Source organism: Pacificimonas flava (genome assembly GCF_000342165.1).
GTDB lineage: Bacteria > Pseudomonadota > Alphaproteobacteria > Sphingomonadales > Sphingomonadaceae > Pacificimonas > Pacificimonas flava.
This window is the reverse complement of record NZ_AMRV01000003.1, coordinates 282,145-467,452: the sequence shown is the minus strand read 5'-3', so window position 1 is coordinate 467,452 and position 185,308 is coordinate 282,145. Positions and strand designations below refer to the sequence as shown.

Genomic DNA, 185,308 nt, shown 5'->3' with positions numbered 1-185,308 from the left:
GACGTGGGCCAGACCGTCTCGTCTTGCCGGATCGATCTCGTTGAGGAGCAGCGAAGCGTTCTGGAGGCAACCCCAGAGAGCAAGGGCACCATTGCCTGCGGACGGTTCGAGGAGCGTGTCTTCCGCGCAGACAGCTGCGGCCTTCGCCATCAGACAGGCCAGCATTGGCGGGGTCGAGAACTGCTGGAGCTCGACCTGTGCTTCGCTGCGAACGTGCCGTGGCGGCAAGGCTGCTTCGAGCCAGTCGAACCGCGCTTCGGCTTCGTGTACATTCGTCGCCAGATCGATCCGTGAGGACTCTCGAAGCCAGAGTAGTGCGCCGATCTCGACCGCGCTGTTGTAGTCGTCGATCGTCCAGGCACCTCCCCAGTCCAGAACACCGGTCTCTTCGGCGAACAGCCCGGAAATGTCGGTACGGGTAAGATGACGTCCCGAAGCAAGAAGCGCGGCAACTCGGGTGCCAATGGCATAGGCCAAGGGCATGGACGGCAACTGCTCGCCGGCGGGAAACAGGTCTGATTGAAACATGGCAATTCGTCCTCCTGATGAAGGCATCGGGACACGCCCTCTGCCGGATCAGGAATTCGAGAAGCCCTCTCTCCTCTACCGCGTCGCCTTGCGGCGCAGCCATGCTGTCAGCTCATCGTTCCAGTCTGTGTCGCGTGACGATGGCTTGCGAACGTGGATCGTCCGCCCATCGCGGGCATAGGCGGCCAGGGCACGCGACGCGGCCAGCTCGCCGCCAGCATCGTGATCGACGAAGAGGTGAAGCTCGGTCACGCTCTCAGGCACGCTGACGAGACCGAAGCGCTCATTGCCCAGGGTTGCCCAGACGGGAATGCCGGTGAGAGCATAGGCCGACATCGCGCTTTCGATGCCCTCCGCGAGGCCGAGCTTGCCGGAGGTAGGAGCGAAAAGGCGGACAGCAGCTTCCCCGAACGCGCCGAGCGCGCGCTTCGGTTTGTCGAAATCGGCCTTGGCATTGCCCGAAAGGAACGTGCGATGGATGGCGATCGGCCCCTCGTCGAGGCTGACTGCCGCGATCATGGCGGGCAGAAAGCGTGTTCGTCCCTTCGGACCAAGCGGCGTTCGTGGGTGGAAGCGCAGCGCCGGCGATGCGGCGAGGATGCCGCGGCTCTCAAGATATGCCTTTGCCGGACTGGCACGCAGTGGCTGTGCATCGCGCCAGATCCTCAGCGCTGCCGCCGAGGGTTTGCGGGTGCTGGTCGATTCGGGTTCGTTGGTGGTCGCAGAACCTGAAAAAAGCGCCGGTGCCTCGAAACCTTCACGCGCCAGAGCAGCCAGCACGCTCTGCTGGTCGCATCCCGCAAAACAGTGGAAGAGGATGGCTTGTCGCCCGAGCGATATGCCGAGCGAGGGTGTGCGGTCGTCATGTGCGGGGCAACGAGCCATGCCCTTGGTGCCGGACCATTTGCCGCCACGGCTTTCGCAGATGCGGCGGGCGGTTGCTTCCAAAGAGCTTATCTCGGTGAAATATCGGTGGGACATGGCACATCGCGATCCTTTCGGTTCGCTCATAAAGGCCCTCCTCCCCTCCAGCCCGTCTGTATTGTGAGAGCAGGTTGGAAAGGAGTCACTTCTGCGCTTCGACCCCGTCGGTTTGAGCGTCGCATCGCCATTGCCGCTCAGCCGCGAGGTATACCTATCTGCCGCGGCGGCTTCTCACTTGCGCCATTGATTCTTATTGCTGCCCCATGTCTGGGTCAGTTCAGATCATGTGATAACTTGCGCCCCCTATCGAGAATTTCGATCCGATCTTTCCTTCTGTAAAGCGCGTCGCGCCTTCGGAAGGTAGTCACGCCAAGTCCGCAGATGAGTGATATGGCTGATTTTTCTGGGCTTGCTCATTCCGGCCATCGCTGCAATCGCCATTCTGTCATGGCCGGCCTTACCTGCCTCACAAGCGAATAATGTCTTCGCGCGTTCGATTTCCTCGTCTGAATAATGCATTCGATGCTCCATCGGGTTGGACCTGCGAGAGCGTTCGAACGAAATTCGGCGAACCCTTTGCAGGGTCCGTCGGTTAACCTCCAACTGGAGGACGGGACCTCGGAATTCTTCCGAGGCTGTCGGCTTGTGCCGACATGCGTGACGTTTGCGATATAGTCGCCGAGACAATTCGTGCAACTGCACAGCGACTTTTGAAGTACAATGGTCAAGCCACGGCCTAGCGACCGCTCACCAGCGCCTCTCCACTCAGCCATGGCCATTGTAAGCCTCGTGCAGGAGGCGTTGAAGCATCTTCCTTCGGTAAATCTGCTTCAAGCGAAAGAGCAAAAAAACATGACATATCATTTCTATTTGCGGAATTTCGCATGATATGTCATATATCGGGCCATGCCCCGTTCGTCTCGAGCTGCTAGCGGACTACCGCCCCAGAGCCAACGTGCGATTACACGGCTAGGCAAGGATATCGCCCTTGCTCGCCGCCGGAGAAAACTTCCTCAGCGTTTAATGGCCGAGCGCATGATCGTCTCGGTTCAAACGCTGCAACGCCTCGAAGCGGGGGATCCTACCGTGGGCCTCGCGGTTCTGGCGAGCGCCCTGCATGTCCTTGGGATGACACAGCGCCTTGCCGAGCTGGTAACCCCAGACAGTGACCGGGCTGGCATCAGCGAGGATTTGTCCCGCCTGCCCCAAAAGACCCACGCTGTCAGCGACGATGATCTGGATTTCTAGCAAGCCGTGACGACCATCCGCACCTATGTCTTCGTGCATCTAGAGGAGGGGCCTGTTCCGGCAGGCCTTCTCACGATGACCGACGAACCGCGCAACCAGTTTGCTACCTTCGCTTACGGGCGGCGTTATCTGGAACGCACTGACCGTATTCCGGTCGATCCTGTAGCTCTACCGTTGCACGAAGCTGGAACTTCTCGAACGTTCAGGACGGAAGAAGGCTTTGCCGTGTTCGGTGGCATTCGGGATGCTGCTCCCGATGGCTGGGGCCAATACCTGATGTACAAGGCGATGGGCGATCGCTTGCCGAGCGAAATCGATCTCATTCTGGCCTCGGGCGAACATCGTGTAGGGGCGCTCGCCTTTGGGCCGACATCCGCCCAGCCGGAGAGAATTACGCCATGGGGGGGTGGCCCTGCTCCGGGCGAAGAGTTCACGCTCGCAGAGCTAGCGGAAGCCGCCGAACGCGCGCAGCATGTCGACGAACTCGACGAGAACTTAAGAGCCTTGCTGGCAGCCGGATCATCTCTGGGCGGCGCCCGGCCGAAGGCTGCTACAAAAATCGGCGACCAACCCTGGATCGCGAAATTCCAGAAGCGGGGAGACAGCTTTCCCGAATGCAGGGTCGAACTAGCGACAATGCGGCTTGCCAGCGAGTGTGGTCTCGACGTTCCGCCACTCGACTTCCGCTGTGTCCTTGATCGCGACATCTATCTGATCGAGCGGTTCGATCGGATTCCTCACGGCAACTGGCTGGAACGCAGGCCCTTTGCTTCGGGGCTCACAATGCTCGGGGCGCATGAGAGCGAGGTCAGCAGCTTCAGCTATGCGGATCTCGCAGGAGCGATCCGGCAATTCGGAACCGAAGTGCGCCAGGATCTACATGAGCTATTTCGTCGAATGCTGCTCAATATCCTCGTCACGAATGATGATGATCACCTACGTAATCATGGCTTCCTGTTCGATGGTGAGGGTTGGCGGCTATCGCCGCTTTACGATGTAGTGCCGAAACCGCAGCTGGGACTGGAGCGACGGCTCGTCCTCGGCGTGGGGCCGGAAGGCCGCAATGCAACGATCGAGAATGCTCTCGCCGGTGCCGCGGTCTTCGACCTCAGCCATGATGACGCGAAAGCAATCGCCGAAAACATGAGCAGAACCGTAGCGACACGGTGGGAACAGCTGTTCACGGAGGCTGGGATAAGCGCGGCTGACCGCAAGCGTTTCGCAACCTGCTTCCGATTGGCAGCGCCTGCATCATGATCGCAATCGCAGAAATCCGTTCATGGCGGCGCGTGCTTACCAAATTTGGCATGGTGATTACCCGGTGATTGCTAGCCGAAAAAACAGGGATCAAAAAATGCTGATTAGTGATTATATATCAGTGTATTATGATAGTATGATCACTAAGGTCTGGTATTTCAATAGGCGCTTTCGAAACGGGAAGAATACATGACTGACAAATTTGTCACAGGCACGCAGACCGCTGTCCCGAACGAAACGGCGGTCGATCCCGTATGCGGAATGAACGTCGCTATGAAGACTGCGAAATATACCCATGAGCATGAGGGAGCCGAACATTACTTCTGCTCCTCGCGCTGTCTCGACAAATTCCGCGCCGATCCCGAACTCTATCTTTCGAAGGCTCACCTCGACGCCGTAGAAGATGTACCCGAAGGCACGATCTATACCTGCCCCATGCATCCCGAAATCAGACAGCCCGGACCGGGATCCTGTCCCATTTGCGGGATGGCGCTCGAACCGGAGACGGTCAGCCTGGACGACGGGCCGGATCCCGAACTCGTCGACATGAGCCGCAGGTTCTGGTGGAGCGCGCTCTTCACGCTTCCGCTGTTTGCGTATGCCATGGGCGACCTTCTGCCCTCGAGACCATTCCACGGGCTCATCGACCCGGCCTGGGCACAGTGGCTGCAGCTGGTGCTTGCCTCTCCGGTCGTTCTGTGGGGCGGCTGGCCTTTTTTCACGCGTGCCGTGCAGTCGGTCCGCACGATGAATCTCAACATGTTCACCCTGATCGGGTTTGGCGTAGCGATCGCCTATTTTTTCAGCGTGGTGGCGACGCTCGTGCCGGACATCTTTCCCGATGCGTTTCGCGATGATGCGGGCCGCGTCGGCGTCTATTTCGAAGCCGCCGCAGTCATCACCACACTGGTACTGTTGGGCCAGGTGCTGGAGCTCAAGGCGAGGGGGTCTACTTCGAGCGCCCTACGCGCCCTGCTGGAGCTAGCACCTCCAACAGCGATGAAGATTTTCGCCCGCGGCGACGAGCGAGAAGTGCCGCTCGACGAATTGAGTTCGGGCGATCTCCTGCGCGTCCGCCCAGGCGACAAGGTTCCGGTTGATGGCAGCGTCGAGGAAGGCAGTAGCGCCATCGACGAATCGATGATCAGTGGCGAGCCCATCCCGGTCAAGAAAAATGCCGGCGATACGGTAATCGGCGGTACGGTGAACCAGACCGGCAGTTTCACCATGCGCGCCACGAAGATTGGCGCGGACACCATGCTGTCCAAGATTGTCCAGATGGTGGCGGAGGCGCAGCGCAGCCGGGCGCCGATCCAGCGACTCGCCGATCAGGTTACTGCCTGGTTCGTACCCATCGTGGTTCTGGTGGCCATCGTCAGTTTCGGTGTCTGGGCGGTGTGGGGGCCTGCGCCGGCACTGGCATACGCATTGATAAACGCGATCGCCGTTCTGATCATCGCCTGTCCCTGCGCCCTCGGACTGGCGACGCCGATGTCGATAATGACCGGCACGGGCAAAGGTGCCCAGCACGGGATCCTTATCAAGAATGCCGAGGCACTCGAAACCCTGGAAAAGATCGATACGCTGGTGGTCGACAAGACCGGCACGCTGACGCTCGGGAAACCCGATCTGGTCGATGTGCAACCCCGCTCCGGCTTCACCGACGGCGAATTGCTCAGCCTGGTGGCGGCGGTCGAACGCGGAAGCGAGCACCCGCTCGCGCATGCGATAGTCGAAGGTGCTGAAAACCGCGGAGCAGCCATTCTGGATGCCGCGAATATCGAATCCGTCACCGGCGAAGGCATCCAAGCAAGCGTCGAGGGTCGCAATATCGCGATCGGCAACGAAAAAATGATGAAACGCATCGGCGCCCTAGAGGAAACCTGGCGGCAGTCTGCGGAAGAAGGTCGACAGCTGGGCCAAACGGTTATGTTCGTGGCAGTGGACGGAGCGCCGGCGGGCCTCATCGCGGTCGCCGACCCGATCAAGGAAACGAGCCGCACTGCCATTACCGCGTTGCACGAGCGCGGCATCAAGGTCGTGATGCTTACCGGCGACAGCGAGGCTACCGCCCTCGCGGTTGCCGAACAGGTCGGCATCGATGAGGTCGAGGCAAACGTCTCGCCAGAAGACAAACACCGCAAGGTCGAGGAGTTGAAGAGCGGGGGCAGCCGTGTCGCCATGGCCGGCGATGGGATCAACGACGCCCCTGCGCTCGCCGCTTCGCATGTTGGAATTGCCATGGGAACCGGGACCGATGTCGCCATCGAAAGCGCGGGCGTGACACTGGTCCGCGGCGATCTGGTTGGCGTTGTTCAAGCGCTGGTCCTGTCCCGAGCCACGATGCGCAACATCCGCCAGAACCTGTTCTTCGCCTTCGCTTACAACACGCTGGGGATACCCGTGGCTGCCGGTGTCCTTTATCCCTGGACCGGCATGCTCCTCAGTCCTATGATCGCGGCTGCGGCAATGAGTTTGTCGTCGGTTTCCGTTATCGGCAATGCGCTGAGGCTTAGAGGCCTATCGCTCCCAAAGCTCGACGCGTGAGGCGCACTGACCGTAAAGACGAACGCACGGATCTCGCCACGCGATCGCATGGAACGAGCGCTAATCCGAGCGGTGAGACATGGCGCGGCGCACATCCATTGGTTTGGATTTCGGTGATCGGGTTTCTGATCGCGTTCGTCTGGGAAATGCTACAATTGCCGTTTTACGAGGCGGGTGGACTGACGCCCGCCCAGGCCGCATACCGCTGCGGCCTCGCATCGTTCGGCGATGCCGGTATCATGGTCGCGGCCTATCTCGCGGGCTCTATCGGCAACTCGTATTCCCCATGGCTGGTGCGCTGGCCCGCGGGACGTTTTAGTGCATACCTCGCGACAGGTCTTGTCATCACTGCGAGCGTCGAGGTTCTCGCGGTCGGGGCCGACTGGGGCTGGACCTACAGCGATCTCATGCCCCTGCTGCCAGGAACGCATATCGGACTTGTACCCATGCTCATGTGGGTCATTGTCCCTACTGCGACCCTGTGGCTGGTCCGCAGAATAGGCGTCGGACCGAAGGAGCGTCTACCGAACAATTAGAGCGGGTTCGAGATGCCCCGCTACTGTGAGCGGTGGTGACGATTACCGTAGCGAAATCCAAGCACCAAAGCGAGGACGGCTACCAGCTGAGCGGCGAGCGTTTCCACGGTGGGAAAGAACCCGAGATCGGGCAGGGGGGGAAGTCCTGACACCGCAGTCATGGAGATCGTGCCCGCTTCCTGGAACGCGCCCACACCCTTGCCGGCCAGGATGATCGCGAGGACTGCGATCAGTATCGAGCTGTACTTGAAGAATTGCGTGATCGGCAGCTTGCGGCTGTAGCGCAGCATGAACCATGCAAGAGCCGACAGGACGGCGAGAGCCGACGCGGCCCCTGCAAGTATCACCGAACTGCTGTCTGGGTTCCAGAGGGCGGCATAGAACAGGATCGTCTCGAAGGCTTCGCGATAGACTACGACAAAGGCGAGCCCGAAGAGAAACCATGACGATCGCCTCGAGAGAGCCTTTCCCATCTTCTGCTGAATATAGCGTCGCCATTCATCTGCCTGGCTCTTGCCGTGCATCCAGATCCCGACGGAAATGAGGATGACCGCCGCCAACAGCGCACCGAATCCTTCTGTCAGCTCGCGGCTCGCTCCGCTGATACTGACGAAATAGGTCGCGGCCACCCAGGTGGCTACGCCTGCCAATAGCGCGGCGACCCACCCGCCATGCACGTAGGCGATTACTTCGCCACGGCTGGATTTACGCACGAAGGCGATCATGGCAATCACCACGAGAAGTGCCTCTATCCCCTCGCGCAGCAGGATCGTGAAGGCACCAAGAAAAGTCGAGATGTCGCTGGCTGCTTCGGGCGCGAGAGCGACATCCGCTTGCTCAAGCAGGCTCACGGCGAAAGCGTGTCGTTCGCGCAATCGGGAGACGGGCACGTCGCTCTCGATTTCTGAACGATATTGGCTGAGCGCTTGCTCGATCTGCCGCATGAGATCGCCATCGCGCGTCGCGAGAATACCCTCGACCGGTTCGAAGCCGTCAAGATAGGCCGACAGAGCTAGTCGGCGCGCCTCTGCGCGTTCGCCCCGCTCGTAGGCGGCGAGACTTTGCTGCAGGGTCTGGCGCGCAAGATCGAGCGAGCCGTTCTCGCTTCTCTGGCTGACAACTCCGGGATTTGATCGCAGGTATGCCATGACAGCAAACGCCTGATTATCTCCAATTGCATCGGCAAGCTCTGCGGGTGTGATGGCTGCAAGTGTCTCGAGATCGGGTATCAGACGCCGGACACGATCATCTTCGCGCCAGATTTTCTCCCCCCGTTCAATATCCTCGAATGCAATGCCGCCCGCATAGAATGCGAGGGCCCAACGATCGGCTTCCGGAAGTGCAGCAAAGCTGGGCATCGACGTGCCCTCTAGGCCCTGCGTTATAACCTGATAGAGACCGAAAATGCTGCGCTGGCGCGCTCGGTCGGCATCGGTGAAATCGATCGGCGGAGGCTCGAGCGTCATGCTGGCTGCCGGAGGGGAACGGCCCGATGCACCGTGACACGAGGCGCAGTTCTGGGAAAAGAGCGTCGATGCGCGAGACAAATCGGGCGGGCTTCGGGGAGCCAGCGGAACCGGGTACGCCTCCAACAGCGATCCACCCAAGGCACGGGCCAGCCGGGAAACGCGCTCGACCGAAGCTTTCTTCTCAATCGCCTGACGCAGGTCCACAGACATCGCGATTAGACCGGGTTTGGCCGAAGCATCGGGAAGCGCGGCTACTTGTTCGCCGACGGTCGAAGAAAATTCGACCATTTCGTCATATTCGAAATTGTCAATGACCTGCCCGTTCGACACCGCTGCGGAGTAATCGACAGCGATGTAGTCGAGAAGGCGCCACGTCGTGCGCACCTCTGAGCCCTCCGCGCGCGCCATGCCCGACAGGCCGACAAGTATGGCCATGAAAAAAATTTTTAGTGCCGTATGTGGAGAAGTGAGTGAGGCTAGCATCCGGGCCTTTCTATAGGAATGCGACTGGTTCGCAATAGCAAGAATCTGCTACTTGCGATATAGAACTCGGGCTTGCCCTCGAAGTCCCGCTGTTCATGGCCTTCAGCCAAGACAGCCCCTTGCTGACCGTGACTACCGGCCCGGCGCCCGACGCTGCGGGCGAGGACATGACGCTGCTTTTCCTCGACCGCACGACCGGCGCGTCACTGGGTCCCGCGCCCGGCAATGCGGTTATGGAGTTTCTGCTCCAGCTGCACACCGACATGTTCCCCGGCCTGCCCGGCATGTTGTTCTTGGGAGCGATGGCCATATTGCTGGTGGTCGCGCTAATTTCCGGCGTCGTGCTTTACGCCCCGTTCATGCGCAAATTGCCGTTCGGTACCGTCAGGAAAGGTCGCAATAAGCGCCTTCGCCGATTGGATCAGCACAATTTCCTCGGCATCGTAGCGCTGGCCTGGATGCTCGTGATTGCCCTTACCGGCGCAATCAATGCCTTTGCCGATCCCCTTACCGAGAACTGGCGCGATGGTGAGATCGCCCGAATGACGGATGCCTATGCTCGAACCCCGGCGCTGCCACCTGCAGACTACGGCTCGATCGATCAGGCGATGTCGGCCGCCCAGCAAGCGATTCCCGGCCAAAGCCCCCAGTTCATCGGCTTTCCGGGCGGAGCCTGGTCATCGGGCCATCACTACGCGATATTTTTCCAAGGAGATCGCCCGGTAACGCAGCATCTCCTGACACCGGCACTCGTCGACGCGGCGACTGGCGAACTTACCGACGCTCGCACCATGCCGGTGATCAACCAGGCGCTGATGATGTCGAAACCGCTGCACTTCGGCGATTACGGCGGCCTTCCGCTCAAGCTAATCTGGGCCGCCCTGACCCTCGCGACAATCTGGGTTTTGTGGACTGGCATCATGCTCTGGCTTCGCCGCAAGCCTGGTGAAGTCGAGCGCCGGATCGAGGAAATCCGAAGCGGCGCGGCTGCAAGGGCTTCGTCATGAGAAGACAAGGCAGACGCCGGCGCACCATTTTCGCAGTTCCGGCCGCGATTGGCGCATCATCCCTGCTGGGGCTCTTCCTCGGTCTGACGGGTGATGGCCTTGGCGACCTTTTCGCATGGCTGCTGGTCGGTTTCGCCCCCTTCACCATGGCCGCCGTACTGCTGCGCCGCTCACCGAATTTATCGCGACCCTATTCAGGAAAGACGATCGCAATGAACCGCTTTTCCCAGATCTCCATCTTCGCCCTCGGAATTTCGATAGCCTCGTCAGTTCAGGCTCAAGAGCAACAGGCGGACGACGTCATCGTCGTGACCGCGCAGCGCGCCAACGAAACCGAGGTGGTAAACGGGGGCAGCGCCGGGGTGCTCGGCGACAAGCCGGCAGAAGACCTCCCCTTCGCAATCCGGTCATATGACGAAAGCCTGATCCTCAACCAGCAACCTCGATCGCTGGGCGATGTACTGGAAAATGACCCGACCATTCGGACCACCTACGGCTTCGGCAACGCCTCCGAGCAGTTCGTGATCCGCGGCTTCACCCTGTTCGGCGACGATGTGGGTCTCAACGGCCTATACGGGATCACACCGCGCCAATTGGTCGCACCCGAGCTGTTTGAAAGCGTCCAGGTCCTCAACGGTGCCAGCGCCTTCCTGAACGGTGCAGCACCGGGCGGCTCGGGACTTGGCGGTAGCGTCAACCTGCAGCTCAAGCGGGCCGGAAACACCGATCTCAATCGCGTGACCGTTTCAGCCAGCGAGAATGCCCACTTCGGCGGCAGCTTCGATGTCGCACGCCGCTTTGGCCAGAACGGCGAATGGGGCGTTCGCCTGAATGCAGCCTATCGAGACGGCGAAATGTCGATCGACCGTGAAGACCGCCGCATTCAGGTCGTGGGCGGTGCGATCGACTATGACAGTGGCCCGCTACGGGCAGCTCTCGACCTGGCGTTCCAGAATGTCCGGATCGACGCCTTGCGGCCGAAGGTCACCGTCGGAAGCGCAACGATCCCTGCCGTTCCCGATGGCGATGCGAACTATGCGCAGGATTTCACCTACACCGAAATGCGCGATGTCTTCGGCACGCTGGCCGTCGAATACGATCTTACCGACAATGCATTGGCATACTTCAGGGCCGGTGCGCGCGATGGGCGCGAGGAAGGCATTTACGGCGGCATCACCGTCCTTGATGCCCCCAGCGGTGCCGCCAACGGCACCGCGCTGTTCGTCCCGCGGACCGACAACAACGAAGCGCTCGAAGCTGGCATCCGCGCGAAGCTGGGCGAAGCGATCACCCACGAGTTCAATTTCGGCGGCAATGCCAGCTGGCAGGTGAATCGCAACGCCTACGATTTTCGTTACGGGCCGGGTTTTGCCGGCTACGCCACCAATATCTACGACACTCCGCAGGTGGACCTGCCGTCTTCGACCCTCGTCGGCGGCGACTTGGTTGATCCATTCCCGATTGCGCGGACGCGACTGTGGAGCGCCTTCGCATCCGATACGATCGGGATGATCGAAGACCGTTTGCAGGTCACGGCGGGCCTGCGCCTGCAATCCATCAATGTGAAGAGCTACAGTTATTTCGTGGGCGACCTGGCGACCGAATACGACGAGAGCGCAGTCACGCCCGTGATTGGTGTGGTCCTAAAACCCTTCGATGGCCTGTCCCTTTACGGCAACCGAATCGAGGCGCTCCAGCAGGGTCCGACAGCGCCCCTCGATCCGGCGCTCGTCAGCAATCCGGGAGAGGTGCTCGCGCCGCGCAAGTCGCTGCAATACGAAGTTGGCGGCAAGCTCGCACTTGGCAGCCTCTTCGTCGGTTTGGGCGCCTATCGCCTCGAGCGCCCCGGCGAGGGCGTACTGGCCGATGGAAGCTTTGGTTACCTTGGAGATCAGCGCCACCAGGGCCTCGAGTTCACGGTCAACGGCGACCTGACCCCCAGCCTGAGGCTGATCGGCGGCGCAGCTCTTACCGATGCGGAGCTCGACAGCGGCAACGACGTGCCTGGCGTTCCCGAATATACCGCCAATGCAGACATTGATTGGGACCTTGGCTTTGTGCCTGGCGCGACGATCACGGCGCGTGCCGTGCACACCGGTCCGCAGTGGGTCGATGCCGCCAACACGCTCGAACTCGACAGCTGGACGCGTATCGACCTCGGTGCGCGCTACGTTTTCGCGGCGGGCGACACGCCGGTCACGCTCCGCCTCTCGGCCGACAACATAACGAACGAAAAGTACTGGGCCAGCGCGTTCGACGCCTTTTCTGCCGCACTGCTGCAAGGAACCCCGCGCACAATCAAAGCCAGCATCTCTGCCGACTTCTAAGTTGGGCTGCGATGGGGCCGCTAGCGGTCAGTCCGGTCCTGGTCGACAAGGCGCAGATAGCGGACATTCGGCTTGCGACCCGTAAGCGGACATTGGTCGAATTACACCGCTGTGTGAAAGCAGTCGTTGGGTTGGAAGGAGAGAACTCCGGCGATCGGGTGCTGCTCAACCCAACATAGATCCGGCGTCGGAGGCAGCTGTAGGGTAAGCAAACATAGTCGATTTAATATCGTCCGCATTAAGCCCATGTCGGATGGCAAAGCCGAAGATATTGATCAGTTCGTCAGCGTCAGGGCCGACCAGGTGAGCCCCAAGGATGCGTCCTGTTCCAGTTTCGACCAGCACCTTGTGGCCGTAGATCTCTTCGTTCAGCCGCCTTGCCGAAAACCAACCTGGGTGCGATCCAGCATTCACCGTGAAATCCAAACCTGCCTCGTGCGCCTCGCTTTCCAGCATTCCGACCCGTGCCGCCGGCGGCTCCGTGAAAAGTGCACTGGGAACCCCACAATAGTTCGGAGCTCGGCCGCTATCTTCGAGTATGTTCTCAACAACCACTTTGGCATCATGGCTGGAGACCGGAGTCAGTGGCGGACCATTTGCAGCAGCGTCACCCGCCGCGAAGACTTTGGGGTTGCTTTGGCTGCGTAGTTGAGCGGTAAGCACCAAGCGACCCTCGTCACAGGCGACGTCTCCCGCCCCCAGCTCGAGCGAACCGATCGCAGGGACTCTTCCGGCAGCGTGCACCACCAGATCCCCTTCGATCCTGCGGTCGCCAGCATGGACGGTCAGAACGCCGCCTCTCTTCGCTACGCCGTTCACCTCGGCGTCCACGATTTCAATGCCGAGATCGTCGAAACTCGGCATGAGCCAATCGACCGTGTCAGGGTCGAAGGCTTTCAGAATGCGGCCCCGTTGGACGATTGTCACCTTTGCACCGGCGCGCGCGGCGAGATGGGCAAATTCGGCAGCAATGTAACCGCCGCCGACGAACACGATCCGGTCTGGAAGAGTGTCGAGCTCTAGGAATGCATCGCTATGAATCAGCAACAGCTCGCCTTCGATGCCAAGTGGTCGAGGCTCCGCTCCCGTCGCGATGAGCGCGTGGGAGAAACAGAGTTCCCTGCCGCCTACCGCGATCCGGTCGGGGCCAGCGAAGCGCGCCGCGCCGTGGAGGGCCTCCACGCCCTTACGCTCGTAGCGAGCTTCCTGTTTTTCAGGAACGGGGTCTGTAAAGCTGCGCTTGAATGCCTGGAGGTCGGCCCAGTCAATTGACACCGAGCCTTCAATGCCCTTCCCCTTCATTCGCCTGTATGCCGCGAGAGCTTCCTCTCCACTGACCATCATCTTTTTCGGATCGCACCCACGAAGTGCGCATGTGCCACCGTAAGGCCTATAATCGATGATCGCGCAGCGCTTCCCGGCGTCGGCCATCCGATGGACCGCGACCTGCGCAGCTGTTCCCGATCCGATAGCGACGAAATCGAAAGCCTCAGCCATTGCAGCAGTCCCCTTCCTGTATCGGAGGGCAGGGAACGGTGCCGTATGAACAGAAAACGCAGCAATCCCCTCTAAGGGGTTGCAGGCGGACTCCGCAGCCATCGCAATTGTAGAAGAACATGCACGCGTTGGTCGGCATTTCCTCATCTTTCTCGTGCCCGCATTCAGGGCAGCGCAAGCGGGAGATCAGGATCGGATCAGTCATAGAGGAAGGCACCTGTCAGCAGCGCCGCACCGATGGCAATTCCTATGGCGGTCAGCGCTCGATAGGTTGATGATCCGCATGCACTGTCCGCCGGGCATGCTCGTGCCTGCCGAAACTGCCAGAGCAAACGGAGGGTCGCAGCGAGGAGAAGAGCCGACGCGAGGGTCAGCAGCGGGACGCGATAGGGGGCCACGACCGGCGAGATGCTGCCAAGCCACGCCGAACCCACACCAACCGATGCCAGCATTAAGGGCAGTGCACAGCATGCAGCTGCCCCGAAGGCTGCAAAGACACCGCCACCCGTCGCCAATCCGTTCCACAATGTGTTGATGCCGCGCATCGATCCTCCTTTTGCAATCCTCGATTCGCGCACCTATTTACAGTCTGTAGCAACTACAGACTCAAGAGGCTGGTTTTGAAAATTGGCGAAGTGGCGAAGCGGACCGGATGCAACATCGAGACAATCCGTTATTACGAGCGGATTGGTATCATCGAGCCGCCTCCGCGAAGGGGAGCTTACCGCGACTATGATCCTCGGGACATTGAGCGCCTCCGCTTCGTCCGGCGCGCGCGCGAACTTGGGTTTTCCCTTGAAGAGGTGCGAGCATTGCTTGACTTAACACCAGGTCAGGGAGCGCATTGCGATGAAGTGCAATCGATCGCCGAACAGCACCTCGCCAACGTTCGTGCGAAGCGGGCCGACCTTGAGCGAATGGAGTACGCTCTCGCTGAATTGGTCGAGCAATGCGGCACTACGAGCAATGATAGATGCCCGGTATTGGAAAGCTTAGCCGGCGAAGGCTAATCCAGCAGATCCAAGCTACGGACCAACGTAGCGAAGGAAAATCCAGCAGATCCAAGCTACGGACCAACGTTCCATCCAACACTCACAATTGACTCAGCCTGCCAGAGCAGAAAAGCAAGCGGTCCGCTTTGGGGCACCTTGCTATGCGCGGGCTACGTCCAGAACCCGGGCATAAAGCTGACATTGATCTCGCCCAACCCGCATAGGGAGAAATTGAATTTAGAGTCCCGAAAAAGGCATCGAACCAATGCATTAGACGGCTTTTGAGGGCCTTTTGAGGGCTTTTTGGAGATGACCGAATTCCTAGCTATCTGATAAGACGTAGAAAATTATTTCGAATGTGATGCCTCTTCTGGGCACCAGGCCCACCCTTCCAGACGAAATTCGGTGACCTCGCCCGCCGGGTGAAGGGTTTATTGGGCGGCGGTGCCGTCCCAGGTGCGGACGATCTCCGTCATATCGGGACGCGGGCGTTCCTCCAGCGGTTTTCCCGGCGTGCCCATGAAGATGAAGCCGGCAATGCGTTCGCCGGGCTGCGCGAGGCGGCGGTGCACGGCATCGGAATAGGCGGCCCAGCCGGTCAGCCAGCCGCTGACATAACCGCTGGCGTTCGCCGCATTCTCCATCTGCATGGCGGCGCACGCCGCTGAGGCGATTTGTTCCTCGGCGGGAATGCTGCGCGCGGGATCCACCTTCGTAAAGACGATCACGAGTGTCGGCGCCTGCTGCGCGAACTGCGCATTCGCCTCCAGTTCCAGCCGCCCGGCACCCGGCTTTTCCTCAAGATAGGCGGCGTCGAGGACGGCGTTCAGCGCGCCGCGCCGTTCCGGTGGCACGACCATGAACCGCCACGGCGCCACCTTGCCGTGATCGGGCACCCGCGCGGCGATGGTCAGGATGCGATTCAGCTCGTTCGCGTCCGGCCCGGGGGCGATCATGTCGCGGGGCTTGCCGGAACGACGGGTTTCGAGAAAGCGAAGCGGAGAGGACAGGTCGTTGAATTGGCTCATGCCTTTCCAGATGGGTCCTCGGCCCGTCCTGCGCCAGTCCGTTTCCGGCATGCGGCGGGCTTCCCTTACAAAGTTGCGGCGGCTAGTGTCCGGCGCATTCAAATGGGGGGCCGCGCGTCCGGGAGGGGCGGCATCTCCCTTGTTATATGCGTTCTGAGGGGAATAGCCGCTTTATGGCAAACATCAACGCCGCAGCGCCAGAGGGCCTGCCGTCCACGGACAGCGCCGGGACGTTTCTGGGCCATCCAAAGGGCCTCTTCATCCTGTTCTTCGCCGAGATGTGGGAGCGTTTCTCCTACTATGGCATGCGGGCGCTGCTGATCTTCTATCTGGTGCAGCATTGGCTGTTCACCGACGGCGAGGCGTCCGTCATCTACGGTGCCTATACCGCGCTCGTTTACATCACGCCGGTCGTCGGGGGCTATCTTGCCGACCGTTATCTGGGACAGCGCAAGGCGGTCGCCTACGGCGCCGTTCTCCTCACCCTCGGTCATTTCGTCATGGCGCTGGAGGGCAGTCCGGAGGCGGGCCATACGAACAATCCGATGATTTACGTCTTCTGGCTCGCGCTGGCGCTCATTATCGTCGGTACCGGCTTTCTGAAGGCGAACATTTCGGTCATCGTCGGCCAGCTCTACACGCGCACCGACATCCGCCGCGATCCGGCCTATACGATCTTCTACATGGGCATCAATTCGGGTGCGGCGCTCGGCTCGCTCCTGTGCGGCTATCTCGGCCAGTCCTATGGCTGGTCCTATGGCTTTGGCGCGGCCGGCGTCGGCATGCTGCTTGGCCTCATCGTCTTCAGCTGGGGCAAGCCCTTCCTGCTCGGACGCGGCGAGCCCAAGGATCCGGCCGCGCTGAAGCGTCCGATCGCCGGCATCAACCTGGAATGGTGGACCTATGCCGCCGGCCTCGGCATGGTCGCGATCTGCTGGCTCGCCATCCAGTTCCAGGAGCTGGTCGGCGCCGTTCTCGGCATCTTCGGCGGCCTTCTCGTCCTTTACGTTCTGTTCATCGCGGTGACGCGCCTGCCGCGAGAAGAACGGGACCGCATCTTCGCGGCCATGTTCCTGATCCTGACCTCGATCGTCTTCTGGGCGCTGTTCGAGCAGGCGGGCTCGTCCCTTAACCTGTTCACCGACCGTCATGTCGACACCGGCGGCGTTCCGGCGTCCATGTTCCAGTCGATCAACGCGATCTATATCGTCCTCCTGGCGCCGGTCTTCGCCGGACTGTGGACGATGCTGGCGAAACGCGGGGCGGAGCCGTCGACGCCGTTCAAGTTCGGCCTGGGCGTCATCCAGGTCGGTCTCGGCTTTCTGGTGCTGGTGTACGGGGCGGAGGCCGTCGGGGTCGACAACCCGACGCCGGTCATCCTGATCTTCCTCATCTACCTGCTTCACACGATGGGCGAGCTTTGCCTGTCGCCGGTGGGCCTCAGCGCCATGAACCGGCTGGCGCCCGTTCACATGGCATCGCTGATCATGGGCACGTGGTTCTTTGCCTCCGCTACGGGCAATTTCGCCGCGGGCCTGATCGCCTCCGCCACCGGCGCGGAAGGCGTTGGCGAGGAAGCAGGCAAGGAGGTCGTGCTGGGCGTCTATCAGACCGTGGGCATCTACGCCGTCATCATCGGCGTGGCCGTCCTGGTGGTCTCGCCGCTCGTCAAGCGCCTGATGCATCTGGACACCCTGGCCGACGACGTCGACCACAGCCTCGCCGGAGAAAGCGAACTGGCAGAGAACCAGGCCGCCGGCATTCACACCGAAAGGGAGCAGAAACCCATTGCGTAATTTCCTAGCCGCGGCGGCGGCGCTGGCGCTTGGCGCCTGTGCCACCGCCAGTGCGGATTCGCCGCGTACCGCCAGTGATTCGAGCGCGTCCAGCGAGTCCGTGCCGACCATCGACCGCAACCCCTATCCGTCGACCTACCGCCCCTATGGCTCGGTGCCGACGCTGATCACCAACGCCAATATCTACGATGGCGCCGGGAACGCCCTCATGGGCGGTCAGGTGCTGATGCAGGATGGCAAGATCGCCGCCATCGGCCAGAGTGTGGATGCACCCGCCGATGCGACGCGGATCGACGCGGCTGGCAAGTGGGTGACGCCGGGCGTGATCGATGTGCACTCGCATCTGGGCAATTATGCCTCCCCCGGTGTCGCGGCCCTGTCCGACGGCAATGAGATCAGCGGCCCGGTTACGGCCGAGGTGCATGCGGAGCATGGCATCTGGGCGCAGGACCCGGGCTTCCTGCGCGCGCTGGCAGCCGGCGTTACCACGCTCCATGTGCTGCCGGGGTCTGCCAATCTGTTCGGCGGGCGCGGCGTCACGCTGCGGAACGTCCCCTCGACCACCGTGCAGGGCATGAAGTTTCCCGGCGCGAAATACAGCCTGAAAATGGCATGCGGCGAGAATCCGAAGCGCGTCTACGGCAGTCGCGGCCGCATGCCGTCCAGCCGGATGGGCAACTTCGCGCTCTACCGGATGACCTGGCAGAAGGCGGTCGAATATGACCGGAAGTGGGACCGCTGGGACGAGAAGGTCGAGGACGGCACGGCAAAGGCAAAGGACATGCCGACGCGCGATCTGCAGATGGACACGCTGCGCGGCGTTCTGGACGGGGACATTCTGCTGGAGCAGCATTGCTACCGCGCCGACGAAATGGCCTTCATCCTCGATATGGCGAAGGAGTTCGGCTATCATGTTGCCGCGTTCCACCACGCGGTCGAGGCCTACAAGATCGCGCCCATGCTGGCGGAGGCGAACACCTGCGCGGCCATGTGGGCCGACTGGTGGGGCTTCAAGATGGAAAGCTATGATGGCATCGGCGAGAACATCCCGTTCGTCGAGGCGGCCGGCGGCTGCGCCATCACCCATTCCGACGACGATCTGGGCATTCAGCGCCTGAATCAGGAAACCGCGAAGGCCATGGCCGACGGCAATCGCGCCGGCCTTAGCATTCAACCGGAAACCGCCTGGACGTGGATCGGCGAGAATGCGGCGAAGGCCATCGGCCTGGAAGACGAGATCGGCAGCCTGGAGGTCGGCAAGCGCGCCGACGTCGTCCTGTGGAACGGCGAGCCGCTCAGCGTCTATGCCCGTCCCGAACAGGTGTGGATCGACGGTGCGCTGATGTTCGACGTAAACCGCCCCGAATTGCGGCCGGTCAGCGATTTCGAGCTCGGCCAGCCGGGTGAAGGAGACGTGAAATGAAGCGCTTTCTTGCAGGACTGACGCTGGGTGCTGCGGCGCTTGCTGCCATGCCGGCGGCGGCGCAGAACATCGCCATCACCAATGCGAAGATTGCGGCCGGTACAGGCGCGGCGCCCGTTGAGGGCACCGTCATTGTTCGGAACGGGCGCATCGCCTCCGTCGGCGCGGGCGCCGCGCCCGCCGGCATGGAGGTGCTGGACGCGGAAGGCGCATGGGTAACCCCGGGCCTGGTCGCGCCCTATTCGCAGCTCGGGATCGTCGAGATCGGCGGCGTGTCCCAAACGAACGATACGGAGGCCGAGGACAGCCCCTACAGCGCGTCGCTGGACGTGGCCCTGGCGGTGAACCCGAATTCGACCGGGATCGCCGTGAGCCGGCTGGAGGGGTTGACCCGTGCTGCGACCGCCCCCTCACCGTCCAATGACCTGTTCGGCGGTCAGGGCGCAGTCATCGAGTTGAAGGCGAACGACCCTGACCTGGTCGTGAAGCCGCGCGCGTTTCAGATGATCGCGCTCGGCGAAGCGGGCGCGCGCTATGCCGGTGGTGGCCGTCTGGCGGTCTTCACGCGGCTGAAGGACGCCTTCGGTGAGGCCCAGGCCTTTGCGCGCAACCCGAACGGCTATGATTTCGGCCGCAGCGAGGATTCGCTGCTCACCCGCTCCGATGCCGAAGCGCTTGTCGACGTCATCGAGGGACGCACGCCGGCGATGATCAGCGTCGACCGGGCCAGCGACATTCGCGCGGCGCTGACGCTGAAGGAGGATTATCCGCGGATGCGCATGATCCTTCTCGGCGCGGCGGAAGGCTGGCTGGTCGCAGACGAGATCGCGGCTGCCGGCGTTCCGGTCATCACGACGCCGATGCAGAACCTGCCCTCGCGCTTCGAATCGATTGCCTCCACCCAGTCGAACGCGGGCCGGCTCGTGGCGGCGGGCGTTCAGGTCGCGCTGTCCGATATCGGCAATTCCACCGTCAGCCCCCGGCTGGCGCAGGAGGCGGGGCAGACCGTCGCGCAGGGCCGCATCCCCGGCGCGGCCGGCCTGACGCACGAGCAGGCCCTGGCGGCGATCACCAGCGTGCCGGCGGACATCCTGGGGCTCGAGGCCGGCCGGCTGATCGCCGGGGCCGCGGGCGACGTGGTCGTCTGGGACGGGGATCCGCTGGAAACGCGCTCGGCCCCGACCGCTGTCTTCATCGACGGCGTGCGCCAGCCCATGACAAGCCGGCAGACCGAGCTTCGCGACCGCTACAACCCGGCGGCGGCGGATACGAACCTGCCGCCGCAATACAGCCGCTCCCGCTAGTTCGGGACCGGCCATGGTGCGGTGATCCGCTGCCTGCATGCGAGGGGGCGTGCAGGCAGCGGATTCACGGCGCTTTCCCTTTCCCCTAGACGCGGGGAGTATTCCCGCCAGTCAAAGGATCGCCCCCATTGCGCCATAAACACCGTTCGGCCGTCTTTCTGCTTCTCGCCGCATCTCTGACTGCATGTGTTCCGGCGGTGCGTCAGCCGATCCCCGGTTCCCCATCGGATATGGCTACGCCGGCGCCGTCCGCGCCGAGCGAGCCGCCCCCGCCCCTGGAACCGGACGAGCCGGAAACCGCGCGCGAGGCGGGTGTGCGGACCGCATCCTTCAGCGCGATGCCCGGCTGGCGCGAGATCAACGTCGCCGATGCCTTCGCGGCATTTCAAAAGAGCTGCTACGCGGTCACGCGCCGGTCGGATCCCAGTCGCCTCGCAATTTCCGACGATTGGCTGGTCCCGTGCGAGGCTGCGAAGCAGGCCGGGGCCGCGGCCGATCCGCGCCGTTTCTTCGAAACGAACTTCACGCCTGTCATCGTCAGCGGCGGAAACGCCTTCGTGACGGGTTACTACGAGCCGGAGATCGCCGGATGCCGGGTCAAGTCGCCCGATTGCGCAGTGCCGATCTACGGTCGCCCGGATGATCTGGTGAAGGCGGAGCAGCCCGACCCCGAAAATCCCGGCGCGACGAAGCCGATGACCGGCCGCCTGGACGAGAACGGCAATTTCACGCTCTATCACGACCGCGCCGCCATCGACGCCGGAGCGCTTGCCGGCCGCGGCCTCGAGATCGCCTATGCCAAGGACTATATCGAGCTCTTCTTTCTGCAGATTCAGGGCTCGGGCCGCCTGCGCCTGCCGGACGGCGGCGTCATGCGCATCGGCTATGACGGGCAGAATGCGCGCGAGTATGTCGGTATCGGGCGCCGTTTGCGCGACATGAACGCTCTCGCACCCGGCGAAGCGTCCATGCAGGGCATCATGCGCTGGCTGCGCGCCAATCCCGATCGCGGGCGCGCGCTGATGCTCGAAAACAAGAGCTATATCTTCTTCAAGGAGTTGACGGGCGAGGGGCCGATCGGCGCCATGGGCGCGCCGGTCACGCCGGAGGTGTCGCTGGCGGCGGACCCGCGGTTCGTCACCTTGGGTGCGCCGGTTTTCCTGACGACGCGCTACATGGACGAAAGCGGCCGTTTTCAGCCGTTTTCGAAGCTGATGGTGGCGCAGGATACGGGCGGCGCCATCAAGGGCGCGAACCGGTTCGACCTGTTCTGGGGCGCCGGCGAGCGCGCGCGAACCATCGCCGGGGGCCTGTCGTCGGAGGGGACGGCCTATATCCTGCTGCCGAACGCGGCCGCCGCGAAGCTGATGCGCGACATGCCGCTGGCGGCGCTGGATCGGCAGGGCAAGGCCGCGCTATAGTGCGCGCGGGGCGCCGGCCGGATCCCGGCGCCGCACGCTCACTATGCCGGGAGAGACGCGAGATGTGCTGCCAGTCCGGGTCTTCGCCAGTCTCGAACGGTGCGGTGCGCTGATGGTCCGGCGCGCAAAGCCCCTGACGCCGGCCGACGCGGCGCTGTGGCATCAGCTTGCGCAGACGGTCCGTCCGCTCGACCGCAGCGGCGATGCCGCGCCGCCTTCTCCGCCCAAACTGCGCGTCAGCGTCCGCGATACCGTGCCCGCAGCGCCCGACATGAACGCCGACCTGGCGGCGCGCCCGGTCAGCGGCGCCTCGCTGGACGGCGGTTGGGACAAGCGGCTGCGCAAAGGGGCCGTGCGCCCGCAGCGGACAGTCGATCTGCACGGACTGACGCAGGCGGCCGCGCACGATGCGCTCGTGTCGGCGGTCCAGAACGCCTATGCCGACGGTCTGCGCACGCTGCTTGTCATTACGGGAAAGCCGCGCGGCCCGGACGAGGCACCCCGCGGCATCCTTTCGCAGCGTTTTCCGATATGGTGCGAGGGGGCGGACCTGCGGCCCTATATCGCCGCGCTCAGGCCGGCGAGCCAGCGGCATGGCGGCAGCGGCGCCAGCTACGTCATTCTGCGCCGCCAGCGATAGGGGGGCGGCGACCGGTTTGCGGCCTAGACCGTAAAGCTTTCGCCGCAGCCGCACACACCCTTGGCGTTGGGGTTTTCGAAGACGAAACCAGAAACGAAATCGTCCTCTTTCCAGTCCATGCGGCTGCCGATCAGGTAAAGAAGCGAGGGGCCATCGACGAACAGCGGGCCGGCGGGCGTTTCGATCCGCTCGTCGGTCGCTTCCGGCGCGTCGACATAGTCGATGGAATAGGCAAGGCCGGAACAGCCGCGCCGCGGTGTCGACAGGCGCACGCCCGCCGTTCCCTGCGGCGCGTCCTTCATCAGTGCGGCAATGCGCGCCTCGGCATTGTCGCTGAGCGTGATCGGGGCGGGGCGTTCGCGTGTGGCCATCAGAGCATTCCCAGTTCGAGCTTCGCTTCGTCGGACATCTTGTTCGGATCCCAGGGCGGATCGAACACCAGATTCACCTCCGCACTTCCCACCCCGGGAACGGATCCGGTGCGGATCTCCACCTCGGCCGGCATGGATTCGGCCACCGGGCAGTTCGGCGTCGTCAACGTCATGGTCACGACGGCATGGTCGTCGTCAATGTCGATGCCGTAGATCAGGCCGAGGTCGTAGATGTTCACCGGGATTTCCGGATCGTAGATCTCCCGCAGGGTCTCGACGATCTGTTCGTAGAGTTCGCCGCCCGGCGCGCCGCGAACGGGCGTGTTCGGCTGGGCGTTCAGGAAGCCGTCCAGATAATCCTTGTTGCGCCCACCTTCCGGCTCCTGCCGGTCCTCCGGCCCGGAGAAAAAGGCACTCGCCTCCCGGTCGGTGGAGCTCAAATCCTCCGTCGGTGCGCCCAGATCGGGGGCGACGGGACGCGGTCTCGTATCGTCGGTCATCCGAAAATCCTCTGGACCCGTTCCAGGCCCTTCACCAGTTTCTCGACGTCCGCCGCGCCCGAATAGATGCCGAAGCTGGCGCGGGCGGTGGCGGGAACGTCCAGGGTCATCATCAGCGGCTGACAGCAATGGTGTCCGGCCCGGATGGCGACCTGTTCCTCGTCCAATATGGTGGCGATATCGTGCGGGTGAACCCCCTCCATGGTAAAGGAGACGATGCCGCTGCCGTCTTCGGGGCCATAGAGGGTCAGCGAATTGATGCCGCGCAGCGCATCGCGCGTTTCGGCCGCAAGCGCACGCTCGTGCGCATCGATCCAGTCGAGGCCGATCCCCGCGACATAATCCATCGCCGCGTGCAGGCCGACCGCGCCTACGATATGCGGGGTTCCCGCCTCGAACCGGGCGGGGGGCGGGGCATAGGTGGACTGTTCGAACGTCACGGTTTCGATCATCGAGCCGCCACCCTGATAAGGCGGCATCTCCGCAAGAATCTCGCCGCGCGCCCAGAGCACGCCGATTCCTGTCGGTCCGTACAGCTTGTGCCCGGAAAAGACGTAGAAGTCCGCGCCGAGCGCGTCCACGTCGACAGGCAGGCGCGGCGCGGCCTGACACCCGTCGACCAGCAGCTTCGCACCGACGGCATGGGCCGCTCTTGCCGCGCGGGGAATGTCGGCCACGGCTCCGGTGACATTGGAGACGTGATTGAGCGCGACAATCCTGTGCCGCTCGTCCAGCATCGATTCCAGCGCATCTATATCGATGCCCTGCGCCGGTGTCAGGGGAACGACGTCGATTGCCGCGCCCGTCCGTTCGGCGATCAGCTGCCAGGGAACGATGTTCGAATGATGCTCGAGCGCGGATAGAACAATGCGGTCGCCCGGCTTCAGATTGGCGCCGCCCCAACTCGCCGCCACCAGATTGATGCCTTCGGTGGCGCCGCGTACGAAAACGATCTCGTCCGCGCTGCCGGCACCGATGAAGCGCGCGGCCCGTGCACGCGCGGCCTCGTAGCGTTCCGTCATCGTTGCGCTGCGTGCATAGACGCCGCGGTGCACCGTGGCATATTCCTCGCCATAGGCACGCGCGACCGCGTCGATGACCGCTGCCGGCTTCTGCGCCGTGGCGGCGGAATCGAGGTAGGACCAGCCAGGCGCCAGGCCGGAAAAGTCCGCGCGGTGGTCACGCGTCACAGGCGCTTCCGCGTTCACCGCACGCGCTCCAGCAGACGGCGCGCATCCTCGCCCAGGGCGGCGCGAAGATCGGCATTCTCAACGGCCTCGAATGCGTCGGCAACGAAGGCTTCGGTCAGCAGCTGGCGGGCGCGTTCCGGTGGCAGGCCGCGGCTTTCCATGTAGAACAGGGCGCGCTTGTCGAGTTCGCCGACCGTCGCGCCGTGTGCACACTTCACATCGTCGGCGAAGATTTCCAGTTCCGGCTTCGCATTGGCCGTGGCCGTGCGGTCGAGAAGAATGGCCTTCACGTCCTCGTTCGCGTCCGTCTGCCGCGCGCCGCGCGCAACCTCGATGCGTCCGGCAAAGCTCGCCTGCGCCCTGCCGGCCACGACGCTGCGCCAGGTCTGGCCGCTGCTGCCGCCGACGCCCTGATGGCGGATACGACCGACGATGTCGAAATGCTGCCGAGCGCCCGCGACCATCGTGCCGTCGACCTGCGCATGGGCGCGGTCGCCGAGCACGAAATCATACTCGCTGCGTACCGCGGCCGCCGCACCGATCAGGCTGACGGATCCGTAATGCGCGTCCGCTGCCAGGTGGCCGTTCACCGTTTCCGTCCACGCCCCCGCATCCTGCAGGATGCGCACCGCGCGTCGCAGCCGGCCGCGCTCCGCGACCGACGCGGACAGCGCCAGATTGACCCAGCTTTCGCCGCCGCCCGCATAGGTTTCGACGACGCGGGCTGTCTCCCCCGCCGCCACCACGTATTGAAGGTCGAGATGCGCCTGTCCGCCCGTTGCGATATGGACGATCTGCACACGCTGGCCGCTGCCGCTCAGGGAAATCTTGTGCAGACTATGCTGCGCAGCAATTTCCGCCAAAGGACCGTTCCCAGCATCATGTGCTACGCCCTTTTCAACCCGGACCGGGCCGGGCCGGCTGGCGGCTTCGACATATTTTCCATCGACGAAAAGCAGGACCGGGCCCTCGATCCCGTCGATCAGGTAGGGCGTCGCGTCCGGCGCGGCGTCGTTGGCGGGGCTGGCGGACAGGGCCGCCTCCGCCGCACTCAGATCGGTCCAGCGCCAATCCTCGTGCCGGCGCGGCAGGTTCAGTTCGTCGAGGCGTTGAGGCAAGGTCAAGCTGCGATCCCCACATAGCCCTCGCGTTCAAGCTCCGCCGCCAGTTCCGGCCCGCCCGTGCGCGTGATGCGGCCGTCCTGCAGCACGTGCACCTTGTCCGGCTTCACATAATCGAGAAGACGCTGATAGTGCGTGATGAGCAGGAAGCTGCGATCCGGCGAACGCATGCGGTTGATGCCGTCGGCAACGACGCGCAGCGCGTCGATGTCGAGGCCGGAATCGGTCTCGTCGAGCAAGGCGAGGCGCGGCTTCAGAACCGCCATCTGGATCATTTCGTTGCGCTTCTTCTCGCCGCCGGAAAAGCCGACATTCACGCCGCGCTTCATGTGATCCATGCTCAGGTCGAAGGCCTCCGCCTCCTTCCGCGTCTCGCGCAGGAAATCGGCGGCGGAAATCTCATCTTCGCCGCGCAGCTTGCGCTGGGCGTTGAGAGCGGTGCGCAGGAAGTTGACGTTCGATACGCCGGGGATCTCGACGGGATATTGCAGACCCAGAAACAGGCCCGCGGCGGCGCGTTCATGCGCCTCCATGGAAAGGAGGTCTTCCCCGTCCAGCGTGACGCTGCCCGCCGTCGCCTCATAGCCGTCTCGGCCCGAAAGGACGTAGGACAGGGTGGATTTGCCGGATCCGTTCGGACCCATGATGGCGTGAACCTCGCCCGCGGGCAGGTCGAGGCTGAGCCCCTTGATGATTTCGGTGCCCTCGACACCCGCGTGAAGGTCTTCGATCTTTAGCATTTCAAATCCTCGTCGTTCCGGTCCGTGCCGGACATCATGTTCTGCCGCGGTCCGCCGCTGCGCGCGGCGCATGCCGAGCAATTCGAAGCGGCGTCCTTGCGAAACGCCGCGAATTTATCCGACCGCGCCCTCCAGGCTGATGCCGAGCAGCTTCTGTGCCTCGACGGCAAATTCCATGGGCAGCTGCTGCAGCACCTCGCGCGCGAAGCCGTTGACGATCAGCGCCACCGCCTCTTCCTCATCCAGACCCCGGCTCATCGCATAGAAAAGCTGATCGTCGCTGATCTTGGACGTGGTCGCCTCATGTTCGATCTGCGCGGACGGATTTTTCACCTCGATGTAGGGGACGGTGTGCGCGCCGCACTTGTCCCCCAGCAGCAGGCTGTCGCACTGCGTGAAGTTCCGGACATTCTCGGCGGAGGGGCCGACCCGCACCAGGCCGCGATAGGTATTGTCGCTGCGGCCGGCGGAAATGCCCTTCGAAATGATCGTCGAGCGCGTGTTCTTGCCCAGGTGGATCATCTTCGTGCCGGTGTCGGCCTGCTGCGCATTGTTGGTCAGCGCGACGGAATAGAACTCCCCGACACTGTCCTCGCCTGCCAGCACGCAGCTTGGATATTTCCAGGTGACGGCGCTGCCGGTTTCCACCTGCGTCCAGGAAATCTTCGAGCGCGCGCCGCGGCAATGCCCCCGCTTCGTCACGAAATTGTAGATGCCGCCCATGCCGTTCTCGTCGCCCGGATACCAGTTCTGGACCGTGGAATATTTGATTTCCGCATCGTCGAGCGCGACCAGTTCCACGACGGCGGCATGAAGCTGGTTCTCGTCGCGCTGCGGCGCGGTGCACCCCTCCAGATAGCTGACATAGCTGCCCTTGTCCGCGACGATCAGCGTGCGTTCGAACTGGCCGGTATTCTCCGCGTTGATGCGGAAATAGGTGCTCAGCTCCATGGGGCAGCGTACGCCCTCAGGAATGTAGACGAACGTGCCGTCGGAAAAGACCGCGCTGTTGAGGGTGGCGAAGAAATTGTCGCGCTGCGGCACGACCGCGCCCAGCCACTTCCTGACCAGCTCCGGATGCTCGCGAATGGCCTCCGAAATCGACATGAAGATGACGCCGGCCTTGGTCAGTTCCTCCCGGAACGTAGTGGCGACGGAGACCGAATCGAACACAGCGTCGACGGCGACCTTGCGGGCACCCTCCACATTGGCGAGCACCTTCTGCTCCTCGATCGGAATGCCGAGCTTCTCATAGGTCTCGCGGATCGCCGGATCGAGATCGTCGAGACTTTCCAGCGTCGGCTTCTTCTTCGGCTCGGCGTAATAATAGGCGTCCTGGTAGTCGATCGGCGGAACGTTCAGCTTTGACCAGTCGGGATGCTCCATCGTCTGCCAAAGGCGAAACGCCTTCAGGCGCCAGTCCAGCATCCACTCCGGCTCGCCCTTCTTCATGGAAATGTAGCGGACGGTGTTCTCGTCCAGCCCCTTGGGCGACAGTTCGGATTCGACGTCAGAGGTGAAGCCCCATTTGTACTTGGAGCTCTCCTCGGCAAGGGCGAGGGCTTCGGCGTTGGCGGCCATCAGGCCATCTCCTTCTCGTGTACGGACGCGCCGCCGGCAGCGACGGGTGCGCGTTGCATCAGTTCGGCAAGCGTGACGTCCGACAATGCGGCGCGGACGCGTGCGTTGATCAATGTCCAGTGCGGCTTCACGCTGCAATTCGCCCCCACGATGCAGTCTTCGGCGCCTTCGTGCAGGCATTGCGTCAAACCGATCGGGCCGTCCACCGCCTCTATGATTTCGGTCAGGCGAATGGCTTGCGGCCGGCGCGCCAGATGCACCCCGCCGCCGGCGCCGCGCACGGATGCGAGCAGTCCCGCACGCGTCAGAAGGCCGGCCAGCTTTTGCGCGGTCGGCGCGGGAATGCCGCTCTTCTGGCCGAGGTCGGCCGCGTTCAGCCGGTCCCCGCTACGCGCAAGGGCGACCATCGCGACGACGGCATAATCGGCAAGGTTGCTGAGGCGAATCATCTAATCATACTCAATCGGTCCGATTTATATGGGCGCGGCGACATGCCCTTCAAGCGGGGCATGTCGGATTCCTACAATTCCGACTCGCTCGCCCGCGCTAGGAGGCGTCCATTCTACCTCGGGCCTGTCAGCGGACAGGGATTGGGCGGCCCCGAAAATCCCGTCCGGTCATGGGCTCGAACTTGCACGGTCCGGCTTCCCTTGGCCGGGCCGTGCATATCTTCCTCCGCCCCATTCGAATCGTGCCTGCATTTCCAACCTGTGCTATGCTTGCGCCAAGCATTGCGGCCGGAAGGGGACCGGTATGATCGAGATGCATTTTTATCTGCCGGCCCGGGATCTGCGGGCTTACCTGTCCAGCTATTACGTGCTCGAATACGATCTGCTGCGGCTCGACGACATCATTCAGGCGGAACAGTCGAACATCCGGTTCGGGCTGGCGGGGCAGTACCGGATGAGCGTTGCGGACCGGTCCGGTCTTTACGACGGCGCGGTTCTGTTCGGCCACCGCACGCGCCCGCTGATCATGACCGCATTCGGCCCCGGGAAGGTCCTGGGGGCCGGGCTCCTGCCGCTCGGCTTCGAAACCATGTTCGGCATGTCGGCGGACGAAATGGCCGACCGCATCACGCCGCTGCCGGATCTTGTCGGCAGGCCCGCAGAGGATGCGGTCGACTGCATGCGCGGCGCGCGAAGCGATGCGGAGCTGACAGGCTGTGCCGACATGCTGTTCCGGCGGCTGGCCGTCAGACCGGCACGCGGCGCACGCTTTCAGGCGGCCGCCGAGCGCTGGCTGACAATGTCGGAGGCGCCGCAGGTCGACGATCTTGTGGCGGCCTGCGACATGTCCGCCCGCCAGACCGAGCGCCTTTGCCATCAGTATTTCGGTACCAGTCCGAAGACGCTTTCGCGCAAGAGCCGTGTCCTGCGCGCGGCCATGCGCCTGCGCCTGAACCCCGGGATGCGGTGGGTCGATGCGGCAGGCGAGGCGTTTTACGATCAGTCGCACTTCATTCGCGAGTTCAGCGCCTTCACCGGGATGACCCCGGCCCGCTACGCCGCGACCAAATCGGATCTGATGGAGCAGAGCTTTCGGCGGCGGAACGAGCACAGGCTGATTCCGCCGCTTTCGCTGCTGAGCTGACGCGCTAGCCCTGCGCCGCCTGTTCCTCGATCCAGGCGTTCATGTTGCTTTCCAGAATATCGAGCGGGACAGGGCCGGAACCCAGCACCGCGTCGTGGAAGCCGCGCCAGTCGAAACGGTCGCCCAGCCGGTCCATGGCCCGCTGGCGCAGTTCCATGATCTTCAGCTTGCCGACCATGTAAGCGGTCGCCTGGCCGGGATAGACGATGTAGCGTTCGATGGCCTTTTCGATGTCGCCATCGGGATTGGGCGTATTTTCCTTCAGATACTGGATCGCCTCTTCCCGGCTCCATTTCTTGGAATGGATGCCGGTGTCGACCACGAGACGGCAGGCGCGCCACAGTTCCATGCCCAGCCGGCCGAAGTCGCTGTAGGGATCCTGGTAGAAGCCCATGTCCTTGCCCAGTTCCTCGGCATAGAGGCCCCACCCCTCCGTATAGGCGGTGAAGCCGCCGAAACGGCGGAAGGGCGGCAGGTCCTGCTGCTCCACCTGCAATGCGCGCTGCATGTGGTGGCCAGGAATGCCCTCATGATAGACAAGGGCCTCCAGCTCCGTCTTCGACATGTCGCGCAGATTGTAGAGGTTCACATAATAGGTGCCGGGGCGCGATCCGTCGGGCGCCGGCGCGTTGTAGAACGCCTTGCCAGCCGATTTCTCGCGGAACGCCTCAACCGGCTTGATGCGCAGGTCCGCCTTGGGAAGTCGGCCGAAATATTCCGGCAGCTTCGCCCTCATCGCGTCGACCTTCTGCTGCGCGGCCGCCAAATAGGCCTCCCGCGTATCGTAGAACATCGCCGGGTCGGAGCGCAGCCTTTCGAAGAATTCCTGCAGCGTCCCCTCGAACCCGACCCGCTTCATGATGGCGCGCATCTCGTTGTGGATGCGTTCGACATTCTGCAGGCCGAGCTGGTGCACCTGATCGGCGGTCATGTCGGTCGTGGTGTAATAGCCCAGGCGCTCGGCATAATAGGCGGCGCCGTCGCTGAATCGGTGCACGCCGTCGACGGTGGGGGCATTGGCCTGCTGCTGCTCGATAGCGGCGCGCAGGCGCTCATAGGCCGGCCCAACCTGCTCCAGAAGGGCGGTGCGCCCGGCGGCGAGGATCTGGTCCTTCTCGGCCTGATCGATGCCGAGCGCGTTCACCTTCTCCGTCAGGTCCGCCATCAGCGCGGTCGGCTCCCCGTCCGTGAAGGGGGCGCCGGACAAGAGATTGTCGATATCGCTGAGGACGTAGGGGTAGACCCAGTCCGGCGGCTGCACGCCGTTCTGGGCGCGGATGTTCGCCTCCTCGATCAGCGTGTCGAACACCTCGTCCATACCCTCCAGCCGGGAAACATACGCCCGTGCCTCGTCGGCGTTCGTGACCTTGTGAATGTTGATCAGGAAGGCGGGAAGATCCGAATGCGCGCCGTTCATCTGGTCGAAGACGTAGGAATTGCGGCGGAAGGGGAATGCCTTGGCGCGCCGCGCCATCATCGATTCGAACAGGTCGTAGGACAGGCGCGAGTCATCCGACAGCTGCGCATCGGCGAAGGTCGCGCGCATCCGCTCGAGGAACGCCATGTCCTCGGCATAGTCGCGCTGCTCCGCCGCGTCCGAATATTCACCCCAGCGGCCATAATCCTCATCGATGATGCCGCGATAGGCCTTGGTCGTCGGCGAGCGTTCCAGCACGGCCTCGTTGTACGTCTCGAAGAACGCCGCAAGCCGCGCATCGGCATTTGTGGCGGCGGCGGACTGGCCGGCGGCGGCGGGCTGTGTCGCAGTCTGCGTTGCGGCGGCCGCCGGTGCAGGAGCCGGCGCCGGTGCAGGAGCCGCCGCGTCGTTCGCACGAATCTGCGCGGCGACATCGGCAGGATCGGCCGCGTTGGAGCCGGCGCAGGCAGGCAGCACTGCACAGGCGGCGAGCAGGATGATCTTGCGGTTCATGTCCGTAATGTTCCCCCATCTTCTGGATCGTGTTGTTCGCGCCGGACCGTAGAAGCGCCCGCCGCTTTTGACTAGGGCGGGCCCATGTCCATGTTCTTTCCCCTGATGCGCCCCCTTCTGTTCCGCCTGGATGCAGAGCGCGTCCACGGCATGACCGTCGCGGCGCTGAAGCGGGCGCCGACAGGGCCGGTGCCCGCGTCCGATCCCGTGCTGCGCAGCGATGTCGCCGGTCTGACCTTTGCCAATCCGGTGGGTCTTGCCGCGGGGTTCGACAAGAATGCGGAGGTCCCCGCCGCCATGCTGGGCCTCGGTTTCGGCTTCGTCGAGGTGGGCACGCTGACGCCGCGCCCGCAGTCCGGCAACCCCCGCCCCCGCATTTTTCGCCTGCCGAAAGACCGGGCTGTCATCAATCGCCTCGGCTTCAACAATGGCGGACTGGACCGGGCGCTTGCCCGTCTGTCCCGGCGTCAGCCTGGAACCGGGGCGGGGATGCTGGGAATCAATGTCGGGGCGAACAAGGATTCGGAGGATCGCATCGCCGACTATGAGGTGGGCGTTCGGCGGGCCGCACCCCTTGCGGATTATCTGACGGTGAACATCTCGTCTCCCAACACGCCGGGCCTGCGCGCCCTGCAATCGAAGGACGCGCTGGCGGAACTGCTGGAACGCAGCCTTGCCGCCCGGGGCGGCCGGGCCATACCGCTGTTCGTGAAGGTCGCGCCGGACCTCAGCGACAGCGATGTTGCCGACATTGCGGAGGTGGCGCTCGCGAGCGGCGTCAGCGGCCTCATCTGCTCGAACACGACGATCGCGCGGCCGGACGCGCTTCGATCCGATCGCCGCGCCGAGGAGGGTGGGCTGAGCGGCCGACCATTGAAGGCGCGCGCGCTGGACCGCCTGATCGCTTTCCGCCAGGCGACCGGCGGGCGGCTGCCGCTGATCGGCGTCGGCGGCATCGAGACCGCCGAGGACGCTTATGCTCGGATCCGGGCCGGCGCCTCGCTGGTGCAGCTTTACACCGCTCTGGTCTATGAGGGGCCGCGCCTGCCGCGCAGGCTGGCGGCAGGTCTTGCAAAGCATGTGAAGGCGGACGGTTTCGCCTCGGTGGCGGAGGCTGTCGGCGCGGATGCGCGGTAGGTGCCCCCGCGCCCCTTCCTCCTCGCCATTGCTCCGCTTCGCCCGGCGGCCTAGTGTCGCGCGCCATGACGCGCCTTTCATCCTCTGCCGCCCTTGCCGCGGCCGCCATCGCCCTTCTTGCAAGCTGCGCGCCCCCGGCCGCGCCCCAGGCGACGGCTGCGCCCGAGGCGATCTCGGATCAGGGTCAGGAACAGGTCTACAGCGCGATCGTCTCCGCCGCGCATCCTCTGGCGGCAGAGGCCGGCGAGGAAATGCTGCGCGCCGGTGGCAGCGCGGCGGACGCCGCCATGGCGACACTGCTCGCGCTGACGGTGGTTGAGCCGCAAAGCTCCGGTATCGGCGGCGGCGGCTTCCTGATGTATCATGACGGTGAAAGCGGGCGGATCTACGCGCTCGACGGCCGTGAATACGCCCCGCGCGCCGCGATGCCCGACATGTTCCTGGGCGCCGACGGGGAGCCGAAGCCCTATCGCGCCAGCCAGGTCGGCGGCATGTCGGTCGGCATCCCCGGCAATGTCCGGCTGATGGAGAAGGCGCATCGCCGGTTCGGCAAGCTGCCCTGGGCGCGCCTGTTCGATCCGGCGATCCGCCTGGCGGAGGAGGGGTTCGAGGTGACGCCGAGGCTTCATGACATGCTGACGCGCTCGAAGGACCGGGCGGCGCTGACCGCATGGGCGCGCGCGACTTACTTCACCGCCGCCGATCAGCCGAAGCCGGTGGGCACGCTGATCCGAAACCCGGCCGCCGCCCGCTTCCTTCGCCGGTTGCAGGCCGAGGGGCCGTCGAGCTTCTACACCGGCCGTTCCGCATCCTCCATCGTGCAGGCGGTGGTATCCGCGCCCGTTCATCCGCAGGCGATGACGACCGCCGACATCAGCGATTACAAGGCGGAATGGCGCGATCCCGTTTGCGGCACCTACCGTTCCTACCGCGTGTGCGGCATGCCGCCGCCCTCCTCCGGCGGAACGACGGTCATCGCGATGCTGGAACAGCTGGAGCGGTTCGATCTCGCGGCCATGGGACCGGAGGACCCGCAGGCCTGGCACCTGATTGCAGAATCCATGCGCCTCGCGTTCGCCGACCGGGAGAAATATCTCGGCGATCCCGATTTCGTCTCCGTTCCCACAAGCGGCCTCATCGACAAGGCTTATACCCGGGCCCGCAGCGATCTGATCGATCCGCAGCGCGCGGCCGAAACCGTGGAGGCCGGCACACCCCCCGGAGCGCCGAACGTGGCCATGGTACGGCAACCGCCGGACGGCGGCACCTCGCATTTCGTGACGGCCGACCGGGAGGGGGACGTCGCCTCGCTCACCTCGACCATCGAGGCCGTGTTCGGTTCCGGCCTGACGGTGAACGGCTATTTCCTCAACAACGAACTGACCGACTTCTCATTCCAGCCCGTCGTCGACGGACTTCCCGCGGCGAACGCGATCGCCCCGCGCAAGCGGCCTCGCAGTTCCATGTCGCCGACGATCGTCTACGCGCCGAGTGGAGAGGTGGCGTTCGCGGTCGGAGCGGCCGGCGGTCCCACCATTATCGCGCAGACCGCGAAGGCGATCATCGGCGTCATCGATTGGGGCCTCAGCATCGACGAAGCCATTGAGCTGCCGCAACTCTACGCCGCGCTCGGCCCCGTCGTTCTGGAGGAGGATACGCCGCTGGCCGGTCTTGAGGGACAGTTGAAGGCCATGGGCCACGACACCAGTGTTAGCGACCTGCCGCTCAAGGCGAATGGCCTGCAGCGCATCGGACGCGGCTGGATCGGCGGCGCCGACGGCCGCGGCGAAGGCGCGATCGCCGGAATCGAATAGAACGAAGGCGGTCCGTACCCGATTTGCGCGCAGGCGCTTTCCGCCTAGACAGCGTGCTGCCGGGACCGGACCGCGTGGATCGAATTTTCGCATCGGACGGAAAATCTGGGGAGTGATGCCTGCGTGACTGTCGCCGCCAAAGCCGGGGAGCCCTGGCCGAACCTCGTCACCATGTTCCTCGCGCAGGCCGAAGCGAAGGGCCACGCGCCGTTTCTGGGCGCCCGCAGCGCGGGGGGCACATGGGAAACGATCAGCTGGGCGGAAACCGCGCGCCGCGTCGCGCAGGTGGCGGAGGCGCTGATCGAACTCGGCATCAAGCCCGGCGATCGGGTCGCGCTGATTTCGGAAAACCGCCCCGAATGGTGCATCGCGGACCTCGGCATCATGGCGGCCGGTGCCGTCAGCGTCCCCACATATACGACGAACACCGAACGCGATCATCTTCACATTCTCGAAGATTCGCACGCACGCGCGGTGATCGTTTCCAACGCGAAGCTGGCAAAGGTGCTGCTGCCGGCTGTCTATCAGGCGGATGCCTGCGAAATCGTCATCGGTATCGACGCGCTGCGCATCAGCCAGAGTTCCGGTGCGCATCTTTATCATTGGGACGACATCGTTGCGCGCCAGCCGGGCGACCTTGCGGCCATAGGGGCGCGCATGCAGCGCGTCCGGCGAGAAGATCTGGCCTGCATCATCTATACGAGCGGCACCGGCGGGGCGCCGCGCGGGGTCATGCAGCATCACGGCGCGATCCTGTGTTCGACGGCCGGCGCCTATGACATTCTCGAGGGCGATTTCGGCATTGCCGACGAGCGCTTCCTGTCCTTCCTGCCGCTCAGCCACGCCTATGAGCATACGGGCGGGCAATATCTGCCGATCATGTGCGGTGCGGAAATCTTCTACAGCCGCGGCATCGACAAGCTTGCGGCGGATATCGAGGAGACGCGGCCCACGATCATGGTCGTCGTCCCGCGCCTGTTCGAGGTGCTGCGCCAGCGCATCATGAAGGGGATCGAAAAGCAGGGCGGCGCGGCGCTGTGGCTGCTAAACCAGGCGCTGCGCCTGGGCGAGAAGCGCGTTCGCCGGGGTCGTCTGCCGCTGACCGACAAACCGCTCGATCTTCTTCTCGACCGCACCATCCGCAAGAAGGTGGGCCAGCGCCTCGGCGGGCGGCTGAAGGCGATGGTCGCGGGCGGCGCGCCCCTCAATCCAGAGGTCGGCCTGTTCTTCCAGTCGCTGGGCGTCACGCTGCTGCAGGGCTATGGCCAGACGGAGGCGGCGCCGGTCGTGTCGTGCAACCGCCCCTCCGCGAAGATCAAGATGCATACGGTCGGCCCGCCGCTGAAGGGCATCGAGGTGCGCATCGCCGAGGATGGCGAGATTCTGGTGCGCGGCGAACTGGTCATGCACGGCTATTGGAACAACGAGGCGGAGACGGCACGCGTCCTGAGAGACGGCTGGTTGCACACCGGCGATATCGGCCATTTCGACGAGGACGGTCATATCGTCATCACCGACCGCAAGAAGGACCTGATCGTCCTCGACAAGGGCGACAATGTCGCGCCGCAGCGGGTCGAGGGCATGCTGACGCTGCAGCCGGAGATCGCGCAGGCCATGGTCGCCGGCGACAAGCGGCCCTACCTCGTGGGGCTGGTGGTGCCGGACATGGAATGGGCGGCCGAGTGGGCCGAGGCGCAAGGAAAACCGGCCGACATGGATGCGCTGCTCGCCATGCCCGAATTCCACCGGGAGATCATGAACGCCGTCGACCGGGTGAACCGCACCCTTTCGGTGACCGAGCGCGTTCGCCGCGTCGTTCTTGCCGACAGTCCCTTCACTGTCGAGAACGAGCAGCTGACGCCCTCCATGAAAATCCGGCGGCACGTCATCCGAAAGGTCTACGGCGACCGGCTGAACGCGCTTTACAGATAGGCGCTGGTTCCGGGCGGGGGTCTATCTCCCCCCGCCAGCCGCATTCGCCGCCGCCTGGAGCCCGGACCGGTCCAGAATGCGAAGGCCGCGCCGGCCGTCGCGGGCGATGATTCCGTCTGCCTCCAGCGCGCCCAGTTCGCGGCTGATCGTCTCGATCCGCAGGTCGAGAAGCTGGCCGATCTCGCCCCGCGACAGCGGCAGCTCCAGCCTGTTCGGATCGGGATTCGCGGCGCACCCGGCAGCACCCCGGCCCAGAAGGTGGAGAAGGAGTGCCGCAAGCCGCACCCGTGCCGGTGCGGAGCCGCTCCTGGTCTGGCTGAGCCGGGCTTCGTCGAGCGCACCGAGGGTTCGGCGCAGCAATTCCGTTTCCAGCTTCCGATTCTCGTTCAGGGCCCGCGCGAAGGCGCGCCGTGGGAAGACGCAGATGTCGCAGTCCGTCAGGGCCGAAATCTGCATGGTCGCGGCGCCGGGAAAGGGTGTTCCGACGAAATCCGCGGGAAATGCCAGACCCGTGACCCGCTCGCTGCCATCCGCATCCACCACCGACAGTTTCAGGGCCCCGCGCGTCAGCGTGGCACAGACGCCGTCCTCGTCGCCCTGCCAGGTCAGGGTGCGTCCCCGGGGCAGGCGTTCGCGGCGGCCGCTGGCTGCGAATTGCTGCAGGGCAGGGGCATCCAGCACCTGACAGAGCGCCCGGTTGCGGACCAGGCAATCGCTGCAGGGTGAAGGCTCCGGCACGGGCGTTCCTTTCGCACGGCAAAATTGACTCAGCGCAAAATTCCCTTCGCGGCTCGCTTTATCAAGGGGCTCGCCGCCGCCCATTCCTTTTTTGGCGCGGTCGATGCCAGGAGAATGACGATGAGCCAGGACGTTCTACATGATTTCGACGGGTTGCGGGTCGGCGCGGCGCCCATTGCCGGTCCCGGCCATAATGGCGGGCCGGCGCTCAGCAGCGTGCGGGCGGCCGGCGCCGTCCCCCTGCCGATCCTTCTCGTCTTCGCAGGCAGTTTCCTTGTGCTTCTGCTGGCGCTCGCCATGCCCGCCATGGGTGCGGCGTCGTTTCCGCTCCTGTTCGCGATCTTCGCCGTTTGCTTCGCTGCCTATTTCGGCGGCGGCCTGATCTCCCCGATCGGGCAGGAGGCGAGGCAGCGCCGCAGCCATGCGCCCGTGGCCAGCGGTGACGGTCAGTTGAGCGCGCGTGAGGCTGCCTGGCAGATCCTGCCGCTTCCCATGCTGCTGATGGGGTTCGGTCTGTTCGCCGTGGCTGCAAAGGCCCTCATCTTCGCCTGAGGAAGACGGACACAAGGCGCCGGGTGCGCGGACCATGACGTGGCCGCACCCGGCGATGACTTCACCAACTTGGGGGCTTTTCAAACGCACCGAAAGCCGCGACGTAGGCTCCCGTGCAGCAACCAAGCCCTCGCAGCCTCATCCCGCGCCGTCCGTGCGCCCGAGCTGACGCCGCGCGCCCGAGATGATGGCGCGCCTCCGCATTTCCGAAGGCTTTGCCGCGCCCGCCTGGATCATCGCATCCTCGCTGCTGTTCGCGGTCGCCTGGACGTTCATCAAGCTTGCGGGGCAGGACATCCATCCCTTCGAGGTCGTGTTCTGGCGCTGCCTGATCGGCTCGGCGATCCTGATGCCGTTCGTCATCGCCGGAAAGGTGCGCATGCCGCTCAGCCGGCTCGGCGGCCATGCGATGCGCGCGACGTCCGGCATCATCGCCATGTTCGCGACCTTCTATGCGCTGGCGAACGCACCCATCGCGACGGTTCAGGCGATCACCTTCGCCGCGCCCGTGTTCGCGACCTTCGGTGCGTTTCTCTTTCTGGGGGAGAAGGTTCGGTTTCGCCGCATGGCGGCGCTCGCGGTCGGCTTCGCCGGCGTTCTCTACGTGTTGCAACCCGGCGCGGAGCCGCTGACGCCGGGCATTCTCGCGGCGATCGTCGCCACAATCGCGACCGCGTTCACCACCATCGCCATCAAAAGGCTGGTCGGCTTCGATCATCCCAACACGGTGGTGGCGTGGAGCTTCGTCCTTCCCATTCTTCCCGCTCTCATCGTCTCGCTGTTCGTGTGGAGCTGGCCGCAGCCGCTGACATGGGTGTACCTGCTTCTGACCGGCGCGTTCACGCTGGGCGGGCAGACGGCGATGGTGCGCGCCTTCTCGCTGGCCGACGCAACGGCGATCATGCCCTATGATTTCGTGCGCTTCGGCTTCATCGTCGGCATCGGCGTTCTGGTGTTCGGCGACGTGCTGCGCCCCGAAGTTCTGATCGGCGGCGGCATCATTCTCGCCTCCGCAATTTACCTAGCCTACCGGGAAGCTCAGTTGTCGCGCCGCGGCCCGGCGTCTACCCCGCGCGTTACCTGAACGAACACATCCGAAGAACAATGGGAGAATTCGCAAGATGAAACTCGAAGGCATCAGCGCCGTCGTCACCGGCGGCGCGTCCGGCCTTGGCGCCGCCACCGCCCGCAAGCTTGCCGCCGAGGGCGTGAAGGTCGCGCTGTTCGACCTGAATGCGGAAAAGGGCGAGGCCGTGGCCAAGGACATCGGCGGCATTTTCTGCGAGGTGAACGTCACCTCCGACGAATCCGTCGATGCCGGATTCGAAAAGGCGCGGGCCGCGCATGGGCAGGAGCGGATTCTCGTCAACTGCGCCGGCACGGGCAACGCGATGAAGACGGCCAGCCGTTCCAAGACCGACGGCTCGATCAAGCATTTCCCGCTCGATGCCTTCAACATGATCATTCAGATCAACCTGGTCGGTACGTTCCGCTGCATCGCAAAATCCGCCGCCGGCATGCTGACCCTGGATCCCGTCGGCGAGTTCGGGGAGCGGGGCGCCATCGTCAACACGGCCTCCGTCGCCGCGGAGGATGGCCAGATGGGACAGGCCGCCTATTCCGCGTCGAAGGGCGGTGTCGTCGGCATGACCCTGCCGGTTGCGCGCGACCTGATGTCGGAGGGGATTCGCGTGAACACCATCCTGCCGGGCATCTTCGATACGCCGCTGATGCAGGGCGCGCCCGACAATGTGAAGCAGGCGCTCGCCGCCTCCGTGCCGTTTCCGAAGCGCCTGGGCAATCCGGACGAATATGCCTCTCTGGCGGTGGAGATGTGCCGCAACTCCTACTTCAACGGCGAGGATGTGCGTCTGGACGGGGCCATTCGCATGGCGCCGCGCTGAGCCCTAGGGAGTAACGCCATGCCGCGCCCGGCCGGTTTCGATCCAAAGGACCAGATCTGCATCGTCACCGGCGGGGCGAACGGCATCGGCCTCGCCCTGGCCCGGGCGCTGAAATCGGCCGGCGCTCGGCATGTCGCGCTTGCCGACCGGGATGCGGAGGCATTGGCGCCGGCGGGGCAGGAGATCGGCGGCCTGACCTTCGCCATCGATGTGGCGGACGAGGCCGCCGCCGCTGCCATGGTGGCCCGCGTGGAGGAGGAGGTGGGGCCCATCGGCCTCTTCGCCGCGAACGCCGGCATCGGCCGCCCCGATGCCGATCCGGCCGATGCCGCCTCTGCACCGTTGTCCGATTTCGAGGATTGCTTTCGCGTCAACTGCCTGGCGCATATCGCGGCGGCGAAGGCGGTCGTGCCCCGTTTCCGCGATCGCGGCGCCGGCTGGTTCCTGGCGACCATCAGCGCCGCCGGACTGCTCAGCCAGATCGGCTCGGCGCCCTATTCCGTCAGCAAGCATGCCGCCATCGGCTTTGCCGAATCGCTCGCCTATACGGTTCGCGATCAGGGGATCGGCGTGTCCGCCCTTTGTCCGCAGGCCGTCCGCACAGCCATGATCGGCGAGAATCCGGAGGACAACCTGAAGGGCGGCGCGAATGTGGACGGCATTCTGGAACCGGAAGCCGTCGCCGCCGCCGCGCTGAAGGGCATGGCCGAGGGACGCTTCCTGATCACGCCGCACGAATCGGTGCGCGGATACATGACGCACAAGGCGGCCGACTATGACCGCTGGATCGGCGGCATGGCGAAGCTGCGCCGGCAGGTGCTCTAAGACATCCTGCCGGCGGGCAGCTGCCGCCGGGCACCGAACCTCAGCGGCGCCGGCGCGTTGCCGCGATGCCCCAGAGGATCGCCGCACCCATGGCCGATTTGATGCCGGCACCCAGCAGAAAGGGCGTGACCCCCGACGCAATCGCCGCCGGCGCGCCGATCAGCGCCGCCAGCCAGGCCGCGCCGATGCCGAGGCACAGAAGGTTGCCGAGCGCCATGGCACCGAAGGCAAGGATCGGCCGCCGTCCATGGGCGCCGTGCACGCACAGCCAACCCGTCACGAAGGCGACGACGGGAAAGGCGGCGAGATACCCGGCCGTCGGACCCATCATGTAGGGAAGGCCGGCATGGCCGTCCGCCAGGACCGGCATGCCGGCCGCGGCCTCCGCCAGCCAGGCAGCGACGGTGATCGCGCCCAGACGCGGACCGTAGATCGCCCCGATCAGCGTGACGGCGAGCGTCTGCATGGTGATCGGCACCGGTGCCAGCGGAATGGCGATGTAGGAGGACAGCGCCAGAATCAGCGTGCCCAGAACGACAAGAGCCGCCTGCTGCGGCAATGCGGGATGGCCGATGACCGGCAGGGCCCGGTTGCTCATGCCGCCACCCCGTCGATGGCCCTTGCCAGCTTCACGTCGCGCATGGACAGACCATCCGCGTCGTGCGTCGTCAGGACGATGTCCACGCCGTTATAGACGTTCGACCATTCGGGATGATGGTCCGCCTTCTCGGCAAGCAGCGCAACGCGGCTCATGAAGCCGAAGGCGCCGACGAAATCCGAGAATTTGAAGGATTTCGCAATGGCGTCGCGGCCGTCCACGACAGTCCAGCCGGTCAGCGCCGGAAGATGTTCGGCGCGCTCGGCGTCCGTCAGTTTTTCTATGCTCATGCGCGCTTCCATAATCCGGCCGGGCCCCATATCTCAAGCGCAGGAAAGGCGGAAACATGAGCCGGGAAACCTTCGCGCCCTCTCTGGACGACATTGAAAGCCTCGCCGCGGATGCCGTCGCGAACCTGCCGGACCTGTTCCGCCAATATCTGGACGGCGTGCGTCTGGTCGTGGAGGACTTTCCCTCCGAGGAGGTGCAGCGGGACATGCAGCTGGAAAGCCCCTTCGACATCCTCGGCCTCTATCACGGCTATGCGGTGGGAAAGTCGGTCGACCTCAGCGGCAACCTGCCCGACACGGTCTATCTCTATCGCCGCCCCCTGCTCGATTACTGGGCGGACCATGAAGAGAGCCTCGAACATCTGGTCGCGCATGTGCTGGTGCACGAGGTCGGGCATCATTTCGGCCTCAGCGACGAGGACATGCACGGCATCGAGGATGCCGCCGGCTGAACGGCTGGCCGGGCGCCCGGCTGTAAAGTCAGGCAGGCTGGCGCCCCGGCGGGGCGGCTCCTAGGTAGGGGCGCATGGCCCGCTCAGACTTTCGTTTCGCGCATCGGCTGCGCGTCCGCTATGCCGAAATCGATGCCCAGGCGATCGTGTTCAACACGCGCTATCTGGAATATTTCGACGTGGGCATCACCGAGTATTTCCGTGCCACCGGACGCAGAGACCTTACCCAGCCCGATGGCGGCGGCGCGGAGTTTCACGTCGCCCGCAACACAATCGACTACAAGAAACCGCTGGTGCTGGACGAGGAATTCGACATCTGCCTGCGCTGCCAGCGCATCGGCAGCAGCTCGATGACCTATGAATGGGAAATCCACGGCCTTGCGAACGGTGAGGGCAAGGACGATCTGCGTGCGCTCGGCACCAGCGTCTCCGTTCATGTCGGAGAAGTCGGCAAGGGGCCGACGCCGGTGCCGGACGGCATCGTCCTCGTCTTCGAAACCTTCGAGGGGCGGGCGCTCAGGAACAAGGAAAAGACCGCATGAAATATCTGCACACCATGGTCCGCGTGGCGGATCTCGATGCCTCGATCGCCTTTTACGAACTGCTCGGCCTGAAGGAGGTGAAGCGCAAGGATGTCGAGGCCGGACGCTTCACGCTCGTCTTCATGGCCGCGCCGGGCGACGAGGATGCGCAGGTCGAGCTGACCTACAATTGGGATCCGGAAACCTATGATGGCGGCCGCAATTTCGGCCACCTCGCCTACGCTGTCGACGACATCTACGAGAGCTGCCGGCGGCTGCAGGATGGCGGCGTCACAATCAACCGTCCGCCGCGCGACGGTCACATGGCCTTTGTGCGTTCGCCGGACGGGATCTCGGTCGAGCTTCTTCAGAAGGGCGAGCGCAAGGCGCCGGCGGAACCCTGGGCGTCCATGGAGAACACCGGCACCTGGTAGGGCGGGGCCGCCGCCCCTTTTCCCGAAGGAGATCCGAAACCATGACACTCGACGTCGTTCAGATACCGGTCCTCAACGACAATTACGTCTATCTCGTACATGACGCGGACAGCGGCGAGACGGCGGTTATCGACCCCTCGGTAGCCGCGCCCGTGCTGGACGCGGCGGCGAGCCGGGGGTGGCGCATCACGCAGATCCTCAACACGCACTGGCACCCCGACCATGTCGGCGGAAATGCGGAGATCAAGGCGGCGACCGGCTGCCGGATTACGGGGCCGGCCGGCGAGGCGGAAAAGATCACCGGCATCGACCGTGCGGTGTCGGAGGGCGATACGGTCCATATCGGCGCCCAAGAGGGACGCGTTATCGACGTGCCGGGGCATACTGCGGGTCACAACGCCTATTATTTCGAAGGGGCCGGACTGCTGTTCTGCGGCGATACGCTGTTCGCCATGGGCTGCGGCCGGCTGTTCGAGGGCACGCCCGCCGACATGTTTGCCAGTCTGCGGAAATTCGCCGCGCTGCCGCCCGAAACGCGCGTCTACTGCGCGCACGAATATACAGCGGCGAACGGCCGCTTCGCGCTGACCGCCGAACCGGCCAATGAAGCGATCGCCGCGCGGCAGGACCGGGTCCTCGCCCTGAGGGAGGCGGGCGAGCCGACCGTTCCGACGACGATCGAACAGGAACTTGCCACCAACCCCTTCATGCGGGCAGACAGTGCGGAGGAGCTTGGCCGCCGCCGCGCGGCCAAGGATGCATTCAAGGGCTGAGCGCGCGTTACGCGTCCGGCGGGTTAAGGATCGGCCGCGGGGAGCGGCCATGAGGGGGTATGATGAAAATTGTCAGGAATCTCGTCGGCGCGGCCATGATGGCGGCGCTGGTCCCCGGCGCGTCTGTCGCCGCACCGGCGGAACAGCCGCCGCGCAAGGATCAGGGCGACCGTTATGAGGGCTTTGCGGGACAGACCCGTTCGCCCGTTCTGGCAACCCACGGCATGGCGGCAACCAGCCAGCCGCTGGCGACCGGCGTGGCGCTCGACATATTGAAGCAGGGGGGCAGCGCGGTCGATGCGGCCATCGCGGCGAACGCGGCGCTCGGCCTGATGGAGCCCACCGGTAACGGCATCGGCGGCGACCTGTTCGCCATCGTCTGGGATCCGGACACCAAGAAACTCTACGGCCTCAATGCCAGCGGCCGTGCGCCGATGGGGCAGAGCCTTGCGGACCTTCGTGAAGCCTCCGGCGGCGACGATATTCCGGATTATGGCTGGCGATCCGTCACCGTGCCGGGTGCGGTATCGGGCTGGGCGGCCCTGCACGAGCGTTTCGGCAAGCTGCCGCTGGGCGCCGATCTGGCGCCCGCCATCTACTACGCCGAACACGGCTATCCGGTCTCCGAGTTGATCGCGTGGTACTGGAACCGCTCGATGGGAAATTTCGCGGACCTGAGCGCGGAAGGCATCGTCGAGGAGGGCGAGAACTGGCGCCAGCTATTCATGCCCGGCGGCAAGGCGCCGCAGGCCGGCGAGGTGTTCGTCAACAAGGATCTTGCACGGACGCTGAAAACCATCGCGGAGCAGGGGCCGGACAGTTTCTACACCGGCGAACTGGCGCGCGACATGGCCGCCTATTTCGAGCGGATCGGCGCGCCGCATCGGTATGAGGACTTCGCATCGCACGAGGCGGAATGGGTCGATCCCGTTTCCGTCGACTATCGCGGCTACGACGTCTGGGAGCTGCCGCCCAACAGCCAGGGCATCGCCGCGCTGCAGATGCTGACCATCCTGGAAGGCTACGATCTGAAGGCGATGGGCCGCGATTCGGGCGAATTCTGGCATGTGATGACGGAGGCCAAGAAGCTCGCCTTCGCCGACCGCGCGCATTATTATGCCGACATGGCGTTTTCCGATGTGCCGGTCGAGCGCCTTATTTCCGAAGATTACGCAGCGGAACGCCGCAAGCTGATCGGCGACAAGGCGGCGATGAGCGTGGAGCCGGGCCTCGACACCAGCGGGATCGACGCCGGCGATACGATCTACCTGACGACGGCCGATTCCAGCGGCATGATGGTCAGCCTGATCCAGTCCAATTATCGCGGCATGGGTTCGGGTCTCGTCGCTGATGACGGAGAAGGGCACACGCTCGGCTTCATGTTCCAGGACCGCGGCGCCCAGTTCGCGCTCGATCCGGACCACGCCAATGCCTATGCGCCCGGCAAGCGCCCGTTTCAGACCATCATCCCCGCCTTCATGACGAAGGACGACGTCCCGCTGATGAGCTTTGGTCTGATGGGCGGCGCCATGCAGCCGCAGGGTCATGCGCAGATCGTCGTCAACATGGTCGATTTCGGCATGAACGTGCAGGCGGCGGGCGACGCCGCCCGCTTCCATCACGAGCAGGCGGACGAGCCGACCGCGCTCGGCAAAATGACGGACGGCGGCCTGCTGCAAGTGGAATCGGGCGTCCCCATCGAGGTCGTGCGCGATCTGGAGGCACGCGGCCAGACGGTCGAATACACCACCGGTCCGTTCGGCGGGTATCAGGCGATCTACCGAGACCCCGAAACCGGCGTCTACTGGGGCGCCAGCGAGATGCGCAAGGACGGCCACGCGGCAGGATATTGACGTGCGGCCGTGCCGGCTTGGGCCTCATGCAGCGAACCTGCTATGTAAAGCGTTGGGTCGAAAGGATTGGGAGGAGTATTGTTTATGAAATATCTCGCCATCGCTTCGACTGCGTTGCTTATGACGGCCTGTACGGCATCGTCGGACAGCCCGCAGAGCGCAGCCGACCGTGAAGCGGAGAATCCGCTTGCCACCGTTGCGGCCACGGGATCGGCGCGTTCGTGTCTGCCGGTATCGCAGCTTCGCCAGACGGAGGGTGTATCGTCACGGGCCATCATCTTCGAGATGGACAATGGCGATCTTTACCGCAACGAGCTGACGGCGAACTGCCCGGGCGCTCGCCAGGACGTGGCGTTCAGTTACTCGACGCCGACACAGCAGCTGTGCCGCGGCACGATTCTGACCTTCTTCGACCCGGCTGTCCGCGCGCCCTATGGCAGCTGTGCGCTGGGCGAATTCGTGCCGATCCCGGAGGATGCGCGCGACATGATGAAGGACGAGCCGGAGGGCTGATCCGGCTTCAACTGACCGCATCGAAGGGCCGCGCATCGTCTGCGCGGTCCTTCAGCATGCCGCGGTCGCCCGCATTCAGGGCCTCCAGGAGACCTCTTGCCGTCCGGCGCATGACCTGCGTCAGCCCATCGCCGCCGGAGCCGCGCGCGACGGGGGTTACCAGCGCGCGGATGCGATCCTTCTCGTCATAAAACTTCATCGAGACCAAATTCTGCGCGTACAGTGTGCGCGTGATCTCGTCGTTCGGATCGAGTTCGACGGACCGCTGGAACGCCTTCAGGCTTTCGTTCGACTTGGCGCCGAGCATCGTGCCGGCAAGGAAGGGTTCCAGATTGGACACCGCCTCTCCATGCCATACGCCGAGCGCTCGCCATGCGAGTGGATTGCGCGGTTCGTTCTTGACCACCTCGTCGATGATCCGCTTCGCGGTTTTCGCATCCGAGCGGCTTCGTTCGATTTTCGACCGGAATCCAAGCGCGGTTGCCTTCCATAGCTTGGCGTCGCTGTTCCTGGGGTCCAGCTTCAGCGCAGTGTCGAGATCGTCCAGCGCGGCCGCCAGCTTCATTTTCGCCTTTGCCTTGTCGGTCGTCATATAGGCCGCGTCGGTGAGGACGGCCTTCGCCGCAAGAACATAACCGTCGGACGTGTTCTCGGCCCGGGCTGCCGCGGCCGCCTGGGTGAACTTCATCTGGTTGAACAGCGCATTGGCATCTGCCGCTACGGCCGGATGCGCCAGCGCGGCGAGGAGCGATGCGACGATCAGTTTCTTCATTTGGCCAGAGCCTCCGATATCAATCGGCGCGTATTTTCCATTCCGTAGAGCGAGATGAAGCTGCCCATGCGCGGGCCCTGCGGGCTGCCAAGCAGCGTTTCGTAAAGAGCCGAGAACCAGCTACGTAGCGGATCGAAATCATGCGCCTTTCCAACCTCGTATACGACCGACTGAATGTCTTCGGCCTGAACGGATTGCGGCAATTTTGCGAGACGCGCGTCGAGATCGCGTAGGGCGTCCGACTCCTGCGCCGTGGGTGCGCGCTTTTCGAGCGTGGGCGCGACGATTTCCTTCACATACCGCACGGCATGGCCGATCAGCGCATCCAGCTCCGGTTCGCTTTGCGGGGAGGCATCGGGCGCGTAGTTCTTCAGATAGGCCCAGACCGCGTCTTCCTCTGCCTCGGCGCCCATGACACCCACGAGGTTCAGAAGCAGCGAATAGCTGACGGGCAGGCTGTCCCGCGGAACCTCGCCCCCATGCACATGATGAACGGCATTGCCGAGGCGCTTATCCCAGTCCTGCTCCACGTAGTTGGCGCGCATCTGGAAATAATCGTCGATGATCTTCGGAATGAGGCCCGTGTGCAGCTGCTTGGCCGCCTTCGGATCCCGGTAGATGTAGAAGGCCAGACTGTCCTGCGGACCATAGGACAGCCAGTCGTCGATCGAGAGGCCGTTTCCCTTCGATTTGGAAATCTTCTCCCCGGCGGCGTCCAGGAACAGTTCGTAGATCATGCCCTCCGGCTTGCGGCCGCCAAGCACCTTTGCGATGCGGCCCGACTGTACGCCGGAGTCGGTCAGGTCCTTGCCGTACATCTCGTAATCGACGCCGAGCGCCACCCAGCGCATGGCCCAGTCCGCCTTCCACTGCAGCTTCGCCTGGCCACCGAAAATCGACTGCTCGACGATGTCCCCGTCATCCGCGAAACGGACGATGCCGCTGTCGGCATCGACGATCTCGACGGGGACTTGCAGGACAATTCCGGTCTTCCGGCTGATGGGCAGCACGGGCGAATAGGTGGCGCGCCGCTCCTCCCGCAGGGTCGGCAGCATGATATCCATGATCTTGTCGTAGCGGTGCAGCACGGTCCGCAGCGCATCGTCGAACGCGCCGCTCTCATACTGCTCCGTCGAGGACATGAACTCATAATCGAATCCATAGCGGTCCAGAAAGGTGCGCAGCCGGGCATTGTTGTGCGCCGCGAAGCTCTCGTGCGTATCGTAGGGATCGGGGATGCGGCTGAGCGGCTGTCCCAGATGCGCACGCAGCATGTCGCCGTTCGGAACATTGTCCGGAACCTTGCGCAGCCCGTCCATATCGTCGGAAAAGGCAACGAGCCGGGTCGGCACGTCGGCCATCTCCTCGATCGCGCGGCGCACCATGGTCGTACGCAGCACCTCGTTGAACGTGCCGATATGCGGCAGACCCGACGGGCCGTAACCGGTTTCGAGGAGGATCGGTTCGCCGCCCGGCTTTCCGTCCGGATAGCGTTTCAGGACGCGCGCCGCCTCCTGATAGGGCCAGGCTTTGGAAGACAGCGCGGCGGCGCGGCGGGCGGAATCGATCTTGCTCATGCCGCTAGAGCTATGTTGCGGCGCAGCGGACGGCAAGCCGTGATGCGCGGTCGGTCCCCTTGTTCTCCCGCTCCTAATACAGGAAATAGATGGCGGTGCAGGTCGCCAGACCCACGATCAGGTTCATCGGCAGACCGATCTTCAGAAAGTCGGTAAAGCGATACCCGCCGGCTGCGTAGACCAGGGTATTCGTCTGATAACCCACCGGCGTGGCAAAGCTCGCTGACGCCGCGAACATCACCGTCAGGAGGAGCGCGCGCACGTCCGCCCCCAGCGGATCGGCGAGTGCGATGACGAGCGGCGCCATGAGCACCGCCACTGCGTTGTTGGTCACCACCTCCGTCAGCGCGGACGTCAGCGCATAGACGATCAGGAGCACGGCAAAGGGGCTGGCCGCCAGCAGCGTCGGTGTCGTCCAGCCGACGATCAGTTCGACCGTGCCCGCGTTTCTGAGGCCGAGGCCGACCGCCAGCATCGCGAAGATCAGCACCAGCACATTGCCGTCGATGCTCTGCCACGCCTCTTCCGCATCGATACAACGCGTGAGGAGGACGATCGCCACGCCCATGATGGCAAGGGTCTCGATGGGCGCTGCACCCATTGCGGCAAGGGCGATAATACCGAGCATGGTGAGGATGGCGATGGGCGCCTTGAGACGCCGAAAGGGGCGCGCCTGGCTTTCGCCGACCTCGACAAGATTGATGTTCGCGCGCAGCGCGCTCGCCGCAACGCTGTCGGCGGCGATGAGGAGGCGGTCGCCCGCGCGAATGCGGACCTGCGACAGGGACGGCCCCGCCATGTGGCGCGGACGCGACAAACCGACGACACGTACCGGCAGGCGGCTGAGGAAGGGAATCTCCGAAAGCTGGCGGCCGATTGTGGGATGCGAGGGGCTGATGGTCGCGCTGATGAAGTTCGGCTCGGTCAGCATCGTTTCCGTGCCGACGCCGGGGCGCAGCGTGGCATCGCGCGTCAGCGACACGAGCTCCGTCTCCGTCGCTTCCAGGATCAGGCGGTCGCCCGGATCGAGGACCACCGGCAGCTGGTCGCCGCGCAGGAACCGTGTCTTGCGCTGCACCGCGATCAGGCTGAGGCCGTCGCGCTTCAGCAGCTTGACGCTGCTGGTGGATAGCCCGTCCAGGCGCGAACCCTCTTCCACCACCAGGTCCGTGATGTAGAGCCTGCGGTTCTGCTCATCCTCCTGCGCCGCTGCGGCATCGCGGGGCGTGTCATGTCCCGGCAGCAGGAACGGGCCGAGCAGAGACAGGGTCAGGATGCCGGCTATGGCTGTCACCGCGCCCACCAGCGTCGGCTCGAAGATCGTGAATGCGGCAAGTCCGCTGCGCTGCGCAATGCCGTCGACGAGAAGGTTCGTCGAGGTTCCGAGAAGCGTCATGCTGCCGCCCAGGATCGAGATGTAGGACAGCGGGATCAGCATGCGCCGGGCGGCTATGCCGGCGGCCCGCGCCGTTCGCTTCATGATGGGAATGAGGACGATGACCACTGGCGTGTTGTTCACCAGTGAAGAGGCAGTGAACGTGCCGCCCATAAGCTGCACCATGGAAAAGCGAGGGTTCTTGTCCGCGCGCGCCGATACGATCGCTGCCATCGCGTCGACAACGCCGGTCCGGACAAGCGCGCCGGACAGAATGAACATGGCCGCGATGGTGATCGGCGCGGGATTGCTGAAGACGGCGGCAAGGCGCTCCGGCGTCAGAAAACCCAGCATCAGCATGACAGCGCCGCCGGCAACGGCGATGACGACCGGTGGCAGGCGCTCACTGATGAAGCCCGCCAGAATTGCAAGGAGAACGAGAAGACCGATGAGGGCGGAATGCGCATCGACGAAGGCAGAAAGAGTATTGAAGGCGTCCAGCTGCATGTCCGATCCGAAATGGGGCCACGGTTCCCGCACCCTAGAGGAGTGTGTTGCCGCCAGCAGTCTTGCGCCATGGCTAACGCGCCCGCTTCATAAATCCTAGACGCAGAAAAGGTTCATGCCGTGCCGATGCGTCGCAGGCCTTGCGGCGGAGGGCGCATTGCCGTCAAAGGGGCGGCGATGGCTGTTCCGGTTCCGTTCCTCCTGCCGCACCCGGCGCTCGCCGCGTCGCTGGACGGGTTGTGGCTGGCGGAGGCGCAGGGCGAGCCCCGGCGCATCGAACGGGCGGAGGCGATCCGGCTGCTGGCCTCGACGCCGACGATCATGGTGAATGTGCCGCTGGTCGCCGCGAAGCTTGGTTATCCGGAGCTTGGCGGCCTCGACCTCCTGGAACTGTTCGCGTTCGTGCATCCCGCGCGTTTTGCGGTTCCCACCGTCGCCGGCCTGGCTGCGGTCTGCGACTTGGACTTGCCCATCGGCGGCGCCGCGGAGGCCGATGCGCTGCGTCAGATCGCCGGCACCTTGCTGGCACGCATGGCCCCTGACGACGGGGAAAAGGACGGCGGAACGGCGCGCACGGCGCCCTGGGCGGAGCGCGCCGGCGCCTGGTCTATTGCTCAGGCGCTGTCGCGCGCGCGCTGGCCGTGGGCGGCGCCTGTTCTCGCAGCGATGGGCGGCCCCCCCGCGGGCACGGAGCGATCGATCTTCACCAGTCTGCCGAAGTGGGAGGATGCGCCGCCGCTCGCAAAGACGAAGACGGTGCGTCTGGAACAGGATGCGGTCGAGGAGCGGCTGACCGGGCTGCTCGGGGCCGGCGCGGAAACGCGTGAAGGGCAGCGCGCTTATGCCCGCGCGGTCACCCACGCCTTCGATCCGCGCAGCGTCGAAAACGCGCCCAATGTCGTGCTGGCGGAGGCGGGGACGGGCATCGGCAAGACACTCGGTTATCTCGCCCCGGCCAGTGCCTGGGCGGCCGAGGCCGGCGGCACGGTCTGGCTGTCCACCTATACCAAGGCCCTGCAACGGCAGCTGGATGCGGAAACGGCGCGCCTCTATCCCGATCCTGAGGAGCGGAAGCGCCGCGCCGTCGTGCGCAAGGGCCGGGAAAATTATCTTTGCCTCCTCAACCTGGAAGATGCGGTGCAGGGCAGCTTCGGCGGGCGCGCCGCGATCTATGCCCGCCTCGTCGAGCGCTGGGCACGCTATTCGGCCGGCGGCGACATGATCGGCGGCGACCTGCCCGGCTGGCTGACGGGCCTGTTCGGCCGCACCGCGCAGGCGGCGCTGACCGACCGGCGCGGCGAGTGCGTCTATGCCGCCTGCCCGCACTACCGCCGCTGCTTCATCGAGCGTGCCGCGCGCGCCAGTCAGGAGGCAGACCTTGTCATCGCGAACCACGCGCTCGTGATGGTGAACGCGGCGCGCGGCAAGGCGGAGGGGCGCGGCCTGACGCGGCTCGTGTTCGACGAGGGGCATCACCTGTTCGACGCCGCCGACACGACGTTCTCGCTGGACCTGACCGGCGCGGAGGCGATTGAGATGCGCCGCTGGATTATCGGCCCGGAAAAGAAGACCAAGGGCCGCCGCCGGGGCCTGACGGCGCGTCTCGGTGACCTGGTGGCGTTCGAGGAGGAGGGCGCTCTCCTTCTCGACGAGGCGGTGGAGCGCGCCCGCGCCCTGCCCTCGGACGGCTGGTTGAAGCGCGTGGTCGACGGCGCCCCCCACGGCCCGATCGAGGCGCTGCTGGCGGAGGTGCGCGCGACCGTCCTTGCGCGGGCGAAGCCGAACGAGGCGGGATACGGTCTCGAAACCGAGATCGCGGAGCCGCCGGCGGCGCTTGTCGAGGCGGCGGCGCGCGCGCAGTCCGCCATAGAGGACATGGCCGTGCCGCTGCGCCGGCTCGCCGCGCGCCTGACGAAACTGATGGAGGCGCCGCCCGACTGGCTGGACGCGCCGGCCCGTGCGCGGGTGGAGGGCGCGCTTGGCGGCATGGACTGGCGCATGAGCATGTTGACCGGCTGGGGCCATCTGCTCGCGCGCGTCGGCGGTCCGCCGCACCCGGATTTCGTCGACTGGCTGATGCTGTCGCGTGTCGAGGGCCGTGAATATGATATGGGCATCCTGCGCCACTGGCTGGACCCGACGAAACCGCTGGCGGAGGCGGTGCTGTCGCCCGCCCATGGTGTGGTCGTCACCTCCGCCACGCTGCGCGGCCGGATCGCGGACGAGGCGGCGGAGCCGGATGCCGACTGGCGGGTTTCGGAAATGCGCACGGGCGCCAATCACCTGCCGCTGCCGGCGCGGCGCTTTCAGGTGGACAGCCCCTTCGACTACGCGGCCAACACGAAGATCCTGGTGGTCACCGACGTGAAGCGCGGCGACGCCGCGCAGCTTGCCGGCGCCTATCGCAGCCTGATCGAGGCGGCGGGCGGCGGCACGCTCGGCCTGTTCACCGCCATTGCCCGGCTGAAGGCGGTGTTCGCGCGCATCCATGGGCCGCTGGCGGAGGCGCGGCTGCCGCTTTACGCCCAGCATGTCGATCCCATCGATGCCGGTACGCTGGTCGACATGTTTCGCGCCGATCCACGCGCCAGCCTGCTCGGCACCGATGCGCTGCGCGACGGCGTCGACGTGCCGGGCGATTCGCTGCGCCTCGTCGTGATGGAGGGGGTGCCGTGGGCGCGGCCGACGGTGCTGCACGCGGCGCGGCGCGCGGCGTTCGGCGGCAAGGCCTATGACGACCTGATCACTGGCGGCAAGCTGGCGCAGGCGTTCGGCCGCCTCGTCAGACGCGCCAGCGACCGCGGCGTCTTCGTGCTCCTTGGAGCGGCCGTGCCGACCCGGTTGACGCAGGCTTTTCCCGCGGGCGCGGAGGTCGAACGTGTCGATCTGGCAACAGCCCGAGAAATCGTCGCGGCTCAAGTCGGCCCGGACGCGCATGATCGTGACAAGCAGCCGGTTTCCGGCAGCACGGGCGTTGCGCCGCCGCCGCCGGGCCCGTAAGGCGCGCTGCCATGGCACGCATCGTCATGAAATTCGGCGGCACCTCCATGGCCGGGCTGGAACGCATTCGCGCGGCCGCGCAGCGCGTGAAGCGAGAGGTGGACGCCGGCAACGAAGTCGCCGTCGTGGTCAGCGCCATGGCCGGCGAGACCGACCGTCTGGTCAGCTTCTGCCGGGAGGCGGCGCCGCTGCACGACCCGCAGGAATATGACGTGGTCGTGTCTTCCGGCGAACAGGTGACGGCGGGGCTCCTCGCCATCGTCCTGCAGTCAATGGGTGTGGAGGCGCGGTCCTGGCTCGGCTGGCAGATGCCGATGCACACCTCCAACTCGCACTCTGCCGCCCGCATTCGCGGTCTCGATGGCGACAAGATGCTGGGCGCGATGGCGGACGGCGTCGTTGCCGTCGTGCCTGGCTTTCAGGGCCTGGCCGAAAGCGGCCGCGTCACGACGCTGGGGCGCGGCGGGTCCGACACCTCGGCGGTCGCAGTCGCGGCGGCGCTGAAGGCGGATCGCTGCGACATCTATACCGATGTGGACGGGGTCTATACGACCGACCCGCGTATCGTGCCGCGTGCGCGAAAGCTCGACCGCATCACGTTCGAGGAGATGCTGGAACTGGCGTCGGTGGGCGCGAAGGTGCTGCAGACCCGCTCCGTCGAGCTTGCGATGAAGCAGAAGGTGAAGCTGCGCGTGCTGTCGTCGTTCCGCGACGTGCCGGGCACGGACATTGTTGATGAGGATGAGATCGTGGAAGACCAGCTGATTACCGGGATCGCCTATAATCGCGGCGAAGCGGAAGTGACGCTGACCAAGGTGCAGGACAAGCCCGGTTCGGTGGCCGCAATCTTTGCGCCGCTGGCCGAGCATGAGGTCAATGTCGACATGATCATCCAGAACATCGCCGATCCTGACGGGCGCACCGACGTCACCTTCACGGTCGCGCGCACGGAAATCCCGCGCGTCATGGAACTGCTGAAGGCGGCGCGGGATGCGATCGGCTATGAGGACCTCAGCTACAACGACAAGGTCTGCAAGCTTTCCGTCGTCGGCGTCGGCATGCGCAGCCATACGGGCGTCGCGGCGACCATGTTCCGGGCGCTGGGAGAGCGGGGCATCAACATCGAATCGATCACCACCTCCGAAATCAAGATCAGCGTCCTGATCGCCGAGGAATATACCGAGCTTGCCGTGCGCGTTCTCCACTCCGCCTATGGCCTCGACGCGGCCGAGGAGGAAGCGGCGTGAGGCACCCCCGTCTGCAGGCGCTGATGCAGCGCGGCCGCGCGTTTCTCGGCACCGACTATGCGATCATGGGCGGCGCCATGTCCTGGGTGTCGGAACGCAATCTCGTCTCCGCCATCTCGAATGCGGGCGGGTTCGGCATGATCGCGTGCGGCGCCATGGACCCGGACATGCTGGCGCGGGAGATCGAGGAGACCGCGAAGCGCACCCACAAGCCCTTCGGCGTCAACCTCATCACCATGCACCCGCAGCTGTTCGACCTGATCGAGGTGTGCGGCCGTGCCGGCGTCAGCCATATCGCGCTGGCCGGCGGCCTGCCGCCAAAGGGCTCGATCGACGCCATCAAAGGCTCGGAGACCGGCACGCCGGCAAAGCTGATCTGCTTCGCGCCCGCGCTCAGCCTTGCGAAGAAGCTGGTGCGCTCCGGCGTCGATGCGCTCGTCGTCGAGGGGATGGAAGCGGGCGGCCATATCGGCCCCGTCTCGACCGCCGTTCTGGCGCAGGAAATCGTGCCCGAACTCGGTGCGGAGGTGCCGATCTTTGTGGCCGGCGGCATCGGCCGGGGCTCTGCCATCGCCGCCTTTCTGGAGATGGGCGCGGCCGGCGTGCAGCTCGGCACGCGGTTCGTCGTTGCCGAGGAATGTATCGCGCACGAGAATTTCAAGAGGGCGTTCATTCGCGCCTCCGCCCGCGATGCCGTCACCAGCGTCCAGCTCGACAGCCGCCTGCCCGTCATTCCCGTGCGCGCGCTGAAGAACCGCGCGTCCGAGGAATTCGCCGCCAAGCAGCGCGACGTCGCCCGCCTTCTCGACGAGGAAAAGGTGGAGATGGCGGAGGCGCAGTTGCAGATCGAACATTATTGGGCAGGCGCCCTGCGCCGTGCCGTCATCGATGGGGACGTCGAAACCGGCAGCGTCATGGCCGGGCAGTCGGTCGGCATGGTCAAGCGCGAGGCTCCGGTATCGGAGATCGTCGCTGAGCTGGTGGACGAGGCGGAAGCGGCGCTGACGCGCAAGGCGGGCTGACCCGCGATCATTTTGCCGGCCTTGCGGCGGCTGCGACTCCCCAATCTGTCAGGTGTTGCGCGGCGAACACGCTGCGCCATGGGCGATGTGTCGCCCACTAGCGGGCGCGCACGCGCTCGGCTACAGCCTCCATCCAATTGATCACGCTAGAGGATCAGCGGAAATCCGTGGGGAGGCGCCGTCCTGGTCGCCGACGAAGAATCCTATAAGAATTGAGGGGGAATTCGAAATGAAGAGCATTTACCTGCTTGGCGCCGCCGCTTGCGTTCTCGCCGCACCGGCCTTCGCTCAGACGGTCCAGGAGGCGGCCGAACCGTCCGCACCCGCGCCGCGCATCGAGGATGCCAGCGGCAACGCCATCGTCATCACCGCCACGCGGCGCGCGGAAACCATTCAGGACGTGCCCATTTCGGTGAACGTCGTCGCCGGCGATCTGATCGAAAATGCCGGCGTCGACGACGTTCGCGCGCTTCAGCAGGTCAGCCCCAGCCTTCGCACCGGCACGGGCCAGTCGAGCGCGACCGGCACCTCTCTTTCCATTCGCGGCATCGGCACGGGCGGCGACAATCCGGGTTTCGAGCCGGCGGTCGGCGTCTTCATCGACGGTGTCTACCGCGCCCGCGCCGGCGTCGCCATCAGCGAGCTGCCGCCCGTCGAACGGGTTGAGGTGCTGCGCGGGCCGCAAGGAACCCTGTTCGGCCGCAATACTTCGGCCGGCGCTCTCAACATCGTCACGGAACTGCCGGAATTCGACCTCGGCGGCTTCGCGCAGGTGGAATATGGCAATCAGGGGCAGCTGGAACTGCGCGGCATGGCGACCGGCGGCGTCAACGACGTCATTGCCCTGCGGGTCGACGGCGTCTACCGGGAGCGGGACGGCTATATCCGCGACGTCAACACGGACCGCGAGTTCAACACCATCGACCGCTACGGCGTGCGCGCGCAGGCTCTGGTCGACAATGCCGACCGCCTGACCGTGCGCATCATCGGCGATTATTACAAGACGGACGAGGAGTGCTGCTACGCCGTCAACGTCGCGCCGGGGCAGGTTGCGCCTGTCCTCGACGCGCTTGGTGGGGCGCTCGGCCTCGACGGGATCGTGACGCCGGACAGCCCCTCCGACCGTGTCGCGGCGGCCAGCCCGAACCGCGATCTGACCGAACGGGTCGAGGATTGGGGCGTCTCGGCCGAGGTCAATTATGACTTCGATTTCGCCACGCTGACCTCCATCACCGCCTACCGCGACTGGGACGCGCTGCGCGATCAGGATATCGACTTTTCCGGCGCCGACCGTGCCTATCGCGACAATTACAGCACGGGCCTGAAGGATTTCACGCAGGAGGTGCGTCTGCAGGGGACGGCGTTGGACGACCGTCTGGACTGGCTCGTCGGCGGTTTCTACCTGAACGAGGAGCTGACGCTGACCGATACGGTTCGCCTCGGCAGCCAGGCGGCGGCGTTTACCGACACGATTTTCGCAAGTCGTGGCTTCGAACTGTTCGACACGTACGGCGCCGCCGTGCCGGAGTTCGGTCAGTTGCTGATCGCGCCGGGCAGCCCGCTGTTCAACCCGCAGCTTGCTGCCGCGGCGGCGGCGAATCCGGCCCTCCTCGCCTCGCTCGTGAACCCGATTCCCGTCGGCGGAGAAGGGTCGGGCCAGCAGGGCGACAATTATACCGTCGATACGAACGCCATCGCGCTGTTCACGCACAACGTCTTCGACATCACGGATTCGCTGTCGCTGACGCTCGGCCTGCGCTGGAACCATGAGGAAAAGGACATCAGCGCCAATCTCCTCGCCACCAACCCCACCTGCGATTTCTTCCTGAACCCGGCGAACGCCGCCTACACCCAGACGCTGACGCAGGCGACGGGCGGGGCGGCGCTGCTCCTCGGCTGTAACCCGACAGTGAACAGCGAGTTCAACGGCGATTATGATGGCGGTTTCAGCGACGATGAGTTCACCGGCACCGCGAAGCTCGCCTACAATCTGAACGGCGACCTGCTGCTCTACGGCAGCTACGACCGCGGCTATAAGGCCGGCGGTTACAATCTGGACCGCGCCGGGTTCGACACGGCGCTTCTGGGCGGTGATGGCGCGCAGATCGAGGATCTGCAGTTCGGCGCAGAGACCGTCGATGCGTACGAGGTCGGCTTCAAGGCATCGATCAGCCCCGAATTCTCGCTGAACGGCGCGGCCTTCTATCAGGATTTCACCGACTATCAGCAGCTCGTCTTCACCGGCACCAGCTTCGCCGTTGAAAATGTGCCGAAGACGGTTTCGAAGGGGGTGGAGTTGGATGCCAACATTCGCCCCGTGCGCGATCTCAACATGGCGTTCGGCTATGCGCTGACCGATGCCAGCTTCGACAAGGATCTCGACCTCTCGGCAACGCCGCTTGCGGGGCAGGAGGGGACGCAGCTGGTGAACATTCCGCGTCACGCGCTCACCGGCTCGATCACCTGGACGCCGCCGCTGACGGCCGACCTCGACATGCTGTTCCACGTCGACGGCCGCTTTCAGAGTGAGGTCGAGACCAGCACGGCAACCTCCGCCTTCGGGATAACCGACAACAAGGGGTATGGCATCGTCAACGCACGGATCGGCATCAACACGACCGACGGGCGCTACCGGCTGGAGGCGTTCGTGGAGAACCTGACGAACACCTATTACAATATCGCAAGCTTCGCAGTGCCGGAGCAGACAGGCACCTTTGCCGTCTATCCCTCTCCGCCGCGATATTACGGACTGACGGCGCGGGTCGGCTTCTGACCCGCTGGGCGTAACGGCGGCGGCGACAAGGGGGAGCGGCCGCCGCCAACGCTTTTTATTTCGTATACGGTACGTTAGCCCAGCCGGGCCTTTCGGCCGCGCGCATAAAAGCCATCGCGAGTGACTTGGCGCGCGCGCGGTGTTTCTGGTAGGGCGCAGCCATGAACGCCCCCGCGAGAGTTTCCGCCGGCGCGGCGGCGCGGGACATTCTGCGCCGCCTGCACGACGTCATGGCCTCACGCAGCACTGCGCAGGCGAAGCTCAACCGTGTCGTGGATATCATCGCAAAGTCGCTGACATCCGAGGTTTGTTCCATCTATCTTCTGCGCGACGGCGTTCTGGAACTGTTCGCGACGCACGGCCTCAACCAGAGCGCGGTTCATGTGACCCGCCTCGCCGTCGGTGAGGGTCTTGTCGGCCAGATCGCCGAGCACCGCGAACCGCTGAACCTGGCAGAGGCGAAGGCGCACCCGGATTTCGCCTATAAGCCGGAGACGGGAGAGGAAATCTTCCACAGCTTTGCCGGCGTTCCCATCATCCGGCAGGAGGCGTCCGTCGGCGTCTTGTGCGTACAGCATGCCGACCCGCGTCAGTATGAGGATATCGAGATCGAGGCGCTGCAGACGGTCGCCATGGTCCTTTCGGAGCTCATTTCCGCCGCCGGCCTCATCGACAAGAGCGCACTCGGTTCCGTCCGGGCGCATGAGGGGCCCCTGCGCCTCGACGGCATGGCGCTCGTCGACGGGGTAGCACGCGGCCGCGCTGTCTTCCATCAGCCGCGCGTGGTGGTCGAGCATACGGTTGCGGAAGACGTGGAGGTCGAGAAGGAGCGTGTCGTCGCCGCCTTCGACCAGATGCGCAGGCAGATCGACGCCATGCTCGGCAAGGCCGAGTTCGCAGCGCCGGGCGACCATGACGACATCCTCGAGACCTACAAGATGTTCGCCTATGACGAGGGCTGGATTCGCCGCATTACGGAGGCGATCGACAGCGGCCTGACGGCGGAGGCGGCAATCGAGCGCGTGCAGATGAAGACGCGCGCGCGCCTGCGCGGGGCCAGGGACGCCATCTTCGCGGAGCGTCTCAGCGATCTCGACGATCTTTCCAACCGGCTGCTGCGACTCGTTTCCGGTCAGATCGGGACGGCCGCGGAAATGGGCATCCGCCGCGACACGATCCTGCTGGCCCGCAACCTCGGGCCTGCGGAGCTTCTGGAATATGATCGCCGCTATCTGAAGGGCGTGGTGCTGGAGGAAGGGTCCGCAACCTCGCACGTCATTATCATCGCGCGCGCAATGGGCGTGCCGGTTCTGGGGCAGGTCAAGAACATCCGCGCACAGATCGCCGAGGGAGATACGCTGCTCCTCGACGGTGCGCGCCATACGCTGTTCGTGCGGCCCGCCGAAGCGGTCACCGAGCAGTTCACGGAGCAGATCGCAGCGCGCGCGCGGCTGCAGGCGGAATATGCGAAGCTGGTCGGGAAACCGGCCGAGACGGTGGATGGCCAGCGGATCAGCCTGTTCATGAACGCCGGCCTGCGCAGCGATCTGCCGCACCTTGAGGCCACGGGCGCGGACGGGATCGGTCTGTTCCGCACGGAATTCCAGTTCCTGGTCAGCGCCACCCTCCCGCGCCGCGAACGGCAGACGCGTCTTTACGAGGCCGTGCTGGCGGCGGCGGGTGAACGCCCCGTTACCTTCCGCACGGTCGACATTGGCGGCGACAAGGCCGTGCCCTACGTGTCCGAACAGCGGCGCGAGGAGAATCCCGCCATGGGATATCGCGCCCTCCGGCTCGCGCTTGGGCGAGAAGGGCTGATGAAGGTGCAGGCCCGCGCGCTTCTCGATGCAGCCGCCGGAAAGACGCTGAACGTCATGTTCCCCATGGTGTCCGAACCTTGGGAGTTCGAAGCCGCGAGGCAAATCGTGGAGGATCAGCGCAGACATCTGATCGACCGCGGCGCGGACGTGCCCGCGCAGGTTAATTACGGCGCCATGCTGGAGGTGCCGGCGCTGGCCGAAGTGCTCGACACGCTTCTGCCGATGGTCGATTTCCTGTCCATCGGCACGAACGATCTGGTGCAGTTCCTGTTTGCTTCCGACCGGTCGCATCCGAAGCTGGCGGAGCGTTACGATTGGCTCAGCCTCAGCGTGCTGCGATTCCTGAAACGGGTCGTCGATGCCGCCGACGAGGCGAACGTGCCTGTCACGGTCTGCGGCGAGATGGGCGGACGGCCCGCTGCCGCCATGGCGCTACTCGCGCTCGGCTATCGCCGGCTTTCGATCACGCCAGCCGGTATCGGACCGGTCAAGGCGATGATCCGGACGCTCGACCTCGCCGATCTGACGGAGGCGATGCAGGGCTGGATGGCCGCAGGGCGCAATATCCGCGCCGCGCTGGAAGGCTGGGTCGAAATGCACGGAACCGTCATTCCAGGCCGTTAGGCACTTTTTCGCCAATACCGATGGCCGCCCTCCGGACTGCCGGAAAACTTTACATCCGTCTACGCGTTACCCCGGTAAGCCCTTGGAAAGCTGCTGATGGCACGGGAGTTGCTTCATCGTCATCATGTTGGATCGCTTGGCCAATCTGTTCGTCCTGAAGACGGGTTTTGAGGCGGGGGTGGTAATCTACGCGCTAGCCTTGGGAGGGGCGGAGCGCGGATTGCTGTACCTCGAAACCTATCCAGGCCTTTTCGGGTGGCTCTTGTTCTCGGCCTGTTTGCTGACGGTGCTTATCGCTGGCGCAAGTCTCGTGGACGGCGTGAAGGCATGGCGCGCGCGGCGACCGGAGCAGCAGGCACTAAGCCGGGTCGTCGCGCGCGCTCGCTTGCAGACCTGACCCTGGCTGCGGCCGGACCGCCGCTCTTTCGTGCCAGGACGAAGTGAATGCCGCCCAGTCGCGGCACGGCCCTGCCAAGCAGGCCGTCCATCCAACGCAGACCCGCGACCGGCGGCGCGACAAGCGCCGTCTTCCAACTGATCGGTTCGAAGCCGCCGTCCCACAACAGACGGCGCAGTTCGCCGCGGCCGAAGGGGCGGCCCAGGCCGAAGGGTGTGGTTTCGAAATGCGTCCACAGGCCGGCGCGGTTGGGCACGATCAGGATCAGGTCGCCGGCCGGCGCCAGCACGCGTTCGGCCTCATGCAGAATGGCGCGCGGGTCGCCATGCTCCAGCGCGTGAACCATCAGCACCTGATCGAACATGGCGCCGGAGAAGGGCAGGTCGTCGGCATAGCCTGCAACGGCGCAATTGGCGCCGCGCCGAGGCCAATGGCGCTGCGGCACGCCGCACGAGGACAGCATGACCGCCCTCTCGAACTTGTCGGGGCTCAGCCCGGCAAGGAGCGGCCGTGGGTATCCCATCGCCAGGAAGCGCGTGTTCGCCTCTCGCCGCACCGTCGGGGCAACGATCCCGGCAACGATGCGCGCGTCCCGCCGTCCATCGCGTCCCGCGTAAAAGGTGCGAAGCTGCTCGGCGAGATCCATGGGCCTTTGCCCCCGGGGTCCTCAGCGCTCGATGGTGACCGCGATGCCCATGCCGCCGCCGATGCAAAGCGTGGCGAGTCCTTTCCTCGCATCGCGCTTCTTCATCTCGTGCAGCAGCGTCACCAGAATGCGCGCACCGGAGGCGCCGATAGGATGGCCGATGGCGATGGCGCCGCCATTGACGTTCACCCGGTCCGTGTCCCAGCCGAGTTCCTTACCGACGGAGAGCGACTGGGCGGCAAAAGCCTCGTTCGCCTCGATCAGGTCGAGGTCGTCCAGCGACCAGCCGGCCTTCGCCAGCGCCTTTTTCGACGCCGGCACGGGGCCGATGCCCATATAGGCCGGATCGACGCCGCAGCTTGCCCAGCTGGCGATGCGGCCAAGCACCGGCGCGCCGCGCCGCTCCGCCTCCTCGGCGCTCATCAGCACCAGCGCCGCAGCGCCGTCGTTGAGGCCGCTGGCGTTTGCGGCCGTGACCGACCCGTCTTTCGTAAAGGCTGGACGCAGGCCGGACAGCCCCTCGGCCGTCACGCCCTCGCGAATGAACTCGTCGGCGTCGACGATGGTCTCACCCTTGCGGCCTTTGACCGTGACAGGTGCGATCTCGTCCTTGAAACGCCCGTCGCGGCGCGCGGCCTCCGCCTTGTTCTGGCTGCCGGCCGCGAACACGTCCTGCATATCCCGGGTGATCTGATAGCGCTCGGCAAGATTCTCAGCCGTCTGGCCCATATGATAGCCGTTGAAGGCATCCCACAGGCCATCCCGGATCATGGTATCGACGAGCGCGAGATCGCCCATCTTCTGCCCCTGCCGCAATTGCTGGGCATGCGGCGCGAGCGACATGTTCTCCTGTCCGCCCGCGATCATGATCTCCGCATCGCCGAGCGCGATCTGCTGGCTGGCGATGGCAACGGCGCGCAGTCCGGACCCGCACACCTGATTGACCCCGTAGGCCGGAACCGCCTCGTCGATTCCGGCGGCGATGGAGGCCTGGCGCGCGGGGTTCTGACCCTGCGCCGCAGTCAGCACCTGGCCCAGGATGACCTCGCTGACATCCTCGCCCGCGATACCCGCCTCCTGCATCGCAGCGACAATCGCCGTACGGCCCAGTTCGTGGGCGGGCACGTTGGCGAAGCTGCCGAGGAAGCTGCCGACGGGCGTGCGCTTGGCGGCGGTAATGACGACTTCGGTCGTGGAGCTCATGATCGGGTCCTTCCGTTCGGGGATTCGCTGGATTGCCATATCGGGGCCTTGCTGCCCGCCTTAAAGACTTGCGAGCCACGCGGCCATGGGTTCCCAGACCTCGTGGCGCGCGCGGCTGCCGGCGATCATGCCGACATGGCCCGCCCGGGCCTGGCGCGCGTCCGGCGCTGGCGGCGCGGCGGTCGCCGGGACGAGCCGGTCGCCGGTCGCGGCGATGTCGATCCACGGAACGGAGATGTCTTGCGGGCGGATGCGCGTGCCCCCGACGCGCCATTCGCCCGCGCCTGTCCTGTCCTCTGCGAACAGACCGGTCACGGCTTCCTCCATGGCCGGAAGCGCAATCGGCGCGCCGCTCGAGGCCCAGTCCTCCATACGCTCGAAGCGGCGGGCCTCCTCGCTCCCGTCCGCCATGACGGCGTAGCGTTCAAACTTGCGCGGCGGCAATTGCGGGTCGAGCGCCCAGAAGGCCGGTTGCACCAGCGACATGGGAACAGCCGACAGGCCTTCGGCCACGCGGCGCGCCTGCGCCCAATAGTCTCGCACCTCCTTGCGGCGCTCGTCGGGATAGCCGCCGAACCGCCACGGCGTCGCCAGCGTGACGAGGCCGCCCGCTTTGCCCCGCACCGTCGCTGCCATGGCAAGCGTGCCGCCCAGGCAGTAACCGGCAAGCACCGGCCGTTCGAGGTGGCGCGCGAGCGGCTCGAGACGCTGCGTGACGTAATCGCCAAGATCGAAATGAAGCTCCTCCGCACGCGGCCGGCCCCAGTCGATCATGTGAACGGCATATCCTCGGCCCGCAAGCCAGCGCGCAAGCGAACGATTCCTGTCCAGGTCCAGGATATCGGGCGGATTTATCAGCGAGGGGACCAGCAGCAGCGGCGGCCCGGCATCGGCAAAGGACAGGAGGCGCGCCGACCCGGCGGCGGCGACAAGTCGCGGGGGTGGAGACGGCGCGGATGCCGGCGGTGCGGCCTGGTAGCGCGCGACCGCCGCGAGGATGCGCTGCCGGCGGCCCCGGTCGTTCCCCGCCGCCTGCCGGACCAGCTCCAGAAACAGGGGCAGCGGGTGCGGTCCGCGCGCCGGCAGCGCATATTGCTGCGCAGCATCCCCGCGTGCTAGGCGTTTCGCGGATGCAGCATGACCGGCGCCTGGTGCGTCGGAGTCGCCTGGGGGAGGAGCGGACATGGCAAGAAAATCCAAAAGCGAAAGCGGTTCCGGTGAAGAGGGCGACAACACGCCGATCATCATCAAGAAATACGCCAACCGGCGCCTCTACAACACCGGCACGTCGAGTTACATCACGCTCGACCATCTGGCCACGATGGTTCGGGAGGGGCAGGACTTCAAGGTCGTGGATGCGAAGTCCGGCGATGACATCACCCGCACAGTCCTGACGCAGATCATCATGGACGAGGAACATGGCGGTCAGACCATGCTGCCCACCAGCTTCCTGCGGGAAATCATCTCCATGTACGGCAATCAGATGCAGGCAATGGTGCCGTCCTATCTGGAAGCCTCGATGGCGGCGTTCCGCAAGAACCAGGAGGAGTTCGCGAAATCGATGATGGGCGGCAATCCGTTCGGCGCCATTGCGAAGCAGAACATGAAGATGTTCGAAGCGGCCTTTCCGGGGGCGGGCAAAACGCCGGGTGCAGCGTCGGAGAATCAGCCCGTCGAACCGGAGCGCGGCGACGATATTCGCGAGCTGAAGGCGGAACTGGCGGCCCTGAAGGAGAAGCTCGACCGCATCAGCTGAGAGTTCCGTGCGGCGCCCAGGCGGTCAATACAGCCAACCGCGACGCTGGGCGCGAACGGCATACCAGGTTGCGAAGATGCCGATGGCGATGACGACACCGCCGATCGTGACGACCTGCCAGGCCGCGCGTCCGAAAAGAATATGCGCGAACTGGATCGTGGCGGCGATGACGGACAGCAGGAACAGCGGAGCCGACCAGCGACGGCGCAGGAGCAGAAGCACCGCCGCCGCAACGCCGCTCCAGACGCTGATGCCGAACAGTGCGGCTACGAACGTGGGGACGTCCGACAGCATCCCGTTGTCGGCCTGATTCAGATAGACGGCGGCGCCGATCCCCTCCCACACGAGCAGCAGGACTGCGATCACCCAGAAACTGGGAATGGGACGGACCTGAGGGGGCATCGCAGTCTCCAATAGAAGAAGATGGGCGGCATCCGCGAACAGCGCCGCCCGTTCGTCACGTCTCGTTGAGGCTCAGGATGGCCGGTAGAAGACCAGGATATCGCGGCGATACCCGGCATCGTCGAAGTCCGGTGTCTCGTCCTTCTTGAAGGAGGGCGCATTCTTCAGATCCGCCTTTTCGAGGTTCAGCACATAGCCGTCATGCTTCGTTTCATAATCGAGGACCGGCCAGGGCAGCGGATAGTAATGCGCGCCGAGCCCCATGACGCCGCCGAACTGCAGAACGGCGTAGGCGACGCGGCCGGTATATTTGTCGACCATGAAGCTGACGACCTTGCCGATCTCCTCGCCGCTGCGGTCGACCACCTTCGTGCCTTCCACCTTCTCCGAAGAGATGAGCCGCACGGTTTCATCGGTCTGCAGGCGAAGTTCGAAATCGTCGGCGTCGCCGCTGTGTCCGTCCCGGCCCCGCTGATAGCGTTTGGCCCCTGCCACCGCCGCGGCGCCGACCGCAGCGATGCCGAGTGCGGTTCCGGCACCGATGCCGATCTTGTTCCAGTCCCAGCTGCCCGGAATCCGTTTCAGCTTGGCGCGCGTATACCGGTCGCCCAAGCTGAGGCCGTCCTTCTCCGCGATCATCGGTTTCGCCTGGGAGATCAGCGTTTCATGGCGGCTGCACAGCCGGTCGAGCTGCTCCAGAACCACCTCGAAGCTTTGCGTCCAGTCCTTCTCATTCTTGCCCGGGCGGTCCAGCCAGGACAGGTCGCGGCGCATCGACTTGTGATGCTGCTCGATCTCATGAACGGTGGCGGATGTGGCCTGCTGCTTTTCCAGCGGCGGAAAGATGACGTCCTCGACGGCGGCAAGGTGGCGGCGAAGCTTTGTGTCGAACAGGTCGAACTGGTTGTCGCGGCTGGCCGGACCCTCGCCGTCCATGGATTTCAGCACATCCTTGCCAAGACCCTTCAGTTCCTCATGATCCGATTCGATTTGCGCCCAAATGTCCATGTCGGCCTATCCTTCGCTCAGCTTGATTTTCACCAAGATCAACGGCGGGCCTAGCGACCGGTTCCGGCAGCGGGCGGTGGGAATCAGTCGGCGCGGCGCCAGATCTGGGTCTGGCAGAACGGGCCGACGCAGCCCTTTACCTGCAACCGGTCCGGCGCGGACCGCTCCAGCAGAGACCGGTAAGTCTGGCCTTTCTTCGGGTCATAGATTTCTCCCCGCCACTCATCGCCGTCCTCCTCGAAACCGGTCAGGATCGCCAGGCCGAGAACCTTTCGGTGGCGTTTGGCCGTATCGGGATTGTGGATGTCGCGCTGGTCCGGCCCGCTGGGCGGCGGCACGAGGAACTCGACAACGCGGCCGCACAGCGATGCCCCGCAATCCGCGATGCGAACCACCGCCTTGCCGTCCTCGGTGATCCAGTCCCCGGCAACCGGCTGCGCGGCCGAGGTCGGCAGGGAAAGAAGGGTCAAGGCTGCGGCGAGGGCCCATGCAGCGGTTCGACGGGCGGACATCAGGACTCCTGTCATCGGCAGGCGGGGAGGGGGTTGCTTCACCGGATCAGGACGCGCTGTTCATCATTTCCACGGTCATGGCGGTCGCCTCCCCGCCGCCGATGCAAAGGGTTGCCAGACCCTTGCGCGCGCCGCGTTCCTTCAGCGCGTGCAGCAGCGTCACCAGGATGCGCGCGCCGGACGCGCCGATCGGATGACCGAGCGCGCAGGCGCCGCCGTTGACGTTGACGCGGTCCTCATCCAGGCCAAGGTCACGGATTGCGGCCATGGCGACGACGGCAAAGGCTTCGTTTACCTCCCACAGGTCGACCTCCTCCGCCGTCCAGCCCGTCCGCTCCAGGACCTTGCGCGATGCCTCGATGGGTGCGGTGGTGAACCATGCGGGCGCCTGCGCGTGAGTCGCGTGGCCAAGGATGCGCGCGATCGGGGAGAGGCCGCGCCGTTCCGCCTCGCTTTCGCGCATCAGGATCAGCGCGGCGGCGCCGTCCGAAATGGAGGAGGCGTTCGCCGCCGTCACCGTGCCGTCCTTGCGAAAGGCCGGCTTCAGCTGCGGGATCTTGTCCATCCGCGCCTTGCCCGGCTGCTCGTCGGTATCGACCACCGTGTCGCCGCCGCGGCCCGAAACCGTGACGGAGGCAACCTCGTCCTTGAACCGTCCCGTTTCGATGGCGGCCTGGGCGCGTTCCAGCGAGCGGATCGCATAGGCGTCCTGCGCTTCGCGGGTGAACTGATAATGTTGCGCGCAGTCCTCCGCGAAGGTGCCCATCAGGCGTCCCGGCTCATAGGCATCCTCGAGCCCGTCGAGGAACATCGAATCCTTCACCTCGCCATGCCCCATGCGAAAGCCGCCGCGCGCCTTTGGCAGCAGGTAGGGCGCGTTCGTCATCGACTCCATACCGCCCGCCACCATGATGTCCGCCGAGCCTGCCGCGATCATGTCGTGCGCGTCCATCACCGCCTTCATACCGCTGCCGCACATCTTGTTGACGGTCGCCGCACCGACGCCCTGCGGCAAACCGGCGCCAAGAAGCGCCTGCCGCGCCGGCGCCTGGCCCTGGCCGGCGGGCAGCACGCAGCCCATCACGCCCTGCTCGACGTCCTCGCCAGACAGTCCAGCCTGCTGCATGGCGGCGGCGATGGCGGCGCTGCCGAGCTGGCTGGCGCTCGCCCCGGACAGTTCGCCCTGGAAACCGCCCATGGGGGTCCGCTTGGCAGCGACAATGACGACCGGGTCCCGGGATGTTGCGGTGCTGGACATGAAAACTCCTTGATGCTGGCAAATCGCGATCCTGCCTTGTCATTTAGGCATGGGACGCCGTCGTCTTAAGACCCCCGGGTCAGAAAGCGCGGAGGGTGCGCGCCGGAAATATTGTCCTCCCAACCGCCGATGCCGGGTCGGACCAGCGCCCAACGGACCGGGGAGAAAACCGGCAATATCGGTGCCTCCTCTGCAATGATGCGGGCGGCGCGGCGCGTCATGTCGATGCGCGTCCCGCGATCCGTACTGGCGTCCGCCTGCCGCATCAGGCCGTCCGCCTCCGGACTGCAGAAGCCGCCGAGGCGCACGTCGCAGCGAAACGGCCGTAGGAAATACCGGGCAAGCGGCATGGGGGCGATCCGCTCGATCAGTGCCAGATCGAAATCGCCGTCGGCAATGGCCTTTCTATGATCGTCCGGACGGCGCGTGTATCCACGCAGGGTGATGCCGAGCGGCGCCCAGCGCTCGGCAATCGCGTTCAGCACCTCTGTATGGGTCTCGCCCCCTTGCGGAAGCGCGACGTCGAGCGAAATGGATTTGTCGGGGGCGATGCCGGCCTCCGCCAGCAGACGCCGCGCCTCTCCCATGCGGGCCTCCTGCGTCCAGACCGACCAGTCCGGCACGGCGCCGGCATAGGCGGGCGGCAGCGTCGGCGGCAGCGGGCCATAGGCGGCCTGCAAATCCGGCAGAGCGAACAGGTCGTTGATGATAGCCTCTCGGTCGATGGCCATGCTGAGTGCGCGGCGAACCTTCGGATCGGCCAGGGGACCAGCCCCCGTCCGCGCGAGATAACCGTAGAATCCGTATGTTCGCTCCATGCGAAGGGACGGTGCCAGATCGGGGGCCTGGACGCGGCGGAGCCCTGCCGTATCGCCGCCGATGACGATGTCGGTGTCGCCCTTCATATAGCTTTCGATGGCATCGTCCGCCGGCAAGGCATCGGTCAGCCAGATGGGCGTCAGCGGCGTTTCCTCGTCGGCGCCGTACCAGGAAAGGTTTGGAAGAAGCGCGCGCGGCGCCCCGTCTTCGCGTTCGATCCGGTACGCGCCGGACGGCGGCGGGGGATCGTCGCGCGATCGCAATATGGCCAGTGACGGCTCCGCCAGCAGTGCCAGAAGGTTGGGGTTCTCCTGCGACAGGGTGATGGTGACGACGTCGGGCAACGGGTCCGCCACGCCCAGCATGCGCGGCGGCGCCCGGTTGCCGGCCACGGCAATCGCACCCTCTATGTCCATCAGATAAGGCTTCAGCGGGGAGACGCTGCCGGGCGACAATTGCCGGCGCAGCACAGCCACGACGTCCCCGGAGGTGATCCGCCGCCCGTCCGGCCAATAGGCCTCCCGCAGCTTGAAGACATAGCTGTGCCCCTCGTCAAGGACACGCCAACTGGTCGCCAGCCCCGGTACGATGCGTCCGTCCGCCGCCCGCGCGGTCAGGCCCAGATGCGCGGCGGAGACGGTGTAGGACACGCGCCCCTCGAACGCGGGATCGTGCAGCCCCTCGTCCGCGACGAACGTCATACGGATGCTCTCGTCGGCGGCGGAGATGGCGCCCTCCTCGCACGCCGCGATGGGCAGCAGGCAGAGGGCGAGAAGCAGTCTCCGGAACATGCCGTCTGATAGGGCGAGGACGACCGGTCGCACAAGCGGCTGTACGGTAGGCGATCGATGAAATCTCACCGATATGTGCAGGGTGCGGCGCATGACCCCGCGATTGCCAGCCGATGGGGCAAACCCTAAGAGCCGATGGAATGACGGCACCCTCTCGCCCCCCGCAGCCGGGAACTCTCGGCCTGATCGGCGGCACGCGGCTCGTACGCCTGACGGCCGCGTCGGAACGCACCGGCTGCGACATCTACGGCAAGTGCGAATTCGAAAATCCGGGCGGCTCCGTCAAGGACCGGGCGGCGCTGTGGATGATCGAGGCGGCGGAGCGGGACGGACGCCTGCGGCCCGGCGGAACGGTCGTGGAGGGCACTGCGGGCAATACGGGAATCGGCATCGCTACCGTCGCGAATGCGAAGGGCTACCGCACCGTCATCGTCATGCCGAACAATCAGTCGGCGGAGAAGATGCAGACCCTTCGCGCACTCGGTGCGGACCTGGTGCTGGTGCCGCCGACGAAATATGCGGACCCCGAACATTTCGTTCATCGCAGCCGCCGCATTGCCGAGGAGATGGACAATGCGATGTGGGCCGATCAGTTCGACAATCAGGCGAACCGGCAGGCGCATATCGACGGAACGGCGGCGGAGATATGGGACGCGCTCGATGGCCGCATCGACGGGTTCACCTGCGCGGCCGGTACCGGTGGAACCATCGCCGGCACGGGCATCGGCCTGAAACAGCGTTCCGGGGACGTGATCATCGCCCTCACCGATCCGTTCGGCGCGGCGCTCTACAATTATTATGCCTGCGGCGAGTTGAAGGCGGAGGGGTCGTCCGTTGCTGAGGGGATCGGCCAGGGCCGCATCACCGGCAATCTGGAGGGCGCGCCCATCGACACGCAGTTTCGCGTTTCCGATGAGGAGGCCGCGCTGGCGGTGCAGGAACTCAATACCGGCCAGGGTCTGTGTCTCGGCCTCTCTTCCGGCATCAACGCGGTCGGTGCCGAACGCCTGGCCGAGCGGCTCGGCAAAGGCTCCGTCATTGTGACGATCCTCTGCGACAGCGGCTTCCGCTATCTTTCTACATTGTGGAATCCCGACTGGCTGGCCGAAAAGGGCCTGCCGGTTCCAACGGGGCTTCGAAAGCCGCACTGATGGAACCGCTGGCGCGTTTCGAGAATGTCGGGCTTCGCTATGGCACCGATGCGGAGGTGCTGCGCGATATCAGCTTTCGCCTCGATCCCGGCGCGTTTCTGTTTCTGGTCGGGCCGTCGGGGGCTGGCAAGACTTCGCTTTTGAAGCTGCTTTACCTCGACCGGCGCCCGACCCGCGGCCGCTTCACCCTGTTCGGTGAGAATATCGGCGCGGCGCCGCGCACGAAACTACCCGCCCTGCGCCGGCGGATCGGTGTCGTGTTCCAAGATTTCCGGCTGCTCGATCATCTGTCGGCGTTCGACAATGTCGCGCTGCCGCTGCGTATCGGCGGCGTTGCGGAAGCGGAGGTCGCCGCGCATGTCGAGGAGCTGCTGGACTGGGTGGGGCTTGCCCGTCGCCGCGATGCCCGGCCGCGCACGCTGTCCGGGGGGGAGCAGCAGCGACTCGCCATCGCACGCGCCGTCATCGCCCGGCCCGACCTGCTGCTGGCGGACGAGCCGACCGGCAATGTCGATCCGGAGATGGCCGGCCGGCTTTTGCACCTGTTCCATGAACTGAACCGGCTGGGCACGACCGTGGTTGTTGCGACGCACGCCCTGCAATTGTTGCCCAAGGTTCCGGCGGCGACGATCATGAAGCTGGACCGGGGAGAGATCGCCGATCCAGTCGGTGCCTTGCGCAACCCGCCCGCCCCGCCCGAAACGCGCGCGGCCGGCGCTGCGCGATGAATTCGTTCCTGCAGCCGCGGGCCGAGCGCTATCGCTACCTTCCGCGCGAACGGGCGGCGCGCACGGCGCTGCCGTGGATCGTGGCGCTAATGGTTTTTCTTGCGACCCTCGGCGTTGCGGCGGGCATCGGGCTTGGCAGCGGCGTCGGCGCGCTGGGGCGTGATTTTCGCGGCGAGATCACGGTGCAGATCGTGGAGCCGAACCCCGATCTTCTGCCGCGCCAGCGCGATGCCGTTGCCGCCATGCTACGCTCGGACGGGCAGGTTTCCGGCGTTCGCGTTCTGGCTGAGGCCGAATTGAACCGGTTGCTCGAACCCTGGCTCGGCGGCGCGGACCTTGGCGATACGCTACCCATGCCGGCGATGATCGATGCGCGGCTGGATCGCGGCGCGGACCTAGACCGGCTGGAACGGCGGGTGCGCGCGCTGTCCCCCGGCGCGGTCATCGACGATCATGCGCGCTGGTTCGCCCCCATCGGGACCCTTGCCGCCGTGCTGGCGGGGATCGCGCTTCTGGCCGCGGTGCTGCTGGCCGCCGCGACCGCCGCCATCGTCGTGCTGGGAACGCGCGCGGGCCTGAGCCGCCACCACGAATCCATCGCCGTTCTGCACCTGATGGGGGCGGAGGACAGCAGCGTTGCTGCCCTTTTCCAGTACCGGCTGGCCAGAACGGCACTGATCGGGGCGACCACCGGGTTCCTCCTGGCCGTGGCCGTCATCCTTCTGGTCGGCCGCCTGCTCGCCAATATCGGCAGCGGCCTCGTCTCCGCCAGCTATTTACCCCTGTGGGGCTGGGCAGCCCTGCTGCTCGTTCCCGTCGGGGCGGTGGCCCTCGCGCTCTACACAAGCCGCCTCACGGTGGAGCGGGCACTCAGGCATTCGCTATGATCCGCACGCTTGCCAAGCTGCTTCTGCTGCTGCCGCTTCTTTGGCTGGCGGGGTTCGTGTGGTTTCTGCTGGCCATGCCGGGGGCGGCGAGCACCGATATTCACACCGACGGCATCGTCGTGCTGACCGGCGGGCCCGGACGCCTGGCGCGGGGCGTCGAGGTGCTGGCCCATCGCGGCGCCGACCGGTTGCTCGTGTCGGGCGTCGCGCGGGAAGTAAGGCCGGAGGATCTCGCCGCGGAGCTCCGCATCGACGAGCGTGTGTTCGCCTGCTGCATCGACCTCGGCAAGTTTGCCGAGGATACGCGGGGTAACGGGGCGGAGATTGCCAATTGGGCCGGCCAGCGCGGCTATGACAGCCTGCGCGTTGTCACAGCCGCCGATCATATGCGCCGCGCTCTCGTCGAAATTCGCCTGCGCCTGCCGGAGAGTGTCGAACTGGTCGCGGATGCCGTGCCGCCGACGGGAAACACCCTGTCCTATGCACTGGAATATTCAAAGCTGCTGGCCAGGCTGGGGCAAAGCGCTGTAGGCGGCGCCGCGTGATCCTCCTCCGCAATATCCTGTTCCAGCTGGCCTTCTATCTCGGCAGCATCGTACTCGTTCTTGGCGTCGCCGTCATGGCGCTCATATCGCCGCGTCAGGCGCGGGCCGGGGCGCATATCTGGTCTCGCTACGTGCAGATCTGCACGCGGGTCTTCCTCGGCATCCGCTTGCAGGTGGACGGGACCCTGCCCTCCGGCGGGGGCGTCATCGTCGCGCCGAAACACGAATCCTTTTACGAAGCGATGCTGCTGCCGGCGATCTTTCCCAGCGCCGCCGTCGTCATGAAGCGCGAACTGTCACGCATTCCCGTGTGGGGCTGGGTCGTCACCCGGCATGGCTCGATCTTCGTGGACCGGGAGGCGAAATCGTCCGCCATGCGCAGCATGCTGAATGCCGCCGCCCGCGCTGTGGAGGAGGATCGGGAGATCGTCATATTTCCGGAGGGATCGCGCGCGGAGGCCCATCAGGCGCCGCCGCTGCGACCGGGCGTTGCCGGCCTTTACCGTCTTCTGAAACTGCCGGTGGTCCCGGTGTCGCTGAACAGTGCACATGTGTGGCCGCGCAAGGGTCTGAAACGGCCCGGGACGGTCCGGCTGAAGGTTATGCCCGTCATCCCCGCCGGCCTGCCGCGGGATGAGTTCGAGGCCCGGCTGCACGCAGCCATCAACGGGCAAACGGCAGGGACAACGGCGCCGTGACCCTGAAAGCCGTGCGTCCCTTCCTGTTCGTCCTCGCGCCCCTGCTGATCGCGCTTGCCGCCTATTATGGCTATTGGCGCGCAGAGGCGGATGCCGCTGCCTCTGCGGTGGAGGCCCAGCTTGGCACACGGCCGCAGATGAGCGGCTTTCCCTACCGCATCGCTGCCAACCTGCCCGCCGCATCGTTGAACCGGGGCGGGGGGGCACTCGCACTCGCGCTGAATGCGGGGCGGACGGAGATCGACCGTGGCCCGCTGAACGGCTCGCTGTTCGTCGGGACGTTCACCGATATTCAGGCGGATGTCAGCGCCCCCGGTCTGGTTCCCGACATGCTGGCCGTCACCGCGCCGCGCGCCGCGGGTAGCCTCCGCGTCTCTGCCGGGCAGATCGCGCGCCTCTCCATGATTGCCCAGACCGCCAGCCTCACATCGCCGCGGTGGAGCGGCCCTTTGCGCGTCGAGGGGGCGGAGTTGCATTTTCGGGAGACGCCGAACGCGACCGCGGCAGCAGGGCCGACCCCGCCGGGCCAGGCGGAGGCGCGGCTGGCCGGAACCGCGCATTTCGACGGCGACGCCGTCGTCGCGCTGTCGCTGCCCATCCGCATTAACGCCGACGCGCCGCTGACCAGCCTGCCGGCATGGCGCAGCGGCGGCACGGTCGAGATCGAGGGCGGCACCCTCTCCGGCGCGGACGGCGAAGCCTTCGCCGGCGTCGATGCCACTCTTGCCCCGCTGCCGGGCGGGGAGATGGCCCTGGCGGGCACGCTGACGACGGACTGCCCCGAAACGGCGCAGTGGCTGCTGGGCGGCGGTCCGCATCCCGGCGCGGAGTATCGCCGCCGCCGGCCGGCCGAATTCGCGCTGACCGGAACCCTGTCCGCGCCGGCCCTGCGCGAGCGGCCTACGCCGAGCGGGGGCCTCGTCCGAAGTCAGGAGCCGCCGTGTCCTGACCTGCGTCGATGACGCGCCGCCGTGTGTCGCGCGTCGCTGAAAAATGTCGGTGCAGCGTGTCGCCGTCATCCCAGCGAATGGCCCGCTGAAGCGCGGTCAGATCCTCCGTGAAACGCTGCAGCATGGCCAGCACGGCATCCTTGTTGGCCAGGAAGACATCGCGCCACATGGTCGGATCGGACGCGGCGATGCGGGTGAAATCGCGAAAGCCGCCGGCGGAATATTTAATCACCTCGCTGCGCGTCACATCCTCGACGTCCGAGGCGGTTCCGACGATGGTATAGGCGATCAGGTGCGGCAGGTGGCTCGTGACGGCCAGCACCATGTCGTGATGTTCGGCGGTCATGATCTCGATCTCGCTGCCGAGGCGCCGCCAGAATTCCGCCAGGCGCTCGACATTGACGGGGTCGGCCACGTCGGGGGGCGTCAATATGCACCAGCGCCCGTCGAACAACTCCGCAAAGCCGGCCTCGGGCCCGGAATTCTCCGTGCCCGCCACGGGATGGGCGGGGACGATCCTCTGCGGTCCGGGTAGAGCGGCCATCAGCGCATCGCGTACGCTCGTCTTGACCGAGCCGACGTCGCTGATGACGGCATCCGGCGGAAGGTCGCCCGCCAGGCTGTCCGCGACGGCACTCATGGCAAGGGGCGGCACCGCCAGAATGACAAGATCGGCATCCGTTACCGCCGCGCCGGCACTGTCCGCGATATCGTCAAACAGCTGCAGGGCCTGCGCACGGGCCCTGACATCGGGATCGAGGTCGTGGCCGGTCAGCGTCACGCCCGGCATCTTGGCGCGAACCGCGCGTGCCAGCGAGGATCCGATCAGGCCGGTGCCGATGATCGTCAGGCGTGCGAAGGGCAGCATCAGCCAGCGGCACCCGTGAAGGCCTGCAGAGCGGCGATGACCTCCTCCGTCTCCTCCTCGGTGCCGACGGTGATCCGCAGCGCGTGCGCCAGGTCCTGGTTCGGCAGCCAGCGGGTCAGAATGCCGCGTTCGGTCAGATAGCGGTTCGCATGTTCCGCTGTCAGCGGGCCGTCCTCGGGAAAGGTGACCAGCACGAAATTCGCGGCGGAGGGCACCGGCCGCAGCCCATGATTGCCTAGCGCTTCCACCGCATCTGTCAGGCGGCTGCGCAGCCGGGCGTTTTCCTCGCGGCAATGCCGTACCCAGCCCTGCTCCGCCAGCGCGGCGATTGCCGCAGCCTGCCCCTCGCTGGTGACGTTGAAGGGTCCGCGAATGCGGTTCAGCGCGTCGATGATCTCGGGATGGCCGTAGGCCCAGCCCACGCGGGCAGCGGCCAGGCCGTAGATCTTCGAGAAGGTGCGCGTGGTGACGACGTTCGCATGCTTGCGGGCCAGCGAGATGCCATCCTCGTAACTGTCCTCATCGATATATTCCGCATAGGCCGCGTCGAGAACGAGGACCACGTCCTCGCGCAGGCCGGCATGCAGACGCTCGACCTCCTCTCTTCCGATGACCGTGCCCGTCGGATTGTTCGGATTGGCGAGGTAGACGAGCCGGGTCTTTTCCGTCACCGCCGCGAGCAGCGCATCGACGTCGGCGGTATAGTCGGTATCGGGGGCTGCCACGGGCACCGCACCCGCCCGCCGCGCGGCGATCGGATACACCATGAACCCGCGCCGGACGTAGAGAACTTCGTCGCCCGGCCCCGCATAGGCGAGCGCAAGCAGTTGCAGAAGCTCGTCGGAGCCCGTTCCGCAGACGATCCGATCCGCCTCCAGCCCGTGCGCAGCCGCGATGGCGTCCCGCAGCCGGTGGCTGGCGGCGTCCGGATACCGGTGCGCCCCTTCGCTGGCTGTCTTCATCGCTTCGATGGCGGCCGGGCTGGGGCCAAGGGGGTTCTCGTTCGAGGACAGCTTGACCGTGCGCGTGCCGCTTTCGCCGGACCGGCCCGGCACATAGGGGGCGATCTCGGCAATCCACGGTTTCATCTTCGGGGGCATTCGAAACTCCGCTGTCTCAACATGGTGGGATCTTCGCGGTCCCGCATAGCCATGTTGTGCCATGCAACCAACGCCCTAAGGGCGCGTTCGATTCGCATATGGCCGCAAGAAGGAACCTGGGTCATGGGTAGAGGCGGAAAGGCTGTAGCGAGCATCGTTGCGCTGGCGGTTATCGTCGTGGTGGTTCTGTTCGGCACGGGCATGCTGGAGCTGGAATCCAGTGGCGGTCTGCGTGCACCGAATGTGGAGGTTAGCGGCGGCGACGTTCCGCAGGTCGCCCTGAAGACCGGGTCCATCAAGGTCAGTTCGGATCAGGCGACGGTGGACGTGCCGCGCATTGCGGTGGACCGGGACCAGCTTGAGGTCAACGTGCCGACTATCGACATCCAAACGTCGAACGACGAGGGTTGATGGTGGCGAATCGGAACACGCGCTAGGAAATTTCGCCAATGGGCATACTCGTACTCATTCTGACCGTCGTCCTGCCGCCGCTGGGTGTCGCCATCGGCCGCGGCAATGGGACGGACATCATTATCAATTTGGTCCTTACGCTGCTCGGATGGGTGCCGGGCGTCATTCATGGCATCTGGGTCAATTACGCCCGTTAAGCTTCAAAGCCGCTTCATGCAGGCCGCGCTGGATCAGGCGCGGGCTGCGGCCGCACGCGGAGAGGTTCCCATTGGCGCGGTGATCGTCATCGATGACGAGATCGTCGCCGGGGCGGGGAACGAAACGCGCGGCCGGCACGACCCGACCGCGCATGCGGAACTCCTGGCCATACGTGCCGCTGCCGCGCATGTCGGCTCCGAACGCCTTCTGTCAGCGGACATCTATGTGACGTTGGAGCCCTGCGCCATGTGTGCGGGGGCGATTTCCCATGCGCGTCTCAGGCGGCTGTATTTTGCGGCAGACGATCCGAAGGGCGGCGGGGTTCACAGCGGCGCGCGCGTATTTTCCCACGGCACCTGTCATCATCGTCCCGACATTTATACGGGCATCGGGGAAAGGGAGGCGGCGGACCTGCTGAAAAGTTTCTTCCAGGACCGCCGCTCCAAGTCGCGTTCGTTGAAGTTCTTCTGATATCGAGATTCGAAGAACTCTCATATTTCCGTTTTCGTAACCGATAAAAGAAAACGGCCCGAACTGGAAAGTTCGAGCCGTTTGCTTGAACCGGAACTCAGGGTTCCGGATATGGCGTAGCCAGGTATGTTACATCCGGTCTACGCGATCCTTGACGTTGTCCTTGACCTCACCCTTGGCCTGCTGGAATTCGCCCTTGCGTTCCTGCTGATAGCCTTCCTGCTCCATCTCGGGATCGCCCTTGGCACGGCCAATGTCCTGTTTCGCGTTTCCAGTGGCTTCGTTCAAAGCACCTTTGGCCTTGTCAGTGAATTCACCCATGGTAAAACTCCAATCTTTACTGCGGCGGTACTTTGCCGCGTCTGCCTTACTCGCTCATGATTAGAACGGGCGGGGCGGTCTGGAGTTCCCTGAATATCGCTTGATTTCCCCGACTGGTCTCAGATCAGACCGGCCAGCGGGCTCGATGGATCGGCATACCTGCGGCGTCCCATGCGGCCTGCCAGGTATGACAAGCGGCCCGCCTCGACGCCCGCCTTCATTGCCCGGGCCATCATGACCGGGTCCTTCGCCTCTGCGATGGCCGTGTTCATCAGAACGCCGTCGCAGCCAAGTTCCATCGCCGTCGCCGCGTCGGACGCGCAGCCGACGCCGGCATCGACGATGACCGGCACGGATGCCCCCTCGATGATCAAGCGGATGGTGACGGGATTCTGAATGCCGAGGCCGGACCCTATGGGCGCGCCCAGCGGCATGATCGCGGCCGCGCCGGCGTCCTCCAGCTTCTTCGCGGCAATGGGATCGTCGGCGCAGTAGACCATGACGTCGAAGCCGTCCTTCACCAGTTCCTTCGTGGCGGACAGGGTCTGCTCCATGTCGGGATAGAGCGACTTTGCCTCTCCCAGCACCTCCAGCTTCACCAGTTTCCAGCCGCCCGCCTCGCGCGCCAGGCGCAGCGTGCGCACGGCGTCGCTGGCCGTGAAGCAGCCGGCGGTGTTCGGCAGGTACATGACCTTCTTCGGATCGATGAATTCCGTCAGACGCGGCGCACTCGGATCGCTGACATTGACGCGGCGCACGGCGACGGTGACGATTTCCGCCCCCGCCGCTTCGACAGCGCGCGCGTTCGTTTCGAAATCCTTATACTTGCCCGTGCCGACGATCAGGCGCGAGGTAAAGCGCGTGCCGGCAATGTCCCAGCCATCGTCTGCGGCGGCGCGGTTCGTCACGTCTCCGCCGCCGACGAAGTGCACGACCTCGATCTCGTCGCCCGAGGCGAGCTGCGTGGAGTCGTAAGCCGATTTCGCGACGATCTCCATATTGCGCTCGACGGCGACGGATTCGGGATCCTGGCCGAGTTCGTTGAGAAGATCGCGCACGGTGGCGGGCTTGTGGATCCGGCGATGTTCGCCGTTCACGGTTATGGGTAGCGTCGTGTCCATGGGTTTCCAAACTGAAGTCCGGACGGATATAGGCATGCCTTCCCGATGAACCAACCGGAAGCCCGAGGCATACGTGGCCGAAACCGCCGACAAGCCGCTGATCATGGTCCTGAACGGCCCGAACCTGAACCTGCTCGGCACGCGTGAGCCGGCGATCTACGGATCGGACACGCTCGACGACATTGCCGGCCGTCTGGAGGATGAGGCGCTGGCCCTGGGGGTCGCCGTCGACATGCGCCAGTCGAACCATGAGGGGCACCTGATCGATTGGCTGCACGAGGCGCGGGCCGACGCCGCCAGGGCGGTCATCCTGAATGCCGGCGCGTTCACGCACACCTCGATCGCGCTTTACGATGCGATCAAGGCGGTGGAACTGCCGGTTATCGAGGTTCATCTGTCGAATCCGCATGCGCGAGAGCCGTTTCGCCGGCGCAGCTATATCGCGCCGGTGGCCAAGGGCGTGATTGCGGGGCTCGGCGTGGAAGGCTACAGCTTGGCCTTGCGTGCGGCCGCGACGCTCTGAACGGGCGGGCAGCAGGCCGCGTTTGAGACTTTAAGGGGACATTGAATGGCACAGGCACCCAAGAGCGGCGCTATGACCGTCGATACCGAATTGGTGCGTCAGCTTGCCGAACTGCTCGGCGACACGGGCCTCAGCGAGATCGAGGTTGAGGACGGCGAGCGCAAGATACGCGTCGCGCGCCAGATGACGGCGGCGCCCGTCAGCTACGCGGCGGCGCCCGCACAGGCCGCGGCCGCGCCGGCGGCACCAGCGCCTGCGGACGCGCCCGCGGCACCCGACATGAAGGCGCATCCCGGCGCCGTGAAATCGCCGATGGTCGGCACCGTCTATCTGGCGCCGGAGCCCGGCAAGCCGAACTTCGTGTCGGAGGGGGACCGTGTCGAGGCCGGCGACACGCTGCTGATCGTGGAGGCGATGAAGGTCATGAACCCGATCACCGCGACGAAGGCCGGAACAGTGAAGAGGCTCTGCGTCGAAAATCAGGAGCCCGTCGAGTTCGATCAGGTGCTGGCGATCGTCGAGTAACCCGCCATGTTCGAAAAGGTCCTGATCGCCAATCGCGGCGAAATCGCGCTTCGTATCCTTCGCGCCTGTCATGAAATGGGCATACAAACGGTCGCCGTGCATTCGACGGCCGATGCAGAGGCGAAGCATGTCCGGCTGGCCGACGAGGCGGTCTGCATCGGCCCGCCGTCCGCCGCAGACAGCTATCTGAACATCGCCAACATCATCGCCGCGGCAGAGGTGTCGGGCGCCGATGCCATCCATCCCGGCTATGGCTTCCTGTCGGAAAACGCGAAGTTCGCCGACATTGTCGAGGCGCACAACATCGCCTTTATCGGCCCCAGCCCGGAACATATCCGCGTTATGGGCGACAAGGTGCAGGCGAAGAAGACCGCCGGTGCGGTCGGCCTGCCGCTGGTTCCGGGTTCGGAAGGGGCGGTATCCGACCTGGAGGAGGCGGAGACCATCGCCTTCGAGATTGGCTATCCCGTGCTGGTGAAGGCCGCATCCGGCGGCGGCGGACGCGGCATGAAGGTGGTTGAGCGTCCGGAGGACCTGTCGCGCTCCCTGTCCCAGGCGAAGTCGGAGGCGAAGGCCGCGTTCGGCGACGACACGGTCTATATCGAGAAGTACCTCGGCAATCCGCGCCATATCGAGTTCCAGATCTTTGGCGACGGGCAGGGCGGCGCGGTGCATCTGGGCGAACGCGACTGTTCGTTGCAGCGCCGCCATCAGAAGGTGCTGGAGGAGGCGCCGTCGCCGGCGCTTAGCGCCGACGAGCGCGACCGTATGGGGGAGGTGTGCCGCCAGGCGATCGCCGACCTGAAATATCGCGGCGCCGGCACTATCGAGTTCCTGTACGAGGACGGCAATTTCTACTTCATCGAGATGAACACCCGACTGCAGGTGGAGCATCCCGTGACGGAGATGATCACCGGCCTCGACCTGGTCCGCGAGCAGATCCGCGTCGCCGCAGGCCTGCCCATGTCGGTTACGCAGGCCGATGTGCGCCTGTCGGGTCATGCCATCGAGTGCCGCATCAATGCGGAGGATCCGCGGACCTTCGCGCCCTCGCCGGGTTTGGTGGAGCAATATCATGTGCCCGGCGGCCTGGGCGTGCGCGTCGACAGTGCGCTCTATGACGGTTACCGCATTCCGCCCTATTATGATTCGCTGATTTCGAAGCTGATCGTCTACGGCGCGACGCGCGAAGAGTGCATCATGCGCCTGCGCCGATCCCTTCGCGAATATGTGATCGAGGGGCCGAAGACGACCATTCCGCTGCATCAGGCGCTGATCGAGGAACCCGATATTCAGAACGGCGATTACTCGATCAAGTGGCTGGAGGCGTGGCTGGCCGCGCAGGACTGAGCGGCGGCGCCGGTCCAAACGCCGGCCGCTGCTGCCGTGATCATCTTCTCCCGGTCCGCTCTAAAGTGGCGGCCGGCGAGAAGGATCGGTTCGCCAGCAAAATCGAGTCGCGGACAGCCCGCCCCGCTCCATGCAGGCGCGACGAACGAAGAGGCTGATGAACTCAGGCGCGCGTCCAGCGCGGCAACCTGGCGCTTTTGCAGCGACCCGGCCGTCTGCCCAGTGAAATATGCAGGCTCGCTCGCCTTGACCCGCAGGGGCGACGCCCGCCAAAGACGCTGGGGAAATCCGGGAGCGACTGAATTGATCAAGAAAATCCTCATTGCCAATCGCGGCGAGATCGCCTGCCGCGTCATCAAGACCGCGCGCCGGATGGGCATTGCCACCGTCGCCATCTATTCCGACGCCGATGAGGCCGCGCTGCATGTGCGCATGGCGGACGAGGCGGTCCGGATCGGTCCGCCGCCGGCCGGGGAAAGCTATCTCCTCGCGGACAAGATCATCGAGACCTGCAAGCATGTCGGCGCCGACGCCGTGCATCCGGGCTATGGCTTCCTGTCGGAGCGCGCGTCCTTTCGGGAGGCGCTCGACAAGGCCGGTATCACCTTCATCGGCCCGCCGGCCGGCGCCATCGCGGCGATGGGCGACAAGATCGAATCGAAGAAGCTGGCGCGCGAGGCTGGGGTCAATGTGGTGCCCGGTTTCGTCGGCGAGATCGAGGATGTGGACCACGCCGTCTCCATCGCGGGCGACATCGGTTATCCCGTCATGATGAAGGCCTCCGCGGGCGGCGGCGGCAAGGGCATGCGCCTCGCCTATTCCGAAAAGGACGTGCGCGAGGGCTTTCCCTCCGTGCGGTCGGAGGGGCTGAATTCCTTCGGCGATGAGCGCGTCTTCATCGAGAAGTTCGTCGAAAGCCCGCGCCACATCGAAATTCAGGTGCTGGCCGACAGCCACGGCAATTGCGTTTATCTGGGCGAGCGCGAATGTTCGATCCAGCGCCGCCACCAGAAGGTGATCGAGGAAGCGCCCTCCCCTTTCGTGACGCCGGAGATGCGGCAGAAGATGGGCGAGCAGGCCGTCGAGCTGGCAAAGGCCGTCGGCTATACCAGCGCCGGGACGGTCGAGTTCATCGCCGGCGCGGACCGCAGCTTCTACTTTCTGGAGATGAACACGCGGCTTCAGGTCGAACATCCGGTGACGGAAATGATCACCGGCCTCGACCTTGTCGAACAGATGATCCGCGTGGCGGCGGGCGAGAAACTCGATTTCACGCAGGACGATGTCACGCTGACCGGCTGGGCCATCGAATCGCGCGTCTATGCGGAGGATCCCTATCGCTCTTTCCTGCCGTCCATCGGGCGGCTGACCGCCTATGAACCGCCGGTGGAGGTGGAGGGGGCCGTGCGCGTCGATACGGGCGTCGTGCCGGGCAGCGAAATTTCCATGTTCTACGACCCGATGATCGCCAAGCTGATCACCTATGGCGAAACGCGTGAGGAGGCGATCGACCGAAATCTGGAGGCGCTCGGCCAGTACGTCGTTCGCGGCATCGGCAACAATATCGATTTCCTGTCAGCCGTCATGCAGCACCCGCGCTTTCGCGAGGGGAACATTACGACGGGCTTCATCGCAGAGGAATATCCGGAGGGGTTCGCCGGCGCGCCGCTGACGGATATGCAGACCGTTCAACTCGTCGCGGCGGCGGCCGCCATACAGGCGACGGACACGGCGCGCACGGCGAATATCACCGGACAGCTGAACGGCAGCCCCGCCTATGGCCGCGAATGGGTCATCACACTGGACGGCGACCCCCACTTCGTCGCCATCGACGGGGACGCGCCCGACTTCGACCTTCATTATGGGGGAGAGGACCACGAGCTGGAATCCGGCTATCTGCCAGGCGACCCGCTGTTCCTCGGCAAGCTCGGCGGTCAGGAATTTGCCGTCGAGGTGGAGCGGCAGGAGGTGGGATATCGGCTCGGCATCGCCGGCAGCCGTCACCATGTGCGCACGCTGAGTCCGCGGACCTACGAACTGTCGGAGCACATGATCGAGAAGGTCCCGCCCGACCTGTCGAAGCTGCTGCTCTGCCCCATGCCGGGCCTCGTCGTGACGGTGCATGTGAAGGAGGGCGACCCGGTCGAGGCGGGCCAGCCGCTCGCCGTCGTGGAAGCCATGAAAATGGAGAATATCCTGCGCGCGGAGAAGGCCGGTACGGTGGCGTCCATCAAGGCCGAAGCGGGCGACAGCCTGGCCGTCGACGATGTCATCATGGAATTCGAATAGGAACGGGATGCTGAACACCGCCGGCCGTACGGCCTATGATCAGGACCATGAGCTGTTCCGCGACACCGTCCGCAAGGTGTTCGCAAAGGTCATGGCGCCCAATCTGGACCGACACGAAGCGGAGGGCATCGTCGGCCGCGCGGAATGGCGCGCGGTTGGAGAGGCCGGCCTGCTGTGTCCGACAGTCTCGGAGGCCTATGGCGGCCTCGGTCTCGATTTCGGCTATAACGCCGTCGTGGCGGAGGAACTGGCCTATATCGGGTCCTCGGCCGGGTTCACGCTGCAAAGCGACATCACCGCGAACTATATCGAACGCTACGGCTCGGAGGAGCAGAAGCGGAAATATCTGCCCGGCATGGTTTCGGGCGAGATCATCAGCGCCATCGCCATGACGGAGCCGGGCACGGGCTCCGACCTTCAGGGCATTCGAACGACCGCCAGGCGGGACGGCAACGAACTGGTGGTGAACGGTTCGAAGACGTACCTCACGAACGGCCAGAATGCGGACATCGTCATCGTCGTCGCAAAAACCGATCCGGAGCTGGGTGCCAAGGGCACCTCTCTCGTGTTGGTGGAAGCCGGCGCGGCAGGGTTCGAGCGCGGCCGCAATCTCGACAAGATCGGCCAGCATTCGGCCGACACGTCGGAACTGTTCTTCAATGATGTGCGCGTGCCCATGACAAACCTGCTGGGCGAGGAGGGGCGCGGCTTCGCCTATCTGATGGGCGAGCTGCCGCAGGAGCGCCTGTCCATCGCCATTTCCGCCCAGGCCGGCGCGCAGCGTGCCTTCGACTAGGCGGTGTCCTTCACGAAGGAGCGCAAGGCGTTCGGGACCACCGTGTTCCAGATGCAGAATACGAAATTCACGCTGGCGGAGCTCGCTGCGCGGCTGCAGGTCGGCTGGGCCCATCTCGATTGGGCATTGAAACGGCACATGGCAGGTGAACTCAACACGGCGGAGGCCTCGGCCGCCAAGCTGTGGCACACGGAAATGCAGAACGACGTCTGCGATGCGGCGCTGCAACTGCACGGCGGCGCGGGCTATATGAACGAATATCCCATTGCCCGCCTGTGGCGCGATGCCCGCGTGACCCGCATCTTCGGCGGCACCTCCGAAATCATGAAGGAAGTGATCAGCCGGTCGCTGTGACGAGCGCGGCAGGCGGCCAGCGGTTCGCGCGCCGACGCCGGGCAAAAAAAGGGGCGCCGCTTGCACATGCGAAGCGGTGCCCCTTCTTCTATGCCATGACGGCGCCCGCGGCGTCAGGCGGCGAGGTTACGCAGCACGTAATGCAGGATGCCGCCGTTCCGGTAATAGTGCATCTCGTTCATCGTATCGATGCGGCAGAGCGCGGCAAAGGAGCCGGTCGATCCGTCCGCCCGCTCGAAATCGACGGTCACGTCCTGACGCGGCTCCAGGCTTGCGAGGCCGCGAATCGTGAACGTCTCGTCGCCCGTCAGGCCGTGAGTTTCGGCGCTTTCGCCCTCCTTGAACTGCAGCGGAAGCACGCCCATTCCGACGAGGTTGGAGCGGTGGATACGCTCGTAGCTCTCGACGATGACAGCCTGCACGCCGAGGAGAATGGTGCCCTTCGCCGCCCAATCGCGGCTGGAGCCGGTGCCATATTCCTTGCCGCCGAGCACGACGAGCGGCGTGCCGTCCTCTTTGTACTTCATGGCCGCGTCATAGATCGGCATGGTTTCGCCGGACGGGATATACTTGGTGAAGCCGCCCTCGACGCCCGGAACCATCTGGTTGCGGATGCGGATATTGGCAAAGGTGCCGCGCATCATCACCTCGTGATTGCCGCGGCGGGAGCCGTAGGAGTTGAAATCCGCCTTCGCGACCTGATGCTCCTGCAGATATTCGCCGGCCGGGCTGTCCGCCTTGATGCTGCCTGCGGGGGAGATGTGGTCGGTGGTGATCGAATCGCCGAACACGGCCAAGGCGCGGGCGCCCACGACGTCCTGCGGATCGGTGACCTGCATCGACATGCCCTCGAAATAGGGCGGGTTCTGCACATAGGTGGAGGATGGGTTGAACTTGTAGACCCGGCCGCCCGTCACATCGATGCCCTGCCAGCGCTCGTCGCCGTCGAAGACCTGACCGTAACGCTCCTTGAACATGGCCGGCGACAGCGCGCCCTCGACGACGGACTTCACCTCCTGATTGGTGGGCCAGATGTCCTTCAGATAGACATCCTCGCCATCCTTGCCCTTGCCGATGGGATCCTTGGTCAGGTCCTTCTTTACCGTGCCGGCCAGCGCATAGGCCACGACCAGCGGCGGCGAGGCGAGGTAATTGGCACGAACGTCCGGCGACACGCGCCCCTCAAAATTGCGGTTCCCCGAAAGGACGCTGGTGGCGACCAGATCATTGTCGGCAATAGCCTTCGAGATCGGCGCCGGCAGCGGGCCGGAATTGCCGATGCAGGTGGTGCAGCCATAGCCGACAAGGTCGAAGCCCAGCGCGTCGAGTTCGTCCTGCAGGCCGGTCTTCTCCAGATAGTCGGTCACGACCTGCGAACCCGGCGCCAGCGAGGTCTTCACCCAAGGCTGGCTATTGAGGCCCTTTTCCCGCGCTTTCTGCGCGACCAGACCGGCGGCGATCAGCACATCGGGGTTCGACGTGTTGGTGCAGCTGGTGATCGCGGCGATGGCGACGTCGCCGTCACCGATCTCGTAATCCTCGCCCTCCACCGCATAGCGCGTCTCGGCGTTCTCACGCTCGCGCGCGAAGGTCCCGGCTGCCATGTCCTTGGCAAAGGATGCGCCCAGATCCGGCAGCGCGACGCGGTCCTGCGGCCGCTTCGGACCCGCCAGCGAGGGCACCACGGCACCAAGGTCGAGTTCCAGCGTGTCGGTGAAGACGGGATCGGGTGTGCCGTCCTCTCGCCACAGACCCTGCTCCTTCGCGTAAGCCTCTACCAGATCGCAGCGCCAGTCCTCACGGCCCGTAAAGCGCATGTAACGGATCGTTTCAGCATCGATGGGGAAGAAGCCGCAGGTGGCGCCATATTCCGGCGCCATATTGGCGATGGTCGCGCGGTCGGCCAGTGTCATGGAGGAGAGGCCGGGGCCGTAGAATTCGACGAACTTGCCGACGACGCCCTTCTTGCGCAGCATTTCGACGACGGTGAGGACGAGGTCGGTGGCGGTAATGCCCTCCGACATCTTGCCCGACAGCTTGAAGCCGACGACTTCCGGGATCAGCATGGACACGGGCTGGCCCAGCATGGCCGCTTCCGCCTCGATACCGCCGACGCCCCAGCCAAGGACGCCGAGGCCGTTGATCATCGTCGTGTGGCTGTCGGTTCCGACCAGCGTGTCGGGATAGGCGACCATCTCGCCGTCCGCATCTTCCGACGACCAGACGGCCTGACCCAGATATTCCAGGTTTACCTGGTGGCAGATACCCGTGCCCGGCGGCACGACGCGGAAATTACGGAACGCGCTGGCTCCCCATTTCAGGAACTCATAGCGTTCGCGGTTGCGCTCATATTCCAGCTCGACGTTCTTCTCGAACGCCTGCGGATTGCCGAACGCATCCACCATGACGGAGTGGTCGATGACGAGGTCGACGGGCACCAGCGGGTTAATCGCTTCCGCCTCGCCGCCCAGCGCGTCGATGGCGGAGCGCATGGCGGCAAGGTCGACGACCGCCGGCACGCCGGTGAAATCCTGCATCAAGACGCGCGCGGGGCGATAGGCGATCTCGCGGTTGACGCTTCCCTGCGCCAGGAAAGTCGCGAAAGCCTTCACGTCCTCCTCGCCGACGGTCTCGCCGTCCTCGAAACGCAGCATGTTCTCCAGGAGGACCTTCATGGAGAAGGGCAGCTTGGAGAAATCGCCGAAGCGTTCGGCGGCGGCGGGAATGGAATAATAGGCGAATTCGGTGCCGTTCACGTCAAGCGTGCGGCGGGTGTTCAGGCTGTCGCGGCCGATCTGTGTCATGGAATCGAATGTCCCTTTGCGTCTGCTGTGCCGAAATTTGGCTCTCGGTTAGCGAACGCAGCGGCACAGCGCTAGGGTTCCGGTGCCGCAGCGCGGCTGCGGGATTGCGCAGGTGGATGAGGCCGATCGATCGGGGCGCCTGGGGGCTGGAGCGGACGACCGGGATCGAACCGGCATCATTAGCTTGGAAGGCTAAGGTTCTACCATTGAACTACGTCCGCAAGCGATCGCGGCAGCCCGGTGATGCATCCGAAAAGACGCATAAAGCTGAATTCACGCCAGCGCCCGATAAGATTCATTGAGGACAAACATCCGGTTAACCGGATCTAGGCCTTTGCATGATCATGATCGGGCGGTCCTAATGCACATTCTAGCGGCGAGGCGCAAGATGCTGTATCAGGTAACGGGACCGGAACAAGGGACGGGTGTTCGACAGCTATGAACAGGAAGAAGGTTGCCGCAGGGGGCGCGGCCGCCCTTCTGGCGATCTTCCTCGCCATGGGCGCCGGTCTCTACTATTTTTCACCAGGATTGCTGACCGATCCGACTCGGTGGCTTGCTGGTAAGGATACAGCGAATGACGGCGCCGATGGCGTATTCCGACGGCCGGATCGCGTGGAGCTTGCCAGCGCGACGGAAGGCGATCTGGTCGGGCAGAAGGTTCGCTGCGCCAAGGATTGCTGGGAACTCGATAACGAAACCGTGATTCGGGAGCGGCCGTTCCTGCAGCATGCGGCGGTGATCGGGCCGGAGCGTGTGGGCACGGAAGAACCGATCGTTCTGGCCTCCGCGCCGCTCGCGTGGGATGCGGGGCTTCGTCCGCAGAATTACGCGTTTCTCTCGCCTTCACCGAGCGGCGTTCCCGGCCCGTCCTACGGTCCGGGCCCGGGCGGTCCCTATTCTCCCTTCCCGCCCTTTGGACCGGGCGGCCCCGGTACGCCGGGCGGTCCGGGTAATCCGCAGCCACCGGGTGGCGGCGGCGAGACACCGAATGGCGAAACTCCTGAAAACCCCGGTGGCGGCGGCGAAACCCCACCGCCAGCCCCACCCCCCATCACGGTCCCCGCACCGGCGGCGGGACTGCTCATTCTCCTGCTTGGCGGCGGTCTAATCTCCACCCGCCGATTCGCCGCGATCTGCCGCTAAGACGCGGCGATCGAACGGCAACCACAACGAGAGAACTGCGAAAGGTGGTGGAGGGGACAGGATTCGAACCTGTGTACGCATACGCGGGCAGATTTACAGTCTGCTGCCTTTAACCACTCGGCCACCCCTCCACAGGGCGCAGGCGGCGCGTCAGGACGCGCGGCGCGGCGGCTTGAAGGCGCGCTAGATGACGAAGGCGCGGCGCACTGTCAACAGCGCAGCGCCCGTGAAGCGAAAGCATCGGTCGACGGCGTCAGAGCGGCAGTTCACCTGACGGCCGATTCGGCCTAGAGGGCCGGCCATGGCAAAGAAGAAACCCTTTCGCGGACGCGCGGGCCGCGAGGCAAGCAATCGCGCAAAAAGCGGCAAGATCTACCTCTACGGCCGCCATGCGGTCGAGGCGGCGCTGGATAACCCCGACCGCGTCTGCCGTAAGCTGTTCACCACGCCCGAGATCGCGCAAAAATATCATCTGCCGAGCGACCTTGCCGTCGAACAGGGTGACGGTGCGGCTCTCGCCCGGATGGTGCCCGGCGATGCGCCGCACCAAGGTCTGGTGCTGGAGGTGGATGCGCTGCCGCACGTCCATCTGGACGAGCTTTGGGCCGGGGGCGGCGACCCGCGGCCGATCCTCGTTCTCGATCAGGTGACGGACCCGCACAATGTCGGGGCCATCATCCGCTCCGCCGCCGCGTTCGGCGCGGCCGGTATCGTGACGCAGGACCGGCATTCACCGCCGGAATCCGGGGCACTCGCAAAGGCTGCCTCCGGCGCGCTCGAACGCTTGCCCTGGGCGCGGGTAACCAATCTGTCCCGCGCGCTGGAGGAAATCGCCGAGGCCGGTTACTGGCGCATCGGTATGGCGGGGGAGGCGGCCGATACGCTGCCCGCTGCGCAGAGGGGCGATATGCCTGCCTGCCTCGTTCTGGGGGCGGAGGGTGACGGGCTGCGCCCGAACGTGGCTGGACATTGCGACGTCCTTGCGCGCCTACCGATCAGCGACGCGGTCGAGAGCCTCAACGTATCGAATGCGGCGGCCGTGGCGCTGTACGAGGTCACCCGGCGTTCGTAGCGGCCGCACAGGTCAGCGCAGCCGCTTCACATATTGCTGGCTGTCGCCGCGCGTTTCGACGGCGAACTGCGGCACGTCCTTCAGCAGGTCCGACAGGCGCGCATAGCCGTAATTGCGCGCATCGAAGCTGGATCGGTTCCCGGCGCGCTGGCCGACCTCCGACAGGCGCGCCCAGCCCGCATCGTCGCGCTTCACGCTGTCATAGGCGTCGATCAGCAGCGCCAGCAACTCGCGGTCGACGGCCTTCTTGCGCCGGCCGCCCTTTTGCGCCGCTCCGGTTTCCGCTTCCTCTGCCGCCTCTTCGCGCCGCAGTGCGGCGACGTCGATGAACCGGGTGCAGGCGGCACGAAAGGCCTCGGGCGCGCGGGCGGTGCCGAAGCCATAGACGGGAATACCGTCCTGCCGAATGCGCTGCGCCAGCGGCATGAAATCGCTGTCCGACGACATGATGCCGAAACCGGCGATGCGGCCGCGAAACATCAGGTCCATCGCATCGATGACGATGCGCATGTCCGTGGCGTTCTTGCCCTTGACGATATCGAATTGCTGATAAGGCTCGATGGCGTAGGACAGGGTCTTGTCGGCCCAGCCCTTCAGCGCCGGCTTGCGCCAATTGCCATAGGCGCGGCGCACATTCACCTCTCCAAGCTCCGCCAGTACCGTCAGCACCGGGTCGAGATGATCGGGGGAGGCGTTGTCGGCATCGATCAAGAGCGCGATCGAGCGTGCGGCCGCTTCCGTCATGCAGGGTCCTTGGCGAACAGGTTTCCGGGGTTTCTCATCGCCTTGAATTCCAGCGCATTGCCGGCAGGATCGAAGAAGAACATGGTGGCCTGTTCCCCAGCCTTCCCGGGAAACCGCACGTGCGGCTCGATCTCGAAGCGCTGACCGGCGGCCGTCAGCCGGTCCGCCAGTTCGTGGAATCTGTCCCATGTCAGAACGACACCGAAGTGCGGCACGGGCACCGCGTCGCCATCCACGGGATTGCGGTGAATGGACCCGCGCGGGGCCAGGTGCGCGACGAGCTGATGGCCGAAGAAGTCGAAATCGACCCAGCTGTCCGCGCTTCGCCCCTCCTTACAGCCTAGGGTTCCCCCGTAAAAGCGGCGGGCGGCGGCAAGATCGTCGACAGGAAATGCGAGGTGAAAAGGCTGCATGTCGTTTGCCTAGCATGCTGCCCCGCTCGCCTCCAGCGGCTGGCGCGGGCGAATTACGCATAATGCTGGGGGCGCGGGTTCGGGCGGCTTCGGCAGAAATATCCATGGCGGATGCTTTCTTAACCAATCCGGGCGTACAGCGTCTTCATGACTCGTTTCGGACACAGAAGGATAGGTACGGCGGCAAAGGAAAGCCTTCTTGTCGTACAAGCGCTTGGCGCCCTTGCGGTGCTGGCCCTCCTGACCTTCGCGCCTCCTGCTCAGGGCAAGATTCTCCTGTTGCCGATGCCGGGCTCGACGTCGGCATCCGCGGCAGCGCTCCTTCGCGGCAGCGTGTCGTATGGCGCCCTTCCCCTCGGCGCGGGTCCCGTGCCGGGATCACTGGTGGTGGAAGGCAAACGGTCTGCGCTCCTGATGCCCATGCTACGGCAGGGAGTGATCCCCATGGCCGCGACGCCGGCAGGCTGCCTGGCGTCGGGGCCTGCTAGGAAGTCCCCATCATGAAACCCCCGGTAACCGCGTTCACGCTTGAAGAACTGCAAGCGCAGGGCGTTCGGCAACTCGTTCTCCTGTTCTGGCTGTCGGCGGCGGCCATCGGGCTGGTGGGCATTGCGGTCTCCTCGCCCGTGACGATGTCAGCATTCGCTGTCGCAGTCGGTGCGAACATCGTGCCGACGTTGTATCTGCGCGCGGGAGACCGTGGGCGTCAGGCGCGTATCGCCATTGGCATTACGGCGGCCCTGCAGCCGGCGGCCCTCGTCTATCTCTTCCAGCTGCAGCCTTGGCAGATGGATATGCACATGTACTTCTTCGTCGGCATGGCGGCATTGACGCTGATGTGCGACTGGCGTGCCCTTGCTGCCGCCGCCGCGGTCACGGCCGTCCACCATTTGCTGTTCAGCTTCCTGGCGCCGGAATGGGTATTCGCCGGTGGCGGCAAGCTGGTGCGCGTCGGCATCCATGCTCTGGCGGTCAGTCTGCAATTCGCTGCGCTCGCCATTCTGGTCGAGCGTTTGCGAGCACTTCTGCTGTTGCAGCAGCGACAGGGCCGGGAAAGCGACCGCATGACGGTCAGGGCGCAGGACTTGCAGGCGCAAGCGGAAGCGGCGCTTGCAGCGCGCCGCAGCGCGGAGGCGGCGGCTCTGGAGGCAAGTCGGCTTCGGCAGGACGAACAGGCGCGCGCGGAAGCCGCCCGCCGCGAGGAGCTTTTTCGCCTTGCCGACGACTTCGAGGCCTCCATCGCCTCCGTATCGGACGGCGTCGCGGCGGCTGCGAGCCAGCTCAGCAGCATGGCCGCAGACCTGTCCGGGGCCTCAACCCGGGCTCATGGCAGCGCGAGCAGCATCTATTCGACGGCAAGAGAGGCCGCCGCCGCGACCCGCCAACTGGCGGACGGCACCGCTGGCCTCTCCGCATCCATCGCGGAGATTGCCGACAATGCCGGACGCCAATCCGCGCTGAGCGGCGCGGCGCGGGCACGCTTTGCAGAGGGCATGTCAGCGGTCAGTGCGCTGGCAGAGCGTACCGGCAGCGCGCAGCAGTTCGTCAGCCTGATCGGCGCAGTCTCGGAACAGACCAACCTTCTTGCGCTCAACGCCACCATCGAGGCGGCGCGCGCGGGGCAGGCGGGCCAGGGGTTCGCCGTCGTCGCCAACGAGGTGAAAGGCTTGGCGCACCAGGCCGCGCAGGCGACGGAGCGGATTACAGGCCTTCTGTCCGGGATCGGGGCAGGCGCTGGCGAAGTCAGGGCGACAATCGGTACGATCGGCGAGGCAACCGGAGAACTCGCGGCCGCGGCCGACGCCATCGCGCGCGCCATCGAGGCTCAGGAAAAGGCAGCCAGCCTCCTCGACCGGAACGCCGCGACGGCTTCGGACCATGTCACGGCCATTTCCGGCGAAATGGATATGTTGATGGAAACCATGTCCGCTGCGGACCGTCTGGCAGAGCAGGTACGAGGCGCGGCCGCCGCGTTGTTCGAGAGTGCAGGAACGCTCGGCCGTTCGACGGACCGGTTCGTCGGTCACCTGCGGGCATCCTGAGGCGGGCAGCCGAGCGCACCGCCGGAACCGGTGCATGCCGGTCGATGCCCCTTAGAAATGCGTTTCCAGCTTGCCGAACAGCTGGCGTGCCGGACTGAGCGGCACCTCTTCGACGACCAGGGTCTCGTCCAGACGCTTGACCCGTTCGTAAAGGTCGCGGCTTGCCTCGATCACGTGGCGCGCACGAGGCGGCAGCGCCGCGACGACGCTCGGGTCGGCAACGGCTTCCCCGGCGCGGCCGAGCCGGCGCTCGGGTTCGAGTCCCTGCTGCGTTGTCAGTTCGCCCGCCGCAACGGCCTTGCGGTTCAAAAGCCAGGAGACGCTGTGCATCAGACGCGTCGTCACGCGCAGGCTTTCACAGGAAAACTGCACGCGTTCGATGGGACCGAGCGCTTCACGATCCGTCTTGCCCTCCTCATCGAAATAGCTGCGCGCGTCGTCGGCCAGCGTCATCGCTTCCAGATACAACGCCTCGACGACCTTTTCGGTCAGCCGCGTCTCGTCCTCGTTGCTCCTGCGCGCCACGGTCTTTCCCCCTCATGGATGCAAGCCTCGGGTCTGCACGCCGAACGCCAGCCCGCCGTTCACCTCATGCCACTTGAAACCGAAACCTTAAAAACCAATTTCGGTTCCGAACGCCGGGGCGGCAATGCCATTACGGGTTGCCGAGGCGGCGTTCGATACGAAGGGTCCGGCCGAAATGGCGGACCCGTAACCCATGATCGCTTTTCCGAAAGGATGATGACCCATGCGTAGTTTCGACCTTACCCCTCTCCTTCGCTCCTCGATCGGCTTTGAAAATCTCAGCCGTCTGGCGGAATTCGCCGGCCGCAGCGAGGATGGTGGTGGCTATCCGCCCTACAATATCGAGAAGCTCGGCGAGAACGAGTATCGCATTCAGATGGCCGCTGCGGGCTTCGCCGAGGACGAGCTGGAACTGACGGTGCAGGACAATGTGCTGATCGTATCCGGGCGCGCCGGCGAAGAGACCGAAGATCGCGAATTTCTGCACCGCGGTATCGCCAAGCGTGCGTTCGAGCGCCGCTTTCAGCTTGCCGAGATCATCAAGGTGACCGAGGCGACGTTCGAAAACGGGCTTCTTAACATCGGCCTGGTGCGGGAAATTCCGGAGCATAAGAAGCCGCGCAAGATCCATATTGGAGGCAAGCAGGGCCCCCAGTCCATCGAGGGGCAGTCTCTCGACGGGAAGCCTGCTGCCGGCGAGAAGGCAGCGGCCTGAATGTCATGAGCGGGCGCCGGACGGCGCCCCTCTAGGGTCTTGCAAATATGATGGAGGCCGCGCAGCCGAACTGCGCGGCCTCCAACTTTTCAGGACCTTTATGCCGTGCGGCGGCGGCGACGCGCTGCGGCAATCCCGACAACACCCAGGCCGAGCAATCCGATCATGCCGGGTTCCGGCACGTCGAAGGCGACCTCCGGATCGGCACCGGCCTGAATTCCGGTGTCGACGTCGCTTTCATAGGCGAAATCGAACAGCGTCGTGCCGGCAAGGCGGGCGAACCCGTACCGCGTGCCATCGGCAAGATCGAAGCGCAGGGCGATGAACGAATCCACCGGCGCGTCGATCGTCGCCGGCTCGTCATAGCCTTCGAACAGCGCAAGCAGATCACCGTCGATGAAGGGCGCGCGGCTGTCGTCGGTGAAATAGGTCGTTGGCTGCGGCTCGCTGTTGAACGGCGGGCCAAGGCTCGCAACGGTCGCGCTGCCCGTCGTCGAAACGGCCGGCAGATCGGTTCCGAAGAAACCGCCGGGACCGGCATTGGAAAATGTGTAGCTGACGCCCTGACCGATATCGATGGTGAAGGGCGAATCGCTGAAGTCGGCGTTGGGGCTATATCCAACGACGGCAGCGCTGGCGGAGGTTCCGGCCAACAGGGCTGCGGCGGTCGCCGCGGCGGCAAAAATACGCATACTCATGCTACTCCCACTCTTTAAGCGTTAACCATTTACAATATGGCGAACGCTTCCATGCACGGGGCATGCCAGCCAGCGGGCGGCCCGGTTTCGCGTCGGCACGTATCCCGCGCCGAAAAGTTCCGGAACCGTATTTTAAAATCTCACGACGGGCTGACGCCCTCCTGGCACCGGCGCCGGATGTCCGAAGCGCGTTTCCCTTGCCAGTGCTGACGACGGGGCCTATAGGCGCCTGTCCCGGGCTCTAGGGGTGTAGCTCAGTTGGTAGAGCATCGGTCTCCAAAACCGAGGGCCGTGGGTTCGAGTCCCTCCGCCCCTGCCAGTTCTCCTTCGCCGGCCCTACTGGCGATTGAGGCTCCGGGACATTAGGTAGGGCAGCGCAGTCGGCGCCTCCGGACATGGAGTCGGGGGCTGCGGGCGGTTTTCTGCGTTCTCGATTCGCCCCGCTTTGACGGCGGGGCGGGTTGAATGGGGGAGCCGGCCGTGCGGCGGCAGGACAAGTTTGAGGAAGACGGGCAGGACAGTGGCGGCGAAATTCAATCCCTCCAAATATATGCGCGAAGTGCGCCAGGAAATGACGAAGGTTTCCTGGCCGACGCGGCAGGAGACGATCGTCACCACCATCATGGTGTTGATCATGACGTCGCTGCTCAGCGTCTTCTTTCTCGGTGTGGATCAGGTTTTGGGACGGCTGGTGCAGCTCGTGCTTTCGCTCGGCTGACCTGATCGACTGAGCTTCAAAGAGAATACGGAAAGACACGCATGGCAGCGCGCTGGTACATCGTTCAGGCCTATTCGGGTTTCGAGAAGAAGGTGAAGGAGGCCGTCCTCGCCGAGGCGAACCGTCTGGGGCTGGAACAGCTTGTCGAGGCGATCGAGGTCCCGACCGAGGAGGTCACCGAGATCCGTCGCGGCAAGAAGGTGCAGACCGAGCGCCGCTTCTTTCCCGGCTATGTGCTGGCGAAGGTGCATATGACGGACGACGTCTTCCACCTGATCAACAACACGCCGAAGGTGACGGGTTTTCTGGGCGTGGGCGGCAAGCCGACGCCGATCAGTCAGGCGGAGGCCGACCGGATCATGTCCACCAAGGACGATGAGGCGGCGAAGCCGAAGCAGCAGATCAAGGTCGATTTCGAGATCGGCGACGAGGTGAAGGTGCTGGACGGCCCGTTCGCCAGCTTCAACGGCATTGTCGAGGAAATCGATTTCGAGAAGGGCCGCGTGAAGGTCTCCGTTTCGATTTTCGGACGCGCGACGCCGGTCGAACTCAACTTCGATCAGGTGGAACGCGTCAAGTAAGGGATTCCCGTTCAGGTCCTCGGCGGCCTGACGGGATGTTGAGCGCGGGAGGCAGCACGTCATGTGCCGCTGTTTGACCGCTAAGTCTGAGAAAGGACGATAAGATGGCAAAGAAGATTACAGGTTACATCAACCTGCAGGTGCCCGCGGGCGCCGCCAATCCGTCGCCGCCGCTGGGCCCCGCCCTCGGTCAGCGCGGCGTCAACATCATGGAATTCTGCAAGGCGTTCAACGCCGCCACGCAGGAGATGGAAAAGTCGGCCCCGATTCCGACGACGATCACGGTCTATGCCGACCGCTCGTTCAGCTTCGTCACCAAGACGCCGCCGGCGACCTATTTCATCAAGAAGGCGCTGAACATGAAGTCGGGTTCGAAGGCGCCGGGCACGGAAATCGCCGGTGAGATCAAGCGCAGCGTGCTGCGCGACATCGCCGAGAAGAAGATGGCCGATCTGAGCGCGAACGACCTGGATCAGGCCGAAAAGATCATCGCGGGTTCCGCCCGTTCGATGGGCCTCGTCGTGGTGGAGGGCTGAGACAATGGCAAAGCTGACAAAGAAGCAGAAGGACCTGGCGTCCAAGGTCGATCGCGAAAAGCTGTACGGACCGGATGAGGCGATCGGCCTCGTCAAGAGCCTGGCGACCGCCAAGTTCGACGAAACCATCGAGGTTTCCATGAACCTGGGCGTCGATCCGCGTCACGCCGACCAGCAGGTGCGCGGCATGGTGAACCTGCCCAAGGGGACCGGCAAGACCATGCGCGTCGCCGTGTTCGCCAAGGGCGACAACGCGGAGAAGGCCAAGGAAGCCGGCGCGGACGTCGTGGGCGCCGAGGACCTGATGGAAGACATGCAGGGCGGCAACCTCAACTATGACCGCGTCATCGCGACGCCGGACATGATGGGTGTCGTCGGCCGTCTCGGAAAGATCCTGGGTCCGAAGGGCCTGATGCCGAACCCGAAGCTGGGCACGGTCACGCCCGACGTCGTGAAGGCCGTCGAGGACGCCAAGAGCGGCCAGGTGCAGTACCGCGTCGAGAAGGCTGGTATCGTTCATGCCGGCATTGGCAAGGCCAGCTTCTCCGAAGCGGACCTGAAGGAAAACTTCGAGGCGTTCGTGAACGCCGTCGTCAAGGCGAAGCCGACCGGCGCCAAGGGCAAGTTTGTGCGCAAGATCGCGCTGACCAGCTCCATGGGTCCGGGCGTCAAGGTCGACATCACGGATGTCGCCAACGCCTGACGCGTTCGCGCATTGCGAAGAAGTCATGAAAGGGCCGGAGCGCAGCAGCGTTCCGGCCCTTTTCATTGGGCGCTATTACGGTTCGTGCGCAAAGGGCGCGCACCTCCTCGCTTGACTCGGCGGCGCTGGCGTCTATGTGGGTCGCGACCGCGTTTCTTCGCACCTATGCGGGGGACGCGTCACCGTCCGAGATTGCAGGCGCCGGGCCAGCCCGGCTTAAATTTCGCCGGCATGAGACGGAAGAGAGATCAGAAACGGTCTGCCGACCTTTCGCCCCCAGCGGCGCACCGGCGGTCCGGGCACCCCCCTCTTCCATCGGACATCGTATGGGCGCGCCGCCCTGATGCGGCTGTGCGTCCGAACATGAGCCGTTCCGCGCGCAGGCCCTGCCGGCGTGCGGGGCATTTGTAGGAGTGGAGCATGGATCGCGCAGAAAAGACCGAGATGGTCGCTACGCTGAACCGTACCTTCAACGAGTCCGCCGTCGTCGTCGTGACGCGGAACCACGGTCTCACCGTCGCTCAGGTCGAAGACCTGCGCGCGAAGATGCGGGACGCTGGCGCCAGCTACAAGGTCGCGAAAAACCGGCTCACCAAGATCGCGCTTAAGGATACGCAGTACGAACCGATCACCGATCTGTTCGTCGGTCCGACCGCGCTGGCGACATCGGGCGACCCGGTGGCGGCGGCGAAGGCGGCCAGCGATTTCGCCAAGGCTAATGAGAAGCTTGAAATCGTCGGCGGCGCCATGGGCGAAACCATCCTGAGCGCGGCCGAAGTGAACCAGCTTGCGGCGCTGCCCAGCCTCGATGAACTGCGTGCGAAGATCGTCGGCCTCGTTCAGGCCCCGGCGACGAAGATCGCCCAGATCGCCGCGGCCCCGGCCGGCCAGCTTGCCCGCGTCTTCGGCGCCTATGCCGCCAAGGAAGACGCATAAGAGCGGCGCCCGCGCCCTTTGTACCGAACCAACGGGCCTGTTTTTCCCGGCCCATTAGAGAACCGAAGGAAGTAATATCATGGCAGATCTCGAAAAAATCGTTGAGCAGCTTTCCGAACTGACGGTGCTGGAAGCCGCCGACCTGTCCAAGATGCTGGAAGAGAAGTGGGGCGTTTCCGCTGCCGCCGCTGTTGCAGCCGCTCCGGCAGCCGCCGGCGGTGCAGCCGAAGCCGCTGAAGAGAAGACCGAGTTCGACGTCATCCTGACGGGCGACGGCGGCAAGAAGATCCAGGTCATCAAGGAAGTCCGCGCGATCACCGGCCTCGGCCTCGGCGAAGCCAAGGCGCTCGTCGAGGGCGCGCCGAAACCGCTGAAGGAAGGCGTCAGCAAGGACGAGGCCGAAGAGGTCAAGAAGAAGATCGAAGAAGCCGGCGGCACCGTCGAGCTGAAGTAAGCCAATGCCGGTCCCGCAAGGGGCCGTAGGGTTTAGGAGAGGGGCGGCCCCGGACATCCGGAGCCGCCCTTTTTGTGTCCGGATATCCGTTTCCTAACGAGGAGTTGGCATCGAGGGGATGGACCATGCGGCTGGGTTCATCTGTCCTATTGCGCATCCCTCGAAAGCCGATAATCTCCAACCTCGTCGTCCGCTGCTGCGGCCGATGCGTGGGCGCCCGCTTACCGACGCGCCCGGATTATAGAGCGATGATGATCGTTCCCACTTATGTCGGCCCCAGCGCGATCGAGGGTGTCGGCGTTTTCGCAGGTGAGTTCATTCCTGCAGGTACTCCGATCTGGACTCTGGACGAACGTTTCGACCTGTTGCTGGGGGCGGCGGAGATGCTGGCGCTGCCACCGCTGCAAAAGCAGTTCGTGGAACGCTACGGTTATCCGCACATGACCCGCGAGGGGCTGACGGTCCTCGAGTTCGATCACGGCCGATTTATGAACCACAGCGACACGCCGAACACGAACTTCACCGATCCGGAAACGGGATGGGCGATTCGCGACATCGTTGCGGGCGAAGAACTCGTCTGCAACTATGCCGAATTCGATCCCGCCTTTATCATGCAGCCGGGCCGCATGTTCGGTGCCGCCGTCTCTAGGGCCGCATCCTAGGCGCGCGCAGGTTCCGCCTCTCCCTCCTGCGCCGCGTCCTCGGCTGCCACCAGGTCGCGCGCAGCGTTCACCTCGGAGCCGAGAAGAAGAACATAGGCGCTAAGATAGAGCCACATGAGCATGACGACGACTGCGCCAAGAGCGCCGTAGGTGGCGTTGTAGCTTCCGAAGTTCGCGACGTAGAAGCCGAACCCGAGGCTGACCAGAACGAAGCCCAGTGTCGCGAGGATCGATCCCGGCAGCAGGTGCCGCAGCGGCACGGCCCGCCGGTCGGGGCCATAACGGTAGATCATGCCCAGCCCGCACGCGGCCGCAAAACCGGCGGCCAGCCAGAAGGCAGCGCGGATGAGAGTGATCGCCGCGAGCGGCAGGCCGGGAAGCAGCCGTTCCAGGTAACCGAGCGCTGTAATCGCCAGCATCATGGCAAGGGCAGTGGCGACAAGGGCAAGGGTGATCAGCGCCGACGTCGCCATCTGGCTGAAAAAGCCGCGGCGCTCCTCCCGTCCATGGACGATGTTCAGCGCGACGACGATCGCCTTCGCACCCTTCATGGCGCCGTAGATCGCGATCGCCAGAGCGAGAATGAGGCCGAACACCGTGCGCTTCTGCTCCGCCCCGGCAATGGCGCCTAGCTGATCGCTGATAATGTCGGCCACATCGCGCGGCAGGACATCGTCGAGAAGGGCGGCATGGCGCATCACATCGGACGGGTCGGAAAAGACGCCGTAGCCCAAGACGATGGCGGCCAGCATCGGCACGAAGGCGAGGAAACCGTAGAAGGCGACGCCCGCCGCGATCAGACCGACATTGTCGCTATCGGCTTCTTTCCAGGCGCGGCGCGCGATGGCGAGATGGTTCTGCGACGTCGAATGATAGTCCATCCAGGGCCAACGCGGCATGGCGTGTCATGTTCACTTTCGCAGGAATGCGGCGGTCTTGTCATAGGGATGGACATGTTCCGGCGGCGTCTTCGCATCCCGCTGCGGGTCTGCCGTGCCGGGTTGGACCGCTATACCCGCCACCGAAAGCCGGTCGCGACCACTGCGCTTCGCTTGCAACAGCGCCGCATCGGCGGTGCGGAAGGCATTGTCGAAATCGATCCCCTGCGCAGGCGTCATCCCGGCACTGGCCGTAACGGCGCGCCGCAACTCCGGAATGCGAGCCGCGATGCGTACCTCGATGGCCTCGCGCGCAGCCTGCGTCAGCAGGACCGCCTCCTCCGGCGAGCGTGCGTGGATACCGAGAACGAACTCTTCCCCGCCCCAGCGGTAGACGTGCACACGCTCCTCGTCCGCGGCGGACATCGCGACTGCGGCGGTGCGCAGAACCCGGTCGCCCAGTTCGTGCCCATAATCGTCGTTGACTTGCTTGAAGCAGTCCAGGTCGACGATGGCGAGCGCCGTGTAGCCCCGCGAGGCCCAGTCCCGCTGCAGACACAGGCGGTTGCGCAGCCCGGTAAGAAGGTCGGTTTCCACCATTGTGGACAGCTGGACGCGGGCGGAATGTTCGCGGTCACGCTCACGCTTCAAATGCATGAAGCGGTCCGCCACGCCAAGTGCGGTCACGAGGGTTTCGAAGCAGACGGCATAATACATATAGGCCTCGCTTTCGCTCGTCGCGACATAGAGGCCGACACCATCCACGATACGTTCGATCCCCGCCAGGATGATCGCAGTCCATGACGCGGCAAGGAACTTCGCCGAACGGCTGCCACGGCGCAGCGCCGATACGACGACACAGGCGCAAAGGACGAGGACGGGCGCGAAGGAGGCGTAATAGAGCGTCTGGATTTCGGCGCGGCCGTTCGGACCGCCGAACAGCATCAGAGCAGTAACGATGATCAGCATGACCGGAACCCCGGCCAGCAACCGGTGCTGCCAGACGGGCATCTTTCCCGGTTCGATGAAGTCGCGCGCGAACATCAGCGCTGCGGACACACCAATGGTGAAGGAGCCGGCGCTGATCACCCAGCGCAGCCAGAGGGCGAGTTGCGGCAGCGCAAGGTAGATCATGCCGGTCGAGGAGGCGGTGTAGACGAAGGCCGATCCCAGAAGCACCGAATGCCACAGCACGAACCGTTCGCGCAGAACGGCGAAGAACACGACATTGTAGAAGATCGGCAGCGCCATCACCATCAGCAGCGCGGCGAACTGGAGAGAGCGCGACATCTTCGCCGCGAGCAGGGTCGAGCGCTCACGAAGGACCAGCGTCTCGAACGTGTCGCGGGAGCGTGGCCCGTCCACCGCCACGGCAAGCGTTGCAAGAGGCGAGCCGGCATGGCGCGGCACCGGTAACCAGGTCCGGCTGATCGGCAGCCAGTGCGACGCGGACAGCGCGGAATCGTACCGGCGCGTCAGAACGGTGCCGTCGCCGTAGGCGGCGCGCACCTCCACGGCGTCGAACATGACGGGATCGAACGTCAGCACGAGCGACTCGTCCGTCAGGTCAAGATCGGACAGTTCGGCCGCCGCCCAGACACGCGGGCTACTCGGTTGCAGATCGCGCCGGTCGCAGTTCGTATGAAGAAGGGTATCGCCTGGAAATGCGCCGCCATCAGACGTTCCGCTTGCGCAGAGGCGCCCGACCATCGCCAGTCCGTCCGGTGGCAACTGCGCCGCCGCCGGGGCGGCGATCATCAGGATCAGGAAGGCGAGAAAGGTCGGCAATGTTTGAGCGCTCCCCCCGGTCGCTCATGGCAATAGGCACAAAGGTTTAACAATGTGCGTCCCGGCAGCGTATCGATCCCCCGATGGATACGCTGCCGAACGCCCTGTGGTCTTCCGCTCCTACCGGCCTTACCCGTCCGCCCCCTCTACCGGCGGAGCGCTCGCAAACGGCTCAATGCCAAATTCCGGGTAGATTTCCGACGGATAGTAAATCGTGCCGTCCGCGACCACCATACGGATCTGCTTGAGCTGCTTCAGGTCCTCTGTCGGGTCGCCCGGCACCAGGAAGAAATCGGCATATTTGTTCTTCTCGATGGAGCCCAGATCCTCTTCCTGTCCCAGATAGGATGCCATGTCGAAGGTCGCGCGGCGCAGCACCTCCGCCGGGGTCAGGCCGATCTTCTCGAACAGTTCCAGTTCGCGGTGATAGGCGAAATAGCCGCCCATGTCCGTGCCGGGGACCAGGAAGATACCCATGTCGTTCATGGTGCTGAGCGTCTCGACGATCTTGTCGAAGGCGCCGCGATAAGCCTCGTCCTTGCCGGGTTCCGTTACGTCGACCCAGCCGGTGCGGTAATCGCGCTGCACGGACACCGGCATGTTGTCGATGATGTCGGCGAAGCTGGGCGAGACGGTGCCGTTGCGGCCGAGCAGCAGGTTCTCGTGGATGGTGATGGTCGGGTCGTGCGCGATTCCCTTCGCCGCCATCGCATCCAGCGTCTTCCTAACCCGGGCGCTCGACAGGTCGAGACCCGGCAGGCGGTCGAGCGCGGTCAGCCGCAGGAGCGTGCGGGTGTCCTCGTCCGGCTCCAGCACCCAGCCGAGCATGATCTGGTTGATATGCGTCATCTCGTCGAAGCCGGCGGCGATCATGTCGTCGGCGGTCGAGAAGGCGGGAACGTGGCCTGCAACGCGCATGCCGAGGCGGTGCGCCTCGTCGACGAGGGCCGGCGCCCATTCGCCCTTCATGCTGTTGTAGAGCTTCACCTGGTTGAAATTGCGGGCGCCGCACCAGCGCACCTGTTCCAGCCCCTGCGCCTCGGTCTTGACCGTTTCGCCCGTGCGCGAGGAAAATTCGCTCTCGCCCTCTATGAAGCAGGAGCGGGTGATGCGCGGACCGGCGATCACGCCGCCCCCGATGCGTTCGATCAGGCCGGCGAGGACATCGTTCTCATTGCCCATGTCGCGGATGGAGGTGACGCCGGTGGCAATGTTGAGGAGCGCATCCTCCTGCCCCACATGACCGTGCATCTCGTACATGCCGGGGACGAGCGTGCCGCCCTCTCCGTCGATGACCGTCTCGCCGGGCGTTCCCTCGCTGCCCGCCGCGACGATTTCGGCGATGCGGTTCTTGTAGACGACGACGTCGCGCGGTTCCGTCAGCCCCTGCCGTTCGGGATCGAAGATGCGCACGTTGCGGATGCGAACCGGGCCCTCATAATCATGCGCGGCGCGGGCCTGGATATCCTCGAACCGCTTCGTGGAGAGCGTCTCCACATATTCGCGCAGCGGCTTGTCGGCGGCCTCATAGCCTTCCCGTACGGTAATGGAGCGCGGACTGGCCATCGCGAACAGGTCGTTATCCTGATCGAGCGTGACGGAGATGGGGTTCATCGACAGGCCGACGATCTCATAGGTCGTCGCCTCGACAGGGCCGCCGGGGCCGTCGAAACTCATCGTGCCCTGCTTGCGAATGGTTGCCGTGCCGGAGGGATAGACGGGGATGCTGCCATCCTCGTCGGCCAGCAGCGCCTTCGCCATCAGCCCGGCCGAATAGGGGCTGCCATTCTGGTCGGCGTAGAAGGCGAGCGGACTTGCGGGTGCGCTGCCCTCCCCCGTCGCGTCCTGCCAGCGGGCGGTGCCGCCCTCCACCCGGAACCATTCATCGACGACATTGCCGAAGGTGGTGTTGCCCTTGATGGTCCACGCGGTGGGGTAGCCGTCCGCGTTCAGGGTCAGCGTCTCGGCAATGGTGGGGCCGCGGCCGTTGTTCTTGACGTCATAGTCGATGGTAACCGTGCCGCCCTCTTCCTCGGCGATCAGGTGGCCGACATCGTCGCCGCCCGACAGGACGCGCCATGTGCTCGTTTCCGCATGGGCCGTGCCGGCAAGAGCCGCGCCGCACAGCAGAAGCGCTGCGATCTTCATGATTTCCCCCTTGATCCCTGGAATTTTCCTGCGCCGGCACGGATAGCGTCTTGGGGGGCTTTGACAAGGGCGGGGCGCATTCCTATATCCAGCGCCTACCCGCTCTCTTACGAGACAGGTCGGCCGTCGCGCAGCCGTGCCAAGGAATGAAGAGGGTCCGGGTCCCACGCGTAGCTGAACCGGCAGGACCGATCCGAAAGACGATTCGGAGACGGCCGCCCTTTTGGCGCGCGTGTTTCTGCGCCCGACATTCACGGCAAGAGACACGAAGGATCTCCATGGCGACGCAGCAGCAGGCTCTCAGCTTCATCGGCAAAAAGCGGGTTCGCAAGATGTTCGGTGACATCACCGAAGCGATCGAAATGCCCAACCTCATCGAGGTGCAGCGCGAATCCTACGAGAATTTCCTGCGGTCGCGGCCAGAGATCGGCTATGTCTCCGGCCTGGAAAAGACGCTGCGCAGCGTCTTCCCGATCAAGGATTTCGCTGGCACCGCCGAACTCGACTTCGTCAATTACGAGCTGGAAGCGCCGAAGTACGACACCGAGGAGTGCCGCCAGCGCGGGCTGACCTATGCCGCCCCGATGAAGGTGACGCTGCGCCTGATCGTCTTCGAGATCGACCCGGATACCGAGGCGCGCAGCGTGCTCGATATCAAGGAGCAGGACGTCTACATGGGCGACATGCCGCTGATGACGGAGAACGGCACGTTCCTCGTCAACGGCACGGAACGCGTGATCGTGTCGCAGATGCACCGCTCGCCGGGTGTGTTTTTCGATCATGACCGCGGCAAGACGCACGCCAGCGGCAAATATCTCTTCGCCGCGCGCATCATCCCCTATCGCGGTTCGTGGCTGGACTTCGAGTTCGACGCCAAGGACATCGTCAACGCGCGCATCGACCGCAAGCGCAAGCAGCCGGTCACGACGCTGCTTCATGCGCTCGGCCTGTCGAACGAGGAGATCCTGAACGAGTTCTACTCCACGCTGACCTTCAAGCGCACGAAGACGGGCTGGAAGGCGCCGTTCAACGCGGAAGGCTGGAAGGGGCAAAAGCCGACCTTCGACATCGTCGATGCGAAGTCGGGCGAGGTGCTGTTCCCCGCCAACAAGAAGATCAGCCCGCGCGCCGCGAAGAAGGCGGCCGAGGGCGGCATGTCGGAATATCTGATCCCCGACGAGGAACTCGCCGGCCGCTTCGCCGCGCACGACATGATCGACGAGAAGACGGGCCGCATCTACGTCGAGGCGGGCGACGAGATCGACGCCGATGCGATAGAGCGCCTGGACGAGGCGAAGATCAAGGAGATCGAGATCCTCGACATCGACTATCAGAATGTGGGTCCGTGGATTCGCAACACGCTGAAGGTCGACAAGTCCGAGGACCGCGACACCGCGCTTGCCGAAATCTACCGCGTCATGCGCCCCGGCGAGCCGCCGACGCGCGAGACGGCCGAGGCGATGTTCCAGGGCCTGTTCTTCGACGCCGACCGCTACGACCTTTCCGCCGTCGGCCGCGTGAAGATGAACATGCGTCTCGACCTCGACGCGCCGGACGATCTGACGACGCTGCGCAACGAGGACATCCTCGCGGTCGTGAAGACGCTTGTCGGCCTGAAGGACGGCAAGGGCGAGATCGACGACATCGACAATCTCGGCAACCGCCGCGTCCGCTCGGTCGGTGAGCTCCTCGAAAACCAGTACCGCGTCGGTCTGCTGCGGATGGAGCGCGCGGTGAAGGAGCGCATGAGCTCCGTCGATGTCGACACGGTGATGCCGAACGACCTGATCAACGCGAAGCCGGCGGTCGCCGCGGTGCGCGAGTTCTTCGGCTCCTCGCAGCTGTCGCAGTTCATGGACCAGACGAACCCGCTGGGCGAGATCACGCACAAGCGCCGCGTTTCGGCGCTTGGCCCGGGCGGTCTGACGCGCGAGCGTGCGGGCTTCGAGGTGCGCGACGTTCACCCGACCCACTATGGCCGCATCTGCCCGATCGAGACGCCGGAAGGCCCGAACATCGGTCTGATCAACAGCCTGGCGACGTTCAGCCGCGTCAACAAGTACGGCTTCATCGAGACGCCGTATCGCCGCGTGGTCGACAACAAGGTGACGTCGGAAGTCGTCTACCTGTCCGCGATGGAGGAGCAGAAGCACACCATCGCGCAGGCGAACGCCGAGCTGACCGACGACGGCAGCTTCGTCGAGGAGATCGTCTCCAGCCGCGAGGCCGGCGAGTTCCTGATGGCGCCGCGCGAGACGATCACGTTGATGGACGTGTCGCCGAAGCAGCTCGTTTCTGTCGCTGCCTCGCTGATTCCGTTCCTGGAGAACGATGACGCCAACCGCGCGCTGATGGGATCGAACATGCAGCGCCAGGCCGTGCCGCTGGTGCGGGCCGAGGCGCCCTTCGTCGGCACCGGCATGGAGGGGACGGTCGCGCGCGATTCCGGTGCCGCCATCGCCGCCCGCCGCACGGGCATCATCGACCAGGTCGATGCCGAGCGCATCGTCGTGCGCGCCACCGAGGATGTGCAGGCCGGCGAAAGCGCGGTCGACATCTACAAGCTGCGGAAATTCCAGCGTTCGAACCAGAACACCGCCATCAACCAGCGTCCGCTGGTGAAGGTGGGTGACGAGGTGCTGAAGGGCGACATCATCGCCGACGGTCCCTCCACGGAGCTGGGCGAACTGGCGCTGGGCCGCAACGTGCTCGTCGCGTTCATGCCCTGGAACGGCTACAATTACGAGGACTCCATCCTCATCTCCGAGCGCATCGTGAAGGACGACGTGTTCACCTCGATCCATATCGAGGAGTTCGAGGTGATGGCCCGCGACACGAAGCTGGGTCCGGAGGAGATCACGCGCGACATTCCGAACGTCGGCGAGGAAGCGCTCCGCAACCTCGACGAGGCGGGCATCGTCTATATCGGCGCGGAGATCGAGCCGGGCGACATTCTGGTCGGCAAGATCACGCCGAAGGGTGAAAGCCCGATGACGCCGGAGGAGAAGCTGCTGCGCGCCATCTTCGGCGAAAAGGCGTCCGACGTTCGCGATACCTCGCTGAAGCTGCCGCCGGGCGTTGCCGGCACGGTCGTCGAGGTGCGCGTCTTCAACCGCCACGGCATCGACAAGGACGAACGCGCGCTGCAGATCGAGCGCGAGGAGATCGAACGGCTTGAGAATGACCGCGACACCGAGCGCGCCATTCTCGACCGCGCGACCTACAACCGTCTGAAGTCCGTGCTGGTCGGCAAGACCGCCGCGGCGACGCCGAAGGGTCTGAAGAAGGGCACCGAGATTACGGCGGAAACGCTGTCGGGCATCGAGAACCGCCGCGACTGGTGGCGCTTTGCGGTCACCGACGATGCGGTCCAGGCCGATGTCGAGGCGATGAAGGCGCAGTATGACGAGGCGATGAAGAGCCTCAGCGACCGCTTCGAGGAGAAGGTCGAGAAGCTGCAGGCCGGCGACGAGATGCTGCCGGGCGTCCTGAAGATGGTGAAGGTCTTCGTGGCGGTGAAGCGCAAGCTGCAGCCGGGCGACAAGATGGCCGGCCGTCACGGCAATAAGGGCGTCATCAGCCGCATCCTGCCGATCGAGGACATGCCGTTTCTGGAGGACGGCACCCATGCCGACATCGTGCTGAACCCGCTGGGCGTGCCGAGCCGCATGAATGTCGGGCAGATCTTCGAGACGCACCTCGGCTGGGCCGCGCGCGGCCTGGGCGTGCAGATCCGCGATCTCCTCGAAAAGATGCACGAGAACGGCAAGTCGGACGAGCTTCGCGCGAAGCTGAAGACCATCTACGGCAAGCAGTACGACAAGGAGGTCGCGCCGCAGACCGACGAGGAAATCGTCGAGCTGGCGACCAACCTGTCGCGCGGCGTTCCCATGGGGACGCCCGTGTTCGACGGCGCCCGCGAGCCCGACGTCGCCGACATGCTGGAGGAGGCCGGTCTCGACCGCTCCGGCCAGGTGGATCTGTACGACGGCCGCACGGGCGAGAAGTTCGACCGCAAGGTGACCGTCGGCTACATCTACATGCTGAAGCTGCACCACCTCGTGGACGACAAGATCCACGCCCGTTCCATCGGGCCGTACTCGCTCGTCACCCAGCAGCCGCTGGGCGGCAAGGCGCAGTTCGGCGGCCAGCGCTTCGGCGAGATGGAGGTCTGGGCGCTGCAGGCCTACGGCGCGGCCTACACGCTCCAGGAGATGCTGACCGTGAAGTCGGACGACGTGGCGGGCCGTACCAAGGTCTACGAAGCCATCGTCAAGGGCGACGACACGTTCGAGGCGGGCATTCCGGAGAGCTTCAACGTGCTCGTGAAGGAAATGCGCTCCCTCGGCCTCAACGTCGATCTGAAGAACGAGGACGACGAAGACGAGGAGGGCGGGCCCGAAGCGCTCCCGCAGGCAGCAGAATAAGGCGGCATCCGGGCGGGGCTTTCGTGCCCCGCCGCACCCTGCGCGCGCCGAGAGTGGCGGTCCGCGCGACTGAAGAGATTACCCGAGAGGACGCGGCATGAACCAGGAACTGATGAACTTCTACAACCCGGCGGCAAAGCCGGAGACGTTCGACCAGATCAAGATCGGCATCGCCAGCCCGGAGCGCATCCGCTCCTGGAGCTATGGCGAGATCAAGAAGCCGGAGACGATCAACTACCGGACCTTCAAGCCGGAGCGCGACGGCCTGTTCTGTGCGCGCATCTTCGGCCCGATCAAGGACTATGAGTGCCTGTGCGGCAAGTACAAGCGCATGAAGTACAAGGGCATCGTGTGCGAAAAGTGCGGTGTCGAGGTGACCGTGTCGAAGGTCCGCCGCGACCGCATGGGACACATCGAACTGGCCGCGCCCGTCGCGCACATCTGGTTCCTGAAGTCGCTGCCCAGCCGCATCGGCATGCTGCTCGACATTCAGCTGAAGCAGCTTGAGAAGGTTCTCTACTTCGAGAGCTTCATCGTCGTCGAGCCGGGCCTGACCCCGCTTGAGAAGATGCAGCTTCTGACCGAGGACGAGCTTCTCGAGGCGCAGGACGAATATGGCGAGGACGCCTTCACCGCCGGCATCGGCGCCGAGGCGATCCGCGAAATCCTGGAGACCATGGACCTGGAGGCGGAATATACCGCGCTGCAGGAAGAGCTGGCGGTCACCAAGTCCGAGCTGAAGCCCAAGAAGATCATCAAGCGCATGAAGGTGATCGAGAGCTTCCAGGAATCCGGCAACCGTCCGGAATGGATGATCCTGTCGGTCGTGCCGGTCATTCCGCCCGACCTGCGCCCGCTGGTGCCGCTGGACGGCGGCCGCTTCGCGACGTCGGATCTCAACGATCTCTATCGCCGCGTCATCAACCGCAACAACCGTCTGAAGCGCCTGATCGAGCTGCGCGCGCCCGACATCATCGTGCGCAACGAGAAGCGCATGTTGCAGGAATCGGTCGACGCGCTGTTCGACAATGGCCGCCGCGGCCGGGTCATCACGGGCGCCAACAAGCGTCCGCTGAAGAGCCTGTCCGACATGCTGAAGGGCAAGCAGGGCCGCTTCCGCCAGAATCTCCTCGGCAAGCGCGTCGACTATTCGGGCCGCTCCGTCATCGTGACCGGTCCTGAGCTGAAGCTGCACCAGTGCGGTCTGCCGAAGAAGATGGCGCTCGAGCTGTTCAAGCCGTTCATCTACGCCCGCCTCGATGCCAAGGGTCTCTCTATGACCCTCAAGCAGGCCAAGAAGTGGGTCGAGAAGGAGCGCAAGGAAGTCTGGGACATTCTGGATGAGGTCATCCGCGAACATCCCGTCCTTCTGAACCGCGCGCCGACGCTCCACCGTCTCGGCATCCAGGCGTTCGAGCCGGTCCTGATCGAGGGCAAGGCGATCCAGCTTCACCCGCTGGTCTGCTCCGCCTTCAACGCCGACTTCGACGGCGATCAGATGGCCGTGCACGTCCCGCTGAGCCTGGAGGCGCAGCTGGAAGCGCGTGTCCTGATGATGTCGACGAACAACATCCTGTCGCCTGCCAACGGCAAGCCGATCATCGTGCCGTCACAGGACATGATTCTCGGCCTCTACTACCTGTCCATGGACCGGAAGGGCGAGCCGGGCGAGGGCATGCTGCTGTCCGACATCGTCGAGGTGCACAATGCGCTCGACGCTGGCTTCGTCACGCTGCACTCGAAGATCACCAGCCGCGTCCCGCAGACGGACGAGGAGGGCAAGACCTATATGCAGCGCGTCGAAACGACGCCGGGCCGCATGCTGATCGGCGAGAAGCTGCCGAAATCGCACAAGGTGCCCTACGAGCTGATCAACCGCCTTCTGACGAAGCGCGAGATCGCCGACGTCATCGACGTCGTCTACCGCGAGACGGGGCAGAAGGAGACGGTGCTGTTCGCCGATGCGATCATGGACCTCGGCTTCCGCCACGCCTGCTCGGCCGGTATTTCGTTCGGCAAGGACGACATGATCATCCCGCACGAGAAGGACCAGCTGGTCGGCGACACGCGTGCGACCGTTGCCGATTTCGAGCAGCAGTATCAGGACGGCCTGATCACGCAGGGCGAAAAGTACAACAAGGTGATCGACGCCTGGGCCCGCTGCGGCGACAAGGTCGCGGACGCCATGATGGACAAGCTGTCTGCGCACGAGATCGACGAGGGCGGCCGCGAAAAGCCGGTCAACGCGATCTACATGATGGCTCATTCCGGTGCGCGTGGCTCGCCTGCCCAGATGAAGCAGCTGGCCGGCATGCGCGGCCTGATGGCGAAGCCGTCGGGTGAGATCATCGAAACGCCGATCATCTCCAACTTCAAGGAGGGCCTGACCGTCCTTGAATATTTCAACTCCACCCACGGCGCCCGCAAGGGCCTGGCGGACACGGCGCTGAAGACGGCGAACTCGGGCTATCTGACCCGCCGTCTGGTCGACGTCAGCCAGGACTGCGTCATCGCCGAGGAGGACTGCGGTACGGAGAACTTCCTGACCGTGAAGGCCATCGTCGAGGGCGGCACCACCATCGTGTCGCTGGGCGAGCGCATTCTCGGGCGCACGCTGGCCGACAACGTCGTCGACGCCAAGACGGGCGAGATCGTCATGGAATCGGGCACGCTGCTGACCGAGGCCGAGGTGAAGGCGATCGAGGAAGTGGAGCCTGCCTCCGTTCAGATCCGCTCGCCGCTCGTCTGCGAAGCCAAGAAGGGCGTCTGCGGCGCTTGCTACGGCCGCGACCTTGCACGCGGTACGCCGGTCAATATCGGTGAGGCTGTCGGCGTCATTGCTGCCCAGTCCATCGGTGAGCCGGGCACGCAGCTGACGATGCGGACCTTCCACATCGGCGGCGCGGCGCAGGTCAGCGAGCAGTCGACGCTGGAAAGCTCCTTCGACGGTACGGTCGAGTATCGGAACCTTGATACGATTCAGGACCAGAAGGGCCGCCATCTGGCGACCAGCCGCTCGGGCGAACTCGCGATCATCGACATGGAGGGCCGCGAGCGCTCCGTGAACCGTATTCCCTATGGCGCCATCGTCACCTGGGAAGAGGGCCATGTCGTGAAACAGGGCGACCGTCTGGCGGAGTGGGATCCGTACACGCTGCCGGTCATCGCCGACAAGGGCGGTGTGGTGAAGTACCAGGATCTCGTCGAGGGCGTCTCCATGGCGGAGGAAGCCGACGAGGCGACGGGCATCACTGCAAAGACGGTGCAGGACTGGAAATCGGTGCCGAAGTCGGGCGACCTGAAGCCGCGCATCACCCTGACGGGCGAAGCGTCGGAGGATGCGCAGGTCTACCAGCTTTCGGTCGGCTCGATCCTTTCGGTCGACGAAGGCGCCACGGTGCGTCCGGGCGACATCATCGCGCGTATCCCGCGCGAGGCTGCCAAGACCCGCGACATCACCGGCGGTCTGCCGCGCGTTGCCGAGCTGTTCGAGGCGCGGAAGCCGAAGGACAATGCCGTCATCGCCTCCATCGATGGCCGCGTCGAATTCGGCCGCGACTACAAGACCAAGAAGCGCCTCTACATCCATCCGGAGGGCGAGGGCGAAACGGTCGAGTATATGGTGCCCAAGGGTAAGCATATCGCGGTGCAGGACGGCGATAGCGTTCGGAAGGGCGACTATCTTCTCGACGGCAATCCGGATCCGCATGACATCCTCGATGTCATGGGCGTCGAGGCGCTGGCCGAGTATCTGGTCTGGGAAATCCAGGAAGTGTACCGACTGCAGGGCGTGAAGATCAACGACAAGCACATCGAGGTGATCGTTCGCCAGATGCTGCAGAAGGTCGAGATCACGAAGTCCGGCGACACGACGCTGCTAGTCGGCGAGCAGGTCGACCGGGAGGAGATGGACCGGGAGAATGCGAAGCTGACCAGCCGCCAGGACAAGGCGGAGGGCAAGCCCGTCCTTCTCGGCATCACCAAGGCGTCGCTGCAAACCGGCAGCTTCATCTCGGCGGCGTCCTTCCAGGAAACCACCCGCGTCCTCACCGAGGCGGCGGTCCAGGGCAAGGTCGATACGCTGAACGGCCTGAAGGAAAACGTCATCGTCGGCCGCCTGATCCCGGCCGGCACCGGCGCTGCGATGAACCGCGCCCGGCTCGAGGCGCATCAGCGCGATGCAAAGCTGCGCGAGAAGCAGCGCAAGGCGCTCGAGGCGGCCGAGGCCGATGTGGCCGCGGCACAGGCCGAAGCGGACGCGGCCAAGGCGGAAGCCGAACCGGCCGAATAAGGCGCCGCGTCAGGGCTGAAACAGAAGGGCCGCTCCAAGCATGGGGCGGCCCTTTTTTTGGCCTGGTAGAACTCGGGCCGCTGATCTTTGCGTCGGGCGGCGCGGGCGGCGCGGGCGGCGCGGGCGGCGCGGGCGGCGTATTGAGCGCAGTAGCGCCGCACCCAGGGTAAGGGTGTTGCCGGAACAGGAAAGGGCTGCTTCCATGATGATGACGCTTCTGGTTGTCGGCATCGTGTCGGGTGCGTTGCTGGTTGGTGCCGGGTGGGGGCTTTACGGCCGTTTGCCGAAACGGCTTGAAGGGTTCCTTGTCGCCCTGGCTGGCGGCGCGCTGATCGTCTCCGTCATGTCAGAACTGATTCAGCCCGCCCAGCAAGAGCTCAGCCTTCTCATGGTGGTGTTCTCGGTCGGCGGCGGGGCGCTTGTCTTCACCGGCCTCGATTATCTGGTCGACGAAAAGATGAAGTCCTCAAAGGGCAGCGGCCTGCTTCTGGCGATCACGTTGGACGGCATTCCTGAAAATCTCGCCCTCGGCGTGGCCCTGATCGGCGCCGGGCCCACGGAGGTGGCGGCCTTGGCGGGATCAATCCTGCTTTCGAACCTGCCGGAAGCGGCAGGCGGCGCGAAGCAGATGACGAAGGGCGGGCACAGTCGCACGGCCGCGCTTGCCCTTTGGGCAGCGACGGCGGCACTGTTGTCGGCGGCCGCGGTCGCCGGCAATCTTCTGCTGAAGGATGCGTCGGCGGACAGTCTGGCCCACATCCGCTGCTTCGCTGCTGGTGCTGTCGTCGCGTCACTCGCCACCGAAGTGTTCCCGGAAGCCTATCGCGAAGATCGCAACGAAACGGGCATTGCCGTCGCTCTCGGCCTCCTTATGGCGCTTGCGCTCGGCACGCTGCCGGGCGGATGATGACCGGACGCGAACGCCTAGCCCTGCGGGTCCGCTTCGATCTCCGAACCCCGTTTCAGGACCTTGTCCCCGTCCTCCTGCCTGATCAGATAGGCGGGGTTGTCGGCGTCTCCATCCTTGGTCACCTCCGTGCCCTTCAGCGTCCGCGTGACCTTTTCCTCGAAGCGGTCCTCAATCTGGCCGTACGCGTAGGCATTCCCCCATTTCCACTTCACATATTGTCCGGTGCGGAAGCTGTCCTCATTGGCCATGGCGCGCTGTCTCCCTTCACCGCAACGAACCCGGCACCGCCCGTCCCGTTCCGGTTGGCATTTCGCCGCACCTGCCGCTAGGAAGCGCGCACCATGGAGCCCAGTGACCTGCGTGTGGCCCTGTTTTCGGGCAACTATAACTATGTAAAGGACGGCGCGAACCAGGCGCTGAACCGCCTGACGGCGCATATGCTGTCGCGCGGGGTAAACATGCGCATCTATTCCCCGACCGTGCCCCAGCCGGCCTTTCCCGCGACTGGCGATCTCGTTTCGATCAGAAGCGTGGCGCTGCCGGGCCGCGACGAGTATCGCTTTGGCTTCGGCCTGGTCGGTGCGCACCGGGATTTGAGACGCTACCGGCCGAACATCGTTCACATTGCCTCGCCGGACGTGATCGGTCACAGGGCCGCGCATTGGGCAGGGGCGCATGATGTGCCGCTCGTCGCCTCGGTCCACACCCGGTTCGAAACATATTTCCGTTATTACAAGCTGGGCTGGGCGCAGCCGCTGGGCGAGGCGATCCTGCGGCGGCTCTACGGCAAGTGCGAGGAAATCTACGCGCCGTCCCAGAGCATGGTGGAGGTGCTGCGAGAGCAGCACATGAACCCGAACGTGCACATCTGGAGCCGGGGGATCGACCATGACCTTTATGGTCCCGAACGGCGCGATTTGGAATGGCGCCGCAGTCTGGGCATCGATGACGCGGATGTGGTGATCCTGTTCGTCGGCCGGCTGGTCCTCGAGAAGGGACTGGGGACATTCGCCGAGACGCTGCGCGCGCTCGACCGGCGGGGTCAGCGCTACCGCGCCATGTTCGTGGGCGACGGTCCCGCCGGCGACTGGATCAGGGAACGGGCGCCGCAGGGTATCTTTACCGGCTTCCTTGGCGGCACGGATCTTGCCTGCGCCTATGCGTCCGCTGACATCATGTTCAATCCGTCCTCGACAGAGACGTTCGGCAATGTGACGCTGGAGGCGATGGCGAGCGGCTTGCCGGTCGTCGCGGCACGCGCCACGGGAAGCACCAGCCTGGTGGCCGAGGGCGAGTCGGGCCTGCTGACCACCCCGGACGACGTCGAGGAATCGGCGGACGCGCTTTGCACCTACCTGAACGATCCGCAGGCCCGGGCCTGCGCCGGCGAGGTGGGCCGGGCGCGTTCACGCGCCTATGACTGGACGCACATCAACGATGGCCTGCTGCAGCGCTATCTGGCGGTCGCGTCGAAGGGAACGAGCAGGTGATCTTGAAACTTCGCCGCACCCAGCTTACATTTCATCTGCCGGCTTAGCGGCCGGATATGGTGATAAATGTTGCCGTGAAATAGGTTGCATGGACCCGGGGGCGGTACCCGGCGGCTCCACCAAAAGGCGCCCGCACGATAGCAGGGCGCCTCCTGATGGGGCCGAAACAGCTTCGACATGTGCTGAAAGACGGTGATTTTGCCCGGCCTGAGGACGCCGTAAAACTGTTCAAACTCTATAGATGCCAACGATAACGAGGCATTTGCGATTGCTGCGTAACTGATGGCCTAACGGCTAAGGTTACTTAGACAAAAGCGGGGTTCGGGGCGCACCTTTCAACAGAAGCGCCAGTCCGGCGGTCCGGAGGGCACCGAGCAACAGAAGCCCTCCATCTCTCTCTTTCATGTCCAGGGCGACGGGCCTCCAAGCAGCCCCTTCCACAGCGCGATCGGCAGCCAGTGCAGCAGCATGTTGGGCCAAATCGAACCGGTTCGTTCGTAAAGGCGAACGCACGCGGTGCCCATGAGCGCCACGCAGGCGAGAAACCACGGATCGAGCATCATGGCGGCGAATGTCGGCCCGTAGAGCAGGGCCTGCGGCGGATGCCAGGTGACGAACAGCGCCACCGACAGGACCGCCGCAACTCGCCGCTGCGACAGGGTGGCCGGTTCGGCGGGGTGCGGCAGCAACGCCGCGCGGAAGAGGAGTTCTTCCGCCAGCGCCGGCACGATCAGGGCGAAGGCGGCGAGCCGAAGGAAGGCGGGCAGGTCGTCCGTCGGCGCGAGGCGAATAATGCCGCCGGCAAGTCCAAGCGCGGCAAGAGCGGGGAACAGCCAGAGCGCTTCGCGGCAGAAGGCGGCCCACGCCGCCCGGTCCAGGCTTGTGCGGAGGGCCAGGAACAGACGCCGGAGCAGCAGCATGACGGGTGTTCCGGCGCCTCAAGCCGCTGCGCGCTCTTCCTCGGCCGCCTTCACGGCATTGAGGAGGCGGGTTTCGAGACCCTTCAGGCGCTGCGAGCCGTCGAGCTTCTGCCCGGTGAGGTCCGTCATGTAGAAGGTATCGACCGCCCGCTCGCCGTAGGTGGTGATATGGGCGCTGTGAATCGTCACCTTTGCATCGAACAGCGTGCGCAGAAGCGCGTAGAGCAGTCCTGGCCGGTCGGCGGCGTTCACCTCGATCACCGTGAAGCGGTTGGACGCATTGGGCTGCACGAGCACGCGCGGCTGCACCGCGAACGCGTCGGCGCGCCGCTGTGGCAGCGGGCGCTGCGCCAGTTCCTCGCGCAGCCGCACCTTTCCCGCCAAGACGTCCGCGATCGAGCGCTTCAGCCGGTCGAGCTGGTGTGCATCGCCGAAAGGTTGTCCGCCATGACCCTGAATTCCGATATTGTTGAGCGCCATGCCGTCGCGGGTGGTGTGGATACGGGCATCGATGATGTTCGCGCCGCACAGGCTGATCGCGCCGGCCAGCCGCATCAGGAGACCGGGATGATCCTCTGAATAGGTGCGCACCTGCGTCGTTCCGGAGCCCGCGTCGAAATTCGTTCCGATGGAGAGCGCATCCTCCGCCGCGGCGATCAGCTGGGCGTTGGCGATCAGGGTGACGGGATCCTCCGCCACGAAATAGCTGTCGAAGAAGCGCCCGGCATAGGCGTCAGTCTCCGCTTCGCTCCAGCCCATCGCAGCCCCTAATTCCTGCCGCTTCGCCTCTATGCGCTCGCTGCGTCCGAAGCGCTGGTGGCCGAGGCGCAGGCGCTCCTCGGCCGCCATGAACAGATTGCCGATCAGCTGCCCCTTCCACGCCGTCCATGTGCCCGGGCCGACGGCGCGAATGTCCACCACCGTAAGGATCGTCAGCAGCCGCAGCCGCTCGAGGCTTTGCACCTCTCGGACGAAATCCTCGATCGTCTTGCCGTCGGACAAGTCCCGCTTGAACGCGGTGGCCGACATCAGAAGGTGCTGGCGCACCAGCCAGGCGACGGTCTCCGTCTGTGCCTTGCTAAGGCCGAAACGTGGACCGAGTTCCTCCGCAACCTCGGCCCCCAGGATGCTGTGATCGCCGCCGCGCCCCTTGGCGATGTCATGCAGCAGCACCGCGACATACAGCACCTCGCGCGAGAATAGATCCGGCATCAGCGCCGTGGCGATGGGATGCTCCTCGGCCAGCTGCCCGCGCTCAATGTCGCTGAGGAGGCCGATGGCGCGGATCGTGTGCTCGTCGACAGTGTAGTGGTGATACATGTCGAACTGCATGCGCGCCACAACGCGGCCGAAATCGGGTACGAAGCGACCGAACACGCCGGCCTCGTTCATCCAGCGGAGGACGAGGGCGGGGTCGCGGGGGCTGGTCAGCACCTGCATGAACAGGGCGTTGGCGGCTGCATCGTCCTGCCAATCGGCGATCAGCTGCGCGTCTCTGTTCGCCTGCCGCATGGCGAGGGGGTGAAGCTCGTGCCCATATCGGTCCGCGAGCGCGAAGATTTCCAGCAGGCGTCGCGGCTCCTCCTGAAAGAAATCCTCCCCGGGAATGCCGATGCGGCCGCGGCTCAGCGTGAAGCCCTTCAGACGGCGCGGCGTGGTCACACGGTCGCGCAGCCGTTCCCGCAGCGTCGAATATTGATCGTCGATATGTTCCAGGAACAGGCCGGTCAGGTCGCCCACCGTCTTGGCGATCAGGAAATAGTGACGCATGAATCGTTCGGTGGAGGAGGCGCCCGGCCGGTCGGAATAATCGAGGCGCTGGGCGATCTGTCGCTGCATATCGAAGGTCAGCCGCTCTTCCGCGCGCCCGTTCAGCCGGTGGAGCAGCGTTCGTACGGACAGCAGGAAATTGTCCGCCCTGTGAAACTGGCGATATTCTTCCGGCTCGAACAAACCGGAATCCACCAGCTGTGCCGCCCGGTCGACGCGATAGGCATATTTGCCGATCCAGAACAGCGTCTGCAGGTCGCGCAGCCCGCCCTTCCCCTCCTTCACATTCGGTTCGACGACATAGCGGCTGTCGCCCATGCGCTTGTGCCGCTGTTCACGCTCTTCCAGCTTGTCGCGGATGAAATCGCGTTCGGTGCCGTGCACCACCTCCGCCCGGTATCGGCGTCCGCCCTCCTCGTAGAGATCCTGGTCGCCCCACACATACCGCGCCTCCAGCATCGCGGTGCGGACGGTCACGTCGCCGCGCGAGAGCCGGACGATCTCGTCCGGGGAGCGGGTCGCATGACCGACTTTCCAGCCGAGATCCCAGAGCGTGTAGAGCATCGTCTCGATCATCTGCTCCGACCAGGCCGACAGCTTGCCGGGGATCAGGAACAGGAGATCGACATCGCTGAACGGGGCCATTTCGGCGCGGCCATATCCGCCGACAGCGCAAATGGTCAGGCGCTCCGCCGTCGTCGGACTGTGCACGGGGAACAGGTGCGTGGCGGTGTAGTCATAGATCAGCCGAATGATCTGATCGGCGAAGTACGCGCGGGCATGGCAGTGCAGCATCCCCGCGCCCGGGTCGGCATCGATACGGGCACCAAGCTCCTTATCGGCCGCCTCCGAGACGGCTCGGAGTTCACGCACGAGGGCGCTTCGCCCCGCCGGGATGTCGGCCAACCTGGCGGCGATGGCGCGCCGGTCGAGAATGGCGCGTCGGTCGGGAACATGGTCGTAGCGGCGCAGCATATCCGGCGGTGTCTACTGCCGTCCGGGGCGCGCGGCAAAGATGCGGTTATTCGGGTTCGGGCGGAAAATAGCGTTCCTCGAGAAGCTCGCGCTCCTCCTTCTGCTTTTCATATTGCTGGAAGGCACATGCCGACCCCCCGCCCGGACCGATGGCCGAGCATTCGGTCGGCAAGGTCTGGTTCCCCATATTGCTGAGCGCCTTACGCTCGGCTTGGACGTCGGTTTCGCGATCACCGGGTTCGGGCGGCGGCGCTTCTTCCTCCTCCTCATTTTCGCCCTCGATACAAATGACGTCGGGGTCGTCTTCGGGACAGCGGAGCGGGGCCATGAACTCGTCGAGCGGAATGCGGCGCTGCTGGCCGGGCGCGACGACCACGCCCGAATCGCTGGTATCCGGCTGAGCCTGCGAACCGGCAGTGGAGGCAGGAGCGTCCTGCGGCGGCGGCGCCTGCGCTGCCGCGGGCGTCAGGCCGAACAAAAGGGCCGCGCTAGCGGCGAGAAGCAGGCGTTTTGTCATTACATCATCCAACGATAGCCGCGGCATTCCGTTGCACATTCCGCGTGCGCGTTGAACCATGGCTGAACGCAAGCTGGCGGGAAAGCCCTCTTATCCGGTCAGCAGGATGCCCCGCGCCTGGCTGGCGACATGGGCGAGCATCGCCGGGGTGGTGCTCCCGGCGGCGCGCGCCCTGGCGATGGTCTGCGACAGACGCGCGGTCGCCGCCTCGTTCTCCGCCAGCCAGATCTCGACCGCGGCGTTCAGATTCTCGTCGCGTGGGGCGATTCGCTCGATCAGGTCCAGACGCATGCCCTGAAAGTCGCGGGCGAGGCTGGCCGCAAGCAGGCGTTCCCACGGATCGCTGGGATTGAGATGCGATGCGGTCGCATGCGCCCAGTCCAGGCCCAGCTTCTCGCCGAGATAGGTATAGGCGGCGGCAACATCGCACGGATCCGATTTGTGGACCCACGCCAGGCGTGCGATCATGGCGGCGCCGTTCATGGCCTCGATCTCGATCAGGCGTTCGATCAGGTCTGCTGGCGCCCGCGCAGCGGTGAGTTCCTGCCGCACACGCTCCAACGCCGCCTTCGGTTCGGTCCTGAGCAGCGTCTCCCGCGCCTCTCGAAGTCCCTCAATCCTGTCGCCCAGCGTTTCGACCGCCTCACTCGGCGACTGATCGGCGGGCATGGCGTCGATCAGGTCTGAAATGTGAATCTGCAGGCCAACGGTCGAGCGTTTGTGCAGCGTGATCTGCACCGCCGGCTCCAGCTCCGCGGCGTCGATGGTCCGCCAAAGGATGCGGAAACCAAACAGTTCGCGGGCGGCCACGAAGGCGGCGGCCACGCGGGAGAGCGGCACCGTATGCTCCTCCGCCAGCTCGAATGCGAGGGCGATGCCACCGCGATTGACGATCTGGTTGGCAAGCTTCGTGGCGATGATCTCGCGCCGCAGCTTGTGAGCGCGAACCTCGTTCGCGAATCTCGTCTGCAACTCCTCCGGGAAGGCGAAGAACAGATCCTCCTCGAGCAGCGGATCGTCGGGCAGGTCGCTATCGACGATGGCCTCGTAGAGGGACATTTTCGCATAGGCGAGAAGGACGGCGAGTTCCGGACGCTCGAGCCCTGCCCCGGCCGCGGCGCGCTGCGTCAGGAGATCGTCGGCGGGCAGCTGCTCGACGCGGCGGTCCAGCCGGCGCTCCGCCTCCATCTGCTGGATGACCCGCTGAAAGGCGGGCAGGGTGGCGGCGCCGCCCGCTTCCGCGACGGAAAGGGCCTGTGTCTGCATGACATTGTCGCGCAGGACGAGCGCGGCCACGCCGTCCGTCATCTCCCGCAACAGGTCGTTGCGCGCCTCGACGGTCAGCCGGTCCTTACGCAGCGGTTCCTGCAGCGCAATCTTGATATTCACCTCATTGTCCGAGCAGTCGACGCCGGCGGAATTGTCGATGAAATCGGTATTCACGCGGCCGCCAAGCTGCGCGAAGGCGATGCGTCCCGGCTGCGTAATGCCGAGATTCGCGCCCTCTCCGATCACCTTCACGCGCAGTTCGCGCGCCTCGACGCGGATGTCGTCGTTGGTGCGGTCCCCGACGGCGGAGTCGCTTTCCCCGGAGGCCTTCACATAGGTGCCGATGCCGCCGAACCACAAAAGGTCCGCATCCGCCTTCAGGATCGCGCGCATCAACTCGTTGGGGCCGACTTCGGCCGGCAGTTCCAGCATCGCCTGGATCGTGTCCGAAAGTTCGATCGACTTCTGCGCGCGGGAAAAGACGCCGCCGCCTGCGGAAATCAGGCCTTTGTCATAATCCTCCCACGATGATCGGGGCAGGGCGAACAGCCGCTCGCGCTCCTTGAAGGACGTTTCCGGATCCGGATCAGGGTCGATGAAAATATGCCGGTGATCGAACGCGGCGACGACCTTCAATGTGCGCGACAGCAGCATGCCGTTGCCGAACACGTCGCCCGACATGTCGCCGATGCCGACGACGCGCACCGGTTCGGACTGGACGTCGATGCCCATTTCGCGGAAATGGCGCTGCACGCTGACCCACGCGCCGCGGGCGGTGATCCCCATCGCCTTGTGATCGTAGCCATTGGCACCGCCGGACGCGAAGGCGTCGCCCAGCCAGAAGCCGCGCTCGACGGAAATGGCGTTGGCGATGTCGGAGAAGGTGGCGGTGCCCTTGTCGGCGGCGACGACCAGATAGGGGTCAGGATCGTCGTGACAGACGACGTCCTGCGGCGGCACGGTCTCGCCCTGCACGACATTGTCCGTCAGCGACAGCAGCGCATTGATGAAGATGCGATAGGCGGCCTGCCCCTCCGCCAGCCAGGCCTCTCGCTCGCTGACGGGGGGAAGCTGCTTGGGATAGAAGCCGCCCTTCGATCCCGTCGGAACGATGACCGCATTCTTCACCATCTGCGCCTTGACCAGACCCAAAACCTCCGTGCGGAAATCGTCGCGCCGGTCGGACCAGCGCAGCCCGCCCCGCGCGATGGGCCCGCCGCGCAGGTGGATGCCCTCCACCCGCGGAGAATAGACCCAGATCTCGCGATAGGGCACGGGAGCCGGAAGGCCGGGGACCTTCGCCGATTCGATCTTGAAGGCCAGCGTCTGCGCATCCGGGGCGAAGGCGGTCGTGCGCAGGGTCGCCTCGATAACGTCGCGGTAGAGGCGCAGGATGCGATCCTCGTCGATCGCCTCGACGCCCTGAATGCCCCGCTTCACCTCGCGCCGCGCCTCGCGCATGGCGCTTTGGCGATCGCCCTCCACATCGCCAAAGCGCGCGCGGAACAGACCGACGAGCGCGCGGGTCATGACCGGATGCGCCGCCAGCGCGTCGACCACCGTCAGCAGGCCGTAGCTGAGGACGGACTGGCGCAGATAGCGATAATAGGCCCGCAGCCACGCAACCTCTTCGCTGCGCAACTGAACGCCGACGACCAGTGTGTTGAACGCGTCGTTCTCGCGCTCGCCGATCATCACGGCCCGCAGCGCGCCCTCGGCATGCTCCTTCAGGAAATCGAGGTCGATCGCTTCCCCGGTCGGGTTCTCGACCATGAAATCGTGGATCCAGCCGTGCCTTGTCTCGGTCGGCGTGTCGAAGGGGAATTCCTCGATGACCTTGAACCCGAATGCTTCCAGCACCGGCACCATTTCCGACAGCGGAATGATGCTGCCGGTGCGGTAGATCTTGATGCGCAGCTGGTGCGCCGCGTCGGGCGGGCGGCGGTAGAAATGCACCTGCCGATCGGCGTCGCTGGCGAGCGATTCGAGCCGCTCCACGTCGACCGCAGCGGCCTCGCCGGTAAACTGGTCGCGGTAACTGGCCGAAAAGCCCCGCTCGTAGGTGAGCGCCAGTGCATCGGTCCGCTCCGGCCCCAGACGCGCCAGCATCGCCGCTTCGAGATCCTCGTCCCAGCCGCGCACCAGGTCGCGCAGGCGCTGGTCTAGCGCGCGCTCCTCGATGTCCGGAACCTCGCCCGGCAGGGTCGCGAGGAAGAACTGGACCCGCGCCAGCCCCTCCGCGCGCAGCTCCACGTCGAAGCGCGTCAGCCGGGCATCGAAGGCTTCCGCCAGCATGGCACCGATGCGTTCCCGTAGCGTGCCGGTATAGACCTCTCGCGGGACGAAGACGACGGCCGAGATGAACCGGCCGAACGGGTCGATCCGCGTGAAAATCTTCGGGCGGGGACGGTCGAGCAGCGAAAGCATGCCCCGCGCCATGTCGGTCAGGCGTTCCTCTGAGGTCAGGAACAACTCCGCGCGCGGATAGGTTTCGAGGACGTGCGTCAGCGCCTTGCCCGAGTGGCTTTGCGGGTCGAAGCCGAGAGCCTCGCGCACGGCCGAGACCTTCTTGCGCATGATCGGCACATGATCGGGCGAGCGCGCAAGGGCGGCGGAGGTGAACAGGCCGACGAACCGATATTCACCGCACACCTTGCCCTCGTCATCGTAGCGCTTGACGCTGATCACGTCGAAATAGGCGGAGCGATGGACGCGGCTCAGCGTGTTGGCCTTGGTAATCAGGATCGGGTCGGGCACCGCCATGAAGCTGCGCAGCGCCACAGGCAGGCTCTCATAGCCCCCCACGCCGCGCCACAGCTCGAAATCAGGATCGCGCAGCAGTCCGAGCCCGTCCTCCATCTCAGGCTGCACGCTCTCGTCGTCCAGCACGCCCTTGAAGTCGTAGGATGCGTAGCCGAGCAGCGTGAAATTGTCGTCGGCCAGCCAGTTCAGGAACGACTTCGCTTCCATCACGGAATCGGCGGCGACGGAAATGCGCGCCTCGCCCAGCGATTCGGCAGCACGTTCCAGCTTCTTGAGCATGGCGCGCCAGTCCGCGACCGAGACGCGCACATCGACGAGGATTTCGAGAAGCGCACGCTCCAGCGGCTCTCGCTCCCCCTGCGGAATGGCAGAGGTTTCCAGATAAATCAGCGACTCGCGGCGGCGCCCCTCCGGCAGCACCTCGCGATCCGCCGGCGACACTTCCAGAAGGCCGCCGTCGGGATCGCGGCAGACATCGAGGATTGGGTGCAACAGACGAAAAATGCTGAGCCCGCGGGCACTGAGCGCGTTGGTGACCGAATCCACCAGGAACGGCATGTCGTCGTTCGAAATCGCGATGGCGGTGCGACGCCGGCTGTCACCGCTTTCCAGATCGTCGATGACCACATTGGCCTCGCCCGGACAGCGTGCGGCAAGGGCGCGTTCGGCAAAGGCGGCGATGCGCTCGGCAGCGGCATCGTCCAGATCCTCTGCTTCCCCCGGCAGCGCGCCGAAGAACAGGGCGCGGGCAAGTGGCTGCTGCGTGTCGGCCTCGACGGCAGCGGCGGCGGGGGTTTTGGCGGTCTTGCCCTTGGCGGACATTCGGGTGCACCTTAAAACTGTTCGGTCGGGGCTTCCCGCTTATCCCGCGAGGCGCAGCCCCGGCAAGAAAAGTCGCATTCGAAACCGGATGGTGCGGCTCGCTTTTCCGCTCAGTCGAGACGTCTCAACGCGCGGTCGAGCAGTTTCTCATCCTCCGCCACCGCGCCCATCACGCCCAGGCGGCCGCCCGGTTCGCGCCGCGCGACGAGAAGGATGAATTCCTCCTCCCCCGGCACGTCGAGGCTCAACTCCGCGCTCGGCGCCGCTTGCCGAAGGGCCGAGCGGCGCGCGTCCGCCGTGTCGGCGGATGGGCGGGGCGTTCCCGCCGCCTGGCGCCGGGCAGCGCGTTCGGCCTGGACAAGCCCCTTCAGTCCGCCCTCGGCCGCTTCCACAAATTCGGCGAATCCGCCCGGAGGGACGGCCGCCCGCGCGGCACAGGACAGGCCGGCGGCGAACTCGGTCAGGCGTGCCTTGTCGTAATCGGCGCCGAAGACGAGCTTCGCGGTCGGCGTCATCGGCGCGCGCGCCTGCCGCTTCAGCCCGGCCGCTTCCAGCATCTCGGCATAGGCTTCCGGCTGCGCCTCGCCCTGGAGATGAAAGTCATAGGCCTGTGACAGAGCCCGGTAGAGCGCGGTGCGGCTGCGGTCGCCCGCACGGCTGGCCGTCGCAGCGGCATCCCGTGCGCCGGCCAGACAGTCCGCAAGAGAGGTCCCTTGCGTACCGACAGCCGTTTGCGGATGCGATCCGCCCTCGCCCAAAAAGGGTTCGGGCGCGAGACGCAGGACCGTCTCGACTCTCGGCGCGTCTTCGCTTGCCGTGATGCCATAGCCATTCGCGCGCAGGATCTCCTCCGGCGTGGTCACGGGGCGCGGCGGGGTCGGTGCGCCGAACATCAACGCTTCCAGTTCGTCGGCCGGGGCGGCGCTGTCGATCAGGCCCGCCTCGATTTTCAGCGCGGTTTCGAGGTCCGCCTCCGCCAGCTCCTTCCAGTTGATGACGCCGTACATGCAGTCGATGCTGCGTCCATTGCTGCTCAGCGGCATCAGGATGCCTCGATAAAGCGTGTTGTTCCCCCGCCTCGAAATGAACTCCGCCTCGAACCCGATCGGCGCACGGTTGGCGATGATTTCGAGATAGTGATCGGTCAGGCGCGAGATCAGGGACCGGGGCGGCACGGCGCCGACGGCGATCTCCTCCGCTCTCAGGTCGCATTCCTCGCGCAGGCGTTCGCCGACGAAGCGCAGCTTCGGCTTTGCCTGGTCCTCGGCGAAATCGAGAAGGATGCTGTGCCCTCCGAATGCGTCGAGATCACCGTCGAGATCGGCGGGCGCGGGAAATTCGCGCCCGTTCAGAAGCGCGGCCCAGTCATTATAGGCGCGGACGTGCATGCGGCGCTCGTCATGCTGGCTGAAGACGGGTGGGGCATCGAACGCCGGTTCTTCGGCCGCAGCATAATCAGCGCTCTGATCGTCCATCGATTCCATATCCCCCGGAAAGGCTCACTCTTGTCTGGCGCTGCAATTGACACGCGGCCGGTTGCGAGATGGTTAAAATCGAGCATCTGCCCCTCGCGGTCGCCGCTTGGCCGCGGCCCAGGCGTGTCCGAAAAGGATAACGATTCCGGACACGCAGGTATTCCGGAGGCTTGGGCCCGCGCGGCCCCAACGCACGTTTGCCGCTTGTCAGCTACCCGGGCCTTTGTTAAGGGCGCGCGCCTTGCCGGCGGGATCACCGCCGCCGATGCCGCTTTAGCTCAGTTGGTAGAGCACATCATTCGTAATGATGGGGTCGCGTGTTCGAGTCACGCAAGCGGCACCACTTCTTTTCAAGACCGTAGCGGGCGTTTACGCGTTCTGGACCGAGACTGGGTTGGAACGCCTTTCTGCCATTCTCGACGGCATGATGGAGCGACGACCAGGGGTGGGGCGGCTTAAGCCGCTAGCCGTTCGCGTCACTTCGGGCCCTATGGCTTAGGAAAACCCCGCTCGCGGCGCTTGAAATGCCCGCCACGGTCCCTCGATCGCCAGCGTTCGGGCCGGGCTGTAGAGGTTGACGAACATCGTGCTGCCGGACGGCGAGAAACAAGCGCCAGCGAGTTCTGTCTGGTCATGCAAACGGGCGAAGGCGTACACCTCACCGGCCGGCGTAATTCCGCGCAGGTGATTGTCGACCAATTCGGTATATTGATCCTCGCAGACGATCAGATGGCCGGTCGGCGCCACGGTGATGTTATCGCCAAAATTCAGCATCGCCTCATTCGTGGACTCGACGAAAATCTCGACCTCGCCCGGCTCGTCCCGTTCGCCGAGCCGTCCCTCAGACGCGGATGGACGGTAGCGCATGATCTGGCTGAGCCTGGCCCGGCCGCCCGAGGTGCAGCAGAAATAAAGTTCACCGCGACCGTCCGCGCCGCGGCCATAATGGATCCCCTCGCCGCGCGCGAAAAGAATGGCGCCCTTTGCATGGCCGCGCTGGCGCAGATCGTCAGCGGCGCTGTCGGTGCCGTCAAGATCGATCCAGCGTGTGGCAAGTGCCTGCCTTGATGCCAGATAGGGCGCGCTCCAGTTGCGCATGTCGGCCGAACGCTCGCGGTCCTGAAAGGCGAGCGCCTGCAGGCGGCCGCCGCGGTGCAGCCGGCCCCGTTCCGCAGGCAGAAAGCGGTAGAGGAGGCTGTCGTCCCGATCTTCGGTCAGATAGACGATTCCCGTACGCGGATCGACTGCTGCGGCTTCGTGATTGAAGCGCCCAAGCCCCTTCAACGGCACGGCCCCCACCCGGCCCATACCGCGTGCGGGAACTTCGAAGACCCATCCATGGTCCTTCGTCACGCCCGCGCCGGCGGTCGTCACGTCTTCCTCGCAGCTCAGCCAGCTTCCCCACGGCGTCGTCCCGCCCGCGCAGTTGCGGATCGTTCCGGCCAGGCTGAGATGCTGGCGTTCGACCGAGCCCGTGCGCTGATCGTAGACCAGCGTCGTCGTCCCCCCTGGCAGCAAGCCGCCGCTGCTGAAGCTGTCGAAGCCCGGTCCCGAAGCGTCGCCGGATGCAAACGCGCCGGCGTCCCGGTGTTCAGGCTTCAGCTCATGGTTGCGCACCAGGATCGTACGATGCTCGTCGAGGCGGAAAGCGCCCATGCCGTCCGCACGGTCCGGCACGCGCAGACCGTCATCCATGTGCTCGCCCATTTGCGAGATCACGCGATAGGAGAAGCCGCGGGGCAGGTCGAGAAGGCCCGCCGGGTCGGGTCGCAGCGGGCCGTAACCGGCCGCAGGCGCTCTTTCCGCCGGTCCGGAGATCGCGCAGCCACTGAGCGCCAGCCCGGAAAAGGCGAGGGAGGTCAGGCCAATGCCGAAGTCCCGCCGGTCTATCCGTGTCATGCCACGTCTCCCTTGCGATCAGTCTATGGCGCCGAAGGTCACGCGTACGCCCAGATTTGCGGACGGGCCATATTCCTCATACTGCACATTCACATCGCTGCGGCCCTGATAGCTGTAGAGGGGCCGGTCGTTGATGTTCGTGACGGATCCGAAGACGCGAATGCCCCGCGCCAGGCGGTAGGACGCCGTCAGGTCCACTTGAATATGGTCGTCGATATAGACGTCGCCCTCGGGATCCGTCGGGCTGCCGATCTCGTCGAGGATGCGGTCCCGATATGACATGGAAACCCGGAACTGGAAGCCGTCGCGGTCATAGCCAAGGGAGGCATTGGCCGTATGGCGCGCCTGGAACGGCATGGGCGCATCGCGCACCCCGCCGCCGGGCAGAGGCAATTCGGCATCGCTGTCCACGAACGTATAGTTCGCCGCGACGAGAAATCCGTCGAGCGGCGCGGGCAGGAAATTCAGTTGCTGCTGAACCGCGAATTCCAGGCCGAGTATCTGCGCATCATTGCCGTTCACGAAGCTGGCATATTCGTCGAACCCCTCGAAGCCCTCCGTGCCTGCGAAATCGATCGGGAAGATCGGGTTGGCGAGGTTCTTGTAGAAGGCGCCTGCCGACAGGACGCTCGCGCTGCCGGGGTAATATTCCAGCGTCAGGTCGAAATTGTCCGCGCGGTAAGGATCGAGCGCCGTATTGCCGGCCGCCGCCTCGATCACGCCGTCGCTGTCGCGTTCGATGAGGGAGGCCGGACGGCTCTGTTCGAAGTTCGGCCGCACGACGCTGCGATAATAGGCAGCGCGGGCCTGGAGCTTGTCGCTGAAGGCGTAGCGGGTGTTCAGGCTGGGAAGGACATCGGTATAGCTGCGGTCGACATTGATGGGCGATAGCGACAGCGAGCCGGTTTCCTCGTCCAGCGAGACCTCATTTCCCTCGGCCCGATATTCGGTGTGCTCGACGCGAACGCCGCCGACGATGCGCAGGGCGCCGATATCGGCGGCCCCCATCAGATAGCCGGCGTAGATATCTTCATCGATGCGGAAATCCTCCGCATTGGAATCGATGAAGCTGCCTTCTTCATCGAAATCCTCGTCGAACAGGGCCTGATCGGCTTCGACCGCGTTCGCGACGTCCCGCGGAAACGCCTGCGGGGCGATCGGACCGAGCGGATAGTCGATATCCCCGTTCAGGAAATCGGCGATGGTCAGACCCTGGTCGGCGCCGCCGTAGATGCGCGCGTCGAGATCCGAACTCTTATCCCGCAGGGCAAGCTTCGCCCCGGTCTTCAGATAGCCGCTGAACGCGCCGATATCCATCTCGTGGGTCACGTCGATCTTGCCGCCATAGCGCTTGTCCATCGTCTCCGAACTTTCGAAGATGATCTCATCCAGTTCATAGAGGGAGGCGTCGCGAAATCCGTCGCCGCTGAACAGGATTTCGGGACGGCGCGGATCGCTGAGATCGGTGCCGATCAGCGTGTCCGTATCGCTGAAATCCGCAACGAACAGGGGCTCGACATAGTCGGGATTGTCTTCTCCGGCCTCGGAATAGTTCGCCGAATACTCGATCAGCGTGCGGCCGATCTGGTTCTCGCCGCCAGCCGACAACGAGTAGATGGTTTGCACTTCCTCCCGCTCGCTGACGTAGGATTCCAGCTCCTGATCGGCCAGAAGAAGCGTCGTGTCCGTTTGCTGGGCCACGTTCGCGCCGTCATCCGGATCGGCCTCGAAGATGGTGCCGCCCTGAACCTCGTCGTCCGAAAAGCGCGAATAGAGCTGTCGCACGTAAAGGGTGAAATCCGGATTGACGTGATAGTCGATGTTGAGCGTCGCCCCCAGGCGCTCGCGCGTCAGCACATAGTCGCGCGGTTCGATCGCAACCGGGAATGCGGTGCCGCCCACGGAATCGACGCCCTCGCCATTCTCGACGCCGTCGGAACCGAGACGCCGATTGAAGTAGCTGATCGAGCCGTAGATGCCGAGGTCGCCGCCGCCCACCTCGAATACGTTCGAGGCACTGAGGGAGAGGCGCGGACTGACGAGATCGCGAAGGTCGTTATAATGCCCCTCCGCACTGGCGGAGAGATAGGGGCCGTTCCGGTCGAATGCCGAAGCGGTGCCGATCTGCACCGTCCCGCCGATGGAGTTCGCATCGAGGTCGGGGGTCAGCGACTTGACCACGGTCAGCGTCTGAAGAACGTCGGACGGAATGACATCGAGCGCGACGGAACGCGCATCGCTCTCGGCCGAGGGCACGTCGACGCCGTTGATCGTGACCGCGTTCAGGTTCGGGTCCGCGCCGCGAATGGAGATGAACCGCCCTTCCCCCTGATCGCGGTTGATTGCCACGCCCGGGATTCGCTGGGCGGCTTCGGTGACGTTCTGGTCCGGGAACTGGCCGATGAAGTCGGCGGAGACGCTGTCGCTGACGCGGTCGGAGTTGCGCTTGCGATTGGCGGCGGAAGAGGCGCTCGCCGTCTGGCCGACGACGAGAATTTCCTGCGGACTGGCGCTTTGACCCGCGGGATCGTCCAGAACGACGCGCACATCGACCGGTTTCCCATCGGCGCCGACCTCGATTTGTTGCTCGACCGGTGTCGCGCCAAGATAGAGGGTGCGCAGCGTGTAGGTGCCGGCCGGCACACCCGGAAAGGAAAAGCGTCCGCCCGTCGTCGTGACGGCTCGCCGCCCCAACTCCGGAAGGGTCACCTCCGCTCCCTCGAAATAGACGCCGCTCGGCGTGCCGACACGGCCGCGCACCTCGGCCGGCGCGGAGGCGGTCTGGGCATTGGCCGGCAGGGATCCGAACGCTCCGGGCACCAGCGCAAAGGCCGCCGCAATGGCGAACGTCGAGGCGGAAAGGCGGCTTCGCGAATGACAGCGCTGACGAAACACTTGGATCTCCAATGGAATTTTGCCGGGATGTGCCGGTCGAAGTTGTTATCGGGATTTGAGGGAATGATGTTGCGCGGCGCCTGTAGGCGAAAAGCCATTTCACTTTGATGACGGTTGCAATACATTATTATTATTTGTTTTCAGGGCTTGATTGACTTGTATTCATTCAATAGCAGCCGCGCTTTATTTGCAATTGCGGGGCCTTAAGTTCCGAAATGTTGGGGATCTCGATTCATGAACAAGTCCAGCGCGATGATCCTGATCGCGTTTAGTGCAGCCACGGCTCTGTCAGGGTGCATGTCGGCGGGTACAACCGCTCCAGAATGGTCGAAGGGGGAGACGCCGAAGCTTGTCGGCGCGGTCGTTGAAACGATCGTGGAAACCGATCCGCAGGTCGATGCGGACGATCCGGCGCTATGGGCGGATGCCGCGGATCCCAGCCGTGCCGTGATGTTCGGAACGGACAAGACCGATGGGCTCTACGTGCATGATCTGGACGGGACTGTTCGGCAGTTCCTGCCGTCCGGTGCGCTCAACAATGTCGATCTGAGAACGGGATTCAAGGCGAACGGTCGGGACGATCTGGTTCTGGTCGGCGCGACCAACGATCAGAATATGGGGATCAATCTCTACCTGTTCGATCCGCGGACGCTGCAGACCCGCGACTTCGGCTTCGTTCATACGGACATGGGCGAGCCCTATGGTTTTTGCATGGGCCGGCGCCAGGACGGCGTCTATCTTGTGGCGAACAACAAGGCCGGCCAGATTCGCATCTGGCGCGTACGGTCGGAATCGGGTGCCCCCGCGACGGAACTGGTGCGCTCGCTGAAGGTCGGCTCCCAGCCGGAAGGCTGCGTTGTCGACGACGAGGCGGATCGTCTTTACGTCGGAGAGGAGGACGTGGCCATCTGGCGTTTCGATTTCGCGCCCGATGGGAACGGCAAGGCGACGAGAATTGCCGGTGTCGATGGTCAGCGGATCACCGACGATATCGAGGGTGTGACGATCATGCGCGATGCTGGCAGCAAATATCTTATCGCGTCCTCCCAGGGCGACAGCACCTATCCGGTCTTTCGCGTCGAGGGAGATGAAACGGCCTATGTCGGCCGGTTCGCCGTCACCGCGCGAGGGGACATCGATGGCACCAGCCACACCGACGGGCTTGACGCCTGGTCCGGTCCGATCGGCGCGTTCCCGAATGGGCTGCTGGCGATCCATGACGATATGGACGAACCGCTGCCCGGCCAGCAGAACTACAAGCTCGTCGACTGGCGCGAGGTCAAAGCGGCTCTCGACCTGCCATAGGCGGCTGTCCCCGGCCGCTGCGGACGATGCATCCGCCGGCCGGGAAATCGCGCCGAAGCTGCACCGACCCCACCGCCGGCGCGGCGCTGTGAGCTTACCATGGCCCAGAGGTGCCCTGAGTGAGGGGTCTCTAGGGACGAGAGTGAGGATGGTCCGGCCTCCGGCCCATCCTCTACCGCTCCGAAACGAGCACGCGGGCGGACGAGACCAGGGCCACGAATCGGGTGCCGTTGCCGGCGCGTCGTTGCCGACACATTGAGGTCCGGTACAGATGCCGTGTCGGTCCTCGATTGCGCCTGGCTGCCATCAGGCGAGCCGCCGAAACGCGCATCGCTTTGGCGACATGGCTCTGGACGCGGCGCAGAAGGGGCTGACCAGCGCCGGGACCGGTCGCTCGGTCTCTGCTTTTGCGATCTGATTTGCAAGGAGGCGGCATTCCTCCCGCTCCCGCAAGAGGTTCAGCGTCTGCTACTGAGCCTCTTGCCGGGTGTGGGGGCGCGGGATGCCGCGAACCGTTCGGACCGCCGGGACTAGACGATTTCCATCGCGGCGGGCGGCATGGCTTCGACGGTGAAGACGATGTCCTGATAATCCGCATCGACCTCGACGGTCTGATCCTCGAACGCGATGCGGACATCGCCTTCGGTCGTGCCGGTCGTTCCGGACAGAACATGATCGATGCCAGTGACGTTCAGCGCCGCGTCATGGCTGACGAGCAGGCTGCGGTCCACCGCCTCGCCGTCGACCGTCAGCACGGCCTCGCCGGAGCTGACGTCGATGTCCAGCGCGCCGTCGAAGTCGATATCGCCGCCCTTCTGAAGCAGCGCGAAGTGCAACTGGTTGCCGGCATCGACATCCGTCACGCTGAGCGGCCCTTCGACCGTCTTCACGTTCGCCGCCAGCAGCGTGACATCGACGATCTGCCCATCCGCGCCGATTTCATAGGCCAGGAGCGAATTGTCGAAGTCCGCAACGGACAGGTCGTTCTCGAAGGTGAGCGTGTAGTCCGCGGCATTGTCGCCGTTCAGGTAGAGCGATGCGCCGCCCATGCCGACGGAGAGCTCCTCGGCAATTGCCTGCATGTCGACGAGATTGTCGGCGTCGATGACGTCGTCGACGGCGACGGTCACCTCCTCGCCCCGGCGGCCGAAGACGAAGCCCTGACGCTCGAACGTTCCCTCGAGAAGGATTCCGCCGGCCGCGACGTTCGCGCCGCTGACCAGATAGCTCTCGCCGACCTGCGTGACCTGAAGGTCAAAGGCGGTGAGATCGCCCTCCTGTATGCGAAGCTGGTCACCGACGTCAAAGCCGGAGACGGTGTCGCCCACATGATCCGCGAAGCTGCCGACGATCTGGTCGTCGCCGCCGCCAAGCGTGATCGTGTCGCTGCCGAGGCCGGCGAAGAACTGCTCGTCGCCGTCCGTGCCGACCAGATCGTTCGCCGCGTCGTCGCCCACAACCTGCTCGACATCGCCGCTGAGGACGGTGTCGTCCCGGTAAGCGAGGTTCTGGATACGGGTATCCTGCTCGATCGGCCGGTCTTCTTCGTCGAAGGCCGCATCCTCGCTTTCGTGAAGGGCGGAAAGATAGTCCGCGAACGCCTTCTGCTCGGCCAGGATGTTTTCCGGCTCCGCACCCAGCGCGCCGTCCGTCACCTGCGTGGCGGCGGTGCTGTCGCCTGTCGTCAGGTAACGGAAATTGCTGGCATAATCCAGGAAGGGATAGCCGTCGCCGCCGCCCGCGAGGAAGGACAGGGTCACCACGGTGATCGCCATTTCGGGATCGACGCCCGCGATCAGTTCGCCATCGTCGAAGAGCGGGATCAGGCTGCCGTCAGCCGCCACCAGGGCGATGTCGCGAACGCGGCTGCCGACCTCCAGGCTCTGATCGAAGCTGAAGCGCACGCCGCCGACCTGCGGGAAGCGCCCCTCGGTCGCGCCGGCAATGCCGCTGACGCCGTATTCGAGCACGGCCTTCAGACCCTCTGCGGTGAGGTCGAGGGCGATCAGCGAGTTGTCGAAGCGCAGCGCATTGCCGATGTCGAGCGCCGACACCGCGCCGTTCGGCTGCGGCGGCAGCTCGTCGACCTCGCCGTTCGGGCCGGGGCTGGAGAAGGTGCCGATGGCGGCGCGGATGCCGCCGCCATTCTTGATGGAAACGACGACCGCGTTGTCGCCCAGGTCTTCCTGACCGCGCAGCGCAGCCGCATTGGCGTCGGCGGTGAGGTTGCCGAGATTGGTTTCCTGGGTGCGCACCTCTTCCCGCGAACCGTCGAGATAGACGTCGGTGTAGCCCGCGATGTCGCCGCCCAGATCGTCGATGATCGCCTGGACCGGCGCGATGATGTCGTTGACCGCGCCGCCCTTGGTGCCGGCGGCGAAGGCGATCTCCTGCGCCTCCTCGATGCTGACGCCGAAGGCCTCCGCGACGTTCTCGATGGTGGCCGCATAGGCGCCGTTCACATCGAGACGCTCCTCCAGGCCTTCGGTGATGATGACGCCCTCGGAGTCGAAATCGACGGCCAGGCGGCCGAGATAGGTATATTCATTGTCGGTGTTGACGATCAGCGTCGGACGGCCGTCGGCGCCCGACGTCTGGATCGGATAATCGCCGGCGAAGTCCGCCTCATGCCCCGGAAAGGCGACCGCCTGGTCGGTTTCGTCGCCGAGGCGCGTGTTCGAGCCGCCTGCGACGATGATGTCGACTCCCTCGAGCAGCGGCGCGAGGGCCGCTTCGAGCTGGATCTGCTGGAGGTGCGATACCAGCACCACCTTGTTGACGCCCTGGTTCGTAAGGTCGTCGATGACGGGCTGGAGGACAGCCGCGAGCGCCGCCATGTCGTCGGCCCCGCCGCTGACGACGTCGATGCCGCCGATGGAGGAGATGGCCGCCAGGATCTGCGTCGTTGCGCCGACGATGCCGATCTGCTCGCCGCCCTCTTCGACCACCGCCGACGGGACGATCCGGCCGGCAAGGGCGGATGCGAGTTCGAGGCCCGCCGTGGCGGTCGTGTCGGTGAACAGACCGCTGGTCGCGCTGTCGCCGGACACGTCGAGATTGGCGGAGATGTAGGGGAACATGGCCGCCGCGACCGCGTCGGCAAAGACGCCGGTGCCGAGATCGAATTCATGATTGCCGATGGCGGACGCATCGATGCCCATGGCGTTCAGGATCTCGATGTCGGGGAAGCCGTTCCCCTCAAGATAGCCGGCCGTCAGGAAGGGGCCGGGGATGTAATTGTCGCCGGCCGACAGGATCAGCGTATTGGCGAAGCTCTCCTCGAACCCGTCGATCATCGCCGCGATGAGCGGGGCGGTCTCGGTGCCGAGGGTGCCGACCTCCGGATCGCCGAAATGCAGCAATTGCAGCGTGTAATCGACCTGCTCCGCCGGGGTCAGCGCGAGATCGTAGACGGCCGTCGTGCCCGACACTTCATAGCTGACCGCAAGCTGCGCTTGGCCGTTGCCGGATTCGTCCGCCGGGATGAACCGGATGATCTCGGGCGCGAAATGACCATAGGCGGCCGAGTCGATATAGTCGACGAAGGTCGCGCCGTGCGGGTTGGTGATGTCGTAGATCATGATGCCGCTGTCGCGTTCCAGCCCGACAAAGGCGTAGACCTGCTCGCCCACCTGACCGACGGCGATGGCTTCGGGCTCGGGGCCCTTCGCATCCGAACGGTCCTCATCGAGCGTCTGCAGATCCTCGGATGCGGCGGTCGCCGGATCGAACTCGTCATTGTTGAACGCGAGCGGCGGCCGGGTCGCCGCGATGATCTGTTCGAAATCGTCGCCGGAGTTGAAGACGACATTGCCCGTCGCATCGAAAATGGTGAACGAGCGGCTACCATAGGCGTAGAGCACGTCGTAATCGCCGTCGCCGTCCGTGTCCCCGTCAACGGCCGAAATGGCCAGGCGGCCCAACTGATCGTCCTGCTGCAGTTCCGCGGCGTTCGGGAAGGTTGCCGGATCGAGCACGACGTCCTTGATGCGCACCTCCTCGAAGTCGCGACTGTCGCCTTCATTGGCGGTCAGGAAATAGGTTTCGCCGCCAATGTCCACGGTCGCGATGGCGTCCGGCATGCGCAGGCCCATCACGGGAACCGTGTGAATGTCGATCGCGCTGTCGCGGTCGGAGGGATCGATGCCGTTGCCCGGCAACGAATGATCGACGGCGCCGGCGCTGAAGAGGTCCACGAACGCCATGGTTTCTAGGTCGAAGACCGCGACCGCATTCGCCTCCTGCAGCGTGACGTACAGATTTCCGTCCGCGCCCTCGGCAATATACTCCGGCTCGAAATCGAGCGACGGAGCGGAGCCCGGGAACGTGCGGATGCCCATGTCCCGCAGGATGGTGAGGTCGGCCTCGTCGAAGACGCCATCGGCGTTCATGTCGTCATAGGCCTCGAAACCGAAGCTCTCGACGCCGCCGCTCTCGAGCGTGATGACGGAAATGCTGCCGGGCGCGGCGTCGTCCGCCGGATTCGGAAGGTCGCCGCGCTCACCCTCATTGGCGACGAACAGGCGCGTGCCGTCCTTCGAGAAGGTCACCATGTCGGGAAGAACGCCGCACTCATATTGCGCCAGCGCCTCGCCGGTCTCCGCATCGAAGGTCGCGACGAGGCCATTGCCGCCCGAACGGGCGATCGCCGCCGCGATGACGCCGCCGCGGATGTCCACCGATTGAACGCCTTCGAAACCCGCGATGGAGGACAGGTCGATGGACCGCTCGAGACCGCCGGAGCCGATCAGGAAGATGTCGATGCGGTTTTCCGCGCCGTTCGTAACGACGAAGCGGCCATTCTCCGTGGCGACCACCTCTGAACCGGCTTCGCCCGAGCCGCTGTTGAAAACCTGAGCAATTGAAATGTCGAAGGTCGGTCTGTTCATGATGCCCTGTCCCCTTTGGTCGTCCCTAGTGCGGCGTTTTTGCCGATTCCCGGAGGGGGTTAGGGCGCTTTCATGACAGCGAGCCGCACTGTTTCATGAAGCTTTCGCGCGAAGTTGATTGCGGTTCGATGACGATGCCCGAAGGCGCGGATCGTGACGTCCACCCCGCGCGGGTTCATCCTTCGCCCGGGGCCCGTTCGATTGGAACCGGCCGCTTGGCGATGGGATTTAGAATTGCGCCCGGTTGGCGACCAGCGACTGGCGGAAACCGTCGAACACCTCGCGCGGCAGCCCCTCCGGATTGGCTTCGGTCTTCAGCATCAGCGGCGGCACGGCACCGATCAGCACGGCCCTGGCGACACGGCCCCCTTTCGCCCGGCCACATAACGCGCAACCCCCCGCCGGTGGAATGTCCGACATGCACCGCGTCCTTCAGGTCGAGCGCTGCTGTCAGCGCAGCCCATGTCGGCGGCATATGTGTCCCTGTCGTTGCCTGGGTCCGTCTGGCTGGAACGCCCATGGCCGCGGCGATCATGGGCGATGACGCGGACGCCCTTGTCCAGAATGACCAGCATCTGATTGTTCCAGTCGTCCGCCGACAGCGGCCGGCCATGATGGAAGACGATCGGCTGCGCGGCCCTGTCGCCTCAATCCTTGTAGAAAATTTCGGTACCGTCCTGCGTGGTGATGTTGCTCATGGTCATTGGTCCTTTTGAAGGGCGGCCCGTTGCCGCTGCTACGAAGACGATGACGAGAATGCCGGTGTGACATGCGGGATAAGATTCGCCGGCGGCGCAGAATACTCTGGCGCCGAACAGCCGGTCCATCGGGAAGATTCCGGTCGGGGCAGCAAAACTGACATAATCCCCGCCTAACCGCGCCCGCATGGTGCCAAGCCAGCTCATGAAGGACGAAGCCACCTGCGCACGGGATTCGAACCGTTCGGCCGCCCCCGGCTGGTCGGACGCGGACTGGACCGCACTTCGAACCACGATCATCGCCTATCTGGTGAAGCGAGGTCAGGGATATCATCTTGCGGAGGATATCGCGCAGGAGACCTGCGTGAGGATTCTGCGCTATTGCGAGGGGCAGCCTCCCGCCAGCCTGTACGCGCTTGCCTTCAGGATTGCCTTGAACTGCCTGGTGGATGCGGCACGCAAGGAGAAGGCCCCAGTTGCGGAACTTGATGATGCGCAGCCGTGCGAGGCCCCCTTGCAGGACAGCGTCGTGCACGGCAGGGACAGGATCAGACATTTTCAGGACGCGCTCGATGCGATGCCCGAGCTTCGCCGCTCCGTGTTCATAAAGCGCCGGATCGAGGATAAATCCCATTCGCAAATCTCCGCCGAACTCGGAATTTCGGTCGCCTCTGTCGAGAAGCATGTGAGCCGCGGGCTGCAGGATCTGCGCAAGGTGTTGACGCGTTCCGACGATGTGCCGGACTTGCCGAAATGACGCAGCTCGAAAACATCGAACGCGAAGCCGCGACCTGGCTCGACCGGATGAACCGGTCGGCCTTCACCCCGGCGGAGGGCGAGCGCTTCGACGATTGGATGAAGGCGGATTCCAAGCATCGCGATGCTTTCGCCGAAATGGCAGCGATCTGGTACGGTGACGAGCTGGCGGCGGCCTGCGAAGCGGCGGACGCCAGGGCGCAGGATTTGTCGACACAGCACATTTCCGCTGGAAGACTGCCGGGCGCAAAAGCGTGGCGCCTCGGCGGGATCGCCACGGCGCTGGGGCTTTGCGCCGCCGGGACCGCGATCGTGATCTTGCCGGCAATGCCCGAGGACTTCGCGACCGCTCCCGGCGAGAACCGGCTCGTGGAACTTGCGGACGGTTCCACCGTCGAACTTGGCGGCAACACCGCCATGACGGTCCAGATGCTGCCGTGGCGCAGGCGCGTCGACCTTGCACGGGGCGAGGCCTATTTCGATGTCGCGCATGAAGAAGGCAGGCCGTTCAGGGTTCAGGTCGGCGATGCGAGCGTGAATGTGTTGGGCACTGCCTTCCTGATCGACCGCATGGCGGAGGGTCAGTCGATTATCGGTGTGACGCGCGGGCGAGTTCGGGTCGGATCGGAGGCCGGAGAATTGGACTTGGCGGCAGATGAAGCCCTGCGCGCCGGCCCGAACAGATTGACCCGCATAGATCTCGAGCCCGAGCAGGCGATGATCGGTAGCGAGTGGTTCCTCGCGAAGGATGCTCCGCTCCCCGATCTGGTCGAGAAACTCGGGCGCTATTCAACGATGCCTATCGTCATATCCCCGGGGCCGGCATCGGAAAAACGCGTGACCGGCCGATTTAATATTTCGAACGTGGATACGACCCTATTACTTCTAGAAAATGCTTTTGAATTGAAGATCATCGAGAAGAACGGCAGAATTCATATTTCGTAACATGAGTGAAAGTGTTCCGACATAATAATGTAACCAATAAAATTGTCCGGTTCCACTCTCTGTCTCCGTTTTGGTGGTGACACAAAAACGGGGGTTCCATGTCAAAGTTAACCGGTTTATCCATTTTACTCTCAACGGCAGCCACTCTGCTGGCTTCCCAACCAGGCAGCGCCCAGCCCGCTCAGACGAAAGAAGCGACCTACAGCTTCAACCAGCCGCCGCAGGATTTGTCCGAAGCCTTGATCGGCTTCTCGCGCACGACCGGGCTTGCTGTCGCTGCCGTTCCGACGGCGGTAAACGAACTGCGCGGGAACACGGTTTGCGGAGAATTCACCGCGGCACAGGGGCTCGCCGCCCTGACCCGGGGCCTTCCGCTCAAGGCCAGCATCGAACGCGGGATGGTGACGGTGAGCGCCGTCGAGCGTCAGCGCATTCGGCCGGCCGTCAGGCCTTCGCCGGCGCCGGCGCCGGTCCGCGCCGAGACCTCGGATGCCGAAGAGGAGGCCCCGCCGGCATCGGCTTCAGCGCAGGCACCGGAAATCGTCGTCACCGGCTTTCGCGAGAGCCTGTCCACCGCGCAGGCCCTGAAAAAGGCTGCGACGGGCATTCAGGAGGTCATCGTTGCGGAAGACATCGCCGCGTTTCCCGATCAGAACCTTGCCGAATCCCTGCAGCGCGTTCCGGGTGTCGCAATTTCGAGGGACAGTGGCGAAGGCCGGCAGATTTCGCTTCGCGGCCTGGGCCCGGGTTTCACGCGGACGCAGCTCAACGGCATGGAGGTCCTTAGCAACACCGCGTCGGGTCTCGACAGTCGCGGCAATGTCAGCCGCAGCAGAGCCTTCGACTACAGCGTGTTCGCGTCCGAACTGTTCAACCGGGTGGTGGTCGAGAAGGCCTATAGCGCCGAGCAGGAAGAGGGCGGCATCGGCGGCACCATCGGCCTGCGTACGGCAAAGCCGTTCGATTACAACGAGAACACGTTCGTCGTCAGCGCGCAGGGGCAGGTGAACGAGTACACCGAAACGCTCACGCCGCGCCTCGTCGGGCTCGCCTCGGTCCAATCCGGTGATTTCGGTGCGCTGATATCCGCTGCCTATAGCAAGGCCGATACCATCGAATGGGGTTACCGAAACTGGAACTGGTCGAAGATCAACTTCGGCCCCGACAATGTCGGTCCGGAAATCTCCGACGATGTACGTGACCGCCTCGTGAATGCCGAGGGGGATGACAGGGTCTGGAATTCGCGCGCGCAGACCTATGCCAGCTGGTTCAACCAGCGCGAAAGGCTGGGGCTTACCGGTACGCTGCAATATGAGCCCGGCAATGGCACCGATGTCACGCTGGATGTGCTTTATGGACAGCTTCAGAACAATCGTCAGGAAAACGTCCTCGGAAATGCCGGCCCCAATGGCCTGTCTTCCAACGACGTCACCGGGACGCAAATCATCCACGACGTCACGATCGACGAGTTCGGAAGCATAACCGATGCGACGGTCAGCGGCGTGGATCTGCGCAACGAGGCGAAGGCCACGAGAGACCAGACCGACTTCTGGCAGGTCGTGCTGAACGGCCAGACGGAGCTGAGCGACAATCTCCGGCTCGAAGGGCTCGCCGGATGGTCCAGCTCCAAGTTCGTTTCCAGCTGGCAGCGGGCCTACCTCCTATCGCTGGATCACACGGTGAGTTTCTCCGACCTCGACACGGACACGCCCGTCAACAGCTACGACTTTGATCCGGCGGATGGCGATGCCTGGACCTTCGACAGGATCCAATGGCGCCGGGACAGCATCGAAAGCGAATTCTACAATGCGCAGCTCGGCCTGGCCTGGGACGTTTCCACCGCGTCCACGATCAAGGTCGGCGGCGAGTTCAAGAATTTCGAGAATAGCGGTTACAGTTGGCAGACCAATGGCGATCATTCGGGCCTCGACCCGGTGCCGACCATGCTGAACCCCTACGACGCCCCGGCGGACTTCGCGGTCGGCGATGTCGATGCCATCTTCGACGCCCTGGGCCAGGATCCCTATCTCGATGCCGAGGATCTTCTCGCCGGCACGAACTATACCGTTGAGGAGCGGACCTTTGCGGCCTACGCCCAATATGAAATCGACACCTATGTCGGCGATTACGGGCTGCGCGCGAATTTCGGCGCGCGGTACTACAATACGCGCCTCGATTCCCGCGGCACGTCGGTGACCGACAGTGGCCTTGTCCCGGTTTCCATCAGAAACACCTATGACGGGTTCCTGCCTGCCGTGAACCTGGCGCTGGACGTGACGCCGGATCTGGTCTTCCGCCTGGGCGCCAACCGCAATATCAGCCGCCCGGGATTTTCGGATCTGAGCGCGGCGGCGCAGGTGCGCGTCGCCGGCTATGGCGGCACGATCAGCGCCGGCAATCCCAACCTCAATCCCTATCGTGCCGATTCGCTCGAAGGCTCCATTGAATATTATGATGGCACGCGAGGATTCCTTGCCGTGGGCGCGTTCTTCAAGGACATGGAATCCTTCGTCACGAGCGAGACGGAACAGCTTCCCTATGGCGAAACGGGCTATCCGCTCGACCTCCTCGAAGAGGGTCAGGACGGGTCCATCATCTTCAACTTCACGCGGCCGATCAACGGACCGGGCGCGTCGATCCAGGGCGTGGAAGCGGCAGCGCGGCGCGATCTGGACTTTCTGCCCGGACCGCTCGCGAATTTGGGCCTGTCCGCCAATGTGACCTATGCCGATGGGCAGTCGGACGTCTTCTATTCGGGCACGGCCTATGAATTGCCGCTCGTCGACCTGTCCAAATGGACCGTGAACACCACGCTCTACTACGAAACCGAGAAATTCGGGGCACGGGCCTCCATGGCCTATCGCTCGCGGTACAGAAAGGGAGGCGGCGGCAACGGCAATGTCGGCGAGTATTTCACGCCGTCGACGGTCTTCGACGCCACGGCCTATTATGATGTTACGCCGATGCTGCAGCTGAGGGTGGAAGGCCTCAACCTCACCGATCAGCGCATCATTCAATATGCCGACCGCGATGCGGAACGACTGATGACCAGCACGGTCAGCGGCCGGACGTTCACCTTTGGCGCGACCTTGCGCTTCTGATGTCGCCGCCCGGGCGGGCCGCTCCACTGGACGTTCGCCCGGAACCCTTACAGCAATCCTGGCAAAGCTTTTCCTATGAAAGACATCCTGCTCGACCGGCGCTCGGTCGCAACCGCCACCTTTTCGCTTGGCCTGCTTTCGGCCTGTTCATCATGGCGAGGCGCCGGCCGGGCCTTCGCGCAGAACCCCTTCACGCTGGGCGTGGCGGCCGGGGAGCCGTCGCCCGACGGGTTCGTGATCTGGACGCGGCTGGCTCCGGCTCCCGCAGAACCGTCCGGCGGACTGGGACCGCAGCCGGTGCCGGTGGCTTGGGAGGTGGCGGAGGATCCCAACTTTCGAACCATCGTCCGTTCGCAGGAGGGACTGGCGCAGCCCCGGAATGCCCATACGGTTCATGTCGAGGTCGGCGGTCTGCAGCCTCACCGGCCCTATTGGTACAGATTCCATTCGGGCGGCGCGACAAGCGACACCGGGCGTGCCACGACGCTCCCCGCGCCGGGTGCGAATGTGGATCGGCTCCATATCGCCAGCGTGGGATGCCAGGATTTCGAGAGCGGCTTCTTTTCCGCCTATGGGCACCTTGCCCGTGAACCCGAGCTCGACGTCATCTTTCACTATGGCGATTACATATACGAGTTCGGCCAGAGGGACCGGAACCCGTTTCGCCGGCATCTGGGCAACGAGACGGCCACGCTGGACGATTACCGTCGCCGCTACGCCCAGTATAAGAGCGACCCCGATCTTCGCGCCGCACATGCGCGTGCGATCTTCATTCCCACCTTCGACGATCATGAGATCGACGACAATTGGGCCGGCGATTTCAGCAAGGATGACGGCCGCACGCGGGCTTTTCTGCAGCGCAAGGCGAACGCGCTGAGGGCGTGGTACGAGCATATGCCGGTACGCAGCAGCTTGCAGCCGTCCGGTTCGACCCGATATTTTCGTCGCTTCGATTTTGGCGCCCTGCTGCGAATGCATGCGCTGGACACGCGTTCGCACCGCAGCGATCAGTTTTGCGAAGGCGCCGCCGCAAGGGATGCTGCAGGTGCAGACTGTATCCCCCGATACGACGCCTCCCGTACGATGCTCGGCAGGGAGCAGGAAGACTGGTTGCAGCGCGGCCTGTCTAGCGAAACGGGTTGGAACTTCATCGCGCAGCAGGTTCAGATGTTGCCCTTCGATGGTCGCCGGGACGGAGAGACCGAGACGGTTCGAAGCACCGACAACTGGAACGGTTACCCGCATGCTCGCCAGCGTCTTGTGACGGCGATCGCGGAACAGGGGCTAGGGAATGTCGTCATCGGCAGCGGAGACATGCACCAGCATCTTGTGGGCACCGTTCCGCTCGATTGCGAGGATCCGGAAAGCCGGCCCGTCGCAAGCGAATTTCTCGCAACCTCCATCACGTCTGGCGGGAGCGGGTCGGAGCGTCACTCCTTTCAGCAGGACATATTGGCGCGCAACCCGAACCTCGCCCTGCTGAACAACCGGCGCGGCTACCAGATCTACGTGGTGTCTCCGAACCAGTGGAGAACCAGGCTCAAGGTCATGGACCAGGTCGACACGCCATCCGGCGCAGTGTCCGACCTTGCGGAGTTCGTCGTCGAACGTGGGCGTCCCGGCCCGCTACGCGCATGAGCCATGTGCGCGCCTGTTCGTTGTAGGCGCCGGGGGCTTTCGCCGAATGCCGTGTTCCGGGAGGCCGGCGTGATCTGATAGCCGATCTGGCCGTCGATACCGGCGAAGCTCGCATCGGCCGCGGTATAGATCAAATCGTGCGGAACGCCGGTCTCCGTTTCGGTCTCGGTCAGGCGCGCGAACACGTAATCATCGACCACGATCCCCGCAGGCTGGCTTCGAATGAGGGCGCGGGGGCGTTGCGGTCAGCAACAGCCCCGCGCCCAGTAACGGCTTCGCAAGGGAAAGCCGTCACTCATAACGAAGAGCCCGAACGGGGCTGGTGCCGGCCACCCGCCACGCATGCACGGCAATCGTCGCCACGGCGATGATGAGAGCCAGCGCCCCTGCAAGCAGGAATGGCACCGGCGTCAGGTCGATACGGGCGTCGAAATTGTTCAACCAGTCGCGCATCAGCCACCAGGCCGCCGGCCAGGCAATCAGATTCGCGATGATCACGGGCCGGGTGAACTGCCAGACAAGGAGCTGCACGATGTCGCGTGTCCGGGCTCCGAGGACCTTGCGTATGCCGATCTCCTTGGTCCGCCGCTCCGCAGTGAAGGCGGCAAGGCCGAAGAGGCCGAGGCATCCGATGATGACAGCGAGAATGGCGAAGGCTGCGAAGATCTGGCTGCGGGCCGCCTCCTGCTCATATTGCTCGCGAACGATGTCGTCGGCGAAACGGCCATCGAACGGCACCTGCGGAATGTTGCGGGTCCAAACGGTCTCTGCCGCCTCTCTGGTCCGGGCAGGGTCGCCGGAATACCGGACGGCGATCGCCCCGAAGCCTTCGCGGCGCATCAGATACATGATGGGCTGCAAAGGTGCCCGCAGAGACCGGAACCGGGCATCCTCGACGACGCCGACGATCGTGATGGGCACCAGGCCAAGTTCCGACTGGGTGAGTTCGGATCGCAACTGCTTTCCGACAGCCTCTTGCGGCGAGGTGAAGCCGAGGCGCCGCGTAGCTTCCCGCGTCACGATGACGTTCGCGCCGCGCTCGGCGAATGCGCGTTCGGCGGCCTCTTCGATGGGGAAGGGGGTCGTGGAATCGTCCCGTCCGATGGCGTTGGAAAAGTCTCGTCCGGCGATCAGCTTCATTCCCATGGCATCGAAGAAGCCGGTCTCGACCGAATACTGGCCAAGATCGATGGGCTCCATGCTATCTGTCCGGTAGACGCGGCTTACGGAGTTTCCGCCGGGATCGACGGCGATCTGCGTGCGCGCCGCAGCCTCCACGCCGGGAACGCGGCGAAGCTGCTCCACGACTTGTTGGTCCCTGCCGTCGACACCGCGGTAGCCGAGATTCTCGATCTGGAGGAGGCCGTCCCGTACGTAACCGGCGTCCGATGTGCGTGCATAGACGGTCTGGCCGTAGATGACTGCCGTGCAGATGATCAGGCCGATGGAAACCGCGAACTGTCCCACGACGAGAACATTGCGCAGCTGGCCCGATCCGCCTGCGTCGGCGGCGGACTTGTTGGCCTTCAGGATTTGCGCAGGCTCGAAGCGGGACAAGTAGAAGGCCGGATAAAGACCTGCGGCCAATCCGACGACGAGGGTCAGGGCAATTACCGGCAGGAGGATGCCGCCCGCGCCAAAATAGGTCACGGCGATATCGGACCCAAGAAAGCCATTGAAGACCGGCAGCAGCAGCTCGGTCGCCGTCAGTGCAAGCAGCATGGCGATCGCCGTCACCAGAAGGGACTCGCCGAGGAACTGCGTGATGAGCTGTCGCCGCGAAGCGCCGAGGACCTTTCGCAGCGCCACTTCGCGTGCGCGCTGCGACGACCGCGCGGTGGCGAGATTGGTGAAGTTCACACAGGCCATGCCCAGGACCAGAACTGCAATTACCGCAAAGGTCGTGACGGTAAAACGATCGTTGCCCGGTGTCACCGATGCCGCCTGCGCCTCTCCCAGGTGAATGTCGCGGATGTTCGTCAGCCGGTAGTCCTGGAAGTCGCCCGGATTGGTGGTGCCGCCTTCACCGACATCGTCCGGAATATTCCGCTTCTCCCAGGCCGGCATGCGTTCGTTGATCAGGGCCGCGTCGGCCGGCTGCCGCAACTTCACATAGTTCCATCCCTGCTGGTTGTTCCAGCCGGTAAGGGCGTATTCCCGGTCGGCGAACTGCGCGCCCAGGTCGAAACGCGCCACGGCGTCGGCGGAAAAGCTGGAATGTTCCGGCCAGTCCTCGAACACCCCGGTGACCCTGTAATCCACAGGGCCGTTATTATCCACGATGGTAAGGGTCCTGCCCACCGGGTCCTGATCGCCGAAGCGGCGCTGCGCCTCGCTTTCGCTGAGCGCGATCGAATGAGTGTCCGGCAAGGCGTTCGCCGCGCTGCCCCGTACGAACGGGACATCGAAAATGGCGAACAGGTCGCCATCGACCATTCGCAGATCCTCGGTCACCGAGGCTTGCCCGTCCTGCAGAATGACGGGGGAAAAGCTGCGGACCCAGACGACATTCTCGACCTGACCCGGATAGTCCTTCTCGAGCGCTCGTCCCGCGACGATGGCGCTCATCTGAAGGTTCATTTCCTCGCCGCCGCTCTCGGTGGCTTCATAGAGGGTCTGCAACTGAAAGACGCGCTCGGCATCCGGCAGCCAGTCATCATAGCTCTGCTCGTAACGAACGTAGAGAAGGATGAGCACGCAGGCCGCCAGTCCGATGGCCAGACCCGTAATGTTGATCACCGCATAGGTTCGCTGCTTGGCAAGTTAGCGAAGGCCGACGGTAAGGTAATTCTGCCACATGGCGGTGATCTCCATCAGAGGGGCTGGCAATGAAATCCCGGGCCGGCTCAGGCTGCCCGGCGGCGTTCCTGCAGCACGCGGCCGTCCAGCATATTGACGACGCGGCCGGCATAGTCCGCATGGGCCGGCGAATGTGTCACCATGACAATGGTCGATCCGCTGCGGTTCAGCGATTGCAGCATGCGCATGACTTCCTCGCCGTGATTGGTGTCGAGATTGCCCGTCGGCTCGTCGGCCAGGATCAGCTTGGGTTCCGCCACCAGAGCGCGCGCCACGGCCACACGCTGCTGCTGTCCGCCGGAAAGCTGGCTCGGGCGGTGGCGAGCGCGGTGCGCAATGCCGACCCGGTCCATGACGGTCTCCACGCGGCTTTTCCGCTCGGCGCTACCGACCTTGTGGTACAGAAGGGCCAGTTCGATATTCTCGGCGACGCTGAGTTCGTCGACCAGATTGAAGCTTTGAAAGATGAAGCCGATATTCGCTTTGCGAACCTCGGCCAGGCGGCTCTCGTTCAGGCCGGCGACTTCCTTTCCATCGAAGACGTAGGAGCCGCTCGACGGCGTATCGAGCATGCCCATCAGGTTGAGGAGCGTGGATTTTCCGCAACCGGACGGACCCATGATCGCGACGAACTCGCCCGAGGCGATATCGAGGTCGATGGCGTCCAGCGCCGTCGTCTCGACGGTATCGGTGCGATAGATTCTGGATAGGCCGCGCATCTGCAACATGGTCATGCTCCTTTTTCGAGGTCGAGCTGCGCCTTGTCGGCGAACCCGGTATAGGGTGAGGTGATGACGCGCTCTCCGGGGTCGAGGCCGTCCAGAACTTCGATAACTTCGGCATTGCGGCGGCCCAGCCGCACGTCGCGGCGAACTGCCGTTTCGCCGTCTTCGGACACGACGAAGACCCAGGCACCGCCGGTTTCGTTGTAGAAGGCTCCGTACGGCAGAACGCGGGCCGGGGCCGGATCGCCGAGCGTAAGGCGGGCCTGCAGGGTCTGGCCCCGCTGGATTTCGGCGGGCTCGTCATCTGTGAACTGCAAGTCGACCTCGAACTGGCCATTCTGAACCTGCGGATAGATTTTCGAGACCTTCACCGGGTAGGTCGTGCCGCCCCATTCGATCGCCGCGCGTTGCCCCAGCGCGACGCGGCCCAGATAGAATTCATCGACGCCGGCCATCAGCTTGTTGCGGCCGGGACTGTCGATCTGTCCGATGCGCTCTCCGGGTTGCAGGGACTCGCCGACCTGCACGGAAAACCCCGACAGCTGGCCGGCGACGGGCGCCCGAAGGTTCAGGGCTTCGAGGCTGGCCCGGGCAAGTTCGAGGCTGGAGCGGAGCGACTGCGCGGAGGCACGCTGCTGCGCCAGCTGATCCGACTGCAGGCGCTCATCCGTTGCGCGGCTGCGCTGCAAGGTGGCCAGTCGTTCCCGCTCGAACGCGAGTTGATCCTTCGTGTCCTCGAACTGCCGTCCCGCGACGAAACCACGCTCCGCCAGCGGCGCTTCCCGGGAATATTGCCGGCGGGTTTTCTCAAGGGCCAGTTCCGCTTCCAGCACGCTGCGCTCGTTTGCGAGCCGCGTCTGGGAGAGCGCAAGTTCCTGGCTGCGCATATTGTTGATCTGCTGCTCGACCTCTGTCTGCCGCGCGAGAACCGACAATTGCAGTTCGGCGTTCGACAGCACGGCGATCAGCTCGCCCTTCTCCAGCATAGCGCCATCTTCGGACACGACGCGCTCGACACGCCCACCCTCGATGGCGTCCAGATAGACGGTTACCAGCGGTGTGACGCGGGCGCGCAGCGGAATGAAGTCCTCGAAGCTTCCTTCCGCGACTTCCGAGATCGTGAGCTTATCGGTGCTTACCGTCTGGGTGTCGCCGCTCGGCGCGAACAGCCAGAAGGCCCCTGCCGCTGCCAGCAAGAGGGCAATCGCGATGGCCGCCTTGATGCGCACCGACAGGCCTTTTCCCGGAACGCTCCGGTCCATGGCTCTTCCAGTAACAGGCGCGCCCGGCCGCTCCGCCCTCGGCCTGTCCATCGGCAGTACGCTCATGCCGCAATCCGCAACGAGAGGAGGGGGGCGGGCGCCGCGCGGCGCTGTTCGGAATCGAACAGGGTTGTTCGAAAGCGGACAGGGCCCGCGCTGACGGAGAGCGAAAAGCCAGGCGATGAGGAAAGGGAAAGATCGGCGTCGCAGCTGGGCGGCGCCACGAACAGAGGTGCCGCCACCAAGAGGACGCCGGCCAGGAGGCGCCGAGCGAGAAGCGATGCGGCAGGGGCATTGGGCATGCTATCGTCCTTTGGGGTGAACATTGTCATGCGAACCGATCAGCAGGAACCGTGCCAACCGGGAAACCGCCTTCGCGGACGTCGGTTGGCGGCGCTGGCATGCTTCTTGATTGCACGGAAGCGGACAACGGATGTACGAAAGCGAACAGATGAAGGGAGAATTCGGCGCCTGCTTGGTGGTTGACGACGACGAGGACATTCTCTTCGCCGCGCAGTTGCTGCTGCGCCAGGTCTTCCAGCGGGTGGAGACGGTCACGAACCCCGCCGCAGCCATGGCGGTGCTGGCGGCGCAAACGGTCGATGTCGTGCTTCTGGATGCCAACTTCACGCGGGGTGCCACCAATTCGGCCGAAGGTATGACCGTCCTCCAGAAGATTTTGGACACGGATCCCCATCTCGCGGTCGTCATGATGACCGCTCATGCCGGCGTGAATGTCGCGGTGGAGGCAATGAAGCGGGGCGCCAGCGATTTCGTGTCGAAGCCCTGGTCGAACGACCGGCTGCTGGCGGCAGCACGCACGGCTGCCGCATTGAGCCGTTCGCGCCGCGGTTCGCCGCCGATGCCGGGCGCCGCCGAATCTTCCGGACAGGCGGCCAGGGTATCGCCGCTCATCGGCACCAGCCCGGCCATGACGCGCGTGCATTCCTTGATCGCGCGCGCCGCCCCGACCGATGCCAACGTGCTGATTCTGGGAGAGAACGGGACAGGCAAGGAGCTTGCAGCGCGCGATCTGCACGAGCAGTCACGCCGAGCGAACGGGCCCATGGTGACGGTCGACCTTGGCGCCCTGAGCGCGGAACTGATCGATTCCGAACTGTTCGGTCATGTGAAGGGCGCGTTTACGGATGCCAAGGCGAACCGGGTCGGGCGCATTCAGGCCGCCGACGGCGGAACTCTGTTCCTCGACGAGATCGGCAATTTGCCTCTTCATCTCCAGCCAAAGCTGCTTACGGCGCTGGAGCAGCGACATGTGACGCCGGTCGGCGCAAATCGGCCTGTGCCCGTCGACGTTCGCGTGATCGCTGCCACGAACATGACATACGCCATGCTTCGCGACGAACGGCATTTTCGTCAGGACCTCCTTTTCAGGCTCAACACCGTCGAGATCGAAGTGCCGTCCCTTCGCGAGCGGCCCGAGGATATCCCGGCGCTCCTCCAGCATTTCCTCGTGCAATATGCGAAGCGGTACGCGAAGCCCGTTCCGACCCTCTCGCCCGCGGCGCGCCAGGCGCTTCTCGATCAGGACTGGCCGGGAAATGTCCGCGCTCTGCGCCATGCAGCAGAACGCGCAATCATCCTGGGTGGAGAGGAATTGTCGCCGGAGGACTTTCCGGCGGGCCACGCTGCGGAGGGGAGCGCGCCGGCGACGCTCCGGCCCGATCATAGCGGTCCCGACCTGAATTTGGACAGGGCCGAGCGGCGCCTGGTGGAAGCGGCGCTCAAGAAGCATGGCTACAACATATCCAGCTCGGCGGCCGAACTGGGGCTTTCTCGCGCTGCGCTGTACCGGCGGATGGAGAAGCATGGGCTTTGATGTCCGTTTCACGGTCACCCTGTGTGCCTGGCTGGCGGCAACCCTGCTGTCCATGCAGGCCGCGATCTGGACATTCGGCAGCGAAGATCTTCTGGCCGCGCGCATCGTGGCCTCGGCCCTGCTGGTTGCCGCGGTCGTCGGCACCTGGCGGCACATAACGCGTACGAACCGAACGGTGGCGTCCTTTCTGGAGTCGCTCCACTATGGCGACCTCTCCGCGCGGGTCGACAGGCGCGGCGGCGCCGGGTTCGACCGCTTGGGACAAGCGATGGATGCGGCGCTGCGCCGCTCGCAAGACATTCGTGAGACCGCCGAACGCCAGCTTCGCTTTCTGGAGGGGGTCGTCGACGATGTGCCGGTGGCCATTCTGACGATCGACCAAGGCGGAATTCATCTCGCCAACAAGGCGGCCCGGCAGCTGCTCGTCGACCATGACGGTATCAGAGCCGGGGATTTCGCGGTGTATGGAGCCACGTTTGCGCAGTGGCTGGCAGCACCGCGCGCCGCAGATCGGGCCGTGCTCGTCCTAAGGTTTCGGGACGGGCTGCAACGCGCACTGGTTCGGTGCGCTAGGCTCGAGCGGCTTGGGCAGCCCGTGCACATTGTGAGCATCGAGCCCCTGCAAGGGACGCTCGAAAGCGTCGAGGTCGCCGCGCAGACGGACCTTGTCCGCGTGCTCACGCATGAAATTCTCAACTCCCTAACGCCCGTCATGTCGCTGTCCCGCAGTGCGGCCGATATGCTGCGCGAAGCCTCGCCAGACCTGCCGGCGGCCCGCGACGCCGTGAAAACCCTGGCGCGGCGGGCGGAAAGCTTGCGCAGCTTCATCGATCGCTACCGCGCCGTGGCGCGGGCACCCTCACCGAGGGTTCGCCAGTTCGCCGCGGGCCCCTTCATTGCCGAGATCGCCGGCATATTCAAAGCGGAATGGCCCTGCTGCCATCTGGAAACGATCATGGAAAGCGATCAGGATTTCGAGGCGGATCCGGATCTGCTCGGCCAAGCCCTCATCAACCTCATGCGAAACGCCGGCCAGGCATCCGCGCAGGACGACGCCCCCCGGGTGCGGCTTGCCCTCCGCTATCGCCACGATCGGCGATGGCTGGAGATCGAAGACAATGGGCCCGGTATTCCGGAGGCTTTGCGTTCCGACGTTTTCCTGCCCTTCTACACCACGAAGGCGGACGGCAGCGGCATCGGCCTCAACCTCGCTCGTCAGATCGTCGTCGCGTCCGGCTGGACCATTTCGATCGAAGACAGCCCGCTGGGCGGCGCGCTCATACGCATAGGCATCTGAGCCCGCGAGCAGATGGCTGCCCGCCGTACAAGTGGCAAGCGCAGGGCCGGTGAACGATCTCGCGCAACCAATCTCGGGCGCGCGCCTACCGGTTTGTGCGTCCGAGGCGATCTTCCTTGACCTGACCCAGTGCATCCGGATCGTTCTCGACATCGCCTTCGACGGTGTTCTCTCCTTCGGCATCGTCGAGGTCGCCGCCCATTGCGTAGGCTCCTTTCGACTGCCCGATACCGGGATTCGAGCGTAGATCCTCGTCTTGCTCGGTCTTCGCGCGTTTTCCTGTGTCCGGCTTGTCCATGATGATCGTTCCTCTCCATCTGGCGCCCCTACCTTCAGGACGGATCAGCCGGCCGAGCGTTCCATGATATTCGGAGACAGGGCGACGACGCGCTTCGCCCCCGCGACGAGCGAGGCGTCGTCGTCTGGAGTGTGAGAAAAGAACGCGTCCGGTCAGCCTTCGTCGGCGCGGCCCGCATATTGATCGACCGCTCCGGCCATTTCCGTCAGGGTGCGCTCCATCGACTTGGAGCCATAGGGCCAGAAGCGATCCTTTTCGTCCCGGTCCCATTCCGCGCGCCGCGCCGGATCGGTGATGTCCCAGTCCTCGCGCACCTCCCGCGTCGCCTCGCGCAGATCCTGGTGAAGCTCCGCCATCGACGGCCTGCCCCAATAATAATATCCGTTATAGACCTTGTGGATCACGAGATCGGGCTTCAGCACGATCGTGTGCGGGATCATCACGTCGTGTTCGGGATCGGTATATTCCTTGATATCCAGATCCTGCTGCACCTTTCGCTCCTCATCGAGCAGGAACGGGAAATGGGCGCCGAGTTGCTGGCGCATATTGTTGGCCGTGTGCCAGTCGTCGGTGGTGATCGCCACCAGATGCGTGAAGCCGACGATAAGCTGCGAGTGAAACCGCACCAGTTCCTGGAAGTGGTGCCGGTCCTTGGGACAGAAGGCGCCGCGGGTCAGGACAATGACCATCGTCTGATCGCTTTGCAGGTCGGAAAGGCGGCGCGGCACCTGCGTATGGTCGGGCAGGACATAGTCGGGAAATGCGGCGCCGGGAACGATATCGCTGCGCATGGCTGTCTCCTTCCTTACTGAGTGGGTGGCTGGGGCTGCGCATAGGTCCCGACCAGTTCGCCGCTGGCGAGGACATGCCCCTCCATTGCCGCGAGCAGATCCTCCCGGTTCGATCCGGGGACGATATCGAGCACGGTGTCGAGCGCGAAGAGCTGGAAATGATAGCGGTGCGCCTCGTCGCCAACGGGGGGCCGGGGACCGAAATAGCCGATGGAGCCGCGCGTATTGCGGCCCTGCCGCAGGGTCATCAGATCCGGCACCTGCGGGACGGGAGGGACGGCGCCGGGCAGCTCGGCAAGGTCGGGCGCGATGTTCCAGGCGACCCAGTGGACGAAAGGGTGGCCGGCGGGAGCGTCCGGATCTTCCATCAGCAGCGCCAGGCTCTGTGTTCCGGTGGGAACCCCGCTCCAGGCGAGGCCGGGGGAGACATCCTGCCCATAGGCGCTGAACGTCATCGGAATCTTCCTAAGCACATTACGGAACAATCAATCGGTGTTTTCAAACAAACAAATGCGATCAAAAACACTGTATCGCGATTTTCCAAACCTCCTCAAACGTCGAGATTGGCGACGGTGAGGGCGTTTTCCTGGATGAATTCGCGGCGCGGTTCGACGACGTCGCCCATCAGGCGGGTGAAGATGTCGTCGGCGACGTCCGCCTGCTCGATCTCCACGCGGAGGAGCGAGCGATTGTCGGGATCGAGCGTGGTTTCCCAGAGCTGCTCGGCGTTCATCTCGCCGAGACCCTTGTAGCGCTGGATCGACAGGCCCTTGCGGCCCGCAGCCAGCACGGCGTCGAGCAGTTCGGAAGGACGCCGCACCGTCAGGCTCTCGCCCAGCCGTACATCGCCGGCATAGGCCTTTTCGCCGCCGACGATCTGTCCCAGCTTGCGCGATTCGGCAGACAGCAGCAGCTTTTCATCAAGGACATAGGCGTCTGTCACGCCTCGCAGTTCATGCGTGATCGTATATCCGCCATTCGCCAGCGTGACGTTCCAGTCTCCCTCCTCGCTTTCGGCGTTCAGGAACGCGGCGAGACGGCGGGCAATGTCGTCATCGGCAGGCTTGCCGAGCGCGTCGGCAAGCACTGCCGCCTCGATCATCCGGTGGTCGTAGCGGCCGGGGAAATAGGCCATGAGCGTACGCATGCGGCGGGCCTGGTCGACGAGCGCGCGCAGGTCCGCGCCGGTACGCTGCCCCTCCGCCGTGTCCGCGACCATGCCCTCCAGACCTTGCGCGATCAGATATTCGTCCATCGCGGCCTGATCCTTCAGATAGACCTCAGACTTGCCGCGCGCGACTTTGTAGAGCGGCGGCTGGGCGATGTAGAGATGCCCGCGCTCGATCAGCTCCGGCATCTGCCGATAGAAGAAGGTGAGAAGCAGCGTGCGGATGTGCGCGCCGTCGACGTCAGCGTCCGTCATGATGACGATCTTGTGGTAGCGCAGCTTCTCGGCGTTGAAATCGTCGCGGCCGATGCCGGTACCGAGCGCCTGGATCAGGCTGCCGATCTCCTTCGATCCCAGCATCCGGTCGAAGCGCGCGCGCTCGACGTTCAGGATCTTGCCGCGCAGCGGCAGGATGGCCTGATATTTGGAATCGCGGCCCTGCTTGGCGCTGCCGCCGGCGGAATCGCCCTCCACCAGGAACAGTTCCGACTTGGAGGGGTCCTTCTCGCTGCAATCGTTCAGCTTGCCGGGCAGGGAGGAGACGGTCAGCACCGACTTGCGGCTGGCCTCGCGCGCCTTGCGGGCGGCCTCACGCGCGATGGCGGCGCCGACGAACTTGTCGACGATGATCTTGGCGGGGCCGGGATTCTCCTCCAGCCACTCGCCCAGCTTTTCGCCGATCAGGCTTTCGACGGGCGATCGCACCTCCGAGGAGACCAGCTTATCCTTGGTCTGGGACGAGAATTTCGGGTCCGGTACCTTGACGGAGACGATGGCGGTCAGCCCCTCGCGCATGTCCTCGCCGGTCGGCGACACCTTTTCCTTCTTGAAGGCGCCGGACTGCTCGGCATAGTTGCCCAGCGTGCGCGTCAGCGCGGAGCGGAACGCGGCGAGATGCGTGCCGCCGTCCCGCTGCGGGATGTTGTTGGTGAACGGCTGCACCTGCTCGTGATAGCTGTCGTTCCACTCCATCGCGACCTCGATGCCGATATTGCCCTGTTCGCCTTGGATCAGGATGGGCTCCGGAATGATCGCTTCCTTGTTGCGGTCGAGATACTTCACGAATTCCGCAACGCCGCCCTCATAATAGAGTTCGACCTCGGTGCGCTCCGCATGGCGTTCGTCGGCCAGCAGCAGGCGCACGCCCGAATTCAGGAAGGCGAGTTCGCGGTAGCGATGCACCAGCTTTTCGAAATCATAGTCGGTGATCTTGAACGTCTCGGGGCTGGCCAGGAAGGTGACGTGCGTCCCCTTCCGCTCGCCGGCATCGCCCACCACCTCGAGCGGCGCGACGGCGACACCGTTTTCGAAGCGCATGAAATGCTCCTTGCCGCCGCGGAAGATACGCAGCTCCAGCCAGTCGGAGAGCGCGTTGACGACAGAGACGCCGACGCCGTGCAGACCGCCCGACACCTTGTAGCTGTTCTGATCGAACTTTCCGCCCGCGTGAAGCTGGGTCATGATGACCTCCGCCGCGGACACGCCCTCCCCGGCGTGGATGTCGGTCGGGATACCGCGGCCATTGTCGGTAACGGTGACGGAGCCGTCGGCGTTCAGCGTCATGGTGACGAGGTCGCAGTGACCCGCGAGGGCCTCGTCGATGGCGTTGTCGGACACCTCGAACACCATGTGGTGGAGGCCGGAGCCGTCCTCCGTATCGCCGATATACATGCCCGGCCGCTTCCGAACGGCGTCCAGCCCCTTCAGAACCTTGATGGAATCCGCGCCGTACTCGGCGCCGCCCGATGCCGCTGCTTCAGCCAAAAACCTGTTCCTTTTCCGCACCCGAATAAGTCCATGTCCGGCAAGGTGCCGGTACGGTGCCGCCCCCCGGGCGGCGGCGCGATTCCGGCTGCCCGCCGGACGCGTCATGACGAGGTGACGACAGGCACTCCGTCCTTGATTTCCATATAGGTGGCCGGGCCGGAAATTGCACGGAAAAGTGCGGCGTCCGTCCCCGTCATCCAGACCTGCCCGCCAAGACGTTGCAGCAGCCCGAAAAGCGCTGCACGGCGCCCCTCGTCGAGGTGGGCCAGCGCTTCGTCGAGGAGGAGGATGGGCAGGCGCCCGGTTTCTGCCGCGACCAGTTCGGAATGGGCGAGAACGAGACCGGTCAGCAGGGCCTTTTGCTCGCCGGTGGAGGCGCGGTCTGCCGGCTGCGCCTTTTCGACGTGGCGCACCAGCAGATCGTCACGGTGCGGGCCGACGAGGGTGCGGCCGGCGCGGAAATCGTCCCTGCGGCAGGCGCCGATGGCGGCGGTCATCTCCTCCTCCGAAAGCGGCGGCATCCCCTGCAGCCGGACCTCCGCGCGGGGGAAGGGGCCGGTCTGGCGCGCGAGGGCGGCGGTCAGCGCCTCTATCGTGGCTGTGCGCGCGCCGGAGAGCAGGCTGCCGTGCCGCCCCATCTCCCGCTCCACCGCCCCCAGCCAATGGTCGTCGCGCCGGCCGTCCTGGAGCAGGCGGTTGCGCTCGCGCATGGCGTTCTCGTAGCGCGTCGCCGCCTGCGCGTGGCCGGGGTAAAGGGCAAGGGTCAGGCGGTCGAGGAAGCGCCTGCGATCGGCTGCCGGGCCGGTGAACAGCCGGTCCATGGCCGGCGTCAACCACAGGACGGAAAGCCATTCGGACAGGCTGTTCGCTGCCGCCCCCGCGCCGTTCACGCGAACCGTCCGGCGTGCGCTGCCGGGCTCGATGCCCGTGCCGATCTCTATGGGCTCGCCCGCGCCGATGCCGAGCCGGGTGGCGATGCCAAAGCCGCCGCTGCCGTCAATGCGGACCATGTCGGAGAGATTGGCGCGGCGCAGGCCGCGGCCGGGGGCCAGCAGCGAAACGGCCTCCAGCAGGTTGGTCTTGCCCGCGCCGTTGGGGCCGCTGATCGCGATCAGGCCGGGGCCCGGCGCAACCTCCGCTGCGGCATAGGAACGGAAATCGGTCAGCCGCAGCCGTTCGACGGCCCGGGGCGCGGGTGCGGAATTGGGTTCAGACGCTGCATCCACCATGCGGAATGATGGTCAGGCGCTGTGAAGGGGTGTACGGGCCTGCGGCGCCCTCACACCCGCATCGGCATGAGGACGTAGAGCGCGTTTGAATCGTCGCTTTCGCGGATCAGCGTCGGCGCCGCGGCGTCGGCAAGGTGCACGTCGATGGTATCGCCCTCGACCTCTGACAGGATGTCCATCAAATATTTGGCGTTGAAGCCGACGTCGAAGCCTTCCGACTTGTAGTCCGCTTCCACCTCTTCCTTTGCCGTCCCCGTTTCCGGGCTCGTCACGGACAGGACGACCTTGTCCTGTTCCAGCGTCACCTTGACCGCCTTCGTCTTTTCCGCGGCGATGGCGGACACGCGGTCGACGCCCTGGCTCAGCGTCTTGGGGTCGATCTTCAGCAGGCGATCGTTCCCGGTCGGGATGACGCGGCTATAGTCGGGGAAGGTGCCGTCGATCAGCTTCGAGGTCAGGACCGCCGTGCCGACACGGAAGCGAACCTTCGAATCGGACAGGCCGATTTCCACGTCGCCATCCGCCTCATCGAGCAGTTTCCGGAGTTCGCTGACGCATTTGCGCGGCACGATCACGTCCGGCATCTCCGCCGCGCCCTCGGGCGGGTCCAGCGTCACGCGCGCCAGGCGGTGGCCGTCCGTCGCGACGGCGTAGAACTTGCCATCCGACACGTGCATGAAGATGCCGTTCAGATAATAGCGCGTTTCCTCCGTCGAAATGGCGAAGCGGGTCTTGTCGATGATTTCCGCCAGCGTCTCGCCCGGCAGGTTGAAGCTGGTCGGCAGATCGCTTTCCGCGATCATCGGGAAATCGTCGCGCGGCAGCGTGGCGAGGTTGAAGCGCGCGCGTCCGGCGCGGATTTGCATCTTCTCCTCCGCCGCGTCGAGCGCCACCTGGCTGCCATCGGGAAGCTTGCGGACGATATCGAAAAGGGTATGCGCGGAGACCGTGACGGCGCCGCCCGTCTCCACCTGAGCTGCGATGGAATCGACGACCTGCAGGTCGAGGTCGGTGGCGGTCAGCTTGAGGCCCCCCTCCTCCGCCTCGATCAGGACGTTGGACAGGATCGGAATCGTGTTCCTGCGCTCAACGACCGACTGAACGTGCCCCAGGCATTTCAGCAGGGTCGCGCGCTCAACGGTAGCCTTCATCTACGATATCCCTTTCGCCCCCAATAGTAAGGAGGGGCTGCTTAGCGGATTTGCGCGCCGCATCAAACGCCGAGTTTCCGTCTCCATGCGTCGGCATCCTCAGGGGGATGTACGAAGCCGCGTCAGAAACCGGTTCGAAGCCTCGATGGCGCGTTTGATCTCGGCGTCCGCACTTCGCACATCCTCGACCAGTTTCGGCTGCTGCGCGCGCAGTGCCTGTGCGGCAGCCGGCGTCTGGTTGTGCTTCAGATACAGGACGCGGTCGCGCAGGGTGAACAGCGCCGGCTCCATCGCCTGTACGGATTCGCCCAAGACGCGCTCTAGCTGCGCGAACTCTGCCCGGGTTCGCTCCAGGTCGGCGGCAGAGGCGGCACGAATGTCGGGGTCCTGAAACAGCTTCAGCTCGCTTTCCCATTCGGAGAACATGTCCCCGGCAACCGTCCGCAGCGTGTCGATGTCCTGTTCCACGTCACGGGCGCGGGCGCGGGACTTTTCATATGCGCTTTCCAGGCGCCGATATGCGCCCTCGATGTTACGGGGATCCGCATCGCTCGTTTCCCGGTAGACGGTCACGGCGCCGACGAAGGCCTTGCTCGCCTCGCGTTCGGATTTCTGAACATCCTCGACCCGGTCGATAAGAAGGTCGCGCTTTTTGATGCCGACGGTTTCCAGCGCCTTGTAATAGGGCGCGGTCTGGCAGGCCGCGAGCACCGACATCGTGCCGATCAGGAGCGCGGGAAGAAGGAGGGTGGAACGCATCGCGATAAACTCCGTAACTATGGGCGATGGAAACGGCGCGGACCGGCCGGCAGCCCGCCCGCCAATCTACACCGCGACGTCGATGTCCGCCTCGGTTTTCTCGCGGACCTCTTCCACGCTTACGTCCGGCGCCAGCTCGATCAGCCGGAATTTGCTGTCATGATCGGGGCGCTGGAACACGCCGAGGTCGGTGACGATCATGTCGACGACGTTCGTGCCGGTCAGAGGCAGGGAGCATTTCTTCAGGAACTTGCTCTCACCCTTCTTGTTCGTGTGATCCATCAGGACGATGATCTTCTTGACGCCGGCGACCAGGTCCATGGCGCCGCCCATGCCCTTCACCATCTTGCCGGGGATCATCCAGTTGGCGATGTCTCCGTTTTCGGCCACCTCCATGGCGCCCAGGATCGACAGGTCGATATGGCCGCCGCGGATCATGGCGAAACTGTCGGCGGAGGAGAAGTAGCTCGTGCGCTTGAGTTCGGTAATGGTCTGCTTGCCGGCATTGATCAGATCGGCATCGACCTCGTCGTCCGCCGGAAACGGCCCCATGCCCAGCATGCCGTTTTCCGACTGCAGCGTGACGTCGATATCCTCGCCGATATAATTCGCCACGAGCGTCGGCATGCCGATGCCCAGATTGACGTAGAAGCCGTCTTCCAGTTCCTTAGCGGCCCGCTCGGCCATCTGATCGCGTGTCCAGGGCATTTCGTTCTCCCGAAGAAAAGATCGCCGGCCGCAGCCGGCAGAATGGGCAGGGCCGTCTGTCAGCCTTCCGAACCGGTGGCGGCGCGAACGGTGCGCTGCTCGATGCGCTTTTCATAATCCCTGCCGACGATCAGGCGCTGTACGAAGATGCCCGGCGTGTGGATATGATCGGGGTCGAGTTCGCCGGGGCCGACCAACTCCTCCACCTCCACGACAGTAACGGTTCCCGCCGTCGCCATGACCGGATTAAAATTGCGGGCGGTCTTGCGGTAGACGAGATTGCCCGCCGGGTCCGCCTTCCAGGCCTTCACCAGCGACACGTCGGCGGTCAGCCCTGTTTCCATGATGTAGGTTTCGCCGCCGAAATCCTTGTGCTCCTTGCCCTCTGCGACCAGCGTGCCCACACCCGTTTTCGTGAAGAAGCCGGGAATGCCGGCGCCGCCGGCGCGGCAGCGCTCCGCCAGCGTGCCCTGCGGGTTGAATTCCAGCTCCAGTTCGCCGCCCAGATACTGCCGCTCGAACTCCTTGTTCTCGCCGACATAGGAGCTGATCATCTTCCTGATCTGGCGCGTCTGAAGCAGCAGGCCCAGGCCGAAATCGTCGACGCCGGCATTGTTGGAAATGCAGGTCAGGTCCTTCGTGCCGCTGTCGCGTAGCGCGGCGATCAGCTTCTCCGGAATGCCGCACAGGCCGAAGCCCCCGGCCATCACCGTCATGCCGTCGAACAGCAGTCCCTCAAGGGCTGCGGCTGCATCGTCGTAAAGCTTGTTTGCCAAGGGTCAGGACGCTCCCGAAAAAGAAAAGGGCCGACCCCTGTCGGGGCCGGCCCATCTCATAACGTGCGAACCTGCCGATTAGAACCGGTAGGTGTAACCGCCCGAAACCTTCAGCGTGTCGAAGGCGATGGTGTCGACCGCGACGCGGAACGCGCCGGGACCCGCGCCGAACTCGGCGCCGGCGCCGACGGTGTAATCGCCCTGCGTGTCGTCGAGGCCCAGATCGTCGTCGTCGATATCCTCCTCAAGGTCGGGGTTCAGCTGGCCGAACTCCTCGAGGATGTTGCCGGTGTCGAAATTGATCTCCTGATAGCCGCCGCGCAGGAAAACCATCATGTTGTCGGAAGGAACGAAGCCGACATGGGCGGTGATGCCGTATTCGCCATCGATTTCGGACGTGCCGATGCCGCCATTGCCCTCGACACCCACGATCATGTTGGGTCCGACAGCGGCGTTATAGCCGAGATAGCCGCCGAAGGTGACACCGTCGATGCCATAGCCGAGGCCATTGAAGAAGGATTCTTCGAACTCCGTCTCGTCGATATCGCTGTCGGCGTCGAAGTCGTTGTAGCCCACGCTGGCGCCGACATACGGGCCGGCAAAGTTCGCCGATTGCGCCGCGGCGACACCCGGGATGGAAAGGGCGAGGGCGCCAAGGGCAACAAAGGTCTTACGCATATACTAACTCCTGATTCTACGGTCGCGGCCGCAAGGCTTGGGAGGTGCGGCCGCGCGCAAGCTCAGATGGGCGCTTGCGGGGATGCCGCCAGACCCATCGTTGCGGATTGCGATATTATGTTGCGCCCTTGCAACAGGTTCTAAGCGGATTGCGAGGCGGTTGGCACCCGCCTAGTCAGGCGGACATGACCTCTCATCCGACGATCTATCTCGCCCGTCACGCCGAAACCGTGTTCAACGCCAATGCCCGCATGCAGGGCAACGGCGCGCATACGCCGCTGACGCGCAGCGGCATCGCGCAGGCGGAGGCAATGGGAGAGGCGCTGCGGCGGGAACTGGGCGAAAAACCGGACCTCGATTTCTGGGTGTCGCCGGCCGGCCGAACGCAGCAGACGGCTTCGATCATCGCGGAGCATCTCGGCCTTCGCTATTTCGACGTGCGCCACGACGAGCGCCTGTTCGAGATCAATGTGGGTGCATGGGAGGGGCGCGATTATGCCGATATCGTGGCGGACAGCGGCGCGCCCATCGTCGACCGGGAACGCGGTTTGTTCTGCGTACGGCCGCCGGAGGGCGAATGGTATCCCGATATCCGAGCGCGCCTCGATGCCTGGCTGGCTGGGCTGGATCCGGGCAGGCCGGCACTGGTCATCACACATGGCATGACCGCGCGGGTCCTGCGGGGAGCGCTGGTCGGCGGGGAGCCGTTTGAGCCGGGCTGCGTGCCCATCGCCGGAAACGCGCCGCAGGGCACCATCTTCCGTATCGAAGGGGGAGCGGAACGCGCCATCCATGTCGGATCCGGCGGGCAGCAAGTCCAAAAGGGGTTTTGAGCGCGGCCCCATGCTGGCCGCGAAGCTGGGGTCCGGGTCTGCTGCTGCTTGCGACAAGTTGCGACAAGTTTCGGCGTTCACCGACAAATTCCTGCGACAGCGGCCCGGCAGACGGAGGGGGGATGGGTACGCCCTTTCGTATCCGCCGCGTCAGTTCGGGATCATGTTCATGCGTATTCGCTCCTTCTTTCTTTCCAGTGCCGCCGCGCTCGCGCTGGGCGCGGCCACTCTGCCCGCCGCTGCGCAAGGCATGGCAGCGGATGGGGACGACGGTGCTGCCGTCGAAGCGCCGGAGGACTCCGAAGCGGGCCGGCCGGAAGAGGCGGACGATGAGAACGTCATCGTCATCACGGCCGGGGCCGTTCGCGGTACGGTGGTCAGCGACATCCCCCCGCAGCTGGAATTGACGGAAGAAACGATCGCGTCTTACGGCGCGTCCTCGATCGAGGATCTGCTTGAGGCGCTCGGTCCGCAGACCGGCTCAGCGCGCGGACGCGGCGGCGGCATGCCGGTCATCCTCTTGAACGGGCAGCGCATCGGCAGCTTTCGCGAACTTCGCGACCTGCCGCCCGAGGCCATCGAGCGCGTGCAGATCTTTCCGGAGGAGCTGGCGCTGCAATATGGCTATCGGCCCGACCAGCGCGTCGTGAACTTCATCCTGAAGGACAATTTCAATCAGCTCTCCGCCGAACTGGAATATGGTCAGCCGACGGCGGGCGGTTTCCGTTCGGGGGAGGTCGAGGCGACCCTGACGCGCATCGACGACGGCAATCGGCTGAACATCGATCTGGAATATCAGCCCTCCACCCGCCTGACGGAGGCGGAGCGCGGGATCGTGCGCGACGACGGCGACAGTCTGGGGGTGGTGGACGAAACGGACTTTCGCACGCTGCAGCCTTCCTCCGACACGTTCGAGGCGAATGCCAGTTGGAACAGGCAGATCGGGGGCGGCACCGGCCTGACGCTGAGCGGGGAATATAGTCACGAGGAAAGCGAGGCGCTGCAGGGCCTCAGCGGCGCCAGCTTCGTCGTTCCGGGCAGCAGCCCCTTTTCGCGCACCGGAGAGGACGAGGCGCTGCGCCGGCTGTTTCCCGGCGCGGGCGTCCTGCGGCGTGATTCCTCCACCGACGCCGCGCAGGCGGGCGCGGCGCTGAATGGCAATCTGTCCGGCTGGCAATGGTCGCTGAGCGGCAATTACGCGCTGACGGAGCAGACCGTCTTCACCGACCGTCAGGGCGATACGGACGCGCTGGTCGCCGCGATCGAGGCCGGCGATCCGAATATCGACCCGTTCGCCGCGGATCTGGGTAGCGGCACGGCCTTCGTGACCGACCGCGCGGAAAGCACATCCCAGACGGCGGATGTCACCGCGACCATTGCGGGCTCGCCGCTCGATCTGCCGGCCGGGCCGGTCAGCCTGAGCCTGTCGACCGCGTTCGACTGGCAGGACCTCGAAAGCCGGACGCTGCGCGGCGGCGCGCCCATCGCCAGCAGCGACCTGTCCCGCAGCCGGGGCAATGTGCGCGCCAATGCCGACCTGCCGATCACCAGCGTCAGGGAGGGGGTGCTGGATGCGATCGGCAGCCTCTCCGTCAACCTGACCGCGGGCTATAGCGAACTCAGCGATTTCGGCGGCCTGACCGAATATGGCTATGGCCTGCGGTGGGAGCCGGTCGAGGACCTCGTGCTTCTGGCCAGCGTCATCGGCGAGGAGGCCGCGCCGACGGTGGCGCAGCTTGGCGATGCGGTCATCGTCACGCCGAACGTCGCGACCTTCGACATTGCGACGGGGAACACCGTCTTCATTGACCAGATCACCGGCGGCAATCCGGATCTTCTGGCCGAATCGCGGCGAGACCTGAAACTGTCCCTGAACTGGTCGCCGGGCGGTTCGCGCGAACAGCAGCTGACCTTCGAATATGTGAAGAACCGTAGCGAGGACGTGTCGAGCGCCTTCCCCGCGCTCACCCCCGCCATCGAGGCGGCGTTTCCAGACCGCGTCGTTCGCGGCGCGGACGGCAATCTGCTGAGTATCGACGCGCGGCCAGTGACCTTTTCAGAGGTGGAGGCGGAGCGGCTACGCTACGGCTTCAGCCTGCGCGGCGAGTTCGGCCAGGACGAGGAGGAAGAAGGCGGCCGGCGCGGAGGGCGGGGCGGCGGCAGACCGCCGTTCGGGCGCGGCCCGGATGGCGGCCGCTGGAACCTGTCGGTCTTCCACAATTGGAGCCTGGACGAAACGGTCCTGATCCGGCCGGGGGTCGACCGGCTGGACCTGCTGGACGGCGACGTCACCGGCAGCGGTGCGCCGATTTCCCGTCACACGGTCGAATTGGAGGGCGGTGTCTTCCTGGGCGGCTTCGGTCTGCGCGCGAACGCCAACTATACCGGCAAGGCGCGGGTGGATGGATCGGACATCACCGGCTCCTCGGATCTTTATTTCGGCGACCTCTTCACGCTCGACCTGCGGCTGTTCGCCGATCTCGACAGCCAGCAAGGCCTGACCGAGGCCGTGCCCTTCCTGAAGGGAAGCCGCCTGTCGCTGGACGTGGAGAACGTCTTCGGCGGCATCAGACGCGTCGAGAACGGGGCCGGAGAGGTGCCGCTGGCCTACCAGCCGGGCTATGTCGATCCGGTCGGCCGCTTCGTCGAGATCGAGTTCCGAAAGACCTTCTGACGGCGGGGCGACCGCCCGCGCGCTACAGCAGCCACGCACGGATGCCATAGGCGACGATGCCGAGGACGCCGACGCTCATCGCCCAGATCGCGGCCATCCAGGCCAGCCGCTTCCACAGCGGCTGGCGTTCGGCCGGGTGAGGGGGCCGCGTGCCGCTCAATGATAACCCTCCGTGCCGACCTTCCCCCGGAACACCCAATAGGCATAGCCGGTATAGGCAATGATCAGCGGCATGATGAACGCAGCGCCGACCAGCATGAAGACCTGGCTTTTCTCGGGCGCGGCGGCATCCCAGATCGTCAGCGCGCCGGGAACGACGTCCGGCCATATCGAGACGCCGAGGCCGATAAAGGTCAGGAAGAAGAGGAGCAGCGCGCTGACGAACGGCCATGCGTGATGCTCGTAGCGCATATTGTGCACGAACAGCGCCGCCACCAGCGTCGTCAGGATGGGCACCGGCAGGGTCAGGAACAGGCGCGGACGCGACAGCCAGTTCGCATAGTAATTCCCCTCCAGCGTCAGCGTCGCCAGACTGACCGCGACGATGGCGCCCAGCGTCAGGAAGAACAGGCTCCAGGCGAGGCGCCTGGCGCGGTCATGCGGTTCCCCGTCCAGCTTGTACATCAGCCAGGTCGCGCCAAGGAGCGCGTAGCCCGTCAGCACCGCCGCGCCTGTCAGCAGGCTGAAGGGGGTCAGCCAGTTCCACCAGCCGCCGGCATAGGCGCGGCCGTCCACCTCTATCCCCTGCAGCAGCGCGCCCAGTGCCACGCCCTGCGCGAAGGCGGCGATGATGGACCCGCCCGTGAACGCCGCATCCCACAGGGCGCGGTGGCGCGGGTCGCGCCAGCGATATTCGAAGGCGACGCCGCGAAAGACGAGGCCCAGAAGCATGGCGATGATGGGGGCGTAAAGCGCAGGCAGGATAACCGCATAGGCCAGCGGGAAGGCGGCGAACAGACCGCCGCCGCCCAAGACCAGCCATGTCTCGTTGCCGTCCCAGACGGGCGCAATGGAGTTCATGGCCCGGTTCCTGCCCTCACCGGCCGGAAAGAACTTGAACAGGATGCCGACGCCCAGGTCGAACCCGTCCATCACGACATAGGCGAAGATCGCGAGCGCGATAATGCCGGCCCAGATCGCCGTCAGGTCGAAATTATAGTCCAGCATGACCGGTCACTCCTTCTGGCCGGCGTCATCGACGGCCCGCGCATCATGGTCGACCGGCTCCCGGCGCGCCACGCCGCCGGTGTTCTTGACCGACTGGTGCGGCGTGATCCCGGCGGACCGGATCGGCGTCTGCGCCGCATCCTCCTCTGCGGCATGCGGCGTCACCCTCATCAGGCGCAGAAGATACCAGGTCCCGGCGCCGAAGACCGCGAAATAGATCAGCACGAAGGCGATCAGCGACGCGCCGACCGCCGGCGCGTCGAGCGGTGAAACGCTGTCTGCGGTCCTCAGCAGATTGTAGACGGTATAGGGCTGCCGGCCGACCTCCGTCGTGATCCAGCCGGCGATGACGGCGACGAAGCCTGCCGGTCCCATCGCAACAGCGAATTTGTGGAGGAGCGGCCACTCATAAAGCTTTCCGCGCCACCGCGCGGCCAGGCTGAACATGCCGAGGCCCAGCATCAGGAAGCCGAGACCCACCATGATGCGGAACGACCAGAAGACGACGCCCACGGGCGGTTCCTCATCGTCGGGAATGGTATCGAGGCCGGGCAATGGCGCGTCGAGGTCGTGCTTCAGGATCAGCGAGGAGAGCTTGGGCACCTCGACGGCATAATCGACACGCTTCTCCGCCGCGTTGGGGATGCCGAACAGGATCAGCGGCGCGCCGTCCGGATGGCTTTCGAAATGCCCCTCCATCGCCATGATTTTCTGCGGCTGATGCTCCAGCGTGTTGAGACCGTGCGCGTCGCCGAGAAGGATCTGGACCGGTGCGACCAGCGCGGCCATCCACATGGCCATCGAGAACATCTTGCGCGCATGGGGATTGCCGCGATCCTTCAAGAGGTGCCAGGCGCCGACCGCGCCGACGACGAGCGCGGTCGTCAGATAGGCCGCCGTGACCGTATGCAGCAGTCGGTAGGGGAAGCTGGGGTTGAAAATGATCTCCAGCCAGCTCGCGGCGGGCAGGAACTGGCCATTTGCACCAATCTCGAAACCCGTCGGCGTGTGCATCCAGCTGTTGACGCTGAGAATCCAGAAGGCGCTGATGAACGTGCCGATGGCGACCATCGCGGTGGCGAGGAAATGCAGCCTCGGCCCGACGCGGTTCATGCCGAACAGCATGACGCCCAGAAATCCCGCCTCCAGAAAGAAGGCGGTCAGCACCTCGTACGCCATCAGAGGACCCAGGATCGGGCCGGTCCGGTCGCTGTAGACCGACCAGTTCGTGCCGAACTGGTAGGACATGACGATGCCCGACACGACGCCCATGGCGAAGGCGACGGCGAAGATCTTCGCCCAATATTTGAACAGGTCGAGGTAAAGCGTCTTGCCCGTCTTCAGCCACAGGCCGTTCAGGACGGCCAGATAGCTGGCAAGGCCGATGGAAAAGGCCGGAAATATGAAATGAAAGCTGACGGTGAAACCGAACTGGATGCGGGCCAGCAATATGGCGCTCGCGCTGTCGAACATGGTTCCGGTCCCCGCTTGTCCTGTTTGCAGCCTGACGCCTAACTGGGCCGTCGCGCCCCGTTTTGCGACAGGTCAAAATCGCGCAGCGGCCATCCGCCACCCGGCGGCTTCAATCTTGCCCTCATAACCATTAGATAGGACGCATGCATACAGCAGCGATGACCATTGCCGGGGCCACGAACCCCGTTCCCGTACCGCGCGGCGTGCCGGAGCGCGCGGACGGCCGCGTCAATCTGGTCGGCCTGACCAAAGACGAACTGCGCGCGGCGCTGGAGGCTGCCGGCATAGAGGGCAAGCAGGCCCGCATGCGCACGAAGCAGCTCTGGCACTGGATCTATCTGCGCGGGAAGTCCGACTTCGCCGAGATGACCGACATCGCCAAGATGCACCGCGAACTGCTGGCGAAGCTGTTCGTCATTGCCCGGCCGGAGGTCACCCAGGCGCTGGTCAGCGAGGATGGCACGCGCAAATGGCTGCTGAAGACCGACGACGGCAATGAATATGAGATGGTCTTCATTCCCGATGCCGACCGGGGCACGCTTTGCGTATCCAGCCAGGTCGGCTGTACGCTGAATTGCCGTTTCTGCCATACCGGCACCATGAAGCTGGTCCGCAACCTGACGGCGGGCGAGATCGCGGGACAGATCATGCTGGCGCGCGACGCGCTGGGCGAATGGCCGAAGCCGGGCGAGGATTTGACCGGCGAGGCGCGCATGCTGACGAACATCGTCATGATGGGCATGGGCGAGCCACTTTATAACTTCGACAATGTGAAGGGCGCGCTGCTCCTCGTCATGGACGAAACCGGCCTCGGCCTTTCCCGGCGCCGCATCACGCTCTCCACCTCCGGCGTTGTGCCGATGATGCAGCGCTGCGGCGAGGAACTGGGCGTCAATCTGGCAGTCAGTCTGCACGCGGTGAACAAGGAAACGCGCGACGAGATCGTGCCGCTGAACAAGAAATACGGGATCGAGGAATTGCTTCAGGCCTGCGCCGACTATCCCGGTGCCTCCAATGCGCGCCGGATCACGTTTGAATATGTGATGCTGAAGGACGTCAACGACAGCGATGAGGATGCGCGCGAGCTGGTGCGCCTGATCAAGCGCTACAAGCTGCCGGCAAAGGTGAACCTGATCCCGTTCAACCCTTGGCCGGGCAGCAATTATGAATGTTCCCATCCGAAGCGGATTCAAGCCTTTTCGAAGATTGTCTTCGACGCAGGGATTTCCGCGCCGGTGCGAACGCCGCGCGGCCGCGACATCATGGCCGCCTGCGGCCAATTGAAAAGCGCCAGCGAAAAGCTGAGCCGGGCAGAGCGCGACCGGATGGCTGCAGAGGCTGCGTCGGCCGCGGCCTGACCCGCTAGAAGGGGTTCAGCGTGTAGCCGTCCCGCTGCAGCCGGGCATGGGCGGTCATGGCGGAAGAGCCATCTCGACGCCCGGCAGCAGCTCCGTCTTCTTCATGCCGAGCGATGCGGCCCCGGTGGGAGCGATCCCGATTTTCATCGCCGGTACCCCCGTCCTCTTCTTCCGTTTCAACCGGACTGCGGTCCCGGACAATGCGCCGCGCCCGCATGCCCACGCGCGCCATTTGCGGTGGGCGGGCTTGGCGGGGCGGTGGTTCGAGACGGCGGGATTCGGCGCGGGCGGGGAGGGCGTGATAAGGCTCGTCCATCGTCCCCGCAGGCCGGGGACCCATCGCGTCATGCAGAGGAGCGGGCCTGTCATGGATCCGGCCGCACATTTCAAACTGACGGCGGACCCTTTTTCCGCGCGCGGCGGCTTGCCCCCGGGGAACGGACCCCTGGCGCAGGCGGCGGAGGATCTGATGACCGCCATTCGCCGCGGCGAGCGGCTCATCAATCTGGTCGGCGGCGCCGGCACGGAGCGCGCCCTGTTGCTGGGCCGCGCGGAGGCGGCGCTTACAGAAGCGGGCGTTTCGGTCCGCCGGCTGGCCGCCGCCGATGCCGGGATCTTGATGGCGAACCGCGATGCGGATGCCGTGCTGGTGGAGGATCTTTACGGGGATTCCTCGGACGTGCGCGCGGCGCTGCAGGCGCTGGCGACGCAGATCATCAAGCCGGCGATCGTTTTCGCAGCGGAAGCGCCGTTGTTTCCGGGCGGGGAAGCCAGTCTGGTCCGTGTTCCTGCACTGACGGAGGATGCCGCACGGCGCTATCTGGCCGAGCGGCTGTCCGCCGTCGGCGGCGACCCCTCGCTATTTTCCGGGGAGGCGGTCGAGGCGCTGGTCAGGGCGGCGCGCGGATCGTTGACGCGGCTGCGCGTCCTTGCCGGCAACGCCCTTCTGGATGCGGCGCTTGAGGATGCGCATCAGGTCGACGCCGCGCATGTCGGTCATGCCGCCGCAATGCTGCCCGCCGTCCATGTCGCGGATACCGCAGAGGCTGCGGATAGAGAGCCGGCTGCCGCTATGGCAGCAGAGGAGGGCCCGGAGGAGCCTGCGCCCTCCATCGAGCCGGCGCCCGTCAGCATCGATTTGACGCCGGCCCCGCGCCTGATGGCGGAACCGGCCCCCGTCCCGGCGGCGGACAGGACGGCAATCGACGATGGCCGTGACGCCAATGTGACCAGCTTCCTGACCAATTACACCCCGGACGAGCCCTACCACGATGAAGAGGCGGAGCACCGGTCCGTGCTGGGCCTGCCGGGTCGGAAGCGCTGGGTCTTTGCCGGTGCGCTGGCGATTGCCGTCCTGGCAGCGGCCCTGCTGCAATGGGGCGGTCTGACCACAAAGCTTTTCCCGCGCGGCGACGATACGCAGGCCGCAGCGACAATGACCGCGGAAGCGGATGCCGTGCGCAGGCCCCAGCTCCCGCTGCCGATCGAGGAGGATGCAGCGGATGCGGATCCCGTGACGTTACCGGAGACCGCAACCGGGGGCGCTGCATCCCCGGACGGCGAAGACCGGACGCTCCCAGGCGAGAGCGACGCCGACCCCTTGGATGCCGAAACGGCGGAGGTCGATCTCGGGTCGGACGTCGATACCGAAGAAGCACGGCCGCCCCTTCATGTGATCGTGCATTATGCGGACGGCCGTACCGGCGCTCGCGATCGCGCCGAGTCAGTGGCGGCCTATCTGCGGGCAAGGGGATATGACGTGGCCTCGCTGCGGCCGGCCGGCTTCAATATCGGTCGCGGCAGCACGCGGTATTTCCATAGCGAGGATGCGGACCGGACGGAGGCGCTGAACGTGCAGGTGACACGCGTTCTCACCAGCCTCGGCGCCGATTCGAGCCAGGTCATGGACATGACGACCGCCACGTCCGCACCTGCGGAGGGCGCGGTTGAGGTCTGGGTGCCTTCGGTTCCGGGGTGACCCGGCCCGCGCGCCGCCCGTCTACTCCATCGCCATTTGCGGCGGCGCGCTGAAGGCGGGCGGGCGTTTCAGCAGCAACACGAAGGGGATGGAGAGCAGCGTGATCCACATCATCAGGTGGAAATCGTCCAGATAGGCGACCATCATCGCCTGCCGCGTCACCTCCGCATTGGCGGCGCTCAGCGCGCTGTCCGTCAGCGAGCCCAGTTCCTGCAGTCGCCCGCCGCCCGCCATGCCGAGCGACTGATCGGTGACATGCTGCGCCAGCATCTCGTGACTGGTCTGTGATCCACGCGACAGATAGGTCACGACGATCGAGATGCCGACCGATCCGCCGAGCGAGCGCACGAGGTTGAGCAGGCTCGCCCCGTCGGTGCGGCCATCGGGCGGCAGCGTGCCGAAGGCGAGCGTGTTCAGCGGCACGAAGACGAACCCCATGCCCAGGCCCTGCACGATGCCGCTGACGAAGAAGGGACGCCAGTCCATGACCAGCGTCCAGTGCGTCATCTGCCACAGGGACAGCGCGATCATGCTGAGGCCGCTGGCGATCAGGATACGAGCATCGACGCGCCCCAGCAGGATGCCGGACAGCCACATGGTAATGAGGATGCCGATACCGCGCGGCGCCAGCAGCAGACCGGTGTCGATCACGTCGTAATTGAACAGATTCTGCAGCATCGGCGGCAGCAGCGCCATGTTGGCGAACAGCGCGATGGAAATGACGCTCATCAGCGCAAGGGAGCTGAGAAGATTGCGGTTGGTCAGGATCTCGCGCGAGAAAAGCGGATTCCTTCCCGTCACCATATGGACGCCGAACATCCACAGCGCGCTGATGGCGACGCCCGCCTCGATCAGCGTCTCCGTGCTTTCGAACCAGTCGTTCGTCTGCCCGCGATCGAGGAGAAGCTGGAGGGAGGCGAGGCCGAGCGCCAGCAGGCCAAAGCCCAGCTTGTCGAAACGCCGTTCCGGCTGGCGATCCTTCGGCAGCAGCGCGAACAGCAGGAACAGGCACAGGCCGCCGATGGGGACGTTCACGAAAAACACCCAGCGCCAGTTCACCTCCTCCGTCAGATAACCGCCGAGTACCGGCCCGATGATCGGCGCGACCATCACACCCATGCCCCAGATGGACATGGCCTTGCCGTGCCGCTCTCGCGGGTTGATGTTCAGCATGACCGATTGGCTGAGCGGGCTGATGAAGGCGCCGGCCACGCCCTGCAGCGCACGAAAGACGACCATCTCGGTCAGGCTGGTGGCGATGCCGCAGAGCATGGAGGCGATGACGAAGCCGGTGACGGCCACCAGGAACAGGTTTCGCGGCCCGATCCGTGCGGACAGCCAGCCGGTCGTCGGTATGGTGACCGCCGCGGCGACGATGTAGCTCGTCAGAACCCAAGTCACCGTGTCGTATGTGGCGCCCAGGCTGGTCTGCATGTGCGGCAGCGCCACATTGGCGATGGTCGTGTCCAGCACCTGGATGATCGTCGCCAGCATCAGCGCGATCGTCAGCACGCTGTGGGACAATGTGCCGGGACGCAGCTCCTCCCCGCCGGGGGTGAGGCTGGGCGTGAAGGTGGCGTCAGCGGCGGGCATGACCCGCGCTCGCCAGTTCGGCCGGCGCTTCCTGTGCGGTAGAGCTGCCCGGCCTTTGCGGTTGGCGTGGGCGGATGGACTTTGCCGCTTCGCCATCACCGCTGACATCGACACTGACATCGACGCTCAGCCCCGCGATGAGTGGGCGCGGCGAAGCCTCGTCCAGCGCGATGCGAATGGGTACGCGCTGCGTGACCTTCACCCAGTTCCCGGTCGCATTCTGCGCCGGAAGCAGCGAAAACTCCGATCCGGTTCCAGCGCCCAGGCTCTCGACATGGCCGGTCAGTTCCAGACCTGGATAGGCATCGATCTCTACCGTCGCAGGTTGCCCGGGCAGCATCCGCGCAAGGTCGGTTTCCTTGAAATTCGCCTCGATCCAGCTGCGCCCCTCCTTGACGATCGAAACGGCCGGAACGCCGGATACGATCTGCTGGCCGACCTGCAGGCGGTCGGTCTGCGCGATGCGACCGTCATGCGGGGCATGGATTTCCGTACGTTCCAGGTTGAGGCGCGCTTCGTCGACGCGCGCCTGCGCGGCGGCAATGGCCGGATAGGTGGTGCCCCCGCCCTTGCCGAGCGGCGCACTGGCACTGCGCTGCGCGGCCTCAGCGTTACGAAGCCGTTCGCGCGCCTGCTGCAAATCGTGCTGCGCCGATTCAAAGCCGGTGCGCGTCGTGAAACCGCGATCGAGAAGGGCCTGCTGCCGCTCGAACTGATCGGCCGCGAATCGGATGTCCTCACGCGCCGCGGCGATGTCGACGCTGGTGCCTTCGCTCGTGGCCGTCAGGCTTTCGACATTCACCTTCGCGGCGGCCAGTTCGGCCTCCGCACTGGCAAGCGCAATTCGGAACGGCTCGGGATCGATGCGGAACAGGAGGTCGCCCGCCCGTACGGTGTCGTTCTCGTCGACCAGGACCTCGGCGATGCGGCCGCTTACCTCCGGCGAGATGGAGACCATGTCCTGCTGCACATAGGCGTTGTCCGTGCTGACGGTGCCGGCGTTCAGCCACCACCAGGCGCCGCCCGCCACGATCAGAACCAGTGGCACGAGCAGCATCAGCGGCAGGCGCCAGCGGCTGCGATTCGATGTTTCGGCGGGCGAGTTCGCGGTTGCGGCGGTTTCCCGCGCAGCTGCGTTCAATTCCGGATCGCGATCAGCCATTGACGACATCTCCCTTCTCCTCGCCCCGGCGCGCTTCGGCGGCGGCGCTCAAACTTTCGTGCAGCTTGCGGGTCAGGGCGGTCAGCTGTGTCTGCTCGCCCGGGCTGAGGTGGCGGGCGAGTTCGTCCGCCAGATCGTCGGCGACGGCGCGCAGCCTCGCGATGATCGGACGGGCATCCTCCGTCAGGAACAGGCGGCGCGCGCGGCGATCAGCCGGATCCGGCCGTCGCTCGACAAGGCCCGATGCCTCCAGCCTGTCGACCATGCGGCAAAGCGTGATCGGCTCCACCTCCATGCGTTCTGCAAGCTCCGTCTGTTTCAGCCCCTCCTGACGGGACAGGTTCAGAAGCGCGCGCCACTGTGGGCGCGTGACGCCGATCTCGCGCGCGCGTTCGTCGAAACGCCGGCGCATCAGGCGGGCGAGATCGCCGATGAGGAATCCAAGACTGTCGGTCATGGCCGAAATATGTAAGCCCGCACATTATATCGCAAGACATGATGTGTCCCCGTATGTCTGTCATGCTCTCGAGGCATGCCCGGCGCGGCGGTGCGGCAAACCTCTGTAGTTTCGGAATTGGCGCGGCGGCGCTCAGGGCCGAAAACGGGCGCTGTGAAGGGACTGCCCATGACGAATACGACTTCCGCCACGAAGACAGAATCAGAGACGCCGGAGCCACGCGACTATGCGGCCGAGGCGGACGCCTGGTTCGCCGAAAACGTGCCTGCGGACCCCGGCTTCATGCTGCCCCTGACCTTCATGGAGGTGGGCGAGGACCGGCAGTTCGAGTTTCTCCGCGCCTGGCAGCGCAAGGTCTACGAGGCGGGCTATCTCGGCGCGGCATGGCCGAAGGACTATGGCGGACGCGGCCTGACGGAGGCGCACCAGAAGGCTGCGACGCGTGCCATGAGGAAGCATCGGGGGCCGATTCTCCTCAATGCCATCGGTCTGAACTGGGCGGGGCCGCTGATCCTCGATATCGGCAGCGAGGAGCAGAAGCGTGCCTATCTGAAGCCGATCCTGTCCGCCGAACATATCTGGTGCCAGGGGTTTTCCGAGCCGGAACACGGCTCCGACCTCGGCAATGCGCAGCTGAAGGCCGCGCGGGACGGCGACGACTATGTCCTGAACGGCTCGAAGATCTGGACCACGCAGGGCAATTATGCCGACTATATGATCCTGCTGGCCCGCACCGATCTGGCGGCCGAGAACAAATATGCGGGTCTCAGCTTCTTCCTGTCGCCCATGACAGTGCCGGGAATCACGACGCGCAAGCTGAAAAAGCTGACCGGAGAATATGGCTTCACCCAAACCTTCTTCGAGGACGCCCGTATCGGCGCTGACTGCCTGATCGGCGGGGAGGGGAACGGCTGGAAGATCGCCATGCGCACGCTGGAATATGAACGCGGCGCGCGCGGCGGCCAGGCGGGCGGCTACGTTTCCATTCCGCCCGACCTGATGGAGATCGTGGATCTTGCGCGCTCGGCCTCCCGCGACGGTGCGCCGGCGCTGTCCGATCCGGTGCTGAAGGACAGGATGGTCGGCTATCTGATGGACATGCATGCCCTCTCGCTCAGCAGCGAACGAAAGCGCATCGCCCCGCTGGTCGAGGATCACCCTATGGCGCTGCCGCTGATGGGCAAGCTGGAGTTTTCCGAACTTTACCGAGAGCTGAGCGAGTTCGCGCTGACGCTGCTGGGGCCGAAGGCAGCCTATTATGTCGGCGAGCCCAACGCCGCCGACGACGGCTGGTGGGCGCGCTCCTATCTCAACGCCTTCTCCGCCACGATCGGCGGCGGCACTAGCCAGATCCAGCGCAACATCATCGGCGAGCATGTCCTCGGCCTGCCCAAAACGAGGTGATCCCATGACAACAGATATCAGCGCGGCGCTGGGGCAGATGGGCGTCAGCGAGGAACAGGCGGATCTTCTGCATGTCGCGGCGCAGTTCTGCCGCGAGGAGTGGCCACCGGAGCGCGCGCGGGCCATGATCGAGGAGGAGCGCGGCTATGATCCGGACCTGTGGCGCCGGATCGCGGATCTGGGGTGGCTCGGCATCGCCCTGCCGGAGGCGCATGGCGGCGCGGGTCTCGGCATCGGGGAAGTGGTTCCGGTCGCCGAGCAGATGGGCCGAACGCTGATGGCGACGCCGTTCCTGGCTTCGACGCTCGCCGCGCAGCTGCTCTTGATGGCGGGCAGCGCGGCGCAGCAGGCGCGCTGGCTGCCGCGCCTTGCCAGCGGCGAACTGGTCGGCACCCTCGCGCTTGGCGAGCCGGGCGACGAGATGCGTGCGCTCGGGGAGAATGAGGAGGGCGGCTTCCTTGTCAGCGGGACGGCGCGGCTGATCGAGCATGCGGCCGCCGCCGACCTGATCCTGCTTTCCGTCGGCAGCGGGGCGAATCGGCGTCTGGCTGTGTTGGAGACGGCGACACTGCCGGCGGGCGTGCTGCGCCGGGAGACGCTGATCGACGATACGCGCCGCGCCTTCGAATTGACGCTGCGGGGCTTCGAACTGCCCGGGGCGGCGGTGCTGCGAAAGGAGGCGGCCGGGCCGGCAGTCGCCCATGCCGAACTCGCGGGGGCGCTTCTCTATGCGGCCGACATGGTTGGCGGCGCCTTTCGCGTCATCGACTATACGGCGGACTATCTGCGGACCCGCAAGCAGTTCGGCAAGCTGATCGGCAGTTACCAGGCGCTGAAACATCCGCTGGTCGATGCCTTTATCGGCTATGAGCGCGCGCGCTCCCACCTCTACGCGGCGGCGCACAGTTTCGGCGATCAGGAACGCGGCGAAGTGGCGGTTCGCATGGCAAAGGCGCAGGCGGAGACGGCCTATGCCTATGCCGCGGACCGGGCGATCCAGTTCCATGGCGGCTTCGGCTTCACCTATGACTGCGATGCCGGTCTTCACCGCCGCCGAGCGCTGTACGACGCGTCGCGCTTTGGCGATGCACGCACGCATAGGAAGCGCATCGCAGATATGTTATTCTAGCGTGGATCGGCAGAGGATTCCTTTGCCGGCACCTGCAGCATCCACCGGTCCGCCGACAGGCGGTCGCCGGCGTTGCAGGCAGCATAGTCGTACTTGTCCGCCGGCGTCTTTCTGTCCGCCGCCAGACAAAGATCGGGGAGCGGCGCGGCAGGTTCCGTACGGAAGGTTTTGGTTTTCGGGAGCGGCTGCGACGCCTCGCGAGGCTCCGTCGGCGGCAGGGACGCCGATACCGGAGCCAGCGCGATCAGGGCGCTGATAAAGAACATTGGTTGCTCCCTTGTCGTCAGTCCTGCCAATAGGCGCGGACATTCTATCGAAACTCGTTATATGGTTGGCATGAAATCGCTGAATACAATCCGAATGGGCGGCCGGGAGATCCTGCCGTTGGTGGAGGGCGGCAAGGGCGTCAGTGCGACGAACGGCGCCAGTTCCGGAGCCTGGGCCGCGGCCGGGGGGCTGGGAACGGTCAGCGCGGTCAATGCCGACAGCCATGACGATGATGGAAACCTGATTCCGCAAATCTATCGCGGCCGGACGCGCGGTGCCCGGCACGAGGAACTGGTGGATTACGGGATCGAGGGCGGTGTCGAGCAGGTCGTGCAGGCGCGCGAGCTTTGCGGAGCCGACGGCGCTTTGAACGTAAACGTCCTTTGGGAAATGGGCGGCGCGGCGCGCGTTCTTGAGGGGGTGTTCGCGTCGGAACGGGCCGGCGATCTGGTGGACGGCGTCACCTGCGGGGCGGGTATGCCCTACAAGCTGGCCGATATCGCCGCGAAATACGGCAAATATTATTATCCGATCGTGTCGTCCGGCCGCGCCTTTCGCGCGCTGTGGAAACGGTCCTATCACAAGCATGCGGAGTGGATGGCGGCCGTCGTCTATGAGGATCCGTGGCTTGCCGGCGGCCATAATGGCCTGTCGAATGCAGAGGATCCCGACCAGCCGCAGGACCCCTATCCGCGCGTCAAGGACCTGCGGGACACGATGAGGGCAGGTGGCATCTCCGACGACGTGCCGATCATCATGGCGGGCGGCGTTTGGTATCTGCGCGAATGGGCGGACTGGATCGACAATCCGGAGCTCGGGACCATCGCCTTCCAGTTCGGCTCGCGGCCGCTGCTGACGCAGGAAAGCCCGATCCCAGCAATCTGGAAGGAGCGGCTGCCGCTCCTGAAGGAGGGGGATATCCTGCTGCACCCCTTCTCGCCGACGGGTTTCTACTCTTCGGCGATCAAGACGCCGTTCCTGATGGATCTGAAGCACCGGTCCGAGCGGCAGATCGCCTTCGGCTCCGTCCAGTGCGATCACCGCACGCACAAGCTCGATGTCGGCTTCAAGGGTAACAAGACCTATTACGTGACCAAGGGCGACCTGATCCGTGCGCGCGGATGGAATGCGCAGGGTTATACGGAGGGGCTGAAGACCCCTGACGATACGCTCGTTTTCGTCACGCCGGAGCAGGCGAAGGTCATCCGCAAGGATCAGGCAGACTGCATGGGCTGTCTGTCACAGTGCAAGTTCTCCTCATGGAACGAGCATGCGGAGAATCATTCGACCGGCCGACTGGCCGATCCCCGTTCTTTCTGCATCCAGAAGACGCTGCAGGACATCGCACATGGCGGCGATCCTGACGACAATCTGACCTTCGCCGGTCACTCGGCGCACCATTTCTCGACCGATCCGTTCTATTCGAACGGGTTCGTACCGACCGTGAAGCAACTGGTCGAGCGGATCCTGACCGGCGACTGACGGGCCGCCGCGCAGCAAAAAGGGCGGATCCACCGGACCCGCCCTTCTTCAGATCTGGTATTCGGCGCCGATCAGCGATCGTCGTCGTCGTCGTCATCGCTAACCTCGGCAGCGATGGCGCCGGCGCCGGCGCCGATGGCGGCGCCGGCAACAGGATCATTGGTAAGCACCTCTCCCGCAACCGCACCGCCGCCTGCGCCGGTGATCGCCGCATCTGCCGTGCGGTCGCCGGTGATCGCGCAGGCCGTCATCATCAGCCCGAGCGTCGTGGCCGCACCGATCTTCAGGGTCGTTTTCGTCATCGCACTCGTCATCGTCATTCTCCCAATTTGCGTGAGAACTAACGAAGAGCCGGTGCAATTGTTGCGCGGCCTGCGACAATTGCGCGCGATGGGACACCGCCCCGCAGGGGCTCAGGACACCTCCTCATGCTTGATGAGATAGCGGTATATGCCAAGGCAATTGATCATGAACAGCACCACGTTCTGCGCCGCGAGCGCCTGATTCCCGCTGCTCAGTCCAGTCACGATCCACAGGACCGAGCCGAGGAGGAATAGCACGAAGCCCCAGCCGGCTACGCGCGTGCTGTACCGTGCCGCGATCATCAGCGCGGCGATCATGCCGACGATGCTTGCTGTCCATTCCAGAATATCCTGCATCTGGCTTCATACTCCTGCCGAGGTTGCTGCAACCTTGGCCGAACGGGCGGCGTTCACTTGCGGTTGCCTGAAAAGGTGGCTGACCGTTAAGTCGGCAATCGGAAATACGGGGACCAATGGAAGCTGATCTTACTCTGAAGCTCGCGGCAATCGGCGCGATCGGTATCAGCGCGCAGTGGATTGCGTGGCGAACCGGTCTGCCAGCCATCGCGCTCATGTTGCTCGGTGGCATCCTTGCCGGACCCGTATTCGGTTTCATCGATCCACAGCAGGATTTCGGGCAACTCTATCAGCCCGCCATCAAACTGGCGGTGGCCGTCATTCTGTTCGAGGGCGGCCTCAGTCTGAATTTCCGGGAGCTCAAGCAAGCCGGCTGGGCGGTCGGGCGGCTGGTTTTCATCGGTGTGCCCGTGGCCTGGGCGCTTGGCGCCTTCACCGCCCATTACGCCGCCGGCCTGCCGTGGGAGCCGGCGATCCTGTTCTCGGGCATTCTTGTCGTCACGGGCCCGACCGTGATCGGCCCCATGCTGCGGCAGTTGCGGATCGGCAGCCGCCCACGAAACATTCTGAAGTGGGAAGGGATCGTCAACGATCCCATCGGCGCACTGCTCGCCGTCGTCACGCTGGCCTACATTTCCTATGCCGATCCCGTGGGCGGCGGCAGCGTGCTGCGAGACATCGGCCTGCATATCGGCGCCGCATCCGCCTTCGCGATCGTCCTCGGCGTTGCGCTTGCCTACCTTATAAAGTTTCTGTTCCCCCGCGGTCTGGTGCCGGAGTTCCTGAAAACCCCGGTGGTCTTCGGCCTCGTTATCGTCGGCTTCGTTCTTGCCGACCTGATCGAGCATGAGACCGGTCTTCTGACCGTCACTGCCATGGGCGTCGCACTGGCGAACATGCATTTGGAATCCTTTGGGGAAATGCGCCGCTTCAAGGAAAGCGTCACCATCCTCCTCATCTCCGGCGTCTTCGTGATCCTGTCGGCGACGCTCGATTGGGAACTGATCCAGCGGTTCGAACTGAGATTCGTGCTCTTCCTGGCGCTCCTTCTCTTCTTCGTGCGCCCGGCCTCCGTTCTCGTCTCGCTCCTCTTTTCTCGTGTTCCCTGGAAAGAACGGCTGTTCATCGCCTGGATCGCGCCGCGCGGCGTCGTCTGCGTCGCCATTACCGGCCTGTTCGCGATTCGGCTGGAGGAGCTTGGCTATGTGTCCGCTGCGGCGCTTACCCCCCTTGCGTTCGCGGTGGTGATCGTCACGATCGTCGCCCACGGCTTTTCGGCAAAGACGGTCGCGCAGCGTCTCGGTATCGATCAGGGGCCGGGCCGGTCCATCCTGATCGTGGGGGCGACCAGCTGGGCGCTGGAGTTCGCGCAGGCACTGCAGAAGCGCGAGGTGCCCGTCACCATCGCCGACAGCAGCTTCCTGTCGCTCCGCAAGGCGCGGCAGAAGGGCCTCGACACGTTCCATGGCGAAGCGCTGGACGCAATTCATGCCGAGGAGATCGACATTCACGGCTTTCAGGCAGTGATCGCGGCCACCGACAATGACGCCTATAACGCCCTAATCTGCGCGGAGCTGGGACCGGAGGTCGGCCGCAACAGCGTTTTCCAGATCGGCGCCAGCGACGATGCCGCCGTGGCGGACCTGCCCACGAACCTGAAGGGGCGCATGCTCATGAAGTCGGCCGCCGGGCTGATGGAACTCTTGTCGCGCCAGGAAAAAGGCTGGGAGTTCCGGCAGACCCGGATCGGCGAGAAATATACGCTGAAGGATCTGCGGGACCGCCTGTCCTCCAAGAGCGAGCTCCTCGCCATCGTACGGCCCGGCAAGGAGGTTGCCTTTTTCACGAATGCCGGCCGGCCGGTGGTGAACGAGGGCGATTTCGTCATTGCCTATGTGCCGCCCGGCGGCGACGCGGCGGACGAGGATGAGGCGGCGGAACGCAAGGAACGCGCCCGCGAGGCGAAAAGCGAGAAAGCTGCGCGCGGGTCCGAGGGGGAGGACGGGCCGCATCCGGAGGGGCTGCCCTCCCCGGCTTGACGGATTTGCAGGGCACCCGTTTATTTTGCATCACGGGCCGGCTTGACCGACTCTCGGTGCTCCTTCAGCTATAGACCATGAGCGACGACGACGCCCCCGACAGTCTGATTCCCTATGACGAGCACGTGCAGGATGCCCTGCGCGGCGTTGTTTACAACGTCCTGACGGATGTTGCGAAGGTCGGCTCCCTGCCGGGGGGACATCATTTCTATATTGCCTTCAAGACCGGTGCCGCCGGCGTCGATATCCCGAACCATTTGAAGGAACGCTATCCCGACGAGATGACCATCGTCGTGCAGCACCGTTTCTGGGATCTGAAGGTGGACCGCGAGGGCTTCGAAATCGGCCTCAGCTTCAATCAGGTGCCGGCGAAGCTGATCGTACCATTCTCTGCCGTGGTCGGTTTCGTCGACCCGTCCGTGAATTTCGCGTTGCAGTTCCCGCCGCCCGAGGTGAGTGCACCCAAGACCGGACTGCGTTCCGTCGACAAGCAGGGCGGAGAGCCGCTTTCCGCCTCCTCCGAAGCCAAGGCCCCCGCCGAAAAGACGGAGGGTGAGGAGAAACGCGATTCGTCCTCCAACGTCGTCGAGATCGACTTTCGCAAGAAGTGATTGAGACGGGGCGCGGTCCCCTCTATCCAGCCGGCAAGACCTGAAATCAGCAAGTCCTGCCGCTGGAGATCCAATGACCGACACCCGTACCGAAACCGATTCGATCGGCGCCATCGACGTGCCTGCCGGCGCCTATTGGGGCGCGCAGACGCAGCGGTCGATCGAGAACTTCCCCTTCGGCGGGCAGGAGCGCATGCCGCTCGGCATCGTGCGCGCCCAGGCCATCGTCAAGCAGGCCGCCGCCCGGGTGAACCGCAAGCACGGCCTGGATGCGGAAATCGCGGACGCCATCGAGAAGGCCGCGCAGGAAATCATCGACGGGAAGCTTGATGAGGAGTTCCCGCTGGTCATCTGGCAGACCGGCTCCGGCACGCAGACGAACATGAACGTCAACGAGGTGATCGCCGGCCGCGCGAACGAGATGCTGACCGGCAAGATCGGCGGCAAGTCGCCGGTGCACCCCAACGATCATGTGAATATGAGCCAGTCGTCGAACGACAGCTTCCCGACCGCCCTGCACATCGCTGCCGCGCTCGCGGCGCAGCAGACGCTGATCCCGGCGCTGAGCCGGCTGGAGGGGGCGCTGTCGGCCAAGGCGAAATCATGGGATCACATCGTCAAGATCGGGCGCACGCATACGCAGGACGCAACCCCGCTGACGCTGGGGCAGGAATTTTCCGGCTATGCCGCGCAGCTTTCCAGTTGCCGCGACCGGATCGAGGGCGCTCTCGAAGGCAATCTGCGGAGACTCGCCATCGGCGGCACGGCCGTGGGCACCGGTCTCAACGCGCCTCAGGGCTGGGCCGAGGACATGGCCGCCGCGATTACCGACATCTCCGGCACACGCTTCGAGCCGGCGCCGAACAAATTCGAGCAGCTTGCGGCGAAAGACGGTCTCGTCTTCTTCTCCGGCGGGCTGAACACGCTTGCGGTCGCGCTCAACAAGATTGCCAACGACATTCGCTTCCTGGGCTCCGGCCCGCGTTCCGGTCTTGGCGAACTGTCGCTGCCGGCGAACGAGCCCGGCAGTTCGATCATGCCCGGCAAGGTGAACCCGACCCAGTGCGAATCGCTGACGATGGTCGCGGCGCAGGTCGTCGGCAATCATCAGGCCGTGACGATCGGCGGCATGCAGGGCCATTTCGAGCTCAACGTCTTCATGCCGCTGATCGGCGCGAACGTGCTGCGTTCCGTCGAATTGATGGCGACCGGCATGGTCAGCTTCGCGGAGCGCTGCGTCGACGGTATCCAGGCGAACGAGCAGCAGATCGCCGACCTCGTCGGTCGTTCGCTGATGCTCGTGACCGCGCTTGCGCCGGAAATCGGCTATGACAATGCCGCCAAGATCGCCAAATATGCGCACGAGAAGGGGCAGACGCTGAAGGAGGCGGGGCTGGAACTCGGCCTCGTGGATGCGGAAACCTTCGACCGCGTCGTGCGTCCGGAAACGATGGTCGGCCGCTGAGGGGCGCGGCATGACGCGCATGCTGGAGCGGCGCGGGGTTCTCTTCGTGCTCTCCTCGCCCTCCGGCGCGGGGAAGAGCACCATGGCGCGGCGGCTGCTCGGCGCGGAGCCCGATATGCGGGTTTCGGTGTCGGCGACGACCCGGCCGCCGCGAAAGGGAGAGGCGCACGGCCGGGAATATTATTTCGAGACCCAGGACGGGTTCGACCGGCTGATCGCGGACGATGCGCTGATCGAATGGGCGCACGTGTTCGACCATCGCTACGGCACGCCGCAGGCTCCGGTGGAAGCGGCGCTGGCGGCCGGGCAGGACATGCTGTTCGATGTCGATTGGCAGGGGACGCGCGCGCTGAAGGGGAAGCTGGGACCGGACGTCGTCTCCATCTTCCTGCTGCCACCCTCCCTGGAGGAACTGGAGCGGCGGCTGCGCGGGCGGGGTACGGATTCGGAGGAGGTTATCGAGCGTCGCATGGCCCGCGCTTCGCACGAGATCAGCCACTATGATTCCTATGACTATGTGTTCGTGAATGACGATTTCGACGTCTGTTTCGAGGATGTGCAGAAGGTCGTCGATGGAGAGCGGCTGCGCGCGTCGAGACGGGGGGCGGCCCTGGAGGCGTTCGTAAAGGCCATGGAACGGCAGGACGACTGACCCTCTCTGGTCCCGGCGTTCGGGACACCTATATGCGGGAGCGATATGACCAAGAAGACCCTTCTGCTCGTCATCGTCGGCCTCGCGCTCGGCGCGGCGCTCGCCTTCGGAATTCGCGCCTGGTGCCCGCCAGCGGCAGCGCAGCAGGCCGAGGGCATCGCCGCGCAGCGGTCCGTCAGTCCGGCGGCGCAGCGGGAGGTGCCGGGAAGCCGTGAGGAGGTGCTGCTCTCCTATGCGCCGCTGGTGAAGGATGTCGCCCCGGCTGTCGTCAACGTCTATTCCGCGCGCCGCGCGCAGCAGCGCGCCAGCACATTTTTCGACCAGTTCTTCGGCCGCATGAACCGGCCGCCGCGAGTCGAGCAGTCGCTCGGTTCCGGCGTGATCGTCGGCGCGGACGGCCTGATCGTCACCAACAATCATGTCGTTGAGGGCGCGGAGCAGATCCTCGTGTCGCTATCGGACCGGCGCGAATTTTCCGCGGAGATCGTCTTCACCGACCCGCAGATGGACTTGGCGCTGCTGCGCGTCGACACGGGCGGCGAAGCGCTGCCGACGGTCGATCTGGGCGACAGCGATAGCGTGGAGGTCGGCGATATCGTCGTTGCCATCGGCAATCCCTTCGGCGTCGGCCAGACGGTGACCAACGGCATCGTGTCCGCCGTCGCCCGCGCCGGGGTCGGCATCAGCGACTATCAGTTCTTTCTGCAGACCGACGCGGCGATCAATCCGGGCAATTCCGGCGGCGCGCTGATCGGGCTGGACGGGACGCTGGTGGGCGTCAACACCGCGATCTATTCGCGGTCCGGCGGATCGAACGGCATCGGCTTCGCCATTCCGGTGAACTCCGTACGCCAGTTCCTTGCGGGCGCGGCATCGGGCCGCGTGATGCGTCCGTGGTTCGGGGCGGAGGCGCAGACCGTCACGCGGGAGATTGCCAGTTCCATGGGGCTCGACCGGCCATCCGGTGCGCTGATCCGCAGCGTGTCGGAGAGCGGTCCGGCGGCCGATGCCGGCCTGCGATCCGGCGACATCGTCACGGCGGTGAACGGTGAAGCGGTCGGCGATCCTGCGATGCTGCGTTATCTGACCGGCAGTCAGCCCCTCGGCAGCGAACTGACCCTGACCTATCTGCGCGGCGGTGAGCGGCGCCAGACCACCATCGAACTCATCGAACCGCCGGAAACGCCGAAGCGCAACGAGACGCTGCTGTCCGGCGAACATATCCTGACCGGCGTGCAGGTTGCGAACCTCAGCCCACGCCTGGCGTCGGAACTCGGCAGCGGCGTTCCGGAATCGGGTGTCATCGTCACCGGCATCACCCGCGGTGCCCCGGCCGCGCGCGTCAATTTCGTGCGCACCGGCGACATCATCGATTCGGTGAATGGAGAGACGGTGGAAACGGTTCGCGAACTGGAAACCGTGATGGGCTCGGCGTCCGCAGAAGCGGAGATCGTCTTCACCCGCGGCGGCCAGCAGGCCGCCTGCTATTTCCGCGCGCCGAACTTCTTCCGCTGCCGGTCGTGACGCCGCGCGGCTACTAGAGGGTATCCCGGCGAAGGCCGGCATGACGGCTGCGCTTGGGGGGCGTTCAATCCCAGACGAGAATCGGCCAGTCCCGTTTTGCCGCCAGCGCCCGCATGGGCGGCTTCGGATTGACGGCATAGGCCTCGTCCGCCCAGGCGAAAACGGGTTCGTCGGAATGGTGGTCGGAGAAGAAGCGAATATGGGCCTGCGTCCGGTCGATCCCTTGCGCGGCCA

152 protein-coding genes, 4 tRNA genes, 1 other RNA gene and 3 pseudogenes (1 of these 160 cut by a window edge) are annotated in these 185,308 nt (G+C 64.8%); 83 read left to right on the top strand and 77 right to left on the bottom strand.

Features of this window, described 5'->3' with window-relative positions; all coding sequences use genetic code 11:
• Positions 1-528, bottom strand: a pseudogene (locus tag C725_RS07220) (methylase); the annotation flags it as partial.
• 75 nt (positions 529-603) lie between these two features.
• The gene (locus C725_RS07215) at positions 604-1,539 is read right to left on the bottom strand and encodes a DUF7146 domain-containing protein (RefSeq protein ID WP_243442715.1); all 936 of its coding nucleotides are present in this window, start codon (positions 1,537-1,539) and stop codon (positions 604-606) included.
• A gap of 819 nt (positions 1,540-2,358) precedes the next feature.
• Between C725_RS07215 and C725_RS07210 the strand changes: the two genes are divergently transcribed.
• The 4 genes from C725_RS07210 to C725_RS07195 all read left to right on the top strand — a co-directional run bounded on the left by C725_RS07210 (position 2,359) and on the right by C725_RS07195 (position 7,040).
• Positions 2,359-2,700: a helix-turn-helix domain-containing protein gene (locus C725_RS07210; RefSeq protein ID WP_200858593.1), complete on the top strand. Its 342-nt coding sequence runs from the start codon at positions 2,359-2,361 to the stop codon at positions 2,698-2,700.
• A gap of 6 nt (positions 2,701-2,706) precedes the next feature.
• Positions 2,707-3,957 carry a type II toxin-antitoxin system HipA family toxin gene (locus C725_RS07205; protein ID WP_008601434.1) on the top strand — a complete coding sequence of 417 codons (1,251 nt, stop codon included), beginning with the start codon at positions 2,707-2,709 and terminating at the stop codon, positions 3,955-3,957.
• A 189-nt stretch (positions 3,958-4,146) separates the two neighbouring features.
• Positions 4,147-6,504 (top strand): heavy metal translocating P-type ATPase, encoded by a 2,358-nt coding sequence (locus C725_RS07200; protein WP_008601432.1) that lies wholly within the window; start codon positions 4,147-4,149, stop codon positions 6,502-6,504.
• Positions 6,505-6,617: 113 nt separating this feature from the next.
• On the top strand, positions 6,618-7,040 hold the full coding sequence (locus C725_RS07195) for a hypothetical protein (RefSeq protein ID WP_243442713.1): 423 nt from the start codon (positions 6,618-6,620) through the stop codon (positions 7,038-7,040).
• Between the two features lie 20 nt (positions 7,041-7,060).
• On the opposite strand, the gene C725_RS07190 is transcribed toward C725_RS07195, so the two are convergent.
• Positions 7,061-8,944, bottom strand: a complete 1,884-nt coding sequence (locus tag C725_RS07190) for a cytochrome c/FTR1 family iron permease (protein WP_008601429.1) — start codon at positions 8,942-8,944, stop codon at positions 7,061-7,063.
• Positions 8,945-9,087: 143 nt separating this feature from the next.
• On the opposite strand from C725_RS07190, the gene C725_RS07185 reads away from it, so the two are divergent.
• Both C725_RS07185 and C725_RS07180 read left to right on the top strand, forming a co-directional pair.
• Positions 9,088-9,999, top strand: coding sequence for a PepSY-associated TM helix domain-containing protein (locus C725_RS07185; RefSeq protein WP_008601428.1), 912 nt, complete (start codon positions 9,088-9,090; stop codon positions 9,997-9,999).
• Positions 9,996-12,326, top strand: coding sequence for a TonB-dependent receptor (locus C725_RS07180; protein WP_008601427.1), 2,331 nt, complete (start codon positions 9,996-9,998; stop codon positions 12,324-12,326). Before C725_RS07185 ends, C725_RS07180 begins: the two co-directional genes overlap by 4 nt.
• A 165-nt stretch (positions 12,327-12,491) precedes the next feature.
• Here C725_RS07180 and C725_RS07175 read toward each other — a convergent pair whose 3' ends face one another.
• The 3 genes from C725_RS07175 to C725_RS07170 are packed head-to-tail and all read right to left on the bottom strand — an operon-like array spanning position 12,492 to position 14,368.
• Complete coding sequence (locus C725_RS07175; RefSeq protein ID WP_038282051.1) at positions 12,492-13,823, bottom strand: dihydrolipoyl dehydrogenase family protein; 1,332 nt, start codon at positions 13,821-13,823, stop codon at positions 12,492-12,494.
• Positions 13,816-14,028, bottom strand: coding sequence for a GDCCVxC domain-containing (seleno)protein (locus C725_RS16825; protein WP_078056185.1), 213 nt, complete (start codon positions 14,026-14,028; stop codon positions 13,816-13,818). The genes C725_RS07175 and C725_RS16825 overlap by 8 nt, the downstream gene beginning before the upstream one ends.
• The gene (locus C725_RS07170) at positions 14,021-14,368 is read right to left on the bottom strand and encodes a mercuric transporter MerT family protein (protein ID WP_008601425.1); all 348 of its coding nucleotides are present in this window, start codon (positions 14,366-14,368) and stop codon (positions 14,021-14,023) included. The genes C725_RS16825 and C725_RS07170 overlap by 8 nt, the downstream gene beginning before the upstream one ends.
• 75 nt (positions 14,369-14,443) lie before the next feature.
• On the opposite strand from C725_RS07170, the gene C725_RS07165 reads away from it, so the two are divergent.
• Entirely contained in the window at positions 14,444-14,833 is a 390-nt protein-coding gene (locus C725_RS07165) for a MerR family transcriptional regulator (RefSeq protein ID WP_243442712.1), read from the top strand.
• 413 nt (positions 14,834-15,246) lie between these two features.
• Here the strand turns inward: C725_RS07165 and C725_RS07160 are convergent, their stop codons facing one another.
• Positions 15,247-15,843: a nitroreductase family protein gene (locus C725_RS07160; RefSeq protein WP_038282047.1), complete on the bottom strand. Its 597-nt coding sequence runs from the start codon at positions 15,841-15,843 to the stop codon at positions 15,247-15,249.
• Positions 15,844-16,016: 173 nt separating this feature from the next.
• Between C725_RS07160 and C725_RS07155 the strand changes: the two genes are divergently transcribed.
• The 5 genes from C725_RS07155 to C725_RS07135 all read left to right on the top strand — a co-directional run bounded on the left by C725_RS07155 (position 16,017) and on the right by C725_RS07135 (position 22,427).
• On the top strand, positions 16,017-17,639 hold the full coding sequence (locus C725_RS07155; protein WP_008601419.1) for a peptide MFS transporter: 1,623 nt from the start codon (positions 16,017-16,019) through the stop codon (positions 17,637-17,639).
• Positions 17,632-19,062 carry an amidohydrolase gene (locus tag C725_RS07150; RefSeq protein ID WP_008601417.1) on the top strand — a complete coding sequence of 477 codons (1,431 nt, stop codon included), beginning with the start codon at positions 17,632-17,634 and terminating at the stop codon, positions 19,060-19,062. The genes C725_RS07155 and C725_RS07150 overlap by 8 nt, the downstream gene beginning before the upstream one ends.
• Positions 19,059-20,366, top strand: a complete 1,308-nt coding sequence (locus tag C725_RS07145; RefSeq protein WP_008601415.1) for an amidohydrolase family protein — start codon at positions 19,059-19,061, stop codon at positions 20,364-20,366. The genes C725_RS07150 and C725_RS07145 overlap by 4 nt, the downstream gene beginning before the upstream one ends.
• A gap of 128 nt (positions 20,367-20,494) precedes the next feature.
• Positions 20,495-21,787, top strand: a complete 1,293-nt coding sequence (gene mltA, locus C725_RS07140) for a murein transglycosylase A (RefSeq protein WP_008601412.1) — start codon at positions 20,495-20,497, stop codon at positions 21,785-21,787.
• A gap of 64 nt (positions 21,788-21,851) precedes the next feature.
• Positions 21,852-22,427 carry a Smr/MutS family protein gene (locus C725_RS07135; RefSeq protein WP_008601409.1) on the top strand — a complete coding sequence of 192 codons (576 nt, stop codon included), beginning with the start codon at positions 21,852-21,854 and terminating at the stop codon, positions 22,425-22,427.
• A gap of 23 nt (positions 22,428-22,450) precedes the next feature.
• Here the strand turns inward: C725_RS07135 and C725_RS07130 are convergent, their stop codons facing one another.
• The 7 genes from C725_RS07130 to C725_RS07100 form a co-directional block, all read right to left on the bottom strand.
• Positions 22,451-22,798 (bottom strand): HesB/IscA family protein, encoded by a 348-nt coding sequence (locus C725_RS07130; RefSeq protein WP_008601407.1) that lies wholly within the window; start codon positions 22,796-22,798, stop codon positions 22,451-22,453.
• Complete coding sequence (locus tag C725_RS07125; protein ID WP_008601404.1) at positions 22,798-23,298, bottom strand: SUF system Fe-S cluster assembly protein; 501 nt, start codon at positions 23,296-23,298, stop codon at positions 22,798-22,800. Before C725_RS07125 ends, C725_RS07130 begins: the two co-directional genes overlap by 1 nt.
• Positions 23,295-24,488 (bottom strand): cysteine desulfurase, encoded by a 1,194-nt coding sequence (locus tag C725_RS07120; protein ID WP_038282238.1) that lies wholly within the window; start codon positions 24,486-24,488, stop codon positions 23,295-23,297. Before C725_RS07120 ends, C725_RS07125 begins: the two co-directional genes overlap by 4 nt.
• Before the next feature lie 14 nt (positions 24,489-24,502).
• Positions 24,503-25,612 carry a SufD family Fe-S cluster assembly protein gene (locus tag C725_RS07115; RefSeq protein ID WP_078056184.1) on the bottom strand — a complete coding sequence of 370 codons (1,110 nt, stop codon included), beginning with the start codon at positions 25,610-25,612 and terminating at the stop codon, positions 24,503-24,505.
• Positions 25,609-26,349 (bottom strand): Fe-S cluster assembly ATPase SufC, encoded by a 741-nt coding sequence (gene sufC, locus C725_RS07110; protein WP_038282234.1) that lies wholly within the window; start codon positions 26,347-26,349, stop codon positions 25,609-25,611. Before sufC ends, C725_RS07115 begins: the two co-directional genes overlap by 4 nt.
• A gap of 114 nt (positions 26,350-26,463) precedes the next feature.
• Positions 26,464-27,930, bottom strand: a complete 1,467-nt coding sequence (gene sufB / locus C725_RS07105; protein ID WP_008601397.1) for a Fe-S cluster assembly protein SufB — start codon at positions 27,928-27,930, stop codon at positions 26,464-26,466.
• Positions 27,930-28,379, bottom strand: a complete 450-nt coding sequence (locus C725_RS07100; RefSeq protein WP_008601395.1) for an SUF system Fe-S cluster assembly regulator — start codon at positions 28,377-28,379, stop codon at positions 27,930-27,932. The genes sufB and C725_RS07100 overlap by 1 nt, the downstream gene beginning before the upstream one ends.
• 304 nt (positions 28,380-28,683) lie before the next feature.
• On the opposite strand from C725_RS07100, the gene C725_RS07095 reads away from it, so the two are divergent.
• Positions 28,684-29,523 (top strand): helix-turn-helix domain-containing protein, encoded by an 840-nt coding sequence (locus C725_RS07095; protein WP_008601394.1) that lies wholly within the window; start codon positions 28,684-28,686, stop codon positions 29,521-29,523.
• A 4-nt stretch (positions 29,524-29,527) separates the two neighbouring features.
• On the opposite strand, the gene C725_RS07090 is transcribed toward C725_RS07095, so the two are convergent.
• Positions 29,528-31,453, bottom strand: coding sequence for a DUF885 domain-containing protein (locus C725_RS07090; protein WP_008601391.1), 1,926 nt, complete (start codon positions 31,451-31,453; stop codon positions 29,528-29,530).
• A gap of 84 nt (positions 31,454-31,537) precedes the next feature.
• Between C725_RS07090 and C725_RS07085 the strand changes: the two genes are divergently transcribed.
• The 3 genes from C725_RS07085 to C725_RS07075 all read left to right on the top strand — a co-directional run bounded on the left by C725_RS07085 (position 31,538) and on the right by C725_RS07075 (position 36,336).
• Positions 31,538-32,590 carry a quinone-dependent dihydroorotate dehydrogenase gene (locus C725_RS07085; protein ID WP_008601389.1) on the top strand — a complete coding sequence of 351 codons (1,053 nt, stop codon included), beginning with the start codon at positions 31,538-31,540 and terminating at the stop codon, positions 32,588-32,590.
• Positions 32,591-32,655: 65 nt separating this feature from the next.
• Positions 32,656-34,404, top strand: a complete 1,749-nt coding sequence (gene ggt / locus C725_RS07080; RefSeq protein ID WP_149864575.1) for a gamma-glutamyltransferase — start codon at positions 32,656-32,658, stop codon at positions 34,402-34,404.
• 171 nt (positions 34,405-34,575) lie between these two features.
• Positions 34,576-36,336: an AMP-dependent synthetase/ligase gene (locus C725_RS07075; protein ID WP_051051260.1), complete on the top strand. Its 1,761-nt coding sequence runs from the start codon at positions 34,576-34,578 to the stop codon at positions 36,334-36,336.
• A 21-nt stretch (positions 36,337-36,357) separates the two neighbouring features.
• On the opposite strand, the gene C725_RS07070 is transcribed toward C725_RS07075, so the two are convergent.
• Positions 36,358-37,074, bottom strand: coding sequence for a Crp/Fnr family transcriptional regulator (locus C725_RS07070; RefSeq protein ID WP_008601382.1), 717 nt, complete (start codon positions 37,072-37,074; stop codon positions 36,358-36,360).
• Positions 37,075-37,194: 120 nt separating this feature from the next.
• Between C725_RS07070 and C725_RS07065 the strand changes: the two genes are divergently transcribed.
• From C725_RS07065 to C725_RS07050, 4 genes are all read left to right on the top strand, one after another.
• Positions 37,195-37,626: a hypothetical protein gene (locus tag C725_RS07065; protein ID WP_008601378.1), complete on the top strand. Its 432-nt coding sequence runs from the start codon at positions 37,195-37,197 to the stop codon at positions 37,624-37,626.
• 184 nt (positions 37,627-37,810) lie between these two features.
• A complete protein-coding gene (locus tag C725_RS07060; RefSeq protein WP_008601376.1) occupies positions 37,811-38,710 on the top strand; it encodes a DMT family transporter in 900 nt (299 codons plus the stop codon).
• A gap of 37 nt (positions 38,711-38,747) precedes the next feature.
• On the top strand, positions 38,748-39,530 hold the full coding sequence (locus C725_RS07055; protein WP_008601375.1) for an SDR family NAD(P)-dependent oxidoreductase: 783 nt from the start codon (positions 38,748-38,750) through the stop codon (positions 39,528-39,530).
• Between the two features lie 18 nt (positions 39,531-39,548).
• Positions 39,549-40,355, top strand: coding sequence for an SDR family NAD(P)-dependent oxidoreductase (locus C725_RS07050; RefSeq protein ID WP_008601373.1), 807 nt, complete (start codon positions 39,549-39,551; stop codon positions 40,353-40,355).
• Between the two features lie 40 nt (positions 40,356-40,395).
• On the opposite strand, the gene C725_RS07045 is transcribed toward C725_RS07050, so the two are convergent.
• Together C725_RS07045 and C725_RS07040 are read right to left on the bottom strand one after the other, a co-directional pair.
• A complete protein-coding gene (locus tag C725_RS07045) occupies positions 40,396-40,953 on the bottom strand; it encodes a biotin transporter BioY (protein WP_008601372.1) in 558 nt (185 codons plus the stop codon).
• Positions 40,950-41,243 (bottom strand): 4a-hydroxytetrahydrobiopterin dehydratase, encoded by a 294-nt coding sequence (locus tag C725_RS07040; protein WP_038282225.1) that lies wholly within the window; start codon positions 41,241-41,243, stop codon positions 40,950-40,952. Before C725_RS07040 ends, C725_RS07045 begins: the two co-directional genes overlap by 4 nt.
• Positions 41,244-41,299: 56 nt before the next feature.
• Between C725_RS07040 and C725_RS07035 the strand changes: the two genes are divergently transcribed.
• The 6 genes from C725_RS07035 to C725_RS15315 all read left to right on the top strand — a co-directional run bounded on the left by C725_RS07035 (position 41,300) and on the right by C725_RS15315 (position 45,789).
• Positions 41,300-41,695, top strand: a complete 396-nt coding sequence (locus C725_RS07035) for a metallopeptidase family protein (RefSeq protein WP_008601368.1) — start codon at positions 41,300-41,302, stop codon at positions 41,693-41,695.
• A gap of 74 nt (positions 41,696-41,769) precedes the next feature.
• Positions 41,770-42,237: an acyl-CoA thioesterase gene (locus tag C725_RS07030; protein WP_008601366.1), complete on the top strand. Its 468-nt coding sequence runs from the start codon at positions 41,770-41,772 to the stop codon at positions 42,235-42,237.
• Positions 42,234-42,650 (top strand): VOC family protein, encoded by a 417-nt coding sequence (locus C725_RS07025; RefSeq protein ID WP_008601364.1) that lies wholly within the window; start codon positions 42,234-42,236, stop codon positions 42,648-42,650. The genes C725_RS07030 and C725_RS07025 overlap by 4 nt, the downstream gene beginning before the upstream one ends.
• Before the next feature lie 41 nt (positions 42,651-42,691).
• On the top strand, positions 42,692-43,423 hold the full coding sequence (gloB, locus tag C725_RS07020; protein ID WP_008601362.1) for a hydroxyacylglutathione hydrolase: 732 nt from the start codon (positions 42,692-42,694) through the stop codon (positions 43,421-43,423).
• Between the two features lie 62 nt (positions 43,424-43,485).
• Positions 43,486-45,276 carry a gamma-glutamyltransferase gene (gene ggt / locus C725_RS07015; protein WP_008601360.1) on the top strand — a complete coding sequence of 597 codons (1,791 nt, stop codon included), beginning with the start codon at positions 43,486-43,488 and terminating at the stop codon, positions 45,274-45,276.
• Between the two features lie 84 nt (positions 45,277-45,360).
• Positions 45,361-45,789, top strand: coding sequence for a hypothetical protein (locus C725_RS15315; protein ID WP_008601358.1), 429 nt, complete (start codon positions 45,361-45,363; stop codon positions 45,787-45,789).
• A gap of 7 nt (positions 45,790-45,796) precedes the next feature.
• Here the strand turns inward: C725_RS15315 and C725_RS07005 are convergent, their stop codons facing one another.
• From C725_RS07005 to C725_RS06995, 3 genes are all read right to left on the bottom strand, one after another.
• On the bottom strand, positions 45,797-46,561 hold the full coding sequence (locus tag C725_RS07005; RefSeq protein WP_008601356.1) for a hypothetical protein: 765 nt from the start codon (positions 46,559-46,561) through the stop codon (positions 45,797-45,799).
• Positions 46,558-48,138 carry a lysine--tRNA ligase gene (locus tag C725_RS07000; RefSeq protein WP_008601355.1) on the bottom strand — a complete coding sequence of 527 codons (1,581 nt, stop codon included), beginning with the start codon at positions 48,136-48,138 and terminating at the stop codon, positions 46,558-46,560. The genes C725_RS07005 and C725_RS07000 overlap by 4 nt, the downstream gene beginning before the upstream one ends.
• A gap of 73 nt (positions 48,139-48,211) precedes the next feature.
• A complete protein-coding gene (locus C725_RS06995; RefSeq protein WP_008601354.1) occupies positions 48,212-50,020 on the bottom strand; it encodes an SLC13 family permease in 1,809 nt (602 codons plus the stop codon).
• Between the two features lie 177 nt (positions 50,021-50,197).
• On the opposite strand from C725_RS06995, the gene C725_RS06990 reads away from it, so the two are divergent.
• The 5 genes from C725_RS06990 to ptsP all read left to right on the top strand — a co-directional run bounded on the left by C725_RS06990 (position 50,198) and on the right by ptsP (position 60,506).
• Positions 50,198-53,020 carry an ATP-dependent DNA helicase gene (locus tag C725_RS06990; RefSeq protein WP_008601350.1) on the top strand — a complete coding sequence of 941 codons (2,823 nt, stop codon included), beginning with the start codon at positions 50,198-50,200 and terminating at the stop codon, positions 53,018-53,020.
• Between the two features lie 11 nt (positions 53,021-53,031).
• Positions 53,032-54,267, top strand: a complete 1,236-nt coding sequence (locus C725_RS06985; protein WP_008601347.1) for an aspartate kinase — start codon at positions 53,032-53,034, stop codon at positions 54,265-54,267.
• A gap of 23 nt (positions 54,268-54,290) precedes the next feature.
• The gene (locus tag C725_RS06980; RefSeq protein WP_008601346.1) at positions 54,291-55,289 is read left to right on the top strand and encodes an NAD(P)H-dependent flavin oxidoreductase; all 999 of its coding nucleotides are present in this window, start codon (positions 54,291-54,293) and stop codon (positions 55,287-55,289) included.
• 229 nt (positions 55,290-55,518) lie between these two features.
• Entirely contained in the window at positions 55,519-58,062 is a 2,544-nt protein-coding gene (locus C725_RS06975) for a TonB-dependent receptor (RefSeq protein ID WP_008601344.1), read from the top strand.
• Between the two features lie 161 nt (positions 58,063-58,223).
• Complete coding sequence (gene ptsP, locus C725_RS06970; RefSeq protein ID WP_008601342.1) at positions 58,224-60,506, top strand: phosphoenolpyruvate--protein phosphotransferase; 2,283 nt, start codon at positions 58,224-58,226, stop codon at positions 60,504-60,506.
• Between the two features lie 290 nt (positions 60,507-60,796).
• Here the strand turns inward: ptsP and C725_RS15310 are convergent, their stop codons facing one another.
• Genes C725_RS15310 through C725_RS06955 form a run of 3 tightly spaced genes read right to left on the bottom strand, consistent with a single transcriptional unit; the run spans position 60,797 to position 63,937 of the window.
• Positions 60,797-61,549: a class I SAM-dependent methyltransferase gene (locus tag C725_RS15310; protein ID WP_008601340.1), complete on the bottom strand. Its 753-nt coding sequence runs from the start codon at positions 61,547-61,549 to the stop codon at positions 60,797-60,799.
• Positions 61,550-61,570: 21 nt separating this feature from the next.
• Complete coding sequence (locus C725_RS06960; protein ID WP_008601339.1) at positions 61,571-62,752, bottom strand: acetyl-CoA C-acetyltransferase; 1,182 nt, start codon at positions 62,750-62,752, stop codon at positions 61,571-61,573.
• Between the two features lie 60 nt (positions 62,753-62,812).
• A complete protein-coding gene (locus tag C725_RS06955) occupies positions 62,813-63,937 on the bottom strand; it encodes an alpha/beta hydrolase (RefSeq protein ID WP_078056180.1) in 1,125 nt (374 codons plus the stop codon).
• Between C725_RS06955 and phaR the strand changes: the two genes are divergently transcribed.
• Positions 63,936-64,508 carry a polyhydroxyalkanoate synthesis repressor PhaR gene (gene phaR / locus C725_RS06950; protein ID WP_008601334.1) on the top strand — a complete coding sequence of 191 codons (573 nt, stop codon included), beginning with the start codon at positions 63,936-63,938 and terminating at the stop codon, positions 64,506-64,508. The genes C725_RS06955 and phaR overlap by 2 nt on opposite strands.
• A 24-nt stretch (positions 64,509-64,532) precedes the next feature.
• Here phaR and C725_RS06945 read toward each other — a convergent pair whose 3' ends face one another.
• From C725_RS06945 to C725_RS06925, 5 genes are all read right to left on the bottom strand, one after another.
• Positions 64,533-64,910: a hypothetical protein gene (locus C725_RS06945; protein WP_008601333.1), complete on the bottom strand. Its 378-nt coding sequence runs from the start codon at positions 64,908-64,910 to the stop codon at positions 64,533-64,535.
• 72 nt (positions 64,911-64,982) lie between these two features.
• A complete protein-coding gene (locus C725_RS16670) occupies positions 64,983-65,918 on the bottom strand; it encodes a PRC-barrel domain-containing protein (protein WP_008601332.1) in 936 nt (311 codons plus the stop codon).
• An 83-nt stretch (positions 65,919-66,001) separates the two neighbouring features.
• Positions 66,002-66,430, bottom strand: coding sequence for a DUF2147 domain-containing protein (locus C725_RS06935; protein ID WP_008601331.1), 429 nt, complete (start codon positions 66,428-66,430; stop codon positions 66,002-66,004).
• A 46-nt stretch (positions 66,431-66,476) separates the two neighbouring features.
• Positions 66,477-67,688: an acetyl-CoA C-acyltransferase gene (locus tag C725_RS06930; protein ID WP_038282040.1), complete on the bottom strand. Its 1,212-nt coding sequence runs from the start codon at positions 67,686-67,688 to the stop codon at positions 66,477-66,479.
• Positions 67,689-67,753: 65 nt separating this feature from the next.
• Positions 67,754-69,298, bottom strand: a complete 1,545-nt coding sequence (locus C725_RS06925; RefSeq protein ID WP_008601327.1) for an ABC transporter substrate-binding protein — start codon at positions 69,296-69,298, stop codon at positions 67,754-67,756.
• A 140-nt stretch (positions 69,299-69,438) separates the two neighbouring features.
• On the opposite strand from C725_RS06925, the gene C725_RS06920 reads away from it, so the two are divergent.
• The 6 genes from C725_RS06920 to C725_RS06895 are packed head-to-tail and all read left to right on the top strand — an operon-like array spanning position 69,439 to position 74,269.
• Positions 69,439-70,449, top strand: a complete 1,011-nt coding sequence (locus C725_RS06920) for a cysteine synthase A (RefSeq protein WP_008601325.1) — start codon at positions 69,439-69,441, stop codon at positions 70,447-70,449.
• On the top strand, positions 70,449-71,177 hold the full coding sequence (ftsE, locus tag C725_RS06915; RefSeq protein ID WP_008601324.1) for a cell division ATP-binding protein FtsE: 729 nt from the start codon (positions 70,449-70,451) through the stop codon (positions 71,175-71,177). The genes C725_RS06920 and ftsE overlap by 1 nt, the downstream gene beginning before the upstream one ends.
• Positions 71,174-72,064 carry a cell division protein FtsX gene (locus tag C725_RS06910; protein WP_008601320.1) on the top strand — a complete coding sequence of 297 codons (891 nt, stop codon included), beginning with the start codon at positions 71,174-71,176 and terminating at the stop codon, positions 72,062-72,064. The genes ftsE and C725_RS06910 overlap by 4 nt, the downstream gene beginning before the upstream one ends.
• Positions 72,061-72,609, top strand: a complete 549-nt coding sequence (locus tag C725_RS06905) for a YdcF family protein (protein WP_008601318.1) — start codon at positions 72,061-72,063, stop codon at positions 72,607-72,609. The genes C725_RS06910 and C725_RS06905 overlap by 4 nt, the downstream gene beginning before the upstream one ends.
• Positions 72,606-73,307, top strand: coding sequence for a lysophospholipid acyltransferase family protein (locus tag C725_RS06900; protein ID WP_008601315.1), 702 nt, complete (start codon positions 72,606-72,608; stop codon positions 73,305-73,307). The genes C725_RS06905 and C725_RS06900 overlap by 4 nt, the downstream gene beginning before the upstream one ends.
• Positions 73,304-74,269, top strand: coding sequence for a hypothetical protein (locus C725_RS06895; RefSeq protein ID WP_038282038.1), 966 nt, complete (start codon positions 73,304-73,306; stop codon positions 74,267-74,269). Before C725_RS06900 ends, C725_RS06895 begins: the two co-directional genes overlap by 4 nt.
• Here the strand turns inward: C725_RS06895 and C725_RS06890 are convergent.
• On the bottom strand, positions 74,208-75,125 hold the full coding sequence (locus tag C725_RS06890) for a prephenate/arogenate dehydrogenase family protein (RefSeq protein ID WP_008601313.1): 918 nt from the start codon (positions 75,123-75,125) through the stop codon (positions 74,208-74,210). The genes C725_RS06895 and C725_RS06890 overlap by 62 nt on opposite strands.
• Positions 75,125-76,225, bottom strand: coding sequence for a histidinol-phosphate transaminase (gene hisC / locus C725_RS06885; protein ID WP_008601312.1), 1,101 nt, complete (start codon positions 76,223-76,225; stop codon positions 75,125-75,127). The genes C725_RS06890 and hisC overlap by 1 nt, the downstream gene beginning before the upstream one ends.
• A 123-nt stretch (positions 76,226-76,348) precedes the next feature.
• Here hisC and C725_RS06880 point away from each other — a divergent pair, with 123 nt between their 5' ends.
• The 3 genes from C725_RS06880 to C725_RS06870 are packed head-to-tail and all read left to right on the top strand — an operon-like array spanning position 76,349 to position 77,305.
• On the top strand, positions 76,349-76,636 hold the full coding sequence (locus tag C725_RS06880) for a hypothetical protein (RefSeq protein ID WP_008601311.1): 288 nt from the start codon (positions 76,349-76,351) through the stop codon (positions 76,634-76,636).
• A 38-nt stretch (positions 76,637-76,674) separates the two neighbouring features.
• Positions 76,675-76,833 (top strand): YqaE/Pmp3 family membrane protein, encoded by a 159-nt coding sequence (locus C725_RS15745; RefSeq protein WP_008601310.1) that lies wholly within the window; start codon positions 76,675-76,677, stop codon positions 76,831-76,833.
• A 16-nt stretch (positions 76,834-76,849) separates the two neighbouring features.
• The gene (locus C725_RS06870; protein WP_008601309.1) at positions 76,850-77,305 is read left to right on the top strand and encodes a nucleoside deaminase; all 456 of its coding nucleotides are present in this window, start codon (positions 76,850-76,852) and stop codon (positions 77,303-77,305) included.
• Positions 77,306-77,434: 129 nt separating this feature from the next.
• Here the strand turns inward: C725_RS06870 and C725_RS06865 are convergent, their stop codons facing one another.
• A complete protein-coding gene (locus C725_RS06865; RefSeq protein WP_008601307.1) occupies positions 77,435-77,626 on the bottom strand; it encodes a CsbD family protein in 192 nt (63 codons plus the stop codon).
• A gap of 119 nt (positions 77,627-77,745) precedes the next feature.
• Entirely contained in the window at positions 77,746-78,747 is a 1,002-nt protein-coding gene (gene thiS, locus C725_RS06860) for a sulfur carrier protein ThiS (RefSeq protein ID WP_008601306.1), read from the bottom strand.
• 103 nt (positions 78,748-78,850) lie between these two features.
• Between thiS and aroQ the strand changes: the two genes are divergently transcribed.
• The 5 genes and pseudogenes from aroQ to C725_RS06835 all read left to right on the top strand — a co-directional run bounded on the left by aroQ (position 78,851) and on the right by C725_RS06835 (position 84,584).
• On the top strand, positions 78,851-79,270 hold the full coding sequence (gene aroQ / locus C725_RS06855) for a type II 3-dehydroquinate dehydratase (RefSeq protein ID WP_149864590.1): 420 nt from the start codon (positions 78,851-78,853) through the stop codon (positions 79,268-79,270).
• Positions 79,271-79,342: 72 nt separating this feature from the next.
• Positions 79,343-79,795 carry an acetyl-CoA carboxylase biotin carboxyl carrier protein gene (gene accB / locus C725_RS06850; RefSeq protein WP_008601300.1) on the top strand — a complete coding sequence of 151 codons (453 nt, stop codon included), beginning with the start codon at positions 79,343-79,345 and terminating at the stop codon, positions 79,793-79,795.
• 6 nt (positions 79,796-79,801) lie between these two features.
• Positions 79,802-81,145, top strand: a complete 1,344-nt coding sequence (accC, locus tag C725_RS06845) for an acetyl-CoA carboxylase biotin carboxylase subunit (protein WP_008601298.1) — start codon at positions 79,802-79,804, stop codon at positions 81,143-81,145.
• A gap of 303 nt (positions 81,146-81,448) precedes the next feature.
• Positions 81,449-83,434 carry an acetyl-CoA carboxylase biotin carboxylase subunit gene (locus C725_RS06840; protein WP_008601295.1) on the top strand — a complete coding sequence of 662 codons (1,986 nt, stop codon included), beginning with the start codon at positions 81,449-81,451 and terminating at the stop codon, positions 83,432-83,434.
• A 7-nt stretch (positions 83,435-83,441) separates the two neighbouring features.
• A pseudogene (locus tag C725_RS06835) lies at positions 83,442-84,584 on the top strand (acyl-CoA dehydrogenase family protein).
• Between the two features lie 113 nt (positions 84,585-84,697).
• Here the strand turns inward: C725_RS06835 and acnA are convergent.
• Both acnA and C725_RS06825 read right to left on the bottom strand, forming a co-directional pair.
• A complete protein-coding gene (gene acnA, locus C725_RS06830; RefSeq protein WP_008601289.1) occupies positions 84,698-87,388 on the bottom strand; it encodes an aconitate hydratase AcnA in 2,691 nt (896 codons plus the stop codon).
• Positions 87,389-87,535: 147 nt separating this feature from the next.
• Positions 87,536-87,609, bottom strand: a tRNA-Gly gene (locus C725_RS06825).
• 217 nt (positions 87,610-87,826) lie between these two features.
• Between C725_RS06825 and C725_RS15305 the strand changes: the two genes are divergently transcribed.
• Complete coding sequence (locus tag C725_RS15305) at positions 87,827-88,534, top strand: hypothetical protein (protein ID WP_008601287.1); 708 nt, start codon at positions 87,827-87,829, stop codon at positions 88,532-88,534.
• Between the two features lie 45 nt (positions 88,535-88,579).
• On the opposite strand, the gene C725_RS06810 is transcribed toward C725_RS15305, so the two are convergent.
• Positions 88,580-88,665 (bottom strand) — tRNA-Tyr (locus C725_RS06810).
• Positions 88,666-88,835: 170 nt separating this feature from the next.
• Between C725_RS06810 and rlmB the strand changes: the two genes are divergently transcribed.
• Complete coding sequence (gene rlmB, locus C725_RS06805) at positions 88,836-89,606, top strand: 23S rRNA (guanosine(2251)-2'-O)-methyltransferase RlmB (protein WP_008601284.1); 771 nt, start codon at positions 88,836-88,838, stop codon at positions 89,604-89,606.
• 12 nt (positions 89,607-89,618) lie between these two features.
• On the opposite strand, the gene C725_RS06800 is transcribed toward rlmB, so the two are convergent.
• Positions 89,619-90,350, bottom strand: coding sequence for an NYN domain-containing protein (locus C725_RS06800; RefSeq protein ID WP_008601282.1), 732 nt, complete (start codon positions 90,348-90,350; stop codon positions 89,619-89,621).
• Positions 90,347-90,763 carry a VOC family protein gene (locus C725_RS06795; RefSeq protein ID WP_008601279.1) on the bottom strand — a complete coding sequence of 139 codons (417 nt, stop codon included), beginning with the start codon at positions 90,761-90,763 and terminating at the stop codon, positions 90,347-90,349. Before C725_RS06795 ends, C725_RS06800 begins: the two co-directional genes overlap by 4 nt.
• A gap of 500 nt (positions 90,764-91,263) precedes the next feature.
• On the opposite strand from C725_RS06795, the gene C725_RS16820 reads away from it, so the two are divergent.
• Positions 91,264-92,805, top strand: coding sequence for a methyl-accepting chemotaxis protein (locus tag C725_RS16820; protein ID WP_008601277.1), 1,542 nt, complete (start codon positions 91,264-91,266; stop codon positions 92,803-92,805).
• Positions 92,806-92,856: 51 nt separating this feature from the next.
• Here C725_RS16820 and C725_RS06785 read toward each other — a convergent pair whose 3' ends face one another.
• Complete coding sequence (locus C725_RS06785) at positions 92,857-93,330, bottom strand: DUF1465 family protein (protein WP_008601275.1); 474 nt, start codon at positions 93,328-93,330, stop codon at positions 92,857-92,859.
• 223 nt (positions 93,331-93,553) lie between these two features.
• On the opposite strand from C725_RS06785, the gene C725_RS06780 reads away from it, so the two are divergent.
• A complete protein-coding gene (locus tag C725_RS06780) occupies positions 93,554-94,045 on the top strand; it encodes an Hsp20 family protein (protein WP_008601272.1) in 492 nt (163 codons plus the stop codon).
• A gap of 98 nt (positions 94,046-94,143) precedes the next feature.
• On the opposite strand, the gene C725_RS06775 is transcribed toward C725_RS06780, so the two are convergent.
• Complete coding sequence (locus tag C725_RS06775) at positions 94,144-94,743, bottom strand: PEP-CTERM sorting domain-containing protein (protein ID WP_078056178.1); 600 nt, start codon at positions 94,741-94,743, stop codon at positions 94,144-94,146.
• Positions 94,744-94,986: 243 nt separating this feature from the next.
• Here C725_RS06775 and C725_RS06770 point away from each other — a divergent pair.
• The 8 genes from C725_RS06770 to C725_RS06735 all read left to right on the top strand — a co-directional run bounded on the left by C725_RS06770 (position 94,987) and on the right by C725_RS06735 (position 99,333).
• Positions 94,987-95,062: transfer RNA gene (locus tag C725_RS06770), tRNA-Trp, on the top strand.
• A 201-nt stretch (positions 95,063-95,263) separates the two neighbouring features.
• The gene (gene secE, locus C725_RS06765) at positions 95,264-95,461 is read left to right on the top strand and encodes a preprotein translocase subunit SecE (RefSeq protein ID WP_008601270.1); all 198 of its coding nucleotides are present in this window, start codon (positions 95,264-95,266) and stop codon (positions 95,459-95,461) included.
• Positions 95,462-95,502: 41 nt separating this feature from the next.
• On the top strand, positions 95,503-96,042 hold the full coding sequence (gene nusG, locus C725_RS06760; protein WP_008601269.1) for a transcription termination/antitermination protein NusG: 540 nt from the start codon (positions 95,503-95,505) through the stop codon (positions 96,040-96,042).
• Between the two features lie 104 nt (positions 96,043-96,146).
• The gene (gene rplK, locus C725_RS06755; protein ID WP_008601267.1) at positions 96,147-96,578 is read left to right on the top strand and encodes a 50S ribosomal protein L11; all 432 of its coding nucleotides are present in this window, start codon (positions 96,147-96,149) and stop codon (positions 96,576-96,578) included.
• Positions 96,579-96,582: 4 nt separating this feature from the next.
• Positions 96,583-97,281, top strand: coding sequence for a 50S ribosomal protein L1 (rplA, locus tag C725_RS06750; protein ID WP_008601265.1), 699 nt, complete (start codon positions 96,583-96,585; stop codon positions 97,279-97,281).
• 420 nt (positions 97,282-97,701) lie between these two features.
• Positions 97,702-98,217, top strand: coding sequence for a 50S ribosomal protein L10 (gene rplJ, locus C725_RS06745; RefSeq protein WP_038282027.1), 516 nt, complete (start codon positions 97,702-97,704; stop codon positions 98,215-98,217).
• A gap of 79 nt (positions 98,218-98,296) precedes the next feature.
• Positions 98,297-98,671: a 50S ribosomal protein L7/L12 gene (gene rplL / locus C725_RS06740; RefSeq protein WP_008601259.1), complete on the top strand. Its 375-nt coding sequence runs from the start codon at positions 98,297-98,299 to the stop codon at positions 98,669-98,671.
• Between the two features lie 251 nt (positions 98,672-98,922).
• Positions 98,923-99,333: an SET domain-containing protein gene (locus tag C725_RS06735; protein ID WP_200858592.1), complete on the top strand. Its 411-nt coding sequence runs from the start codon at positions 98,923-98,925 to the stop codon at positions 99,331-99,333.
• Here C725_RS06735 and C725_RS06730 read toward each other — a convergent pair.
• The 3 genes from C725_RS06730 to C725_RS06720 all read right to left on the bottom strand — a co-directional run bounded on the left by C725_RS06730 (position 99,330) and on the right by C725_RS06720 (position 104,147).
• On the bottom strand, positions 99,330-100,232 hold the full coding sequence (locus tag C725_RS06730) for a YihY/virulence factor BrkB family protein (protein WP_051051249.1): 903 nt from the start codon (positions 100,230-100,232) through the stop codon (positions 99,330-99,332). The two genes, C725_RS06735 and C725_RS06730, sit on opposite strands and share 4 nt — an antisense overlap.
• 12 nt (positions 100,233-100,244) lie before the next feature.
• Positions 100,245-101,999, bottom strand: coding sequence for a GGDEF domain-containing protein (locus C725_RS06725; RefSeq protein WP_008601255.1), 1,755 nt, complete (start codon positions 101,997-101,999; stop codon positions 100,245-100,247).
• 129 nt (positions 102,000-102,128) lie between these two features.
• Positions 102,129-104,147, bottom strand: a complete 2,019-nt coding sequence (locus C725_RS06720) for an amidohydrolase family protein (RefSeq protein WP_008601253.1) — start codon at positions 104,145-104,147, stop codon at positions 102,129-102,131.
• Between the two features lie 278 nt (positions 104,148-104,425).
• On the opposite strand from C725_RS06720, the gene rpoB reads away from it, so the two are divergent.
• From rpoB to C725_RS06705, 3 genes are all read left to right on the top strand, one after another.
• Positions 104,426-108,574 (top strand): DNA-directed RNA polymerase subunit beta, encoded by a 4,149-nt coding sequence (gene rpoB / locus C725_RS06715; RefSeq protein WP_008601252.1) that lies wholly within the window; start codon positions 104,426-104,428, stop codon positions 108,572-108,574.
• 97 nt (positions 108,575-108,671) lie between these two features.
• Positions 108,672-112,865, top strand: a complete 4,194-nt coding sequence (rpoC, locus tag C725_RS06710) for a DNA-directed RNA polymerase subunit beta' (RefSeq protein ID WP_008601250.1) — start codon at positions 108,672-108,674, stop codon at positions 112,863-112,865.
• A gap of 202 nt (positions 112,866-113,067) precedes the next feature.
• A complete protein-coding gene (locus tag C725_RS06705; protein WP_008601249.1) occupies positions 113,068-113,772 on the top strand; it encodes a ZIP family metal transporter in 705 nt (234 codons plus the stop codon).
• A gap of 17 nt (positions 113,773-113,789) precedes the next feature.
• Here C725_RS06705 and C725_RS06700 read toward each other — a convergent pair whose 3' ends face one another.
• On the bottom strand, positions 113,790-114,023 hold the full coding sequence (locus tag C725_RS06700; protein WP_008601248.1) for a hypervirulence associated TUDOR domain-containing protein: 234 nt from the start codon (positions 114,021-114,023) through the stop codon (positions 113,790-113,792).
• Positions 114,024-114,116: 93 nt separating this feature from the next.
• Between C725_RS06700 and C725_RS06695 the strand changes: the two genes are divergently transcribed.
• On the top strand, positions 114,117-115,265 hold the full coding sequence (locus tag C725_RS06695) for a glycosyltransferase family 4 protein (protein WP_008601246.1): 1,149 nt from the start codon (positions 114,117-114,119) through the stop codon (positions 115,263-115,265).
• Positions 115,264-115,619: a transfer-messenger RNA gene (ssrA, locus tag C725_RS15735) on the top strand. Before C725_RS06695 ends, ssrA begins: the two co-directional genes overlap by 2 nt.
• Positions 115,620-115,666: 47 nt before the next feature.
• Here ssrA and C725_RS06690 read toward each other — a convergent pair.
• From C725_RS06690 to C725_RS06670, 5 genes are all read right to left on the bottom strand, one after another.
• Complete coding sequence (locus C725_RS06690) at positions 115,667-116,185, bottom strand: CPBP family glutamic-type intramembrane protease (protein ID WP_008601242.1); 519 nt, start codon at positions 116,183-116,185, stop codon at positions 115,667-115,669.
• Between the two features lie 18 nt (positions 116,186-116,203).
• The gene (locus tag C725_RS06685; protein WP_008601241.1) at positions 116,204-118,930 is read right to left on the bottom strand and encodes a [protein-PII] uridylyltransferase; all 2,727 of its coding nucleotides are present in this window, start codon (positions 118,928-118,930) and stop codon (positions 116,204-116,206) included.
• A 46-nt stretch (positions 118,931-118,976) separates the two neighbouring features.
• Entirely contained in the window at positions 118,977-119,447 is a 471-nt protein-coding gene (locus C725_RS06680; protein WP_008601239.1) for a hypothetical protein, read from the bottom strand.
• 90 nt (positions 119,448-119,537) lie between these two features.
• A complete protein-coding gene (locus C725_RS06675; protein ID WP_008601238.1) occupies positions 119,538-124,301 on the bottom strand; it encodes an NAD-glutamate dehydrogenase in 4,764 nt (1,587 codons plus the stop codon).
• Between the two features lie 110 nt (positions 124,302-124,411).
• Positions 124,412-125,776, bottom strand: coding sequence for a PAS domain-containing protein (locus C725_RS06670; protein ID WP_243442710.1), 1,365 nt, complete (start codon positions 125,774-125,776; stop codon positions 124,412-124,414).
• A gap of 267 nt (positions 125,777-126,043) precedes the next feature.
• Here C725_RS06670 and C725_RS06665 point away from each other — a divergent pair.
• A tRNA-Thr gene (locus C725_RS06665) sits at positions 126,044-126,119 on the top strand.
• A 152-nt stretch (positions 126,120-126,271) separates the two neighbouring features.
• Here the strand turns inward: C725_RS06665 and C725_RS06660 are convergent.
• Both C725_RS06660 and C725_RS06655 read right to left on the bottom strand, forming a co-directional pair.
• On the bottom strand, positions 126,272-127,675 hold the full coding sequence (locus C725_RS06660; RefSeq protein ID WP_008601233.1) for an alkaline phosphatase PhoX: 1,404 nt from the start codon (positions 127,673-127,675) through the stop codon (positions 126,272-126,274).
• Positions 127,676-127,693: 18 nt separating this feature from the next.
• Entirely contained in the window at positions 127,694-130,570 is a 2,877-nt protein-coding gene (locus C725_RS06655) for a TonB-dependent receptor (protein ID WP_008601231.1), read from the bottom strand.
• A 234-nt stretch (positions 130,571-130,804) separates the two neighbouring features.
• Between C725_RS06655 and C725_RS06650 the strand changes: the two genes are divergently transcribed.
• Entirely contained in the window at positions 130,805-131,875 is a 1,071-nt protein-coding gene (locus C725_RS06650) for a phytase (protein ID WP_008601227.1), read from the top strand.
• 530 nt (positions 131,876-132,405) lie between these two features.
• Here the strand turns inward: C725_RS06650 and C725_RS15300 are convergent.
• Positions 132,406-136,764, bottom strand: a complete 4,359-nt coding sequence (locus tag C725_RS15300; RefSeq protein ID WP_008601223.1) for a choice-of-anchor I family protein — start codon at positions 136,762-136,764, stop codon at positions 132,406-132,408.
• A 231-nt stretch (positions 136,765-136,995) separates the two neighbouring features.
• Positions 136,996-137,462: pseudogene (locus C725_RS15730) on the bottom strand (alpha/beta fold hydrolase); the annotation flags it as partial.
• Positions 137,463-137,667: 205 nt separating this feature from the next.
• On the opposite strand from C725_RS15730, the gene C725_RS06635 reads away from it, so the two are divergent.
• From C725_RS06635 to C725_RS06620, 4 genes are all read left to right on the top strand, one after another.
• Positions 137,668-138,219, top strand: coding sequence for an RNA polymerase sigma factor (locus C725_RS06635; RefSeq protein ID WP_160165717.1), 552 nt, complete (start codon positions 137,668-137,670; stop codon positions 138,217-138,219).
• Positions 138,216-139,163 carry a FecR family protein gene (locus C725_RS06630; protein WP_008601214.1) on the top strand — a complete coding sequence of 316 codons (948 nt, stop codon included), beginning with the start codon at positions 138,216-138,218 and terminating at the stop codon, positions 139,161-139,163. Before C725_RS06635 ends, C725_RS06630 begins: the two co-directional genes overlap by 4 nt.
• Before the next feature lie 98 nt (positions 139,164-139,261).
• Positions 139,262-142,264, top strand: a complete 3,003-nt coding sequence (locus C725_RS06625) for a TonB-dependent receptor (protein WP_008601213.1) — start codon at positions 139,262-139,264, stop codon at positions 142,262-142,264.
• A 75-nt stretch (positions 142,265-142,339) separates the two neighbouring features.
• Entirely contained in the window at positions 142,340-143,902 is a 1,563-nt protein-coding gene (locus C725_RS06620) for an alkaline phosphatase D family protein (RefSeq protein ID WP_008601212.1), read from the top strand.
• Positions 143,903-144,193: 291 nt separating this feature from the next.
• Here C725_RS06620 and C725_RS06615 read toward each other — a convergent pair whose 3' ends face one another.
• The 4 genes from C725_RS06615 to C725_RS06600 form a co-directional block, all read right to left on the bottom strand.
• A complete protein-coding gene (locus tag C725_RS06615; protein ID WP_008601211.1) occupies positions 144,194-146,641 on the bottom strand; it encodes an FtsX-like permease family protein in 2,448 nt (815 codons plus the stop codon).
• 107 nt (positions 146,642-146,748) lie between these two features.
• Entirely contained in the window at positions 146,749-147,429 is a 681-nt protein-coding gene (locus C725_RS06610) for an ABC transporter ATP-binding protein (RefSeq protein ID WP_008601210.1), read from the bottom strand.
• A 2-nt stretch (positions 147,430-147,431) separates the two neighbouring features.
• Complete coding sequence (locus tag C725_RS06605; protein ID WP_038282021.1) at positions 147,432-148,754, bottom strand: efflux RND transporter periplasmic adaptor subunit; 1,323 nt, start codon at positions 148,752-148,754, stop codon at positions 147,432-147,434.
• Positions 148,751-148,990, bottom strand: a complete 240-nt coding sequence (locus C725_RS06600) for a hypothetical protein (RefSeq protein WP_008601208.1) — start codon at positions 148,988-148,990, stop codon at positions 148,751-148,753. Before C725_RS06600 ends, C725_RS06605 begins: the two co-directional genes overlap by 4 nt.
• A gap of 131 nt (positions 148,991-149,121) precedes the next feature.
• Here C725_RS06600 and C725_RS06595 point away from each other — a divergent pair, with 131 nt between their 5' ends.
• Entirely contained in the window at positions 149,122-150,525 is a 1,404-nt protein-coding gene (locus C725_RS06595) for a sigma-54-dependent transcriptional regulator (RefSeq protein ID WP_038282018.1), read from the top strand.
• The gene (locus C725_RS06590; protein ID WP_008601204.1) at positions 150,515-151,822 is read left to right on the top strand and encodes a sensor histidine kinase; all 1,308 of its coding nucleotides are present in this window, start codon (positions 150,515-150,517) and stop codon (positions 151,820-151,822) included. Before C725_RS06595 ends, C725_RS06590 begins: the two co-directional genes overlap by 11 nt.
• An 85-nt stretch (positions 151,823-151,907) precedes the next feature.
• On the opposite strand, the gene C725_RS06585 is transcribed toward C725_RS06590, so the two are convergent.
• From C725_RS06585 to C725_RS06540, 10 genes are all read right to left on the bottom strand, one after another.
• The gene (locus C725_RS06585) at positions 151,908-152,120 is read right to left on the bottom strand and encodes a hypothetical protein (RefSeq protein ID WP_008601203.1); all 213 of its coding nucleotides are present in this window, start codon (positions 152,118-152,120) and stop codon (positions 151,908-151,910) included.
• Between the two features lie 152 nt (positions 152,121-152,272).
• Entirely contained in the window at positions 152,273-152,911 is a 639-nt protein-coding gene (locus C725_RS06580; RefSeq protein ID WP_008601201.1) for a redoxin domain-containing protein, read from the bottom strand.
• Between the two features lie 14 nt (positions 152,912-152,925).
• Positions 152,926-153,366, bottom strand: a complete 441-nt coding sequence (locus C725_RS06575) for a YbhB/YbcL family Raf kinase inhibitor-like protein (RefSeq protein ID WP_008601198.1) — start codon at positions 153,364-153,366, stop codon at positions 152,926-152,928.
• Between the two features lie 95 nt (positions 153,367-153,461).
• Positions 153,462-155,843 (bottom strand): DNA topoisomerase (ATP-hydrolyzing) subunit B, encoded by a 2,382-nt coding sequence (gyrB, locus tag C725_RS06570; protein ID WP_008601196.1) that lies wholly within the window; start codon positions 155,841-155,843, stop codon positions 153,462-153,464.
• A 104-nt stretch (positions 155,844-155,947) separates the two neighbouring features.
• Positions 155,948-157,075 (bottom strand): DNA replication/repair protein RecF, encoded by a 1,128-nt coding sequence (gene recF / locus C725_RS06565; protein ID WP_008601192.1) that lies wholly within the window; start codon positions 157,073-157,075, stop codon positions 155,948-155,950.
• A gap of 50 nt (positions 157,076-157,125) precedes the next feature.
• Positions 157,126-158,226 (bottom strand): DNA polymerase III subunit beta, encoded by a 1,101-nt coding sequence (gene dnaN, locus C725_RS06560; RefSeq protein WP_008601190.1) that lies wholly within the window; start codon positions 158,224-158,226, stop codon positions 157,126-157,128.
• Between the two features lie 99 nt (positions 158,227-158,325).
• Entirely contained in the window at positions 158,326-158,985 is a 660-nt protein-coding gene (locus C725_RS06555) for a DUF2959 family protein (RefSeq protein WP_008601188.1), read from the bottom strand.
• 66 nt (positions 158,986-159,051) lie between these two features.
• Positions 159,052-159,693, bottom strand: coding sequence for a CoA transferase subunit B (locus C725_RS06550; protein WP_008601187.1), 642 nt, complete (start codon positions 159,691-159,693; stop codon positions 159,052-159,054).
• Positions 159,694-159,752: 59 nt separating this feature from the next.
• Positions 159,753-160,469, bottom strand: a complete 717-nt coding sequence (locus C725_RS06545) for a CoA transferase subunit A (RefSeq protein ID WP_008601185.1) — start codon at positions 160,467-160,469, stop codon at positions 159,753-159,755.
• 78 nt (positions 160,470-160,547) lie between these two features.
• On the bottom strand, positions 160,548-161,147 hold the full coding sequence (locus C725_RS06540; protein WP_008601183.1) for an outer membrane beta-barrel protein: 600 nt from the start codon (positions 161,145-161,147) through the stop codon (positions 160,548-160,550).
• Positions 161,148-161,332: 185 nt separating this feature from the next.
• Here C725_RS06540 and C725_RS06535 point away from each other — a divergent pair, with 185 nt between their 5' ends.
• The gene (locus C725_RS06535; RefSeq protein WP_008601181.1) at positions 161,333-161,980 is read left to right on the top strand and encodes a histidine phosphatase family protein; all 648 of its coding nucleotides are present in this window, start codon (positions 161,333-161,335) and stop codon (positions 161,978-161,980) included.
• Between the two features lie 169 nt (positions 161,981-162,149).
• On the top strand, positions 162,150-164,654 hold the full coding sequence (locus tag C725_RS06530; protein ID WP_149864572.1) for a porin family protein: 2,505 nt from the start codon (positions 162,150-162,152) through the stop codon (positions 164,652-164,654).
• Positions 164,655-164,676: 22 nt separating this feature from the next.
• On the opposite strand, the gene C725_RS15725 is transcribed toward C725_RS06530, so the two are convergent.
• The 3 genes from C725_RS15725 to C725_RS06520 are packed head-to-tail and all read right to left on the bottom strand — an operon-like array spanning position 164,677 to position 167,294.
• Positions 164,677-164,814 (bottom strand): DUF2474 domain-containing protein, encoded by a 138-nt coding sequence (locus tag C725_RS15725; protein ID WP_008601177.1) that lies wholly within the window; start codon positions 164,812-164,814, stop codon positions 164,677-164,679.
• Positions 164,811-165,821 (bottom strand): cytochrome d ubiquinol oxidase subunit II, encoded by a 1,011-nt coding sequence (cydB, locus tag C725_RS06525; protein WP_008601175.1) that lies wholly within the window; start codon positions 165,819-165,821, stop codon positions 164,811-164,813. The genes C725_RS15725 and cydB overlap by 4 nt, the downstream gene beginning before the upstream one ends.
• Before the next feature lie 6 nt (positions 165,822-165,827).
• Complete coding sequence (locus tag C725_RS06520; RefSeq protein ID WP_008601173.1) at positions 165,828-167,294, bottom strand: cytochrome ubiquinol oxidase subunit I; 1,467 nt, start codon at positions 167,292-167,294, stop codon at positions 165,828-165,830.
• Between the two features lie 158 nt (positions 167,295-167,452).
• Between C725_RS06520 and rlmN the strand changes: the two genes are divergently transcribed.
• Positions 167,453-168,652, top strand: coding sequence for a dual-specificity RNA methyltransferase RlmN (rlmN, locus tag C725_RS06515; protein ID WP_008601171.1), 1,200 nt, complete (start codon positions 167,453-167,455; stop codon positions 168,650-168,652).
• Between the two features lie 367 nt (positions 168,653-169,019).
• Positions 169,020-170,630, top strand: coding sequence for a hypothetical protein (locus tag C725_RS06510; RefSeq protein ID WP_008601168.1), 1,611 nt, complete (start codon positions 169,020-169,022; stop codon positions 170,628-170,630).
• Between the two features lie 21 nt (positions 170,631-170,651).
• On the opposite strand, the gene C725_RS06505 is transcribed toward C725_RS06510, so the two are convergent.
• Genes C725_RS06505 through C725_RS06495 form a run of 3 tightly spaced genes read right to left on the bottom strand, consistent with a single transcriptional unit; the run spans position 170,652 to position 173,842 of the window.
• Positions 170,652-172,223: an MDR family MFS transporter gene (locus C725_RS06505; RefSeq protein ID WP_008601165.1), complete on the bottom strand. Its 1,572-nt coding sequence runs from the start codon at positions 172,221-172,223 to the stop codon at positions 170,652-170,654.
• On the bottom strand, positions 172,210-173,385 hold the full coding sequence (locus C725_RS06500; protein WP_008601163.1) for an HlyD family secretion protein: 1,176 nt from the start codon (positions 173,383-173,385) through the stop codon (positions 172,210-172,212). Before C725_RS06500 ends, C725_RS06505 begins: the two co-directional genes overlap by 14 nt.
• Positions 173,378-173,842: a MarR family winged helix-turn-helix transcriptional regulator gene (locus C725_RS06495; RefSeq protein ID WP_008601161.1), complete on the bottom strand. Its 465-nt coding sequence runs from the start codon at positions 173,840-173,842 to the stop codon at positions 173,378-173,380. Before C725_RS06495 ends, C725_RS06500 begins: the two co-directional genes overlap by 8 nt.
• 168 nt (positions 173,843-174,010) lie before the next feature.
• On the opposite strand from C725_RS06495, the gene C725_RS06490 reads away from it, so the two are divergent.
• On the top strand, positions 174,011-175,246 hold the full coding sequence (locus tag C725_RS06490; RefSeq protein ID WP_008601158.1) for an acyl-CoA dehydrogenase family protein: 1,236 nt from the start codon (positions 174,011-174,013) through the stop codon (positions 175,244-175,246).
• 4 nt (positions 175,247-175,250) lie between these two features.
• Entirely contained in the window at positions 175,251-176,375 is a 1,125-nt protein-coding gene (locus tag C725_RS06485) for an acyl-CoA dehydrogenase family protein (protein ID WP_008601156.1), read from the top strand.
• On the opposite strand, the gene C725_RS06480 is transcribed toward C725_RS06485, so the two are convergent.
• Positions 176,372-176,641 (bottom strand): hypothetical protein, encoded by a 270-nt coding sequence (locus C725_RS06480; protein ID WP_008601154.1) that lies wholly within the window; start codon positions 176,639-176,641, stop codon positions 176,372-176,374. The two genes, C725_RS06485 and C725_RS06480, sit on opposite strands and share 4 nt — an antisense overlap.
• Before the next feature lie 61 nt (positions 176,642-176,702).
• On the opposite strand from C725_RS06480, the gene C725_RS06475 reads away from it, so the two are divergent.
• Positions 176,703-178,124 (top strand): NAD(P)H-dependent flavin oxidoreductase, encoded by a 1,422-nt coding sequence (locus tag C725_RS06475; RefSeq protein WP_008601152.1) that lies wholly within the window; start codon positions 176,703-176,705, stop codon positions 178,122-178,124.
• Positions 178,125-178,195: 71 nt separating this feature from the next.
• Here the strand turns inward: C725_RS06475 and C725_RS06470 are convergent, their stop codons facing one another.
• Together C725_RS06470 and C725_RS06465 are read right to left on the bottom strand one after the other, a co-directional pair.
• Positions 178,196-178,426 carry a YMGG-like glycine zipper-containing protein gene (locus C725_RS06470; protein ID WP_038282183.1) on the bottom strand — a complete coding sequence of 77 codons (231 nt, stop codon included), beginning with the start codon at positions 178,424-178,426 and terminating at the stop codon, positions 178,196-178,198.
• 111 nt (positions 178,427-178,537) lie between these two features.
• On the bottom strand, positions 178,538-178,783 hold the full coding sequence (locus tag C725_RS06465; protein ID WP_008601148.1) for a hypothetical protein: 246 nt from the start codon (positions 178,781-178,783) through the stop codon (positions 178,538-178,540).
• Between the two features lie 116 nt (positions 178,784-178,899).
• On the opposite strand from C725_RS06465, the gene C725_RS06460 reads away from it, so the two are divergent.
• The 5 genes from C725_RS06460 (at position 178,900) to C725_RS06440 (ending at position 185,074) form a co-directional block, all read left to right on the top strand.
• A complete protein-coding gene (locus C725_RS06460) occupies positions 178,900-180,822 on the top strand; it encodes a cation:proton antiporter (protein WP_008601147.1) in 1,923 nt (640 codons plus the stop codon).
• A gap of 77 nt (positions 180,823-180,899) precedes the next feature.
• Positions 180,900-181,433, top strand: coding sequence for an SspB family protein (locus tag C725_RS06455; protein ID WP_008601145.1), 534 nt, complete (start codon positions 180,900-180,902; stop codon positions 181,431-181,433).
• 73 nt (positions 181,434-181,506) lie between these two features.
• Complete coding sequence (gene fumC / locus C725_RS06450) at positions 181,507-182,898, top strand: class II fumarate hydratase (RefSeq protein WP_008601142.1); 1,392 nt, start codon at positions 181,507-181,509, stop codon at positions 182,896-182,898.
• Between the two features lie 10 nt (positions 182,899-182,908).
• A complete protein-coding gene (gmk, locus tag C725_RS06445; protein WP_008601140.1) occupies positions 182,909-183,550 on the top strand; it encodes a guanylate kinase in 642 nt (213 codons plus the stop codon).
• A gap of 45 nt (positions 183,551-183,595) precedes the next feature.
• A complete protein-coding gene (locus C725_RS06440) occupies positions 183,596-185,074 on the top strand; it encodes a Do family serine endopeptidase (protein ID WP_008601138.1) in 1,479 nt (492 codons plus the stop codon).
• 64 nt (positions 185,075-185,138) lie between these two features.
• Here the strand turns inward: C725_RS06440 and C725_RS06435 are convergent, their stop codons facing one another.
• Positions 185,139-185,308: the 3' end of an HAD family hydrolase gene (locus tag C725_RS06435; RefSeq protein ID WP_008601136.1), read on the bottom strand. 535 nt of this gene lie beyond the right edge of the window; the window shows 170 of its 705 coding nt (coding positions 536-705); its start codon lies beyond the right edge, outside the window; its stop codon occupies positions 185,139-185,141.

Bases quoted from the DNA above. Each gene is read 5' to 3' on its own strand.
- C725_RS07145 (WP_008601415.1), top strand. From the start codon at position 19,059: ATGAAGCGCTTTCTTGCAGGACTGACGCTGGGTGCTGCGGCGCTTGCT.
- gmk (WP_008601140.1), top strand. From the start codon at position 182,909: ATGACGCGCATGCTGGAGCGGCGCGGGGTTCTCTTCGTGCTCTCCTCG.
- ftsE (WP_008601324.1), top strand. From the start codon at position 70,449: ATGGAACCGCTGGCGCGTTTCGAGAATGTCGGGCTTCGCTATGGCACC.
- C725_RS07050 (WP_008601373.1), top strand. From the start codon at position 39,549: ATGCCGCGCCCGGCCGGTTTCGATCCAAAGGACCAGATCTGCATCGTC.
- C725_RS06470 (WP_038282183.1), bottom strand. From the start codon at position 178,426: ATGACGAAAACGACCCTGAAGATCGGTGCGGCCACGACGCTCGGGCTG.
- gloB (WP_008601362.1), top strand. From the start codon at position 42,692: ATGACACTCGACGTCGTTCAGATACCGGTCCTCAACGACAATTACGTC.
- rpoC (WP_008601250.1), top strand. From the start codon at position 108,672: ATGAACCAGGAACTGATGAACTTCTACAACCCGGCGGCAAAGCCGGAG.
- C725_RS07200 (WP_008601432.1), top strand. From the start codon at position 4,147: ATGACTGACAAATTTGTCACAGGCACGCAGACCGCTGTCCCGAACGAA.
- sufB (WP_008601397.1), bottom strand. From the start codon at position 27,930: ATGGCCGCCAACGCCGAAGCCCTCGCCCTTGCCGAGGAGAGCTCCAAG.
- C725_RS06990 (WP_008601350.1), top strand. From the start codon at position 50,198: ATGGCTGTTCCGGTTCCGTTCCTCCTGCCGCACCCGGCGCTCGCCGCG.
- C725_RS07155 (WP_008601419.1), top strand. From the start codon at position 16,017: ATGGCAAACATCAACGCCGCAGCGCCAGAGGGCCTGCCGTCCACGGAC.
- accC (WP_008601298.1), top strand. From the start codon at position 79,802: ATGTTCGAAAAGGTCCTGATCGCCAATCGCGGCGAAATCGCGCTTCGT.
- C725_RS06690 (WP_008601242.1), bottom strand. From the start codon at position 116,185: ATGCTGCTGCTCCGGCGTCTGTTCCTGGCCCTCCGCACAAGCCTGGAC.
- C725_RS06630 (WP_008601214.1), top strand. From the start codon at position 138,216: ATGACGCAGCTCGAAAACATCGAACGCGAAGCCGCGACCTGGCTCGAC.
- dnaN (WP_008601190.1), bottom strand. From the start codon at position 158,226: ATGAAGGCTACCGTTGAGCGCGCGACCCTGCTGAAATGCCTGGGGCAC.
- C725_RS06610 (WP_008601210.1), bottom strand. From the start codon at position 147,429: ATGTTGCAGATGCGCGGCCTATCCAGAATCTATCGCACCGATACCGTC.
- C725_RS15315 (WP_008601358.1), top strand. From the start codon at position 45,361: ATGAAATATCTCGCCATCGCTTCGACTGCGTTGCTTATGACGGCCTGT.
- C725_RS06530 (WP_149864572.1), top strand. From the start codon at position 162,150: ATGCGTATTCGCTCCTTCTTTCTTTCCAGTGCCGCCGCGCTCGCGCTG.
- C725_RS06600 (WP_008601208.1), bottom strand. From the start codon at position 148,990: ATGCCCAATGCCCCTGCCGCATCGCTTCTCGCTCGGCGCCTCCTGGCC.
- C725_RS06585 (WP_008601203.1), bottom strand. From the start codon at position 152,120: ATGGACAAGCCGGACACAGGAAAACGCGCGAAGACCGAGCAAGACGAG.
- C725_RS06945 (WP_008601333.1), bottom strand. From the start codon at position 64,910: ATGCCCCCTCAGGTCCGTCCCATTCCCAGTTTCTGGGTGATCGCAGTC.
- C725_RS06455 (WP_008601145.1), top strand. From the start codon at position 180,900: ATGAGCGACGACGACGCCCCCGACAGTCTGATTCCCTATGACGAGCAC.
- C725_RS15310 (WP_008601340.1), bottom strand. From the start codon at position 61,549: ATGGATCTCGCCGAGCAGCTTCGCACCTTTTACGCGGGACGCGATGGA.
- C725_RS06440 (WP_008601138.1), top strand. From the start codon at position 183,596: ATGACCAAGAAGACCCTTCTGCTCGTCATCGTCGGCCTCGCGCTCGGC.
- C725_RS06795 (WP_008601279.1), bottom strand. From the start codon at position 90,763: ATGCAGCCTTTTCACCTCGCATTTCCTGTCGACGATCTTGCCGCCGCC.
- ggt (WP_149864575.1), top strand. From the start codon at position 32,656: ATGACGCGCCTTTCATCCTCTGCCGCCCTTGCCGCGGCCGCCATCGCC.
- rplK (WP_008601267.1), top strand. From the start codon at position 96,147: ATGGCAAAGAAGATTACAGGTTACATCAACCTGCAGGTGCCCGCGGGC.
- C725_RS06595 (WP_038282018.1), top strand. From the start codon at position 149,122: ATGTACGAAAGCGAACAGATGAAGGGAGAATTCGGCGCCTGCTTGGTG.
- C725_RS07180 (WP_008601427.1), top strand. From the start codon at position 9,996: ATGAGAAGACAAGGCAGACGCCGGCGCACCATTTTCGCAGTTCCGGCC.
- C725_RS06480 (WP_008601154.1), bottom strand. From the start codon at position 176,641: ATGTTCTTTATCAGCGCCCTGATCGCGCTGGCTCCGGTATCGGCGTCC.
- C725_RS16670 (WP_008601332.1), bottom strand. From the start codon at position 65,918: ATGGACATTTGGGCGCAAATCGAATCGGATCATGAGGAACTGAAGGGT.
- rlmN (WP_008601171.1), top strand. From the start codon at position 167,453: ATGACCATTGCCGGGGCCACGAACCCCGTTCCCGTACCGCGCGGCGTG.
- accB (WP_008601300.1), top strand. From the start codon at position 79,343: ATGACCGTCGATACCGAATTGGTGCGTCAGCTTGCCGAACTGCTCGGC.
- C725_RS06510 (WP_008601168.1), top strand. From the start codon at position 169,020: ATGGATCCGGCCGCACATTTCAAACTGACGGCGGACCCTTTTTCCGCG.
- C725_RS06650 (WP_008601227.1), top strand. From the start codon at position 130,805: ATGAACAAGTCCAGCGCGATGATCCTGATCGCGTTTAGTGCAGCCACG.
- C725_RS06465 (WP_008601148.1), bottom strand. From the start codon at position 178,783: ATGCAGGATATTCTGGAATGGACAGCAAGCATCGTCGGCATGATCGCC.
- C725_RS07170 (WP_008601425.1), bottom strand. From the start codon at position 14,368: ATGCGCGGCATCAACACATTGTGGAACGGATTGGCGACGGGTGGCGGT.
- C725_RS06620 (WP_008601212.1), top strand. From the start codon at position 142,340: ATGAAAGACATCCTGCTCGACCGGCGCTCGGTCGCAACCGCCACCTTT.
- C725_RS06975 (WP_008601344.1), top strand. From the start codon at position 55,519: ATGAAGAGCATTTACCTGCTTGGCGCCGCCGCTTGCGTTCTCGCCGCA.
- C725_RS06890 (WP_008601313.1), bottom strand. From the start codon at position 75,125: ATGCTGCCCTTCGCACGCCTGACGATCATCGGCACCGGCCTGATCGGA.
- C725_RS07030 (WP_008601366.1), top strand. From the start codon at position 41,770: ATGGCCCGCTCAGACTTTCGTTTCGCGCATCGGCTGCGCGTCCGCTAT.
- C725_RS07090 (WP_008601391.1), bottom strand. From the start codon at position 31,453: ATGAACCGCAAGATCATCCTGCTCGCCGCCTGTGCAGTGCTGCCTGCC.
- C725_RS06500 (WP_008601163.1), bottom strand. From the start codon at position 173,385: ATGGCTGATCGCGATCCGGAATTGAACGCAGCTGCGCGGGAAACCGCC.
- ptsP (WP_008601342.1), top strand. From the start codon at position 58,224: ATGAACGCCCCCGCGAGAGTTTCCGCCGGCGCGGCGGCGCGGGACATT.
- aroQ (WP_149864590.1), top strand. From the start codon at position 78,851: ATGGTCCTGAACGGCCCGAACCTGAACCTGCTCGGCACGCGTGAGCCG.
- C725_RS07085 (WP_008601389.1), top strand. From the start codon at position 31,538: ATGTCCATGTTCTTTCCCCTGATGCGCCCCCTTCTGTTCCGCCTGGAT.
- C725_RS06590 (WP_008601204.1), top strand. From the start codon at position 150,515: ATGGGCTTTGATGTCCGTTTCACGGTCACCCTGTGTGCCTGGCTGGCG.
- C725_RS06775 (WP_078056178.1), bottom strand. From the start codon at position 94,743: ATGAGTATGCGTATTTTTGCCGCCGCGGCGACCGCCGCAGCCCTGTTG.
- C725_RS15305 (WP_008601287.1), top strand. From the start codon at position 87,827: ATGAACAGGAAGAAGGTTGCCGCAGGGGGCGCGGCCGCCCTTCTGGCG.
- phaR (WP_008601334.1), top strand. From the start codon at position 63,936: ATGGCAAGAAAATCCAAAAGCGAAAGCGGTTCCGGTGAAGAGGGCGAC.
- acnA (WP_008601289.1), bottom strand. From the start codon at position 87,388: ATGACACAGATCGGCCGCGACAGCCTGAACACCCGCCGCACGCTTGAC.
- C725_RS06935 (WP_008601331.1), bottom strand. From the start codon at position 66,430: ATGTCCGCCCGTCGAACCGCTGCATGGGCCCTCGCCGCAGCCTTGACC.
- C725_RS07045 (WP_008601372.1), bottom strand. From the start codon at position 40,953: ATGAGCAACCGGGCCCTGCCGGTCATCGGCCATCCCGCATTGCCGCAG.
- C725_RS06460 (WP_008601147.1), top strand. From the start codon at position 178,900: ATGGAAGCTGATCTTACTCTGAAGCTCGCGGCAATCGGCGCGATCGGT.
- C725_RS06960 (WP_008601339.1), bottom strand. From the start codon at position 62,752: ATGAGCTCCACGACCGAAGTCGTCATTACCGCCGCCAAGCGCACGCCC.
- C725_RS06735 (WP_200858592.1), top strand. From the start codon at position 98,923: ATGATCGTTCCCACTTATGTCGGCCCCAGCGCGATCGAGGGTGTCGGC.
- C725_RS06535 (WP_008601181.1), top strand. From the start codon at position 161,333: ATGACCTCTCATCCGACGATCTATCTCGCCCGTCACGCCGAAACCGTG.
- recF (WP_008601192.1), bottom strand. From the start codon at position 157,075: ATGGTGGATGCAGCGTCTGAACCCAATTCCGCACCCGCGCCCCGGGCC.
- C725_RS16820 (WP_008601277.1), top strand. From the start codon at position 91,264: ATGAAACCCCCGGTAACCGCGTTCACGCTTGAAGAACTGCAAGCGCAG.
- C725_RS07095 (WP_008601394.1), top strand. From the start codon at position 28,684: ATGATCGAGATGCATTTTTATCTGCCGGCCCGGGATCTGCGGGCTTAC.
- C725_RS07040 (WP_038282225.1), bottom strand. From the start codon at position 41,243: ATGAGCATAGAAAAACTGACGGACGCCGAGCGCGCCGAACATCTTCCG.
- C725_RS15745 (WP_008601310.1), top strand. From the start codon at position 76,675: ATGGGCATACTCGTACTCATTCTGACCGTCGTCCTGCCGCCGCTGGGT.
- C725_RS07175 (WP_038282051.1), bottom strand. From the start codon at position 13,823: ATGGCTGAGGCTTTCGATTTCGTCGCTATCGGATCGGGAACAGCTGCG.
- C725_RS06720 (WP_008601253.1), bottom strand. From the start codon at position 104,147: ATGAAGATCGCAGCGCTTCTGCTGTGCGGCGCGGCTCTTGCCGGCACG.
- C725_RS06880 (WP_008601311.1), top strand. From the start codon at position 76,349: ATGGGTAGAGGCGGAAAGGCTGTAGCGAGCATCGTTGCGCTGGCGGTT.
- C725_RS06870 (WP_008601309.1), top strand. From the start codon at position 76,850: ATGCAGGCCGCGCTGGATCAGGCGCGGGCTGCGGCCGCACGCGGAGAG.
- rplA (WP_008601265.1), top strand. From the start codon at position 96,583: ATGGCAAAGCTGACAAAGAAGCAGAAGGACCTGGCGTCCAAGGTCGAT.
- C725_RS06490 (WP_008601158.1), top strand. From the start codon at position 174,011: ATGACGAATACGACTTCCGCCACGAAGACAGAATCAGAGACGCCGGAG.
- C725_RS07160 (WP_038282047.1), bottom strand. From the start codon at position 15,843: ATGAGCCAATTCAACGACCTGTCCTCTCCGCTTCGCTTTCTCGAAACC.
- rlmB (WP_008601284.1), top strand. From the start codon at position 88,836: ATGGCAAAGAAGAAACCCTTTCGCGGACGCGCGGGCCGCGAGGCAAGC.
- C725_RS07075 (WP_051051260.1), top strand. From the start codon at position 34,576: ATGTTCCTCGCGCAGGCCGAAGCGAAGGGCCACGCGCCGTTTCTGGGC.
- C725_RS06670 (WP_243442710.1), bottom strand. From the start codon at position 125,776: ATGGACGATCAGAGCGCTGATTATGCTGCGGCCGAAGAACCGGCGTTC.
- C725_RS06685 (WP_008601241.1), bottom strand. From the start codon at position 118,930: ATGCTGCGCCGCTACGACCATGTTCCCGACCGACGCGCCATTCTCGAC.
- C725_RS06800 (WP_008601282.1), bottom strand. From the start codon at position 90,350: ATGACGGAAGCGGCCGCACGCTCGATCGCGCTCTTGATCGATGCCGAC.
- fumC (WP_008601142.1), top strand. From the start codon at position 181,507: ATGACCGACACCCGTACCGAAACCGATTCGATCGGCGCCATCGACGTG.
- C725_RS06520 (WP_008601173.1), bottom strand. From the start codon at position 167,294: ATGTTCGACAGCGCGAGCGCCATATTGCTGGCCCGCATCCAGTTCGGT.
- C725_RS07000 (WP_008601355.1), bottom strand. From the start codon at position 48,138: ATGAGCAAGATCGATTCCGCCCGCCGCGCCGCCGCGCTGTCTTCCAAA.
- C725_RS07215 (WP_243442715.1), bottom strand. From the start codon at position 1,539: ATGAGCGAACCGAAAGGATCGCGATGTGCCATGTCCCACCGATATTTC.
- C725_RS06540 (WP_008601183.1), bottom strand. From the start codon at position 161,147: ATGCGTAAGACCTTTGTTGCCCTTGGCGCCCTCGCCCTTTCCATCCCG.
- C725_RS06635 (WP_160165717.1), top strand. From the start codon at position 137,668: ATGAAGGACGAAGCCACCTGCGCACGGGATTCGAACCGTTCGGCCGCC.
- C725_RS06695 (WP_008601246.1), top strand. From the start codon at position 114,117: ATGGAGCCCAGTGACCTGCGTGTGGCCCTGTTTTCGGGCAACTATAAC.
- nusG (WP_008601269.1), top strand. From the start codon at position 95,503: ATGGCAGCGCGCTGGTACATCGTTCAGGCCTATTCGGGTTTCGAGAAG.
- C725_RS16825 (WP_078056185.1), bottom strand. From the start codon at position 14,028: ATGACTGATCCGATCCTGATCTCCCGCTTGCGCTGCCCTGAATGCGGG.
- C725_RS06910 (WP_008601320.1), top strand. From the start codon at position 71,174: ATGAATTCGTTCCTGCAGCCGCGGGCCGAGCGCTATCGCTACCTTCCG.
- C725_RS06555 (WP_008601188.1), bottom strand. From the start codon at position 158,985: ATGCGTTCCACCCTCCTTCTTCCCGCGCTCCTGATCGGCACGATGTCG.
- sufC (WP_038282234.1), bottom strand. From the start codon at position 26,349: ATGCTAAAGATCGAAGACCTTCACGCGGGTGTCGAGGGCACCGAAATC.
- C725_RS06680 (WP_008601239.1), bottom strand. From the start codon at position 119,447: ATGACAAAACGCCTGCTTCTCGCCGCTAGCGCGGCCCTTTTGTTCGGC.
- C725_RS06605 (WP_038282021.1), bottom strand. From the start codon at position 148,754: ATGAGCGTACTGCCGATGGACAGGCCGAGGGCGGAGCGGCCGGGCGCG.
- C725_RS06925 (WP_008601327.1), bottom strand. From the start codon at position 69,298: ATGTTCCGGAGACTGCTTCTCGCCCTCTGCCTGCTGCCCATCGCGGCG.
- C725_RS07055 (WP_008601375.1), top strand. From the start codon at position 38,748: ATGAAACTCGAAGGCATCAGCGCCGTCGTCACCGGCGGCGCGTCCGGC.
- C725_RS06550 (WP_008601187.1), bottom strand. From the start codon at position 159,693: ATGCCCTGGACACGCGATCAGATGGCCGAGCGGGCCGCTAAGGAACTG.
- C725_RS07100 (WP_008601395.1), bottom strand. From the start codon at position 28,379: ATGATTCGCCTCAGCAACCTTGCCGATTATGCCGTCGTCGCGATGGTC.
- C725_RS06730 (WP_051051249.1), bottom strand. From the start codon at position 100,232: ATGCCGCGTTGGCCCTGGATGGACTATCATTCGACGTCGCAGAACCAT.
- C725_RS06700 (WP_008601248.1), bottom strand. From the start codon at position 114,023: ATGGCCAATGAGGACAGCTTCCGCACCGGACAATATGTGAAGTGGAAA.
- C725_RS06955 (WP_078056180.1), bottom strand. From the start codon at position 63,937: ATGTCCGCTCCTCCCCCAGGCGACTCCGACGCACCAGGCGCCGGTCAT.
- cydB (WP_008601175.1), bottom strand. From the start codon at position 165,821: ATGCTGGACTATAATTTCGACCTGACGGCGATCTGGGCCGGCATTATC.
- C725_RS06985 (WP_008601347.1), top strand. From the start codon at position 53,032: ATGGCACGCATCGTCATGAAATTCGGCGGCACCTCCATGGCCGGGCTG.
- C725_RS15300 (WP_008601223.1), bottom strand. From the start codon at position 136,764: ATGAACAGACCGACCTTCGACATTTCAATTGCTCAGGTTTTCAACAGC.
- C725_RS06625 (WP_008601213.1), top strand. From the start codon at position 139,262: ATGTCAAAGTTAACCGGTTTATCCATTTTACTCTCAACGGCAGCCACT.
- C725_RS07065 (WP_008601378.1), top strand. From the start codon at position 37,195: ATGAGCCAGGACGTTCTACATGATTTCGACGGGTTGCGGGTCGGCGCG.
- C725_RS06580 (WP_008601201.1), bottom strand. From the start codon at position 152,911: ATGCGCAGCGATATCGTTCCCGGCGCCGCATTTCCCGACTATGTCCTG.
- C725_RS07130 (WP_008601407.1), bottom strand. From the start codon at position 22,798: ATGGCCACACGCGAACGCCCCGCCCCGATCACGCTCAGCGACAATGCC.
- C725_RS07025 (WP_008601364.1), top strand. From the start codon at position 42,234: ATGAAATATCTGCACACCATGGTCCGCGTGGCGGATCTCGATGCCTCG.
- C725_RS06865 (WP_008601307.1), bottom strand. From the start codon at position 77,626: ATGGGTGAATTCACTGACAAGGCCAAAGGTGCTTTGAACGAAGCCACT.
- C725_RS06675 (WP_008601238.1), bottom strand. From the start codon at position 124,301: ATGTCCGCCAAGGGCAAGACCGCCAAAACCCCCGCCGCCGCTGCCGTC.
- C725_RS06660 (WP_008601233.1), bottom strand. From the start codon at position 127,675: ATGACACGGATAGACCGGCGGGACTTCGGCATTGGCCTGACCTCCCTC.
- C725_RS06575 (WP_008601198.1), bottom strand. From the start codon at position 153,366: ATGACGTTCAGCGCCTATGGGCAGGATGTCTCCCCCGGCCTCGCCTGG.
- C725_RS07185 (WP_008601428.1), top strand. From the start codon at position 9,088: ATGGCCTTCAGCCAAGACAGCCCCTTGCTGACCGTGACTACCGGCCCG.
- rplL (WP_008601259.1), top strand. From the start codon at position 98,297: ATGGCAGATCTCGAAAAAATCGTTGAGCAGCTTTCCGAACTGACGGTG.
- C725_RS06920 (WP_008601325.1), top strand. From the start codon at position 69,439: ATGACGGCACCCTCTCGCCCCCCGCAGCCGGGAACTCTCGGCCTGATC.
- C725_RS06980 (WP_008601346.1), top strand. From the start codon at position 54,291: ATGCAGCGCGGCCGCGCGTTTCTCGGCACCGACTATGCGATCATGGGC.
- rpoB (WP_008601252.1), top strand. From the start codon at position 104,426: ATGGCGACGCAGCAGCAGGCTCTCAGCTTCATCGGCAAAAAGCGGGTT.
- C725_RS06780 (WP_008601272.1), top strand. From the start codon at position 93,554: ATGCGTAGTTTCGACCTTACCCCTCTCCTTCGCTCCTCGATCGGCTTT.
- C725_RS06485 (WP_008601156.1), top strand. From the start codon at position 175,251: ATGACAACAGATATCAGCGCGGCGCTGGGGCAGATGGGCGTCAGCGAG.
- C725_RS07125 (WP_008601404.1), bottom strand. From the start codon at position 23,298: ATGACCGACGATACGAGACCGCGTCCCGTCGCCCCCGATCTGGGCGCA.
- C725_RS07035 (WP_008601368.1), top strand. From the start codon at position 41,300: ATGAGCCGGGAAACCTTCGCGCCCTCTCTGGACGACATTGAAAGCCTC.
- C725_RS07005 (WP_008601356.1), bottom strand. From the start codon at position 46,561: ATGAAGAAACTGATCGTCGCATCGCTCCTCGCCGCGCTGGCGCATCCG.
- C725_RS06905 (WP_008601318.1), top strand. From the start codon at position 72,061: ATGATCCGCACGCTTGCCAAGCTGCTTCTGCTGCTGCCGCTTCTTTGG.
- C725_RS07060 (WP_008601376.1), top strand. From the start codon at position 37,811: ATGATGGCGCGCCTCCGCATTTCCGAAGGCTTTGCCGCGCCCGCCTGG.
- hisC (WP_008601312.1), bottom strand. From the start codon at position 76,225: ATGCCCCCGAAGATGAAACCGTGGATTGCCGAGATCGCCCCCTATGTG.
- rplJ (WP_038282027.1), top strand. From the start codon at position 97,702: ATGGATCGCGCAGAAAAGACCGAGATGGTCGCTACGCTGAACCGTACC.
- C725_RS06495 (WP_008601161.1), bottom strand. From the start codon at position 173,842: ATGACCGACAGTCTTGGATTCCTCATCGGCGATCTCGCCCGCCTGATG.
- thiS (WP_008601306.1), bottom strand. From the start codon at position 78,747: ATGGACACGACGCTACCCATAACCGTGAACGGCGAACATCGCCGGATC.
- ggt (WP_008601360.1), top strand. From the start codon at position 43,486: ATGAAAATTGTCAGGAATCTCGTCGGCGCGGCCATGATGGCGGCGCTG.
- C725_RS07210 (WP_200858593.1), top strand. From the start codon at position 2,359: ATGCCCCGTTCGTCTCGAGCTGCTAGCGGACTACCGCCCCAGAGCCAA.
- C725_RS06475 (WP_008601152.1), top strand. From the start codon at position 176,703: ATGGTTGGCATGAAATCGCTGAATACAATCCGAATGGGCGGCCGGGAG.
- C725_RS06930 (WP_038282040.1), bottom strand. From the start codon at position 67,688: ATGTCCAGCACCGCAACATCCCGGGACCCGGTCGTCATTGTCGCTGCC.
- C725_RS06995 (WP_008601354.1), bottom strand. From the start codon at position 50,020: ATGCAGCTGGACGCCTTCAATACTCTTTCTGCCTTCGTCGATGCGCAT.
- C725_RS06705 (WP_008601249.1), top strand. From the start codon at position 113,068: ATGATGATGACGCTTCTGGTTGTCGGCATCGTGTCGGGTGCGTTGCTG.
- C725_RS06505 (WP_008601165.1), bottom strand. From the start codon at position 172,223: ATGCCCGCCGCTGACGCCACCTTCACGCCCAGCCTCACCCCCGGCGGG.
- C725_RS07190 (WP_008601429.1), bottom strand. From the start codon at position 8,944: ATGGCCATACTTGTCGGCCTGTCGGGCATGGCGCGCGCGGAGGGCTCA.